Origin of the sequence: Aeromicrobium sp. HA (assembly GCF_027171405.1) — a bacterium.
In the GTDB taxonomy this organism is placed as follows: Bacteria; Actinomycetota; Actinomycetes; order Propionibacteriales; family Nocardioidaceae; genus Aeromicrobium; species Aeromicrobium tamlense.
The window spans coordinates 2,476,330-2,697,935 of record NZ_CP114372.1; the positions used below are offsets into that span (position 1 = coordinate 2,476,330).

The following is a 221,606-nucleotide window of genomic DNA, read 5'->3' on the forward strand; positions in this document are numbered from 1 at the left end:
CGCCGAGATCGCGGCCCGGATGGTGCACCGAGGCCGCTCGCACGCCCTTGCCGTCCGCCTGCAGCGCGGTCGCGACCCTCAGGGGCGCGCGACCTGGCGCTGCACGGCAGCCGAGTGGGCTTAACGAGCAGAGTGGGCGTGACGAGCGGCCTCGGTCAGGTCAGCGGTTCTTCTTGCGGGACTGACGCTGGGCCTTGGCCTTGCGGCGCGCGGCCTCCTTGGCCTTGCTCTGGCGCGCCTGCTCGTTCGGGTCGAGCTCCTCGTCCTCGTCGACGACCGACTCCTCCACCGCGATGGCCGAGCCGTCCTCCGACGGGGCGGAGTACGACAGCTGCTTGGGCGTGCTGTCCGCCTCGAGGCCCTTCGCGTGGATGTGCGGCGCCTCGCCGTCCTCGCCGTCCTCCTCGACCTCGATCTCGACGTTGAGGTTGAACAGGTAGCCGACCGACTCCTCGGAGATGCCCTCCATCATCGCGTTGAACAGGTCGTAGCCCTCGCGCTGGTACTCGACCAGCGGGTCGCGCTGGCTGTACGCACGCAGGCCGATGCCCTCGCGGAGGTAGTCCATCTCGTAGAGGTGCTCGCGCCACTTGCGGTCGAGCACGCTCAGCACGACGCGGCGCTCGAGCTCGCGGGCGACCTCGTCGCCCAGCTCGGCCTCGCGCTTGTCGTAGGCCGCCAGCGCGTCCTCGACGATCTGCGTGCGCAGCGTGGGGCCGTCCAGGCGCTCCTGACCGCCGGCCTCCTCGACGAGCTGCTCGTGATCGAGCGAGATCGGGTAGAGGGTGCGCAGGGCGGTCCAGAGCTTGTCGAGCTCCCACGCCGTCGGGTAGCCCTCGGTGGCCGCGGTGACGTAGGCGCCGGTGACGTCCTCGATCATCTGGCGCACGCGCGGCTCGAGGTCCTCGCCCTCGAGCACCCGGCGGCGCTGGGCGTAGACGACCTCGCGCTGGGCACTCATGACGTCGTCGTACTTGAGGATGTTCTTGCGGGTCTCGAAGTTCTGCGCCTCGACCAGGCCCTGGGCCGACGCGATCGACTTGGTGACGCGCTTGTTCTCGATCGGCACGTCGTCGGGGATCTTCATCGTCTGCAGGATCCAGTTGACCCACTCGCCCTTGAACAGGCGCATGAGGTCGTCCTCGAGCGACAGGTAGAACCGGGTGCTGCCCGGGTCGCCCTGACGGCCGGAGCGGCCACGCAGCTGGTTGTCGATGCGGCGCGACTCATGGCGCTCGGTGCCGATGACGGCCAGGCCGCCGGCGGCGACGACCTCGTCCTTCTCGGCCGCGACCTGCTTCTCGATGCGCTCGAGCGCCTCGGGCCAGGCGGCGTCGTACTCCTCCGGGGTCTCGACCGGGTCGAGGCCCTTGCTGCGCAGCTCGGCGTCGGCGAGGAACTCGACGCTGCCGCCGAGCATGATGTCGGTGCCGCGGCCGGCCATGTTGGTGGCGACGGTGACGGCGCCCTTGTGACCGGCGCGGGCGACGATCGCGGCCTCACGGTCGTGGTGCTTCGCGTTCAGCACCTCGTGGGCGATGCCCTGCTTCTTCAGCTGCTTGCTGAGGCGCTCGGACTTGGCGACGCTCGTGGTGCCGATCAGCACCGGCTGGCCCTTGGCGTGACGCGCGGCGATGTCGTCGACGACGGCGTTGAACTTGGCGTCCTCGGTGCGGTAGACGAGGTCGGGCAGGTCGTCGCGCTGGATCGGCTTGTTGGTACGGATCGGGACGACGCCGAGCTTGTAGATCTTGTCGAACTCGGCGGCCTCGGTCATCGCGGTGCCGGTCATGCCCGAGAGCGTGCTGTAGAGGCGGAAGTAGTTCTGCAGCGTGATCGTGGCCAGGGTCTGGTACTCCTCGCGGATCCGGACGCCCTCCTTCGCCTCGATCGCCTGGTGCAGGCCCTCGTTGTAGCGGCGACCCTCGAGCAGGCGGCCGGTGTGCTCGTCGACGATCAGGACCTCGCCGTCGATGACGACGTAGTCCTTGTCCCGCTTGAACAGCTCCTTGGCCTTGACGGCGTTGTTGAGGAAGCCGATGAGCGGCGTGTTGACCGCGTCGTAGAGGTTCGCGATGCCGAGCTGGTCCTCGACGACGTCGATGGCCTTCTCGGTGACGGCGACGGTGCGCTTCTTCTCGTCGACCTCGTAGTGCTCGTCGATGCGCATGGCGCCGACCATGCGGGCGAACTCGCCGTACCACTTGACCTCGTCCTCGGTGGGGCCCGAGATGATCAGCGGCGTGCGGGCCTCGTCGATGAGGATCGAGTCGACCTCGTCCACGATCGCGAAGTTGTGGCCGCGCTGGACGCACTCGTCGAGCGAGTCGGCCATGTTGTCGCGCAGGTAGTCGAAGCCGAACTCGTTGTTGGTGCCGTAGGTGATGTCGCAGGCGTAGGCCTCGCGGCGCTGCGCGGGGGTCTGGCCGGCGACGACGACGCCGACGGTGAGACCCAGGAAGTGGTGGACGCGGCCCATCATCTCGGACTGGTACTTCGCCAGGTAGTCGTTGACCGTGACGACGTGGACACCCTTCTCCGACAGCGCGTTCAGGTAGGACGGCAGGGTGGCGACGAGGGTCTTGCCCTCACCGGTCTTCATCTCGGCGATGTTGCCCAGGTGCAGGGCGGCGCCACCGAGGATCTGGACGTCGAAGTGCCGCTGGCCGAGCACGCGAGTGGCCGCCTCGCGGACGGTGGCGAAGGCCTCGGGCAGCAGGTCGTCGAGGGACTCGCCGCCCCCGAGGCGCTCCTTGAACTCGTCGGTCATGGCGCGCAGCTCGGCGTCGCTCATGGCGGAGAACTCGTCGCTCAGGGCGTTGACCTGGTCGGCGATGCGGTCGAGGCGCTTGAGGATCTTGCCCTCGCCGGCCCGCAGGATACTGTCGATGATCTTCGGCACCCGAACATCCTAGTGCGGGGTGGCACACTCCGTCGCCAGCCTGCGGGCCAGATCACCACGATCTCCCACCTCGACCCCGTCGAGGCCGAGCCAGCCCGCCATCCGGTGCAGCTCGCGGGCGAGCTCGGCGGCGGTGGAGGCGGGTGCTTCGGGCTCGGCGAAGGCCCCCGGGACGAGCAGCCGGCCGCGCGCCCGGTCGGCCTTGAGGTCGACCCGCGCCACGAGCCGGTCGCCCAGGAGGAAGGGCAGCACGTAGTAGCCGTGCACGCGCTTCGGGGCCGGGACGTAGATCTCGATCCGGTAGCGGAAGCCGAAGAGGTGCTCGGTGCGCGTGCGCTCGAACACGAGCGGGTCGAAGGGGCTCAGCAGCGTCCGCGCGTCCACGCGGCGCGGCCGGGTGGCCTCGGCGTGCAGGAACGCCGGGCGCTTCCAGCCGTCGATCGTGACCGGCTCGAGCGTCCCGTCCGCGACCAGCGTCTGGACCGCCTGCGCGGTCGGCTCGGGCGCGAGACGGAAGTAGTCGCGCAGGCACTGCACCGTGGCGACGCCGAGCGCGCGGGACGCGTGCCCGACAAACGTCAGGTAGGCCTCCTCGTCGGAGGGCTCGGGCATCGCCATCACGCGGGCCGGCAGCACGCGCTCGGGCAGGTCGTACTCGCGCTCGAACGCCGCGTTGCGCCGAGCGGCCGACACCCGGCCGACGAAGAACAGGTACTCCAGCGCCTGCTTGGTCTGCGACCAGTTCCAGCCCCAGTGCGTGCGGTCGCGCTCCTGCGCGCCCAGCCGGGCCTCGAGCTCGCGCGCCGTGATCGGCCCCCACCGTGCCACGGCGGCCTCGACCTCGTCGATGAGCGCGGGGTTCTCCGCGGCGGTCCGGGCCATCGCGCCCCACATGCCGCGACCCGAGCGCATCTTGTGGCTCATCGCGGGCCACAGGTCGACGTCGACGAGCGCGGCCTCGTGCGCCCAGTACTCGAACAGCAGCCGCGGGGCGCGGCCCGCGGCGCGGTGCAGCAGGTCGGTGTCGTAGGGCCCGAGCCGCGAGTACAGGGGCAGGTAGTGCGCCCGCTGCAGCACGTTCACCGAGTCGAGCTGGAAGAACCCGAGCCGCCGGGCGACGCGCGCCACGTGCTCACGCCGCACCTCGGCGGGCGCGGGTCGCGTGAACCCCTGGGCCGCCAGCGCGATGCGCCGGGCCTGCAGCGCCGAGAGGCGCGTGGTCACAGGACGTCGTCGATGAGCTTGCTGCGGACGGCGTACATGGCCGCCTCCATCCGCGACTTCATCTGGAGCTTCTCCAGGATGTTGCGGATGTGGTTCTTCACCGTGTTCTCGCTGATGAACAGCTCGCCGGCGATGTCGCGGTTGCTCTTGCCGTGGGCGACCAGGCGCAGCACCTGCAGCTCTCGGGCGGTCAGGCTGGTGGCCGGGGCCGGCCCCTTGGCCATGTGCACGAACTCGTCGAGCAGCTTGGTGGCCATGCTGGGGCTGATCAGGGACTGCCCCGCCGCGACCAGCTTGACCGCCTCGGCGACCTGGTCGTAGGTGGAGCCGTCCTTGAGCAGGTAGCCCGCGGCGCCGGCCTTGATCGACTCGTAGAGGTCGGCCTCGTCGTCGCTCGCGGTCAGCATGATGATGCCGGTCGTGGGCGCGGTCTCCTTGATCGCGCCGCAGATCTCGACGCCGCTGCGCCCCGGCATGCGGACGTCGAGCAGGACGACGTCGAACGGCTCCTCCGCGATGCGCTCCAGCGCGGCGTCGCCGTCGTCGACGTCCTCGATCTCGAACCCGCCGTCGGCACCCAGGACCATCGTCACGCCCCTGCGGAAGAGCTCCTGGTCGTCGACCAGCAGCACCCGGATGGCGTCGGCGTTCGTAGTCACGGCACGATCATGCCACGTTCGAGGCGATTCACCCCTCGACCGACAAGCGGATCACGCCGTAGTCGTACCCCTTGCGGCGGTAGACCACGCTCGGCTTCATCGAGTCCTTCTCCACGAAGAGGAAGAAGTCGTGGCCCACGAGCTCCATCTCGTAGAGCGCCTGGTCCAGGGTCATGGCCGGCGAGGTGTGGTCCTTCTCGCGCACGACGAGCGGGCCGTCGCCCTGCACCTCGAGCGTCGCGACCTGGCGCACGTGGGGCTCTCCGGAGTCCTCGTCGGGCGATCCGGCCAGCCGCAGGTCGGCGGTGGCCTCCTCGATCGACGCCGGCGCGTGCTTGTCGCGGTGGCGGATCTGGCGCTCGCCCATCTTGCGCAGGCGCTTCTCCAGCTTGTCGACGGCGGCGTCGAGGGCGGAGTGCTGGTCGGTCGAGTTGGCCTCGACGCGGACGACGGGGCCCCGCGAGCGGAGCGTCATCTCGACCCGCGCGGCCTTGTCGTGCTGGCGCGGGTTCTTCTCGTGGGTCACCTCGACCTCGACGCGGTTGATGCGCTGACGACCGTCGAACTTCTCGATGCGCTGGAGCTTCTCGGTGACGTGGGAGCGGAACCGCTCCGAGATCTCACTGTTGCGTCCGGTGACCACGATTTCCATGTCCGTCTCCTTCTCCAGTCCCGAGGTTTCGAGCTTCTGGCTCACCTCGACCGTAGCCCGTCCACGGGGTGACCCGCCACCGCTGGACCGCCCTGCTCGGCGACCACGAGAGCTGCCGCGCCGAGCACCTCGACATCGCCCCGGGACGCCAGGGCGCGGACCGCCTCGCGCACCGTGGAGCCGGTCGTGACGATGTCATCCACGACCACCACGGGGCCGGTCGGGAGCGCCGTCGCGCGCATGCTCCGGGCCAGGTTGAGGGCGCGCTCCTCGCGTCCCAGCGCGTGCTGGTCGGCGGTCTGGCGCACGAGCCGCAGGCACCGCCGGGCCGAGCCGTGCAGCCCGATCCCCGTCAGGTCGCGGGCCGCCGCGACGGCCAGGTCGGCCACGAGGTCGCGCCCTCGCTCGCGGCGTGAGCGCCGGGTCGACGGCACCGGCACGAGCGTGACCGCCTCGGCGTCGCCCACGAGCGTCAGCACGGCGGCGGCGAGGTGGTGGGCCAGGAGCGGGTCGAGGCCCGAGGCGGCGCGGAGCTTCCAGGCCAGCACGGCATCGCGGCGCGGTCCCGCGTGGACGCCCGCGGCGACCACCTCGAGGTCACCGGCAGCGACGTGGACGGGCTCGGGCGGCAGGCTCGCGGCGCACCGGCGGCAGACGCGTCCTCCGGGCGCCTCGCACAGCGGACAGCACGCCCCGAGCACGAGGTCGGCCGCCGCCTGCCACCACCGGTCCATCGAGCCAGTGTGGGCGCGCCGGGGCGCGGTCACCAGCGCCCGGACACGGCCTGTGGATCGTCAGGCGATGCCGCGGGCGGCGGGCAGGTCCAGCTGCACCCACCGCGTGCGGTCGAGCACCCAGACGCCGCCCTCGGTGTCCAGCAGGTAGAGGTCGGACCGAGCGGCCGGGGTCGCGACGAGGGCGACCGGGTCGATGCCGGGCAGCAGCTGCCCTCCCCCGGGCCAGGCGTCCACGGCGCCCGTGCCGTCGATGCGCACCGAGCGGACCTGCGTGCCCCGCGGCCCGAGGTGCGCGACGCGCGTGCCGTCGACCCAGGCGACCTCGCGGGCGGCGGCCTGCGTGGGCAGCTGCTCCGGCTCGGTCAGACCGACCACGCGGCCCTCGCGCCGCTGCACCCCGCCGAGCAGCAGACGCCCGCCCGACGTGGCCGCGTAGCGCGCTCCGTCGGGCGAGATCGCGAAGGACGAGAGGACCGCGAGGCCGGGGCTCGGGACGAGCGTCAGGGACTCGCCGTCGTGCACGCGGACGCGCGCCCGACCGTCCTGGCGGTCGACGAGCCAGCCCATCGAGTCGATGTCGACCGCGGGGCGCACGAAGCGGTCGCCCGTGAGGTCGAGCGGCCGCCCGCCCCGGGCGGTGGTGACGCGGGCGCGATCGGTCCAGACGCCGACCGCCAGCTCCTCGCCGACGGCCACGGCCGTGGCTCCGCCGTCGGTGCGGCCCCACGCGCCCGGCACCGGCTGCTGCGCCCGCGGGCCGACCTGGTGGACGATGTCGCCCGCCGTCACGTGCACCCATCGCCGCGACTTGTCGGGGCCGTACGAGGCCCAGCCACGGGCGTCCTGCACGAGGTCGCCGGTGGGCGCGACGACCGTGCCGTCGCCGGTGATCTGGACGTCCGTGACCACCGGGACCTGCCGCAGCGTCCACGCGACCTGGGCCGAGAGACGCTTCTGCGTCGAGGTGGAGAGGTCGCCGACCCGCCGGGCGAAGTCGACCTGCGCCACTCCGCCGACGACCGGCACCGAGGCCCGCAGCTCGCCCTCGGGCGGGACGGCGGTGGTGAGTCCCGGAGGTTCGGGTGGCGGACCGAGCGCGAGGCTGGTCATGAGCGAGGTCGCGAGCTGGTCGCCGACGACCTCGTGGACCGGCACGGGCACCAGGTGACGGCCCGACGCGTCGAGGAAGAACAGGTCGAAGGCGCGCACGTAGTCCTCGAACCAGTCCCGGCTGACGAGCACGCCGTCGGGCGGGTTCGCGATGCGCCACTGCCCGTCGATCCGCTCGAGCGCGAACCGCAGCCGCTCGGTGCCCTCGGCGGGCGTCAGGGAGCCCTGCTCGTCGAGGCGCACCTCGGTGCCGAGCTCGACCCGGGTGGACCCGACCGACGCGGAGAACGCCTCGACGGAGGAGTAGACGGTGGTGCTGGCGCCCGGACGCCAGCGCTGGGCGGCGGTGGGCGTGAGGTACTCCGCGGCGACGCGGTGCGTGACCGGGTAGGCCAGCATCGCGTCGAGGAAGCCGCGCACGACCTGCGTCTCGGTCATGCCCGGGATCGGCCCCGACGGCGTGTACCGGACCGTGCTCTCGCCGAGACCGACCTCGTCCTCCACGCGCTCGACCGGACCCGACGTGGGGATGCCGGCGCACCCCGTCAGCACGGCGACGGCGAGGGCGAGCACGAGGCCCACGGAGCGGCGCGTCATGCGTACACCGACTTCGTGACGGGCGACCACACGCGCTCCCCCGCCTCGCGCGGGAGCGTCAGGATGAACTCGGTGCCCTCGCCCTTGCGCGACCAGACCTCGAGGGTCCCGCCGTGCAGCGCGGCGTCCTCGCGCGCGATCGCCAGTCCGAGTCCCGTGCCACCCTGCGAGCGGGCCGGATCGCCCCGCCAGAACCGGTCGAAGACGCGGCGCACCTCCTCGGTGTCCATGCCCACGCCGTGATCGCGCACCGCGAGCGAGACACGGTCCGGGGCCTGCGACACGACGACCTCGACCCGCTGGGACCGGCTGTACCGGGCGGCGTTGACGATGAGGTTGCGCACCATGCGGTCGACGCGGCGGATGTCGGCGTCGACGATCGCCGGCACGGCGACCCCGAGGGCGCGCCCCTTGATCCCGGCGCGGGTCAGCGCCTCGTCGGCGGCGGCCGCCCGGGCCACGGCGGTGAGGTCGACGGGGTCGAGCTCGAGCGTGGCCGCACCGGCGTCGAATCGGCTGAGGTCGAGCAGGTCCGACAGCAGCGCCTCGAAGCGGCCGACCTCGGTGTGCAGCAGCTCGGCCGCCCGGGCGGTCTGCGGGTCGAACGTCGGGCGCGCCTCGTAGAGCACCTGACCGGCCATCTGCACGGTGGTGAGCGGGGTGCGCAGCTCGTGCGAGACGTCGGAGACGAAGCGCTGCTGGAGGCGCGAGAGGTTCTCCAGCCGGCGGATCTGGCTCTGCAGGCTCTCGGCCATCTGGTTGAACGAGGTGCTCAATCGGGCGATGTCGTCCTCGCCCTTGACGTGCATGCGCTGCTCGAGGTTGCCGGCGGCGAAGCGCTCGGCGATGCGGCGGGCCAGACGCACCGGTTCGACCACCTGGCGCGCGACGAGGAACGACACGAGCGTGACCATCACCAGCAGCACGCCCGCGCCGGCGAGCAGCGCCGTCCGCACGAGGTCGAGCGTCTCCTGCTGGTCGGCCATCGAGAAGACGTAGTAGAGCGCGTACTGGTCGTTGGAGCCCGGCGCCGTGACGCGCCCTCCCACGGTGACCACCGGGACGTCGTCGCCCGCGCCGAAGGGCGAGAGCTCGGAGAAGGTCCAGAAGGTGCCCTGGTCGGAGCCGACGCGCTCCGCGAGCGAGGACGGCACCTCGTCGATGCCGACGCTGCCCGAGGCCCGCACGGGGGCGTCGCCGCCCTCGGCCAGCGGGCCCTGCAGGACGAGCTCGTAGGCCCGGTTCTCCCCGCGCGTGGCGGCGAGGGAGTCGACCAGCTGGGTCAGCGCCGGCGACTGGCGGGCGGGCTCGCTGTCGACCGCCGCGTCGAGCTGGGACTGCGCCTGCTCGAGTCCCGCGCGCGCCTCCGCGATGGCCGCGTCGCGCCGGTTGTCGGCCAGGCCGCCGGCGACGTCACGCAGCAGCGCCCAGCCGACGATCATGATGACCGCCGTGCTCAGCAGCAGGGTGTTGATGACGACTCGCGTGCGCAGCGAACGGCGCCACAGCCCGACGAGTCGGCCCATCAGTGCGACGCCGGCTCGATGGCCTGGTAGCCGACGCCCCGGACCGTGCGGATGACGCTCGGGTTCTCGGCGTCGTCCTCGATCTTCTGGCGCAGCCGGGTCATGTGGACGTTCACCAGCTTGGTGTCACCCGGATGGTGGTAGCCCCACACCTTCTGCAGCAGTGCCTCACGGCTGAAGACCTGCTCGGGCGCGGAGATCAGGCACGCCAGCAGGTCGAACTCCAGCGGGGTCAGCGACACGGGCCGGCCGTCGCGCGTGACCGTGTGCGCCTGGGGATCGAGCACGATGCCGCCGAACTCGATCCGCGCGCCGAGCGGGTCGCTGCGGCGCAGCCGCGCGCGGATGCGGGCGATCAGCTCGCTGTTGCGGAACGGCTTGGTGATGTAGTCGTCGGCGCCGACGCCGAGCCCCTCGACGATGTCGCGGGTGTCGCCCTTGGCGGTGAGCATGACGATCGGGACGCCCGAGAGCTCCCGGATCTGGCGGCACACCTCCATGCCGTCCAGTCCCGGGAGCATCCGGTCGAGCAGGACCACGTCGGGCTTGAAGGCCTCGAAGGCCTCCATCACGCCGTCACCGGTGCGACACACCGAGGTCCGGAAGCCCTCGCCCTCGAGGACGATCGTGAGCATCTCCGCCAACGACGCGTCGTCGTCGACGACGAGCACCCGATCGTTCTTGGGGCGACGTTGCGACATGCTCAGTAGCGGTAGTGGTCCGACTTGTACGGACCGGCCACGTCGACGCCCAGGTACTCGGCCTGGGCCTTCGACAGCTCGGTGAGCTCGACGCCGAGGGCGTCCAGGTGCAGCCGGGCGACCTCCTCGTCGAGGTGCTTGGGCAGCACGTGAACGCCCAGCTCGTACTGGTCGGCCTTGCTGAACAACTCGATCTGCGCGAGGACCTGGTTCGTGAAGGAGTTCGACATCACGAACGACGGGTGGCCGGTGGCGTTGCCCAGGTTGAGCAGGCGGCCCTCGGACAGCACGATGATCTTCTTGCCGTCGGGGAAGATCCACTGGTGGACCTGGGGCTTGATCTCGTCCTTGACGATGCCGGGGACCTTGGCCAGGCCGGCCATGTCGATCTCGTTGTCGAAGTGGCCGATGTTGCCGACGATCGCCTGGTGCTTCATCTTCTCGAAGTGCTCGACGCGGATGATGTCGAAGTTGCCCGTCGTGGTGACGAAGATGTCGGCGATCTCGACGACCGACTCGAGGCGCTTGACCTCGTAGCCGTCCATCGCGGCCTGCAGCGCGCAGATCGGGTCGATCTCGGTGACGATGACGCGGGCGCCCTGGCCGCGCAGGGACTCGGCCGAGCCCTTGCCCACGTCGCCGTAGCCGCACACGACCGCGACCTTGCCGCCGATCATGACGTCGGTGGCGCGGTTGATGCCGTCGATCAGCGAGTGGCGGCAGCCGTACTTGTTGTCGAACTTGCTCTTGGTGACCGAGTCGTTGACGTTGATCGCCGGGAAGAGCAGCGTGCCCTCGCGGAAGCGCTCGTAGAGGCGCAGGACGCCGGTGGTGGTCTCCTCCGAGACGCCCTTGATGTCCTTCGCGATGGTGGTCCAGTACTGCGGCTTGGTCTCCAGCGAGCGGGCCAGGACGCGCAGCACCTCCTTGAACTCCTCGTTGTCGGTGGAGTCCTGCGGCGGGACGGCGCCGGCCTTCTCGTACTCCACGCCCAGGTGCAGCAGCATCGTGATGTCGCCGCCGTCGTCGAGCAGGACGTTCGGTCCGCACTCCGCACCCTGCTCATCAGTGAAGGCGAAGACCTTCTCGGCCTCGTCCCAGTACTCGGCGAGGGTCTCGCCCTTCCACGCGAAGACCGGCGTGCCGGCCGGCGCGTCGACGGTGCCGTTCGGGCCGACGACGACCGCGGCGGCGGCGTGGTCCTGGGTGGAGAAGATGTTGCAGGTGGCCCAGCGGACGTCGGCGCCGAGCGCGGTGAGGGTCTCGATCAGGACCGCGGTCTGCACCGTCATGTGCAGCGAGCCGGCGATGCGGGCGCCCGACAGCGGCTTGGTGTCGCCGTAGCGCTCGCGCATGGCCATGAGGCCCGGCATCTCATGCTCGGCGAGCTCGATCTCCTTGCGGCCGAACTCGGCGAGGGACAGGTCCTTGACGCGATAATCCATACCCACCAGCGTACCGGCGAGTACCGAGCCCCAACGAATCGACGCGACACTCATCTGACGCCCGGCGGCAGCGCCGGAGGGAAGCGCAGGAACGGGCGCAGGTGCCACATCCGGTCGAGCAGCGCGTAGGTGCGGTCGGGCCCTGCGGGCTTGGCCCGTCCGGTCATGACCGCGTCGTGCAGGAACGCCGCCTCGGTGGCGAGTCGCTGGTAGCGCTCGACGGCCTCGGCGTGCAGGGGTCCGTACTGCGTGGCGAACGTGCGGGCCTGGCGACGGCGGGCGAAGCGGACCAGCCACGGCACCTCGGCGGGATGGATCCAGCCGCGTCGCGCCATGTCGCCGAGTGCCCGGGCCAGGACGTCGAGCTGGCGCATCCGCAGGACGACGGCGGTGATGCCCAGACCCAGCAGCAGGCAGGCCAGCACGACGTACGCGAGCAGGAAGCCGACGCCCCCTCCGACGACGATCGAGCCGTTCCACAGCGCGTGCAGCGCGACGCTGGCCAGGTAGCCGAGCGCGAGCAGACCCCAGCGCTGGGCGCGCGAGGACCGGTGCACCGCGAGTCCCATCGCGATCCCGATCGCCGAGGCGAACAGCGGGTGGGCGAACGGGCTGAACAGGCCGCGGACGACGAACGTGGCGGTGGCCATCTCGGTGCCGGAGTACGGGACCTCGTCGAAGCCGAGGTAGCTGGCCGCGTAGTAGCCGACGTTCTCCATCGCGGCGAAGCCCAGCGCGACGAGGCCCGAGACGATGAGGCCGTCGAGCACGCCGTCGATGATCCGGCGCAGCCGCACCAGGGTGAGCACGACGAACAGGCCCTTGGCGAGCTCCTCGGCCACCGGCGCGCCCAGCGCGATGAGCCAGTCCTCGCTCATCCCGAGGCGGGACATGCCGATCTCCATCGGCAGCGCGATCGCGACGGCGATCACGGCGCCCCACACGAACGCGGCGGCCTTGTAGCGGAACGGCTCGGGCTCGACCCGGTCGAGCCACCAGTACGCGGCGAGCGCGACCGGCAGCGGAATCAGCGCGTAGACCAGCGCCAGCGAGGCGCCGGCCACCGAGCCCGACGTGGAGGCGAAGAACACCGCTCCGCCCGCACCCACGACACCGGCGATCCAGACGGCGATCACGAGCAGCTTGCGACCACGCTGGCGCAGGGGGTCGTCCTCGGCGGGGAGGGCGGCCTGCACCTCGGTCGTCGTCACGGAGACAGCCTAGAGCGCCGTCACGACCGCGGCCGCCACCGATAGTGTGGCCGCAGGCGCCCGTAGCTCAGCTGGATAGAGCAAGAGCCTTCTAATCTCGAGGTCGCAGGTTCGAATCCTGCCGGGCGCGCCAGCTTCCACCGAAGGAGACCGCCATGAGCGACCTGTTCGAGCTCGACCAGACCCAGCGCCTGCGTCGCGAGGAGGCCGCCGCGCGGCTGCACGCCCTCGCCGACGCCCTCGCGCGCCACAACTCCGTGGAGTTCGAGAAGAACGGGCACCGCATCACGGTCGACGTGCCCGACGAGGTCGAGCTGACCGTCGAGGTCGAGATCGGCGAGGACAACGAGATCGAGGTCGAGCTGCGCTGGTGACTGAGGGCCGTCAGGACGCGAGCGCGTCCTCGACGGCCGAGCGCACGGTCGCCGGGTCCTCGAGCTTCGTGCCGTCGACGAAGACCGACGGCGTGCCGGTGACGCCACGCTCGCGGGCCTGCTCGCGCACCTCGTTGAGCCACGGCACGAACGTGCCGTCCTCGAGGCACGACTCGATGTCCGGCACGCCGACGTCGCGGGCGATCGCCGCGAGCGCCCGCTGCGTGGGCTCGGCGTCCCCGGTGGCGAAGCCGGCGGCGAACAGCGCCGGCTTCATCGCCCAGAAGGCCTCGGCGCCCTGACGGTCGGTGACGCAGAACGCCGCGTTCATGGCGTCGTGGGCCGGGCCGGTGTCGGCCGTGCCGTCGAGGATCGTCATCGGCACGAAGCGCAGCGCGATCTGGCCCTGCTCCGCGAGGTCGGTCAGGTAGGCACCGTGCTCGTCCTCGAAGTCGGCGCAGTGCGAGCAGAGGAAGTCCTCGTAGACCTCCACCACGGGCGCGCCGCGGGCCGGGGTGCCGGGGTGCTGCACCCCGCCCTCGGTGAGCCCCCGCGGCTCGACCACCGGGCCGTCGGCCGCGTCGTCGCCGCCGAGCGAGGAGATCCCCCACGCCACGGCGGCGACCAGCACGAGCGCGCCCACCACGGCTGCGGTCGTGATCATGAGGCGCTGGCGACGCGCGGCCCGCTCGCGCTCGACCCGCGCCTGCTCGGCACGAGCGGCACGGGCCTTGCGGTCGTTCGTCACGTCAGGACTTGGACGCCTCGGTGATCGCGGCCTGCAGCTCCTGCGGCGTGCGCGCCTCGGAGTTCTTGCCGTCGATGTGCACCGTGGGCGTGCCGGAGATGTCGCGCTCGTCGGTGAAGGTGTCCTTCACGTCGTCGATCCACGGCACGAAGCGCTCGGTGCGGACGCAGTCGTCGATGCCCGTGACGCCGGCCTCCTCGGCCAGGTCGATCAGTGCGGCGTTCTCGGGACCGGCGCCACCCTCGGAGGGCTGGTTCGCGTACAGCGCGTTGTGGACCTTCCAGAAAGCCTCGGGGCCGTCCTGGTCAACGGCGCACATCGCCACGTTGGTGGCGCGGCGCGAGTAGTCGTTGGTGCTCTGGTTGTGCAGGAACGAGAACGGCATGAAGCGCAGGCGGATCGCGCCCGACGCGGCCTGGTCCTGCAGGAACTGGCCGCTCAGCTGCTCGAACGAGCCGCACGCGGGGCACAGGAAGTCCTCGAAGACCTCGACGAGCGGCGCGTCCGCATTGTCGACGTCGCCACCGGTCGCCGGGAAGTCGACGCCGCTCTCGGTGAGGTTCTTCGGCTCGATGACCTCGGTGTTCTTCTCGTTGGAGTCGGAGAGGGACTTGATGCCCCAGCCGGCCGCGGCGATCAGCACGACCACGATCGCGACGATCGCGACGGTGATCTTGTTGCGCTGCTTGCGCTCGGCCTTCTCGCGCTCCTTGCGCATCTGCTCGGCGCGGGCGGCGCGGGCCTGGCGGTCGTTCGTCACGTGTGGCTCCTCAGACGTATACGCGGTACGGCCGGAAGCCTACCCGTCGCCGCCCACCTGTCGGCGTCGCGGACTAGGGTGGCGGGGTGAACGACAAGCTGGTGTGGATCGACTGCGAGATGACGGGTCTGTCGATCCAGGACGACGCCCTGGTCGAGATCGCGGCCCTGGTCACCGACTACGACCTCAACATCCTCGGCGACGGCGTCGACCTCATCATCAAGCCCCCGCAGGCGGCGCTCGACCAGATGAACGAGGTCGTCACGCAGATGCACACGACCTCGGGCCTGCTCGACGAGCTGCAGCACGGCATCACGGTGCGCGAGGCCGAGGAGCAGGTGCTCGAGTACGTGCGCCAGTACGCCAAGGAGCCACGGAAGACCCCGCTCGCCGGCAACTCCATCGGCACCGATCGCGCCTTCCTGGCCCGCGACATGGTCGAGCTCGAGGACTGGCTGCACTACCGCGTCATCGACGTCTCCTCCATCAAGGAGCTGGCCCGCCACTGGTTCCCGCGCGCCTACTTCGCCGCCCCGGAGAAGGGCGGCGCCCACCGCGCGCTGGCCGACATCCGCGAGAGCATCGACGAGCTGCGCTACTACCGCCGCACGGTCTTCACGCCCGATCCGGGCATCGACAGCGAGTCGGCGCGCGCCATCGCCGCCGAGATCGCCGGGACCACCCCCTCGGAGTAGGTCCCGCGCGCGACGTCCGGTAGACTCGTCGCGCTGTGCCGCAAGGCGCACATGGTGGGTGTAGCTCAGTTGGTAGAGCACCGGCTTGTGGTGCCGGTGGCCGCGGGTTCAAGTCCCGTCATCCACCCCAGGAAACGGCCCGGAATCGATGATTCCGGGCCGTTCTTCATGCGTCATGATGGGCTCATGGCCGAGATCAAGACGCAGCCGACCGACGCCGACGTCGAGGCCTTCCTCCACGCCGCCACTCCCGCGCGCCGCCGCGAGGACGGACTGCGGCTGGCCGAGCTCTTCCGCGAGGTCACCGACACCGATCCCGTCCTCTGGGGTCCGTCGATGGTCGGGTACGGCAGCTACCGCTACGTCTCCCCCGCCAACCCGCGCACGCGCGGGAACTGGCCCAGGGTCGCGTTCTCCCCGCGCAAGGCCTCGCTGTCGCTCTACGGGCTGAAGGACCGCCCCGAGGGCGCCGCGCTGCTGCCCTCCCTCGGCACCTACACCGAGGGCGCGGGCTGCGTCTACGTCAAGAGGCTCGACGACGTCGACCTCGACGTGCTGCGCCGGCTCGTGGCGATCGCGTGGGCCCGCGAGGACGACCCCGAGCCCTGACCCTCAGACGATCTGCTCGCGCACCCAGTGGCCGAGCAGGCGCGCGCACGCGTCGACCACGGCGTTCCACTCGAGCGCCGAGTCGTCCGCGGCGTCGCTGACGATCTTCACGAGGCGGCACGGGACACCGGCGCGCTGGGCGGCGCGGGCCACGGCAAATCCTTCCATGTCGACGAGGTGAGCCCGCTCGGCCAGTCCCGCGCGGACGGCCGGGTCGGTGACGAACAGGTCACCCGTGGCGAGCACGGTCCCGTCGCCGTCCGGCAGGCCGATCTCGTCGACCGCGTCGTGCCCCAGGGCGCGGATCGCGTCGGCCGAGTAGTCGTGGTTGAGCACCGTGGACGGCAGGAAGAGCCCCGTGAGACCGGGCCGCAGGGCACCCGCGGTGCCCACGTTCAGCACGAGCTCGGGACGCAGCGCGGCGATCGCCTCGGTGGTCGCGGTGGCCGCCTCGACCTTGCCGATCCCCGTCAGCACCAGCGGCATCTCGGTCGGCAGGTGCGCGGCCTCGGCCTTCGTCGCCGAGACGACGAGGACCCTCTCGGGGCTCACTGGCGCGCCACCGGCACTCCTCATTGGCGCGCCACCGGCACGACGTCCGGAGCGCCGAGGCGCGCCGCGTCGGCCGTCTCGTCGTCGGGCATCGTCTGGCTCTCGCGCTCGGCGTCGACCCGCTTGAGGTAGTGGTCGACCTCGCGCTCGCGCTGCTCGTCGGACCAGCCGAGCGCCTCGGCCATGAGCGCGGCCGCGTCCTGCGCGGACTCGGTGCCGCGGTGGAAGGTCTCGATCGAGATGCGCGTGCGGCGGGCGAGGATGTCGTCGAGGTGGCGGGCGCCCTCGTGCGTGACGCCGTAGACGACCTCGGCACGCAGGTAGTCGTCGGAGCCGGCGAGCGGCTCCCCCAGGTCGGGACGCCCGGCGATGAGGTCGAGCACCTCGGTGGCCAGCGTGCCGAAGCGGTTGAGCAGGTGCTCCACGCGGCCGACGCCGATGCCGTGCGCGGCGGCGAGCGCCTGGCGCTGGTTCCACAGGGCCGCGTACCCGTCGGCGCCCAGCAGCGGGATGTCGTCGGTGACGCACTCGGGCACGCGCCGGTCGAGCAGCGTGCCCATCTGCTGCACGGCTGCGTCGATCGCGTCCTTGGCCATGATCCGGTAGGTCGTGTACTTGCCGCCCGCGATGACGACGAGTCCCTTCACCGAGGTCGAGACGGCGTGCTCGCGCGAGAGCTTGCTCGTGGCCTCGTCCTCCCCCGCCAGCAGCGGACGCAGACCGGCGTAGACACCCTCGACGTCCTCGGGCTCGAGCGGCTCGACGAGCACGCGATTCACGTGGTCGAGCAGGTACTGGATGTCCTTGGCGCTCGCGGCCGGGTGGTCCTTGCTGAGCGACCAGTCCGTGTCGGTGGTGCCGATGATCCAGTGGCGGCCCCACGGGATGACGAAGAGGACCGACTTCTCGGTGCGCAGGATCAGGCCCGACTCGCCGCGGATCCGGTCGCGCGGCACGACGAGGTGGATGCCCTTGCTGGCGCGCACGTTGAACTGGCCGCGCTCGGCCGCGAACGACTGCGTCTCGTCGGTCCACACGCCCGTGGCGTTGACGACCTGGCGCGCGCGGATGTCGATCTCGCGGCCCGACTCGAGGTCCTTGACCCGCGCGCCGACGACACGGTCGCCCTCGCGCAGCAGGTCGATCACGCGGGTGCGGCTGGCGACGTGCGCGCCGTACGCGGCAGCCGTGCGGGAGAGGAACATCGTGTGGCGGGCGTCGTCGACCTGGCCGTCGTAGTAGTGCAGGGCGCCGACGAGGGCGTCCTTGCGCAGCGCGGGCATGATCCGGCGAGCACCGGTGCGGGTGAGGTGACGGTGCCGCGGCACGCCGCGCGAGCGGCCCGACAGCAGCGCCATCGAGTCGTACAGGGCGACGCCGGATCCGGCGTAGAAGCGCTCCCAGACGCGGTGGGTCAGCGGGTACAGGAACGGCACGGGCTTGACCAGGTGCGGCGCGAGCTTGTCGATCAGCAGGCTGCGCTCCCCCAGGGCCTCGCCGACGAGGCGGAAGTCGAGCATCTCGAGGTAGCGCAGGCCGCCGTGGACGAGCTTGCTCGAGCGGCTGGACGTGCCGGAGCCGAAGTCGCGCGCCTCGACGAGGCCCACGGACAGGCCGCGGGTCGCCGCGTCGAGCGCCGCGCCGCCGCCGACGACGCCACCGCCGATCACGAGGACGTCGAGGTGTTCCGAGGCCAGCGCATCGAGCGCCTCCTGGCGGTGCTGCGGGGAGAGGGCAACCGATCGCATGGACTCCAGTCAACCAGTGTCAGGCCACGGCTGCCGCAATCGCTCGGGCTATGCGGGTGGTGGCCTCCCGCGCGGGACGGCTGACGCCGGTGATGTTGACGAAGGCGTGGATCAGCGAGCCCTCGCGCGCCAGCGTGGTCGGCACGCCGGCCTGCTCGAGCCGTTCGGCGTAGGCGATCCCCTCGTCGCGCAGGGGGTCGAAGCCCGCCACGGCGACGTACGCGGGCGGGGCTCCGGACAGGTCGGGCTCGAGCAGCGGCGAGGCCTGCGGGTCGAGCGCGTCGGCCGGATCGGCCAGGTAGCGCTCGCGGTACCAGTCCATGTGCTTCTCGGTGAGGAAGAAGCCGTCGGAGAACTCCTGGTACGACGGATGCTTGGTGGACAGGTCCGTGACGGGGAACAGCAGCACCTGCAGCGCGGGCACGACCTCGCGTCCGCGGAGTCGGTTCGACAGCACGGCGCTGAGGTTGCCGCCCGCGCTGTCGCCCGCGACGACGATGCGGTGCGGGTCGAGGCCCCAGCCGGGCGCGTGCTCGACGGCGAAGTCCCACGCCGCCTCCGCGTCCTCGACCGCGGCGGGGAACGGGTGCTCGGGGGCCAGCCGGTAGTCCACGGACAGGACGTCGACGCCGGCCTCGGTGGCCAGGAAGCGCACGGCCGAGTCGGTGCTGACGCGGCTGCCCAGCACCCAGCCGCCGCCGTGGAAGTACACGACGAGGCCCTTCGACTCGGTGGTCGCGCGGTAGCGGGTGGCGGGGATCGGGCCGGCCGCGCTGGGGATGAGGAGGTCCTCCTCGACGGCGAACTCGGGGAACACGTCGGCGAACACGAGGGCCTCGTCGGTCAGCATGCGGCGGGCCTGCTCGACGGGGTGCTCGGTGAAGTCGCCACCGGGGATCCGGTTGAGGACCCGCAGCGCCACGGCGATCTCGGGCGAGAGCTGCTCCCCGTCGCGGTTGACCGGCGCGTGCCGGCCGAGCCGCGCGACCACGGACTCCGGGAGACGGGCGAAGCCGCGCACCACGGCACGCTCGGCCATCGCCGCGGCGGACAGGCCCGCGCTGGTGCCGGCACTCACTCGACCCACCCCAGCGTGCGCTCGACGGCCTTCTTCCACTGGTGGTAGCCGGCGTCGCGCTGCTCGTCGTCCCAGTCCGGGCTCCAGCGCTTCGACTCCGACCAGTTCGCCACCAGCTCGTCGGTGCTCGACCAGAAGCCCACCGCCAGCCCGGCGGCGTACGCGGCGCCCAGGCACGTGGTCTCGGGGACCACCGGGCGGCTGACCTCGATGTCGAGGATGTCCGCCTGGATCTGCATGCACAGCTCGTTCGCGGTGATGCCGCCGTCGACGCGCAGCACCTCCAGCTCGATGCCGGAGTCCGCCACCATGACGTCGACGACGTCCTTGCTCTGGTAGCAGATCGCCTCGAGGGCGGCCCGGGCCACGTGGGCCACGGTGTTGAAGCGCGAGAGCCCGACGATCACGCCGCGGGCGTCGGAGCGCCAGTACGGCGCGAACAGGCCGCTGAAGGCCGGGACGAAGTAGACGCCGCCGTTGTCGTCCACCGTCTCGGCGAGCGCCTCGGAGTCGGCCGCGTCGTCGAAGACCTTGAGCTGGTCGCGCAGCCACTGGATCGCCGACCCGGTGACGGCGATCGAGCCCTCCAGCGCGTACACGGGCGGCTCGTCGCCGAAGCGGTAGGCCAGCGTGGTGAGCAGGCCGCGATCGGAGCGGACGATCTCAGTGCCGGTGTTGAGCACGAGGAAGTTGCCGGTGCCGTAGGTGTTCTTGAGCATCCCGGGCTCGAAGCAGGCCTGGCCGACGAGCGCGGCGTGCTGGTCGCCGAGGTTGCCCGCCAGGATCACCTCGGCACCGAACGGGCCGTCCTTGGTCGTGCGCCCGAACTCCTGGGACGACGAGGTGATCTCGGGCAGCATCTGCCGCGGGACGCCGAAGATCTCGAGCAGCTCGTCGTCCCACTCGAGGCTCTCGAGGTTCATCAGCATGGTGCGGCTGGCGTTGGTGACGTCGGTGACGTGGACGCCGCCGTCGGTGCCGCCGGTGAGGTTCCAGATGAGCCAGGTGTCGATCGTGCCGAACAGCGCGTGGCCCGCTTCGGCGTCCTCGCGCACGCCGTCCACGTTCTCCAGGATCCAGTGCAGCTTGCCGCCGGCGAAGTACGCCGCGGGCGGCAGGCCGGACTTGGCGTGGATGACCGTTCCGTGTCCGTCCTCGTCGAGGCGCTTCGCGAGGTCGGCGGTGCGGGTGTCCTGCCAGACGATCGCGTTCGCGTAGGGCTCGCCGGTGCGCCGGTCCCACACGACCGTGGTCTCGCGCTGGTTCGTGATGCCGACGGCGGCGAGGTCGGCGGCGGTGATCCCGGCGGCCTCGAGTCCCTGCTCGATGACCTCGCGCGTGTTCTCCCAGATCTCGGTGGCGTCGTGCTCCACCCAGCCGGCCTGCGGCAGCACCTGCTCGTGCTCCACCTGGTGCCGTCCCTGCTCCTCCCCGCGGTGGTCGAACACCATGAACCGCGTGCTGGTCGTCCCCTGGTCGATCGCGCCGACGAACTCCTGTGACATGCGCCTCACCCTAACGAGCCGGGGTGGCCCGGACGGACGATGAGGCATTTCGCCCCGCTGAGGCACCCGAATGCCTCATCGTTCGTGAGCCGGCGCGCCCGTAGGCTCGGGTCATGGCCGAACGCGTCGTCATCGTCGGGGCAGGACACAACGGGCTCGTAGCGGCGGCGCTGCTGGCGCGGGCGGGGCTCGACGTCCTGGTGCTGGAGCGGCTCGACCGCGTGGGCGGCGCCGCGGTGAGCACGCAGGCGTTCGACGGTCACGACGCGCGGCTCTCGCGCTTCTCCTACCTCGTGAGCCTGTTCCCGCAGGCGCTCATCGACGAGCTGGGGCTCGACCTCGAGCTGCGCTCGCGCGACACCGCGTCGTTCACGCCGTGGCGTCGCGACGGACGCGCCGGCGGGCTGCTCGTCGAGACCTCCGGCGGCGAGGCCACGCGCGCCTCCTTCGCCGAGCTCACCGGCGGCGACGCCGAGTTCGAGGCGTGGAAGGCCTTCTACGACGAGGTCGGCACGCTGGCCCGGGCCCTCGCGCCCACGCTGCTGCAGCCCCTCCCCCACATCGGCGACGTGCGCGACCACGTCGAGATGGCCATCTGGACCGACCTCGTGGAGCAGCCGATCGGTGAGGCCATCCGGCGCCGGTTCGCCGACGACGTCGTGCGCGGGGTCGTCGCCACCGACGCGCTGATCGGCACGTTCGCGTCGCTCGAGGACCTCTCGCTCGTGCAGAACCGCTGCTTCCTCTACCACCTGATCGGCAACGGCACCGGCGAGTGGCGCGTCCCCGTCGGCGGCATGGGCGCGGTCACGCAGGAGCTCGCGCGGGTCGCCACCGAGGCCGGCGCCGAGATCCGCCTCAACTCGGCCGTCGACGGCATCGACGTGAGCGACGTCGACGTCACGATCTGCGGCGACGGGTTCGTCGAGCGCGCCGACCACGTGCTGTTCGGCGCGGCGCCGTACGTGCTCGAGCGGCTGCTCGGCCATTCCCCGACCAGCAAGCCCGCCGGGGCGCAGCTCAAGCTCAACGTCCTGCTCTCGCGACTCCCCGAGCTCGCCTCGGGCGTGGACCCACGCGTGGCGTTCGCCGGCACGTTCCACCTCGACGAGTCCTTCGACCAGTTGCAGCACGCGTGGTCGGTCGCCGAGTCGGGCGACCTCCCGCCGGCCACCGGCGAGTTCTACTGCCACACCCTGACCGACCGCTCGATCCTCGGCCCCGAGCTGCGCGACGCAGGCGCCGAGACACTGACCTACTTCGGCCTGCACACGCCCCCGGGCGTCCTCGACGCCCCCGGCGCGAAGGAGGAGGCCGTCAAGCGGGTCCTGGCCGCGCTCGACGAGCACCTCGCCGAGCCGATCGAGCCGTTGATCCTCGGGCTCGAGGCCAAGACGCCCACCGAGATCGAGCACGAGCTGGCCATGCCGGGCGGCCACATCTTCCACGGCGACCTCGCGTGGCCGTGGCTCGAGGAGGGCGAGCGTCCGCACTCCCCGGCCGAGCGCTGGGGCGTCGCGACCGCGCACCCGCGGGTGCTGCTGTGCGGCAGCGGCGCGCGGCGCGGCGGCGCGGTCAGCGGTCTCGGCGGCCACAGCGCCGCGCGGGCGCTGCTCGACTCGCTCTGACCGTCACCGCAGCCGCTCGTCGAGGAAGTCCAGGACGGCGTCGACGGCGCGCTGCTGGCGGTGCAGCGTCAGCGTGCTGTGCTTGCGGCCCGGGAGCTCGACGGCGGTGAACCGCTCCCCCAGCTCGCGACGCAGCACCTCGAAGCGCCCGCCGGAGGCCGGGTCGTCCTCGTAGCGCAGCCCCAGCACCGGACAGCCGGCGGCGACGCGGTCGAGCACTCGCGTGTGGTCGGCCGGGGACAGCCCGAGGTCGCGCGATCGCGCGGGAGTGACGGGGAACGGCAGCGACGGCTGCGCCAGCACCGGGGCGACCACCGCGTCGTCCACCAGCATCGCCAGGGCGAACCCGCCCGTGAAGCACATCCCGACCGCGCCGACGCCGGGTCCGCCCACCGAGGCGTGCAGGTCGGACGCGAGCGCCGCGAGCCACCGCGTCACGGGAGCCGTGCGACGCAGGGCGAGGGCCGTGAACTCCTTGCTGACGCAGCCGCGCACCACCGATCGGACCGTGTACCCCGCCGTCATGGGCCGGCCCGGGTCGCCGAACAGGTTCGGCATGACCACCGTGAAGCCGCGGTCGACCACCTCGTCGGCGAACGCGATGACCTCGGGGGTGATCCCGGGCAGCTCGTGCATCACGACGACGCCGGGCCCCGTGCCGCGCCAGAACGTCTCGTGCTCGATCCCCGCGTGAGTGAAGGTGCTGCGATTCCAGTCCGCGATGGTGGTCATGACGACCATCGTGGCACTCGATTTCATGTCGCGGGAGGGTATGCGCTAGTGTTGGTGATCGCGCAGCGCGCGAGCACCCCTAGCTCAATTGGCAGAGCAATTGACTCTTAATCAATGGGTTCTCGGTTCGAGTCCGAGGGGGTGTACCACCCGCTCGAAGGCCCCGGTTCACACCGGGGCCTTCGTCGTCTCATCGGACGTCGAACCCGCTCGACTCCATCGGCTCCAGGTCCGCCACGTCGCGCGCCTCCACGACCGATCCGGGAGGGCCCTCGGCCATCCAGGCGAGCACGGCGTCGAGCCGCTCGGGCTCGCCCTGCAGCTCGGCCTCGACCGTGCCGTCGTCGCGGTTCCGCACCCACCCGGTGACCTGCTCGCGCTCGGCCACGAGACGCGTCGACCAGCGGTAGCCGACCCCCTGCACCCGGCCGCGCACCGTGACGTGGACCCGCCTCACGAACGCCTCAGTCCGAGCCGTACTGCTTGATCGCGCGGCTGATGCTGGTGTGCGAGACACCGACCTCGTCGGCGATCTCCTGGTACGACATCCCGGCCTCGATCGCCGTGGCCAGGGCGGCCGCCCACTCGCGCCGGGCGCGGGCGATGGCCTCCTCGTACTCGGCGGTGGCGGCGTCGTACGAGTCACGGGCCGCTCGGAGCGCCCGGGGCACGGATTCGTCGTACTCGCGACGGTGGCGGAAGGCCATGTGGACAACTTAAGCCCGGTGGGGTCCGGGCGCGAGACGATTTCGTGAGCCCACGAATCGTTAGTACACTGATGACATGACCTCGGCCCCGAACCCGCTCTCCCTGGACGAGCAGGTGTGCTTCGCGCTCTCGGTCGCGTCGCGCACCGTGATCGGCTGCTATCGCGACGTCCTCGAGCCGCTCGGCCTCACCCATCCGCAGTACCTGGTGATGCTGGCGCTGTGGGAGAACGACGGACTCACTCTGCGCGGACTGAGCGATGCGCTGCGCCTCGAGCCGGCCACCGTGTCGCCCCTCGTCAAGCGCCTGGAGACGGCCGGCCTCATCCGTCGCGACCGCCGCGCGGGCGACGAGCGCGCCTTCTCGCTCACCGTGACCGCCGAGGGCCGCGCCCTGCGCGAGAAGGCCCTGGCGGTCCCGGCGACGATGCTCGAGCGCTTCGACATGGACGTCGCCGAGCTCCAGCAGGTCAACCGATGGCTGCACGAACTCATCGAGCGGGCCGACCGGGCCCACGAAAGGACCACGGCATGAGCCAGCGCCTCCCCGACGCCTCGGAGGAGTCCCTCAACATCGTCCGCCGCCGGATCATGGCGATCACGTGGGTGGTCACGTCGATCCACGGCCTGTTCGGCGCGATCGGCGCCGCGCAGGCGATCGGCGACGACCGCCGCGGCGACCAGATCATCCTGCTCGGCGTCTCGGTGCCGCTCGCGATCATCATCTACGCCGTGACGATCGCGATCCTGCAGAAGCCGTTCCTCGGCTGGAGGACCACGCCGTGGCTCGTCCTGCTGCTGGGGATCTGCGCCGCGGGCTTCGTCTGGGTGCTCTAACTCAGCGCTGGAACGCGTCGGGCACGCCGTCGCCGTCGTCGTCCACCGACTCCTCGCGCTCCACGTCGCGGTAGTGCCGATTGCGGCGCCGCAGGACGATCGCGGCCAGGATCGACGCCGTCAGTGAGCCGGCCAGCACGCCGATCTTGACGTACTCCTCGAGCGCGTCCGTCGCGTAGGCGAGGTCGCCGATCAGCAGCGAGACCGTGAACCCGATGCCGGCGAGCATCGCCACGCCGAGGACGTCGACCCAGCGGATGCTCGGGTCGAGCTGCGCCTTCGTCGTGGCCGAGAGCAGCATGGCGCTGCCCACGATGCCGATCGGCTTGCCGAGCACGAGGCCCGCCACGATGCCGAGGGTGACCGGCGAGGAGAAGGCGTCGGCCAGCACGTCGCCCGACACGGCGACGCCCGCGGCCGTGAAGGCGAAGATCGGCACGGCGACTCCGGTGGACACGGGACGCACCCGGTGCTCCATCCGCTCGGCGATGCTGTCGTCGCCGCGCGCGGGCACGGTGAAGCCGAGCAGCACGCCGGCCACCGTCGCGTGGACGCCCGACTCGTGCATGAACCACCACGTGAGCAGCGCGAGGGGAATCAGGACCCAGCCCGTGCGAGGACCGCGGCGGGCGACGACGGCGAACAGCGCGAGCGGGATCACGGCGGCGCCGAGCATCAGGAGGTCGAGCGAAGCGGTGTAGAACACCGCGATGACCGTGATCGCGAGCAGGTCGTCCACGACCGCGAGGGTCAGCAGGAACGTGCGCAGCGCGGACGGGAGGTGCGTGCTCAGCACCGCCAGCACCGCCACCGCGAAGGCGATGTCGGTGGCCGTGGGGATCGCCCATCCGTGGGTGGTACCGTTGCCGGCGTTGAACGCGACGAAGATCAGGGCCGGGACGGCCATGCCGCCCATGGCCGCCACGACGGGCAGCGCGGCACGGCGCGGGTCGCTGAGGTCGCCCGCGACGAACTCGCGCTTGAGCTCGAGTCCGACGACGAAGAAGAAGATGGCGAGCAGCCCGTCGGCGGCCCAGTGCGCCACGGTCAGGTCCAGGTGGAGCGACTCGGGACCGATCCGGGCCTGGGTGAGGTCGAAGTACGCGTCCGACCAGGGCGAGTTGGCCCAGACCAGCGCGGCGAGGGCGGCGACCACGAGGATCGTGCCGCCCACGGTCTCGCGCCGCAGGATGTCGGCGATGCGAGCGGATTCGCGCCAGCTGCCGCGGGTGAACAGGCCGGGTGAGGTCATGGCAGTCCTTCAGGGGTCGGTGGCAGGACGCCGACCAGACTTCCCGGCACACCTGACGACCACCCTAGCGGTCGTCGCCGCCACCGCTCAGGAGTAGATCATGCAGGTGGTGGTGCCGTGCGCGACGAGCTTGCCGTCGGGGTCGAGCACCTTGCCCTCGGCCGTGGCGGTGCTGCGGCCGACGTGGATGATCGACCCGGTGCCGGTCAGCGTGCGGCCGTCCACCGGCACGGTGCGGATGTAGTTGACCTTGAGCTCGAGCGTGCCGTAGCCGACGCCCGGGCCGAGCATCGTGTGCACGGCGCAGCCCATCACCGAGTCCAGCAGGGTCGCGCAGGCGCCGCCGTGCAGCGTGCCGAGCGGGTTGGCCGCCGTCGGCAGCGACTGGATCGAGAACGACACCTTCCCCTCCTCCAACGACAGCACCTGCATGCCGAAGAGGTCGCCGATCACGGCGGGACGCTGGTCGCGCGGCAGCGTGAAGGCGAACTGCAGGAACTCGAGCCCGGTCATGCGGGACATCGCTGCGAGCTGGTCATCGGTGAGCGGCAGGGCGGTCATGCTGGTCAATGTAGACCGATCGGTCTATGGTGTCCACCATGGCCTCCCGCACCTCGCCCCGCGAGCGGCTCCTCGACGCCACGATCACGTCCCTGCGCCGCCACGGCGTGCAGGGCACCGGGATCGCCGAGCTGCTCAGCTCCAGCGGGACGGCGCGCCAGTCGATCTACCAGCACTTCCCCGGGGGCAAGGCCGAGCTCGTCGCGGCGGCCACCCGTCGGGCCGGCGACTTCATGGCCCGCCGCGACGGTGCGTCCGGGCCGCACGCGCACCTCGACCGACGGGTCGACTGGTGGGTGGGCCAGCTGGAGCGCCACGACTTCGCCCTCGGCTGCCCGGTCGCCGCGGCCGCGATCGCCGGCAGCGAGTTCCCCGAGGTCGTCGAGGCCGCGGCCGAGGTGTTCGACACCTGGACCCGCTCCTACGCCGGTCTCCTGGTCGAGGCCGGGGCCGAGCCGGAGCCGGCCACGGCGCTCGCCCGCTTCCAGATCAGCGCCATCGAGGGCGCGATCCTGACCGCCCGCGCCCTGCGCACCGTCGAGCCCCTCGAGGACCTGCGCACGCACCTCCACCGTCTCGTCGACGACCTCCTGCCACACTGATCACGTGTGGGTGGGATGGATCGAGTTCGACCTGCGGCTCGGTGACGTGCACTCCCTCAAGGAGAAGCGCGCCATCGTCCGCCCGATCGTCAACGAGCTGCGGCGCCGGTTCTCGGTGTCCGCCGCCGAGACCGACTCCCTCGACCTCTACCGCCGCGCGGGGATCGGCGGCTCCCTCGTCTCGATCGACCGCGCGCACGTCGTCGAGGTGCTCGACGCCGTGGAGCGGTGGATGGCCGAGCGGCCCGAGGTCGAGATCCTCCAGGCGCACCGCCACCTGGCCAGCAGCGCCGACGACGAGGACGACCAGGCCGAGCTCCCGTTCGCGTAACGCCCGCGGCCTCCCTAGGCTGATGTGACTTCGATCACCACCGCCAGGGGGGCGCGATGAGCACGGCCGAGGAACGACCGACCACCTACCGCACGTTCGACGAGGTCCAGGAGACGCTCAGTCCGGCCGAGCAGCGCTTCGAGCGCATCCGCCGCACCACGGGTCTGTTCGCGGGCCCGGTCCTGGGCATCGTCACGTACCTCGCGTGCAGCTCGCTCGACGAGCCGGCGCAGCGCCTGGCCGGGGTGCTGGCGTGGGTCGCCGTCTACTGGATCTGCGAGGCGATCCCGATCCCCGTCACCGCGATGCTCGCGATGGCAGCGGTGATCGCGCTCGGCATCGCGACGGCCGACGACGTCTTCGGGGCCTTCGGCAACAGCACGATCTTCGTGTTCATCGGCGGCTTCATCCTGGCCGAGTCGATGCGCAAGCACGGGCTCGACCGCCGCTTCGCGTTCGGGATCCTGAGTTTGCCGGGGGTCGCCGCGTCGACCACGCGCATCATCGTGGCGTTCGGCGCGATCACCGCCGTGCTGAGCGGCTTCGTCTCCAACACCGCGACGGCCGCCATGATGATGCCGATCGGCGCCGGCATCGTCGGCTTCATGGCCTCGGCGATGCGCCGCAGCAGCGACGGTGACACCGACCTGAACCCGCAGCGGCTGCAGTTCGCCACCGCCCTGATGCTGATGGTGGCCTACAGCGCCAGCGTCGGCGGACTGCTCACGCCCGTCGGCAGCCCGCCGAACCTCATCGGCCGCGCGTACCTGGAGGAGGAGCTCGACGTCACGATCCCGTTCTTCCAGTGGATGATCCTGGCCTTCCCGCTCGTGCTGCTGATGTTCCTCGTGCTGTGCGTCCTGCTGGTGCGGCTCAACAAGCCCGAGATCAAGCGCGTCGAGGGCGTCGAGGGCTACATCGCCGAGGAGCGCCAGAAGCTCGGCACGATGGGCCCCGGAGGCCGCAACACCCTCATCGCGTTCGGCACCGCGGTCGCCCTGTGGGTGCTGCCCGGCGCGGTCGGCCTGGTCACCGGCGGCGAGTCCGACACCTACGACTGGCTGCTGGAGCACCTCGACGAGGGCGCGGTCGCGATCTTCGCCGCCTCGCTGCTGTTCCTGCTGCCGCTGGACTGGGGCAAGCGCGAGTTCACCCTGAGCTGGAACGACGCGGTGAAGATCGACTGGGGCACGATCATCCTGTTCGGCAGCGGCATCGCGCTGGGCGGACTGCTGTCGTCCACCGGCCTGGCCGAGACGATGGGCACCTCGCTGTCGGACCTGCTGGGCACCGACACCCTCGTCGGCATCACGATCCTGGCCACCGTCATCGCGGTGCTCATCAGCGAGACCACGAGCAACACCGCCAGCGTGGTCGTGGTGGCGCCGATCGCCGCCCAGCTCGCGCTCGCCGCCGACGTCAACCCGGCGATCCCCGTGCTGGCCGCCGTCTTCGGCGCCTCGTTCGGCTTCATGCTGCCGGTCTCGACGCCGCCGAACGCGATCGTCTACGGCACGGGCATGGTGCCGATCACCAAGATGCTCCGGTCGGGCATCGTGTTCGACGTCATCGGCATCGTCATCATCGTCACGGGCGTGACCGTGATGGCGAACCTGCTGGGGATCGGCTGAGGCGGGCTAGGCCGAGGTGGTCCGCTTCGCCCTGATCCCCCACTGGGAGAACGCGCAGGCGCCCAGCGCCACGACCATCAGCAGGACGAGGCCGACCGTGTAGCTGTGGTCCGCCTCGTTGTAGGTGGCTCCCATGACCAGCGGCGGGAAGAAGCCGCCGAGGCCGCCGGCGGCGCCGACGATGCCGGTGACGCTGCCGACCCGCTCGGGCGGCGCCAGCTGCGCGACCCACGCGAACACCGATCCGGTGCCCAGCCCCAGGAACAGCGCCAGCAGGATGAACGCGGCACCTGCCGGGACCTCGGGCACGGGCTGCAGCGCGACCACGCCGGCCATCACGACGGTGCCGAGCAGCGAGACCCCGGTGATCACCTTCGGGCCGACCTTGTCCGACAGGATGCCGCCCAGCGGTCGCGCGGCCACCGCGGCCAGCGCGAAGCCGGCGGTGCGGGTGCCCGCCGCGGCGAGGTCGAAGTCGTAGACGTCCTTGAGGTACGTCGGCAGGTAGGTGGAGAAGGCGACGAAGCCACCGAACGCCACGGCGTACAGGAACGACAGCTGCCACGTGATCGGCAGCTTCGCGGCGCCGACCAGCTTCGGCACGACCGGGTCGTGGTTGGCGGACCATGCGGGCGAGTCGCGCATCATCGTCCACGACAGGAGCGCCACGGCGACCAGCGCCGCCGCGATGAGGACGTGCGTCATCCCGTAGCCGAACCACTCGACCATCCGCGGCGTGAAGAACGCCGAGAGGGCGGTGCCGCCCATGCCCGCGCCGAACACGCCCGTCGCGAAGCCGCGGCGCGGCTTGTCGAACCACGCGTTCACGAACGGGATGCCCACCGCGAACGTCGTGCCCGCGATGCCGAGGAAGAAGCCGAACAGCAGCAGCAGCGGGTACGAGCCCCGGTCGCCGGCGAACGCGACGAGCAGCACGAACGGCGCCGACACGAGCATGAGGGCGGGGAACATGATCCGACCGCCGAAGCGGTCGGTCAGGGCGCCGGCCAGGATGCGGCCGAGCGAGCCGACCAGCACGGGCGTCGCCACGAGCAGCGACTTCTCCCCCGCGGTCAGGTCGAGCTGCTCGGCGTACCTCACGCCCAGCGGCGCGATGACGTTCCACGCCCAGAAGCTGATCGCGAACGCGAGCGTGGCCAGTGCCAGGTTCCGGCCCCGTCCCGCCTCGAGGGCCTGCTGCTGATCGCTCACCGGTCTCTCCTTCTTCCCGCGTTGTCACGGGTGCCGACGGGGTCCCAGCCGGGCCGCGGGTCACGGGCTCCGGCACCGTGCGCCGCATCGCGGCTCCGGTAGACGATGTACGGGCGGAACAGGTAGTGCAGCGGTGCGGTGAAGGCGTGCACGAGCCGGGTGAACGGCCAGATCGTGAACAGCAGCATCCCCACCAGCACGTGGATGTGGAACTGGAACGGGGCCGCCGCCATCGCGTCGACGTCGGGCTGGAGCACGAAGATCGATCGGAACCACGGCGAGACCGTCTCGCGGTAGTTGTGCGCCTCGTGGCCGGCGCCGATCGAGACGAGCGTGGTCCACAGTCCCAGCACGATCGCGGCGACCAGCACGACGTACATGACCTTGTCGTTCGTGGTGGTGGCCATGAAGACGGGTCCGGTCGTGCGGCGGCGGTAGATCAGCAGGGCCAGCCCGCCGAGCGTCAGCAGGCCCGCGATCGTGCCGAAGAACAGGGCGTTGAAGTGGTAGATGTCCTCCGTGACGCCCACCGCCTCGGTCCAGCTCTCGGGGATGACGAGGCCGCCGAAGTGGCCGATCGCGACCATGAGGATGCCGAAGTGGAACGCGGGCGAGCCGATCCGCAGCAGCCGGGACTCGTAGAGCTGCGACGAGCGGGTCGTCCAGCCGAACTTGTCGTAGCGGTAGCGCCAGATCGTGCCGCCGACCAGCACCGCCAGCATCACGTAGGGCAGGACGCCCCACAGCAGGACGTTCATCGGCGTGCTCCTTCCGCGAGCGGCAGCAGCCGCGGGTCGAACGGCTCCAGGCCGACGGTCTCGGTGGGCTGCACGGGTCCGGCGAGGGCCATCGCCTCGGTGCGCGTGCGGGGCGACTCCCCCGGCAGGGTCGCGCACACCGCGCGCACGGCCCCGGCCCACGGGGATGCGTCGTCCTCCAGCTCGATGCGCAGCAGCTCGAGGCTCGCGCGGTACCGCTGCAGCAGCGCGGCGCCCGCCTCCGGGTCGACGACCGCGGCGAACTCCAGCACGACCGGGAGGTGGTCGGGCAGCTCGCCGCCGAGCCGGACGACCTGGCCGCTGTCGCGGTAGACCTGCTTGAACGCGGCGAGCACCTCGCCACGGCGACGGGTGTCGCCCTCGGTCCAGTACGAGAGGTGCAGCGCGTGCCGTCGGGTCAGGTCGAACGTGTCGACGTAGAGGTGGCGCAGCTCCTCCGGGTCGGTGGCGGCGAGCCGCTCGATGACCTCGAGCAGCTCGCGCACGGCGCGGGTCGGGCGCTGCTCGCGCAGCGCCACCGTCAGCTGCGGCAGCGCCTCGATCACGTCGTCGTGCGGGTACGAGAGCACCCACGACGCGACCTGGTGGACGACCTGGGTGCTCATGAATCCTCGCTCCGGTCGGGGAACAACCCCTGCGGCACGCCGTTGCCGTCCCAGTTGAGGAGGTTGACGCGCGACCGCAGGCGCTCGCCGCCGGCCGGGGTGTCGGTCTGCTGGCGGTCGCGAAGTGCCTGGAAGGTCTCGACCGCGACCGGCACAGGTCCTCCGCTGGCCTCGCCGAAGGGGCCCGAGCCGCCCATGCCGGGGCCGTCCTCGAAGTCGAGGGAGCAGCCGATCTCCTCGAGGTGGTGGGCGTCCTCGGCGTGCGCCTGCGGGATGACGTAGCGCTCCTCGTACTTGGCGATCGCCATGAGCCGGTACATCTCGTACATCGACTCCTCGGTCATCCCGACCGCCTCGGGGATCGAGCCGTCGGGCTCGCGCCCCAGGCTCACGTCGCGCATGTAGGACCGCATCGCCGCGAGCTTGTTCAGCACCTCGGCGATCACCTCGGTGTCGCCGGCGGTGAACAGCTCGGCGAGGTACTCCATCGGGATCCGCAGCGAGCCGATCGCGCCGAAGAGCGTCTCGGGGGCCTCGGCGTCGTGGCCCTGCTCGCGCAGGAGATCGACGATCGGCGACAGCGGCGGGACGTACCAGACCATCGGCATCGTGCGGTACTCCGGATGCAGCGGCAGCGCCACGCGGTACGTCTTCGCCAGCGCGTAGACCGGCGACCTCCGGGCCGCGTCGATCCAGTCCTCGGGGATGCCCTGCTCGCGGGCCAGCCGCGCCACCTCGGGGTCGCTCGGGTCCAGCATGAGGTCCAGCTGGGCCTCGTACAGGTCCTGCGGGTCCGGGGTCGAGGCGGCGTCCGTCACGGCGTCGGCGTCGTAGAGGAACAGGCCCAGGTAGCGCAGTCGGCCGACGCACGTCTCGGCGCAGACGGTGGGCAGTCCGACCTCGATCCGCGGGTAGCAGAACGTGCACTTCTCGGCCTTGCCGGACTTGTGGTTGAAGTAGATCTTCTTGTACGGACAGCCGGTGATGCACTGGCGCCAGCCGCGGCAGCGATCCTGGTCGACCAGCACGATGCCGTCCTCGGCGCGCTTGTAGATCGCGCCCGAGGGGCACGACGCCATGCACGACGGGTTGAGGCAGTGCTCGCAGATCCGCGGGAGGTAGAACATGAAGGTCTGCTCGAACTCGAACCTGATCCTGTCCTCGCTCTCGCGGCGGACCTTCTCCACGATCGGGTCGAGGTGCCCCAGCTCGCTCGTGCCGGCGAGGTTGTCGTCCCAGTTGGCCGACCACGAGACCTTGGTGTCCTCGCCGGTGATGAGCGACTTCGGACGTGCCACTGGGAAGTCGTCGCCCAGCGGGGCCTCGATGAGCGTGGAGTAGTCGTACGTCCACGGCTCGTAGTAGTCGCTCAGCTCGGGCTGGACGGGGCTGGCGAAGATGCCGAACAGCTTGCGCAGCCGGCCACCGGCCTTGAGCGTCAGGTTGCCGCGGCGGTTCAGCTCCCAGCCGCCCTTCCACTGCTCCTGGTCCTCGTACCGGCGGGGGTAGCCCTGGCCGGGCCGCGTCTCGACGTTGTTGAACCACACGTACTCCGTTCCCGCGCGGTTCGTCCACGCCTGCTTGCACGTGACCGAGCACGTCTGGCAGCCGATGCACTTGTCGAGGTTCATCACCATGCCCATCTGGGCCATGACACGCATCAGTACGTCACCTCCTGCGACCGGCGACGGATCGTCGCGATGATGTCCCGCTGGTTGCCCGTCGGGCCCAGGTAGTTGAACGCGTAGGACAGCTGCGCGTAGCCGCCGATGAGGTGCGTCGGCTTCACCAGCACGCGGGTCACGCTGTTGTGGATGCCGCCGCGCCGGCCGGTGAACTCCGACTTCGGCACGTCGATCGTGCGCTCCTGCGCGTGGTGGACGTACGTGACGCCCTCGGGCAGGCGGTGCGTGACGATCGCGCGGCACACGAACACGCCGTTCGCGTTCGAGCACTCGATCCAGTCGTTGTCCTTGACCCCGATCGCCGCGGCGTCCTCCTGGCTGAGCCAGGCGGTGGGGCCGCCGCGCGAGAGCGACAGCATCAGCAGGTTGTCCTGGTACTCGGAGTGGATCGACCACTTCGAGTGCGGCGTCAGGTAGCGCACCGTGATCTCGCGGTCGCCGTTCTCGCCCAGGCGTGGCCCGCCGAACAGCCGGCTCATGTCGAGGGGTGGTCGGTAGATCGGCATCGCCTCGCCGAGGTCGCGCATCCAGTCGTGGTCGAGGAAGAAGTGCATGCGGCCGGTGAGCGTGTGCCACGGCTTGAGCCGCTCCACGTTGACGGTGAACGGCGCGTACCGCCGGCCTCCGGTCTCCGAGCCCGACCACTCCGGCGACGTGATGACCGGGACGGGCGCGGCCTGCGTCTGGGCGAAGGTGATGCGCTTCTCCTCCGAGCCCTCCGCCAGGTCGGCTAGCCGCTTGCCCACGCGCTTCTCCAGGGTGTGGAAGCCCTGCGTGGCCAGCTCGCCGTTCGTGGTGCCCGAGAGGGTCAGGATCGCCTCGGCCATCTTCGCGTCGGTGTCGATCGCGGGTCGGCCGGCGGCGACGCCCGAGTCGAACACTCCCCCGGACTGGGCGAGCAGCGACAGCGCCTCGGTGAGGTCGAAGGTCACGTTCTTGACGCCGAAGCCCAGCCGGTCGGCCAGCGGGCCGATCGCCTTGAGCTTGTCGGCCACGGCGGTGTAGTCGCGCTCGACGAGGTGCAGGGCCGGCATCGTCCTCCCGGGGATCGGCTCGACGTCGCCGCGCTTCCAGTCCAGGACGACGCCGCCGGGCTGCGCCGTCTCGCCGGGGGTGTCGTGCTGCATCGGCACGGCCACGATGTCGCGCCGCACGCCGAGATGGGTCCTCGCGAGCTCGGAGAACCTCTTCGCCACGTGGTGGAACATCGAGAAGTCGGTCTGCGACTCCCACGGCGGGTCGATCGCCGGCGTGAACGCGTGCACGAACGGGTGCATGTCGGTGGACGAGAGGTCGTGCTTCTCGTACCAGGTGGCGGCCGGGAAGACCACGTCCGACAGCAGCGTCGTCGACGTCATGCGGAAGTCGGCCGAGACGAGCAGGTCGAGCTTGCCCTCGGGCGCCTCGTCCCGCCAGACGACGTCCTTCGGCCTGACCGAGGCCTCCCCGTCGACCGCCTTCGTGTTCGAGTGCGTGCCCAGCAGGTGCTTGAGGAAGTACTCGTTGCCCTTCGCGGACGAGCCGAACAGATTCGAGCGCCAGAGCGTGAGCGTGCGCGGCCAGTTCTCGGGCGCGTCGACGTCCTCGATCGCGAACCTCAGCGAGCCGTCCTTGAGCCGCTGCACGACGTAGTCGTTCACGTCCTCGGCCGTCCCCGCCTCGATCGCCGCGAACGCCTCGTCGGCGAGGTCGAGCGGGTTGCGATCGAACTGCGGGTAGAACGGCATCCAGCCCATCCGCGCGGACTGCGCGATCGTGTCGGCCGTGTGCATGCCGGTCAGGTGCCCCTCCGCGAGCGGCGAGGCGAGGGCGTCGGCCCGATAGCCGTCGGAGCGCCACTGGTCGGTGTGCATGTACCAGTACGAGGTGCCCGTCATCGTGCGCGGCGGGCGGCTCCAGTCGAGGTTGTTCGCCAGCGAGATCCAGCCCGTGATGGGGCGGCACTTCTCCTGGCCCACGTAGTGCGCCCAGCCGCCGCCGTTGCGGCCCATGCTGCCGGTCAGCAGCAGCATCGACAGGATCGCGCGGTAGGTCGCGTCGGCGTGGAACCACTGGCAGACGCCGGCGCCCAGGATGATCATCGAGCGGCCGCCGGACTCCTCGGCGTTCCTCGCGAACTCGCGTGCCACGCGCACGCACGCCTCGGGCGTGACGCTCGTGACCTCGGCCTGCCACGCGGGCGTGTACGGCGAGGTCGCGTCCTCGTAGCCCCCGGGCCACCGGCCCGGCAGGTCGGGACGGCCGACGCCGTGCTGCGCCAGCATGAGGTCGAACACCGTGGTGACCAGCTGGTCGCCCACGCGGGTGACGGGCACGCCACGGCGCAGCACCTCGCCCTCGCCGTCGACGCCGGCGAACGACGGCAGCAGCACCTCGGCGGCGTCCGTCTCGACCCTCGCGTCCCGCAGCGACAGCGCCGGCGTGACGCCCTGCAGGTCGAGGTTCCACCTGCCCTCACCCGACTCGGAGTAGCGGTCGCCGAGCGTGCCGTTCGGGACCACGGTCTCGCCCGTGGCCGCGTTCACCAGGACCGTCTTCCACGCGCCCTCGGGCGTCTCGTCGCCGAGGTCGCGCGCCGTGAGGAACTTGCCCGGGACCAGGCCGCCGTGCTCCTCGTTCTGCTTGAGCGTGATGAGGAACGGCAGGTCGGTGTACTGGCGGACGTAGTCGACGAAGAACGGCACCCGCCGGTCGACGAAGAACTCCTTGAGGATGACGTGGGTCATCGCCATCGCCAGCGCGCCGTCGGTGCCGGCCTGCGCGGGCAGCCACTCGTCGGCGAACTTCGTGTTGTCGGCGTAGTCGGGGCTGATCGTCACGACCTTCGTGCCGCGGTAGCGGACCTCGGCCATCCAGTGCGCGTCCGGCGTGCGGGTCACGGGAACGTTCGAGCCCCACATCATGAGGTAGGTCGAGTCCCACCAGTCGCCGGACTCGGGGACGTCGGTCTGGTCGCCGAACACCTGCGGGCTGGCCACCGGCAGGTCGGCGTACCAGTCGTAGAACGACGTCATCGCGCCGCCGAGCAGGTGCGTGAAGCGGGCGCCGACGGCGTGCGACACCATCGACATCGCCGGGATCGGGCTGAACGTCGCGATGCGGTCGGGGCCGTGCTGCTTGATCGTGTGCACCTGGGCGGCCGCGGTGATCTCGACGGCCTCCTGCCAGTTGGTGCGGACGAAGCCGCCCTTGCCGCGGGCCTGCTGGTAGCGGCGGCGGCGCTCGGGGTCGCCGACCACGTCGGCCCACGCCAGCACCGGGTCGCCGAGGCGCTGCTTCGCCTCGCGGTACATCTCCAGCAGCACGCCGCGCGCGTACGGGTAGCGGACCCGCGTGGGCGAGTAGGTGTACCAGGAGAAGGCCGCGCCCCGAGGACAGCCGCGAGGCTCGTACTCGGGGCGATCGGGTCCGACCGAGGGGTAGTCGGTCTGCTGCGCCTCCCACGTGATGATCCCGTCCTTGACGTAGACCTTCCACGAGCACGAGCCCGTGCAGTTCACGCCGTGGGTGGACCGGACGACCTTGTCGTGACTCCAGCGGTCGCGGTAGAAGACGTCGCCGCGGCGTCCTCCCTCGCGAAAGACGGCTCGACCGTCGTCGGTCTCCTCCCACCGAGTGAAGAACCTCCCAGTCTTCAGCAGTGCAGCGCTTGCGGGGCCATCGAGGGGCTTCGCCATGACACCACCAGAACGCGTGGGGTGGGTCACACGCAACCCACCCATCACGTGCGGCACGATGAGGACATGGCCCCGTTCCACGCGATCGTCCTCGCGGGCGGACGGACGAGCCGACTCGGCGGGATCGACAAGGTGATGGTCCCGGTCGGCGGACGCCCCCTCCTGGCCCACGCCGTGGCTGCGGCAGCACAGGCGGATCGGGTGGTCGTGGTCGGCCCCTGGCGCCGGCTCGACCTCGAGCGCGAGGTCGCGTGGGTGCGCGAGGACCCGCCCTTCGCCGGACCGGCGCATGCCGTGGCCACCGGGCTCGCAGCGCTTCCGCCCGACACGGACGGCGAGGTGCTCGTGCTGGCGGCCGACCTCGTCCGGCCCGACCTGCTGGTCGCCGCACTTCGCGGCGGGGAGGGCAACCGCGTCGCCGTCGACCCCGGCGGCCGCCGCCAGTGGGCCGCCTGCGTCGTGCGCGTCGGCGACCTCGCGGCGGCCGTCTCGACGGCGCCCACCGAGGGCGCGTCCCTGCGATCCTTGATCGGCCGGCTCGACCCGGTCGACGTCCCCGTCGACGCCGCGGCCGGTGCCGACGTCGACACGCCCGACGACCTGGAGGAGCACGCCGATGACTGACGAGACCCTGACCCGCTGGTGGCAGGCGCTGACCGCCGAGCTGGGCATCGACCCGCAGGCGGACCCGGAGGCGCTGCTCGACCTGGCCGGCACCGCAGCGCACTCGGTCGTGCGGCCCGCGGCGCCGCTCACGACCTTCCTCGTCGGCTACGCCGCCGGACGCGCCGATGCCGGCGCCGACAGCATGGCCGAGCTCATCGCGCGGGCCGAGCGGGCGGCCGAGGACTTCGCGTGACCGACCCGTCCTGGGAGCAGGCCCGGGAGCTGGCCCGTGCGGCCGTGCGCCCGGCCGAGCCCACCGACCTCAACGTGCACGGCGCCCTCGGCACCACCACCGCCGCCGACCTGTGCGCGCTCGGACCCGTCCCCCATGCCGCGACCTCGGCGATGGACGGCTGGGCCGTGGCGGGCTCGGGTCCGTGGCGGATCGACGCGACCGACGGGCCGCTCGAGCCGGGGCACGCCCGGCCCATCGTCACCGGCGGCGTGCCGCCCGAGGGCGCCGACGCCGTGCTCCCGTCGGAGTGGGGTGAGGTCGACGGCGACCTCCTGCACGGCGATGCTCCCCCGGCCGGTCGCCACGTCCGGCCCGCGGGCGAGGAGGCGCAGGAGGGCGACGTCATCGTGGCGTCCGGCTCGGTGCTGACGCCCGCGCGGCTGGCGGTGCTGTCCGCCGCGGGGCACGACCTGGTCCGCGTGCGCCACGCGCCGCTCGTCCGCCTGCTCGTCACCGGCGACGAGCTGATCGGCGCGGGTGTTCCCGCGGCCGGACAGGTCCGCGACGTCATGACCCCGATGCTGCCGCCGCTGCTGGCGGCGCTCGGCGCCAAGACCTCGCATCACGAGCGCGTCCACGACGACGTCTCCGCGCTGGTCGCCCAGGTCGGGCGCAGCGACGCCGACCTCGTGGTCAGCGCCGGTGGCACCGGACGATCCTCCGCCGACCCGATCGAGTCCGCGTGGGACCGGCTCGGCGCTGACGTGCGCTTCCGCGGCGTGGACATGCGTCCCGGTCACCCGGTCTCGCTGGCCGTCCTGCCCGACGGCCGCGCCTGGCTGGCGCTGCCGGGAAACCCGCTGGCCGCCGCGCTGACGGCGCTGTCCTTCGTGCCGGCGCTCGTCGCGGGCTTCACGGACGTACCGCTCCCCCGCCTCGAGCATGAGGTGGCCGCCGCGGCGTTCGAAGGCCGGGCCGGCACCACGCTCGTGCCCGCCGTGCGCACGCCCGACGGCCTCGTCCCGGCAGGAGCGAGCCGCCCGCACATGCTGCGCGGCCTCGCCGACGCCGACGCGGTGGCCGTGGTCCCGAGCCCGGGGCTCGCGGCTGGAGAGCGCGTCCCTGTGCTGGCCCGCGTCTGGTGAGTACCGTCGGAGACGTGGACGCGACCATCTATCACCATCCCCGCTGCACGACCTCGCGCAAGACGCTGGACCGGCTCCGCGAGACCGGCGTCGAGCCGACGATCGTGAAGTACGCCGACGAGGGCTGGACCGAGCAGCAGCTGCGCGACCTCTTCGCCGCGGCCGGGCTCACCCCCGCCCAGGCCGCTCGGAAGCGCGAGCCGCTCTACCGCGAGCTGGGCCTCGCCGACGCGACCGACGATCAGATCCTGGCCGCGATGGTCGAGCACCCGATCCTCGTCGAGCGACCCTTCGTCGTGACCGAGAAGGGCGCGCGACTGGCCCGGCCGATCGAGTCGGTCGACGAGATCCTCTGAGTCCCCAGATTTGCTCCTCAATCCACCTTTCAGGACCTCTCAAAGGTGGATCAAGGAGCAAATCTCGGGCTGGCGGAGGGCCGTGAGCCCGGACCCGTCGCGCCCGTCCGGGCGCGGCGCGCCATACTGGCCCCGACCCTGACTCCCACGGAAGAGAGTTCCCGTGCGCAATCCTCGTGCCTTCCTGCGTCCGCTGGCCGTCGGCGCCCCGAAGCCCAGCTCCGACGTCCCGTTCCGCCCGAGCCGGATGATCCACTTCTTCGACCCGAGCAACGAGAAGATGGCCGCGAAGGTGCCGGACATCGCGAAGAAGGTCGACATCATCCTCGGCAACCTCGAGGACGCGGTGAAGACCGAGAAGAAGGAGGCCGCACGCCAGGGCCTGGTCGACATCGCGAAGGCCACCGACTTCGGCGACACGCAGCTGTGGACCCGCGTCAACAGCCTCGACTCCCCGTGGGTGCTCGACGACCTCATCACGCTGGTCACCGAGATCGGCGACAAGCTCGACGTCATCATGGTGCCGAAGGTCGAGGGCGCCCAGGACATCCACTACGTCGACCGCCTGCTGGCCCAGCTCGAGGCCCGCGCCGGCCTCGACCGCCAGATCCTCGTGCACGCGATCCTCGAGACCGCCGAGGGCGTCGCCAACGTCGAGGAGATCGCCGCGGCCAGCCCGCGCATGCAGGGCATCAGCCTCGGCCCGGCCGACCTCGCCGCGAGCCGCCGCATGAAGACCACCCGCGTGGGCGGCGGCCACCCCGGCTACATCGTGCGCCAGGACCCGACCGGCGAGGACCTCACCGTCGGCCGCACCACGTACCAGCAGGACCTGTGGCATTACACGATCGCGCGCATGGTCGACGCCTGCGCGATGAACGACATCCTCCCGTTCTACGGCCCGTTCGGTGACATCAAGGACGTCGTCGCGTGCGAGGACCAGTTCCGCAACGCGTTCCTGCTCGGCTGCGTCGGCGCATGGAGCCTGCACCCCGTGCAGATCGACATCGCCAAGAAGGTCTTCTCCCCCAGCGCCGAGGACGTCGCGCACGCGAAGCGCGTCGTCGAGGCGATGGGCGACGGCTCGGGCGCCGTCATGATCGACGGCAAGATGGAGGACGACGCCTCCTGCAAGCAGTGCCTCGTCATGCTCGACCTGGCCAAGTCCCTCGCCGAGCGCGACCCCGAGCTAGCCGCGGCCTACGACCTCTGAGGAGCCTGACATGACCGAGATCCGTCCCCGCCGCTCCGTCCTCTACATGCCGGGCGCCAACGAGCGCGCGCTGGAGAAGGCCAAGTCGATCGACGCCGACGCGCTGATCCTCGACCTCGAGGACTCCGTCTCCCCCGACGCCAAGGAGACCGGTCGCGCCAACGTGTGCGCCGCGGTCACCTCGGGCGAGTACGGCCACCGCGAGCTGGCCATCCGCGTCAACTCGATCGGCACGCAGTGGCACGACGACGACGTCGCCGCGGCCGCGAAGGCCGGCCCCGACGCGATCCTCGTGCCCAAGGTCGAGTCGGCCCAGCAGGTGCGCGACCTGGTCGCCGCCCTCGAGGCCGCGGGCGCCCCGGCGCACACGCAGCTGTGGGCCATGATCGAGACGCCCACCGCCCTGCTGCACGCCGAGGAGATCGCCGCGGCGCACGAGCGCCTCACGGTGATCGTCCTGGGCACCAACGACATCGTGAACGAGACCTACGGACTGCACGTCCCGGGCCGCAACCCGCTCGTGCTCACGGCCCTGTCCTGGACCCTGCTGGCCGTCCGCGCCGCCGGCAAGGTCGTCATCGACGGCGTCTACAACGACGTCAAGGACGACGAGGGCTTCGCGGCCGAGGCCCGCCAGGGTCGCGAGATGGGCTTCGACGGCAAGACCCTGATCCACCCCTCGCAGGTCGAGCCGGCCAACGCGGCGTTCGCGCCCAGCGAGGCCGACGTCGAGCGCGCCCAGGGCATGATCGCGGCGTTCGACGAGGCGATGGCCGAGAAGAAGGGCGTCGCCACGTACAACGGCAAGATGATCGAGGAGCTGCACATCCGCGACGCGAAGCGGATCCTCGCCTACGCCGAGGCGCTGCAGGGCCGCTGACACCGCAGGAACGCGAACGAGGCGCGTACCGGGACGAGAGTCCGGGTACGCGCCTCGTGGCGTGTCAGTCAGCGGTTGGCGCGAACGCCCCACACCTGGCTGTAGACGGAACGGGTCTGGCGCTGCGCGCGTCGACGGTGCTTCACCCGCTCCAGGACCACGACGCGATCGAGATCGGGGCGCGGTCGCGGCTTGATCTTCAGGTCGAACAACGACATGGAGGTCACCTCCTCTCCCGTGGTCGCCTCCGCGTGGACGGTCCCGGAGTTCGGGACGGGTGTCGGGGCAGTGGTGGTGTTCGCGGGCATGAGGTGGGTGAGAGTCGTGGTCATGACGCGCCTCCTTTCTGATTCGTGTGGGTGGTGGGCAAAAGAAGTGCCGCTCCGGACGAGCGTCCGAAGCGGCTGGTGATACGTGTCGACAGAAGGAAGTCGACTAGGTCAGCAACACGACGGAGGAGCGCCCGGCGGCGTTCGTGAACACGAGGAACGGGGTCATCGGTGCTCACCTCCTGCGTCTGTGTGACGAGTCACTCCGGTCGGAGCGACCCGTCGAAACTAGTGGATCAATCCTCGTCTGTCGAGGGTTCCGGCGGCGTTTCCTCGGATTCGTCGTCATGGACGAGCTCGGCGAGGCGCCGGCGCAGCTCGGCGAGCAGGTGACGCGGCTCCATCAGTCCACGTCCAGGAGGTCGTCGAGGGCCGTGCGCGGCACTCCCCCGGCCATCAGCAGGTCGGCCGCGAGCGACCGCACCTGGGCCGCGATCGAGGCGGTGTTCACGGTGAGCCGTTCGGCCATGGCGTGCATCGCCAGGTCGGAGGCCTCGACGAGTCGCTCGTTCGCCCGCTCGAGGTCGACCGAGGAGGCGTACTCGTCGGCGTAGATGCGCACCGCCTCCACGAGCGTCTCGACGGAGCGGGCCAGCCCGTCGGGGGCACGCTCACCGTGCCGGAGCATCGAGGCGACGCGTCGCGCCAGCACGCGGGCGTCGCGCAGCGCGTTGTCGAGGTCGTTGACGCTGCCGGCGTAGCGCTCCACGTCGGCCCGCTCCTTCCAGCGCAACGGAGCGAGTCGCACGATCTCGCTGACGTTCGCGGCGGTGGCGTGCAGCGACTCGATGACCGGCTGTGCGTCGCGCGCCTCGGCGAGCGCGGCGTCGGCCAGCTGCGCGTCGTGGCCACGCATCGCCGCGGCGATCCGCTCGAGCACGCCGGTGAGTCCGGCGAGCAGCTCCTGCAGACCCTCGTCGATGTCGCGGCGCGTGTTGCGCGGCAGCACGAGCAGCATCGCGAAGCCGCACAGGCCGCCGATCAGGGCGTCGATGAAGCGGCTGACCGCGGGGTTGGCCGCGCCCGCGAGCGGCACGATCGCCGCCAGCAGCACGCCCGAGTTGATGGCCTGCGTGAGCGCCATGCCCCGCAGGTTGAACAGCATCGCCACCACGGCCGTGAGGGAGGCGACCAACGCCATCTGCCAAGCTCCGCGGCCGATGGCCAGGATCAGCATCTCGCCCACGAGCACGCCGAAGGCCACGCCCAGCACGAGCTCGAAGACGACGCGCTGGCGCCGTCCGGCGCCGCCCATGAGCGTGATGACCGCCGCGATCGGCGCGAAGAACGCCTGGCTGTGGCCCAGGACGTACGTGGCGATGGCGAATGCGGCACCGGTGGACAGAGCGATCCGCAGCAGCATGCGCCAGCTGCGACGCACCCGGGTGAGCCGGTCCTGCAGCGTGACCTCGACGCGGGGCAGGCGCAACCGGCGGAACGGGAGCCGGTCGCGATCGCTCACAGGTACAGGCCGGTCTGGCCCTCGTCGATCCGCTCGGAGGCCACCGCGTGCAGGTCGCGCTCCCGGAGCAGGATGAAGCTCTCGCCGCGCACTTCCACCTCGGCGCGGTCGTCGGGGTCGAACAGGACCCGGTCGCCGACCTCGACCGTCCGGACCTGCGAGCCGACGGCCTCGACCCGTGCCCAGCCCAGCCGGCGGCCCATGGCCGCGGTGGCGGGGATGACGATGCCGCCGGACGACCGGCGGTCGCCGGCCTCCTTGTCGAGCGAGACCAGGAGCCGGTCGTGCAGCATCCGGATCGGGAGCTTGGCGTCCATCACTTCAGGAGTCGGCGCAGCACCGCAAAGCCGGCGATCGTGGCGACCGTGCCGGTGACGACCGGGACGATGTGCTCGAATCGCGGACCGGTCTCCTCGTCGACGAAGTAGTCCTTGAGCCGCTGCACCTGGCGCTTGGCGATGTTGCCGGGCTTCACGCGATCGACGAGCTCGTCGATGTTGCCGCTGAGCCGCGTCAGCAGCACCTCGAGCTCGTCGACGATCTCGTCGGGGGACGCCTGGGCGGGGTCCGCATTTCCTCGTGCCACGGGAGTCCTCTCGGTTCGGTGCGGGGTGCCTTGTCAGGATAGTGCCCATGACGACCCGCTTGCAGCCCGGCGATCCGGCCCCCGACTTCACCCTCCCGACCGACGATGGGAAGACCGTCACGCTCTCGGACCTGCGCGGCCGCCGCGTGATCGTCTACTTCTACCCCGCCGCGATGACACCGGGCTGCACGAAGCAGGCCTGCGACTTCAGCGACTCGATCGACCGGCTGCAGGCCGAGGGCTACGACGTGCTGGGCATCAGCCCCGACCAGCCCGAGAAGCTCGCGAAGTTCCGCGAGCGCGACGGCCTGTCGATCACGCTGCTGTCCGATCCGGACAAGCAGGTCCTCGGTGCGTACGGCGCGTTCGGCGAGAAGAAGCTCTACGGCAAGGTCGTCGAGGGCGTCATCCGCTCGACCTTCGTCATCGACGACGAGGGCAAGGTCGAGCTCGCGCAGTACAACGTGAAGGCCACGGGTCACGTCGCGAAGCTGCGACGCGATCTCGGCCTCGACGCGGCCTGACGGTCGCGGTCACGCGGCCCTACGCTGGGGCCGTTGCCGGTGTGGCGGAACGGTAGACGCGCCAGGTTTAGGTCCTGGTGTCCTCACGGGCGTGCAGGTTCGATTCCTGTCACCGGCACCCGATCAGATGTGCTCCAGCGCGCTCAGCTCATCGGTTCGAGCACGACTCAGCTCATCGGTTCGAGCACGAACACGGGAATCTTCCGGTCGGTCTTCTTCTGGTAGTTGGCGTAGTCGGGCCACACGGCCACGGAGCGCTCCCACCAGGTCTCGTACTCCTCACCCTCGAGCTCGCGGGCGCGGTAGTCGCGCTTGTCGGCCCCGTCCTGCAGCTCGACGTGCGAGTTCGCCTTGAGGTTCCAGTACCAGTTGGGCTGCGACGGGTGCCCGCCCTTCGAGGCGACGACGGCGTACTCGCCCTCGTGCTCGACGCGCATGAGCGCGGTCTTGCGCAGCTTGCCCGACTTCGCACCCACGCTGGTGAGGACGATGATCGGCACCCCCTGCAGCAGATTGGCCTCACGCCCGTCCGTGGCCTCGTAGGTCTCGGCCTGCGTGCGGGCCCACTCGGACGTGCTCGGTTCGTACTCTCCGGTCAGCGGCATGGCCCCAGTCTGCCGCGCCACACCTCGCCACGCGACACACCCGCGACCTTTTCTTGATCGATTCAAGAAAGGCCTCTAGGGTGGAGCCATGACCTCCTCCCCCGCCATCGAGCAGTCGCTCCGCGACGCCGGGCTGAGGGTCACGCGCCAGCGCACGGCCGTCATGGACGCCGTCGCCGCCAACCCCCACGCCGAGACCTCGACGATCATCGACCACGCCCGGTCGACGCTCCCCGAGATCTCGCACCAGGCCGTCTACGACGCCCTGCACGCCCTCACCGACGCGGGCCTCGTCCGCTGCATCGAGCCAGCCGGCTCGGTGGCGCGCTACGAGTCGCGCACGGACGACAACCACCACCACCTCGTGTGCCGGTCCTGCGGCCACATCGTCGACATCGACTGCACCATCGGCGCCGCGCCCTGCCTCACGCCCGCCGAGGACCACGGCTTCGTCATCGACGAGGCCGAGGTCGTCTTCTGGGGCCTGTGCCCCTCCTGCTCTGCCCAGAACGCCTGACGAATCCCGAAAGGACCAGCATGTCTGACAAGAACCACGACGACGCGATCCTCGCCGAGGTCAACGACCCGGACGAGGCGAAGGGCAAGTGCCCCGTCGTGCACAACCAGCTGCCGAAGCCGGTGGCCGGTGACGCGAACCGCAAGTGGTGGCCCGAGCGCCTCAACCTCGGCATCCTGGCCAAGAACGCGCCGGTCCGGAACCCGATGGACGACGACTTCGACTACCGCGCGGAGTTCAGCTCGCTCGACCTCGCCGCGGTCAAGGCCGACATCGCGGCCGTCCTGACCGACTCCAAGGACTGGTGGCCCGCCGACTTCGGCAACTACGGCCCGCTCATGATCCGCATGGCGTGGCACAGCGCCGGCACCTACCGCGTGACCGACGGTCGCGGCGGCGCGGGCGCCGGCCAGCAGCGCTTCGCTCCCCTGAACTCGTGGCCGGACAACGTCAACCTCGACAAGGCCCGCCGGCTGCTGTGGCCCGTCAAGCAGAAGTACGGCCAGAAGATCAGCTGGGCCGACCTGATGATCCTCGCCGGCAACGTCTCGCTGGAGACCATGGGCTTCCCGACCTACGGCTTCGCCGGTGGCCGCGAGGACGTGTGGGAGGCCGACGCCGACGTGTACTGGGGCGCCGAGACCGAGTGGCTGGGCGACGAGCACCGCTACTCCGGCGACCGTGAGCTCGAGGCTCCCCTCGCCGCCGTGCAGATGGGCCTGATCTACGTCAACCCCGAGGGTCCCGGCGGCCACCCCGACCCGCTGGCCTCCGCCCGCGACATCCGCGAGACGTTCGGCCGCATGGCCATGAACGACGAGGAGACCGTCGCGCTCATCGCCGGTGGCCACACCTTCGGCAAGACGCACGGTGCGGCCGACGCCGACAACCTCGAGCCCGAGCCCGAGGGCGCTCCCATCGAGCAGCTCGGCCTGGGCTGGAAGAACAACCACGGCACCGGCCACGGCGCCGACACCATCACGTCGGGCCTCGAGGTCACCTGGACCTACCACCCGACGCGCTGGGACAACGAGTTCTTCCACATCCTGTTCGCGTACGAGTGGGAGCTGTTCACCTCGCCCGCCGGCGCGCACCAGTGGCGTCCGGTCAACGGCGGCGGCGCGGACATGGTCCCCGAGGCCCACGGCTCCGGAGCCCGCGAGCCGCGCATGCTCACGTCGGACATCGCGCTGCGCGAGGATCCCGCCTACCGCGAGATCTCGCTGCGCTTCAAGAACGACCCGCAGGCGTTCACCGACGCGTTCGCCCGTGCCTGGTTCAAGCTGACGCACCGCGACATGGGCCCGAAGGCGCGCTACCTCGGCGCCGAGGTCCCGCAGGAGGACCTGCTCTGGCAGGACCCGCTGCCGGCGTGGGAGGGCGAGGTCATCGGCGACGCCGACGTCACCGCGCTCAAGGCGAAGGTCCTCGAGACCGGCCTGACCGTCTCCGAGCTCGTCTCCACGGCGTGGGCCGCTGCGTCGTCCTTCCGCGGCAGCGACAAGCGCGGCGGCCTGAACGGCGCCCGCATCCGTCTCGCGCCGCAGAACGGCTGGGCGGTCAACAACCCCGCGCAGCTGGCGAAGGTCCTCAATGTCCTGCAGGGCGTCGCGGACGCCTACGACAAGGCGGTCTCGCTGGCCGACGTCATCGCGATCGCCGGTGCGGCCGCGGTGGAGAAGGCCGCGCGTGACGGTGGCGTCGAGATCACGGTTCCCGTCACGGTGGGCCGCGTCGACGCCAGCCTCGAGGAGACGGACGTCGAGTCGTTCGGCCACCTCGAGCCGCGCCACGACGGCTTCCGCAACTACGAGGGCAAGGGCGGCATGCCGGCCGAGTACGAGCTCATCGACCGCGCCAACCTGCTCACGCTGACCGCTCCGGAGACGACCGTCCTCGTCGGCGGCCTGCGCGTGCTGGGCGCCAACTACGACGGCTCCGACCTGGGCGTCCTCACCGATCGCGTCGGCACGCTGACGAACGACTTCTTCGTCAACCTGCTCGACATCGACACCCAGTGGACCGCCACGGACCCGTCGAGCACGCGCTTCGCGTCGAAGGACGGCCGCTGGACAGGCACCCGCGCCGACCTGGCGTTCGGCTCGAACTCCGAGCTGCGCGCGCTGGCCGAGGTCTACGGCAGCTCCGACGCGCAGGAGAAGTTCGTCCGGGACTTCGTCGCCGCGTGGACGAAGGTCATGGACCTCGACCGGTTCGACCTGGTCTGATCCACCTCCGCACGACGCCCCCGGGACCTCGGTCCCGGGGGCGTCGTCGTGTCCGCGGCCTCTGACGCCCGCCGCCCCTCTCCACTTCTGGAACGGGTTGCACGTTCCCCGCGATCGAAAGCGTTCATCCCGTTCCAGAAGTGGGGAGGCCGCGCGCAGGACCGACCGCCCGCGGCCGCGTAGGGTTCGGAGCGTGAACAGCGACTCGGGCTCCCAGACCTACCTGCTGGTGGACGGCGAGAACATCGACGCCACCCTCGGCATGTCGATCCTCGGCCGCCGTCCCCAACCGCAGGAGCGCCCGCGGTGGGACCGGCTGCTCCGGTTCGCCGAGGACCTCTGGAGCCAGCCCGTCCAGGGCCTGTTCTTCCTCGCGGTCGACACCGACCTGCCGATGCCGTTCGTGCAGGCGCTGACGTCGATCGGCTACCGTCCGGTGCCGCTGTCGGGCACGCCCGACCAGAAGGTCGTCGACCTGGCCATCCAGCGCACGCTGGAGGAGATCGCCCGGCGCGACGCCGACGTCATGCTCGCGAGCAACGACGGCGACTTCGTCCCGCAGGTCGAGGCGCTCGTCAGCGGCTCGCGCCGCGTGGCCGTGCTGGGCTTCGACGAGTTCCGCAACTCCCGCTTCAGCGCGCTCGTGCCCCGCGGGCTGGAGTGCTACGACCTCGAGCACGACGTCGACGCGTTCACCGTGGCACTGCCGCGCATCAAGGTCATCCCGATCGACGAGTTCGACCCGCGCGACTTCCTCTGATCACGCGGCGCGCGCGGCCTCCAGCCGGGGTCCGCGTCGCAGCTGCTCCCAGCCGGGACGACCGAGCAGGTCGATCTCCACGTCCCACGTGGTGAGGTGGTGACGCTCGTCGCCGGCGTGGAAGTCGGCTCCGACGAGCAGCGACTCGGAGGCCTCGCCGCCCGCGACGACCACCCACTGGGCGCGTCCCGGGACGGTGAGCACGGCGTCGTGCAGCTGGAGCCGGACGCAGCGCCCGGCCTCACCCGTGCGGGCGTCGACGAGCTCGGCCCTGCGGCTAGTGCCGACGGGCTGCGAGACCGCACACACGACGTAGACGGTCCCCTCGTCGTCGGGCGCGATCAGGTCGCCGGCTCGCAGCTGCGAGACGGGCCTCGCAATCGGCTCGGTCATGACGGTCACCTCCAGGCGTGTGCTCGTGGGCTCGAGCTCCCAGTCAGCCACGCGCCTCGGACACTTTCCAGCCGTCTCACCATGCGGCCGCTCGCCTGACAGCCGCCGCCGTACAGCCGCACCCCCCGGGCACGCCAGATGTGTAGCGGCATCGACCGTCTTCCCTCGGATCCGCCGCGAAAAGCGTGGGCAGCGCTACACATCTCGCACGCCGGAGGCGTGGTTGCGAGGGTCAGAAGGCCTTGCCCGGGTTGAGCAGGCCCACGGGGTCGAGGGCGTGCTTGATCGCGCGGTGGACGTCGAGACCCGTGTCGCCGAGCTCGCGGCGGGCGTGCTCGCGCTTGAGGAGGCCCACGCCGTGCTCGCCGGTGAGCGTGCCGCCGAGCTCCAGCGCGAGGTCGAAGATGCGGTCGGCGGCCAGCTGGACGTCCTCGGGCACCTCGTCGCCGAGTCTCGGGTCCCACGAGACGATCGGGTGCAGGTTCCCGTCGCCGGCGTGGGCGAACGTGTGCACGGTGACGCCGGTCTCCGCGCTGATCGCCTCGATGCCGCGCACGGCCTCGGCGAGCCTGGAGCGCGGCACGCAGACGTCCTCGATCAGGGCGCGGCCGAAGCGCTCGATCGAGGGCAGCGCCAGCCGCCGCGCCGCGAGCAGCTCGTCCGCGCGAGCGGCGTCCTCGGTGTGCTCGATCCACGTGGCGGTCGCTCCGAGCACCGCGGCGACGGCCGAGGCCTGGGAAGCCGCATCGGGGCCGTCCGTGCGGGCGAGCACGAGCGCTCCCCCGCGCGCGCTCAGGGAGGTGCCCTGCGCCGCGTCGATCGTCGCCAGGGTGCAGGCGTCGAGCAGCTCGAGCACCGAGGGCACGAGTCGGGCCGCGGCCAGGGCCGAGGTCGCCGCAGCCGCGGACTCCACGTCGGCGAAGCTGGCCGCCACCGTGGCCTCGGCGACCGGCACGGGACGCAGCCGCAGCGTGGCGCCGACGATGACGCCGAGCGTGCCCTCGGAGCCGACGAGCAGCGAGGTCAGGTCGTAGCCCGTCACGCCCTTCAGCGTGCCGCGGCCGGTGGCGAGCCGACGTCCGTCGGCCAGCACGACCTCCAGCCCCAGCACCGCGTCGCGCGTGACCCCGTACTTCACGCAGCGCATGCCGCCCGCGTTGGTCGCGATGTTCCCGCCGATGGTCGAGAGGTGGGCGCTGGCGGGGTCGGGGGCGTAGAACAGGCCGTGCTCGCGCGCGGCGGCGTCGAGGTCGGCGGTGATCACGCCCGGCTCCACCACGGCGATCTCGTCCACCGGGTCCAGCGAGACGATCCGGTCCAGGCCCGCGACGTCGAGGACCACGGCGCCCTGCGTCGCGACCGCTCCCCCGGCGAGGCCGGAGCCGCCGCCCCGGGTCACCACCGGCGTCCGCGTGGACGTGGCCCAGCGCAGCACCTCCACGACGTGGTCGACGTCGACGGCGCGCACGACCGCGAGGGGCTCGGCCCCCGGACGTCCGCTGCGGTCGGAGGCCGCGGCCGCGAGGGCCGCAGGGTCGGTCAGGGCACCGGGGGGAAGCGCGGTCACCACTCCACCCTCTCGTGCCCACGCCCCCGGGCGCGCGAGATGTGTGGCGGCATCCACCCTTTTTCCGGCTCGACCAGGGAAAAAGGGTGGACAGCGCTACACATCTGGCGCGCCGGAGGCGTGGATCAGCGGCGCAGGACCTTGCGGGCCAGGGTGTTGCCGAAGAACTGGCCCACCTGGACGAAGGCCACGATGATCAGCACGACCGTCCACGTGACGACGGTGTCGAACTGGCGGTAGCCGTACTGTTGGGCGAAGGCGCCCAGGCCGCCGGCGCCGATGACGCCCGCGATCGCGCTCATGTCGACGATCGCGACGAACGCGAACGTGTAGCCCAGGATCAGCGGACCGAGGGCCTCGGGGACCACGACGGTCGCGAGGATTCGCAGCCGGCTGGCGCCCATCGAGCGAGCAGCCTCGATCACGCCGGGCTCGACGGTCACGAGGTTCTGCTCGACGATGCGCGCGATGCCGAACATCGCCGCGAGGGTCATCGCGAAGATGATCGCCCGGTTGCCGATGCCGATGCCCACGACGAGCCGCGCGAACGGCTGCACCGCCGCGATGAAGATCACGAACGGGATCGGGCGGAAGAAGTTCACCACCACGTTGAGCACCGTGAAGGCGACGCGGTTCGCGAACAGGCCGCCGGCGCGCGTGGCGTAGAGCGCCAGGCCCACGACGAGGCCCAGGAAGCCACCGATCGCGACGGTGATCGCGACCATGTAGAACGTCTCCCACGTGGCCGTGCCGATCAGCGGCCACAGCTCGGGGAGGTTGGTGTCCCGGGCGATCATGCGAGCACCTCCACGCCCTCGAGGCGACCCACCTGGGCCACCGCCTCGTCGACGCCGTCACCGTGCACCGACAGCGTGACGTGCCCGAAGACCGAGCCGCCGACGCGGTTCACGCCGCCCTGCACGATCTCCACCTTCAGTCCCCGTGCGACGAGCGCCGCGAAGACGTCGGACTGGCTCGTGCGGCCCTCGACGTCGACGACGACGAGACGCCCGCCGAAGCGCTCGCGCAGCGCCGCGAGCTCGGGCCCCTGCGGGACCTCCTCGACCAGCGTGCCGACGAAGCGCCGCGTCACGTTCTCGCGCGGGCGGGCGAAGATCTCGGCCACGCGTCCGCTCTCGACGATCCGGCCGTGCTCCATGACGCTCACCTTGTGGGCGAGCGTGCGGACCACGTCCATCTCGTGCGTGATGACGATGATCGTGATGCCCAGCTCCTCGTTGACCTTGCGGAGCAGCCCGAGCACCTCACGCGTGGTGTCGGGATCCAGGGCGCTGGTGGACTCGTCCGCCAGCAGGATCGAGGGGTTCGTCGCGAGCGCCCGGGCGATGCCCACGCGCTGCTTCTGCCCGCCCGAGAGCTGCTCGGGGTAGGCGTGCGCCTTGTCGGCCAGGCCGACGAAGTGCAGCAGCTCGGAGATCCGGCGCTGGCGCTCCGCCTGGTCGACGCCCGCCAGGCGCAGCGGGAACTCCAGGTTCCCCCACACGGTGCGCGACCGCATGAGGTTGAACTGCTGGAAGATCATCCCGATGCCCTGACGGACGCCACGCAGGTCGCGCTCGCGCAGCTGGTCGAGCCGCGTCCCGTCCACCGTGACGCTGCCCGAGGTCGGCTGCTCCAGCGCGTTGACCAGTCGCACCAGGGTGGACTTGCCCGCGCCGGAGTAGCCGACGATCGCGTGGATCTCACCGGCCTCCACGTCGAGGTCGACCCCGCGGATCGCCTCGACGGGGGCCGCGCCCCGCTTCGTGGGCGCGAACGTCTTGTGGACGTCGCGCAGCTCGACCAGTGCCATGTCAGCCCTGCGCGGCGGTGTCCGCCTCGACGTCGGCGAGCGACGCCTGCAGGTCGGCCGCCGGCGTCTTCAGCAGCTGCGCCGTGTTGCCCGAGACCTCCTGCACGCCGTCGAGGACGGGCTTGCTGTTCTGGTAGATCTCGATGAGCTTCTGGTACGTCTTGTTGTCCTTGTCCTCGGCGCGGACGGCGAAGATGTTGACGTACGGCAGCGCGTTCGGGTCGGACGGGTCGTCCTGGGCGATCGCGTCGGAGAACTTCAGGCCGGCCTTCTCGACGAAGTCGTTGTTGACGATCGCGGCGTCGACGTCGGGCAGCGAGGTGGGCGTCAGGTCGGCCTTGATCGCCTTGACCTTGACCTTCGAGGCGGCCTTGTCGACGTCGGCGAGCGTCGAGAAGATCGAGCCGCCGTCCTTCAGCTTGATGAGGCCGGCCGACTGCAGGATCAGCAGGCCACGGGCCTGGTTGCTGTCGTCGTCCGGCACGACCACGGTGTCGCCCTGCTTGAGCTCCTCGACCGAGTCGACCTTCTGCGAGTACAGGCCCAGCGGGTAGATCGCGGTGGCGCCGACGGGCACGAGGTCCTGCTTGTTCGAGACGTTGTAGTCCGCCAGGTAGACGATGTGCTGGAACTGGTTGATGTCGATCTCGCCCTCGGTGAGCGCCGGGTTGGGCTGCGCGTAGTCGGCGAAGTCGACGACCTCGAGATCGATGCCCTCCTTCTCGGCCTCGTCCTGGAGCGTCTTCCAGTAGGGGTCGCTGGCGCCCACGGTACCGAGCTTGACCTTCGTCAGGTCGCCGCCGGCGCTGTCGCCACCCCGGGTGAGGGCGAACGCGATGAGGGCCGCCACGACGGCGATCACGACGACAGCCAGCGCGATCGCGGGGCCGCGGCGCTTGGGTGCCTCGATGAGGGGGGAGTTGTCGGACACGGTGGTTCCTTTCCGGTGCGGGGCGCCCCGGTCCTTGTGGGAGGGGCGACGACGACCGTAGGCAGGTCCCACGAACCCCTCCGACCACGTCTCACACTCCAAGAACTGGCGTCGGCGATGCCGGAAAAGTGTTAGCGCCTACTGTGGGGGCGTGTTCCGGATCCTGTTCTTCGAGCCGCGCATCGCCGGGAACACCGGCAACGCCATCCGCCTGGCCGCCGCCACGGGATCGCACCTGCACCTGGTGGATCCGCTGTTCGACTTCGAGGACGCGAAGCTGCGCCGGGCAGGCCTGGACTACCACGATCTCGCCGTCGTCACGGTGCACCGCACGCTCGACGAGGCCTACGAGGCCCTGCTGCCGGCGCGTGTCTTCGCGTACACGACCGCGGCCACCACGCGGTACAGCGACGTGGCGTACGAGCTGGGCGACGTGCTGCTCTTCGGCCCCGAGCCCACCGGTCTGCCCGAGGAGGTCATGGCCGACGCGCGCGTCACCGACCGCCTCCGGCTGCCGATGCAGCCGTCGCGCCGGTCGATGAACCTCGCCAACTGCGCGTCCATCGCGGTCTACGAGGCCTGGCGCCAGCACGGGTTCGCCGGCGGGGTGTGACCCCTCGATAGCCTTGGGGGCATGAGCGACTCCCCTCGATCCGCCCACGCCTGGGGCCTGGCCACCGTCACGCCCGAAGGCACCGTCCTGGACGTCTGGTACCCCGCCCCGGCCCTCGGCCCGGCGCCGGAGAGCACCGTCGAGCCCGCCGAGCTCGTGGCCGCGTCGCGCCACGATGCTGTGCGAGGGGTCGAGACCCGCGTGGTCCACACCGAGATCGCCGACCTGGACGCCGCGCCCACCGACGCGTACGACGTCTACCTGCGCCTGCACCTGCTCTCGCACCGCCTCGTCCAGCCGCACGGACAGAACCTGGACGGCGTCTTCGGCCTGCTCAGCAACGTCGTGTGGACGTCGATCGGCCCGTGCCCCGTCGAGGGCTTCGAGGACGTGCGCGCCCGCGCCCGCGCCGCCGGCCTGGTCGTCGCGGTCACCAGCATCGACAAGTTCCCGCGCATGACCGACTACGTCGTCCCGTCGGGCGTGCGCATCGGCGACGCCGACCGCGTGCGCCTCGGCGCCCACCTCGCCGAGGGCACCACGGTCATGCACGAGGGCTTCGTGAACTTCAACGCCGGCACGCTCGGCCACGCCATGGTCGAGGGGCGCATCTCGGCCGGCGTCGTCGTGGGCAACGGCTCCGACGTCGGCGGCGGCGCCTCGATCATGGGCACGCTGTCCGGTGGCGGCAAAGAGGTCATCCGCGTGGGCGACGGCTGCCTGATCGGCGCCAACGCCGGCATCGGCATCTCGCTCGGCGACGACTGCGTCGTGGCCGCGGGCACGTACGTCACCGCGGGCACCAAGGTCACGCTGCCCGACGGCGCGGTCGTCAAGGCCGCCGAGCTGTCGGGCTCCGACGGCATCCTCTTCCTCACGAACAGCCAGACCGGTGCCATCGAGGCGCGCCCCCGCGGCGGCCGCACCGGCGTCGAGCTGAACGCCGACCTGCACGCCAACTGATGCGCTGGATCGTCGCCACCGTCGTCGCGACGGTGGCGCTCGTGCTCGTCGTCTTCAAGATCTACGAGACCGAGGCGCAGGCGCGCGACTACTGCGTGGCCACGGTGGGCGACCGCACGGTGGAGGTCGACCTCGAGCAGGCGAAGTGGTCGGCGCTCATCGCAGCGAAGGCCCAGGAGCGTGGACTGCCGCCGCGCGCCACGACGATCGCGATCGCGACCGCCTACCAGGAGTCGAAGATCCGCAACATCGACTACGGCGACCGTGACTCCGTCGGACTGTTCCAGCAGCGCCCGTCGCAGGGCTGGGGCTCGGTCGAGCAGATCCTCGACCCGTCCTACTCGATCGGGAAGTTCTACGACGGTCTGGTGAGGATCGACGGCTACGAGTCGATGGAGATCACCGACGCCGCGCAGGCCGTGCAGCGCTCGGGCTTCCCCGAGGCGTACGCCGACCACGAGGCCGACGCGCGCGTGCTGGCCTCGTCGCTGCGCGGCTACTCCCCCGCCGCGTTCGCGTGCGCCACCGACCCGAAGGCCGGCTCGGTCTCGTCCGATCTCGAGGAGTACCTCGACGAGGCGTTCGGCCGGGTCCGCGTGGACACCGACCCGTCCTCGGGCCAGAGCGCGATCGCGCTGACCGGGGATGACGTCGACGCCCGCGGCTGGGCGCTCGCGCAGTTCCTCGTGGCGAACTCCACCGAGTTCCGCATCGCCGAGGTCACCTTCGACGACATGCACTGGGAGGCCGACCAGGACGAGCCCGGCTGGAGCCCCACCGAGGACGCCAGCCGCACCGAGGTCCGCTTCGTGCGGCGCTGAACCCGGGAACGCGAACGCCCCGCCCCTCCCACTTCTGGAACGAGATGCACCCTCTCAGCGCGAGAAGGCGTTCATCCCGTTCCAGAAGTGGAGGGGCGGGGCGAGGGGCCGGTCAGCCGATGTCGCGACGCAGCGTGACGAGACGGCCGATCAGCACGAAGACCAGCACGTAGGCCAGCAGCACGGCGGCGCCGGCACCGCGCGAGAGCAGGTCGGCGCTGGCGTCGGAGGCGAAGAAGCTCGAGCCCATCAGGGCGTCCGCCGCGGCACCGGGCATGTACTTGGCCACCTCGGACGTCGCGTCCCAGGCGCCGAGCGCCACGCGGGCGATCGGCTCGACGAACTGGGTGAACGCCAGGATCACGATGATCGCGGCGACCTGGTTGGTCAGGACGCTGCCGATCGCGGTGCCCAGCAGGGCCCAGACCGTCATGACCAGGACCGACATCCCCAGCAGCTCGAGCACCGCGCTCGAGCCGAGGTAGGCGCCGTCGCCGCGCCACGCCAGGATCGGCGCCGCGCCCAGGACCGTCGAGGCCGTGCCGATCACGCCGTAGACGACGCCCACGGCGATGCCCGCCACGAGCTTGGCCGCCATGAGGATCGACCGGTTCGGCTGCGCCAGCAGCGACGCGGTGATCGTCTTGTGCCGGAACTCGCCCGTGAACAGCAGGCTGCCGATGATGAGCGGGAAGACGTAGCCGATCGGGCTGGTCAGCGAGTAGATCTGCTTCGCCAGCTCCTCCCCCTCGGCCAGCGGGCCGCCGCCGGTCATGTCGGTCCCCGTGTCGACGGTGAACGAGAACGCCATCACGGCGCCGATGAACACGAGGTATGCCACGAGCACGAGGGCCAGCAGCCACCACAGACGCGTGCTGAAGAGCTTGCGCAGCTCTGCCTTCACTGCAGCGCTCATGCCGCCACCTCCGTCGAAAGAGCACGGTACGTCGGCACCGACATGAGATTCTCCTTGTTCACTCGCTGGCGCTCGCTCATGCCGCAACACCGCCTCGCGACGCCGGGGCGTCGGGACTGGAGGTCAGGCGCAGGAAGACGTCCTCGAGGCCGACGCCCACGTCGGCCAGCTGGTGCACCTCGATGCCTGAGGCGAAGGCGGCGGAGCCGACCTCGGCCGCCGGGACGTCGATGATGTCGACGCCGCCCGCGACGGGCTCGGTGCGCCAGCCCTTCTCGGACGCCAGCGCGACGATCTTGTCGGGCGTGGGGCCGGCGAGCCGCACCCGCGACTCGACCAGCGCGTGCAGGCCCTGCAGCGGCGAGGCGTGCACGAGGCGGCCTCCGGCGATGATCACGACGTCGTCCACCGTGTGCTGGACCTCGCTGAGCACGTGGCTCGAGACCAGCACCGTGCGTCCCTCGTCGGCGAACGCGCGCAGCAGGTGACGCAGCCACACGATCCCCTGCGGGTCGAGGCCGTTGGCGGGCTCGTCGAGCAGGATCACCTCGGGGTCGCCGAGCAGCGCGTAGGCCAGGCCGAGGCGCTGGCGCATGCCCATCGAGTAGCCGCCGACCCGGCGCTTGGCCGCGTCGGTCATGCCGACCAGCTCGAGCAGCTCGTGGCAGCGGGCATCGGTGGCGCCGACCTGGGGCGCGAAGACGCGGAGGTGGTCGAGGCCGGTGCGGCCGGGGTGGAAGCTCGAGGCCTCCAGCGCGGCGCCGACCGTGGAGCCGGGGCGCACGAGGTCCTCGTAGCGCTTCCCGCCGATGAGCGCGTGGCCCCCGGTGGGACGCACGAGGCCCAGCAGCATCCGCAGCGTGGTGGTCTTGCCGGCACCGTTCGGGCCGAGGAATCCGGTCACCGCGCCGGGGCGGACGGTGAAGCTCAGGTCATCGACGGCCTTGACGGAACCGAACTGCTTGGACAGGTGATCGACGACGATGTCGGTCTCGGTTCGCATGACTCGACCCTAACGTCCGTCCGACCTTGGTCCGCGACTGGCGCAAGCCGGGGTGCCGACTGGCGCGGAAACGCCCGCCACTCGGCGAGTGGCGGGCGTCTCTGCGCCACTCGCCGGGGGGACGGGGCGAGGGCGACCAGGGGACGGCTCAGCCGCTGCCGCTGCTCTTGCGGGCCTGGCGGGACAGCGAGTCGATCGTGACCGCCAGCAGCAGGACCGCGCCGGTGACCATGTACCGCACGTAGGCGTCGACGCCGACCAGGTTGAGGCCGCTGGTGATGGACTGCAGCACGAGCATGCCGAACAGCGCCGAGTACACCGAGCCACGCCCGCCGAAGAGGCTGGTGCCGCCGATGACCGCCGCGGCGATCGCCATGAGGTTCGTGTCCGTGCCGCCCGAGGTCTGGCTCACCGCCTGGAGACGGCCGGCCGCCAGCACGCCGCCGAGCGCCGCGAACATCGAGCACAGCGCGAACACCGAGATGTAGACCCGGTCCACGCCGATGCCGGCGCGCCGCGAGGCCTCCTCGTTGCCGCCGACGGAGAACACGTGCCGGCCCCACGTCGTGCGGCGCAGCAGGAAGTCCATCCCGATGATGACGCCGACCCACAGCAGCGGCATCGCACCGATGCCGCGGTCGATGTTGAGGTACCAGGCCACGCCGGCGATGGCGGCCGTGATGAGCACCGCGCGCACGAGCACCGACTGCACGCTCGGCGTCGACAGGTTCGCCGCGGAACGGCGACGCAGGGTGCGCAGCCGCGCCAGCAGGTAGGCCACGCCCACCGCCGCCGCGAGCACGTACGACAGCCACGGGGGCAGGAACGTGAAGTTCGCGAAGTCGATCAGCGCCGACTCGCCCGGCAGGTTGACCGTGCCGTTCGACCCGAGCACCTGCAGTTGCGCGCCCAGGAAGGCCAGCAGGCCGGCCAGGGTGATGACGAAGCTCGGCACGCCGAAGCGCGTGTAGAGGACGCCGTAGAACACGCCGATCAGCAGGCCGGCACACAGCGCGGCCAGGATCGAGCCCAGCAGAGGCCAGCCCTGGTAGACGAGCAGGACCGCCAGGATCGAGCCTGACAGGCCCGAGACCGAGCCCACCGACAGGTCGATCTCGCCCAGCAGCAGCACCAGCACGATGCCGACGGAGATCATGCCGATCGTGGCGGAGTCCAGGCTCAGCTCGACGAGGTTGCGCGACGAGAGGAACCGCGGGTTCATCGCGTAGAACACGATCCAGATGACGACCAGGCCCACGACCACGGGGATCATCCCGAGGTCGCCCGAGCGCAGCCGCCGCTTCAGGTTGCCCAGCAGGGCCTTGGGCGAGGAGTCCTGGACGAGGCGCTCGTCCGAGCGGTCCGCGAAGGTGCTCATGCTTTCCCCTCCTCGTCCTCGACCAACAGGTCGGCCTGCGGGTTGGGGGCCACGTCGGCGCCCTCGGAACGGGCGCGGCGGGCCGCCACCACGTTGTCCGAGGCGCCGGTGATCGCGGCCACCAGCTGGTCGGTGGTGACGTCGTCGATGTGGAACTCCGCCGCGTTGCGGCCGAGCCGCAGCACGTAGATCCGGTCGGCGACGGCCTGCACGTCGGCCATGTTGTGCGAGATGACGACGACGCCCAGGCCCGACTCGCGCAGCCGCTCGATGAGGTTCAGCACCTCCGCGGTCTGCGCGACGCCGAGGGCCGCGGTGGGCTCGTCGAGCATCACGATCTTCGGCTCGCCCACGAGGCTGCGGGCGATGGCCACGGTCTGGCGCTGGCCGCCGGAGAGGGCGGCGATCGGGATGCGCACCGACGGGATCTTGGCGGAGAGCTGGCGCAGCAGCTCCCAGCTGCGCGACTCCATCGTCTCCTCGTCGAGGACGCCGCCGGCGGTGGCCTCCTGGCCGAGGAAGAGGTTCGCGACGACGTCGAGGTTGTCGGCGAGCGCGAGGTCCTGGAAGACGGTGGCGATGCCGAGCGCCTGGGCGGACTTCGGGCCGTGGATGTGGACCTCGCGGCCCTCCACCTCGATCGTCCCGGAGTCGGAGCCGTAGACGCCCGAGATGATCTTGACGAGGGTCGACTTGCCGGCGCCGTTGTCACCGACGAGGGCGACCACCTCGCCGGGTCGGACGTCGAAGTCGACGTCGGTGAGCGCCTGGACGGCACCGAATCGCTTGCCGATGCCGCGCATGGACAGCACGGGTGTGGTCATGAGTGTTCCTGGGGTCGAGCGACGGGAGAAAAGGGAAGCACGGTGGGGCCGGCGGCGGCCGGCCCCACCGTGTGCCACTCAGGACAGGCCGGCCTTCTGGCAGGCGTCGGCGTACTCGGCGGTGCAGATCTGGTCGACGGTGTAGAACTCGTCCTTCACGACCGTGTCACCCACGTTGTCCTGCTTCACCGAGATCGGGTCCAGGATGAACGAGGGCACGCCCTGGAAGTCCTCGGTGCCGCTGATGTCCTCGCCATTGGCGAGGTCGACGGCCAGCTCGGCCGCCTGCTCGGCCTCGGCCTTGATCGGCTTGTAGACGGTCATGAACTGCTGACCGGCCACGATGCGCTGGATCGCCGCGAGCTCGGCGTCCTGGCCGGTGATCGGCGGGACGTCGGCGGCGCCGGCGGCCTTGAACGCGGCGAAGACGCCGCCGGCCTGGCCGTCGTTGGCGGCGTAGACGCCGGCGAGGTCACCGGGATCGACCTTGTTGAACTGCGAGCTGGTGAACTTCTGCGCGTTGTCGGGGCTCCAGTCCGGGTTGTCGTACTCGGCCACGATGTTCAGGCCGCTCGCATCGAGGACCGAGTGCGCGCCCTTCTTGAACTGCGCGGCGTTCGGGTCCGTCGGCGAGCCGTTGAGCATGAGGATGTCGCCCTTGTCGCCCGTGGCCTCGACGAGGGCCTCGCCCTGCATCTGGCCGACGCGCTCGTTGTCGAACGAGATGTAGTAGTCCGCGCCCTCGATGAAGCGGTCGTACGCCACGACCGGCACGTCGGAGCTCTGCGCCGACTTCACAATGGTGGTGGCGGCCTTGCCGTCGACCGGGTCGAGCACGAGGACGGAGGCGCCGTTCGTGATGGCCGACTGGGCCTGCTGCTGCTGCTTCGAGGCATCCTGGTCGGCGTTGAGGTAGTCGACCTTGCAGCTGTCGCACAGCTCCTTGACCTTGGCCTCGAAGAGCGGCTTGTCGAAGCTCTCGTAGCGGGTGGTCTTGGTCTCCGGGAGCAGCAGGGCGATGGTCTTGCCCTCGTCCGAGCCACTGTCGCCGTCGTCGTTGGAGCCGCACGCGGCCAGGCCGCCGAGGCCGATCGTCAGGGTCGCCGTGAGCATGGCGACGCGGGAGATGGTGTTCACAGTTCCTCCAAGAAATGTCGTCCCCACGTCGGCGTGGAGCATGACCAGTGAACTACGTCACAAGAAAAGCGTCAAGTAATGAACGCAAATCTTGTTACGCAACAGTAGAGCCCGTGTTTGTCTTCAACACTTGACGACAACTGCGACGTGAGTCACAGTGGACGCCATGTCCTCCAGCCCGGGTTCGACCGCTGCCCTGCGCGTCTCCAACCAGAGTCGCGTGGTCCGGGTCGTCCGCGAGGCCGGCGGGCTCAGCCAGGCACAGATCGCGCGCCGCACGCAGCTGGCCCCCGCGACCGTCTCGGGCATCATCCGCGAGCTGGTCACGGCGGGCTTCCTGCACTCCGAGGCCGGGGCGGGACGCCGCGGCGCCACCGTCACCGTCTCCCCCGAGGCCGGCGTCGTGGCCGGTGTCGACTTCGGCCACTCGCACCTGCAGGTCGCGCTGGCCGACCTCGCCGGCGACATCCGCGACTCGCGCGTCGTCCCGCTCGCGCCCGACGCCCCCAGCGACGAGGCGCTCGACCTCGCACGCTCGATGGTGGACGAGCTGCTGGAGGCCGGGGACCTCGACCACGACGGCCTGCGCGCCATCGGCATGGCGATCCCCGCCCCGATCGGACGCGACGGCATCATCGACTCCGGCTCGATCCTGCCCGGCTGGGTGGGCGTCGACGCCCGCTCCGCGGCCGAGAAGGTCTTCGAGCGCACCACGGTGGTGGACAACGACGCCAACCTCAGCGCGCTGGCCGAGTGGATGCGCGGCGCGGGCCGCGGCCACCAGGACCTCGTCTACATCAAGATCGCCTCGGGCGTCGGCTGCGGACTCGTGCTCGACGGCCGCGTCCACCACGGCGGCCTGGGCACCGCCGGCGAGCTCGGCCACCTCACGATGGACGAGTCGGGTCCCCTGTGCCGCTGCGGCAGCCGCGGCTGTCTCGAGGCCTACGTCGGTGGCGCCGCCCTCATCGCCCAGTACGCGCCCACGGGCGGCGAGCTGGACGTGCAAGGCTTCGTCGAGCGCGCGCTGCGCGGCGACCAGGGCGCCCGACGTCTCATCGAGGACGCCGGACGCCACCTGGGCGAGGCCGTCGCGGCCGTCGCGAACCTGCTCGGCCCCGAGGTCGTCGTGATCGGCGGCGACCTCGCCGCGGCGGGCGACCTGCTGCTCGACGAGGTGCGCGCGTCGATGCGCCGTCACGCGCTGACGCCCGTGGCCCGGGAGGTGCGGGTCACCGGGTCCGAGCTGGACGACCGCCCGTCGTGCGTGGGCAGCGTGCTGATGGCCCTCGAGGCCGTCGAGCTGCCCGGCTGATCAGGCAGCGGTCAGGACGAGAGGCGCTTGGCAGCGGCGGCGATGCGCTCGTCGGTGGCCGTGACCGCGAACCGGACGTGGTGCGAGCCGGTGGCGCCGTAGAAGTCGCCCGGAGCAACGAGGATGCCGCGGTCGGCCAGCCACTCGACGGTGTCGCGGCACGGCTCCCCGCGCGTGGCCCACAGGTACAGCGAGCCCTGCGAGTGGTCGATGCGGAAGCCCGCCTGCTCCAGCGCCGTGCGCAGTGTGGCCCGCCGCGCGAGGTAGCGCTCGCGCTGCTCGTCGACGTGCGTGTCGTCGGCCAGGGCGGCCTCCATCGCGGCGGCGACGGGCGTGGGCACCATGAAGCCCAGGTGCTTGCGGACCGCGAGCAGCTCGGCGACGACCGAGCGGTCGCCCACGAGGAACGCGTCGCGGTAGCCCGCCATGTTGGAGCGCTTCGACAGCGAGTGCAGCGCGAGGATGCCGTCGAGCGACCCGCCGTTGACCTCGGGGTCGAGCACCGAGACGGGCTCGCCCTCCCAGACGAACTCGAGGTAGCACTCGTCGCTGACGAGCAGCGCGCCCGACTCGCGGCAGAAGTCGACCCACGCCTTGAGGTGCTCGCGGCCGACGACGCGGCCGTGCGGGTTGGCCGGGAAGTTGATGAACACGAGCTTCGGACGCTGGGGGCCGAACGCCACGCGCGAGTCCGTGGCGATCGCCGTGGCCCCCGCGTAGGCCGCGCTCACGGCGTAGGTCGGGTAGGCCGTCTCCGGCAGACCGACGACGTCGCCGGGGCCGAGGCCGAGCTGCACGCACAGGTTGGCGATGAGCTCCTTGCTGCCGATCGTGGCCAGCACGTTGTCGGTGCCGACGCCGGTGATGGAGAAGCGGCGCTCGAGCCAGTCGACGACGGCCTGCCGCAACGACTCGGGGCCGAGGACCGTGGGGTACCCGGGCGAGTCGGCCGCGGCGATCAGCGCCTGGCGCGCGACCTCGGGCGTGGGATCGACCGGCGTGCCGATCGACAGGTCGACGAGGCCGTCAGGATGCTCGGCGGCCCGTGCCTTGGCGGCGGCGATCGTGTCCCACGGGAAGTCGGGGAAGCGTCCCGACACCCGGGCCTCGGCCATGGCCCGTCACTCCTGGTTCTGGGGAGGCAGGGCCTTGACGAACGGGTGGTCGGCGTCGATCACGCCCATCTTCGCGGCACCACCGGGCGAGCCGAGGTCGTCGAAGAAGTGGACGTTCGCGTCGTAGTAGTCCTTCCACTCGTCCGGGGTGTCGTCCTCGTAGAAGATGGCCTCGACCGGGCAGACCGGCTCACAGGCGCCGCAGTCCACGCACTCGTCCGGGTGGATGTAGAGCATGCGGTTGCCCTCGTAGATGCAGTCGACCGGACACTCGTCCACACAGGCACGGTCCTTGATGTCGACACACGGCTGGGCGATCACATACGTCACGGGCTTGCTCCTTCGGGGTCGGTCCCCAGTATCTCCCGGAGGACCCGGGCTTCGCTGGCCGGGTTCGTCTCATGAGATCGTGTCGCCGTGGATCTGGTCGGCCGGCGCGTCTCCGTGCGCCATCGCAGCGGCGACGGCGCGCGCGACGTGGTGGGCCGCGTGCTGAGCGCCGAGCCCGACGGACTGCGCATCGAGCGGCGCGACGGCGAGCTCGCGTTCGTGCCCGCCGGCACCGTGCTGGCGATGCGCGTCGTGCCCGACCGACCCGCCCGCACGCGCCCGGCCGCCGCGATCTCGGCCGAGGACCTCACCCGGGTCACGTCGCGCGGCTGGCCGGCCACCGCGTCGGTGCCGCTGGGCGCGTGGGAGCTGCGGGCGGCGAGCGGATTCACCGGCCGCGCGAACTCCGCGGCCGTGCACGGCGACCCGGGCACCGACGACCCGTTCGGCGCGGTCGTCGACTTCTACCGCGCCCGCGACCTGCGTCCGCTCGTCCAGATCGTCGAGGACTCGGCGTGGCACCTGCGGTTCGTCGAGGCCGGCTGGGTCGGCGTCACCGACCAGCCGCCGGGCGCGATCGTGCAGGTCGCCGACCTGCGCGATGTGCCTGCCGCCGATCCCGAGGCGATCGTCGCCGACCACGCGACCGACGGCTGGCTGCGGCACTACGGGCGCGTGCGCGACGCCTCCACCGCGCGCGCGGTGCTCGAGGGCCCGGCGACCGTGGGCTTCGTGTCGATCGGCGACGCCGCGATCGGGCGCGTCGTGGTGACCGGCGAGTGGGCGGGACTCGCGGCGGTCGAGGTCGATCCCGCGCACCGCCGTCAGGGGCTGGCCCGGCGGATCGTCGAGACCTCGCTGGCCTGGGCCGCGGCGCACGGCGCCGACAAGGCCTACCTGCAGACGATGCGCGACAACCACCCGGCGATCGCGCTCTACGCGCCCTTCGGCTTCCGCACGCACCACGCGTACCGGTACCTCACCGCCCCCTGAGCCTCCGAGCGAACCGTGCAACTTGGGGAACGGGCGCGGCGAGCCGTCAGTCGTCCTTCTCGGGCTTCTTGCCGCAGATGACGCGGTCGGCGGCCTGGTAGTAGGCCGTGTCCTTCTCGGTCTTGACCCGCTTGCCGCCCTGGTAGAAGTCGCGGTGGATGTCGATGTCGAAGCCCGTCACCGGCGCCTGCGAGACGCAGCGGTCGGTGTCGTCGTACTGCGTGCCCGGGTTTCGGAAGTTGTAGCGGTCGCTCGAGCGCGACTTCACCTCGTAGACCTTCGTGCCGTACATCTCGACGTTCATGCGGCCCACCGTGCCGGGCGCGCTCTTGTCGACCCAGGCATGGATGACGACGCCCGTCTTGTAGGGGTTGCGGAAGCGCAGGTCGAGGCTGCCGTAGTAGATCGTCGCCTCGCGGCCCACCGGGTAGCGGTCGATGTAGAACGCGTGCGGGTGGTGCTCGACGTCGTCGAGGCCGCCGAAGAACGCCGCGTTGTACGCGGTGGTGGCCACCTGCGAGACGCCGCCGCCGAGCTCCTCGCGGAACACGCCGCCGTTGATGACGAAGCCCGACACGAAGCCGTTCGCCGCGGTCCGCTCCCCCACGATGTCGTTGAAGCTGAACGTCTCGCCGGGCTCGAGGACGACGCCGTCGATGCGGCGGGCGGCCTCGGCCTGGTTCGTGTTGCGGTAGTCGGCGTGGGGGTACTCGGTGGTGAAGGAGCTGATGCGCTCCTTGATGCCGAGCGCCTTCGCGTCCTCGGTGGTGAACTCGGGCTGCACCGCGCTGGCCTCGACGGTGATCGAGCGGGCGTCGCCCGTCTTCGTCAGCACCGGCACCAGCTGCGTGGCCATCGTCTTGGGGTCGAGGCCCACACCCGCCTTGCCGGGCACGACGAACGCCTTCCCGCCCTCGAAGCGGAACGAGGCGTCGACGGCGCTGCGACCGATGCCGGTGGTGGAGCTGGTGAGCGGCTTCGCGAGGTCCTTCGCGTCGATGACCGGGGTCATCGCGCCGTCCTTGACGACCACCGCGAGGGCCGGTGCGTACGCGGTGACGGGCAGGTCGATCGTCGCGTCGCCGACCTGGAGCTTGACCGGCGCCGCCACGGCGGGCCGGGCGATGTCGCGGATGGCCTGACGCAGGCCGGCGCGGTCGACGGCGGGCGCCACGGCCTCGACCGGGACCTCGACGGGCTCGTCCTGCGTGAGCCACGCGTCCTGGATCGCCTCGGCGAACTCGTCCTGCGGGACCTCGTTGCCGGCCTTCGGCGCGCGCGCCTTCGGCTTCGCGTCGGGGAAGGTGATCTGCGCCTCGACGACGGGCTGGTCCACGGTCTCGGCGACCGAGGCCACCGCCGCGGCCAGCTTCGTCTCGTCCACGTCGAGCACGGGGTCGTGGTCGGAGCCGCCCGCGACCAGGGCGACCATGTCGCGCGGGTCCCAGGAGCGGCCGCCCGCGGCGCGCACGCTGGCGGGCACGTCGACCGCGAGGCCGGCCTGGGTGGGCTCGATCTCGAAGTCGCGGTCGTCGAACGTGGCCCGGATCGGCTCCTTCGAGCGCTCCGCGAGTCCCTGCTCGAGGGTCTCCTCGGCCTCGTCGGGGCTCTGGCCGCCGACGTCGACGCCGGCGATCGACGTGTCGGCCGGCAGTCGCTGGCCGGTGAGGACGTACCCGGCGACGTAGGCGAGGGCGATCACGGACACGACGGCGCCCGCGACGATCAGCAGGCGACGGCGGCTCATGCGCCCCCTCGGTAGGCCGTCTTCTCGGACTCGGGCTGGCGAATGATCGTGCCGTAGTGCGAGCGGTAGTAGAGCAGCGGGTCGTCGGTCTCGTCCTGGTACTGCGCCCAGGTCACCCGGCCGACGAGGATCAGGTGGTCGCCGCCGTCGTGCTCGGCCTCGGTCTCGCACTCGAGCCAGGACAGCGCGTCGTCGAGCAGCGCGAGTCCGCCGGGGCTGCGGTGGTGCGGGATGTCGGCGAACTGGGTGTCGAGCGGGCGCCCGCGGTGGGCGAACCAGGCGGAGGCCTGGCGGCCGTGCTCGGACAGGATCGACACGCCCCAGCGGCGCGACTCACGCACGGCGTCGTGGAAGCGGCTGCCCTTGTTGGAGCACACCAGCACGAGCGGCGGGATGAGCGAGACGGAGGTGAACGCACTCGCGGTCATCGCGTGGTCGACACCCTCGTGCTGGGTGGACACGACGGTCACGCCACTGGCGAATCGCGACAGCGCACCCCGGAATGCGGCTTGATCGACGGACTTCTCCACCCGTCAAGCCTACGGGCTCCGGCCCAAGCAGCCCGACTCAGCGCAGGCCGGCGAACAGGTCGTCCTCGAAGCCGGACTCCCCCACGGGTCCGCGCCGACCCTTCGCGAGGCGGTAGTACTCGGTGCCCCACGTGATCGCCGCGAGGTCCATCCCCATCGCGAAGAACTCGCCGTCGGGGGTGATCTGGGTGGCGTGGGCGCGCATCGCGTCGAGCTTGGCCTGCACGTGCTCGGGCGTCGACGAGACGGCCGTGCTGAGGTCCGCGTCCTCGGAGAACATCGGCGGCAGGTTCTCGAGGTCGAACTGGAACGGCATCTCCTGGCCGGCCTCGGCCATCATCGCCGCGCCCTCGCGCAGCCGCGAGGCGGACTCGGCGGTCCAGTAGATCTTCGGCACGTCCCACGCGGGACCGAGGTCGCGCCGGTGCGACTCGACGGCGGCCAGCGCGGCCGCGTAGGTCGAGACCCGGTGGGCCTGGATGTGGTCGGGGTGGCCGTAGTTGCCGAACTCGTCGTAGGTCACGAGCACCTGCGGGCGGACCTCGCGGATGATCGCGACGAGGTGGTTCGCGGCCTCGAGCAGGTCGGCCCGCCAGAACGCCCGCGGGTCGATCTCGTCCATCGCGGCGGCGTTGCCGTTCTCGTCCCAGACCATGCCGGAGTCGCGGTAGGCGCCGTCGCCGCCGAGCCGGCGGAAGTCGGTGACGCCCAGGTGGGCCATCGCGTCGGTGAGCTCGGTGAGCCGCTGGGGGCCGAGGCGGTCCTCGTGCTCGGCCGCGAGGTGTGCCAGCTCGGGGACCAGCACCTCTCCGTGCTCGCCCAGCGTGCAGTTGACGAGCGTGACCTGAGCCCCCTCGGCGACGTACTTCGCCATGGTGAGTCCCGATTGGATCGACTCGTCGTCGGGGTGGGCGTGCACGAGGAGCAGTCGGCGGTCGGACATGGGTCCCAATGTAGGGGCCGACGGTGACAGACCGCCCTGACAGGATGGGGGCATGACGGAGTCCTACCCCCGGCTGGCCGCACGCACCCTGCGCTTCACGCTCGGCGTCCCCCGCAACCTGACCGTCTCCCCCGACGGCGGCACGGTGCGCTTCATCCGCACCGCCAACGGCGTCTCCCGCTCGGGCGGGCTGTGGGAGTACGACGTCGCCACGGGCGAGGAGTCGCTGCTGGTCGACCCGGTCGCCGTGCTCGGCGGGGCCGACGAGGACCTCTCACCCGAGGAGCGCGCGCGCCGCGAGCGCAGCCGCGAGGGCGCCGGCGGCCTCGTGTCCTACGACGTCGACCAGACCGGCCGCTGGGCCTGCTTCGCGCTCTCGGGACGCCTCTTCGCCGTGCACCTGGGCGCCGACGCCGTGCGCGAGCTGCCCGCCGAGGGCGCCGTGATCGACCCGCGACTCGATCCCACCGGCCGCCACGTCGCCTACGCGAACTCCGCCGGCGAGCTGCGCGTCGTCGACGTGGCCGGCCGCGAGGACCGCGCGCTGGTCACGCCCGACACGCCCACCCGGGTGTGGGGCCGCGCCGAGTTCACCGCCGCCGAGGAGATGGACCGCCACCGCGGCTTCTGGTGGGCGCCGGACGGCCGCTCGCTGCTGGTCGAGCGCTACGACGACGTCGACGTCGAGGTGTGGCACGTCGCCGACCCCGCGCACCCCGACCGCCCCGCGGTCGAGCAGCGCTACCCGGCCGCGGGCACCGCGAACAGCGTGGTCACGCTGTGGCACGTGCCGCTCGAGGGCGGCGAGCCGCTCGAGATCGCGTGGGACCACGACGCCTTCGAGTACCTCGCCCGGGTCGACTGGTCGGAGGGCTCGGACCCGCTCCTGCAGGTGCTCAGCCGCGACCAGCACCGCAGCCTCGTGCTCGAGGCCGACCCGGCCACCGGCGCCACCCGCACCCTGCGCGAGCTCTCCGACGACGCGTGGGTCGAGCTGTCGGCCGGTCCGCGCCGCGACCCGCAAGGCCGCCTCGTCACGGTCGAGGACGTCGACGGCCGCCGTCGCGTGTGCGTGGACGGCACCCCCGTCAGCGGCGACGCCTGGCAGGTGCGCTCGATCGTCGAGGTCGACGAGGACGGCGTGCTCGCCACCGCGTCCGACGAGCCCACCGAGGTCCACCTCGTGCGGTTCGCCGCCGGCCGCGACGCCGAGGTCCTCACCGAGGGCGCAGCCGTCCACGGCGCGGTGGTCGGCGGCGGCACCACCGTCGTCGTCCGCACGGACCTCGACTCCACCGCCAGCACGTTCACGGTCCGCCGCGGCAATGCCACCGGCTCGCTCCGCGTGCTGTCCGAGCCCGCGCCGATCTCACCGTCCGTCGAGCTGGTGCGCCTGGGCGAGCGCGAGCTGCGTGCCGCGGTGCTCTTCCCGCGCGACCACGTGCCCGGCTCGACGCGGCTCCCGCTGCTGCTCGACCCGTACGGCGGCCCGGGCGCCCAGCGCGTGCTGGCATCGGGCCGGATGTTCCTCAAGTCGCAATGGATGGCCGACCAGGGGTTCTGCGTCGTCGTGTCCGACGGCCGCGGCACGCCCGGTCGTGGCTCGGAGTGGGACCGCGCGATCCACCACCGGTTCGCCGAGGTCACGCTGCAGGACCAGGTCGACACGGTGGCCGCGATCGCCGAGCGCTATCCCGACGACGTCGACACCGGCCGCGTCGGCATCACGGGCTGGTCGTACGGCGGCTACCTCGCCGCGCTCGCGGTGCTGCAGCGCCCCGACGTGTTCCACGCGGCCGTCGCCGGAGCGCCCGTCACGGAGTGGCGCCTCTACGACACCTGCTACACCGAGCGCTACCTCGGCCACCCCGACGAGGTGCCCGAGGTCTACGACGCCAACTCACTGCTGCCGCTGGCCCCGAGGCTCGAGCGACCGCTCATGCTCATCCACGGGCTCGCGGACGACAACGTGGTCGCCGCGCACACGCTGCGGCTCTCCTCGGCACTCCTGGCGGCGGGACGCCCCCACACGGTCCTGCCGCTGTCGGGGGTCACGCACATGACGCCTCAGGAGGAGGTCGCCGAGAACCTCGAGCTCATACAGATGGAGTTCCTGCGGCAGCAGCTGGCTTGACCAGTCGCAGCCGGCGACCGCCCAGTCCGGCGACCGGGCGGTTGATCGGCACGACGTCGCCGTGACCGCGCGGGGCCTCGACGAGCGAGGCCATCGCCTTGCCGAACTCCTCGGTGGCTTGGTCGGCCGCCTCGAGGCGTCCGGCCTGGAGGTGGAACGACTGCCACATGTCGGGGTACTCGCGGGCGATGACGCGGGGGCTCTCGGTGCGCAGCGTCACCTTCTGCAGGAACGCCTCGGCGTCGGTGCGGAGCGGGTCGAGGCCGCTGTAGTGGACCACGATCGGCGGGAGGCCGTCGAAGTCGCCGTGCAGCGGCGAGACGCTCGGGTCGAGCGGGTCGGCGCCGCCGAGGTAGGTGCGCGCCCAGCGGGTGGCCAGCGCGGGGGTGAACCACGGGTCCGAGGCCGAGGGGCGGGCCCGCTCGATGTCGGCGTTGAGGTCGAGCCAGGGGCTGATCATGCCGATCGCGGCCGGCATCGGCAGGCCGAGGTCGCGGATCTCCAGCGCCATCGACAGGGCCAGGCCGGCACCGGCGTCGTCGCCGGCCAGCACCACGGTGCTCGGGTCGACGCCGTAGGACGGGAGCGCGCGGTACAGCGCGATCAGCGAGTCGAGCGCCGCCGGGTAGGGGCTCTCGGGGGCCAGCGGGTACTCGGGCAGCAGGACGTCCATGCCCGCGTGCATCGCGACATGGGCGGCGAAGGCGCGGTAGGCGCGCGAGCTGCCGACGACGTGGCCGCCGCCGTGCAGGTAGATCATCGTGGCGCGGCCGGTGGCCGGGCCGGTGTTCTCGACGGTGACGAACTGCACGGGCAGTCCGGCCATCACGTCGAAGTCGTAGATCGCGCCCTCGGGGGCGCGGGCAGCTCCAGCCATCGAGTCGGCCATGGTGCGCTTGGCGCCCAGGCTCACGCGGGTGGAGTGCATCACGGACCGGGCCATCAACAGCCGGGTCCGGACGAGCGGCTTCGGAACGCTCATATCTTCTCCTTCGCGAAGGCCGGGGCAGCATCCCGACCTAAGTAAGTAGGTATTGACTTCAAGAGAGTGACGCCAGATTAGGGCCGCCATGACGCGATCTGCAATCGAATTCGTCGAAATGGTGATTTGCGTAACTTTTGGTCGCACATCCAGTCACATGAGTCACATAAACCCCATAAGTTTCAAGGCTTCTGCCCCATGTTGCCGTGGTGTGTCCTACCGTCTCTTCCGTGACCGGAGAACGCACACCCAAGCGGCGGATGTCCGCGGAGCGTCGACGGGCCCAGATCATCGAGTCGGCCCGTCGCGTCTTCGCGGAGAGCGGCTATGCCGCCACGCGCACCCGCGAGATCGCCGCCGAGGCCGGTGTCAACGAGGCGATGCTGTACCGGCACTTCCCGTCCAAGGAGGAGCTCTTCGAGGCCTCCGTGCTCGAGTCGATCGACGCGGCGATGGTCCGCGCCACCGAGAACGCCCACGGCATCAGCCGCGACCTGGCCGGCTCCGCGAGCGACGTCGAGGACGGCATCCGCAGGTTCTTCACCGACCTCGCCGACCTCGCGGTCGACCTCGGCCCGCTCATCGGCGCGACCGGCTTCGGGCCGAACTCCCCCGTGCGCACCAAGCTCATCGAGCGCCTCGACGCGCTCTTCGAGGTGGCCACCGCGATCACGGTCAACGGCATCCCCGACCTCATGCGCGACGAGATCGACGTCCGCCTGGGGCTGGAGGAGGTCTTCGGCGCGCTCTGGTTCTCGGCCGAGATGGCGCGCTGGACGGGCCGGACGTTCGACCGCGAGACCGTCCTCGACCAGATGATGGTGACGGTCTTCCACGGCATCATCGAGCTGCCCGAGGACGACGACGCCACGCAGACCGCCTGAGCCTCAGGCGCGCTTGAGCCGCTTCGGCGCCTCCGGCAGCGGCGGCGGGACCGATGCGGGTCCCTCCGACGCCTCGACGAGCCAGCCCCCGGCCTCCTCGGCGCGCTGCGCGAGTCCCGGGAGGGACGCATCGACCTCGACCAGCCACGCGGCGTCCTCGAAGTCGTCCTCGCCGGCGAACTCGTCGCGGTGGAGGCGACACGGGACGTCCTGCGCCCCCAGGGAGGCGACGAACGCGATCGCGTCGTCGCGCTCGTCGAAGTGCACGTCAGCCATGGTGCGACGGTAGCGCCCGCGCCTTCGACCTCGGCAGGATCCACCGGGTGAGGACCAGACCCCACAGCGCCGCCAGCACGAACATCACCAGGCCGTAGACCGCGGCGGGCACCGAGAGCTCGACGCTGTCGAGCACCTCGACGGCGACATAGATCGCGAGCGTGGCGTTGTGGACGCCGATCTCGAACGAGCAGGCCACGGCCTGCCGGTCGGTGACGCCCGCCCACGAGGGCACGACGAACCCGATGACCAGGCTGGCGATGCAGAAGATCGTGACCGCGAGGCCCACCGAGGCGGCGTAGTCGCCCACGTTCGATCGCTGGTCCACGACGATGCCGGCGATGATGACGAACAGCAGCACCGCCGACCCGATCCGGACGGGCTTGTCCATCGCGTCGGCGAAGTCGGGCCGCTTGGCGCGGACCAGCATGCCCAGGCCGACGGGCACCAGGACCACGGCGAAGACCTCGATGACCTTCCCGTACTGCAGCGAGACCTCGTCGCCGAGGTCGAAGTAGGCCATCGCGAGGTTGGTGACGATCGGCAGCGAGATGATCGCGACCACCGAGTTGATCGCGGTGAGCGTGATGTTCAGCGCGACGTCGCCGCGGAACAGGTGGCTGAAGAGGTTCGCGGTGCTGCCGCCGGGCGACGCGGCCAGCAGCATCATGCCGACGGCCAGCAGCGGCGGGAGGTCGAGGGCGAGCACCAGCACGAAGCACACCACCGGGAGCAGCACGAGCTGGCACAGCAGCGCGATCGCGACCGCCTTGGGCGACTTGCGCACCCGCGCGAAGTCCGCGACGGTCAGCGACAGCCCCAGCCCGAACATGATGACCCCGAGGGCGACGGGCAGTCCCACGGTCGACAGCATCGAATCCATGGCCGACACCCTACGTGACACGTGTCACATTCCGGGGCGGTCCGACGAGGTCGGTCCCGGAGGCCTCAGAGCGCGGCGCGGATCTCGGGCAGACGGGCCTCGAAGGCCGCCAGCCGGTCGCGCGTGCGCTGCGGCTCGCCCTTGCGCGCGAGGTTCAGCATGCCGGGGTCGCCGCGCTCGATGCCCGCCGCGATCCGCTCGGTGGCGGTGGTCATGCGGGCCACCACGGCGTCGAGCAGCGCCATCGGCCCCCACTCGGCGTACGCGTCGACGACCAGGTCGAGCCGGCGCACGACGTCCTCGAGCGGGATCTCGCGGTACAGCGGGATCGCGGTCCAGCACAGGAACGCGAGATCGTCGATCCGCTCCCCCGGGCCGGCGAGGTCCCAGTCGATCATCGCGACGAAGTGCCCGCTCTGGATGATCCAGTTGTAGGCGCCCGGGTCGTTGTGGCAGATGATCTGGTCGCCGGTGAGCTCGACCTCGCCCGCCTGACGCCACACGCGCGGGCCCTCAGGACGGAAGTCCTCGACGATGTCGTGGAAGTCGCGCAGCCAGCCCACGGCCTCGACCAGCACGGAGTCCAGGACGACCTCGTCGTCGACCGGCACGCCGCGGCCCTCGACGTACGAGACGATCTCGCGGCCGTCGTCGTCGAGCCCGGAGACGTGCGGGATGCCGCCCAGGCCCTCGTTCTCCAGCCAGTGCAGCAGCTCGTGGACGGCGGGGGTCCAGGCACCGGTCGGGCGGCGGACCGTGCGGCCCACCCGCCAGACACCGCCGGATCCACCGGGGAGGTGTTCGGGGATCTCTTCGCCTTCTGACACGCTGGCATCGTGACACACCACCACGCGATCCAGCCTCCCGAGGGACCGCCGCGACCCCGCCTCGCGTGGTCGCTGACCGCCGTCGTCCTCGTCGTCGCGCTCGTCGCGTTCGGCGCGGTCGCGGCGCTGTGGCCCGACAAGGCCGACGTCCCGCAGGGCGCGGACCCCTACGGCTCGGTCGCGATCCTGGACGCCACCGTCACCGAGGTGAACCCCTTCGACTGCGGCAGCACCGGCACCGGGCCCGACAACATCCCGATGGTCGAGGGCTCGTGCGCGAACGTCACGGCCGAGACCGAGCGCGGCTCGTCCGCGGTGTTCACGCTCGACCCCACGCGCTACGTCGGCGGGGCCGTCGAGGTCGGCGACAGCATCCGCGTCATCGAGGTCCAGCCCGAGGGCCAGCCGGCCTCCTACGAGTTCTACGACCACCAGCGAGGGCCGCAGCTGCTGATCCTCGCCGTCGTCTTCGCGATCCTCGTCGCCGTGGTGGGTCGCTGGCGCGGCCTGTTCGCGCTGCTGGGCATCGGGATCACGCTGCTCGTGCTGCTGCGCTTCGTCCTGCCCGCCCTGCTGGCCGACCAGCCACCGATCGCGGTCGCGGTGGCGGGTTCGACCGTGATCATGCTCGCCGTGCTCTACCTCGCGCACGGCGTCTCGATCCGCACCACCGCCGCCCTGTTCGGCACCCTGTTCGGCATCGCCTTCACGGCGCTGGTGGGGGCGATGTCCACCGACTGGGCGCACCTGACGGGCGTGGGCTCCGAGGACGACCACCTGCTGCTGGCCACCGCGCCCGCGATGAGTCTCGCGGGAGTCGTGGCGGCGTCGATGGTGATCGCCGGCCTCGGCGTGCTGAACGACGTCACCGTGACCCAGGCCAGCGCGGTCTGGGAGATGCGCGCCCTCAAGCCCACCGCGGGCCGCGCCGAGCTGTTCGGCTCCGCGATGCGGATCGGCCGCGACCACATCGCGTCGAGCGTCTACACCTTGGTGTTCGCCTACGCGGGCACGGCGATGACGACGCTGCTGCTGATCTCGGCCTACCAGCGGCCCCTGCTGGAGGTCGCCGTCACCGAGGGCATTGCCCAGGAGATCGTGCGCACGCTCGTCGGCGCGATCGGGCTCGTGCTGGCGGTGCCGATCACGACCGCGATCGCGGTGTGGCTGGCCCCCGAGAAGCTGCGTCCCGAGGACGTCGTCACCGGGTCGCGCGCGCTCTGACGGCGTCCGCGAGGCGCTCGGCCGCTCCCTCGGCGAGGTCGAGGTAGAGGCACGGCTCGACGGCCTCGATCTCCATGACGACCGGACCCGACGGGCCGGGCACCATGTCGACGCGCACGTAGAGCGGCACGCCGAAGCGGGTGGCCAGCTCGCCGTGGGCGGCGTGCGCGAGGTCGAGGAACTCCGGGGACGCCTCGCCCGACGTGACGAGGTCCTCGTCGTGCATGATCGCGGCCTCGGAGGCCGGGTCGTCGGGATCGAGCAGCTCGGGCGTGCCCTGCTCGCGCAGGACCGGCTTCTTGTGCAGGACGTGCGAGACCTCGCCGTCGAGGAAGACGACCGCGGTCTCGCCCGCGGAGTCGACGCCCTCGACGTAGGGCTGCACCATCGCGACGCGACCCGAGGCGTTGATCTGCGCGATCAGGTCGCGGGCCTCGTCGTGGTGGTCGGGGTCGAACCTGCCGGTGTCGCGGCCGCCGGCGGAGACCGTGGGCTTGACGACGACCTCGCCGCGCAGCTGGGGCGTCTCGGCACCGGGCACGACGTACGCCGTGGGGACCGTGGGCACGCCGAGCGCGCCGAGGTAGGCCTTGTCGGAGTTGAAGGCGATGAGGTCGGGCGCGTTGGAGACCCGCTCGCCCAGCGACCGCACCCAGGCCACGAACGCCTCGCGCTGGATCGTGTAGTCCCACGCCGAGCGGATCACGACGTGGTCGTACACCGACCAGTCGACCGCGGGGTCGTTCCAGACGACGAAGTCCGCGTCGAGCAGGCGCGCGGCCGCGTGGTCGTCCTCGAATCCCTCGGCGAGCTTGGCGCAGGTGGCGAAGGCGATGCGCTGGGCCATTCAGAGTCCCTTCCGCTGGCGGAACACCGCGACGAGCGCGTTGGCGTGTCCGTGGCCGAAGCCGTGCTGGTCCTTGAGGAACGCGACCTGCTCCATGTGCTTCGCGGTCGCGACCGACTCCAGCTCGCTCATCCAGTGCTCGATCGGCTCGCCGTACTTCTTCTCGATCGCCGGGAAGTACGAGGCGGGGCCCTTCACGCTCTCCGTCATGGTGCGAGCGTAGTCAGTCCCCCGGACGGAAGCGCAGGCCTCGGTCGGCCAGCGCCTCGCGGAGCAGCCGCACGGCCTTGAGGCCCACGCCGTGCAGCGAGAGGACCTCCGCCTCGGAACGCTCGGAGACCTGCGCGAGCGTCGTGATGCCGGCGGCGTGGAGCGCATGGGTCGCCGGCCTGCCGATCGAGGTCGGGAGGTCTCCCGCGGCGCTCACCGCACGTCCCCGTCCACGTAGAGCCAGCGTCCGTCCTCGCGGACGAAGCGCGACCGCTCGTGCAGGATGCCCAGCTCGCCGCCGACGAGGTACGTGGCGCGGAACTCCACCACGCCCGTCGTGTCGCCGGGCCCGCCGGCCTGCGTGTCGACGATCTGCAAGCCGCGCCAGCGCGGGTTGTCCGCGAGATCGAGGTCGTCCGGGCGGGTCGAGGGGTGCCATGTCGCGAGCAGCCAGTCGCGGTCGCCGCGCCGGAATGCGTCGAACCGCGAGCGCATCAGCGCCTCGGCCGTCTGGGGCTGGTCGGTCACGGCTCCAGCCTGACACGGCATGATCGCGCCATGGACGTCCTGCGCTCGATCGCCCTGTTCGCCGTGGCCGCCGTCGCGGAGATCGGCGGCGCGTGGCTGATCTGGCAGGGCGTGCGCGAGCACCGCGGCGTGATGTGGATGGGACTGGGCGTCGTGGCACTCGGCCTCTATGGGTTCGTGGCCACGCTGCAGCCAGACGCGAGCTTCGGGCGCATCCTCGCGGCCTACGGCGGCGTGTTCGTGGCCGGCTCGCTGGCCTGGGGCATGCTCCTGGACGGCTTCCGCCCCGACCGCTGGGACGTCGCGGGCGCCGCCATCTGCCTCGTCGGCGTCGCCGTCATCATGTACGCCCCCCGCAGCGCCTGACGCCGGCCTCCGGCGGGACGAACGATGATGACTTTCGCCCCGCTCCGGTCCCCGAATGCCTCATCGTTCGTGGGTGCGCTCAGTCCGAGAGCGCCTCGAGGAGGTTGCCCATGAGCCGCCACAGCACGTGGTGCTCCGGATCCCTCACCACTTGGTCCATCCCCGCGAGCTCCAGCATCATGTAGCCGTGGAGCGCGCTCCACCACTGTGCCGCCACGGCCTTCGGGTCGTCGCGACGGAGCCTCCCGGCGTCCATGGCCCGCTCCACCAGCGTCACCAGCTGCCGGAAGGCCGCGTAGGCCACATCGGGGTCAGGTCCCTGGCCACCCAGACCACGCACACTGATCGCTCCGAACATCACGGCGTAGAGGTGGGGGTTCTGGAGGGCGTTCTCGCGGTACGCGGCCGCGGTGGCCAACAGGTCGGCCGCCGGGTCGTCCGTCCTCTCGACGGCGTCCACCCGGTCGATGAGGCGACGGAATCCCTCGGTCGCGACGGCGTCGACGACCTTGCCCATGCTGCCGAAGTGCGTGTAGACGGCCATCGTGGAGGTGCCGGCACCCGTGGCGAGCCGACGGGCGGACAGCGCCGACGGCCCCTGCTCGTCGAGGATGCGCGCCGCCTCCTCCAGCAGTCTGCGACGGGCGTCCGGCGCGTCGGCGGTGGTCTCCGAGCTCATGCTGGACACCCTGCCATAACGGCGTTATGGTCGAGCGATAACAGCGTTATGCGGCTCGGGCGCATGTCTGAGGAGACGCCATGACCCACACCATCGACCCCATCACCAGCTCGACGAACCGGTACCTGCGCGACAACTTCGCGCCCGTTCGCGAGGAGCTCACGGCGACCGACCTGGCCGTCACCGGGCGACTGCCCGCCCACCTCGACGGCCGCTACCTGCGGATCGGCCCGAACCCGCTCGACGACCCCGGCGACCAGCACCACTGGTTCCTCGGCGAGGGCATGGTGCACGGCGTCCGGCTGCGCGACGGACAGGCCCAGTGGTACCGGAACCGCTGGGTGCGCTCGGCCGATGTCGCCGACGCCCTCGGCGAGCCCGTGCGCGGCACGCCCGGCGAGCTCGACTTCGCCGCCAACACCAACGTCCTGCAGCACGCCGGGCGCACGCTCGCTCTCGTCGAGGCGGGCGCGCCGCCCTACGAGCTGGCCCACGAGCTCGACACGGTGGGCCCGTGCGACTTCGGCGGCACCCTGCCGAGCCTGCCCGGTCGGCCCGGCTACGCGGCGCATCCCCATCGCGACCCCGACACCGGGGAGCTGCACGCCCTGTCCTACAGCTGGATGCGCGGCAACAAGGTGGCCTACTCGGTGCTCGGCAACGACGGCCGGATCCGGCGCAGCGTCGACATCGAGGTGCACGGCAGCCCGATGATGCACGACTTCGCCCTCACCGAGCGGCACGTCGTGATCCTCGACCTGCCCGTCACGTTCGACATCGCGATGGCCACCGCCGACGTGCCGCGCCTCATCAGGCCTCTCGTCCGCGGAGTCCTCAACCGGGTGATCGGGCGCAATCCGCTGCCGGAGCCGGTGATCGCCCGGATCGCGCGCGGCGGGAGCGACGAGCCCTCACTCCCCTACCTGTGGAACCGCGACTACCCCGCCCGGATCGGGATCCTGCCGCGCGACGCCGATGGTGACGCCGTGCGGTGGTTCGAGATCGACCCCTGCTACGTCTTCCACACGCTGAACGCCTACGACGACGGCGACTCCGTCGTGGTGGACGTGGTGCGGCACCCGCGGATGTTCGACACGGTCCTCAACGGGCCGGACGAGGGCCCTGCGGTGCTGACCCGGTTCACCCTCGACCTGCGCACCGGACGGGCCCACGAGAGCGGCATGGACCAGCGGTCGCAGGAGTTCCCTCGGCATGACGAGCGGCTCACGGGACGACGGCACCGGTACGGCTGGGCCGTGGGCTTCGAGGACGGCGTCCCGGGCGACACCGTCCTGCGGCACGACCTCGCCACCGGCACCACCGACGCGCGCCGGCTGGGCTCCGGGATGGAGGCGAGCGAGTTCTGCTTCGTGCCCGACCCCGACGGCACGGCCGAGGACGACGGCGTGCTGATGGGCTACGTCCACGACCGCGCCGAGGGTCGGAGCCAGCTGCGCCTGCTCGACGCCGCGACGCTCGAGGACGTCGCGACGGTGCACCTTCCCGGTCGCGTGCCCGCGGGCTTCCACGGCAACTGGGCACCGGAAGGGACGGACCTCGCCGACGTGTGACCTCAGTCGTCGAGCGCCCGGGCGGCGCGACCGCCGACGACGGCGCCGTGGATCACCAGCACGAGCATCGCGGCAGCGCCGACCAGGACCGTGGTGAGCATGACGGCCTCCGACACCGGCGCGAGCATGACGAGGGCGACCAGGATCGACACGACCCCCGCTGCCTGCGTGGGGCGCTCGGCGCGCTGGTGGGCGGCGAGCCAGGCCTCGTCGCTGACCATCGTGCTGGGCGTGCGGATCCCGGCGAGCGCGTTGCGACGGAGGCGGCCCGAGGCCGCGGCGCGCGCCATCCACAGCAGCAGCACTCCCGTGCCCGCCATGACGACGAACAGCACGAGGCGCGCGATCAGCAGCTCGGTCACCCGTCCACCGTAGGGGACGCAGAATGATGCCTTTCGCCCCGCCGGGTACCCGAATGCCTCATCGTTCGTCCGCTGCGGAGCACGCCCGGCGGACGTAGGGTGCTGGCGTGAGCGACGAGGCCTTCGAGTCCCTGATGACGTCCGTCGACCCGCCCCTGGTGGTGGTGACGACCGCGGCGGAGGACGAGCGCGCGGGCTGCCTCGTCGGCTTCCACTCCCAGTCCAGCATCGACAGCGGGCACTACAGCCTGTGGCTGTCGAAGGCGAACCACACGTACCGCACGGGTCTGCGCGCCACGCACTTCGCGGTGCACTTCCTCACCGACCAGGACCACGCGCTCGCCGAGCGGTTTGGCACCGTGTGCAGCGCCGAGACCGACAAGTTCGCCGACCTCGAGGTCGACACCGACGAGCACGGCACGCCGCTGCTGCGCGACCTCCCGAACCGGCTGCTGCTCGAGCGGATCGCGGTGCTCGACGACGGCGGCGACCACGTCTGCCTGACCACGCGCGTGCTCTCGGCCCACAGCGGCGGGCCGTTCACGCCGTTGCGCGTCTCGGACGCGGACGACCTCGAGCCCGGACACCCGGCCGAGGCGCGCGCCGTCTCGCCCTGAGTCAGCCCTCGAGCAGGCCGGCCAGCGTGTCGAGGTCGGCCGCCACCTGGCGGCAGTCGCGGTCGAAGTCCTCGTCCGAGAGGTCCAGCTGGCGCACGGTCATGAGGATCTCGGAGCCCTCCGGGTGCGCGAGCACGCGGAACGGATTGGTGACGACGTCGCCGTTCGGCAGGGTGACGTCGTGGTCGAGGACGCCAAGGTCGTTGCGCGGGACGAAGCGCACCGACACCTCTCCCATCGGCGACTGCATCCGCAGGACGTCGCCCTGCACTTCGATGTCCTCGGCCTGAGCCAGCCCCGCCGCCCAGCGCGGCAGGTGCGCGGGATCCACGGCGAAGTCGTAGACCTTCTCGGGCGATGCGGCGATGACGCGGCTGACGTGACGGGACTCCATGGGTGGCAGCATGCCACCGGTCACCGTCGGAAACAGCCCCGGCGAGCGCCGCGAGGCCTAGCCTTGCGCCATGGAGAGCCTCGCGGACTGGTGGTTCGGCCTGGGCTTCATGTTCGCGTTCTACATCGCCCCGGCCGCGATCACGCTGGCGTTCGCCCTGAGGCCGAGCTCCAGACTCCGCACGACCACGGTCGCGATCGGGCTCGTCACCTGGCTGCTGTGGCTCGCACAGTTCGCGGTCTGGACCCAGTCCCATGACGAGCCGATCCCCGGCGAGACCGTCCCGAACGAGCTCTTCCCGATTCACGAGGCGCTCGCGCACGCGAGCGCGGCCGGATGCGTCATCTTGCTCCCCCTTGCCGTGGCCGTGGTCGTGACCGGTCGCCCCGCCCGACAGCACGTGCGAGTCGAGGGCTGAGCCCGTGGGCAACCGGAGCGTCGCCGAGAAGATGGGCGTGAAGCCCGGCTGGACGGCCCACTTCGTGCACGCGCCCGACGGCGTGCCGGAGTCCATGGGGCTCCCCGACCTGAGGATGGTGCCGTTGCGCGGCGAGATCGACTACCTCCACCTCTTCGTCGTCACGCAGGACCAGATGCGAGCCGAGTTCCCCCGCCTCGTGCCGCACGTCGCGCCGCAGGGCAAGCTCTGGCTCTCGTGGCCGAAGGGACGCGGCCTGGGCTCCGACCTGACCCTTCCGAAGGTCATCGAGATCGGCTACGACTGCGGCCTCGTGGAGAGCACCTGCCTGTCCGTCGACCCCACGTGGAGCGGGCTGCGGTTCACCCGCCCGAAGGAGGGCACGCGGTACCGCAACAGCTTCGGCACCCTGCCGGGCCAGCGCTGACCTCCGTCCGCGTCCACGCCTCCGGCGCGCGAGATGTGTAGCGGTCTCCACCCCTTTCCGGAGGATGGGGCCGAAGAACGGTGGCGAACGCTACACATCTGGCGCCGCGGAGCGGTGGGTCAGGTCCACAGCTCCCGCAGGGCCACGGCCGCCAGCGCCACGTCGATGCCGACGCCGAGCAGCCACCACGGGGTGAAGGTCACGAGCAGCAGCGCGAGCGAGATCAGCGACGCCGCCAACAACACACCCGGCCACCACTGCGCACCCGCGAGGAACGCGACGCCCGCGACCACGAACACGGCCACCGCCGCCAGGGCCACGACCGTCGTCGACGAGCCGAGCTCGCCCAGCAGCCACGAGTGCCGCACGTCGAAGGGCACGTCGTCCGAGGCGGGCGCCATCCAGATCGCGGCGTGCACCAGACCGTGGGCGATGAGAAAGGCACCGAACAGCCAGCTCATGGGATCTCCTCCTCCTAGGGGCTCATCACGTGGGAGTCCACCCAGCGCTCCAGCGCCGGGACGAGCAGCAGGGCGGCGATCCCCGCCAGCATGAGCACGTGGACGAAGGCGTTCCACAGCCACGTGCCGGTGGGCTCACCACCGCGGGCGGCGGCCACGGCGTAGGTGAGGAGGGCGACGAGCCCGATGGCCGACGACGTCAGTGCCGCCGTCTCCCACCAGGGGTGGCGGGCGAACAGCCCGTAGGTCGCCAAGCAGAATCCCGCGATCGTCACGAGACAGAGAAGCCGCGTGACCCACCACAGCGCCCCGGAGGTCGCGACGCCGCGCCCGGCGAACGCCGGCGTCAGCCACAGCCACGTACTGCCGGCGAGCAGGAGTGCGATGCCGCCCATGCTCCGGATCGTCCACATGGCCCTCGCCTCCTACCCCTCGATCGTCCCGCCGTAACGCTGGCGCGCACAGGGCCGAAGGGCACGAGGTGACCCCGCCCTTCGACCCCTTCGCACGTCATCCGACGGCGACGAGGAGCACCGAGGCGAGCACGCTCGTGCCCACGAAGTAGGGCGCGTTCACGAGGCCGTAGAGCAGCGGTCGCGGGACGTTGGGATTGATCGCGATCTGGAAGGCCATCGCGGTCAGGTAGCCCACGCCGACGACGAGGCCGAAGACCACCGCATCGCCCGTCGTGGTGACACCGAGAGCCTCGAGCAGCACCGCGGTCGCGAGCAGGGTGACGAGCTGGCACACGACCGGCCCCACCGCGGACACGGCGCTCACCGGAGGCGTCGACTCCCCCGCCCGCCCGAGGGCGAGTGCATAGGGGCGGGGCACGACGACGGCGAACCACACGCCCGCCAGCACGATCGATGCGACGGCGGCGATGCCGAATGCCAACCAGCTGGTGTCACCCAGAACGTTGAACATGGAGACCCTCATTTCCGGCGGCCACGGTGGCCGCTCTCGTGACAGCCTTCCGAGCATTGCGGTCAGCATCTGTCCGCTACTTGCGACAGAATCGAGACGTGACGACGACCTCGGGACGGCTGCTCGCCCTGCTCTCGCTCCTGCAGACCCGGCGCGACTGGACGGGCGAGGTGCTCGCGTCGCGCCTCGACGTCAGCCCGCGCACCGTGCGCCGCGACGTCGAGCGGCTGCGCGAGCTCGGCTACCGGATCGAAGCCTTCACGGGGCCGGCAGGCGGCTATCGTCTCGACGCCGGAGCGGACCTTCCGCCCCTGCTCCTCGACGACGACCAGGCACTGGCCCTGGCCCTCTCACTGCAGGTCTCCACCACCACCGGCCTCGGGCTCGACGACCGGATCGGCGAGGCGGCACTGCGGGCGCTCACCGTTCTGCGCCAGGTCATGCCGTCACGGCTGCGGCACCGCCTGGACGCGCTGCCCGTCGACGTGGTCGAGGCGCGATCAGGCCCGGCCGTCGACCGCGATGTCCTCCTTGCGATCGGCGCCGCCGTCCATGCGCGCGAGGTCCTGCGGTTCGACCACGCCGGCGCTCGGCGCCGCGTCGAGCCCCATCACCTCGTCCACCGGCACGGCCGCTGGTACCTCGTCGGCTGGGACCTCGGCCGCGAGGACTGGCGCGTCTTTCGCGCCGACCGGATCAGCCCGCGTGTACCGAACGGGCCTCGGTTCGTCCCGCGCGACCTGCCGGGCGGCGACCCCGCCGTCTTCGTCACCGCTCGGTTCCGCGGGTCCGAGGACAACGAGTGGCCGTGCCGCGGCGAAGCGGTGGTGCACCTGCCGATCGACCGGGTGCGCCCGTTCGTCCGCGACGGCCACGTCGAGGCGGTCACGGACGACCGCACCCGGGTCGTGGAGGGCTCGTGGTCGTGGCCCGCGCTCGCGGCCTCGCTCCTGCGCTTCGACGCCGAGATCGAGGCCGTGGAGCCGCTTGAGCTCGCCCAGGCCTTCCGCCTCCTCGGCAGCCGCGCCGAGACAGCGGGACGAGCGCCACACCGCTAGAGCCAGCCCCCGGTGATCGCCGAGCCGCGACCCGGGTGCGATCAGCGGTCAGACGACGACGAGCTCCTTGCCGGCCGGATCGTGGTCCGCCAGCGCGACGCTCTGGACAGCGGGGTCGTCGTAGGTGCTCCAGTAGTACGTCGTGGTCCGCGCCGAGAAGAGCCCGGTGTAGATGGTCGTCTCGAACTCACCGGAGCCCATGGCCGCGCTCCCGTCGACCATGGCGACCTGCTGGAGCGTGTGGAACGCACGGCTCACGTTCTCCTCCTCCGTCGACTTCTGCGGGTAGTGCGCGTTCACGTAGGCCGCGCGCACGAACCGGGACGGCGAGTAGTAGTCCCCGGGAATCCCTCGCATGTGCGACCCGGAGCCGAACGGCGCGAGGCGCGCTCGGCCGACCTCGGTCTCTTCGGGGAACTCCGGGCCGACGTTGAGGTAGTTGCGCAGGTTCTCGTGGTGCCAGCCGAAGCCCGGCTGGTTCGCCAGGACGTCAACGTCGTCGTCGAAGACCTGCACCCCCTCGTCCGTGGCCTCCACCACGATGGCGCGTGTGGCGTCGCCGATGATCCAGTGCAGCAGCGAGCTCGGGTACCGATCGTTGATGGGCTTGTCCACGATGACCAGACTCCGCAGCGCCGCCTCGACCTCGTCGACGCTGGAGAACTGGGACGTCACCCAGAGTGGGAACTCGTACGCAGCGACGTTGGTCGCGCCCTCGACCGGCTCCTGCGCGTAGCGCGCGTAGCCCGGGAAGTTGAGTCCGGCCACCGCCAGACCCGCGTCGTTGCCGCAGTCGAAGTAGAGGGGCGTGCCCTCCTCCACGATCGCCATCCCGATGACGGCGTGCCGGAGACTCGGCACCGCCCCGAAGGGCGAGGGCACCTCGACACCGGTGGGCGTCACCACCACCCGCTCGCCGTAGCCCTGCGTCCAGTCGAGATTGCGGGCCAGGTACAGATGGCCGCTCCCGTCGGAGAATCTGATGCTCGTGCACATGGTCCGCCCCCCGCCGGGAGTGGCCGCGTGGCCGTGCATCGCAGTCGCCGCCGGCTTCCATCGTCCGGTCGCCGAGGTCGGATCCACCCGGCGTGCTGTCCTTCTCAGGATGGACCCGTCGGGAAGTACCCGCCATTCGTCGCGGATCTTGAGATGGTTGGGCCCGTACCCGGGCCTCAGCGCCAGAACATCGCGAACGATCACCCTGGCGCCGCGCGGACGTCTATCGTTCGCGCAAGAACTAGCGCCCGACGCTCAGCGCGGCCTGCCATGCTGCTTTCTCTCGTTCGACTCCAAGAAGCCACGGATGACTGACCACACGATGGGCCGTCTGGAGTTCGGGTCCCTGCGCGATGCGTGGAGGGGCGAGGCGTCTGACTTCACTCCGCTGCTGGCTGAGCGGTTGGACGTACGTGGCCCTCTGGGAGTGAGGGTGCGCGTGGGCAGCGGTTCCGGACGGTCCAGTGTCTCAGCGGTCGCGCTGCACGCGTCCCTCGTCCCACACGGGCTCCGAGCTCTCGCGCACCACGCCGTCGGCCCCGAAGACCAGGAATCGGTCGAAGGTCTTGGCGAACCAACGGTCGTGAGTCACGGCCAGGACGGTGCCCTCGTACGACTCGAGCGCGGCCTGCAGCGCCTCGGCCGACTCCAGGTCGAGGTTGTCGGTGGGCTCGTCGAGCAGCAGCGACGTCGCTCCGCCGAGCTCGAGGCGCAGGATCTGCACCCGTGCCTTCTGCCCTCCCGAGAGCCGTTCGTACGTGGTCTCGGCCTGCTGCTCCAGCTCGTAGCGCCGCAGTGACGACATCGCCGGCCCGCGCTGCAGGGCATGTTCGGCCCACAGGACGTCCAGCAGCGTGCGGCCTTCGAGCTCGGGGTAGGCGTGGGTCTGTGCGAAGTGACCCGGCACGACCCGCGCGCCGAGCTTCCAAGCGCCCGAGTGGTCGACCGGCTGGCCCGCCAGCAGACGCAGGAAGTGCGACTTGCCGGAGCCGTTCGAGCCGAGCACGGCCACTCGCTCGCCCTGGAACACCTCGAGGTCGAACGGCGCCATCAAACCCGTCAGCTCCAGCTTCTCGACGGTGATCGCCCGCACGCCGGTGCGGCCGCCCTTGAGGCGCATCGTGATGTCCTGCTCGCGCGGCGGCTCGGGGGGCGGCCCGATCTCCTCGAACTTCCTCAGCCGGGTCTGCGCCGCGGCGTACCGCGACGCCATCGCATGACTGACGGCGGCGGCCTGCTGCAGGCTCACCACCAGCTTCTTCAACCGCGCGTGCTGCTCGTCCCAGCGCTTGCGCAGCTCCTCGAACCGCGCGAACCGCTGCATGCGGGCCTCGTGGAACGACGCGAAGCCGCCGCCGTGCACCCACACGTCGGCTCCGGCCGGCGACGGCTCGACCGACAGGATCTTGTCAGCGGCCTCCGACAGCAGCTCGCGGTCGTGCGAGACCAGCAGCACGGTCTTGCGGGTCTCGCGCAGCTGGTGCTCCAGCCGGCGCTTGGAGGGCACGTCGAGGTAGTTGTCGGGCTCGTCGAGAAGCAGCACCTCGGCCGGTCCGCGCAGCAACGCCTCCAGCACGACCCGCTTCTGCTCACCGCCCGACAGCGTCACGGCCTCGCGGTCCATGACGGAGTAGTACGAGGCACCGAGCGCCTCGATCGTGCACATGTCCCAGGTGTTCTCGTAGTCGTAGCCGCCGGCCTCGGCCCAGTCCGAGAGCGCTTGGGCGTAGGCCATCTGCGTGGCCTCGTCGTCGTTCGAGGCCAGCGCGGCCTCGGCGGCATCGACCGCTCGCGCGGCGTCGCGGATCCGGTCAGGCGCCACGCTCACCAGCAGGTCACGCACCGACGAGCCGTCCCGAACCGTCCCGACGAACTGCGGCATCACTGCCAGGCCGCCGGAGACGTTCACGGTGCCCGAGTCGGGCGTCAGGGAGCCGTCGATCAGCCGGAGCAGCGTCGACTTGCCGGCCCCGTTCGGGCCGACCAGCGCCACGACGGAACCCTCCCCCACCCGGAACGACACGTCACCGAGCAGCAACCGCCCGTCCGGAAGGACGTACTCCAGGTGTGCGACGTCGACGTGACCCATGACAGAAGCCTGTCAGGGTGAGGCCACCCCTCAGCCCAGGGGTCCGCGCGCAACAGCTCCACCCTGAACCGAGGGCGGGCGCCCGAGGCTCAGACGTTGAAGCGGAACGATCACGGTTGGTTACGGTGAACAGCGGCGGCCGTTGGAAAGTCGAGAAAACGTAGCGTTTCCAGTGTAAGTTCGCTGCCACTCATGTTGGCAACAGTCGGAGAGGCTCGGTATCCGTGGGACGTCTTGCGGACTGTTTGCGGACCGCGGCGGCGGCGAGCAGACGAAGTCAACATTGCGCGGGTTTCCCCGCAGCTCGGGAATGCTCCACGCCGGCTCAGGTGGCCCAGGCTCAGGCGCACGCCCGCGCCCGTCATCCCGAACGTCGGCATCAGACGACTCCACTCGCCGTTGTGGCGGACCTGTGCGAGTCAATTCGCAGAACTCGCCGCGGATTCAACGAAGCCTAGACCTACTCGTCATGATGTGCCTACAAGCGGAATCGTCTCCAGAAGCGTGACATTCCGGAGCCATCCCGCCCGCGTGCATGAGAAATCCCGTGCGATGACCGAAATGCGCGCCGGATGTAGTGACTCGCCATACCCTGTAGGTGTTCGTTGGTTGAGGGATGCCAGCGCCGGTGAGTTCAACTCTCACTCGGTTGCATCGGGAGTCCTCGGCCTGCTCGTCATTTCGCTCGTCCGCCTGTTGAGTGAGCGCCCATTTGGGCGTCTCAGGAAGGGGTCGCGTATGACGAACCCGAAGCACAAGAAGATGAAGAAGAGCAATGACCCTCAGGGTTCTCGTAAGTTCCACCACTATGTTCTCGAAACCATGTGGGCGGTAGCAGCGAGTGGCGCGGCAGGGCGCTGGCTTCCCTGAACCAATGAACCTGAGAACGCCGTCGCCTCAGTGCGCAGGAGGACGTCATGTACGGGTCTGTCCATCGGAACCCTAGATCCGGCGCCAGTGACGTCCTGGCCTTCGGACCTGCCCAGCTGCTCAGGCATCGCTGAGACCCGTGATGGCTACGCGACGCGATGCCGTAGACGGGACTGCGATTGTCGGGGTGTTGACCGCCTGCATCTCGCGCCCGTTCGGCGAGAGTCGTAGTAAACGCAGGCAGTACCACCTCCGCACTCCAACCTGGCGTCCGTCAGTCGAACTCCTGAATCTGCGGCGTGAGGAACTCAGGACGGGTACCGAGCAATTCCCCGTTGATCAATGAGCCGCTTCTGGGGCCGACGTGGAAGGTCCCCACTTGGGTTCTCCCATCGGACAGGTAGACCGAGACATCCCAACCATTCGGGTACCGCCTCTCCCGCTCGCGCTGCGCGCGTTCCAACTCGGCAGGATCTGTCGGTCCGAACGGGTCGTCGGGACTGAAGGCTCTCAGGTCGGTCACACGCGCGTAGCCCAGGACGCGCTCACCTTCGAACCTGTAGTCGCCGCGGTACACCAAGTCTGGAACCTCGTGCAGGGAACGACCCACTCCGAATGTTTGTCCGTTCTCATTGATGCCGAGCTGGGTGGGGGTCTGCCGCACGTATTGGATCGCGATCGTTCCCACAAAGCCATCAGCCGGACGGACTTTGACGGCACCTGCATCGGCCGTGAGCGCCAAATCCGAGAAGAACACGTAAGTTCCTCCACTCTTGAGGTCTTCTTCGGACCAGCTGTGAGACCACGTCGAGAAATCGCCCGACCCTGCGGAGACTGTGAGCGTGCCGGCCTCCATGACCCGCACCTTCACGTGGACATCCGTCGCGCCTTCGGGCCGATCGCCCAGCGGAACGTCGATCGCGGCAGCGAACTCGCGAGTACTGGGTGTTCCCAGAAGCTCTCGTACAGAGCTTCCCGGCACCACACCGTCCGGAGCTGGGATCGGCGCTCCGTAGATCTCAGTTGGATAGAAACCCTTGGACGATGGCGCCGCTGGAGCCTCGGTACCGGTGGCTGCATAGGCGGCGAAGGTCGCGCCTGTGCCTACGAGAACGCCGGACAGCGCCCACCCGGCAGCTTGCAGTCCCCTCCTCCGCCGTGGGCTTTCCTCGGCGGCATGGGCGATCAGACCCGCTCGAATCGCGTCGGCCCTATCGCCAGTGAGTTGGATCATGACGGTTCTCCTTCCGGGAGCAGGGTCGCAGTAGCTGTGGACTTCAACCGGCGCCGTAAGCGCGATAGCCGGGTCTTCGCTGCGGACTCGGAGACCCCCGTCGCGAGTGCCGCTTCGCGGATCGAGAACCCCTCAATTGCCGTCATTGCGAGTAGGTCTGCGTCGATTGGCTTCAATGACGCTAATGCGCCACGCAACGCGGTCAGCCGCTTGTCCTCGTGATCGCTGATAGCACGCGCGGCATCGTCGATGAGGACGGGAGGGGGAAGCGTGGCCAGGAACTTCTCGAACCTCCGGCGGGATCGAGCGGCGTTGCGCGCTACGTTCCGCGTCGTGACGAGTAGCCATGGCAGCACTGACCCATCCACGAACGTCACGTGGGACCGTCGGCGCCAGAGCTCGAGAAACGCCATCGCGGCAAGATCCTCGGCATCGTGACGTGTAGCACCTCCACGCAGCACGTGGGTGAACACTCGGTCCTTGTGTCGATCCCAGATCACTCCGAACGACAACGGATCACCCGCGAGGATCCGTCCCCAGACGCCCTCGTCCGTTTCATCCATCACACCTGAGTATGTCCGGACGGAGTTCAAAGGTGGCATCGCGAGGTGAGGGCACGCGCAGACTCACGACGCAGATGGACACGGCGGTCCAAGCGACCCACACCGATGTGGATGTGGCCCAGTCTGGCCCCAGCGCTTCGGACCGAAAATGAGAGACCCGAGGCCCCGATGGACTCGAACCCGCGCTACCGCCTCGAGAGTTCGTTCGGGCGGCGTAGGAAAAGTATTGAGAAGCGACGTTATCGCAGGTCAGAGGCACCTTACGGCATCGGACGTCGTTGACGGGATCGAGCGATTTCGTGCGCCCAACTTGGCCCAACTGTTGGGGTCACTCTGGCGACATCGCCGCCGATTGACATTCACCCAGACCATCGAAGTGACGCGATCCGCGAGTATCCAACTCCAGACGAAGCCTTGCTCGGCGACGGCCCAACGGTGGACCTCCAGGAGGCTCTCCCCAACATTCGCGTCTCGTGGGTGAGCCGCTCAACTGAAGGCAGACCCGTGTATGGGCGTTTCAGTTAGTAACCCGCGGGACCTCGCGGTCGAAATGCCGGAGGTTCCGTCGGCTGAGAACGTGGACGAAATCGCAACCTGATCGAATTCTCCTCCTCCAAGAGCTCAAGTTCGCCAACAGCAGCGTTTAGATGCCCACGACGAAACAACCGGGACAACTCAGACGGATCTAACTTTGGCATGGACAGGCCATCAAGTCTTACGAGGACCAGATCCAATTCTGAAACTGGCGGACGCCGACTTCCAATCGAAACCGTCAGTTGCCAAACCGAGGTAGCCGCAAAGCCGGCAGCGAGAACGACAAGAAACATATCCCTAGGCAGTTTGCAAGCCCCGAGGGAAAGGACTACCAAGACGACGACGACGGCGGCGAAGCCGGCGAGCGAGATCACCCGTCTCATTCGACCACGCATCGCAACCCGCGCTGCCACTCCGGCGTCGCCTAGATCAACCTCGTACGGATAGGACACATTCACTCCATCAGCATTAGCCCTTCGCACTCTACCTGGCCGGAACCGCAAGAGAGTTTACTCGAGCTCCGCACTGTATCTTACTCCTTTCTCACGACATGCGGATTCAAGAAGATCGCTCAACCTCACGATATCGGAGCCGAGCGGAGCGAGTAATCTCGGCAATCGCACGAAGTCGCCAGACCTGCTAGCGACCAAGATGCTGGGGAATCCAATGCTGCCACTCGCAAATGCTCCCAATAGGTTCCACACGGGTTCACCAGCTTGGAGTTCGACTCGCTGAACGTCCTCCCACGCGGTCTTGAATAGAACAGCGTGACGCACTCGCACTGATACGGCTTCCGCGGTAATGACCACGCACCGGCGGCCAATGACCTCGGCCAGCCAAGCCAACGCCACGGCGACGGCCGTTAGCCCCAGCACGACGGCAGCCAACGCCAGTCGACCCTCGACCCTGAACACCACAAGGACGATCATCAGATAGAAGAGGGCCACCGCTACGACAACGGGCAGATATGCCAGCGCTGACGGCCACCGCCGCGGAATCCATACAGCGCCACCATCGAACGATTCGCGCCAAGGCTCGTCTTTGTCTTCTCGTCGAACCACGCTCAGTCACACCTCACTCAGCACTTGACCTGCCGGACCGAGGGAAACCCGGTGTGAACCTCAAGCATGACGCACCGCTTCCGGTAGTGCGCGATATTCGCAGCAAGGGAGATCATCGCGGCAACCCCAAAGCCCAAACTACGGAACAATGTCTTTTTTAGACTACTTGAAGCATTTTTCAGGATCGGGTCGTTTCTCGTAATCCGCTTAATGATGTAATCGAGAGCCGAATTGTACATCCCCATCGCAGTGCCGACATTGCGCGCCTTCTTTGTTTCGCTCTTATTCCATTTGATCGAATAATAGAATCCAATCGGAACAGTCATGCACCATCGATTTCCGTTCCGGGAGTACTTGCATTTCGAGTACGTATACCACTTGAATGAGGTCTTATACATACCGGTTAGATCAAACCAGTTGATAGGATCCGCTGGATAGATATAGGCGTTGTCGTTTCCGCCGGCGATGGGGTCCCGGGTGAGGAACCTGCCGGTGAACGGGTTGTAGAGGCGGGCGCCCATCAGGGTGAGATCGCCAAGAGCGATGGTAGTGTCGCGTTGGCTTTTCCCGAGCCAACCGTACCTGCCAGATGCCTTAACAGTTTGCGGGAGGCCGTACTCGGTGGTTTCTCCGTAGCTCATGAGGGTGCCGGCGTTGCCTCCGGTGAGGTCCCATCCGCCGACGACGTCTCCGTCAAGATTGCCTAGCTGAGCTTGAGTGACCCCGGCGTCGTTCGTTGTCAGATGGAGGCCGGAACCGAGCCCTGCAACGTATCTGGTCCACGACTCTTCCCACGACGTTGATCCGTCCTCGCGGGTCTTAAAGGTGCTCCAGGCGGGCGAGTCGCTCTTATCCGCGTAATGGTTGCTGATTTGTGCGATGTCCAGGGCCGCGACTGCCGTCGTGATCTGTCGGACTCGGCCTGCAGGGTCGAGATCATAGGTCTGCGTTTCACCGGTCGTGGAGATCGACCGGACCATATCGTTCGCGTGATAGCCAACAGTCAGATCGACCCCGGTTGACAAGTCGGCGCCGGGGACAGTCAGTGACCTTCCCAGTTGGTCGTATGTGTAACCGCTGAGAGTGGAACGGTCGGCCGAATCGTAGGAGCGGTTCGTCAAGCTTGCGGCGGTCGCGTCTTGACAACTGCCGCCGGTTCCTGGGTCGTAGGAGGTCAGGCTGGTCCGGTTCGATTCGACGCTGAATCCGTAGGTTCGGGTGTTGCACTGATGGGTCGGGGTGCCACCTACATCGGCGGTAACCACGTCCTCGACCTTGGTGAGTCGGTTGCGGCCGTCGTAAGAATAGGTCTTGGTCGACAAGATCTGCTTATCTTGACGGATCTGCCCCGTGGTGTTGGTGATCTGTGAGAATCCCAGTTGCCCGCCGTCGCCGAGGTCATGAACCAGGTTCCGTGCAGCGCCGTTGAGGTCATACGTCCATTCGCTGGTCACACTATCGGTGACTTGGAGAGTCAGGTTCCCCTCCGAATCGTAGGCGCCGGTCTGCTCGACCCCAGTTACCCCCGTTTCAAGACGTGTCACGAGACCCCGGCGTTCCTTCGCCGCCTGAGCGTCGGTTCCGTCGTAGTGGTACGTGTACGTGCCCTTGCCGTCGTTGAATGTCGATACTCGTCCTGCGCTGTCGTATGTGGTGGCAGCGATGTTGCCGTATCCATCGGACTGAGTGGTGACCCGGGCCCAGCTGTCATAGTTGGAGACCCCGTCATGGGTGCCATTGCTGATAGATACCAGGAGACCAGTCACATCGTCGTACTCGAAGGACGTATTCGGCACGTCGGTATCGGCAACACCCGGCGTCGACACTGATGTTTGCACCGAACGTCCCGCCGAGTCGAATTCTTCGGTCGTTACACGGCGTTCGGCGCCGCCCACCACTTCAGCAATTCGCACCGGGGAGAGCCACAGGTCGTACTTGGTTATGACGGTTTCGGGAATGTCTCCGCCTGTCGGTTGCATGGCTGGTCCGGTCCAGCAGACCAGATCGATCCAGGCGGGCTTGTGCCGGCACTCGGCTCTCGTTGCGCTGTTGTCGGCAGTGTAGAGAACGGTGTTGGTCCATCGCGCCTGGTCGTTGTCAGCGACGCCTTGAGGGGTCCGGGTCTGGAACACGGCTCCTTGGCTGTCGAGGCGAGTGACCGTGGTCGACTGAGCGGAAGTGCCAACTCCGGTGATCGTCTTAGTGGGAGTGAACAGTTCCCACCCACTACCGTCGCCGTCAACTACTGGCGCGTACTCATAGCGCGTGGTTCTAGTGTCAATAGTTGTGGGCGACGCGCTCGGCGCCGGATCGGTGGTGGTCGAGATCCTTTTTCGTACTGCGAGGTTAAATCCACCCTCGTTAATCTCGGCCGGTCGGCCTGGCCGCAGGGCGGCGGGGACTTCATCGTCGTAGTCAGTTTCGGCCAAAGCACGCCCGATCATGACATCACCGCTGTCGGTCATGACCTCGTGCATCGGCCCATAGATCTGCTCAAGGCGCACTCCGGCCGCGATTGCCGCCTCACCATTGGCAGCCTCTTTGGCGGTGTTGTACACCATCAGAGTCGAGTACATTGACGCCGTTTCAGGACCTTGGTCCAGTACCTTCAGCCGGGCCGCCGGCGATAGTTCGGAGGTGATGTTGCCGAGTTCGTCGTAACCGGTCGTGGTGATCTGCCATCGCCCGGCACCGTACTCGGCGGTGTTGGTAACCCGACCATTAGTGGTGAAGTACGAGAGATCAGCATACTCGTTGCGTTCTGCCGTGTTCAGACCCGACGGAATACCGGGTGAGTAAACAGCTGCCCCGTCGGCAGGCTGTCCTGCCGGGTCGCTTTGACCCCAGCCACTGGTAGCTGGCGGCGACAAATCTGGGAACCCGTCGTTGGCCTGGTTCAAGCCAATCGAATAGTCAATCGTCCACGCCGCATACGAACCTGAAGGTCGTTCGCGGGTTACTTCCTCGACCTTGCCGTCGGCGTCGTAGGTGATTTCCCACGGCTTCAGACCGGATTCGGTGATTGTGGCGAGCTGGGGCCGATTCGCTGGCCCACTATAGGTGTAGGTGGTCTTCAGCGCGGGACTGATCCGTGGGTCCCAAGCTTCGACGAGTTTGCCGGCGTCATAGGCGTATTCGGCAACGGCGACCCTGTCCATGTCGGCGCCACCAGTCTTGTCCGGATTCCAAAGATGCGCCCACACCTTGGCCAGACGAGTACCGGTACCGGCGCCCGTGTACTCCAATTCCAAGGCTCGACAGCCCGCTTCGCGAGTGGTCGCGTTGCAAGTTACGCCAGCTGGTGTCGGGCTAAAGATCCACGTCGTTCGGCCGTCGGCGTCTGAGGCATAGGTAGTAGTCGAGTTGTCCTCTGGTCCCTCGACCTGCTCAACCCAGAACACCGCCGGCGCTGCTTCAGTCCACGACCCGACAGTCTTGGAGGTCGCCCATCGAGTGATCGTCCCGTCCTCCTGAGTCAACGTAAGCCTGAAGGTTGCGGCACCGGAGGCCGGCGTGAGGGTGAGTCGGTCGTTGTCGGTGGCATTCTCACCCACTGGAACGTAGGAGCCGGTCGCCAAGGAGCCTCGAGTCCCGGAGTCGTGCCGGTAAACGTAGGAAGCACCTTGGGAATCGACTAGCGTGATCGACCCGTCCACTCCGGTCCTGTCGGTCACAGTGAACCCAGCTTGCCCTGCCTCGCCACCACCGATGTCGGATGTCCAGCCCGGGCCAAACACACCGGTAGGCCCGCCGGAATAGGTGCCAGCCATCGACAGATGAGACCGGCCCAGCGACATCCCCGCGACATCAACATCGGAAGCAGAGTGCTGTAGCTCGCCGGTAAATAGGCTCACCTGGCCGGGACCAAGGTCTGCGGTGGGGAACGTGCCGCCGAATGCGTGAGGCACGACGGTGGCTCGTCGTAGTTCTGACACATCGGTCGTCGCAGGACCCTCAAAGACCACCCGGATCTCGATCAGCGCACCATCCGTTTGGTTCAACTCAGTAGACGCATCCCACACCAGCCCCTCCGGTGTAGACATGCCGGCCGATCCGGTACTGGACAAGTTTCCGTCCCAGGATCCTCCCGTCGCCGTCTTCACCTCGGTAGCGTTGGCCCACTCAGCAAGCGGGTTAGCCGTGGCGGGCGCCCGGCGCCATTGAACCTTGGCCGAGGTCGCGTGCGTGGGTCCAGTTGCGGAGATGGGGAACCACGACGTCGACCGGTCGCCGTCTGAGGGCAAGATGATCGCTCCCGACCCGACGCCGAATCCCGCTAACGACTCGTTGCTGGTTGTCCCGGCCCGAGAGTATGCGATCGCTCGAACCGACACCGTCCCCACCGTAGGAACACTGATGCTCCCGGTCGCGGCGTCACCCCCAGTCACCAGCACAGTCTTCTGCGTCGCGGTGCTCGACGTTGAGGTCGTGATCTTGAATGCCACGTCATAGGCGCCGGTTGTCGTATAGGTGCAGTTCGTGGCCCCCGCCGGTGGGGTTTCGTACCACTCGTCCATTGCGTACCCGTTACTGCAGGAGATCGCCGTGATCGTTGGCTTCGCCGTATCAACTACGAAGCTCCGCCAACCGGACCACAACGTCAAACCCTGCGCATCCTTGGCCTGAACTCGCGCGTAGTAGGTTCCGCCGCTCGTGAGCGTGCCGTCCGGCTGACATGAACCGCTGGCACCTGAGGCGACCGATACAGCGCACGAGCCCACCAACGTGTTATTCGTGCCGGCGGTCGACGTGTGCGTTTGAAACGTCAACGTCACATTCGAGTTCTGGTCGTTGCCCGTCGCGCTGAATGTCGGGGTCGACGTAGGCACGTACATGGTCGACCCAACCGTCCGGTATGCCCCCGGTGTCGGCACGGTCACGCTGGTAGGCGGAGAGTTGTAGGTGACCGACAGGACGGGGTTTTTTGCCGCGGTGTTGCAGTAGGAGACGGCGGCGCTTTCGTTGGCAGAGCAGAAACGGCGCGAGAAGTTGTAGTTCGACGCATACTCCGACGGGACTGAGAACTGCACGCCGTAATTGGGCGTGCTGCCACTCGCCCACGCTTGGGCCATGTTCTTCAAATTGGTCGTGACCCAGCCCCCTGTGCTCAGACACGGCCCGTCAGTCGTGCTCGAGCCGTATGTCGAGATCACGCCCGGCCGGTTGGAGAAGACCGTCCCGGCCACCAAGTCTGCTGACAAGGCCCGCGCGTTCATCTGCCGACCACAGGCGGTTGACATGTACTGCCAGAGCTTCGCCGAGGCGGACAAGATGGTCTTGCCCGCTAGCTGCGAATTGTTCCACTTCACGTAGGTAAGCCACTGATCAGTGGACGTCGCTTCCTGTAGGCGCCCAACCCACAGCCGCGCGTCCGTGCCCTTGGGGTCCGTAATACCGTTTCGCACCATCGTGTCGCTGGTGAGCGTCACTCGGGAGATGTCCGGGTCCACGATCACTGGGTAGACCGTCTCGGGATCCTGCAAGAACCCGGCTTCCGGTTCGAGCGTCAACTCCGATCGGGCCACGTCCCCGCTGCTTGAAACCTCGTCCAAGGTTGGCGTGACCGCCACAACGTTGATCGGGTCGCCTCCTGCGTCGACCTGGGCGTCCCACGCCTTCATCGGTGCGGTGGTGGCGACCTTCTTGTCGTTACTGTCGGTCACTTCCAACTCGCCCTTGGCGGTCGTATCCAACGACAGATTCTCGGTCTTCAGTCCCATCGTGAGCGCAGGGTCGTCCTCGGCCGGGGGCTCATTGAGCCGAATGTGGGCCGCTACGCCCGTCTTCGTCGCGATCACCAGAAGATCGGTCGTCTCGCTCAACTTGTATGTCGCCACGCCGCCGTCGATGTCCGGCTCCGGCAGCCTCTCAGGCCAAGTCACCGACAATGCCTGATCCTCATCCAGATTCACCGTCGCAGCAAGCTTCGATCCTCCGCCGCCGATCGTCACATCCGACGGGGCGACCTTCGGCGCGTACGAACCATCCGCCCCCTCGACTAGGTCAAGATCAACGTCCTGCCAATCGCCGTCTTTACCTTGGAGCCGTTGGATGCCCGCTGAGGTCTCCAACGTCGAAGTGCCATCGGGGTTCACGAAGGTCTTGGACGTCTCCGTCCTTTGCGACAGGTCCTCTACCGACTCATCGATCACTCGCGCCGTCGCACCCGCCGACACCGCGTCCGGACGATCCGGCACACCATCGCCATCAGAATCCACAGCCTTCGGCGCGACATCATCTTGCTCAGTTTCAGCCGTCGGCTTCTCTTCGGCCGATACAGGCCCCGGGATCGCCGTTACGATCAGCGCCGAAACCGCCAAGGCCGCCACCAACGCCCACCAGCGCCGAGGAAACAACAGACCAGACCAAGTGAGATGCATCCGCACTGAATAGCTCCGCAATCCGTCGAAAGAACGTGAGCGAAACCTCACGTTGCATTCGGCAGTGTGCCAGATCGAAAGGAAAGATGCTTAGAATTCGGGCTATCGCCACTTGGAGAGTCAGTGACCACATGAGCATCAGCTGACACGGGGTGCTGCAATATCTCGGCGGACGTCTCGGTTACGGAGCTTGAATGGCTCTGCTCACGATGGTCTCGACTCGATGGGTTCAATCGGCCGTGGCCGTCGAGTCTTCGACGTCGGTGGTAAGTTCATTCGATCCCAGGCACGATCGCGATTCGCAGGCCGTCACGCGTCGCCCACGATCACGGTCGAGGCCGTCGCGTCGCAGATTCTCGCCGTCAGTTGGATGCGAGCTCAGTCAAGACTCGCGCAGTGTCGCCTCATGCAGGTTGCCTTTACGCATTCGGGTAATCACCTCGTTCAGCGCCTTCGTCGGTCGGCATCCGTGCTGATCGATTCGTCTACTGGGCTGCGTACGCACAGGGGAACGAGTGGAGTTCCTGAAATCGCGACAGACGAATACCGTGGCCGTGATTGCGCCGGTTCGTCGGCGCGTCCGGTTCGGCCGCGGCGTAGATGCGGATCCACTCGTGGATTTAGTCGGCCCTTCGATCGACGTTGGCGTAACGATCGAGGGCGACCACGGGCACCCAAGAGCGGATGTGCCCGGTTCATCGACTATTGATCTCCTGACCTGCAGGAACCTCTCGCCATCGCTCGGGTCTCGTCGTAAGCCGGTCGACCAGCCGCTCATCCTCGAGCTTGTCGTAGGTCACTCCCGCCACGATCTCCGGCGGCGCCCTTCGGCGCTGCCTGTTCTGGCTTCGTCACCGACTCTTCTTCTTGGGCTTGCTCGCTGGGGCCTTCTCCTGCGCTGTGGGCGCGGACTCTGGCGCCTGGGAGGGCGGCGACTCGGCCGCCTAGGCCTCGACGTTTGCCGAGCATCGAGCCGTAGTCTCGTCGTGCCATCAATGGCCCCCATTGCGGTGAGGTCGGCCCTGTGGGTAAGGAGCTCGGCGTTGACCTTGCGGAAATCCTCGACGGCGCGCAGAGTACGCGGACCGCCCGGGTACTGGGTGGTGGACCTCCAGACTGCCGGGGGCGTCTGCAATCTCGAACGTGATCCATCGGCCGTCGACCGAGACGGAAGTCGCAGGAACATCCTCTGGGGTTCTCCGCCGGCGAGACGTCGGGACACCCGGATCGACGTGTCGGTCTCCGCATCCCATCTCGGCCACGCGACCCCAACCTCCGGACGCAAGACAAACGGCGTGGCGGCCGTCGGCGGAGTTCACCGGGCTGACGCGTCGCGTACGAAGGTCAGTTCGCCGGTCGCCAAAGACCGCAGGTAGATCCACCTCGACACGGCACTGCCCGGCTCGAAGACGGCCGTTGAGCCCATTCCGCTCTGAGCGGAAGCCCGGACTCGTCATTCGATATGCTCGTCGTCACGCCGGAATCCCGCCGCCACGCGAACAACACCTTGTCACGGGGACGCCGTGTACGGAGTGGGAGCCAGAGTGGTCGTCGTCGGCGCGACATGCCGGTACCGTTACGGCGACACGACACGACCGCGCAAGCCCTTCCCTGCTTGACCAGCAGGACTCGGAAGGTGTCGAGCGTCTCGACCGCTGTCCAAAGGGCCGGCCTGCGGTGCTCCGCTGATGTACTTAGGGAGCCTTCTGCTCAACCGCACCAGAGGCGCACCGCGGCTTGAACATCTCACCGAGCCGAACAGCGCGCGAGGCGCGGTCAGATGAATTGGACAGCTAGACCGCTGTTCACCTTGCCCACCCCCGAGAACTTCCACGGTTCGAGCGAGAAGTCACGCAATTCGCGCAGGAGCATCGCGGGGTCCGGTCGTGTGCCGATGAGCGCATCCGACGCAGCTCGATGCTCGGCGGTCTCCTGCCCTCGGTATACCTCGATGGCCCGCCCCTCGTCGATCGCTCTGCGACACACGGCTCTTGTGTAGTAGGCCACGAACTGCCCATCGGCGAGCGCCTCTGCCGCAGCGACGACGTTCACGATCTTTCCGTCGCTCTGCTGAGCAGCAAAGAGCCCCGAGGTCGCGAGTTCATGAGTCAAGGACTCGGTGTCGCCGCTATCGAACGCCGCGCGCTGGGCGTCGAAGTAGATGTCGTCAGTACCGGCGAGTGCGCGCCGGCTCGTGTACACGCGGGCAGCCGACACGTCAGACTCAAGTTCCTCCAACATCACGTGGCGTGTCGCAGAATCGAGGTCAACCAGATTGAAGTGGGCCATGCACGGAGGCTACGCCCACTTCCTGCCGGTAGAAGTCCTTTTGCACGCCTTACCCGTCGGTCGGGCTCATATCCAGATCATACGACAGCGGCACCGCGAGTAGGCGCGCCTGTCCGTCCGAGCGAAAGACCGAGATGAGGAGTGGCGCTTCAATTCTCATATAGCTCAGGTTGCCCTCCGTTACATCAACAGTCGATCTATCCCGGCCCCGATCCGACGACATCTCGAAACCCCCAGTGGCTCCTCACAGAGGCTGCCAAGATGGGCGGACCGTGGCGACGAGTTCAGCTTCATCGTCACATCGGTTCTCAGGAACTTGAGGGATCGCGTCGTGGCTAGTGAATCTGCGGACGAGGTGGCCCACCGTGCGCGGGCGAAGGCCGAGCGACTCCTGCGACACGCAGAACTCTTCGGGGGGGCCGCTGGCGAACGCGCCGTGGGCGCGCTGCTCGACAGCCTGCCTCCCGAGTGGACAGTCCTGCGCGACGTCCGCTGGCCCGGCCGCGAGCGCGCAAGCGTCGATCACGTCCTGATCGGCCCGACGGGTGTCTACGTCATCGACTCCAAGAACTGGTCCGGCCGGGATCACCCTGCACAAGGGCATGCTTCGCCAGACGGCTACAACCGCTCGAAGGCGATCGCGGGCGCCATCGAGGCCGCCGCGGCCATCAGTTCGTTGGTCCCCACCCTCGACGACCGCATGTTCGCGCCAGTCATCCGCTTCGCGGGCGACAGCACGGCCTTAGGCATGGCAGATGGCCTACACGTATGCCGCATCGACAACCTCGTCAACCTGTTGACCTCTCGTCCCCGGGTACTCAGTCCCGCGTGGCTCGCGTTCCTGCACTTCGAACTCGACACGTCGACCTGGCAAGCCACAGCGAGCAACCGTCACGTTTCGCACGCGCCTGAGCCGCCGCTCCCGCCTCGACCCACGCCTGCGAACACGCAGCCCGCTGATCGGGAAACGCCAGGACCACAGCGCAGAGGTGGGACCCTTCGTCGTATCGCTGCGGGAGTCTTCGTGTGGTGATTCGGCTGTCTCGCCCTCTACTACGTCGTTGGCCACATGGCGGAGTACTCCCCCAACTTCCTCGGGCTGGCGAATATCGTGTTGGCAGTCTGCATTGTCGCCCGACTCGCACGAGGACCGAGCCGACGTAAGCCGAGAAGGACCCGCTGACCAACTCACGGGTGGCGACGTCGACTGACTGAACTTCGCCGACCGTCGCTGGCCGTGCGAGGCCTTTCATTCTCTCTCTTTTTCCAGTCATGAATGGTCGCCAGCAACAGTTCCTTTCGTGCGGCACGCATGCTACGAAGGACGTAGATGGGGTTGTCCGGAAACGGGCGGCCCTTGAGTCATTTCTAGGGGTCCGTTGGTTGTCGACGGCCCCCGTCGGGGCGGTGATTCCAGTGCACGGCGGTGTGAAGTTCTACCGCGGCGAAGCGAAGGCCGCACGTGCCTACGTGGAACGCGATCGCTCCCGCGCCGACGACTACTACCTCGGCGAGGGCACCGGGGTCGCTGAACGGCTCAGCACCACCCGAGATGGCATCTACCGGGCCGGTTCGATGGATGGCGCGACTTACGAGAAGTGGGTCGCTGGCATCGACGTCGACTCGGGCACCAGGAAGGGGCGGCTCCGTGACGACGCGAATGCTCTTCGGTTCGTCGAGATCACGGTCAACGGGCCGAAGACCTGGTCGCTGGCCGCTGCTCTTCATCCGGAGATCTCGGCCGCGCTGGACGCGGCACAGGATCGGGCAGCGAACCAGATCGTCGGCTGGATCGCCGAACACGCGACCACCCGCGTGGGTCCGCGCGGACGGCAGGTGCAGGTACCACTCGAGTCGATTGAGGCCGCCGTCATCCGGCACTACACGTCGCGCGCTGGTGATCCGCACCGACACCTTCACCTTCAGATCAACGCCCGAGTCTGGGCAGCGGGGGCATGGCGCGGCATTCACTCGGTCGGGATCCGGGACAGCATCGAAGCCATCAACGGGATAGGCCACGCCGTGGTCGCCACCGATCCCCTCTTCCGATCGGTCCTCGCAGCGCACGGGTTCGCGCTCGATACCGAGACGAGCGAAATTCGCGAGCTCCTCCCCTACGTCGGTGCGTTCAGCGCGCGGACCGCGCAGATCCACCGCAACGTCGAGCGGTACGAAGCGGCCTGGCGCAGCGATCACCACGGCGAGGAACCCGGTCCGCGGCTGCGCGAGGCTTGGGACAGGCGTGCGTGGGCAACAGCGCGCCCCGACAAGGTCGTGCCGAAGGATGGCAGAGAACTCGTGGCGCGGTGGAACGCCGAGCTGCGCGAGCTCGGTTACGACGACCCGACCGGCCCTGTCCCGCTAGCCGGGACCCACGCGGGATCGATCGACCGCGCTGCCGCCGCCGAGCTCGTGATCGCGATGCTCGGTGCCAAACGATCGGCGTGGAACTGCGCTGACATCCGTGGGAAGACCGAGGTCCTGCTCGCACAGTCCGGACTCATCGCCGATCCGGCCGCGAGGACCGAACTCGCCGAGGACATCACCGCTCGCGCCGTCGACCGGTGCGTCGAGCTGCTCAGCGGGGCGGAGGTTCCCGAGCACGTCCGATCGCTGTGCTCACGGGCGGTGCTCGACGTCGAGGACGACATCGTCGACCGGATCGCGCGGCGTGGGACTCTGCCAGCCCGCATGGCTCGCATCACCGGGCGCGGCCTGGTGCGGATCGACCCGATTCAGGCCGCCGTGGTTAGTGCCCTGGCCGGCGACGGACCGTTGGTCGTGGTCGAGGGTGCAGCCGGCGCCGGAAAGACGACCGCCCTGCGCTCAGTCAGGGACGCGCTGACGCAGCGAGGCCACCGACTGATGGTGGTGACACCGACGTTGAAAGCGGCCGCGGTCGCCGCCGCCGAGATCAGAGCCGAGGGCCATTCCGCCGCTTGGCTGATCCACCAACACGGGTGGCGGTGGTCTGCCGACGGCGTCTGGACCCGCCAATCGACCCGGGCTCCGTGTAGCGCGGCTCGGCTCTGTGCCGGCGACCTCCTACTCATCGACGAAGCAGGGATGCTCGACCAAGACACCGCGCGAGCACTCCTCACCCTCGCCGACGAGACGGGGGCACGTGTGGCCTTCGTCGGTGACCGCCATCAACTGCCAGCCGTAGGTCGCGGCGGTGTTCTCGACCATGCCATCGCTTGGGCACACCCGACCACGGTGACGAGACTCGACAAGGTCCACCGGTTCAACGATCCCGAATACGCTGCGTTGAGCCTGCGGATGCGTACTGGTGAGGACCCCGGCGCCGTCTTCGATGCGCTCCGCCGACGAGGGCAGATCGTGGTCCACGCATCCGAACCTGAACGTACCGCCGCCCTTGCTGCAGCCGGGATGTCCGGCCACCTAATCGTCGCAGACACGCGTGAGCAAGTCGCGGAACTGAACGCCGCCATTCGAGACCGCAGGAACGTTGCCCCACCTGCGCTGTGCATCACGACCACACACGGCGAGCAGATCGGGCTCGGCGACCGAGTCGCCACCCGCCGCAACGAGCCGAGTCTCCAGGTTGCGAACCGTCAGACATGGACCGTGGCCAAGATCGAGGACGACGGCAGACTGCTCCTGCGTGGCCACGGACGGAATCGCGAGATCCCGGCTGACTACGCGGCACGGTTCGTGGAACTCGCCTACGCCCGCACCGTCCACGGTACCCAAGGAGAAACCGTCGACGTCGCACACGTCGCCATCGGCGAGAGCACCGGAGCCGCAGCGGCCTACGTCGCCATGACCCGGGGTCGCGAATCGGACCTGGCCCACTTGGTCGCCCACTCGGTGGACGACGCCCGCCTGCAGTGGATCGACGTGTTCAGCCGCGACCGCGCGGACCTCGGACCCGCCCATGCGCGCAAGCAGGCAGTCGATGCGATCGACCGCTACGGATCACAACCCAGGCATCGACCGATACCGCCAGCCCGTCCCCAGAGCCGCAGCCCTGGGCTCGAGGCCTGAGGTGACCGGGCTAGGTCTTCCGCCGCTTCCTGGGCGGGTAACACCACCCAAGCTTGGCTGCGATCTCTGCGTTGTAGCCGCCGGGGTCCAGCGGCGGTTCGTCGCGCCGTAATGCACCACTGGCAGCATCGATCGCCGGCTGCCACGCCGCCCGGAGTTCGTCCGGGATGTCCATATCCGGCCACGCCTCAACGAGTAGGGCCCCGTCCACGGTGAGCTCCATGATGGTGGTGAAGCCCTGTTGGAGCGCAATCTCGTAGAACTCGATTCGGTCTTGGCGATCGGCAAGGTCCCACATGTCCTTCCCGCCCGTCACGGACCTGAAGAACCAGACCTGAACCCGAGCGAAGCACTGGGGCGTGCACACTCGCCACAACCGCTCCGGATAGATGAACGTCTCGGAGTCGTCCTCGTCCCACAGCGGGAGCGGCTCGACGACCAATTTCGCATCGGCAGCGTCGACAAGACGATCCACCACGTCCAGCGTCGGTGACTTGCGCTTCCGCTCGTACTCCGAAATCGACGACTGTTGCGTCTGCGCGCGTCTCGCTAGCTCGGCCTGCGTCATCCCCGCAGCCCGTCTCGCTGCCTCGATGACAGTCTCCGACTCCATCACCAGATTATCGCTCATCATCGATGTTTTAGTCCGCACACCTTCACGGGGAGGTCGGAAACGCCGACCCCGACCCATTCGGGTCGATCTCATCGAGGAGCAGGACCATGACCGCAGAACCCATCCACTCGGAGCGCCCCACCTCGAACCTGGGCGACGAGATGCTCAGCCTCCAGGAGGCTTGCCGGCTCCTCCGCGTCCCCGAAGGCACCCTGCGCTACTGGAGGCACCTCGGCTGTGGACCGCGCAGTTTCAAGGTCGGCCGCCACGTCCGCTACTGGCGCGCCGATCTCATCATGTGGCTCACCGAGCAAACCAACCGTCCACAGGACCACCGCTGAACAGCACCAGTGTCCGATCCCAGAGAGACGATGAAGTCAGATCCGGAAGGAGCATCACCATGGCCGGAAACATCGCGAAACGGCCCAACGGCAAGTGGCGGGCCAGGTACCGCGACGAGGGCGGCAACGAGCACGCCCGTCACTTCGACAGAAAGATCGATGCGCAGCGCTGGCTCGACGAGACCTCGGCATCGTTGATCGCCGGTACCTACGCCGACCCCAAGGCCGGTCGCATCACCTTCGCCGCGTTCTACGGAGAGTGGTCATCGCGACAGGTATGGGTGCCAGGCACAGTGCTCGCGATGTCCCTCGCCGCGCGATCCGTGCCGTTCGGCGACAAGCCGATCAAAGACGTGCGCCGGTCCGAGGTCGAGGCGTGGATCAAGACAATGGACTCGGCTCGGCTCGCACCAGGAACCATCAAGACACGCTACGTCAACGTCCGATCGGTCTTCCGCGCCGCCCTGAATGACAGGGTGATCGGGTCCGATCCGACTGACGGCATACGGCTCCCCCGAGGCCGTCGCGCCGACGCCGCCATGTCGATCCCCACTCCCGAGGAGGTGGGGCGACTTCTAACCGTTGCCGACGAGCGCTTTAGGACGTTCATCGCCCTGTGCGCGTTCGCCGGGCTCCGACTGGGCGAGACGGCGGCCGTCCAAGCTGGCGACATCAACTTCCTGCGCAAGTCGCTCACGGTAAGTCGCCAGGTACAGCGGTCCGCGGGAGGAGCTGTCGACGTGCGGGCACCGAAGTACGGCTCTGAACGAGGAGTCTTCCTCGCGGACAGCCTCGTCGAGCTGCTCGCCCAGCACATCGCCGTCCACGGCACCCACGGGCCACGCCAGTGGATCTTCGTGGGTGGCGGTGACGATCCGCCTCACCAGAACACCGTGGGATACTGGTGGCGCAAGACCCTGCGTAACGCCGACCTGGCTGGCATCAAGTTGCACGATCTGCGGCACTTCTACGCCTCAGGACTGATAGCCGCCGGCTGTGATGTCGTGACAGTGCAACGCTCACTCGGCCACGCCAAGGCGACGACGACTCTGAACACATACGCTCACCTGTGGCCAAGCGCCGAGGACCGCACACGCAAAGCCGCAGAGTCAATCTTCTTGACGTCACTCGGTTGCCGGACCAACAACCGCTCGGCGGGAGGGGCCGGCCTGAGCGATTAGAGTCGCCACACTCAGTCGCTCGGGAGCGTCCGGCGCAGCACGCTTCCTGATCCGGAGTAGCAAAGCTTTCGATCCGAGCCAGTTTGGATAAAGTGTCGGCCTTCAGCGATATGCAAGTACTATGCAACTCAAAGGAGGTCTGCCCGTGACCACCAACGCGATTCTCTCCGGCGAACGCTTTGTTCTCGCGCGTCCAACCATCGAGGTAGCCGCAGCCGAATGCCGCCTCACAAGTGGCCTTGCTGCGCTCGAAGAGGACCTCGCCCTGTCATTTCGGGACGCGTTGCGCGATACCGGTCTAGCCTTCAAGGTCATGAAGCCCGCTTCTCGCCAAGAAGTCACAGTCTCCATGTCCACGTCTGGCGGCCAAGCGGTGCAGGGGACGTCCTTACAGGGCTGGACCTTCGAAGACGAATCTGCGCAGATGCAGGTCACTTGGCTCCCTGATGTCCTGCTTGTCCAAACCAACTCCTACACGCATTTCGGGGAGACCCTGAAGCCTGTCTTGACGGCTGCGTTGACTTGGCTGGATGCCAACGCACAGGTTCATCTGCAAACACGTGCCGGCCTGCGCTACGTGAACCGACTCGTAGATGAGGCCGCTACCGTACCGAAGGCGTGGCAAGGGCGAATCCAGGACTGGCTGCTCGGACCAGCTGTCGCTGGGCCGTGGGCCGAGCGCGTCGAACAAGCCCATCAACAGCTCCATCTTCGTAACGATGACACGACAGAAGCCACACTCCGTCATGGCCCATATCGTGATGCCGCTGCGCGCAACGGTTTCAGCTATCTGCTCGACATCGACGTGTTCGACACAGGCACCGAGCCATTCTCCGCGGTCAGTTTGTTGGAGTTGCTAACGCGTCTGAACTACACCGCCGCAACGATCTTTCGTGGGACGCTCACTACCGAGTTCCTTGAGCAGCTTGGCTTTGACGTTGAATCAAACGGGAATGGGGAAAAATGACCGCCACCTTGGTCGCCGCCTCAACCAGTGCGACCGCTGGTGACACCACCGAGCCGCTGCCGTGGGAAACCCCCAACTCCCCACCGGCTTCGACGTACTTGGAGCTCGGTACCGTGTCCAACCCTGCATTGCGCGATGTCCTCGCACATTTTTCCGCGGACGATGAACCCCTTCTCCGCCTCTCGGACACCATCCCCGACGCGGTGGTTCTTCGTCATGCGGTGAGTCGATCGTTCAATCAGAACATCCGAGTATTTATAAGCGGCAGCGTGCCCGTCCTACGTCCGCATCTTCAGGTGTTGCGGTGGCTCGCAACAACGACCGGCGAGTTGTTGCAGACTGCCGAAAATGAAGAATGGTTTGGCTCTAGTCGCAATCTAGTCGACGAGCCCGCGGGCCATCATTCTGAGGCGGCGATGCCTAACGCCGCGAAGGACGTTGTGGAGGTCGTGGGGTGGCTGGCTCTTCAACTCGACGTCCCGGACGGGGACATTCTTCGGGCCGCAAAGATCAAACGCCGCAACTGGCACAACTGGAAGAACGGTCGGAGCCCTCGCCTGGAGACCCAAGGGCAGCTTTGGGCCTTGCTCAACAGCGTCCAAGCACTCAGTGACATGTTCGACAACGTTCCGGGACCTTGGTTCAAGGAAGGAGGCGCTAGGCGACGCGAACTCCTGACTTCTGGGCAGCACCGCAAGCTCGTGCAGGAAGCGCTAACGGAAGCTGCGAGGCGCGGCGAGTTGACGAATGAGTCCAGGCGCAGTCGCAGGCAGAAGTCCGCCGCGGGACACTTCGAGTAAGCCCCTCCCGATGAGCCCTCGTCCCGATCTCGCCCTGCTACATGACCTGATTCCGGATTGGACACCGGAACAGGTCGCCAGCCTTGATGGATGGCGACAAGGTGACCTCCTCGCATGCCCTCCACTGGTCTGGTCGACGACGTCAACGACGCGGGATCCAGTCACAGGTCAGCAGAGTCCAGCAAGCGGATTCGCACCGTGGCCGGGAGTCTTGCCAAAGTACGTCCTCCTCACCACGCAGACCTGTGACGTGTGCGCGAAGGGACCAGGCGCACGGCAGCCGTTCGTCCAGGTCAGCCCGGTTGTGCAAGTTGAGGGTGCCACGACGGATCAGTGGAACGAACTTGTGAACGGGCACATCGTCGACCGGTACGGGTTGACGGGGAAGAAGTTGCGTTCAAAGTGGGCGGTCGACCTTCGGGTGAGCTTTCCGGTGAGTAAGGCCGCACTCCTGACTTCGGAACCCATACGAGGGTTCGCGACTCCAGAGGAGACGGTGGAGTTCGGCGCCCACCTCGCGCAGCGCGCCGGGCGCCCCGCCTTACACGACTTCTTCTTGGACGTAGTCCGCGCCGATATCGACGCTGCTATCAGCGCATCGACGAAAACGGGCACAGGGTGGTGGTCGAAGGTCGAGGAGGTACGGCTCAACATTCGGGGCGACGAGTTGGCACCGAAATCGTTCGGACTGGTCGTCGTCACTTCATCCGTCCTCTTGCCGGAGGAGCATGACAGGTGGATTCAGCTTGGTTCGAGCTTTAAGAAGCGAGCTAAAGGCTGCGGCATGAATGTGGCCACCACCGTCGTCTTGCCCATCGACGAAATGAGCGCGCGCGTGTACCGCGACACCGTCGAACTCAGCGTGCCGAAGCTTCGTCGTTGACTAGAGCCCTGACGGCACGCGGACGAATAGCCCAAGCCCCAACGCTGGCCCGATCGAATCGGGTTTCGTGCGGACCAGATGCGGACAGGAGAGCCTGCAGGGCTGTCTGACCTGCGCAAATGCGGCTGATCAGACGTTGAAGCGGAACTCGACCACGTCGCCGTCGGCCATGACGTAGTCCTTGCCCTCCATGCGGACCTTGCCGGCGGCCTTGGCGTCGTTCATCGAGCCGGCGGCGATCAGGTCGTCGAACGACACGATCTCGGCCTTGATGAAGCCCTTCTGGAAGTCGGTGTGGATGACGCCGGCGGCCTCGGGGGCGGTGGCGCCCTTCTTGATCGTCCAGGCGCGCGCCTCCTTCGGGCCCGCGGTCAGGTAGGTCTGCAGGCCGAGGGTGTCGAAGCCGACGCGGGCCAGCTGGTCCAGGCCCGGCTCCTCGATGCCGAGGTCCGCGAGCATCTCGGCGCGCATCTGCTCGGCCTCCTCGTCGTCGCCCAGCTCGACCAGCTCGGCCTCGCTCTTGGCGTCGAGGAAGACGGCCTCGGCGGGCGCGACGAGCTCGCGCATCTTCGCCTTGAGGTCCTCGTCGTTCAGCTCGTCGGTGTCGCAGTTGAAGACGAACAGGAAGCGCTTCGCGGTGAGCAGGTGCAGGTCGCGCAGCTCGGCCAGGTCGAGGCCCGCATTGAGCACGCCGGTGCCGGCCTCGAGCGCCTCCTTGGCCTTCTTCGCCTCCTCGAACTGCGAGACGAGCGACTTGTCCTTGCGCGACTCCTTCTCGAGGCGCGGCAGGGCCTTCTCGACGGTCTGCAGGTCGGCCAGGACGAGCTCGATCGAGATCGTCTCGATGTCGCTGGCGGGGTTCACGTCGCCGTCGACGTGCGTGACGTCCTCGTCGCGGAACACGCGGGTCACCTGGCAGATCGCGTCGGAGTCGCGGATGTGCGAGAGGAACTTGTTGCCCATGCCCTCGCCCTCGGACGCGCCGCGCACGATGCCGGCGATGTCCACGAACTCGACGGTGGCGGGCAGGATGCGCTCGGAGCCGAAGATCTCGGCCAGCTTCTCCAGCCGCGGATCGGGCACGCCGACGACGCCGACGTTGGGCTCGATCGTCGCGAACGGGTAGTTCGCCGCGAGGACGTCGTTCTTGGTCAGGGCGTTGAAGAGCGTCGACTTGCCGGCGTTGGGAAGTCCGACGATTCCGATGGTGAGGGCCACGGGGAACCAGCCTACTGCCGCGTGCCCACGACCAGGGAATCCCCATGTCGCGCAGGTGTAACTCCGTGATACCTTTCGCGTGACCAGCGTCACATCACTTGGGAGTACCCCGTGTTCCGATCCGCTCGATTCCTCGTCACCGCGGCCGCCGGCGCCCTGATCGCCGGCCTCGTCGCGGCCCCGCAGGCGGCCAATGCCGCGCCCACGTTCTACGACCCGCCCGCCGACCTCCCCTCCGGCAAGGGCACGGTGATCCGCACCGAGCCGATGAAGCTCGCGCTGACGCTCAACGGCCTCTACCTGCCCGGCAAGGCCACCCGCATCATGTACACGTCCACCGACGCGGCCGGCGAGCCCGCGGCCGTCAGCGGCGCCTACATCGAGCCGACGAAGAAGTGGACCGGCACGGGTCCGCGCCCGCTGGTCGCGGTCGCCGCCGGCACCCAGGGCCAGGGCGACGCCTGTGCCCCCTCCAAGTCCCTCGAGACCTTCCTCAACGTCGAGGGCGACGAGTTCGGCATCGGCTACGAGATCCCGAGCATCCATGACTTCCTCAACCGCGGCATGGCCGTCGTGCTCACCGACTACATCGGCCTGGGCACCACCGACCGCGTCCACACGTACACGAACCGCCTCGACATGGGCCAGGCGCTGCTCGACGCCGCCCGTGCCGCGCTGCAGCTCCCCGACACCTCGGTCACCACCGCGTCGCCCATCGGCCTCTACGGCTACTCCCAGGGCGGCGGCGCGGCGGGCTCGGCGGCCGAGCTGGCTCCCTCTTACGCCCCCGAGCTGAACCTCAAGGGCGCCTACGCCGGCGCTCCCCCGGCCAACCTCGTCGAGGTGCTGAAGTCCGCCGACGGCACCGACCTCACCGGCGTCATCGCCTACGCGATCAACGGCATCACGCCGTACTTCCCCGAGCTGCAGAGCGCCCTCGACACGCTCGCCACGCCCGCCGGCAAGGAGGCGCTGGAGAAGGTCAAGACGCAGTGCATCGGCGGCACGCTGTTCTCGTACGGCTTCCAGAAGACGTCGAAGTGGACCACCAACGGCAAGTCGCTCTACGACATCGTCAAGAACGACGCCGCCCTGCGCGCCCCCGTCGACGCCCAGCGCATCGGCCGGCTCAAGCCGAACGTGCCCGTCCAGGTCCTCACCGGCACGAAGGACGACATCGTCGACCACGCGCAGGCCAAGCAGCTGGCCAAGGACTGGTGCGCCCAGGGCGTCAACGTCACGTACACGCCCGTCGTGCAGCTGGTCGGCACTGGCGGCACCGCGCTGAACCACCTCGGTCCGGCGATCACGCGCCTCGGCCAGACCCACGACTGGCTGGCGGATCGCCTCACGGGCAAGGCCGTGAAGTCGAACTGCAGCTCGCTGTGGCTGCTGCCCTGACGGGCGTCCGATGACGTGGCCGGGCGATGATCGAGTCGTGGAGAGCGACCCGATCGTCGCCCGGCTGCGTGCTTCCGGGTGCGTGTTCGCCGAGCGCGAGGCTGCGTTCGTGCGCCGTCACCTGATCGACCCCGGCGACGTCGAGCGCGCGGTGACCGCCCGTGCCTCGGGCGTGCCGCTCGAGCAGGCGGTCGGCGTGGCCGAGTTCGGCGGCGTCACGGTCGCCGTCGCCGAGGGAGTGTTCGTGCCACGTCGTCGCGCCGAGGCGATCCCGGTGGTCGCTGCGGCGTCGCGTCCCGACGCGCGCGTCGTGGTCGACCTCGGGTGCGGGTCGGGGGCGCTGGCCGCGTCGATGACGCGCCACCTGCCCCGCGCGCGCGTGCACGCCGTCGACCTCGATCCGGTCTCGGTGGTGGTCGCCCGCGCGAACGGCCGGCGGTTCGGCTTCACGGCCCATCACGGCTCGTGGTGGAGCGGTCTGCCCCGCGGCCTGCGCGGCCGGGTCGACCTGGCGGTCGGCTACCTGCCCCACGTCCCCAGCACCAAGGTCGACGGCATCCACCCCGACTTCCGCGCGCACGAGCCGCGCTCCAGCGTCGACGGCGGCCGCGACGGCCTCGACCACCTGCGCGCCGTCGTCTCCCCGATGGCCGAGTGGCTGGCGCCCGGCGGCGCCTTCGTCACCCTGCTCTCGGCCGAGCAGGCCGCGCACGTCCCTGCCCGCATCGCGTGGCAGGACGAGGACGACTCCGTGATCGTCCTCGATCGGGCCGCAGTGGCAGCATGGCTGTCGTGACCGTCATCAAGATCAACGCCATCACCGTTCCGAAGGACTCCGGCGACGAGCTGGCCCACCGCTTCGCCAAGCGCGCCGGCGCCGTCGACGGACAGGAGGGCTTCGAGGGCTTCGAGCTGCTCAAGCCCACCGACGACCGCGAGCAGTGGCTCGTCGTCACCCGCTGGCGCGACGAGGAGTCGTTCCAGGCGTGGCTGAGCTCGCCCGCCTTCGGGCACGGCCACCGCTCGGAGTCCGAGCGCGCCGGCGGCGAGGCGCCCAAGCCCGTCTCCACCCACAGCGAGGTCTGGGGCTACGAGGTCGCCGACCTCACGCGCGACTGACCCTCACGACCCGCGCAGGGCGTCGAGGACCTTCTGGACCCGCCGCTCGCGCGTGTCGTCCTTCTTCGCCTCGGCCACCGAGCGGGCGTGCTCCTTGCGGTGCGAGTAGGCCAGCGCGTCGAACGCCTCCCGCAGGCCCGCCGCGTCGAGCGCCGTCGCCAGCGCATCGGGGACGTCCACCTCGCGCGGCGCGTCGTCGAGCTCGATCCGCACGTCGACCTCGTCGCCGATCTCGACCCCGAGCGCCTCGCGCTTCGCCTTGCTGAGCCCGATCAGGTTCTCGTCGCCCATCCGCGCGAGCCGGGCGGGCTCGGTGACCGAGCCGATCGTGATCCGCACGGGGAACGAGCGGCCCGCGCCGAACGACTCGACCTGCTCGTCGGTGAGGACCACGGCCGCCGCCGGGCCGCGCGGCTCGAGGGTCGTGCTGATCGCGAGGGTCATCTTGGGCATGGTGCCTCCTGGGTGCGCGTGACCCGATCGTTCCGCCGGGGCGGCACCCTGTCCACCCTGTCGGACGGATCTTGGTACCACGATGTCGCTGGGACGACCACACGGTCGAAAGATCCGTGCATCTCCGGCGCGCACCGCCTCGGACCAGAACTGTCCGACCCCGACACCACCATGGCCGCATGGCCACCTTCCCCAGCCTGACCGTCCTGCTGCTGCTCCTGCTCGTCGCCGGCCTGGCCGGCGCGCTCGGCTACCTGCTGGGCGTCCGCGCCCGGCCCGCGTCGGCCCACGACGTCGAGGTCGCCACCGCCGCCACCTCGCGCGCCGTCGCGCCCGTGCGCGAGAGCCTCGACCGCTTCGACAACCGCCTGCGCGACCTCGAGTCCAGCCGCATCGAGTGGCACGCGCAGCTCCGCGAGCAGGTCGAGTCCGTACGTCTCACGGGTGAGGCGCTGCGCCGTGAGACCGCCTCGCTGTCCACCGCGCTGCGCCGTCCCGAAGTGCGCGGCCGGTGGGGCGAGATGCACCTGCGCCGCACCGCCGAGCTGGCGGGCATGACCGAGCACTGCGACTTCGACCTGCAGGTCAGCACCGACGACGGGCGGCTGCGTCCCGACATGGTCGTGCGGCTGGTCGGCGGCCGCGACATCGTGGTCGACGCGAAGGTGCCGCTCGACGCCTTCCTCGACGCCACCGCCACCGACGACGCCGACGTCCGCGAGGCCCACCTCGACCGCCACGCCCGCCAGCTGCGCGGCCACGTCGACCAGCTCGCGGCGAAGTCCTACTGGCGCCAGTTCGACGCCGCGCCGCAGTTCGTCGTGCTGTTCGTGCCCGGCGAGTCCTTCCTCTCCGCGGCGCTCGAGGCCGACACCGCCCTGCTCGAGCACGCCGCCGAGCGGCAGGTCGTGCTGGCCTCCCCCACCACGCTCGTGGCGCTGCTGCGCACGGTCGCCCTGGCATGGACGCAGGAGTCGATCGCCGACAACGCCCGCGAGATCCACCGCGTCGCGCGCGAGCTCTACGAACGACTCGGCACCGTGGCCGGGCACGTCGACCGCCTCGGCGCCTCGCTCGAGCGGGCCGTCCGGTCCTACAACGACGCGGTCGCGTCGGTGGAGTCCCGCCTGCTCGTCAGCGCGCGGAGGCTGCACGACCTCAAGGTCGACGACCAGCCGCCGTTCCATCCGCGTGTGATCGAGGCGACACCCCGCGTCATGACCGCGCCCGAGCTGCTCGATGAACTAACGTCATGAGCATGAGCTCGCCGGCAGCCGGCGCCGTCATGGCCCTGGCCAGGACCCCGGCCGTGGCGTCCAGGTACGACCTGACGCCACGTGCGACCGTGGCGTGCTCCGCCCTCACCCTCGCCGCCGTCACCGGGCTCGACCTCATCGACGGTCGGCTGGGCGTGGCCTTCGCGGTCGGCTTCGTGCTCGTCGTGCTCACGGCCGCCACCGCGGTGCAGGAGCGCGGGCTGTTCACCGTCGGCGTCATGCCGCCCGTGCTGCTCGTCGGGTCGCTGCTCCTGTTGGCGTGGCAGGTGCCCGAGGCCATCGTCGTCGAGGGGCTGCCCGCCGACACCGGCCTGTTCGGCCGCACCCTCACCGCCACGATCGCCCACGGCGTGCCCCTGCTGATCGGGCACGCGCTCGCGCTCGCGGTGATCGTGGCGCGAATCGTCAGCGTCCGCCGCTGAGACCCGGTCCCGAGGCCTTCGAGGCCACCCACGAGCCCGCCAGCGACAGGCCCACGAAAACCACGACCAGCACGATCGCCGTCGTGACGAGGGTTCCCGTGCGCCCGCCCGCGCCGATCAGCAGCACGCTCGCCACCACCGCGGCGATCGAGGCGACGGCGGCCGTCCAGCGATCGCGCAGCCCGAACCAGCCGTGCGCGACCGCACTGGCCAGCACCGGGAGTCCGGCCATCAGGCCCGTGACCAGCAGCGTCAGGAACATCAGCCCGGCCGAGAAGTCGTCCTGCGAGCCCACCAGCAGCGGGACGTAGAGCAGCACGCCGGCGGCCAGGATCGAGGAGACGACCGAAGTCATGAGCAGGGCCTTGTCGCGGCGCATGGGGTCCTCTGGGGGGTGGTGCGGACGAAGCGACTCCCCCGGCGGAGGCGACGCCCCACACTATCCGACGCCGGCCCGCGCCGCCGGAGCGTGCCGAGGTCGACCCGGTTGCCGGGCGCGCATCCCCGACCTACCGTGACAGGACGACGACTCTTCCGGGGGGAAACCATGATCGTCCGACGTTCCGTCGCCGCCCTGTCCGCTCTGACCCTGGCCGCCGGCGCGGTGGCCCTGCAGTCCCCGGCGCAGGCGCGCGGGGGCGGTCACGACCGGCCGGTCGCCGCCGGCCCCACCGCCTACGGCTACGGCGGAGCGGTCAGCTCCGTCGACCGCGACGCCAGCGAGGTGGGCCTCGCCGTGCTCAGGTCGGGAGGCAACGCGGCCGACGCCGCCGTGGCCACCGCGGCCGCACTGGGCGTCACCGAGCCCTACAGCGCGGGCATCGGCGGAGGCGGCTACTTCATGTTCCGCGACGGTCGCAGCGGACGCGTCACCACGATCGACGGCCGCGAGACCGCTCCCGCGGGCGTCACGCCCCGCACCTTCTACGACGAGGCCACGGGCCAGCCGCGCCCCTTCGCCGACCTCGTCTCCTCGGGCGTCTCGGTGGGCGTGCCCGGCACGGTCGCCACGTGGGACAAGGCGTCGCGCCTGTTCGGCAAGCGCTCGCTGGCACGCAACCTCGCCCCCGCGACGCGGCTCGCCGCCCGTGGCTTCACGGTCGACCAGACGTTCCGCAACCAGACGCTCGACAACAAGACCCGCTTCTCGGCCTTCCCCGACACGGCCGAGCTGTTCCTGCCGAACGGCGACGCGCCCGTCGTCGGGTCGCGCTTCCGCAATCCCGAGCTGGCGCGCACCTACGCCCTGATCGCCCGACGTGGCGCCCAGGCGTTCTACCGTGGCGCACTCGCCGAGGACATCGCCCGCACCGTGCAGGACCCGCCGAAGAGCCCCACGACGACGCTCCCGGTGCCGCCCGGGTCGATGACGACGCGCGACCTGAAGGGCTACGAGGTCCGCCTCCAGAAGCCGACGAAGGTCAGCTACCGCGGCCACGACGTCTACGGCATGGCGCCGTCCTCGTCGGGCGGCATCGCGGTGGGCGAGGCGCTCAACATCCTGGAGAACCACCGCCTCGGCGGTGGCACGCGCACGGCCCAGAGCCTGCACCTCTACCTCGAGGCCTCGGCCCGCGCGTTCGCCGACCGCGCCGCCTACCTCGGCGACCCGGCGTTCGTCGACGTCCCCACCCGCACGCTGCTGAGCCAGCGGTTCGCCGACTCGCGCGACTGCACGATCGACCCGAACCGCGCGTCCACGCGCCCGGTCCCGGCCGGTGCGCTCGACGGCAGCGGCTGCGCCACGGCGGCCTTCGACGAGAAGGCGGACACCGAGAACATCTCGACCACGCACCTGTCCGTCGTGGACAAGTGGGGCAACGCGGTGGCCTACACCCTCACGATCGAGCAGACCGGCGGCTCGGGCATCACCGTCCCCGGTCGCGGGTTCCTGCTCAACAACGAGCTGACCGACTTCAGCACCGTCTACGACGCGAACGACCCGAACCGGATCGAGCCGGGCAAGCGTCCGCGCTCCTCGATGTCGCCGACGATCGTCACGAAGAACGGGCAGGTCCGCTACGTGGTGGGCTCCCCCGGTGGCGCCACGATCATCACCACCGTGCTGCAGATCCTCATGAACCGGATCGACCTCGGGATGACGCTGCCCGAGGCGGTGGCGGCGCCGCGTGCCTCGCAGCGCAACGCGGCGACCACGCCGGCCGAGCCCGACTTCATCGCGCGGTACGAGGACGCGCTGCGCCCGTTCGGCCAGGTGCTGGTGCCCTCGGGCGACACGTTCACGTCGGCCGCCGAGATCGGGGCCGCGGCCACGATCGAGGTGGACCGTCGCGGCTTCATCACCGCCGCGGCCGAGCCGAAGCGCCGTGGCGGTGGCACCGCCCTGGTGGTGAGGCCCGCTCGCCGCTGAGGGCGGGCGGCGGGGCCGTCAGGCCTGCGCGGCGGCCTTGATGTCGCGGCGCAGCTCGGGCGGCAGGGCGAAGATGAGCGACTCGTCGGCCGTGCGGATCGCCTTGGCGTCGCCGATGCCGCGCTCGCCGAGGTAGAGCAGCACGTCCTGGACGAGGTCGTCCGGCACGGAGGCTCCGGACGTGACGCCGACGGTGCTGACGCCCTCGAGCCAGGCCTCGTCGATCTCGCTGATGTCGTCGATGCGGTACGACGCCTTGGCGCCGGCCTCGAGCGCGACCTCGACGAGGCGGACCGAGTTGGACGAGTTCGCCGAGCCGACGACGATCACGAGGTCGGCGTCCTTGGCGATCTCCTTGACCGCGACCTGGCGGTTCTGGGTGGCGTAGCAGATGTCGTCGCTGGGCGGGTCCTCCAGCTGCGGGAACTTCTCGCGGAGCCGGCGCACCGTCTCCATCGTCTCGTCGACGCTCAGGGTGGTCTGGCTCAGCCAGCTCAGCCGGGTGCCCTCGGGGAACTCGAGGGCGGCGACGTCGTCGGGGTGCTCCACGAGGGTGATGTGCTCGGGGGCCTCGCCCGCCGTGCCCTCGACCTCCTCGTGACCGGCGTGGCCGATCAGCAGGATGCGGTAGTCGTCGGCGGCGAAGCGGCGCGCCTCGTGGTGCACCTTGGTCACCAGCGGGCAGGTCGCGTCGATCGTCTTCAGGCTGCGCTCGGCGGCCTCGGCGTGCACCGCCGGCGAGACGCCGTGGGCGCTGAACACGACGGTGGCGCCGTGCGGGACCTCGTCGAGCTCCTCCACGAAGATCGCACCGCGCGCCGCGAGATCGTTGACCACGTGCTTGTTGTGCACGATCTGCTTGCGGACGTAGACGGGGGCGCCGTAGAGGTCGAGCGCCTTCTCGACGGTGATGACGGCCCGGTCGACGCCGGCGCAGTAGCCGCGCGGGTCGGCGAGGAGGACCTGGCCCGAGGTTCCGGGCATGCCGAGATCGACCTGAGTGGACATGGCACCAGCCTACCGACCCGGCGATGAGGACCGCAGCGTCGGCGCCGCCTCATAGGGTGGGCGCATGGCCCTGGAGACGAGCGCGGACAAGCCCGCGCCCCTGCGCTCCGTCTCGCTCGCGCTGCAGGGCTGGATCGCGCGCCTCGGCGCGGTGTGGGTCGAGGCCGAGGTCGTGCAGCCGAAGCTGAGCGGCAACACGTACTACCTCACCCTGCGCGACCTCACCGCCACGATGAGCGTCAGCGCCACCGCGTTCCGCGGCGTGGTCGAGTCCAGCGCCAGTCCCATCACCGACGGCACCCGCGTGATCGTGCACGCGAAGCCCGAGTTCTACTCGCCGAACGGCCGCCTGTCGCTGCGCCTGCTCGAGATCCGTCCCACGGGCGAGGGCGAGCTGCTCGCCCAGCTCGAGCGCCGTCGCCAGCTGCTCGCCGCCGAGGGCCTGTTCGAGGCGCGCTGGAAGCGACCGCTGCCGCTGCTGCCCACCTCGATCGGCCTCATCACCGGCAAGGGCTCGGCGGCCGAGCGCGACGTCCTGGAGAACGTCCGCGACCGCTGGCCGGGCGCCGCGATCGAGGTCCGCCACGCGCTGATGCAGGGCTCGCAGTCGGCGATGGCCGTCATCGCGGCGCTTCGCGAGCTCGACGCCGCGGCCCACGTCGACGTCATCGTCATCGCCCGCGGCGGCGGCTCGATGGAGGACCTCCTGCCGTTCTCCGACGAGGCGCTCGTGCGCGCCGTCCACGGCGCCACCACCCCCGTCATCAGCGCGATCGGCCACGAGCCCGACGTGCCGCTGCTCGACCTCGTCGCCGACCTGCGCGCCTCCACGCCCACCGACGCGGCCAAGCGCGTCGTGCCCCACGTGGGCGACGAGCTGACCGGGCTCGCCGGGGCCCGCGAGCGCGCGCGCCAGGCGATCGCCGCCCAGCTGCACCGCGAGCAGGCGGGGCTCGACGCCCTCCGCAGCCGCCCAGTCCTGCGCTCCCCCGCCGCCTTCGTCGACACCCAGCAGGAGGTCGTCTCGGCCCAGCGCGAACGGGCCCGGCTGGCCATGCGAGCCCGGCTGGCCCGCGCCCACGACGAGGTCGGCCACCACCTGGCGCGCGTGCGCGCCCTGTCGCCGCTGGCCACGATGCAGCGCGGCTACGCCGTCGCCCTCGATCCCGAGGGCCGCGCGGTCACGTCCGTCGGCACGATCGCCACCGGCGACGACCTCGTCCTCCACCTCACCGACGGCCTCGCCACCGTCCGCGTCACCGACCTGCAGGAGCATCCCCATGAGTGAACTGCCCGACCCGTCCGAGCTCTCCTACGAGCAGGCGCGCGACGAGCTCGTCTCGATCGTGCAGCGCCTCGAGACCGGCGGCACCACTCTCGAGGAGTCGCTCGCCCTGTGGGAGCGCGGCGAGGCCCTCGCCGAGGCGTGCCAGCGGTGGCTCGACGGGGCGCGGGCCCGGGTGGATCCCGCTCAGGACGCGAACGGCTCCAGCGACGCGACGTAGTCCTCCACCACGGCGCGCTGCGCGCTGCTGGTGACCACGACGATCTCGGACTCCACGGCGCGACCGAGCGTGGTGTCGCCGTCGGGTCCCTTGAACACCTGCCACGTGACGCCGTTGATCTCGACCTCGCCGTCGGGCTCGCTGCCCTCGGCACGATCCTGGACGAGCTTGGTCAGCTCGTCGGCCGCGGCGGTGCGCTGGGTGAGGCCCACGTACTGGTTCACGTCGGTCACCACGTTGAGCTGCCAGCGGTCGTCGATGAGCTCGGCCCGCGTGGCGCGCCAGCCCTCGGGCAGCTCGGTGGGCACGAGCGGCACGAAACCGGCGCGCACCTCCACGCCGCTCGCGGCGGTGCGCCAGTCGACGTCGGCGGTGGGCTGGTCGGGCGTCTGCGTGAAGAGCTTGCCGAACAGGAAGATCGCCAGCACGACGCCGCCCAGCACCAGGACCGAGCGCAGCACGTCGCCCATCGCCGGAACGCCTCGTGAGTACCCGCTCATCCTGCTCCTGTCCGCGCCTGCGGCGACCGTTCGGTCGCCTCGGCCAGCCTAGCCTTCCGGCCCGATAGGCTGTGCGCGTGGACGCACTGAAGCCCGCCGAGGCCGCCCCTGATCGCAACCTCGCCCTGGACCTCGTCCGGGTGACCGAAGCGGGGGCCATGGCCGCCGGCCGCTGGGTCGGACGGGGCGACAAGAACGGCGCCGACGGCGTCGCGGTCAACGCGATGCGCTCGATGATCAACACCGTCTCGATGGACGGCGTCGTGGTCATCGGCGAGGGCGAGAAGGACGACGCCCCGATGCTCTACAACGGCGAGCGCGTCGGCGACGGCACCGGTCCCGAGTGCGACGTCGCGGTCGACCCGATCGACGGCACGACCCTCACGGCCAAGAGCCTCCCCAACGCGATCTCGGTCATGGCGGTCGCGCCGCGGGGCTCGATGTACGACCCGTCGGCCGTGTTCTACATGGAGAAGCTCATCGCGGGCCCCGAGGCCGCCGGCAAGGTCGACATCCGCCTCCCCGCCTCGGAGAACATCGCGATCGTCGCCAAGGCCAAGGGCCTCGACGTCGAGGACGTCACGGTGTGCGTGCTCGACCGCCCCCGCCACGACGCGCTGGTCCAGGAGATCCGCGAGACCGGCGCCCGCATCAAGTTCATCGCCGACGGCGACATCGCCGGCGGCATCACCGCGGCCCGTCCCGACTCCGGCGTCGACCTGCTGCTCGGCATCGGCGGAACGCCCGAGGGCATCATCACCGCCGTCGCGATGAAGTGCCTGGGCGGCGTCATCCAGGGCCGCCTCACCCCCACCGACGACGAGGAGCGCCAGCGCGCCATCGACGCCGGCCACGACCTCGACCGCATCCTCACGACCGAGGACCTCGTCACCTCCGACGACTGCTTCTTCGTCGCCACGGGCATCACCTCGGGCAACCTGCTCCGGGGCGTCCGCTACGGCGCCGGCAGCGCCACCACCGAGTCGATCGTCATGCGCTCGCGCTCGGGCACGATCCGCACGATCCGCAGCGAGCACCGCCTGCACAAGCTCGCGGCGTTCTCCTCCATCGACTACGAGCACTGAGCCGATGGGTCCCGGGCAGGCCGGCGAGGAGACCGTCGCGGTCTCCGACGAGCTGTTCGCGCACCTGCCCAACGGGCTCGACCTGTGCCACCAGACGTTCGGCGACCCGCGTGACGAGCCCGTCCTGCTGGTGATGGGCCTCGGCGGCCCGATGACCTGGTGGCCCGAGGACTTCTGCGCGCGACTGGCGCGCCGCGGCTTCCACGTGATCCGGTTCGACAACCGCGACACGGGTCGCTCGACGAAGCTGCGGCACCACCCGGTCACGCGGGCCGACGTCATCAAGGCGTACCTCGGCCGCGGCACGGCGCCCTACGGTCTCGACGACCTCGCCGATGACGCCGCGGCGCTGCTCGACCACCTGGGCATCGAGTCCGCCCACGTCGTCGGGGTGTCGATGGGCGGCATGATCGCGCAGACCCTCGCGGTCGACCACGCCGACCGCGTCCGCTCGCTGACCTCGATCATGTCCACCACGGGCCGCCGCCGCGTCGGCTGGATCCACCCGCTCGTGATGCGCACGATGCTCGCCCCCGCCGGCCGCACCCGCCCCGAGTACGCCGAGCTCTCGGTCAGGAACAGCAAGGTCGTGGCCTCGCCGGCGTTCCCCACGCCCGACGACGTCGCCTACGCCCGCGCGCTCGAGACCTACGACCGCGGCTGGATCGCCAGCGGCGTCTCGCGCCACATGATGGCCGTGCTGACGCAGCCCGACCGCACCGAGCGACTCGGCGCCGTCACGGTGCCCACCCAGGTGATCCACGGGACGAAGGACCTCCTCGTGCACCGGTCCGGCGGACGGGCCACCGCCGATGCGATCCGTGGCGCCACCCTGCTCGAGATCGCCGGGATGGGGCACGACCTGCCGGCGCAGCTGTACGACACGTTCGTCGACGCGATCGCGGCCACGGCGGCCCGCGCCCGCTGAGCCGACCTCGCACCCGCCTCGCGACCTGCGCCCACTAGGGTGCGAAGCATGACCGACAACACTCAGTGGCGCATCGAGCACGACACCATGGGCGAGGTCAAGGTCCCCGCCGACGCCCTCTACCGCGCCCAGACGCAGCGCGCCGTCGAGAACTTCCCGATCTCCGGCACGCCCATCGAGTCGGCCCAGATCCGCGCCCTCGCGCAGATCAAGGCCGCCTGCGCGACCGCCAACGCCGAGCTCGGCATCCTCGACCAGGCGATGGCCGACGCGATCGTCGCCGCGGCGGACGAGGTCGCCTCCGGCGCCCACGACGCGCACTTCCCGATCGACGTCTTCCAGACGGGCTCGGGCACCTCGAGCAACATGAACACGAACGAGGTCATCGCGACGCTCGCGACGAAGGCGTCGGGCATCGAGGTGCACCCGAACGACCACGTCAACGCCTCGCAGTCGAGCAACGACGTGTTCCCCACCTCGATCCACGTCGCCGCCACCGAGTCGGCCACCACCGTGCTGATCCCGGCCCTCGACCACCTCGCGAAGAGCCTCGAGGCCAAGGCCGCCGAGTTCGCCGAGGTCGTGAAGTCGGGCCGCACCCACCTCATGGACGCCACGCCCGTCACCCTCGGCCAGGAGTTCGCCGGCTACGCCGCGCAGATCCGCCGCGGCATCGAGCGCGTCGAGGCCTCGCTCCCCCGCACCGCCGAGGTCCCCCTCGGCGGCACCGCCGTGGGCACCGGCATCAACACGCCGAAGGGCTTTCCGCAGCGCGTCATCGAGATCCTCGCCGAGCGCACCGGCCTGCCGCTGACCGAGGCACGCGACCACTTCGAGGCGCAGGGCGCCCGCGACGGCCTGGTCGAGATGTCGGGCCAGCTCCGCACGATCGCGGTGAGCCTGGTCAAGATCAACAACGACCTGCGCTGGATGGGCTCGGGCCCGCGCACCGGCCTGGGCGAGATCCACCTGCCCGACCTGCAGCCCGGCTCGAGCATCATGCCCGGCAAGGTCAACCCGGTGCTTCCCGAGGCCACGCTCATGGTGTGTGCCCAGGTCATCGGCAACGATGCCGCGATCGCCTTCGCCGGCGCCTCGGGCTCGTTCGAGCTCAACGTCATGCTGCCGGTCATCGGCCGCAACATCCTCGAGTCGATGCGCCTGCTGGCGAACGCTTCCACCACGCTGGCCGACCGCTGCATCGACGGCATCACCGCCGACGTGGAGCGCTGCCTCGAGCTGGCCGAGTCGAGCCCGTCGGTCGTGACGCCGCTCAACCGCCACATCGGCTACGAGAACGCCGCCGCGATCGCGAAGAAGTCGGTCAAGGAGCGCAAGACGATCCGCCAGGTCGTCATCGAGGAGGGCTACGTGGAGCGGGGCGACATCAGCGAGGCCGACCTCGACGCCGCGCTCGACGTCATGAACATGACCCACCCCTGAGGCTGGGCTTCGCTCGGACGCCGCTCGCCCCTCGGGGCGGGCGGCGTCCGTCGTTCAGCCGACCTTGCGGGCGACCACGTAGTTGTCGCGGTCGAAGACGATCTCGTACGAGGCGCCGTGCTCGGCCCCGTGCTGGACGGGGTCGGTCTGCGTCAGCTGACGGTCGAAGATGATGTAGTCGGGCACGACGTCGCCGATCGTCCCGATCCAGTAGGCGTCGTCGTGGCTGCCGGTGAGGTACTTCAGCACCGCGATGTCGGTCTCGACGACGGCGTCCTCGGGAATCGTCCCGATCGCCTCCTGCATCGCCTCCCGCCGGGGCGACGCCTCCCAGGTCTCGGGCTCGAGCAGCTTCACGACCGGACCGCCGGCCAGCAGGTAGCCGCCCACGGCGGCGCCCAGCACGACGCCCGGCCACTCGAGCCGTGGCCGCCTGCCGATCGCGTCGATCATCGCCACGAAGACGATCGGCATGATGACGATCGAGTAGTGCCAGTCGGTGCCCCAGTAGTACTCGACGTCGCCGAGGAATCGCCACAGGAAGGTGGGCGCGGCCACCACGGCCCACGGCGACCAGAGCGCCGCGAAGCCCGTGACCCCGAAGGTGAGCAGCAGGGTGAGCAGCTTGCGGTCGGCCTCGGTGGTCAGCGTCTCCCACATCCCGACCTCGCCGCCGAGGTTGCCCGTGTAGTCGTACCCGCCCCCGGTGTTGAACGCCGGGATGACGACCCACACGACGAGGACGAGCGCGACGGCTCCGACGATCGCCAGGATCAGTCCGCGGCGACGCTCCCCGACCAGCCACAGGGCCACCCCGACCGCGGCGACCGTGACGCCCATGTCCTCCTTGACCAGCAGCAGCGGCAGCGACCACCAGACGACGGCGGCGTACCGCTGCTCGACGAACGCCACGCCCGCCATCGCCAGGATCGGGACCGCGAAGGCGACCTCGTGGAAGTCGGCGACGACGGCGTTGCCGAAGCCGAAGGCGAGGCCGTACATGACCGCTATCGTCCAGCCGACGCGCGCGCCGAGCCGATCGACGGCCAGGCGGGTCACCGGCACGACCGACAGGCCGATGAGCAGCCCCTGGGCCACCAGCAGCGTCTGGCCGTACGGGAACAGCCAGTACGCGGGCGCCAGCAGCGCGTCGATCGGCGAGAAGTGGTCGCCGAGGATGTTGTAGCCGGGACCCTTCACGGGCACGATCGGCGCCTCGAACCGCGAGTAGGCCTTGACGGCCTGCTCGAAGATCGCGTTGTCCCACGAGTTCACGGTCAGCCGCCGCCACGACAGCACGGAGACGAGGCTGTAGAGCAGCCCGACGACCGCACCCCAGGCCCAAGGCATCCAACGGTTCACGCTCGACACCGTACCCGGCGGTAACCCTCGGTTGCGGGTCGTCGGCGCGTCGTCTCGCCGTGGCGGTGCCGGGCCGGGCTGGTGGGAGTGGTGGGACGTAGGGTTTCGTCCATGAGCAGGACTCGGGCGGTCTCGGTGGCAGTGGTGTCCCTCGCGCTGCTGGGGCTGATGGCGCTCGTGATCGCGGTCAACCTGCGCTCCGCTCCAGACGCCGACGGCGCGAACGAGCCCTCCACGTCCGCGACCGTGCAGCCGGAGGTCGAGGTCGACGGCGTCGCCACCGTGCGGCTCACAGTGCCGACCGACGACTTCGCGACCGAGCCGGCCGCACCGTGCCACGACCTCGTCACGAGCGTCACGGACCCCACCGACGTCGAGCTCGCGATCACGGCGCCCGGGCACGAGCGCCAGGAGCTCTCCGCCGCCGTCTCCGTGACCGAGACGGCGAATCCCTTCAACAGCCTCAAGCGCCCCTACGACCTCGAGCTCTCCGAGGTCGCCTCCGTCCTGGGCCTGCCCGCCTCGCGCGACTGGGTCCTCCTGGACGAGTTCGCCGACCGGTCGCTGCTGCGCAGCGCCACCGCGATGGAGATCGCCCGCCGGATCGGTCTCGACTGGGTGCCGCGGCTCGTGCCGGCGAACCTCGAGATCAACGGCACCGCGTGCGGCCTGTACCTGCTCGGCGAGCGCCCCACCGTCCAGGACGGTCGCGTCGAGATCGCCGCCGACGACGAGCTGCTGCTGGCCGACGCCCGCGACCTCGCGGACCGGCCCCGGTTCCGCACCGAGCGGGGCCTGCGCGTGTACCTCGACGAGGGCTCCGCAGCCGACCGCCAGGAGGTCGCCGCGCGCTTCCAGGAGATCGAGGACCTCCTGTACGACCCGGCGTTCCCGGACAACGGCTACCGCGACCGGCTCGACCTCGACTCGTTCGCCAACTGGTACCTCGTGAACGAGCTGACCAAGAACCTGGGCAGCCCCCTGCAGGACGACGTCCACTTCGTGCTGCGCGGCGACGACACCCTCGCGATGGGACCGCCGTGGGACTTCACCGCCTCGCAGGGCAACCGCAAGAACGGCTCCTGGCGCCTCGACCATCCGAAGGGCTGGTGGCTGCAGCGGTCCTGGTACGGGATCAGCGACGACCCCGCGTGGCGGCGCGCCTTCTCCCCCACGCAGGTGTGGAACCAGCGGCAGGGCCACTACTACAACGTGCTGATGTCCGATCCGGAGTTCGCGGAGCGCGTGGCGCAGCGGTGGAGCGAGGTGTCCGAAGACCTCGGCACGATCGGCGACTTCGTCGACGAGCGGGCCGCCGTGATCGAGGACGACGCGGTGGACAACTTCAGCCCACCCGAGGTCGACGGTCCCGGACTGCCGATCGCGGCGAGCCCCCTCGACAGCGACCCCGAGACGTTCGTCTTCGCCAACGAGGACCCCGCGGTGGAGCCCGGCGAGGGCTGGCGGAACGAGGTCGACCTGCTGCACCGGTGGCTGGAGCGCCGCGTCGCGTGGCTCGACGGAGAGCTGCTCGAGCAGGGCTGACCCTCAGGCCAGCGGGACGTCCTCCTCGGGCAGTCCCACGGGGATCGTGTGCCGGTCGGCCAGCTCGCGGGCCGCGCGCACGAGCGCGGCGTTGTCGGGTGTCGTGCTGCCGTCGGGCAGCCGCAGGGTGTCCTCGAGTCCGATGCGGGTCTCCAGCCCGAGCGCGGCCGCGTGACGCAGGGCCGGCCACGCGGAGCGGGCCTCGCCGTGCAGCAGCACCGGCACCCGCGGGTCGACGGCCCGCACCGCCTCGAGCATGTCCTGGGCGAGGATCACCAGCTCGGTCTCGCCGATCCTCTCGGGCAGCTCGATCAGCACGCGCGCCACGTCGCCACGCAACGGGGACTGCGCCCACGCCTCGACGGCGTCGAGGCTCCACAGTCCGGCCTCGATGCCGATGCCGTGCTCCAGCACGGCGGCGGCCACGGCCTCGGAGCCGGTCTCGTGCCAGTTCACCGAGGCGAGGTCGGGCAGGACGGTCCAGCGGCGGATCGCCTCGACGCGGGCGGCGGGGTCGGGCAGCGCCCAGGCACCCGTGGTGACGCCGATCGGCACCGACGGGGACACGAAGCGCACCGCGGTCATCACCGCGTCGACCGCGTCGGCGTCGAGGGTGTCGAGTCCGTCGACGTCCTTCGGGTGCAGGTGGATGCAGTCGGCGCCCGCCTCGACCGCACGGACGATGTCGGAGGCGAGCTGGACGGGGGTGACGGGCAGGGCGGGGTGCGCGGCCGGAGGGCGCGCGCCGTTGAGACAGGCCTGGATCAACGAGCGCCCGCCCACGGAGTCACAGCTCCGGGAACCAGAGGGAGATCTCGCGCTCGGCCGACTCCGGGGAGTCGGACGCGTGCACGAGGTTCTCGCGGTTGGACAGCGAGAAGTCGCCGCGCACGGTGCCGGGCGCGGCCTTGCGGCCGTCGGTGGCGCCGTTCAGGGCGCGCACGACCTCGATCGCCTCGTCGCCCTCGAGGACCAGCGACACGAGCGGTCCGGAGGTGGCGAAGGCCCGCAGCGGCGGGTACCAGGGCTGCTCGGTGTGCTCGGCGTAATGGGCGTCTGCCATGTCGGCGTCGATCGAGCGGTGCTCCATCGCGACGATGCGCAGTCCCTTGGTCTCGTACCGCGAGAGCACGGCCCCCACGAGGCCCCGGGCCACGGCATCGGGTTTGATGAGAACAAGCGTGCGCTGCGTCATGTGCCCAACCTATCCTCCGCGCGCGCCAAGGAGTTCCCATGGTCGACAGCACGCACACCACCACCCCCGCCTGGTGGCGGGACGCCGTGATCTACCAGGTGTACCCGCGGTCCTGGGCGGACGCGGACGGCGACGGCATCGGCGACCTGCCGGGCATCACCGCGCACCTGGACCACCTGGTCGCGCTGGGGGTGGACGCCGTGTGGCTGTCGCCGTTCTACACCAGCCCGCAGAACGACGCGGGCTACGACGTCGCCGACTACCGCGACGTCGATCCGCTCTTCGGCACGCTCGAGGACTTCGACGCCCTCGCGGCGCGTGCCCACGAGCTCGGCCTGCGCGTCATCGTCGACCTCGTGCCCAACCACTCGTCGGACCAGCACGTGTGGTTCCAGGCGGCGCTGGCCGCCGAGCCCGGCAGCCCCGAGCGCGGCCGCTACATCTTCCGCGACGGCGCGGGCGAGAACGGCGATCTCCCGCCGAACAACTGGCAGAGCAACTTCGGCGGCTCGGCGTGGACCCGCACCACGAACCCCGACGGCACCCCCGGCCAGTGGTACCTGCACCTGTTCGACCCCAGCCAGCCCGACTTCGAGTGGAACAACCCCGAGGTCCAGGAGGAGTTCCGCTCGATCCTGCGCTTCTGGCTCGACCGGGGCGTCGACGGCTTCCGCATCGACGTGGCCCACGGCCTGCACAAGGAGGAGGGCCTGCCCGACTCCCCCGAGGACTACGACCTCGCGATCCACCCCACGGGCCACCAGCCGATGTGGGACAAGCCGGCCGTGCACGAGGTCTACCGCGACTGGCGACGCGTCGTGGACGAGTACCGCGTCGAGGGCCAGGACGCCGACCGCATCCTCGTCGCCGAGGCGTGGGTCATCCCCGACGAGGCGCTGGCGCGCTACGTCCGTCCGGACGAGCTGCACCAGTCGTTCAACTTCGGCTACCTCATGACCCCGTGGCGGGCGCGCGAGCAGCGCGAGGCCATCACCCGCGGCCTCGAGGCCACCGCGGCCGTGGGCGCGCCCCAGACCTGGGTCCTGTCCAACCACGACGTCCCGCGGCACGCCTCGCGCCTGTCCTACGACATCGAGCGCGCCACCCGCGTGCTCGGCATCGGCCCCGACCACCCGCAGCCCGACAACGAGCTGGGCCTGCGCCGCGCCCGCGCAGCCACCTCGGTGATGCTCGCGCTGCCGGGCTCGGCGTACCTGTACCAGGGCGAGGAGCTCGGCCTGCCCGAGGCGACCACCCTGCCCCCCGAGGTCCGTCAGGACCCCACCTTCGTTCGCACGAACGGCGAGGACGTGGGCCGCGACGGCTGCCGCGTGCCGGTGCCGTGGCACGCCGACCAGCCCGCCTTCGGGTTCAGCCCCACGGGCAAGAGCTGGCTGCCCCAGCCCGAGGTCTACGGCGACCTCGCGCCCAACCGCCAGGACGGCGTCGCCGGCAGCACGCTCGAGCTCTACAGGCGACTGCTGGCCGTGCGGCGCAAGTACGGCCTGGGCCGGGGCGAGCTGCACTGGCAGGAGGCCGGCGACGACGTGCTGGCGTTCACCGTGACGGGCTCCGGCGGGCGCCGGGTGCAGGTCGTCACGAACTTCGGTGCCGCGCCGCTGGACCTCCCGCACGGCGAGCTGCTGTCGGTCAGCGGCCCGCTCGACGGTCACCGCCTGCCCGGCGACACCACCGCCTGGATCGCACCCGGCTGAGCCACCCGGCGCCGCCTGACTTGCGGCGTTCGTCCGCCCGCCGTAGTTTCGTGTGAGCGGCGTCACATTTCTTCGAGTCGCACGCCGCATGGTCTCGGGGGAAGGTCGGGTGGTGCACGTGACAAGGCGATCGAGGAAGACCCGCCGATCCGTCGGCCTGGCCGCGGCTGCGACGCTCATCGCGTCACTGACCGCCTGCGCCGGCAGTGACGACGGCGGGGTCCCCACCATCAACCTCTTCGGTGGCGCGTCCGCCACGGGGTTCCAGGATCTGATCGACGGCTGCAACGAGCAGGCCGACGGCGCGTACGAGATCGTCGGCAACCTCGTACCCAGCGACGCCGACGGACAGCGCGAGCAGATGGTCCGGCGCCTCGCCGCCGGCGACACCGGCATGGACCTCATCGGCATGGACGTGGTCTGGACCGCCGAGTTCGCCGAGGCCGGCTGGATCCTGCCGCTCACCGACGAGCAGGCCGCCCAGGCCTCGGAGAACACCCTCGAGGTGCCGCTGGAGACGGCCACCTGGAAGGACAAGCTGTACGCGATTCCGAAGCACACCAACGCCCAGCTCATGTGGTACCGCAAGTCCCTCGTCGACAAGGTCGGCGACGGCAAGCCGCCGGAGACGTGGGACGAGATGTTCGAGATGGCCCAGGAGCTCAAGGACGCCGGCGATCCGTACGAGATCGGCTTCACCGGGGCCCGCTACGAGGGTCTCGTGGTCGGCTTCAACACGATCCTGTCGTCGTACGGCGGCACGATCGTCAACGAGGACAGCACCGAGACCACCATCGACGACAAGACCACCCAGTCGCTCGAGCTGCTGAACAAGCTGGCCACGTCGGGCCTGGCGAACCGGTCGCTGTCGAACTCGCAGGAGCCCGAGGTCTTCGCGCAGCTGCAGAACGGCCAGTCGGCGTTCAGCCTCAACTGGCCGTACGTGCTGAGCGCGATGCGCGAGGCCAACCCGGACATCGCCAAGGACCTGGCCTTCACGACGTTCCCGTCCACCGTCGAGGGCGAGCCCTCCAAGGTCACGGTCGGTGGCATGAACTTCGCGATCAGCAAGTTCAGCGAGCACCCGAAGGAGTCCTTCGACGCCGCGATGTGCCTGCGGTCGCCGGAGAACCAGCTCAAGCACTCGCTGACCGCCGGTGAGCCCCCGGTCGACGAGACGGTGTTCGAGGACCCGGAGTTCAAGGAGGCCTACCCGCAGGGCGAGGTGCTCCTCTCCGCCCTGAACACCGCCAGCTCTCGACCGATCTCGCCGGTCTACCAGAACATCTCGACGATCATCTCGTCCACGCTCTCGCCGCCCTCGAGCATCAAGCCCGAGGAGACGACGAAGGAGCTCGACTCCTCGATCAATGACGCCATCGAAGGGAAGGGGATCCTGCCATGAGCGTTCTGGACAAGGTGGAGGACGACAGCGCGGAGATCGCGCGGCAGCGGTTCAGCGAGGGCAAGAAGGCCGAGCGCCGCTTGGGCCTGATGCTCGTGGCGCCCGCCGTGATCCTCATGATCGCGGTCACGGCCTACCCGATCGCGTACGCGATCTACCTCTCGCTGTTCCGCGCCGACCTGCGCACACCGGACGACAACGAGTTCGTCGGCCTCGACAACTACGTCACGGTGCTGACCAGCGACATCTGGTGGCAGGCGTTCGGCTTCACCCTCCTGCTGACGGTGGTCAGCGTGGCGTTCGAGCTGGCGCTCGGCATGGGCCTGGCGATCGTCATGCACCGCACGATCGTGGGCCGCGGCCTGGTGCGGACCTCGGCCCTGGTGCCGTACGCGATCGTCACCGTCGTCGCCGCGTTCAGCTGGCGCTTCGCCTGGAGCCAGGACATCGGCTGGCTCGCCGGCGACAGCGCTCCGCTCACCGGCCAGTGGAGCTCGTTCTGGATCATCGTCCTGGCCGAGGTCTGGAAGACCATCCCCTTCATGGCCCTGCTGCTCATGGCCGGCCTGGCGCTCGTCCCCGAGGACCTCATGAAGGCGGCGTCGATGGACGGCGCCTCGCCGTGGCAGCGCTTCTGGAAGGTGACGGTCCCGCTGATCAAGCCGTCGATCCTGGTGGCGGTCCTCTTCCGCACCCTCGACGCCTTCCGCGTGTTCGACAACATCTACATCCTCACCAGCGGCGCGAACGACACGTCCAGCGTCTCGATCGTGGCCTACAACAACCTGATCCGAGGGCTCAACCTCGGCATCGGCTCGACGATGTCGGTGCTGATCTTCATCACCATCGCCATCATCGCGATCATCTTCGTGAAGCTGTTCGGCGCAGCGGCACCAGGCTCCGACGAAGGGAAGAGGTGACGTCATGAGCACCGCAGTCGAGACGCCGAAGAGCAAGGCGATCTGGTGGGGCGTCAACGCCATCGTCCTGCTCTACGCATTCATCCCCGTCATCTGGATCATCTCGCTGTCGCTCAAGCCCGACGCGACCCTCAACGACGGCCGCTTCCTGCCCAGCCAGATCACGGGCGAGCACTACGAGGCGATCTTCCAGAACGACAGCTTCACCCGGGCCCTGATCAACTCGATCGGCATCTGCCTGATCTCCACGTTCGTGGCGATCGTGGTGGGCACGATGGCCGCCTACGCGGTGGCGCGCCTGGACTTCCCGGGCAAGAAGTTCGTGGTCGGCGCGTCGCTGATGATCGCGATGTTCCCGCAGATCGCCCTGGTCACGCCGCTGTTCAAGATCCTCACCGGGATCGGCCTGTTCGACACGTGGCTCGGCCTGATCATCCCCTACATCACGTTCGCCCTCCCGCTGGCGATCTACACGTTGAGCGCCTTCTTCCGCGAGATCCCCTGGGAGCTGGAGAAGGCCGCCAAGATGGACGGCGCGACGCCCTACCAGGCGTTCCGCAAGGTCATCGCCCCGCTCGCGATGCCCGGGGTCTTCACGACCGCGATCCTGGTGTTCATCTCGTGCTGGAACGACTTCCTCTTCGCGATCTCGCTGACCTCCAGCGAGCGCTCCCGCACCGTGCCGGCGGCCCTGAGCTACTTCACCGGCGCCACGACGTTCGAGAAGCCCACGCAGTCGATCGCCGCGGCCGCGGTGGTCATCACCATCCCGATCGTCATCTTCGTCCTCTTCTTCCAGCGCCGGATCGTTGCCGGCCTCACCAGCGGCGCCGTCAAGGGCTGAAAGGAAACATCATGGCTGAAATCGTCCTGGACCATGTGGTCAAGCGGTACCCCGACGGAGCCCTCGCCGTGGAGGACTTCAACCTCGAGATCGCCGACGGCGAGTTCATCATCCTGGTCGGCCCCTCGGGCTGCGGGAAGTCGACGACGCTGAACATGATCGCGGGGCTGGAGGACATCACCACCGGCGACCTCAAGATCGACGGCACCGTCGTGAACGACAAGGCGCCGAAGGACCGCGACATCGCGATGGTGTTCCAGTCCTACGCGCTCTACCCGCACATGACGGTCTACGAGAACATGGCGTTCCCGCTGACCCTGGCCGGCGTGGACAAGTCCACGATCAAGCAGAAGGTCGACGAGGCGGCGAAGATGCTCGAGCTCGAGCAGCACCTTGACCGCAAGCCCTCGAACCTCTCCGGCGGCCAGCGTCAGCGCGTGGCGATGGGCCGCGCGATCGTGCGCAGCCCGAAGGCCTTCCTCATGGACGAGCCGCTGTCGAACCTCGACGCGAAGCTGCGCGTGCAGATGCGCACGCAGGTGGCCCGCATCCAGAAGACCCTCGGCACCACCACGGTCTACGTCACCCACGACCAGACCGAGGCGATGACGCTGGGCGACCGCGTCGTGGTGATGCGCGCCGGCAAGATCCAGCAGGTGGGCTCCCCCACCGAGCTGTACGACCACCCGAACAACCTGTTCGTGGCCGGCTTCATCGGCAGCCCGTCGATGAACTTCCTGCCCGCGACGATCGAGGGCGAGTCGCTCTCGACGGCGATCGGCGAGCTGCCGGTCCCCGACGCCTACCGCGAAGCCCTCCGCTCGGGCAGCGCGAGCCGCGACGTCATCGTGGGCATCCGCCCCGAGCACTTCGAGGACGCCTCACTCGTCGCGGCGGACGCCCCCGGCGCCCGGGTCAACGTCGACGTCGACCTGGTCGAGCAGATGGGCTCGGACGTCTACGCGTACTTCACGGTGCAGGGTGGCGCGGCGAACGCCGACCTCGACGACCTCGCGAAGGACACCGGCCAGGACATGGCCGGCGAGGGCACGCAGATCAACGCCCGCCTCAGCGCGGAGTCGAAGGTGGGAGCCCGCGAGGGCGCCGAGCTGTACGTCGACAGCAGCAAGATCCAGGTGTTCGACGCCCAGTCCGGGGAGAACCTGGCGCACGGGTCCTGACCCGCAGATCAGCAGCAGGCGCGGCCGTGAGTCATCGAGACTTGCGGCCGCGCTTCTTTCCCGCGGCGACCTGCTTCATGATCTCGCGGTCCCACGCGTGCTCGCGGATCAGCCGGTACCGCTCCCCCGCGACCCGCATGTAGGCGTCGCCGGCGGTCTCGTCCTCGCCCTGGAGGCCCGCCTCCTCGATGAGCTCGAGCACGGGGAGGAACTCCTCGTCCATCCAGCGCTGCGCCATCGTCTTCTTGTCCATCAGCTGCGCCTCGGCCATCATCGTGCGAGCCGCCCAGGCCTCGACCATCTCGGCGAGCACGCCGTAGCCGTGGGGCTTGGTGACCCGGACTCGCTCGCGGACCGTGCTCGGGAGCGGGACGCGCTGGATGAAGAGCTTGCGCCAGTGCTTGAGCTCGAGGCTGTCGCGCCGGCCGATGTCGCGCGGCTCCAGCAGCGTCTGCACCTCGGTGACCTCGGCCTCGATGAGCCGCAGCCGCAGGGCGCGCGCGACGGAGACGCGGTGGTGCCCGTCGCGGACGAAGTAGTAGTCCCCCAGCTTGTAGACGTCGATCGGCGGGATCTCCTCGCCGACGCGGCTGGCACGGGCGATGCGCTCCCACCGGGCGCGGCTCTTGTCGGAGGTGGGCCGGAAGCGGCGGTCGAAGTCCTTCACCTTGTCGACCGAGCCGATGATCGCGTCGAGCGGGATCAGCTGCAGCCCGAGGCGTCGCTCGCCGCGTCGGCCGAGGGCGTCGACGACCTCGTCGAACGACAGCGCCCGCGTGGCTTCACCGCCCTCGCCGCGCAGGCGGGCCGCCAGCGCCGACAGCGTCTGCAGGCGACGCGACCGCATGAAGTCGCTCTCGGCGTCGATCCGGGGGGAGCCGGAGTCAGCCATGACCGCCCACCGGGTCGAGCACGGGCGCGATCTCGAGCAGCTTGTAGGGCACCACGTTGCGGATCGTGGTGTCGCCGACGACGCGGTCGGGCTGCGGCTGGCCGAACGGGTGGATGTGGCCGTGCAGGTGCCACGTGGGCTGCAGCGTCTCGATGACCTCGTGCAGCGCCTCGAAGCCGTGGTGCGGCGGGTCGTCGCCGTCACCGAGGCCGCGGGGTGGGGAGTGCGTCAGCAGGACGTCGACGCCTCCGCCCCGCTTGGCCGCGACCTTCATCAGCCGCTTGGCGCGCTTGGCGAACTCGTCCTGCGTGTACTGGTTGGGCCCCTCGTTGTAGCGGATGCTGCCGCCGAGGCCCGCGATGCGCAGTCCCGCGACGTCGACGATCGACTCGTCGGCGTTGGTCCCGCCGAGCGGACGAGGATCCTCCGGGGGCAGCCCGTTGCCGGCCAGCCAGCCGCGGAAGCCCGAGAGCGGCGCGTCCACCTCGGGGTCGTGGTTGCCCGGGACGAACACCACCGGGACGTCGAGCATGGAGGACAGGAACTCGAGGTAGTCCCAGGGCAGATCGCCTGCGCCGAGGACGAGGTCGGGGTCCATGCGGCGCACGCCGGCATCGTGGATCACCGGCGAGATCTCGTCAGCGACCACGAGCACGCGCACCATGCCTCCACCGTACCGGGGAACCGCGTGAGCCACGTCACATCTCAGGCGGTCAGGGAAGCGCCGGCAGCAGCCGGCCTACTCCTCCGCGGCGGCCCAGCGGGCCTTGTCGGCCTCGATCCGGCGACCCAGGAAGAACGCGCCGAGCCACAGCGAGGCGAACATCAGGCCGATGAAGAACATGATCGGCACGAGGAAGCCGGTGAGGAAGGTGGCCACCTGGATCCCGTGGCCCACCCAGTAGGCCCACGGCCGCCGCAGCATCCCGGCCGTCAGCAGGCACAGGACCGCGAGGCCTCCGCCGATCACACCGGCCACCGCGGGATCGACGTCCTCGACCGCGATCATGACCGGGACCGAGAGGCCCAGGATGATCGCCTGGAGCGACAGCATCGCCGCGCACATGTGCCTCACTGCGACTCCTCCCCGGCCCCGCGCAGCAGGGTGCGCGCCTCGCCGACCGTGACGACCGAGCCCGTGACGATGACGCCGCCGGAGCCGATCGCGTCGCCGAACTCGTCGCCCGAGGCGTCGGCGAAGGCGATCGCTCGCTCGAGCGCGTCGTCGAGGCGGGGCACCACGGTGACCCGCTCGGATCCGAAGATGCCCGTCGCGAGCTCGCCGAGGTCGGCCGCAGGCAGCGAGCGCTCGGTGCTGTTCTGCGTGCAGATCAGGTGCGCGACCGAGGTCTCGAGCTCGCGCAGGATCTCCTCGGCGTCCTTGTCCGCCATGACGCCGACGACGCCGATCAGCGGGTTGAAGGTGAACTCCTCGCCGATCGACTCGACCATGGCGCGCACCCCGTGCGGGTTGTGCGCGGCATCGAGCACGATCGTGGGGCTGCGGCGGACCACCTCGAGGCGGCCGGGCGACGTGACGGCGCCGAAGCCTGCGCGCACGAGTTCGGGGTCCAGCTCGGCGTCACCGGTGAAGACCTCCACGGCGGCGAGCGCGAGCGCCGCGTTGCGGGCCTGGAAGGCACCGTGCAGCGGCAGCAGGATGTCCTCGTAGCGGCCCTTGACGCCCTGGATCGTGAACATCTGCCCGCCCACGGCCGGCGTGCGCGACTCGACGCGGAAGTCGACGCCCTCGAGCACGACCGGGGAGCCCATCTCGGCGGCGCGGGTCAGCATCACCTCGAGCACCTCCTCGGACTGCGAGGCCAGCACGGTGCGCGAGCCGCGCTTGATGATCCCCGACTTCTCGACGGCGATGTCGGCGGGCGTGTCACCGAGGTAGGACGCATGGTCGACGTCGATCGGCGTGATGACCGCGACGTCGGCGTCGGCGACGCTCGTGGCGTCCCACGCGCCGCCCATCCCGACCTCGACGACGGCCACGTCGACCGGGGCGTCGGCGAACGCCGCGTAGCCCATCGCGACGAGCATCTCGAAGAAGCTGAGGGGGTGCGGCTGGCTCTGGTCGACGAGGTCGGCGTAGACCGCGACGTCGGCGTAGGCGTCGACGAACAGCTCGTCCGAGAGCGGCTCGCCGTCGATGCAGATGCGCTCGTTGATGCGCTGCAGGTGCGGGCTCGTGAACCGGCCCGTGCGCAGGTCGAGGGCACGCAGCAGCGCGTCGATCATCCGGCTGGTGGAGGTCTTGCCGTTCGTGCCGGTCAGGTGGACCAGCGGCTGCGCGTCCTGGGGGTCGCCCATCAGCTCGCAGATGGCGCGGATGCGGTCGAGGGACGGCTCGAGCCTGGTCTCCGGCCAGCGGGACAGCAGGGCGAGCTCGACGTCGGGGTAGGTGGGCCTCATCCCTGCCAGTATCCCAGCCCGTGCCGCAGGGGTCTGCCTCCAGGGGCACCGACATCCCAGCGACTCCGGAGCCACCAGTGACCCCTGGTGCGAATGATTCCAATCTCGGGGTTCTCACCCATTCTCAGGGCCGCGGAGCGGGAAGAGACTGAACGCATGAATCGTCAGGTCGCGGGGTGGATCACCCATCGGTGGGTCAAGTGGGTCGTGCTGGCCCTCATGCTGGTGATCCTGGGCGGGCTGGGCTCGTTCGGGGCCAAGCTCACGAGCGTCCAGGACAACGACATCGCGTCCTGGCTGCCCGAGGAGGCCGAGTCGACGCAGGTCATCGAGAAGGCGGGCTCGTTCTACGACGAGAACACCGCCCCGGCGATCGTGCTGCTGACCTCGGACGCTCCGCTGACCCCCGCCGACCTCGCAGCCGGGCAGCAGGCGGCTCAGGCCATCGGCGCGCTCGAGGACGTCCCGGTCGGCGAGGTCGTCGGTCCGATCCCGAGCGAGGACGGCGTCGCCGCGCAGCTCATCGTGCCGATCACCCTGGACGACGAGGGCTGGGAGGACCTCCCCGACTTCATCGACGAGGTGACCGACGCGGCCGAGGACGCCGTCGAGGGCACGAGCCTGCGGGTCGACGTCGGCGGTCCGGCCGCCCTGGGCGCCGACCAGGCCGAGGCGTTCGCCGGCATCGACGGCATCCTGCTCGCGGCCGCCGTGGGCGTCGTCGTCGTGATGCTGCTGCTGACGTACCGCAGCCCGATCCTCTGGCTGATCCCGCTGTTCTGCGGCCTCATGAGCGTCTTCGCCTCGCAGGGCCTGGTCTACCTGCTCGCGAAGTACGGCGGACTCACGGTCAACGGGCAGAGCGCCGGCATCCTCAGCGTCCTGGTGCTGGGCGCCGGCATCGACTACGCCCTGCTGATCGTCGCCCGGTACCGCGAGGAGCTGCGCAACTACGAGGACCGGCACGAGGCCATGGCGCACGCTCTCCACCGCGCCGCTCCGGCCGTGTTCGCCAGCGGCAGCACCGTCATCATCGGTCTGCTCTGCCTGCTGTTCGCGCAGATGAACTCGACGGCCGGGCTCGGTCCCGTCGGCGCGGCGGGCATCGCCGTGGCCCTGCTCGCGATGCTCGTGCTGCTCCCGGCCCTGCTGGTGATCTTCGGCCGCTGGGTGTTCTGGCCGTTCATCCCCCACTTCGGCGACCCGCAGCGGACCTCGAAGGGCTTCTGGGCCCGGGTCGGCACGTGGATCGCGCGGGCACCCCGCGTCGTGTGGGTCGTGACCTCGCTGGTCCTGATCGCGCTGTCGTTCGGCATCGTGAAGCTCGACGCCACGGGCCTGAGCAACGCCGAGGCCTTCACCACCGACCAGCCCTCGCTGGCGGCCGAGGAGCGGATCGCCGAGCACTTCCCGGCCGGCGCGGGCGACCCGCTGCAGATCATCTCGAACGCGCCGCAGGCCGCCGAGGTGCGCAGCGTCGTGGCCGGGATCGACGGCGTGGACGCCGCCTCGGTGACGCAGCCGCAGGTCTCGGGAGACGTGGCCTACATCGAGGCGACGATGACGGTCCCCAGCGACTCGACCGAGGCGCGCGACATCGTCGAGACGGCCCGCGCCGACCTCGACTCCGTCGAGGGCGCCGACGCACTCGTCGGCGGCAACACCGCCCTGAACCTCGACGTCCAGGAGGCCTCGGCCGCCGACAACCGGCTGATCATCCCGATCATCCTCGCCGTCGTGCTGCTGGTCCTCATGATGCTGCTGCGGTCGGTGGCCGCGCCGCTGATCCTGCTCGTCACGGTCGTGCTGTCGTTCGCCGCGGCGATGGGCATCAGCGCGCTGGTGTTCCACTACGTGTTCGACTTCGCCGGCGCGGACTCCTCGTTCCCGCTGTTCGCGTTCGTCTTCCTCGTGGCGCTGGGCATCGACTACAACATCTTCCTGATGACCCGCGTCCGCGAGGAGTCGCTCCTGCACGGCACGCGCCGGGGCGCCCTCATCGGCCTCGCGGCCACGGGTGGCGTGATCACCTCGGCCGGCTTCGTCCTGGCCGGCACGTTCGCCGCGCTGGCCACGCTGCCGATCGTGTTCCTCGCCGAGCTGGGCTTCGCGGTCGCGATCGGCGTGCTGCTCGACACGATCATCGTGCGCTCCGTGCTGGTGACCGCGCTGAACCTCGACATCGGCCGCCACATCTGGTGGCCCAGCCGACTGGGGCGCGACGACGGCGCCCCGCCGGATCAGCCGCCGAACTCGTCGGAGAGCACGGCGAAGATGCCCGTGTCGGCCCAGGCGCCGCGGAACCAGACGTCCTGACGGAAGTGCGCCTCCTGGCGCATGCCCAGCCGGCGGCACAGCGCGATCGAGGCCTCGTTGCGCGGGTCGAGGTCGGCGATCACGCGCCGGAGGCCGAGCCGGTCGAACACCCACCGGATGAGCGCGGTCGCGCCCTCGGTGGCGTAGCCGGCGCCCTGGAAGTCGGGGTGCAGGGTCCAGCCGAGCTCGGCCGTGAGCGCGTCGAGGGACTTCACCCGCAGGTAGAGGTGCCCGAGCATCGCGCCGTCCTCGCGACGCTCGAGGGCGAGCTGGAGGTAGTCGCTCTCGCTGCCGATGCGGTCGGCCCGCGCCCAGTGCTCGACGCGGTCGGCGACCTCCTCGTGGGTGCGCGGCTCGAACAGCATGTACTCGCAGACGTCCTCGCGTGACTGGTACGAGTGCACGGCGTCGACGTCGGCCAGGGTCATGAGCCGCAGCCGAAGCCGCTCGGTCTCGATCGGGGCGAACCTCGCGGGACGGAAGTGGGAGCGGACCTCGGGCAGCTCGAGCATCCGGCCCGCCAGCGGGGCGAGACGGTCGCCGAGCGAGTGGGCCTCCTCGCGGGTGAACCAGCGCGCCTCGGCGATCTCGGCGGCGGCGACGACCTCCCCGTCGAGGCGCAGCGCGAACACGTCGGCGACGAGGTGGTGGTCGGGCTCGTTGGCGGCGTCGGCCTCGAAGCGACCCCACGACGCGAGCTCGTCGGGATCGATGCGGACCTCGAGCTCCTCCTCGAGCTCGCGCACGAGTGCGTCGACCGCCTCCTCCCCCGGCTCGGGCTTGCCACCGGGCTGCATGAACACCTCGGACCCGTGCTTGCGGACCATGAGGATCCGGCCCTGCGCGTCCGTCGTGAATGCGGCCACCACGTGGATCGTGGGCCGGTCGCCGTCGCTCATCTGATCGCCTCCGTGCACCATCCTGCTGGACGGACGGCCGCGCGGTGCCGCACCCCCGGGGCGCCACGTAGAATCGACGCTCGTGACCACCCCACAGAGCCGCGTCCCGGAGAAGCCCGTCCTCGAAGGCCTCGAGGAGAAGTGGGTCGGCGTATGGGCCGATCAGGGCACCTACGCGTTCGACCGGACCAAGACCCGCGACCAGGTGTACTCGATCGACACCCCGCCGCCCACCGTCTCGGGCTCACTGCACGTCGGTCACGTCTTCAGCTACACGCACACCGACCTCATCGCGCGCTACAAGCGCATGCGCGGCCTCGAGGTCTTCTACCCGATGGGCTGGGACGACAACGGCCTGCCCACCGAGCGTCGCGTGCAGAACTACTACGGCGTCCGCTGCGACCCGTCGCTGCCGTACGACCCCGACTTCACGCCGCCGGCCAAGCCCGACCCGAAGAAGCAGATCCCGATCAGCCGTCGCAACTTCATCGAGCTGTGCAACGAGCTCGTCGTCCGCGACGAGCAGGTCTTCGAGAGGCTGTGGCGCACGCTCGGCCTCTCGGTGGACTGGTCGCAGACCTACACCACGATCGGCCACGACGCGCAGGCCACGAGCCAGCGTGCGTTCCTGCGCAACCTGTCGCGCGGCGAGGCCTACAGCCAGGACGCCCCCACCATGTGGGACATCACGTACCAGACCGCGGTCGCCCAGGCCGAGCTCGAGGCGCGCGACTACCCCGGCCACTACTACCGGGTGGCGTACCACCTGGCCGACGGCCGCAAGGTGCACATCGAGACCACGCGTCCCGAGCTGACGCCCGCCGCCGTCGCGCTCATCGCGCACCCCGACGACGAGCGCTACCAGCACCTGTTCGGCACCACCGCCCACTCGCCGATCTTCGGCGTCGAGGTGCCCGTGCTGGCGCACACGCTCGCGGATCCCGAGAAGGGCTCCGGCATCGTGCACTGCTGCACCTTCGGCGACCTCACCGACGTGCAGTGGTGGCGCGAGTTCGACCTGCCAAACCGCACCGTGATCGGCCGCGACGGCCGCATCCTGCGCGAGACGCCCGAGTGGATCGCGGGCGGCCCCGGCGAGGCCGTGTACGCCGAGCTGGCCGGCAAGACCGCGTTCAGCGCGCGCGAGGCGATGGCCGCCGCGCTCAAGGAGTCCGGCGACCTCGACGGCGAGCCCAGCGCCACCCAGCGCATGGCGAACTTCTACGAGCGCGGCGACAAGCCGCTCGAGATCGTCTCCACGCGCCAGTGGTACATCAAGAACGGCGGCCGCGACGCCGAGCTGCGCCAGCACCTCGTGAGCCTCGGCGACGAGATCGACTGGCACCCCGGCTACATGCAGTCGCGGTACACGAACTGGATCGAGGGCCTCAACGGCGACTGGCTGGTCAGCCGCCAGCGGTTCTTCGGCATCCCGTTCCCGGTCTGGTACCTGCTCGACGCCGACGGCGAGCCCGACTACGACAACCCGATCCTCGCGCCCGAGTTCGACCTGCCAGTCGACCCGGCCTCGCAGGCACCGGCGGGCTTCGACGAGTCGCAGCGCGGCCAGCCCGGCGGCTTCATCGCCGACCCCGACGTCCTCGACACGTGGGCCACCTCGTCGCTGACCCCCCAGCTGATCTGCGGCTGGGAGCGCGACCTCGACCTGTTCGAGCGCACGTTCCCGATGGACCTGCGTCCCCAGGGCCACGACATCATCCGGACGTGGCTGTTCTCCACCGTCGTGCGCTCCAACCAGGAGTTCGGCACGGCGCCGTGGAAGCACACCGCGCTCTCGGGCTTCGTGGTCGACCCCGACCGCAAGAAGATGAGCAAGTCCAAGGGCAATGTCGTCGTCCCCGACGAGATCCTCGAGAAGTTCGGCGCCGACGCCGTCCGCTGGCGTGCCGCCGGCGCCCGCCCGGGCGCCGACTCGCCGTTCGACGAGACGCAGATGAAGGTCGGCCGCCGCCTCGCGATGAAGGTGCTCAACGCGAGCAAGTTCGTCGTGGCGCCGGTCGAGCAGTACGGCCTGGGCGCCGACGCCTCGCTGCTGGACCCCGCACTGGTCACCGAGCCGCTCGACCGCGCGCTGCTCACGGGCCTGCGCGACGTCGTCGAGACGGCCACCGCGCACTTCGAGGCCTACGACTACACGTCGGCGCTCGAGGTCACGGAGAAGTTCTTCTGGGACTTCTGCGACGACTACCTCGAGCTGGTCAAGGAGCGCGCCCGCGGCGAGGACACCGCAGGAACCTCCGCCAAGGCCACGTTCGTGCTGGCGCTCTCGGTGCAGCTGCGCCTGCTCGCGCCGTTCCTGCCGTACGTGACCGAGGAGGTCTGGTCGTGGTGGCAGGAGGGCTCGATCCACCGCGCCGCCTGGCCCGCCCCCGACGCCGACCTCGCGGTCGAGACCTTCGACGCGCGCCTGCTGGCGATCGCGGGCGAGGCCCTCGCGGGCATCCGCGGCGCCAAGTCCACGGCGAAGGTCAGCCAGCGCACCGAGGTCACGGCCGTGTCGGTCACGGGTGACGCCGCCGCGCTCGAGCTGCTCGACGCCGCGCTGCCCGACGTGCGGGCCGCCGGCCGCGTGGTGGGCGAGGTCGTCACCACCGCCGGCGAGGGCGCCCTCGTCGTCGACGCCACGCTCGCCGAGGCCTGAGCCTTCGGACGCCCGTCCGGTCGAACACTGGTCGGGCGTCCGCCGCGCCGCGTAGACTTCCACGAAAAGTCACACAGTCCCACAGGGACGTCGGGGGAGGTCGCGTGTACGCCGCTGAGCGCCAGGTGCTGTTGGCCGAACGGCTGGCCAGTCAGGGGCGGGTCTCCGTCAACGAGCTGGCCGCCGAGCTGGAGGTGTCCACCGAGACGATCCGGCGCGACCTCGCGGTCCTCGAGCGCGCGGGCGCCGCGCGCCGCGTGCACGGCGGTGCGGTGCTCTCCTCGTCCTACTCACGGCTCGAGGCGAGCCTGACACAGCGCACGGGCGAGCGACCCGACCTCAAGGCGCGCATCGCGACCGCCGCGCTGAAGTTCCTCCCCCAGACCGGTGGCAGCGTCCTGCTCGACGGTGGCAGCACCGTGGCCCACCTCGCCGAGGTGCTGCCCACCGATCGCCGCCTCACCGTGCTCACTCACAGCGTCGCGATCGCGCACCAGCTGCTGGGGCACGAGGGCATCGCCCTGCACACCCTCGGTGGGCGCGTGCGAGAGGTCACCGGCGTGGCCGTCGGCCACACCACGGTGGAGGCGCTGCGGGCCACCCGCGCGGACGTCGCCTTCATCGGCACGAACGGCATCGCGCCCGACCACGGCTTCAGCACGCCGGACTCCGAGGAGGCCGCCGTGAAGCACGCGCTGGTCGAGTCGGCGCGCACGCGGGTGGTGCTGGCGGACTCGACCAAGTTCGGCCCGCACCAGGTGTTCTCGTTCGCGGCCCTCACCGATGCCACGGCCGTCGTCACCGACGATGGCGTCAGCGACCGCGGCCGCGCGATGCTCGAGGAGCTCGGCGTCGAGGTCGTCGTCGCCTGACTGCCATCCCCGGGGGACGAGATGTGCTCCATTTTCCACGATTGAAGGGCGTTCAAACGTCGAAGATGGAGCACATCTCGGGACGGGCGGAGGCTACTCGGCGGGCTGGGTGGCGAAGTCGATGCCGGAGTTCTGCAGTCGGTTGATGAGGGCCGAGCCCATCGCGACGGCCGTGGTGGTCTGGCCGGACACCGCGGGCAGGTCGTCGTAGGCCAGGCACATCGCCGACTCGGCCAGCATCTTGGCGGTCTCGGTGTAGCCGGGATCGCCGCCGCGCACGGTGGTGACGACCTTGGTGTCGCCGCCGGTGCCCACGAGCGTGAGGGTGAACCACGACTTCGCGCGCTCCTCCTCGCTCGGTCCGTCGCCGGCCGACTTGAGCTTGACCAGCAGCGCCCGCACGGGCGGGATCTGCGCGCCCACGGCCACCGCGCCCAGCAGGGGCGCGGCCAGTGCCATCATGCGCCGCGTGCGGAAGTGCGCGTGATGCTCGTACGTGAAGTCGGGGCCGTAGCGGTCGAGGGCGCGCGCCGAGCGCAGCACGATCTGCGGGTCGATCGTGGGCAGCGGCACGCCGAAGCCCTTGGCGGGCGGCTCGGCCCGGCCGACGCCTCCCCCGCCGCGCACGCGCCGGTTGGTGGGACGTCCCTCGCGCGCCCGGCGCTGCTTCGCCGCGGCCCGCGAGCCCCGGAACTGGCCGATCTGCCCGAGCGCCGAGTGATAGGTCCCGGCCGAGAAGCTGGCCTTGGCGCGGATGTAGCCCTTGATCGTGATCGGCGTGCCCGCCGGCAGCTGCTGGACCGTGTAGAGGACGCCGAGGTCGTACGGGATGGAGTCGAAGCCGCAGGCGTGCACGAGCCGGGCACCCGTGGCCTCGGCGGTCTCGTGGTACTTCAGCCACATCTCGTCGACGAACTGCGGCTCACCGGTGAGGTCGACGTAGTCGATGCCCGCCTCGGCCGCGGCCCTGACCGCCGGCTCGCCGTGCTCGAGGTACGGACCGACCGTGCTGATGAGGACGCGCGTGCCCTCGGCCATCGCGGCCATCGAGGACTCGTTCGCCAGGTCGGCGACGACGATCTCCGGCGCGGTGCGGCCCGTGGCGGCGATCCGCTCGGCCACCTGCTCCAGCTTGGCGCGCGAGCGCCCTGCGATCGCCCACGTGGCGTCGGCGGGCAGGTGCACCGCGAGGTAGTCGGCGGTGAGCCCGCCGGTGAATCCGGTGGCCCCGAAGAGGGTGAGATCGACCATGGGTCGACGCTATACCGCGGTCAGCTCGCCTTCTTGTCGGCCTCGTCGTGCGTCAGCACGGTCGGGCTCGCGTGGCCACGGACGGTCTCGGCCGTGACGATCACCTTGGCGACGTCCTCACGGCTGGGGATCTCGTACATGACGTCCTGCAGGGCGTCCTCGACGATCGAGCGCAGGCCGCGGGCGCCGGTGTCCCGCTCGAGGGCCAGGTCGGCCATCGCCTCGCACGCCTCCTCGGTGAACTCCAGCTCGACGTCGTCGATCGCGAACAGGCGGATGTACTGCTTCGTCAGCGCGTTGCGCGGCTCGGTGAGGATCGAGACCAGCGCCGGCTTGTCGAGCTTGTTGACCGCCGCGATGACCGGCAGACGGCCGATGAACTCGGGAATCAGGCCGAACTTCAGCAGGTCGGTCGGCACGACCTTCGACAGCTTCTGCGCGTCGTTCTCGTCGACGACGGGCGCGAGGTCGGAGTTGAAGCCGAGCGTCTTCTTGCCGCTACGCTGCTCGATGATCTGGTCGAGGCCCGCGAACGCGCCACCGACGATGAACAGCACGTTGGTGGTGTCGATCTGGATGAACTCCTGGTGCGGGTGCTTGCGACCACCCTGCGGCGGCACCGAGGCGGTGGTGCCCTCGAGGATCTTCAGCAGCGCCTGCTGCACGCCCTCGCCCGACACGTCGCGGGTGATGGAGGGGTTCTCGCTCTTGCGGCTGATCTTGTCGATCTCGTCGATGTAGATGATGCCCGTCTCGGCCTTCTTGACGTCGTAGTCGGCGGCCTGGATGAGCTTGAGCAGGATGTTCTCGACGTCCTCGCCGACGTAGCCGGCCTCGGTGAGCGCCGTGGCGTCGGCGATCGCGAACGGGACGTTCAGCATCCGCGCGAGGGTCTGCGCGAGGTAGGTCTTGCCACAGCCGGTGGGGCCGACCATGAGGATGTTCGACTTGGCCAGCTCGACGTTCTCGTCCTTGTTCATCCGGCCGGACGCCTGGGCCTGCACGCGCTTGTAGTGGTTGTAGACCGCGACGGCGAGCGACTTCTTCGCGCCCTCCTGGCCCACCACGTAGGTGTTGAGGAACTCGTAGATCTCAGCGGGCTTGGGCAGCTCGCCGAGGCTGACCTCGGCGCCCTCCGCGAGCTCTTCCTCGATGATCTCGTTGCACAGGTCGATGCACTCGTCGCAGATGTAGACGCCGGGGCCGGCGATCAGCTTCTTGACCTGCTTCTGGCTCTTCCCGCAGAAGGAGCACTTGAGCAGGTCGGCGGTCTCACCAATGCGTGCCATGCGTGTTTCCTGTCGTTCTCTGGCGGTCCCCCCACGATGCCACATGCAGGCATCGTGGGGGACCCGTCAACGGCGTTTGCGTCCGGACGTGTCGCTCAGACCGGGGTCTTGAGCGTCTCGAGGACCTGGTCGATGATCCCGTACTCGACGGCGGCCGGGGCCGTCAGGATCTTGTCGCGCTCGACGTCGCGGCTGACCTCCTCGGGCGTCTTGTTCGACGCCTCGGCGATCATCTTCTCCAGCAGCTCGCGCATGCGGATGATCTCGTTGGCCTGGATCTCCAGGTCGGAGATCTGGCCGCCCGTGCCCTCGGTGTAGGGCTGGTGGATCAGGATGCGGCTGTTCGGCAGCGCGAAGCGCTTGCCCGGCGTGCCGGCGGCGAGCAGCACCGCAGCGGCCGAGGCGGCCTGGCCCAGGCAGAAGGTCTGCACGTCGGGCTTGACGTAGCGCATCGTGTCGTAGATCGCCGTCAGCGCGGTGAACGAGCCGCCGGGGCTGTTGATGTAGATGCTGATGTCGCGGTCGGGGTCCATCGACTGCAGGCACAGCAGCTGCGCGGTGACGGCGTTGGCGACGTCGTCGCTGATCGGGGTGCCGAGGAAGATGATGCGGTCCTCGAAGAGCTTCGCGTACGGATCGATGCGACGGAAGCCGTACGAGGTCCGCTCTTCCCACTGGGGAATGTAGTAGCTCATCGGACGTCTCCTGCCGTGTTGACGATCTCGTCGATCAGGCCGTACTCCTTGGCCTGCGCGGGCGTGAACCAGCGGTCGCGATCGGCGTCGGCCTCGATCTGCTCGACGCTCTGACCGGTGTGCTGGGCCTGCAGCTCGTTGAGCTGCTTCTTCAGCAGGATGGACTGCTCGGCCTGGATCTTGACGTCCGACGCCGAGCCGCCGATGCCGCCCGAGGGCTGGTGCATCATGATGCGCGTGTGCGGCAGCGCGTAGCGCTTGCCCGCGGTGCCGGCGGCGAGCAGGAACTGGCCCATCGAGGCGGCCAGGCCCATGCCGACGGTGACGATGTCGTTCGAGATGAACTGCATCGTGTCGTACATCGCCATGCCCGCGTCGACGGAGCCGCCGGGGCTGTTGATGTAGAAGAAGATGTCGGCCTCGGGGTCCTCGGCGTTGAGCAGCAGCAGCTGCGCGCAGATCGCGTTCGCGTTCTGGTCGCGGACCTCCGAGCCGAGGAACACGATGCGTTCCTTCAGCAGACGGTTGTAGATGTGTCCGTCGAGGTCGGAGGGACCCGCCTCGACGGCCATCTGGGGGCTCATGGGTGCGTTCACGTCTTTGACCCTAGACCGCCGAGCCGACGCAGACACGCGCCCGGCACCCATGTTCGCCATCGGCGTACAGGCTCCTCTCAGGCGACGTACGCTTCGACCTCGGCCGAGATCGCCGCGAGCGTGCGGTCCATCCCGTCGAGCAGCTCGTCGTCGTGGCTCTCGATGCCGCCGAGGGCGAGAGTGGCCACGACCCGGCTCAGCAGGCTGCGGCGTCCGCCGGCGAGGTCACGACGCAGGGTGAGCCGGGTGCCGCCGGCCTCGGGGTCGAGGCGGTAGCTCCAGCGCGCCGCGGGTCCGTAGACGTGGAAGGCGAGGCGCTGCGGCCGGACCACGTCGACGTAGCGGCTCACCGTGGGCCACACGAAGCCCTTGCGCTTGTTGAGGTTGAGCGAGACCTGGTTGTGGCTCAGCCGGCGCGGGTAGAACAGCTGTGCCCACGTCTCGGGGCTCCAGCGGCGCATGCGGCGCTGGTCCTTCAGCACGTCCCAGACCTTCTCTGGCGGGGCCGCGACGAACGTGGAGGTCTCGAGCGGCGGGACTCCCCCGCTCAGGCTTTTCCCGCGAGGTCACCGCTCTCGGCCGCGGCCTTGATGCGCTCGAGGGTCTGGCGCATGCCCTGCTCGAGCTCGACCTCGAAGTTGTCGGTGCCGCCCAGGACGCGCTGGGTGAGGAAGTTCGACAGGTTCGACACGCCGTGCGGGGCGTGACGGCTCTCGGTGAGGCGGGTGCCGCCGGCGGCCGTGGGCTCGAGGTCGTACGACCACACCGTGCCGTTCTCGGCGATCTTGAACGCGAACCGCTTCCCGGGCACGAACTCCTTCACCTTGGAGCGGGTGGGCCAGAACAGCGGGCCCCGGCGGTTGACGTTGATCGTGGTGGTGCCGACGCCGACGGGTCCCTTGCCGCGGACGATCATCTTGCGGCACTGCGGGCTCCAGCGCGGCATCTGCGCCGGGTCGCTGACCAGGTGCCAGACGACCTCCGGCGGCGCCTCGATGTCGATGGTCGCCGAGATCTCCTCGCGGTTGGCCATGATGGTCTCCCCTCGTCGTGCGGTCGTTGCCACGGGAGCCTAGTGGACCGTGACAGCAGAACTGTCACATGGGGGTGACCCCGCTCACAGTGCGGGCGGTCAGGACTCGAGCTGGCGCACCCGGCGCGGCCGCGCGTTGACCCACGAGACCAGCCAGTCGGCGATGCGCGGATGGTTCAGCAGCGCGAGGTGGTGGGCCGACGGGAGGTACTCCAGTCGCGCGTGCGGGACGACCGGTCCGTGCCGCCCGATCCCGGCCGAGGACGAGAAGTGCACGATGAGGTCGCCCAGCACCGCGCTGAACGGGTGGCGCTGCGTCGCGCCCACCGTGGCGGCGACGAAGTGGTACTCCGCGTGCGCGAGCGGAGCCGCCGCAATCCGGTCGAGGCCCCAGCGCGCCGTGAGGTCCTGTCCCTCCCACTCGTCGGCCGTGATGTAGCCGTGGCGCAGGTCGACGATGCCCGCCGACCGCGCGTCGAGGATCGCGCCGAACGGCGTGGACTGCGGCCAGATGCGCAGGATCCGCGAGCCCAGGTGCGCGGCCTTCTCCAGGTTGGCGCCCGCGTGCGGCGTGCCCAGGCAGACCACGTCGCTCACGCGGTGCGCCCAGCCGTGACCTGCGACCGTGGCGCGGTTCGTGGCCGCGCGCACGACGAGCCCTCCCATCGAGTGACCGACCAGCGTGATCCGCTCGACCGCCACGGGCCACGCGCCCATGAGCTGTTCGAGCAGCTCGTCGAGGTGCTGGCCGTTCTCCGAGACGTGCAGGCCGGTGTTGTAGCGCAGCAGGACCGGGGTGGCGTCGGTGTCGGCGGCCACCCGGTCGGCGTACGTGGGCCGGTCGCGGCCGCGCCCCCAGGACTCCTCGTTCTCGCACAGCCCGTGGACGAGGACGACGAGGTGGCTCGTGGCGTCGGGGTACGCCTGGCGCAGCTTCCACGGCGTCGCCGGGATGTCGGCCCCGGCGTGCCGCAGCGACATCGTGATCGCCTGCGGGTCGCCGAGGAGACGCAGCTCGTCGCCGATCAGGCCGTTCACCGCGGAGCGGACCTGCCGTCCGAGGCGCGTGCCGTCGACCGGAGCCCCCACGCCGCGCGCCGCCAGCGACCGTGCCGCGCCGCCCGATCGTCTCAGGACCGCCGAGAGCGAGCCGTAGACCGAGCCCGCGACCGCGTCGTGCACGGCCTCGGGGACCCGGCTGCCGACGATCCGCGTCGCGCCGAAGGCCCGACGAGCGACGGCGGCGTGCACGTCGCGCACGGTGCCGAGCACGAGGCGGTCGCCGTACTCGAGCGCGAGCGCGGCGACGTCGGTCGTGCGCGCCGTCGGGGACATGGCCCCATGGTGCCGCACTCCCCCGCGTCGCAGCCACGCGATCTCGGACCGTGAACGGCAGCCGCCCCCGCGAGCCGGGGCTCGCGGGGGCGGGATCACCGTGTGCTGGAGGACCTCAGAAGATCCAGCCGCAGTTCGAGCTGAAGCCCTTGCCCGCGACGAGGTCGTTGAAGAACCCGACCGCCTGACCGCTGCCCTCGTACCCGGAGGCGACGTGGGTGGGGGCGAACAGCGTGCTGTACGAGATCTTCGATCCCTTCGCGCACCAGTCCTTGGCGGCCTGCTTGACGGTCGCGTTCGGGATGACGTCGTCGGCCCACGACGACGTCACCTTGAACGGCACGTCGATCTTCTTCGACCCGAGCTTCAGCTGACCGAGCCGAGCCGCGATGTCCGCCCGCGACAGGTAGGACGTGATCGTCTTGCCCTCCTTGGTCAGCGTCTTGGTGTCGAGCCAGCCGCTCGGCAGGCTCTCGGGCAGGCAGCCGTAGTCGGTGTCGGCGCCGTCGAGCAGCTTCTGGCCCGCCGCATTGGTGAGGTCGCGGATGCCCAGCTCGGGGTACGTGACGTCGAGCATCTTGACCGCGAAGAGCATGAACGTCTGGTACGGACCGTGCTCGATGTTCTTCGCGATCGCGCCGAGGTCGACCGTGGGAGCCGTGGCGTGACCGCCCTTGATCCGCAGCTCGGGCGCGTAGGTCGGGGCCAGCTCGAGCGCGCCGGCCGTGGCTCCGCCGCCCTCGGAGAAGCCCTGGAGGAACACCGGAGCGGTCTTGGAGTAGCCGAGGTTCTGCGCCGCGCGCACCACGTCGAGCGCGTTCTGGCCCAGCGCGACGTTGTTGGCGTACGGGTGGGTGCCGGGCGTGCCCAGACCCTCGTAGTCGGTCATGGCGACGGCGTAGCCGGCGTCGTAGAACTGCTTGAGCCAGTTGCCGTCGTAGAGCTGCGCGGTCGCCACGAGCTTGCTCGGCGCGCAGCGGTCGTTGAGTCCCTGGGTGCCCGGGCTCAGCGAGATGATCGGACGCTCGCCGCCCTTCGTCCAGGCGGCCTTGGGGACGATGACCGTGCCCGTGACGGCGGTCTTGTTGCCCTTCGCGCCGGTCGAGACGTACTGGACCTTGGTGACGGTGGCGTCGGCCTTGCCGCCGAGGGCGTCGAGGGCGTAGGTGCCGGGCGCCTGCTTGAGGATCGTGCCGGGGCTCCCCGAGATGGTCGCCGGCGGGGTGTAGACGTCCTCGGCGGCCTGCGCCGGTGAGGACAGGGAGGTCACCGCGAGCGCGGCGACGGCTGCGGCCGCGAAGGTCGCGGCGAAGGGGCGTGGGTTCACATTCACTCCTGAGCGTCGTTGGTGGGAGAACGACCTGTAACCGATAGTTACAGTAACGAGGAGTTACGTTCTCGTGTGAAGTGGATCACGTCAAGCCCCCGTCCCACGAACTCCCCCTCACGCGAGAGAGCCGGCACCCCGAGGGGTACCGGCTCTCTCAGCGGGGTGGGACGGGCCCACCGGGGATCACTGCTCCTCGGACGCCTCGACCTCGTCGCTGCCGATCGTGCCGTCGGCGCGCAGGTTCTTCAGGTCGACGGCGTTGCCGGACTTGTCGGTGACCTTCGCGGACTCGACCAGCGCGGCGAGCGCCTTCCCGCGCAGCACCTCGCTGATCATCTCGGGCACGTGGTTGTGCTCCATGATGTGCTGGATGTACGAGTTCGGGTCCTCGCCGGACTGCTGGGCGCGGCGCATGATGTGCTGGCTGAGCTCGTCGTTGTCGAGCGGGTACTCGTTCTCCTCGACCAGCTGGTCCAGGACGAACTGGGCCACGATCGACTCGCGGACGTCGCGCTCCAGCTCGGACTCGAACTCCTCGACGGTCTTGCCGTCCTCCTGGTCGTTCAGGTAGTCCTCGAGCGTCAGGCCGGCCATCGCGAGCTGCTGGTCCATCTGCTGACGACGGTTGGCCAGCTCACCCTCGGCGAGGCCCTCGGGCATCGGCGCCTCGATCTTGGAGACGAGCTCCTCGAGGACGAGGTCGCGGGCCTCGGCGGCCTGCTCGATGCGCTTGCCGCGCGTGAGGCGCTCGACGAGGTCGGCGCGGAACTCGTCCATGGTGTCGAAGTCCGACGCCATCTGGGCGAACTCGTCGTCGAGCTCGGGCAGCTCGGTCTGGCGCACGTCCTGCAGCGTGACGGTGACGTCGACCTCGTCGCCCTTCAGCTCACCACCGACCAGGGTGGTGGAGAAGGTCTTCGACTCGCCCTTCGACAGACCGGTCACGGCCTCGTCGAGACCGTCGAGCATCGTGGCCTTGCCGATGACGTAGGGCAGACCCTCGGCCTGCGCCTCGTCGATCAGCGAGCCGTCCTTGTTGGCGGCGGAGAGGTCGATCGAGATCGAGTCGCCCTCGGCGGCCGGGCGGTCGACCTCGGTGAAGGTGGCGAAGCGCTCGCGCAGCTGGTCGAGCTGCTCGTTGACGTCCTCGTCGGCGACCTCGATGTCCTGGACCGTGACCTCGATCTGCGAGGCGTCGGGGATCTCGAGCGTGGGACGCACGTCGAGCTCGGCGGTGACCTCGATGGTCTCGCCGTCCTCGAACTTCGTCAGGTCGATCTCGGGCTGGCCGAGCGGCGTCGTGTTGGTCTCCTGCAGAGCGGCGGTGTACCAGCCCTGGAGTGCGGAGTTGAGAGCCTCGTCCAGGACGGCGCCACGGCCGACGCGCTGGTCGATGATCGCCGCCGGGACCTTGCCCTTGCGGAAGCCGGGGACCTGGATCTGCGCACCGATGGTCTTGTAGGCCTTGTCGAGGTTCGGCTTGAACTCCTCGAACGGCACCTCGATGGTCAGCTTGACCCGGGTGGGGCTCAGCGATTCGGTGCTGCTCTTCACGTGTTGACTCCTGCGTCGGTGGGCTCTCGGACAGCCCACGGAGTCCTCACGCAGGCCAGCGTCCAGTCTACGGGGCGCCCGTGGTGGCGGGTCAAACGGGCTGCCGCGCGCGGGCCTACACTGATCGGTGCCTCCGGGATGTGGCGCAGCTTGGTAGCGCACCTGCTTTGGGAGCAGGGGGCCGCAGGTTCGAATCCTGTCATCCCGACCATGGTCCGCGCACGAGCGAGGACGCGCCCCGCTCGTCCGCGCCGCCTAGGCTGTCAGCATGACGACCGACTCGGCGACCGGACGGGTGGTCCACGCCCGCGTGGTCGACGAGCCCCTCGACGTGGGCGAGCACCTCGCCGCCGTCGCCGGGCCCGCACACGGGGCGATCGACGTCTTCGTCGGCACGATCCGCGACCACGACCCCGATGCCGACGGCTCCGTCGTGCGCCTGGAGTACGAGGCCCACCCCGACGCCGAGGGCATGATGAACGCGCTCGCGGGGCAGGTCGCGCTCAACACGGGCGCCACGGTCGCGATCTCGCACCGCTACGGCACGCTCGGGGTCGGCGACGTCGCCGTCGTGATCGCCAGCGCGGCACCGCACCGCCGGGAGGCCCTCGAGGCCACGCGTGCCCTCATCGAGCTGATCAAGACCGAGGTGCCGATCTGGAAGCGCCAGACCGACGCCGAGGGCCGGTCGGACTGGGTGGGCCTGTGACCCTCGTCGACGGCTTCGGCCGCGTGCACCGCGACCTGCGGATCTCGCTCACCGACAAGTGCTCGCTGCGGTGCACCTACTGCATGCCCGCCGAGGGCGTGCCGTGGATCGAGCGCGACAGCATCCTCACCACCGACGAGCTCGAGCGCGTCGCGCGGGTGTGCGTCGGACTCGGTGTCACGTCGATCCGACTCACCGGCGGCGAGCCGCTCGTGCGCAAGGACGCCGTCGAGGTCGTGCGCCGGCTGGCGGCCTTGGGCCCCGAGGTCTCGATGACCACCAACGGCCTGCGTCTGGCCGAACTCGCCGAGCCGTTGAAGGAGGCCGGCCTGTCGCGCCTGAACATCTCGATCGACACGCTCGACCGCGAGCGGTTCGCCCAGCTCACCCGCCGCGACCGGCTCGACGACGTGCTGGCGGGGATCGATGCCGCGCGCGAAGCCGGGTTCACGCCGCTCAAGCTCAACGCCGTCGCGATGCGCGGGGTCAACGAGGACGAGCTCGTCGACCTCGTCGAGTTCGCGGTCGGCAAGGGCGCCCAGCTGCGGTTCATCGAGCAGATGCCGCTGGACGCCGGCCACACGTGGGACCGCGCCGCAATGCTGAGCGGCGAGGAGATCCTCGCGCAGCTGCGCACGCGCTGGCGTCTCGATCCCGTGCCCGGCCGCGGCTCCTCCCCCGCCGACACCTGGTCGCTCGACGGCGGGCCGGGAACGGTCGGCGTGATCGCCTCGGTCACCGCTCCGTTCTGCGCGGCCTGCGACCGCATCCGGATCACCGCCGACGGTCACGTGCGCAACTGCCTCTTCGCGCGCGACGAGTCCGACCTCGTGCCCGTCCTGCGCGGCGGCGGCAGCGACGAGGACCTCGAGCGGATCGTCACGGCGTCGATCGCGGCCAAGCGCGCGGGCCACGGGATCGACTCGCCCACCTTCGTGCAGCCCGACCGCCCCATGAGCGCCATCGGCGGCTGATCGGCTCAGCCCCCGGCGTAGGGCGGGAGGACGTCCACGGTGCCGCCCTCGGGGATCGGGGTGGAGCGCTCGGTCGTGCGCGTGCCCTCCAACAGCACCGAGCAGCGCGTGAGCACCGGCCCGAGGTCGGCGAAGCGCCGCGAGAGGTCGTCGAGCAGCTCGCCGATCGTGGCGGCCTCGGACGTCGTCTCGGAGAGTCCCGCGGCCTCGCGGGCGGCGGCGAACAGGCGCACTCGGACCGGTTGCATGCAGCCAAACTAACCTCCGTGAGGGCTGGCCACGATCCGGCGAGCGGGTAGCGTCGACTCGGTGAGCCGTTCCAGCCTTCCCGAGCTCCTCGTCGAGCGGGCCCGCGGGCGAGCCCCGGTGTGCGGCGTCACCCGCGTCATCGCGATCGACGGACGCAGCGGCTCGGGCAAGACGGCGCTGGCCCTCGACGTCGCCGACCTGACCGGTGCGCCGATCCTGCACCTCGAGCGGCTCTACCCCGGCTGGCACGGCCTCGCGCGCACCCCCGCGATGGTGCGCGCACTGCTCGCGGACCTGGCCATCGGCGAGGTCGGCCGCGCCCGGCTGTGGAACTGGGAGCGCGACGAGCCGGGCAGGTGGCTCTCGCTGCGGCCGACCCCCGAGCTGATCATCGAGGGCGTCGGCGCCGGTGCCACCGTGCTGCGCCCGTTCCTCAGCCACCTGGTCTGGCTCGAGGCGCCCGAGGACCAGCGTCGAGAGCGGGCGCTCGCCCGCGACGGCGCGACCTACGAGCCGTGGTGGGACGTATGGGCCGCGCAGGAGGAGGAGTACCTCGCCTCGGACCACACCCGCGAGGTCGCCGACCTCATCGTGTCGACGGGTGCCTGACGCCGACGGGGTCTGTGGCATCATGGACGTGGCGCTCCGGCGCCGCGCGGACGTAACTCAATGGCTAGAGTCCCTGCCTTCCAAGCAGGATGTTGCGAGTTCGAATCTCGTCGTCCGCTCCACCGCCGCCGCGGGATCAGTCCCGCGGCCGCCGCACGAGGGCCACGACGGCCCGCACCGCCAGGAACGCGATCCAGGCGCCGCCGAACACCACGAACACCCAGCCCTTCTCGGGGTCGCTCGTGCTGGTCAGGATGAACACGCCCATCAGCAGCACGGCCACGCACGTGACCAGCAGGGCCCACGAGGACAGCGGCGCGCGCGGGGTGTCGTCCATGCCAGCACCCTACGACCCGGTCACGACGGGCGAGTCAGTCCGGCAGCCGATGCAGGATCAGCACGGCGCGGTCGTCCTCGCCGGGCTCGGTCTGGCCGAGGATGCGCGCGGGGGCGCCGTCCATGCCCTGGCTGATCGCGATCCTCGCCGCGCCGCGGAGCCACTCGATGCCGACCGCGAGGTCGAGCGTGCGGGTCTCGACGACGCCGTCGGTGTAGAACATCAGCGCCTCGCCCGGCTCGATCACGCCGGTGGACCCGCGGAACTCGGGCCGGTCGATGATGCCGAGTGCCAGACCGCGAGCGCCGGTGACGGTCCACTCCTGCTGGTCGGGCTTCCACTGCATCGCCGGCGGGTGGCCCGCGTTGAGCAGCTCGTAGCCGCCGGTCTCGAGGTTGACGAGCACGTGCACGGCGGTGGCGAAGCCCTCATCCCACGACTGGCGCAGCAGGTAGTCGTTGCCCGCGGCGAACAGGCCCACGGGCGGCAGCGAGCCGATCAGACCGCCGAGAGCTCCCGCGAGCTGCAGCGACTGGGTGCCCGCGGAGACGCCCTTGCCGCACACGTCGACGAGGACCATCTCGAGGTACTTCTCGTCCTTGGACAGGTTGGCGACGAGGAAGTCACCGGCGAACTTGGCCGAGCCGGCCGACTCCATCGCCGACTCGCTGACCCAGCCCTCGGGCAGCTTCGGCACGGCGCCCTGGGCCTGCAGGCGGTCGCGCAGCTCCATCAGCATCGCCTCGCCCAGCGCGGCGGGGAGACCGGAGCGGGTGCGCGACGAGCTGTAGAGCAGGATGCCGGCGCCGATGTACACGGCCAGCAGCGACGCCGGACGGGCGGAGTTCCAGCCGCTGTCGAGCGTGTAGACCAAGGACGACACCGTGGCGGCGAACAGCACGATGAACGTGAGCGAGGCCTGGGGCCACCACTGCAGCAGCATCCCGCCCACGATGATCGGCAGGATGAACATCGTGCTGGGCATGATCGCGTACCAGGTCAGGCTCACGATGAACATGACGACGGTGACCAGCAGCAGGGCCGCCAGGACCGCCATCTGTCCGTCCTTGGAGCCCGAGCGCCATTCGCGGGCGTTCGAGGACAGATAGCGACCGACCGGGTCGCGTCTGAGGCCTCGCACCGTGCTCACGGACCGACCTTATCGGCGCCGCTGGCAGCGCGGACACCAGAACAGGTTTCTGGCGGCCAGAACCTCGGTGCGGACCTTGGTCCCGCAGACGTGACAAGGACGTCCGTCGCGCCGGTAGACGTAGACCTCGCCACCGTGATCGTCCTCGCGCGGCGGCCGTCCCATGGCCTCGGGCTCATGCTCGGGACGCACCGTGTCGATACGTCCGGTGCGCACGCCCTCCCCCATCAGGTCGACCAGGTCGGACCAGATGGCGAGGAACGTGCTGGGCCGCAGGTCGCGCCCCGGCGTCTTCGGGTCGAGGCGGTGACGGAAGAGGACCTCGGCGCGGTAGACGTTGCCGACGCCGGCGATGACGCGCTGGTCCATCAACAGCGTGGCGATCGGCGCCCGCGAGCGCGCCACCAGCGCGGCGGCGCGCTCGACGTCGGCGTCCGGGTCGAGCGGGTCCTCGCCGAGGCGGGCCAGCACGGCCTCGACCTCGCCGGGCGTGAGCAGCTCGCAGGCCGTGGGGCCGCGCAGGTCGGCGGTGACGCGGTCGGAGGCCAATCTCCAGCGGACTTGGCCGACGACCGGGGGCTCGGGGTCCTCGACGAACGCGAACGACCCGTACAGGCCGAGGTGCACGTGCGCCTGTTGCTCGGTGCCGGAGAAGGCGACGAACAGGTGCTTGCCGTGTGCCGTGGCCTCGACGAGCTCGCGTCCGTCGAGCCCTGCCGCCGCCTCGAAGCGGCCCTGCGGGCTGGTCGACCGCACGCTCTTGCCTCCGAACGTGCCGGTCAGGTCGAGCGCGAGCCGGTGGAGGGTGTGACCCTCAGGCACGGAGCTCGACCTGCCCGTGCCCGTTCCTCACAGGCTGCCCTTCTCCTCGTACTCGGCGAGCAGGTCGATGCGGCGCTGGTGGCGGTCGGCCTGGCTCCACTCGGTGGTGAGGAACGCCTCGACGATCTGCTCGGCCTCCTCGACCGTGTGCATGCGCGCGCCGATGCCCATGACCTGGGCGTTGTTGTGCTGGCGGGCGAGCTGGGCGGTCTCGACGCTCCAGGTCAGCGCGCAGCGGATGCCGGGGACCTTGTTCGCGGCGATCTGCTCGCCGTTGCCCGAGCCGCCGATGACGATGCCGAGCGAGCCCGGGTCGTCGACGACACCCTGGGCGGCGTCGATGCAGAACGGCGGGTAGTCGTCGAGCTCGTCGTAGGCGTGGGCGCCGTGGTCGACGGGCTCGTGCCCGTGCTCCTGCAGCCAGGTGACGAGGTGGTTCTTGAGTTCGTAGCCGGCGTGATCGGCACCGAGGTGGACGCGCATGCGGCCATTCTCGCAGGTGGGGTCAGCCGCGGACCATCGGCGTGTGGGCCATCTCGTGCACCCACGCGGCGAAGGCCCGGGCGGACTCGTCGCCCTCGAACTCGCCCAGCACGCGCACCTTCAGCTCGCGCCGGCGCTCGGCCAGCGGGTCGCGGTGCAGCATCTCGTCGAGCACCTCGGGCAGGCCCGTGAGGTCACGGTCGACGACGTACGCGCCCGCGGCCACGGGGACCGCGTCGACGAACTCGTCGAGGTCGTGGACCATGCTCACCATCAGGTACGGCTTGGCCGAGGCGAGCCAGTCCGAGACGACGCTGGACACGTCGGACACCAGCGCGTCGACGCTGTTCATGCACTCGGCGATCGACCACTCGCGGACCGCTTGCTCACCCCACACGTGACGCCCCGGCGTGGCGCGGTCGTCGTGGTCGGCCTGCAGGATCGCGTTCAGCTCGACGAGACGCTTCGACCAGTACGGGTCGCGCAGGAACACCGGGTGCGGCCGGAACACGACGTCGGCGCCGGCGTCGAGCAGGGCGCGCAGGATCCGGTCGGCCACCTTCATGGAGGAGAAGTCGGTCATGCTGCCGTTGCCGATCCACGTGGGCGCGTAGAGCACCGTGGGTCGTGCGACCTCGGTGACGGGCGTGGAGGCGGGCAGGACGTCGCCCGACTGGGGGCGGCCCAGCAGCACGAAGCGCTCGCGCGGGATCTCCACACCGTGCCGGGCATAGCGCTCGACGGCGGCCTCGCCCGACGCGACCAGCACGTCGAACCGCTGGTGGCGCGAGTGGTGGCTGCCGGACTTGTCGGAGTCGCCGTGGCCGAGCCACACGTGGCGCACCGAGCGGATGCCGATGAGCTTGAGGTGGCCGGGGGCGTTGTGCACGTAGAAGAAGGTCGTGAGACTCGGCACCGTGAGGACCCGCATGTCTCCGAGGACGTCGGAGCCGGCGGAGATCCACGGCATCCGTGGCTGGATCGCGGCCCGCAGCTCGGCGCAGTAGTGGCTGCGCAGGCCGACGATGACGCCGCGGTCGCCCGACGCCAGCAGGTGCGACTCCCACATCCCGACGTGGATGGGGCCGCCGCCGTAGCCGCCGTAGCCGAGGGCGAAGCGGGGCTCGAAGTCCGCGAGCGCGCGACGGAGCGTGCGGCGGGCCCGCCAGAGGACGAGCTTGTCGGCCAGCACGGGCGTCGCGGCCGCGGCCAGCAGCACGAGCGGGAGGAGGACCACGGCGGTCGGCGCGAAGGCGACGGCGAGGGCCAGCACAGCTCCGAGCCAGCGCACGGCGACCACGAAGGGGCCGCGGTTCGGTGGGTCGGGAGCGGGGCACGTCTCGGGCTCGGGCACTCCCGGAAGGCCGTGGACGTGCGGCGGCGTGGCCGGGCGCAGCATCGCGGCGCGCACCAGCAGGGCGCCGACCACCGCGGCGGCCACGCCGGCGAGCAGCGATCCGTCGAGCGCCACGCGGACCAGGACGGCCACCACGGCGACGAGGACGATCGCGGCGGTGGAGCCGGCGAACCAGCGGTCTCGGGTGGGGACGTCGGTGCGGAAGCGGTGACGCACATCGTCGAGCCAGCGGTCGCGGCGTCGGCGCACCCGCTCCAGCAATGTCGACATCGCACCCAACCTAGCGCTTGGACCGCGGGCCCCGGCGCCCCTCTCCCACGCCCCGCGCCCAACTTTTGCGACGGCTTGCGGATGGTCTGAGGCTTCTCGACCGAATCTCGTCACAAAAGTCGGGGGTGGGCCGGCGCGGGCGGCCGAGGCGGCGCGAGGGCCTCAGTCGAAGATCGGCTCCCGCGTGCGGGTGCGCTTGAGCTCGAAGAAGCCGTCGTAGGACGCGAGGGCGCGGGCGCCGTCGAACACGGTGCCGGCCTGCTCGCCCTTGGGCGCCGGCGAGACGACCGGGCCGAAGAACGCGGTGTCGCCGATCGCGATGACGGGCGTGCCGACCTCCTGGCCGACGCGGTCGATGCCGTCGTTGTGGGAGGCGCGCACGGCGCCGTCGAGCGAGCTGTCGTCGGCGGCGTCGGCGAGCTCGACGGGCAGTCCGGCCTCGGCCAGCGCCTCCTCGTACATCGCGCGGTCGAACTCACGCCCTTCGTTGTGGCGGCGGGTGCCGAGGGCGGTGTAGAGGTCGCGCAGGACCTCGTTGCCGTGCTGCTGCTCGGCCGCGATCGCCAGGCGCACCGGGCCCCACCCGCGCTCGATCATGTCCTTGTACTCCTGCGGCACGTCCTTGTCCTCGTTGAGCACGGACAGGCTCATCACGTGGAAGGAGGTGCGGACGGGGCGGACCTTCTCGACCTCGAGCATCCAGCGGGAGGTCATCCAGGCCCAGGGGCAGAGCGGGTCGAACCAGAGGTCGACGGTCTCGGTGGTGGTCATGTCCGGTCCAACACCGGATGACCCTCCCGCATTTCCTCCACCAGCGAGGCGACCACGGCGTCGAGCTCGCCACGGTTCTGGGCGGCCACGGCGCGCTGGCGCTGGTAGGAGGCGCCGCCGGCGCGCATGATGTCGCGGATCCCCTGCAGCTCCTCGGTGCAGTCGAGGTCGGCGGCGACGGGCTCGAGCTGGACCAGCAGGCGCTCGAGGTCGTCGGTGACGAGCTCCTCGCGGGCCTCGCGGTCGAGGATGAGGATCGCGTCCATGCCGTACCGCGCGGCGCGCCACTTGTTCTCCTGCACGAACCACGACGGGATCGACGGCAGCTCGCGGCCGGCGTCGAGCTCGCGCGAGTGGAACTCGACGAGGCAGTGCGTGAGGGCGGCGATGCTGGCCAGCTCGGACATCGTGGGGATGCCGTCGCAGATGCGCATCTCGAGGGTGCCGAACTTCGGCGACGGCCGGATGTCCCAGCGGATCTCGTCGAAGTGGTCGATCACGCCGGTGTGCATCATGTCGTCGACGTACTGCTCGAGCTCGTGCCACTGGTCGAACTGGAACGGCAGGCCCGCGGTGGGCAGCTGCTGGAACATGAGGGCGCGGTTCGAGGCGTAGCCGGTGTCCTGGCCGCCCCAGAACGGGCTGGAGGCGCTGAGCGCCAGGAAGTGGCCGTAGTGCGTGAGCATCGCGCGGCTGATCGGCAGCACCTTGTCGCGGTCCTCGATGCCGACGTGCACGTGGACGCCGTAGATGAGCATCTGGCGGCCCCACCACTGGGTGCGGTCGATCAGGGTGGCGTAGCGCTCCTTGTCGGTGACCTTCTGCTGGGTCCACCGGGCGAAGGGGTGCGTGCCGGCGCACATCAGCTCGACCCGCAGCGGGTCGGTGACCTCGCGCAGCCGCTCGATGCTGCGGCCGAGATCGTCGGTGGCCTCGCGCACCGTGCGGCACACGCCGGTGACGACCTCGACGGTGTTGAGGAGCAGCTCCTGCTTGATGTGCGGGTGGTCCTCGCCGTTCCCCGGAGCGACGGCGTCGAGCACCGTCTGGGCCACCTGGCGCAGGTCGCCGGAGTCCTGGTCGACCAGCGCCAGCTCCCACTCGACTCCGATCGTCGATCGCTCGGAGGCGGCGAAGGGGATGTGCATTCCTCCATCCTGCACGACTCGTCGGACCATGCCGCGACGAAAGCGCCCCGTGTGACCCAGATCGTGCCGCGGCCTGACTGTGACAGTGGGGGTGCCCAGTGCAAGAGTGGGCACCATGCCCGGTACCAACCTCACCCGCGAAGAAGCCCGCCAGCGCGCGACCGTCGTCTCCGACCCCCAGTACGACGTGCAGCTCGACCTCACCCTGGACGGCGAGCGCTTCGGCTCGGTCACCACCCTGACCTTCGCCGCCCAGCCCGGTTCGGCCACGTTCGTCGACCTGGTCGACGGCGAGCTGACCTCGATCACGCTCAACGGTCGCGAGCTCGACCTGTCGGCCTACGCCGACAGCCGCATCGCGATCGACGGGCTCGAGGCGCAGAACGAGCTCGTCGTCACGGGCACGTGCCTGTACTCGCACTCCGGCGAGGGCCTGCACCGCTTCGTCGACCCCACCGACGACAAGGTGTACCTCTACACGCAGTTCGAGGTGCCGGACGCCCGCCGCGTGTTCGCCACGTTCGAGCAGCCCGACCTCAAGGCGCAGTTCACGTTCCACGTCACCGCGCCGGCGCACTGGAAAGTCGTCTCCAACTCCCCCACGCCCGAGCCGGTCGTGCTCGACGGGGGCAGCGCCGTGTGGCACTTCGAGCCCACGAAGACGATGAGCACCTACATCACCGCGCTGGTCGCCGGCGACTACCACGAGGTGCGCGACACCTACGCCGGCGAGTACGGCCAGATCCCCCTCGGCGTGTTCTGCCGCCAGTCGCTCGTGCCGTACCTCGATGCCGACGACATCCTGCTCATCACCAAGCAGGGCTTCGAGTTCTTCGAGGGCGCGTTCCAGATGGGCTACCCCTTCGGCAAGTACGACCAGCTCTTCGTGCCGGAGTACAACATGGGCGCGATGGAGAACGCGGGCTGCGTGACCTTCCGCGACGAGATGATCTTCCGCAGCCGCCAGACGGTCTCGGCCTACGAGCAGCGCGCGAACACGATCCTGCACGAGATGGCCCACATGTGGTTCGGCGACCTCGTCACCATGAAGTGGTGGGACGACCTGTGGCTCAACGAGTCGTTCGCCGAGTTCGCGGCGCACCACTCCTCGGTGAAGGCCACGCGCTTCACCGAGGCCTGGACCGGCTTCACCAACAGCCGCAAGAACTGGGCCTACCGCCAGGACCAGCTGCCCACCACGCACCCGATCGCCGCGGACAACTACGACCTGCACGCGGTCGAGGCGAACTTCGACGGCATCACCTACGCCAAGGGCGCCTCGGCGCTCAAGCAGCTGGTGGCGTGGGTCGGCGAGGACGACTTCTTCGCCGGGCTGCGCGCGTACTTCACGAAGTACGCCTACGGGAACACCGAGCTGACCGACCTGCTCGCCGAGCTGTCCGAGGCCTCGGGCCGCGAGCTCGACAGCTGGGCCGCGGAGTGGCTGCAGACCTCCGGCGTCAACACGCTGCGCGCCGACTTCGACGTCGACGCCGACGGCCGGTTCACCCGCTTCGACGTCGTGCAGACCGCCACCGAGGAGTACCCCACGCTGCGCCGTCACCGCATCGCGATCGGCCTGTACGACCGCGGCGAGGACGGCCGTCTCGTGCGCACCGAGCGCATCGAGACCGACGTCCGGGGCGAGAGCACGTCGATCACCGAGCTCGTCGACCAGCGTCGTCCCGACCTGATCCTGCTCAACGACGACGACCTCACCTACGCGAAGATCCGCCTCGACGAGGGATCGTTCGACACCCTGCTGGCGGGCATCGCCACGTTCGCGGACTCGCTGCCGCGAGCGCTGTGCTGGGGCTCGGCGTGGGACATGACGCGCGACGCCGAGCTGCCGTCGGCGTCGTTCGTCGACCTCGTGCTGGCGGGCGTCGGCACCGAGTCCGACCTCACGGCCGTGTCGTCCCTGCTGCGCCAGGCGCAGTCGGCGATCAGCCTGTTCACGTCCGACGAGCAGCGCGTCGAGCTGGCGCGCCGCTGGGAGCAGGGCGTGGCCGAGCTGCTGGCCGCGGCCGAGCCCGGCAGCGACCACCAGCTCGCGCTCGCCCGCGCGCTGTCGGCCGCGGCCACCACCCCCGACCGCCTGCGCGACGTGCTGGGCGGCTCGGTCAAGGGCCTCGAGGTCGACGCCGACCTGCGCTGGACCCTGATCCGCGGGCTCGCCCGCCTGGGCGACGTGGACGAGGCCGAGATCGACGCCGAGCTGGCGCGCGACGACACCAACCAGGGTCGCGAGAACGCGGCCGGCGCCCGGGCTCGTCGTCCCGTCGCCGAGGCCAAGGCCGAGGCCTGGCGCAAGGTCGTCGAGGACGCGTCCACGCCCAACGAGACCCGCCGCCAGATCGCGGAGGGCTTCCAGGTGCCCGGCCAGGCCGAGCTGCTCGCGCCCTACGTCGACCGCTACCTCGAGATGGCCGACACGGTCATCGACCAGATGGGCGTGTGGATCGGCCAGAACGCGCTGATCCACCTGTTCCCGCTGGCGAACCCGTCGGCCGACGCACTCGCCAAGGTGGATGCGTGGCTCGAGTCCACCTCGGCCCCCGCCGCCGCGCGCCGCTACGTGCTCGAGGGTCGCGACGACCTGCGCCGCGCCCTCGCGGCCCGCGCCGTCAACTGACATGGGACGGCGGCCGCGCCGAGATCTCGAAAGGTCTCGGCACGGCCGCCTGACAGTCGCTCAGAGCGTCACGTCCTCCAGCATCTCGGTCACCAGCGCCGCCACGGGCGAGCGCTCCGACCGGGTGAGCGTGACGTGCGAGAACAGCGGGTGGCCCTTGAGCTTCTCGACCACCGCGACGATGCCGTCGTAGCGACCCACGCGGAGGTTGTCGCGCTGCGCGACGTCGTGCGTCAGCACCACCTTGGAGTTCGCGCCGATCCGCGAGAGCACCGTCAGCAGCACGTTGCGCTCCAGAGACTGCGCCTCGTCGACGATGACGAACGCGTCGTGCAGCGAGCGGCCGCGGATGTGCGTGAGCGGCAGCACCTCCAGCATCTGGCGGTCGACGATCTCCTCCACCACGTGCGGTGAGGCGACGGCGCCGAGGGTGTCGAACACGGCCTGCGCCCACGGGCCCATCTTCTCGTCGGAGCTGCCGGGCAGGTAGCCGAGCTCCTGGCCGCCCACGGCGTACAGCGGCCGGAACACGATCACCTTCTGGTGCTGGCGCCGCTCCATGACGGCCTCGAGGCCGGCGCAGATGGCGAGCGCCGACTTGCCGGTGCCGGCGCGACCGCCGAGCGAGACGATGCCGACGTCGGGATCGAGCAGGAGGTCGAGCGCGACCCGCTGCTCGGCCGAACGGCCGTGGATGCCGAACGCGTCGCGGTCGCCTCGGACGAGCCGCACCTGCTTGTCCGGCGTGACGCGGCCCAGCGCGCTCCCCTTGTCCGACAGCAGCACCAGGCCGGTGTGGCACGGCAGCTCGCGGGCGGCCTCGAGGTCGATCGTGCCGTCCTCATAGAGCTCGTCGAGGTCGACCGAGTCCACCTCGATCTCGGTCATGCCGGTCCAGCCGGTCTCCAGCGCCCACTCGGCCCGGTACTCCTCGGCGGTGAGGCCGACCGCCGAGGCCTTCACGCGCATCGGCAGGTCCTTCGAGACCAGCACGACGTCGTGGCCCTCGTTGGCGAGGTTGCGCGCGACCGACAGGATCCGGGTGTCGTTGTCGCCGAGGCGGAAGCCCGACGGCAGCGACGAGGCGTCGGTGTGGTTGAGCTCGACCCGCAGGGTCCCGCCCTCGTCGCCGACCGGCATCGGGACGTCGATCGTGCCGTGTTGGACCCGCAGGTCGTCGAGGAATCGCAGCGCGTTGCGGGCGAAGTACCCGAGCTCGGGATGGTGGCGCTTGGCCTCCAGCTCCGTGATGACGACGACCGGGATCACGACCTCGTGCTCGCCGAAGCGCTGCATGGCGGCCGGATCGGCCAGCAGGACGCTCGTGTCGAGGACGTAGGTCCGGTGATCGGGGCGGGGCGGAGTCACGCTCTTCGAAGCAGCCACGGCAATCTCCTCGAGAGCCACGCGCGCGCCCGGCGCCCAGCCCTCACTAGTGGGTGGGGGCCTGAGCCTTCCGGGGGAAGGGCTCGGGTTCGAGCATGGGCACACCCCGAAAGTACGACCGGCGTCCGACAGGATCGGGTAACGCTTCCGGCGTGTCGATGACGTTCGTGTGAACGCTGCGCGGCCGGGGGTCAGCCGCCGAAGCGGCGCTCGCGCGCGGCGTAGGAACGCATGGCTCGCAGGAAGTCGACGCGGCGGAATGCCGGCCACATCGCGTCGCAGAAGTAGAACTCGGAGTGGACGCTCTGCCACAGCAGGAAGCCGCTCAGCCGCTGCTCGCCCGACGTGCGGATGACGAGGTCGGGGTCGGGCTGGCCCTTCGTGTACAGGTGCTCGGCGATGTGGTCGACCTCGAGCGTGGAGGCGACGTCCTCGAGGGTGCGGCCGGCGGCGGCCTGCTCCAGCAGCAGGGAGCGCATCGCGTCGGTGAGCTCCTGGCGGCCGCCGTAGCCGACGCACACGTTGACCGAGAGCGCGCCCTCGTGGTCGACGGTCAGGTCGGCGGCCCGCTTCATCCGCGCGGCGGACTCGGCGGGGAGCATGTCGAGGTTGCCGATGAGGCGCAGCCGGTAGCCGAGCGACGCGAGGTCCTCCACGAGGCGCTCGATGACGACCAGCAGGGCCGACAGCTCGTCGGCGGGGCGGCGCAGGTTGTCCGTCGACAGCAGCCACAGGGTGACGATCTCGACGCCGAGCTCGTCGCACCAGCCGAGGAACTCGGTGATCTTGTCGGCACCGGCCTGGTAGCCCAGGTCGACGCCGGCGCCCGCGCCCTTGGCCCAGCGGCGGTTGCCGTCGACGATCGCGCCCACGTGGCGCGGCAACTGCGCGGGATCGAGCCCCTTGGCGAGGCGGCGCTCGTACGCCCCGTAGATGAGGTCACTGACCGGCATGCCGCCAGAGTACGCGCCGCCCGCGTGGGACGACCGTCACGTGGTCGTCCGATTCGCCGCTGACCGGGACCGCACTAGAATCAAGGCATGGCGCCCCCCAAGCACGAGACCCTCGTCGACGATGTCGGTGAGCGCCTGCGCGAGACCGTCGACGAGATCAAGCCCAAGCTTCGCGGCTGGCTGCACGCCGCCACCGCTCCCCTGGCGCTGATCTCGTTCCTGGTGATGTTGGTGCTGGCCGACAGTCGCGCCGCTCGCGCCGGCGCCGCGGTCTTCATGGTCAGCGCACTGCTGCTCTTCGGGGTCAGCGCCGTCTACCACACGGTGCCCTGGCGCGAGCGGGCCAAGCGCGTGCTCCGCCGGCTCGACCACTCGAACATCTTCGTGATGATCGCCGGGTCGTACACCCCCTTCTCCCTGTTGCTGCTGGACAAGAGGGACATGCTCACGCTGCTCACGCTGGTGTGGGGTGGCGCACTGCTCGGTGTGCTGTTCAAGGTCTTCTGGATGACGGCCCCGCGCTGGGTCTACGTGCCGCTGTACCTGGCGTTGGGGTGGGCAGCGCTCCTCTATCTGCCGGACTTCTACGCGGCGGCGTCCACCGTCGTGTTCGTGATGCTGTGCGTCGGCGGCGCGCTGTACACCCTCGGTGCGCTGGTCTACGCCTTCCAGTGGCCCGACCCCAGCCCCCGCTGGTTCGGCTATCACGAGGTGTTCCACGTCTTCACGATCGCGGCGTTCATCGTGCACTACATCGGCGTCAGCTTCCTCGTCTACAACTCCTGAGTTCGCGGAGTCGAGGCCGGGCTCCCGCGCTTCGCCGACCCGCCCGGATCCCGACTCCCCCCGAGTCAACTTTCGTGACGCCCGTCCACACTTCTGTGACGCTTTTCGGCTCACACGGTCGCCGACGGGCGAAACGCGTCACAAGAGTCGAGTGGCGAGCGGCACCACGTCCTACCGACGGACCAGCGCCTCCGGGTCGGTGACCGGGAGCGCGCACACGAAGTCGCGGCACACGTAGGCCGTCGGCTTGCCGTCGATCGCCTCGCGGCCCTCGAACAACGGCACCGACGAACCCGTCTCGGTGGCGGCGACGACGGCGCCCGGCGACAGGAGCGCGAGGGCGGCGCGGTGCATCGGTCCGCCGACCTCACCCACGACAGCGATCTCGGCGGGCCCGTCGAGCAGCGCCTCCGCGGCCGCGAGGGTCCAGCCCGCGAACCGCGGGGCGCCCGTGGCCAGTGCGGCGGCCGACTCCACGCAGGCCACTGCGGCGGCCTTCACGTCGTGGTCGCCCGTGACGGCGGCCAGCGCCAGCAGGCCGTGCGCGAGAGCCGACGCGCCCGACGGGTGCGCGTTGTCCGCTGCGTCGCGCGGGCGGACGAGGAGTGCCTCGGTGTCATCGGCGGTGTCGAACCAGCCGCCGTCCTCGGCGCGGAAGTGGGTGATCGCGCGGTCGGCGACGTGGCGCGCGCGGTGGAGCCAGCGGTCGTCACCGGTGGCGCCGAGGACCGCGACGAAGGCCTCGACCGTGGCGCCGTGGTCCTCCAGCACTGCCGCGTGCTCGGACCGCACGCCGCCGAGGGAGGTGCGGACGAAGCCGGGCTCGACGTGCAGGTTCCACAGCAGGGTCGCCGCCTGAGTAGCGGCCCCGACGAGCTCGGGACGCTCGAGCGCGATCCCGGTCTCGGCGAGCGCAGTGATGGCGTAGGCGTTCCAGGCGGACACGACCTTGTCGTCGCGGGCGGGGCGCGTGCGCTCGGCGCGAACCTCGAGGAGTCGCTGCTTGACGCGCTCCCAGCGCTCGGGGTCATCAGGGTCCTGCTGCAGCTGGAGGGTGGAGAGGCCGCGCTCGAACGTGCCGCCGCCGGTGACGCCGAGCAGCTGCACGGCCCATGCGGCGTCGGCCGTGCCGAGCGCCTTCATCAGCTGGTGCGGGTTCCAGACGTAGTAGGTGCCCTCGTGGCCGTCGCTGTCGGCGTCGAGGGCCGAGGCAAGCCCGCCCTCGTCGGTGCGCAGCTCGCGCAGCATGAAGTCGGCCGTCTCGTGGCAGACGCGCTCGGCGAGGGCGGTGTTCGCGCCCTCCTCGCCGCGGGCCTGGAGGGCGCGGAGCCAGTGGAGGTAGGCGCGGAGCAGCTGGGCGTTGTCGTAGAGCATCTTCTCGAAGTGCGGCACGCGCCAGAAGCGATCGACGCTGTAGCGGGCGAAGCCGCCGGCGAGCTGGTCGTACATGCCGCCGCGGGCCATCGCCTCGAACGTGCGGCTGAGGGTGGTCCAGACCTTCTCGTCGCCGGTGCGGGCGTGCTGGCGCAGCAGGAACTCGAGCACCATCGACGGAGGGAACTTCGGCGCGGCACCGAACCCGCCGGCCTCGTCGTCGGCCTGCCCGAGCAGCGCTGCGGCGGCTGCGTCGAGGTCCTCGGCGGTGAGCGGGTCGCCGCCGAAGTCGTCGTTCTCGCCGAGGAAGCTGCGCACCTGGCTCGCGGAGTCGAGCACCTCGTCGCGCCGGTTCTGCCACGCGTCGGCGAGCGCCTGCAGCACCTGGCTGAACGCGGGATGCCCGGCGGTGGGCTCGGGCGGGAAGTAGGTCCCGGCGAAGAACGGCTCGCCGCTCGGGGTGAGCACGCACGTCATGGGCCAGCCGCCCTGTCCGGTCATCGCCTGCGTCGCACGCATGTAGACCGCGTCGATGTCGGGCCGTTCCTCGCGGTCGACCTTCACGTTGACGAAGTGCTCGTTCATGTACGCAGCGGTCGCGGGATCCTCGAACGACTCGTGCGCCATGACGTGGCACCAGTGGCACGCCGCGTACCCGACGCTCAGCAGGATCGGCAGGTCGCGCCGCTCCGCCTCCGCGAGCGCCTCCGCGCCCCACTCCCACCAATCCACGGGGTTCTCCGCGTGCTGGCGCAGGTACGGCGACTGGGACTGAGCGAGTCGGTTGGCCACCTCGTCACGCTACCGGCGACGGCCAGCCCTCACCTGCTCAGCACCGCCGCTCCTCCCACTTCTGAATAGGGATGCCCGGGCCCAAGCCGTAGGAAAGTGCGGCCTGCTGCAAGAGTGGGCACGGGAAGCGGTTCTTCAGACTCCCGCGATCACCGCGGATAGGGTGTCGGCATGGTCGAGCCTGACGTCCTCGAGGAACTTCGGAAGTTCGTGTCGGAACGTGACTGGAGCCAGTTCCACACACCCGCCAACCTTGCCAAGAGCATCGTCATCGAGAGCGCCGAGATTCTTGAGCACTTCCAGTGGGACGACTCGTTCGACCGGGACGAAGTGCTCGATGAGCTGGCCGATGTGCTGACCTACGCGCTGCTCCTCGCCGACCGGCTGGAGGCCGATGCGAGCGAGATCGTCCTGAACAAGCTGACCAAGACGCGCGAGAAGTATCCGACGGAGCTCGCGCGCGGCACGAGCGAGAAGTATGACCGGCTTCACGATCAGGCGTGACCGCTTCGCGCGAGATGCCGTCGCGCGCTGGGCCAAGATGGAGGTCGCCCACGACGACTGGCCGGTTGTCTACGCGATCCGGGGATCGAACCACGTCTACATCGGCGAGTCGGTCAACGCGGCGACCCGGATGCGCCAGCATCTTGACTCCCCCAAGGCTCCTCTGCTCGACCGCTTCCACGTCGTCCTCGACGAGACGTTCAACAAGTCGGTCTGCCTGGACCTCGAGACCTATCTGATCCGCCTGTTCGGGGCGGACCAACGCTTCCGCGTCTTGAACAAGCAGACGAACTCCCGGAACAGCAACTACTACGATCGTGCTCGATATCGCGAGCGGTTCGCTGAGATATTCAGGGCGCTGAGGGACGAGGGGCTCTTCAATGCTCGGCGCCTCGAGGATCTCGAGAACAGCAACCTCTTCAAGCTCTCTCCGTTCGTCTCCCTGACCCAGACCCAGACCGTTGCCGTCGAGAAGATTCTCTCGATCGTCCAGCTGGAGACGCCCGCGCGGGATTCCCGACCGATCGTCGTGCAAGGGGACCCCGGAACGGGGAAGACCGTGGTGGGTGTCTTCCTCGCCAAGCTTCTAGTCGATCTCCACGATGCCTACGACCCGGCTTTGGACGAGGAGACATTCGCCGAGGAGTCGAGCGCGCTTGCCGCGCGAGCGGTGAAGAACCTTCGCATCGGCTTCGTGGTGCCACAGCAGGCATTGCGCAACACGCTCAAGAAGGTCTTCGAAGCCATCCCTGCACTCAACTCAGTGCCGGTGATCACGGCCTTCGAAGCGGCGGAGGACGAAGCAGGCTTCGACGTCCTCATCGTCGATGAGGCGCATCGTCTCCAGCAGTTCTCGGGTGCGCTCCAGACGAACAGCACTCGCTTTCGCAGGATCAACCGCAGCCTCTTCCCCGATGACCACGAAGGAACCCGACATACCCAGTTGGACTGGGTCCGTGCGAAGAGCAGGCACCCGATCCTGTTGCTCGATGCCAAACAGTCCGTTCGACCGATGTCGGACCTCCCGACCGCCGTGGTCGCCGGCCTGACGGACGAGGCGCGAGCGGATGACCGCCTGATCACGCTGGGGACTCAGATGCGCAGTCTCGCGGGCGACGACTACGTCGACTACGTCGTGGACGTCCTCACTCTGCGGCAGGAGCGTCGCGTCGAGTTCATCGACTACGACCTGCGCTTCTACGACGACATCAGGCGCATGCGACAGGACATCTTCAAGCGCGACGGCGAAGTCGGACTCTCGCGCATGCTTGCGGGGTTCGCCTGGCCCTGGGTCAGCAAGAAGCACAAGCAGACGCCGGACATCACCATCGATGGCCTCTCCATGTTCTGGAATCGCACCGACAAGGACTGGATCAACTCTCCGACGGCCATCGAGGAGGTCGGCTGCATCCACACGAGTCAGGGGTACGACCTGAACTACGCGGGGGTCATCATCGGCCCGGAGCTCCGTTGGGACGAGGCCAAGCAGAAGATCGTCTTCGTCCGCGAGAACTACCACGACAAGAACGGCAGCAAGAACAACGTCGCACTCGGTCAGAGTTACGACGACGAAGATCTTCTCGAGTACGTAGTCAACGTGTATCGAGTGTTGCTCACCCGCGGAATTCGCGGTACGTACGTCTACGTCTGCGATCCTACGCTCAGGGAAAGGCTCCGGAGGTTCTTCCCACCTCCCCCGCACCTGCCACTCGACGAGTGAGCCGGACTCAGCGGGGCAGGCGGTAAAGGACGTGGTGGCGCAGGGGGCTGTCGGCCGCGAGCGCGGGGTGGTCGAAGTCGTCGGCCGGGTCATGGGTCATGCCGAGGCGCTCCATGACGGCCCGCGAGCGGAGGTTGCCCGCGGCGGTGAAGGAGACGATCTCCTTCAGGCCTAGCATGTCGAAGCCGTGGCGGACCGCCGCGTGAGCGGCCTCGGTGGCCCAGCCGTGGCCCCAGGCCCAGCGGGCGAAGCGCCAGCCGACCTCGACCGGTGGCGAGCCGCCCAGGAGGGCGCGGACCTCGGGCGGCACGGGGTTCAGCCCGGCCATGCCGGCGAAGCGGCCCTGCGCCTCGACGACCCACAGGCCCCAGCCCTGGTGAGCCATGCGCGTCTCGAAGCGGTCGGCGAGGGCGTCGCTCGCGGCGCGATCGAGGACGGACGGGAAGTGCTCCATGACCTCGGGGTCGGCGTTGAGCTCCGCGAAGGGCTCGCGGTCCGCCGGCGTCCAGGGCCGCAGGGTCAGCCGCTCGGTCGTCAGCGTGGTCACGGGTCAGTCGGCGAGCGCCGGCGGCCAGACGACGGTGAACCGCTCGAAGACGGTGGGCAGCGCGTCGAAGTCGGTCACGTGAGGAAGCCGGCGACGGAAGAAGCCGCGGTGGGCGTCGAGCCACCAGTCGCGCGTCCGGTCGCCCTCGCCCTCGTCCCAGGCGAACGCGTCGTCCACGGAGTCGAGGCGGCCGATGCGGATCTCGTGCGTGTGCAGCACGGCCACGGCCTCACCGCGACCGTCGAGCATCACCCAGTGGGCGTCCTCCGGTGCCACGCCCTCCTCGACCGGCGAGGCGGTGGCCCGCTTCGTCCCCGACAGCACGAGCTGCGCGAGTCGGTCGGCCATCTCGGGGGTGTCGCCGAACGGCTCGACCTCCGGGACCTCGTCGGCGAACTGCGGGTTCGCCTCGACGAACTCGTGCCAGAGACGGGGCAGCTCGGTCACGGCTTCGGCGGATCCTCGTCGGTGGGAGTGTCGGTGTCCTCGCCCTCCCAGGGCTGGCGCGCCTTCTTGGCCATCTTCGTGAACGACCACAGCAACAGGCCGATCACGATGAACAGCGCCAGCGTGTAGAGGCCGGCCAGCCAGCCGATCGGCTGGTTGCCCTCGGGATCGATCTCCTGCGTCGCGAGAATCGCGAAATCCAGCATGGTCACTGGATCAGCCTAGTCCTGCTCGTGACCGCACCACTGATCGGCCGGGACGGCCGCCTTGACCTGGTCGACGTGCTCGCCACATCCACGCCACGTCGTCTTGCCGCACTGCCTGCACGGGACCGGAGAGCACATCTGCTCGTTCCTCACTGTCGGATCGGTGTTCCACCGCAGCGTAGGCGACGCCCTCAACCCGCCCGCGCGCACGTGTGGCCGCGCGCGCCGTGGGTACGTCCCCGACATGACGACGAACACTCGCCTCATCGAGACCACGCCCGAGCGGGTGTGGGAGGTCCTGGCCGACGGCTGGCTCTACCCGCTGTGGGTCGTGGGCGCCTCGCGCATGCGCGACGTCGACCCGTCGTGGCCGCTCGTCGGCTCGAAGCTGCACCACTCCGTCGGCGTCTGGCCCGCCCTGATCGACGACAGCACGAGCGTGCTCGAGGTGAACCCGGGTCACCGCATCAAGCTGCTCGCCCGCGCCTGGCCCGCCGGCACGGCCGAGGTCGTCATCACCCTCGCGCCGCAGGGCGCCGGCACCCTCGTGTCGATCGCGGAGGAGCCCGCGAGCGGCCCGGCCACCCTGATCCCCCGCCCCGTCCGCGGTCCCTCCCTCAAGTGGCGGAACTCCGAGACGCTGCGTCGCCTCGCCTACATCGCCGAGCGACGCGACCTCCCGACCTCGTGAGCCCCCGCGGCTACGATGTCGACGACCTCCCGATGCTCTGCCCGAAGGTGATCCACCCGTGACACACGACGCGATCGTCATCGGCGCCGGCCCCAACGGCCTAGTCGCCGCGAACCACCTGATCGACGCCGGCTGGTCGGTGCTGGTGCTGGAGGAGCAGCCCGAGATCGGTGGCGCCGTGCGCAGCGACCGTGCCGTGCACCCCGACTTCGTCCACGACACGTTCAGCACCTTCTACCCGCTGGCCGCCGCCTCGCGCACGATCCAGGCCTTCCGTCTGGAGGAGCACGGGCTCCGCTGGACCCACGCTCCCGCCGTGCTCGGTCACCCCAGGCCCGACGGCTCGTGGGCGATGCTGCACCGCGATCGACGCATCACCGCCGCCCTCATGGAGGAGCAGCAGCCCGGAGACGGCGAGGCGTGGCTCGAGCTCTGCGCGGCCTGGGACGAGATCGGCAACGCTCTCATCACCTCGCTGCTGACACCCTTCCCGCCGGTGCGCGGCGGAGTCGCGACGCTCGCCAAGCTGCGACGCGTGGGCGGACTCGACTTCGTCAAGACACTGCTCAGCCCGGTCGTCGGCCTGGCCGACGTCCGGTTCAAGGGCTCCTCCCCCGGCCTGCTCCTCGCGGGCAACGCGGGGCACGCGGACATCCCGCTCGACGCGCCGGGCTCGGGCCTGATGGGCCTCATGATGACGATGCTCGGCCAGACGGTCGGCTTCCCCGTCCCCGAGGGCGGCGCCGGGATGCTCACCCGCGCGATGGCCAGCCGACTCGAGTCCCTGGGCGGCCAGATCGAGACCTCCTCCCGGGTCGCCCACGTCGAGGTCGTGGACGGGCGCGCCGTGGGCGTCCGCACCGCCGACGGCGAGCGCCACGAGGCCCGCCGCGCGGTGGTCGCCGACGTCATCGCCTCGCAGCTCTACGGCGACCTACTCGCCCCGTCGGACGTCCCCGCCAAGGTCCACGAGCGGATGCAGGGCTTCCGTCTCGACCCCGGCACCGTGAAGGTGGACTGGGCGCTCGACGGCCCCATCCCCTGGGCGAGCCAGCCCCCGCACGACCCCGGCACGTTCCACGTCGCCGACTCGCGGCTCGAGATGAACGTGGCGCTCCAGCAGGTGCACGCGGGACACGTGCCCGCGCACCCCTTCATGCTGGCCGGCCAGATGAGCACGACCGACCCCACGCGCTCCCCCGCCGGCACCGAGTCGGTCTGGGCCTACACCCACGTTCCCCAGGAGACGGTGGCCGACGCGGGCGACGGCTCGGTGCGCGGCACGTGGGACGCCGCCGACGCCGAGCGCTTCGCCGACCGCATGCAGGCGCGGATCGAGCGGCTGGCGCCCGGGTTCGGCTCGCGCGTGATCGCCCGCCGCGTGCTGGGTCCGCGCGAGCTCGAGGCCCGCAACGCGAACCTCGTGGGCGGCGCGATCAACGGCGGCACGTCACAGCTGCAGCAGGAGCTCTTCTTCCGCCCGATCCCGGGGCTCGGCCGGTCGGAGACGCCCGTGCGCGGCCTCTACCTCGGGTCGGCCTCGGCCCACCCCGGCGGCGGCGTGCACGGCGCGCCCGGCATGAACGCGGCGCGCGCCGCCCTGGTCCACAGCCGGGTGGACGGCGTGCTCGAGCCCGTGCGCGGTGTGGCCCGCCGGGCGCTGCGCCGCTGAGTCAGCGCAGGCCGGCGAAGAGGTCGTCCTCGGGCAACTGCGTGTCGACGAACGACTTCACGAGCTCGTAGTCCTCGGTGGGCCAGGCCTCGGCCTGGACCTCGCGGGGCACCGCGAACCAGAACCCGTTCGGGTCGATCTGCGTGGCGTGCGCGATGAGCGCGCGGTCGCGCACCTCGAAGTACTCCGAGCAGGGCACGCGCGTGGTGAGGCGCTTCTCGTGCTCGGGGTCGATCTCGCGCGTCTCGAGCCAGTCCTTGTACGGCGACTCGAGGCCGTGACGCTCCATCGCGGCGTTGATCGCCTCGATGCGCGCCCGCGACCAGCCGTGGTGGTAGTAGAGCTTCTGCACCTGCCACGCCTCGCCGAGGTCGGGGTAGCGCTCGGGGTCGGCCGCGGCCTCGAAGGCGTAGACGCTGACCTCGTGGCACTTGATGTGGTCGGGGTGCGGGTAGCCGCCGTTCTCGTCGTACGTCGTGAGCACGTGCGGACGGAACGAGCGGATGAGGCGCACGAGCGGCGCCGCCGCCTCCTCGATCGGCACGAGGGCGAAGCAGCCCTCCTCGAGCGGAGGCTTGGGGTTGCCCTCGGGCCAGCCGGAGTCGACGAAGCCGAGCCAGTCCTGGGCGATGCCCAGGATCTCGCGCGCCTTGTCCATCTCCTCGCGGCGGATCTCGGCGATGAGGTCGGGGTTCTCGAGGATCCCCGGGTGCTCGAACGCCGGGTTGAGGATCGACCCGCGCTCGCCACCGGTGCAGGTGGCCACGTGGACGTCGACCCCCTCGGCGACGTACTTGGCGGTGGACGCGGCGCCCTTGCTCGACTCGTCGTCGGGATGGGCGTGCACGTGCATCAGACGCAGGGTGCCGGCTTCGGCGTTCTCGACCACGTGCCCCAGTCTTTCACGCCCCTGAGACACTGGTAGTCGTGACCGACCTGGAAGCACGATACGGACGCCACCGCCGCACGACCCCCCGCTGGCTGTGGCCCGTCGTCGCCGCCATCGGCATCTCGATCGGCGTCGCCTGGGCCGCCTGGGCGTCGTGGTCCGACGTCCCCGCGCACCAGGCCCGTGTCCACTCCTACGAGGTCCTCGACGACCGCACCACCAAGGTCGATCTCGAGATCTTCTACGACGAGCCCGTGGCGCTGACGTGCCGCGTCTTCGCCCAGAGCCAGGACAAGGTCGTCGTCGGCGAGCGCACGATCGAGGTCCCGGCGTCATCGACGTCGCAGACCCGGGTCGTCGCGGAGATCCGCACCGAGCGCCGTGCCGTCACGGCCGTCTTGGACTCCTGCGACGCGGCCTGATGCTGTAGACTCGAGGTTTCACCCCGGGAGGTCCCGGGGTGTCGTACGTAGTGAGGAGCACGCCATGTCGACTGAGACCGAGACCATCTGGGTCACCCAGGAGGCCTACGACCGACTCGTCGCCGAGCTCAACCGCCTCAAGAACGAGGTCCTGCCCGACATCACGCAGAAGATCGCCAACGCCCGCGAGGAGGGCGACCTGCGCGAGAACGGCGGGTACCACGCCGCTCGCGAGGAGCAGGGCAAGACCGATGCGCAGATCCGCCAGTTGGAGGACCGCCTCCGCCGCGCCGAGGTCGGCGAGGCGCCGGCCGACGACGGCAAGGTCGAGGCGGGCATGAAGGTCACGATCCGCTTCCAGGGCGACACCGAGACCGAGACGTTCCTGCTGGGCTCGCGCGAGCTGCTCAGCCTGGACTCCAGCGTCGACCTGGACATCTACTCGCCCACGTCGCCGCTCGGCTCGGCGATCCTGGACAAGTTCGCCGGCGACACGGCCTCGTACGAGGCCCCCAACGGCAAGACGATCACCGTGGAGATCCTCGAGGCCAAGCCCTACTGATCCCGCGTGCCACCGCTCGGTGGCTGCGAGCGCCCGTCACCTCTGGTGGCGGGCGCTCATGCGTGCGGGCTCAGATCGGGTCGTAGCCGAGCTCGACGAGGCGGCGCCAGACGTCGGCTCGGTGCTCGGGACCGCGGGTGGCCACCTGCAGGGCGACCTCGACCTCGCGCACGCCAAGGGCCTCGGAGCCGCGGTCGTGGTGCACGTTGAGGATGTTGACGTCCATCTCGGCCAGCGCCGTGAGCAGGCGCATCAGCTCGCCGGGACGGTCGGAGATGCGCACGCGGAACATGAGGAAGCGGCCGCCGGACGCGAGGCCGTGGCGGATCACCTCGAGCAGCAGCAGCGCGTCGATGTTGCCGCCGGACAGCACGGGCACGACGGGTCCCTCGAACCGGTCGGGGTGCTCCAGCAGCGCCGCCACGCCCACCGCGCCGGCGGGCTCGACGAGCAGCTTGGCCCGCTCGAGCAGGCCGATCAGCGCCTGGCTCATCGACTCCTCGGAGACCGTGACGACCTCGTCGACGTGGTCGCGGATCAGTCCGAAGGGCACCTCGCCGGGGCGGGCCACGGCGATGCCGTCAGCCATCGTGGCGCCGAGGTCGGCCTCGACGGGCATGCCCTCGGCGAGCGAGTCGGGGTAGGCCGCGGCGGCCTCGGCCTGGACGCCGACGACCCGGACGTCGGGGCGCTCGGTCTTGACCAGGCCGATGCCGGCCGCGAGCCCGCCGCCGCCGAGCGGCACGAGGATCGTGGCGACCTCGGGCAGCTGCTCGATGATCTCGAGGCCCACGGTGGCCTGGCCCGCGACGATGTCGGGGTGGTCGAACGGGTGGATCAGGGTGGCCCCGGTCCGCTCGGCGAACTCCGAGGCCGCGACGAGCGCCTCGGTGACGCCCGAGCCGTGGAAGCGGATGTCGGCACCGTAGCCACGCGTGGCCGCGACCTTGGGCAGGGCCGCGCCGTGCGGCATGAAGATCGTGGCGGCAGCGCCGAGCTGCGCCGCCGCGAGGGCGACGCCCTGCGCGTGGTTGCCGGCGCTGGCTGCGACGACGCCGCGGGAGCGCTCCTCGTCGGACAGCCGGGCGATCCGGGTGTAGGCGCCGCGGATCTTGAACGACCCCGCGCGCTGCAGGTTCTCGCACTTGAACCGGACGTCGCGCCCGGTCAGGGCGTGCAGCCAGCGGGAGTGCGTCAGCGGCGTGACCTCGCTGACTCCGTCGAGCAGCTCGCGCGCCGCGCGCGCATCGTCGAGATCCACACGTCCACCCTAGGCCGTGGCCGGCGGTGGCTCGCCGAGGTCGCGGGACTCCTCCCCCAGCACCCCGTCGGTGTCGGGTGGCTCCCCGTTCGCGAGGTGCCGGACCACGCTGTTCAGGCAGGCCGCGAACGGCACCGAGAGCAGCGCGCCGACCACGCCGGCGACGACGAGGCCCGTGGCGATCGCCAGCAGGATGGCCAGCGGGTGCAGGGCGACGATCGCGCCCATGAGGAACGGCTGGAGGACGTGCGACTCGAGCTGCTGGACCGCGATCACGCCCGCGAGCATGAGCAGTGCGGTGACCGGTCCCTGGGCGACGAGCGCCACGAGGACGGCGACCATGCCCGACACGAGCGCACCGACGATGGGCACGAACGCGCCGAGGAACACCAGGACGCCGATGGCCGCCGCGAGCGGGACCTGCAGGATCAGCGCGACGCCGGCGATGCCGATCGCGTCGACCAGCGCGACGAGGACCGTGGCCCGGACGAACGCGGTGAGCGAGCCCCACGCCGCGCGGCCCGAGGAGGCCACGCGCGGCTGCGCGGCGCGCGGCCAGAGCGCCACCACCCACGACCAGATGCGGCCGCCCTCGTAGAGGAAGAAGAACAGCGCGAACAGAGCGATGAAGAACCCGGTGACGAAGTGGCCGATCTGGGTGCCGACCTCGGTGGCCTGGTTGACCACCGACGAGTCGCTGGAGGAGATCGCGGACTGCACCCGGTCGACCCAGTCGGCCAGCTGCCGGTCGGAGAGGCCGAGCGGCCCGGTGCGCGCCCAGTCCTGCAGCTGGGCGATGCCCTCGACGACGCTGTCGCGCAGGTCGTCGAACTGCGTCGAGAGCTGCTGCCCGACCAGGCCGAGCATGCCCACCAGCGCGAGCACCAGCCCCAGCACGACCGCGAGCGAGGCCACGAGCCGGGGCACCCGGTGCCGCACGAGCCAGTCGACGCCGCCGATCGTCAGCGCAGCCAGCAGGATCGCGACGGCGATGGGGATGGTGACCTCGGAGAAGTGCCCCAGGCCCAGTGCCAGGACGTACAGCGCGGCGCCGATGACGACGATGCGCCAGGCCCAGGCTGCGGCGATCTCGATGCCGATGGGAACCTCGTACCGCCCGGCACCGCGCGGCGTCTCGTTGCTCACGCATCGAGGCTACGGGAACACTCCGACGCCGCACGGTGTTGACGACGACACAGGAGGTCCCATGCGATTCGGATTCGACAAGAAGACGCTGCCCACGGCCGACACGGCCCTGCCCGGCCGCGACACCCGCCCCTTCGAGGTCGGCGACCGCCACCTCGTCACGGGCAACCCCATCGAGACCGACGGCCCCGAGGGCTTCGGCGTCGCGGTCTTCGGACTCGGCTGCTTCTGGGGCGAGGAGAAGACGTTCTGGGAGCAGCCCGGCGTCTGGTCCACCTCGGTCGGCTACGCCGGCGGTCTCACCCCCAACCCCACCTACGAGGAGGTGTGCACCGGACGCACCGGTCACGCCGAGGTCGTGAAGGTGGTCTTCGACCCCTCGGTCACCAGCTACGCCGACCTGCTCAAGGTGTTCTGGGAGAACCACGACCCCACGCAGGGCATGCGCCAGGGCAACGATCGCGGCTCGCAGTACCGCTCGATCCTGCTGACGACCACGCCGGAGCAGCAGGCCGAGGCGGAGGCGTCCCGCGACGCCTACCAGAAGCAGATGACCGCCCACGGGTACGGACAGATCACCACGCAGATCCGTCCGCTCGAGGACTACTGGTACGCCGAGGAGGGCCACCAGCAGTACCTCGTGAAGAACCCGTACGGCTACTGCCCACTGCACGCCACTTCTGTGCCTTACGTGCCACTGTCCTAGGATCGCGTAGTTTCAGAGATACTCCGCGGCGGCTTCACGCTTCCTTCGCCAGGACTTCATCTATGTCGTTGATGTACGTCCCGAGTAGGTCTCCCTTGGCCATCTGGCCGTTGTGCCCAAGGTCCTTTCGGATAGCCGCGAGCAAGTCCTCCATCATGAACATGTAGTCGATGGGAGGAGTCTTGTCTGCACCCCGTCGAAATCTCGACCAACTTGATACGACGTCGTTGGACGCCCAGATCATCAACTGGGGAGTCATCTTCTTGAAGAACTCCACCAAGTCAAACGGTCCTTCTCCTGCCTTTTTTTCCACGAGATTCGTGCCACCAGATTCGCTGACGGAGTTGAAGAACATCTTCATGATGCCCTCAACGAACTCGATGTAAATCGGAATCTTGCGCTGGCGGAGTTCGAGTTCGATCTGGTCACGCCGCTCTAGGTAGCGCCCGAGCGTCACGCCCAAAACCGACACGATAGTCGTGGCCGCGGCGGCGACGATCGCCGCGGCCACAGTGGGATTCACTCCTTCGAAGAGCCACCGAAGCAGCCACCTCCCACCCAGAGCCGCCCCCGTGACGACAGCCGCGAGCAGGATCAGCCCGAGCAAACCATTCAGGAAGTTCTTCACGACACGACACCCTATGGTTTGCCCCAGTTCTCGGGCTGGCTTTCCGCCAACTGCCTAGCCCGCTGAACGCAGCTCTTCTACCCGCCGTTCCTCTGTTCATTCCGTGACCTGGCCCGGTATGCCGGCCACCGTGCGGGGGACGTGACTCTCCGGCTCCTTAGGCCCAAGAGTCTTGACGAGCGGATTCGGGCACTTTCCGGCTCCTGAATGCACAGTCGTGGCAGACTTGTCAATATGAAGACCACCATTCGAGACAGAACGCCACGATGAGCGACGCCGACATCCTCCTCACTCTGGACGAGGCCGCCCGCTACCTGCATATCGGGCAGTCGACCTTGCGCACGTACGTCGCGGAGGGTCGCATCGCCGCCACCAAGTTCGGGCGTCGTGTCCTGTTCCAGCGCTCCGTGCTAGTCGATTTCGTCAACACCCACACCGCCACCAAGGAGCAAGCATGAGCACGTCCGTCATCAACCCCGGCGATCCAGCGCCCGACCGCGGCAAGACCGAGTCGGACACCAACCTCGACTTCGACGCGCTGTTTCCTCACTCGGCCAGCGAGCCTGCGCACGGGCCGATGAAGCCGTGGACGCCGCCGTGGAAGCGCGAGCGCGCCGCGAAGCCGGTCAAGGCAGCGCTCATCGAACAACTCGACGAGCGCCTGCGCGGCATCGCGCATCCCGCGGCGCTCGCGGTCGACACCGACCTCGCGGAAGCCGTGAGCAGGGCTCGCGAGCTGGTCGAGGTCGCTCGCGAAGCGCGGGCTGCGTTCGACCAGCTCGATGCGGACCGAGTCGAGGAGCGCGCCGCCTATGAGCACGCTGCCCTCGCAAGTGAGCCGTTCGAGCGCGTCGACTTCGAGGCCGAGACGATCCGCCGCCACGCCACGCTGGCGGACGCCTATGCTGCCGCCGAGCGCGCCGTCGCCGGCGTCGAGGAGCTGGCGCAGAACATCGACCGCAACGCCCTGCGCGAGGCAGCCCGCGAGCTTCTGCCCGCCGTCGAGAAGTCCCACAAGGCCGCTGCCTCAGCCCTGGCGAAGGCCGAGCAGGCGGCTGCCGAGCTGGCATCTGCGCAGAGCACGCTCGACACGCTGGCCCACTCTGCCGGAATGAAGCGCTGGACTGCCGGTCTCGGCGTCGTCGCCGGCACACTGGTCCGCGAGATCTCGACCGCGCGTCAGACCGTGGGTGCGATCGAATTGGGCGCTTCCTGGTTCGAGGAGTCGGACGGCATCCCAGCAGCGACGCGTCGTTCACTGGCCGAGGGCAACGAGCTGGACCAGTTCGTCCTCGCCCACATCGAGGCCCTGGACGCGGCCGAGGGCCGCGAGAGGTCGGGCTACTTGTCCGAGCATCACCGCAACCTGCTGCTGGCACGCACCGGCGGTGAACCGTCGGTTGTCCTGGTCCGGGCGTTCACTGCGTCCAAGGGCAGCGTGCGAGAGGCCCTCGCCGCTGATGAGCGCTGGCGGTCGAGCAAGCCCGGGCGCACGTGGGATCACACTCGATCCGGCCGCGCGCCGGAAGCCAGCGAAGACTCCGAGGGCACCGACACCGAGTGACCCATCGGGATCGGGGCGCCCTGGTCGGCGTGGCGGGCACGAGGTTCTGACGACCGTTCGCCACGCCGTCCCAGGCGCCCCGGTCCCACACTCACAGGAAGGACCTCATGTCGACCGACGACTACGCGGGCCAAACCGCCCCGCCAAAGCCGCCCACAGGTCTGAAGCGCGAGGGACGCCGGCTCTGGCGCTCAGTAACCGACGCCTTCGACCTAGCCGTCCATGAAGAACAACTGCTTGCCGAGGCGTGCCGCCAAGCGGATCGTCTTGCCGAACTCGACCGCGCCATCCGTCAGGCGCCGCTTACGGTCGTGAACTCTCGCGGCGACGAAGTGACGCATCCCCTGCGGGTCGAGGCTCGGATGCTGGCTGCCCAGTTCGCGCGCACGCTCGCGAGCCTGCGCATGCCGGACGTCGATGAAGACGCGGACGCCGCCTCGCAGCGCCCGCAGCGCAGGGGCGGCGCCCGCGGCACTTACGGCCGGCGCACGGCATGAGACGCCGACAGGCCCGCGTGCGGCGCGACGTGCCGGCACTGCCTCATTGGCTGCGCGACCCGGTGATCGCCGACTGGCTCGACCCCGAGGAGCACGGATTGTCGGAGCGGGCACGCCGCTCGATCGCGACGCGCCGCTGGGTCGGAGCCGTCACCGACTGGTACGCCGATTGGCTCGATGCGCGCGCCGCAATGAGCTCGCCACTCGACTTCGGGGACGACGTGACTCGGCGACGTGAAGAACTGGACGCGACCGAGAGCGGCGACGGGAACGGCGAGGATCGCAGGACCACGGACTGGGCGCGCTCGGTCGCCGTGGGCAATGAGAGGCCGTTCTACGGTAGGTCGACGTAATCGTTCAGCAGCGAGGAGCTGTCGGCGTCCCGCACGTCAATGGCGACCTTGCCGCGCTTGGCGATCCCCTGTCCGCAGCCCCACCACAGAGACTCGCCGTCGACCATGGCCGTCCCCTCGCCCGATGCTTCTTTGGTCTCGACCACCGCGAACGCAGTCGGCTCGCCGAGCTGGTCGGCGATGAGCTCTCGCGTGAGGTCCGGGCACGACTCGACGACGTCCGCCGCGGTCGCACCTCCGCAGGCAGCGAGCAAGAGCAGCGCGGCGACGAGCGCGGGCCAGAATCGCATCCGGCCAGTGTGCAGCACTTTCGACCTAGTCGAGGCCCATTTCTCGCCCGGCGGCTTCGAGCATGGCGTCGAAGGCCTCTTCGTCCCACTCCTCGAGTTCGTCGTCCATCGAGCCCGCGAGGCTATGCGGTGGCTCGTGCGCCTCGTCCTTCCATGTTGCGCTGGCCCGTTTGAGCACGGCGTCGAGTGCAGTCGCGTCGATCGCCGGCGACTGGACCCGCGCAAGTCCGGGCACGCCCGGCAGAGCGAGCAGGCCGTCACCAGCGCCCAGGAGGTGCTCAGCGCCCTGCCGATCGAGCGCGATCCGCGAATCGGTGCCGCTGTTGACTCGGAACACCATCCGCGCTGGCACGTTGGCCTTGATCAGCCCCGTGAAGACCTCGCGGCTCGGGCGCTGGGTCGCGAGCACGAGATGGATGCCCGCGGCACGGCCGAGCTGGGCGATGCGGACGACGGCCGTCTCGATCTCCTTTGCTTGGGTCTTGTCGCCGAGCATGAGGTCGGCGAACTCGTCCACCGCGACGACGTGGCGCGGGCGCGCCTGGTCGACCCTCCCGGCTTCGATCATCGCGGCGTTGAAGGTGTCGAGATCCCGGATCGGACGGCCCAGCCGGGAACTCCAGCGCTCGAAGGCGGTGTAGGTCTGGTCCATGATGGCGCTCACTGTTGAAAGCACGTCGAGCGCTCGCCAGTCCCCGCCGGCTGCGAACTGCTCGACCTGTGGCATCCCTTCGAACTGCCGCAGCTCCACCCGCTTGGGGTCGATGAGGTGGAGGCGCAGCGTGTCGGGCCTGTGGCGGTCCAGCAGCGTCGCGAGCAGGCCCGTCAACGCGACGGACTTGCCCGAGCCCGTCGTCCCAGCGATCAGCAGGTGTGGCGCCCTGGCGAGGTCGACCACGACCGGTCCGCCGTCGAGGCCGTGGCCGGCGGTGAACGCTAGCGGCGCGACGTCGACGTCCTCGTGATCGGGTGCCCACGCGACGAACTGACGATCGGTGCGGGGCACGTCGATAAGCACGCGTCCGCCGGTCCGGCTGACGGCCAGCCCATCGACGTCGAGCGCCGTCTCCAGTTCAGGTAGTAGACCAGCGACCTTGGCGACCTTCGTGCCACGAGGAAGCCCGAAGGCCTGGCGCCGAACTTGCGGGCCGGTTGCGGTGTCGAGGTGGCGGGCATCGACACCGTGGGCGGCCAGCGCGTCGAGGATGGCCAGCGCGTCCGGATCGGTCGTCTCTGGGGCTTGTGGCTCGTTGGCGGGCACCGGTGTTACGTTCGGCCGCCGTGGACGCGCGCGGGGCGGTGGCGACGGCAAGACCTCGATCCCGAGGTGCGTGGGGTCGGCGGGTCCGCCCTCGCTCCTTGGAGCTGCGAGGTCGGCCGCGAGGAGCGCGCGGGCAGCGTCGGCAAGGACCTGCCGCGCCATATCGTGCTCGGGGCCCTCGTGGCCCTCCAGCGCCTGGACAAGTAGGGCGCGGGCGGCATCAGCGAGCAGGGTGCGCGCACTCATCGGGGCACCCGTACGAGTCCGGCGCGGATCAGGTCACAGATGCGGCTCACAAGCGCCAACGCGGCGACGTCGTCCCTGCCGTAGCGCCGGGCATGGCGCACGACGGCCTCGACCGCGGCGTCCGACAGATCCGGCCCTCCGTGATCGATGAGTTGGTCTTCGGTCTCGTCGCGGACGGCGCGAGCCCAGTCGCGCCAGAGATCCGGTACCGGGTCGGTGCCGTGTTCGCCATCAAGCAGGTCCAGCGGTGCGACCTCCGCCAGTCTCGGCGCACTCATGCCGGAGCCTGTTCGGCCTCGGTGGACCATTGGTCGAGCAGAGTGACCGCGAGCCGCTCGGCGATGACGTAGAGCGCGGTCGAGGCGCGGCGCGTCATGTCGTCCTCAGCCGTCACGTAGTCGTCAATGTCGACCTGCCATGCCGCGAGATCGGAGAACGTCGCCCACACGTCAGCCGTGTAGACCGGCACAGCGCCGTCGGCGACCTCGTGGGCGACGTCCTGCGGGTCGCGGGCGACCTCCTCGGCGTCGTACTCGATCCTCTCGGCCAATGCGTCCCTGACGCGGGCCAGGAACTCGGCGCCCGCGCTCGCGAGGCTGCCAGTACAGGCCACGTCGGCATCGTTCGCCAGCGCGTAGGCCGTGGACGTCGTGTCGACCGCGCGGAGCGTGCTCATGATCGTCACTTCCCGTCCGTGGTCGCGCGCACGATGTGGCCACGATGCTGGATTCGGTACAACTTGGCAGCGGTCCGCAACTGCGCGGCCGTGTCGTACTCCCACGACTTGCCCCGCGTCTCGTCAGTGAGGACGTGCTTCGGCTCGGGCTCGGCCAGCGTCTCGACGTAGATCGCCGTGCCGTGGGCCGTGCGCCTGACGCCGGGTGCGGGCATGGCGACGTGCTGGACGGGAATGAAGTGAACAGGCATGACGAATCAAACCCTTTCGGGTGGAGGTGATGGGATTGAGCCGAGCGGCTCGGTATCCATCACTGACCCACGTGAGTGTGAGCTCCGCCCCGTGCGCATGCTGGACACCGGGTTTGTCCTTCTATTACAGGGAAAACTCGGCGTTCACATGGTGAGATTTACCCAACGCGGTGGGCCGGGGGTTCCCCTCTAGAGCGGTGTCGCGGGCCGGGTCGCAATGCAGGAGAGCCCACCCCAGGCCTGAATACCCCCTAGGGGTATGCGTCGCTGGAGCTGGGGAATGGCCATCCAGCCGGATCGAGTCCTGCGGTTCCTGCGAAATGTTGGGCATCGGCTGAATCGCCCCCGCCTTCGAGTCCGGCAGGAATGGGCGTACACCGCGCCCAAGAGGACTCGAGTCCGGCCGAGAGCGGGCACGAAGCCGGGCCAGGCCGGCGCGATCGATCGAGGGAGGCAGATGGGGCGCTGTCGCTGGGGTGTTATCGAGGCGGCCGAGCAAGAGCCGTACGGGAGAGCTGGTGGTCGAGGCGGGGGTAGCAGCTCCGAGTTGGGCTCGCGATGGGAGTTGCCCCCCCTAGTTGTCCCCCCCCTGATTTTCCAGGGCCAGACCTGTTTTTAGCCTTGTACCGCGGCGTTTTACTGCCGGGCGCAAGACTGACCCCCCTTCCCCGAAAAACTGCCGGTACAAAACCTGTAAGGCGCAATCTTCTCCTCTATGCCCTTACTTCCTTGATCCCCCTTGAACTTGTTTAAGAGGAAGGGGGTCAAGGGGGACAACGGGTCTGAGAGAACGTCATATCCATTGCGGTTTCAGTGATATCCGGCTGACCCCCGTTGCCCAGTTCAGCGGGGGTCAGCACGGGGGTCAGCGGGGGTCAGTCGGGGGGCGCCCAGCGCCCCTCGATCCCACGAGCTCGCGACCGAGGCAGCCATGAACTGGTCCTGACCACCTCGGCCAAGAGGCGACATCTGACGTTGTTTCTTAGCACCACCCGCACGAATAGCGTGGTCACATCACCAGTTGGGGATCTCGCCTCAACGACTGATCCGACGGGAGATCCCATGGAATTCATCGAAGATCGAGGCCGGACGTTCATCACGAGGGTGGAGGCCGCCAAGCTCACTGGCCACGCACAGCTGACGATCGATCGCGCCATCGCCGAAGGCGCACTGCGCTACGCCGCAGTCGCCCCGGTTGGCCACCACATCGTGAAGGTCCTGAAAAGGCGCGACGTTCTCGCGTGGTTCATCGATCCGCGCCGGGAGCGCCGGTCTGACTACGTCGCTCGCCGCGATGCCCGCCTAGCCGAGCTGATCGAGGCCGACCACCTGTTTGCTGCCGAACTGGCAGACGCGCGCGACAGCCTGCTCGCCGCTGCGTCCTGAAACGCAGAACGCCCCCGAAAGACGCGGGGGCGATTCCACTGGCCGGGTACCAAGCCGGCCGCCAACAAGAGGAGCTTTGCATGTCTATCTTCCCACCTCGCCATGCCGCGAAGAGCGAAAACCGCGATCTCGGCTGGAGCTCGCTCTCGCTTGCCGAGTTCTTCGAGTGCGCGCAGGCCGAAGTCGAGGCCGGCCGAGCCTGGCCCGACGACTCAATTGTGATGACCACCGTCGAAGCGACGCCAACCAACGACGTCGATAAACCGGTCGATGAGGTCACCGCGAGCGACGCCTACGGTCCAGGACCCCCGGAGTCCGACGGCCTCATCTACGCGAAAAACGCCCTGCACTACCTCGGTCTTGGCTACTCGCCGCTCCCACTCCCCGCCAGGGCCAAGACCCCGCCGCCGAACGGGTACACGGGCACCTCCGCACCCATGGCCACCGAGGACGAGGTCCGCGACTGGTGCGTGGACCGACCGGACGCGAACATCGCGCTGCGCCTGCCCGACACGGTGGTCGCGATCGACGTGGATGCGACGGACGGGAAGACTGGCGTCGAGACGATGCGAGCCGCCGTGGCCAAGCTCGGCAAGCTTCCCCTGCTGGGCCGCTCGACCGCCTCGACCGAGACCAAGGGCCACGGCCACTACCTTTTCCGCGTGCCGGCGGGGACGCTGCTGGTCGAGAACCTGAACCGCCTGTTCGGAGCCCACGTCGATGTCATTCAGCACACCCACCGCTACATCGTGGCGCCCCCGTCGATCCACCCGAAAGGTCACGCCTACGAGTGGGACTCGGCGGAGCACCCCAAGTTCCCCGCCGTCGACCAGTTGCCCGAGCTGCCGCACGCCTGGCTCGCGGCCCTGAGTCGAGTCGAGCGCGACGCTGACGATGGCGGGGTGAAGGGCGGCGACCGCACCGAGTACGAGACGTTCTCCGACTCGATCCGCGCCGACGTCGACGCGCACACGTCGACCGAGGTCGACCGGACCCTCGCCAAGCTGGAGGCCCTGAAGGCCCTGCCCGACGGTGCACGCGACGAGGACGGCCGTGGTTGGCATGACGGCATCCGCGACTACACGAAGTACCTCGCCCGCCTCTGCTGCGCCCCTTGGTCGCCGGTCTTGCCAGCCGACCTGATCCCGCGCCTGGAAGAGAGCCTGCCCCACGACGCCGGCAAGCCGCTCCACGAGGGCCTGAGCATGTTCGCGGCGGCAGTCGAGTCCGGCGACGGTGCGGACCTCCCCGCCGAGTTCGGCGCGGCCATGCTCATGGCCGCCGTGGGTGAGCGCGCGCCCGGCGCGGACTCGCCGACCGTACAGATCCCGACCTGCGTGAACCGCGCGGACAGCCGTGAGTGGCCCCTCCTCGAACGCATCTTCGCCCCGCGATTCCGACGCGCGTCCGACGTCCAAGCGGACATTGCGGCGGCCTTGGCACCCCAGGTGCAACGAGTCGACGGCGCTTGGTACGTGTGGACCGGAAGCCACTGGGCTCGGGACTTCGGCGGTGAGACCGCTTCGCGGCACGTGACGAGTCTCCTCGATGCTCAGCCGACGCTGACTGAGCCGAAGCCGACCCGCGCAGATGCCGGAGCGGTCGCGCCGACGCCCTACTCGAAGGCAATCGCCGCCGAGGCTGCCCTTTCGGCGGCGCGAGTGCTGGCGAAGGTCGCAAGCCACGAGGTTCTCGTCACCGACTCGACGTTCGACACCGAGCCGCTGGCGATCAACACGCCTGCCGGCCTGCTCGATCTCGCGACCGGCGAGGTCACCGCGCACGATCCGAGCATGCTGGTCTCGCGTATCGCTCGCGCGTCCTATCGCCCCGGCGCGACGCACAGGCACCTGGACTTTCTGCTCGGCCTGCACGACCCCGAGGTGGCCAGATACCTGCAGGTCGTGTGTGGCGCTGCGCTCACTGGCTACGCCGACCACCGGCTGACGCTGCTCGTCGGCCCCGGCGGCAACGGCAAGACGACGCTGCTGGGCGCACTCGCAGCCGCGATGGGCGACTACGCCTTCAAGGGCACCGGCAAGGACCTCGACGACGTGACTCGCAACCCCACCTCGTTCCTCGTGCCGCAGGTCTTCGAGGGCCGGCGGCTCGTCGTGTTCGAGGAGCTCGCCCGCGGCGGCTACCTCGACGCGGCCGTGCTCAAGCGCTACGTCGGCGGCGGCATCCAAGGCGGCGCCGGCAAGTACGAAAGCCGAAGAGAGTGGGCTCCGACCTCCTCGGTCGTCGTCAACGCCAACGTCCTTCCTCACGTCTCCGAAGCCGGCCGATCGGTGCAACGGCGCCTGCGCGCCATTCCGCTCGCCGGCTCGATCCCCGACGGCGCTCAGGATCCGACAATCGAGGACGCGATGCGCACCGACCCCGCCTGCCTCGAAGCGGTCTTCGTCTGGGCTGTCGAGGGTGCCCGAGCGTTCATCGCGAACGGCTGCGTCATCCCGCCGCCGGCCGATGCGTGCGAGCCCGTCGCGGCGGCTACCGAGGAGTGGTTCGGCACGTCGGACACGGTCGGGCGGTTCGTGGACGAGACTCTCGAAGAGGTCGCGGACACCGACCGCTGGATTCCGCTATCAGAGATTCGTGCCCGGTTCGAGGAATTCTGGGCCGAAGAGCACGGCACCCGAGATCGCCAGATGCGGCCCACGGACTTCTACCGCGAGCTTCGGGAGAACCACGGCGTGGAGATCTACGGCGGCGCAAGCTCGGCGAAGAACGCCCGCCGTCCCATGACCCGCGCGCTCCTCGACCGCCTCGACCCCTCTGCCGGCACCATCCTGGCCGAAGGCGAGAAGGCCGTCCCTGTCTTCGGCTGGCGGTTCCGCGACGGCCGTCCCGCAGCCCTCAAGGTCCGCGACGTCGTGGCCGCCCTGTCAGGTAGAGACCTCGTGGGGGCGAATTGATGGCTACGTGCTTCCACGTCGACTGTGACGAGCCGACGGTCCACCTTGGCGCCTGCTGGGAACACTGGCTCACCCGATGCGGAGCCGTCGCGGCACCTGGCGAGTGCCGGTTCCCCGCCTGCGGCCGACCCATCGACTCGCGCGGCCTCTGCGACGGCCACGCGCAGCAGAAGCGCCGAGGCGAGGCCCTACGCCCACTCCGGCGTCGGCGTCGCATGGGAGAGCCTCCGCACGCGTGCAAGGGGCCGCTCTGCATGCGCACGGTCGATGGTCACGGCCTCTGCCGGTCACACGGCGCCCAACGGCGCGCTGGACGGCCTCTCGCGCCCTTGCCGGGCAGGCGCAGCCCCGGCGATGCGCTGCCGACCTGCCGTGGCCCCGAGTGCCGCCGGACAGCCCGCTCAGGCGCCGACAGCACGAGTCCCTACGCCGGTCTCTGCGAAAGCCACCGCGCCCAGATGCGGAGGTGGGGACACCTCGCGGCGCTGCGGCCCTGGGGAGCTAAGCGTTGAACCGATGCTCTAGCCCCGCGCGTCTGAGAGTTGAGCTGACACGGCACGGAACCTGTCAGGATCATCAATTCGTCTCCGGAGAGGTCCCGCGGGCCGCTAATTTGGTCTGCCATGAGCCCCGGGCACCAAGACGACGCTGAAGTTGACTCGCTCACCTTGAGGTTTGTTGGGCGCGAAGCGGACGGGTCCGACCTGCACGAACTTCGCGCCGCCCATGTGGCTGAGGTCCTCCAGGGCGTGGTCGAACTCAGTAGCGACTTCGCGAAAGCAGGTGCATTCGGCGATGACTTGTTCGCGGAGGTGTTGGTTCGACCCGCGCGCGAGGGTTCATTTGAGATTGAAGTCGTGCGAGCAGTTCAGGAGTTCGCCTCCTCCGTGGGGGTCGAGGGTTCAGTCGGAGTCCCAACCCTGGGTGCCGTCCTCTGGTGGGCGACACGCTCGATGCGCGCTGAAGTGAAGGACTTCTCCCACCTCGAGAACGGGAACGTAAAGGTCGTTTGGCAAGACGACACGGTCCAGGAAGTTCCGCGCGAGGCCTGGGATGAGCTGAATAAGCGCAAGCGGCGCCGCAAGAAACAACTTCGCAAGATCATGGCGCCCCTCAGTGATCCGCGAGTCGAGGCTCTGAAGGTTGCAGGGGAAGATTCAGAGCCCGAGGAGGACGCGGAGGATGCGCCGCAGGCCTACACGCTGACGAGGTCGGACTACGACGCCGTCAGGCCGGAGGACGACGTCAGGAAGCGCAGACGGGTATTCGAGACAGAGGCCCAGCCTGCGGCTGTTGACTTCTACTCGGGCGAGAAATGGCGGGTCAGGACTCCCGAAGGGACCAGGACCGCTACCGTTGAAGATGAGGCTTTCCTGGCCAGAGTGGACCGGGGCCTCGCGCTTCACAAGACGGATATTTTTGTCCTGCGCATCCGCGAAGATGTGGTGAAGAAGAACGGCCGGACCACCAAAACTTGGACGATCCTTGAAGTGAAGAGCCATCGGAGGGCGGCAGGTGACGACTCATAGTCAGCACAATCGACGCCGACCTATACGCACCGTCGATCTCGCGAGCGTCCTCCTCGCCCTATGCGGCTTAGTCTGTCTCGTCGTGTCGTACGTACTGGTCCTCGATCACGGCGTCAATCCTCTAGTCATGGGTCCGTCGATAGCGGCACTAACGATCGGCCTCACTCACCTGACCAAGCTCAAAGCCTCTCGCAAATGACTCTGGACACAAGGACGAGTCACCAGTTTTGGCAGGACCCGAGCCGTCGTTTGGCAGACAAAGTGATGCACTCACACATACGGTGCTCGGAAGGCGGATCAAGGAGAGATCAGAGCTGCTCAGACAGAACTCCTATCTGAGATCCGCGACCTTCCGAGGAGCCGTTGAGGACGCCAAATGACTGACAACAAGACGCCCCGAATCTGTGGCGAATGCAACGAGCCGATGACTCCGTTCATGAACCAGATTGAAACGGATCAGGAGACCATCGAGGTACCGTCGGGCTTCGTCGTTTGCAAAAATGGGCACTCAGAGATGGCTTGACCGCAATCGCACCGCGGAGCAGCCTCAGGCCTTGACCAGCATCCCAACCAGTTGCTGGTGTGAAACAGGCCGCACGGGATCGAGGCTCACGCTCGGACTCGGAATGAACTCGTTGCCGTCAGCGTCGATGAGCCGCAGACGCCGGGGGTCGCGGTGGTGCAGTCCTCGGTCCTTCCGCCACACCCGCCGCTCGCTGGCTGCCATGGGCGCACCGGGGTCGATCGTCACGCTCTTCACGTATGACTCCACAAGCGCCCTGCGCTCCCCCATCCCGAGCTCGGACCACCTCTTCTGCGCGAGGAAGTCTGTCCGGGAAGCGACCATGCTCTGCTGGCGCCTCGCGGCCAGCTCGCGCTTTTGCCCCCGCTTGACGTCGAGCATCATCATGCATGTTTCATCATCGATCTCTCGACGCCGAAGCCGGTCGAGCAGGGCCGCGATCTCGCTCTCGATCGCGGCTAGCTCCAGTTCGACGCTGACAGCCAGCTCCGAGGGCTCATCGAGCCTCAACGCGTGTTGTTCCAGCGCGAAGGCTGCGACCGTCTCATCGATCCAGTCTGACCTGACTTCGAAGTTGTGCTCGCCTGCGGTAGCCGCCGAGCAGGTGTAGAAGTGAACGCCATTGGTGCGCCAGTGCCCGTGCATCGGGGCTCGGCACGCGCCACAGCGCAGGAGGCCTTTGAGCAGCGACGGCCGCTTCCCTGCGCGTGAATGGCTGACTCGGGACTTCAGCGCTGCAGCAGCAGCCTCGAAGGCGGGCAGGTCGACAATGGGCTGCCACTGGCCCTCTCCGACCACCTCGCCCTTGAGGACCGCGACTCCGAGGTACTTCCGGTTGGTGAGGATACGGCGGATCGAGGTCGGGTCGAACTTCGAGCCGCCGGTGCCGGACTCCCCGCGGGAGTTGAGGTCGCGGCAGATGCTCGATGCGCTCTCTCCATTTGCACGCCGGCTGAAGATCTCGCGCACGACCTCCGCTTCGTGGTCGATAACCTCCCAGTCGCGGGCGTAGCCGTAGGTGCGGTGTTTGGCTGCTACTGGGCGACCGACCGCAGCCGCCTGCTTCTTCTGCCGGCTGACGCGCTCAGCGATGCGCTCGGCCTCGGCCTGGGCGAAGGCGGCCTTGACGTTGAGGTACATCCTGCCGTCCGCCGTCGTCAGGTCGAGCTGCCCGTGGATGGTCGCGATCGCAATCGCACACTCGCTAGCGAGGTCGGCGAGATCGAGGAAGTCGCGCAGCCGGCGCGAGAGCCGGTCCTCGTTGTAGGAGACGATGGCGTCAATGCGTCCGAGCCGCGCGGCATCGAGCATCGCCTCGTACTCCGGCCGCCGCTTCCCCTTGCTGGCGCTGATCGAGTTGTCGACGTAGGTCTCGGCGAGTTCCCACCCCTTGCTCTCGATGAATCGACGGCAGTCCTCGATCTGGCGCTCGACGCCAAGACCCTCGCCTGCCTTGTCGTCTGAGATGCGTGCATAGATCGCTGCCCGTATTTTCCCTGCCATGAGCACATTCTCGCACAGACGCACAATTCTGGCGTACTGCCCGCTGCACGCCACCGGCGTCTCGTACGCCTGAACCGGTGATCATCCGTCGCTGGCGGGGCGCGGTGCGCCCCGAGGACGTCGAGGCCTACCTGGCGCACCAGAGCGCCACGGGGGTGCGCGCCTACCGCGCCACCCCCGGGAACCTCGGCGTCCTCGTGCTGCGCCGTCCCGTCGGCGACCTGGTCGAGGTCGTCACGCTCTCGCTGTGGGAGTCGATGGACGACGTGCGGAGCTTCGCCGGCGCCGAGCCCGGGGTCGCCGTGTTCTACCCCGGTGACGACGACCTGCTCGTCGAGAAGGACGCCCACGTCGACCACCACGAGGTCACCGAGGCCGAGCTGGACGCCGGCCTCCTCGGCCGGTTCGCGGGCTGACGTGGGCTGGAGCCGCGCCGAGCTGGAGTCGTTCGCCGGCAGCACGATCCCGGACCTGATGCCCGACGAGCCGCGCCTGCTGTTCGTCGGCATCAATCCCGGACTCGTCAGCGCCGCCACGGGGCTGCACTTCGCGCGGCGCGGGAACCGCTTCTACCCGGCGCTCGTGCGGGCCGGTCTCGTGGACTCCGACGACCCCGCCGAGGCGGCCGTCCAGCTGCGCTGGCGCGGCGTGGGCATCACCAACCTCGTCGCGCGGGCCTCCGCCCGCGCCGACGAGCTGGACCCGTCCGAGCTCGTCGAGGGCCGCGAGCGGCTGGTCTCGCTCGTGCGCGAGCGCGCGCCGCGGGTGGTCGCGGTCGCGGGCATCACGTCCTACCGCACCGCGTTCGGGCACCGCACCGCGAAGCCGGGGCGCCAGCCCGACGACCTCGCGGGGGCCGAGGTCTGGGTGGTGCCGAACCCGAGCGGCCTCAACGCCCACGAGACCGTCGAGTCCCTGGCCCGCGCCTACCGCGAGGTGGCGCAGGCGGCCGGACTCCTCGGCGGCTGAGCTTCCGTCCTCACTCGGACGACGGGTAGATCCCGTTGTTGCAGATGCTGTAGCGCAGCCCGTTCGGGGTGACAGCTCGCAGGTCCGGGACCGCGAACGTCGTGGACCCGTTCCCGCCGAAGTAGGTGCCGAGGAGCGAGAACAGCGCCTGGTACTGCGAGATCGGCAGGATCCGGCCATCGGCGGGCACGCCCCGCCAGCCCACGCCCAGCACGACCGTGCCGACCGTGCAGTCGTAGTCGTCGCGGAACGCGCGGGCGGAGCCCTGCCACTGGTTGAACTCGCCGGACAGCAGCGAGTTCCCAGCCGGGCCCTGGATGCCCTGAGGACCTTGCGGGCCCGCCGGACCCGTCGGTCCGGCGGGGCCCGCCGGACCCTCGGCGCCGGCCGCGCCCGTGGCGCCGGCCTCACCGTCGGCGCCGGCCGCGCCCGTGGCCCCCATCTCGCCCTGCTCGCCCGTCTCGCCCTTGTCGCCCCGGTCGCCCTTGTCGCCCTTCGCGCCTGCGGCCGCGACGAGGATCCAGTCCGCCGGGGAGGTCGCGGGGTCCGCGGCGATCGAGGAGCGCGCGGCCACGTACGTGCTGCCGCCGCGGGTCACCACCGACGCTGGAGGACCGGCGCTGTAGGTCGTCGAGGCGCTCCAGGACGACACCGCGCTCCACGGGACGAGGCCGTCGTCGCCTCGATCCCCCTTGGCGCCGGTGGCGCCGGTCGCGCCGGTCGCGCCGGTCGCGCCGGTTTCGCCGTCATCGCCCTTCTCGCCCTTGGCACCCGCGGCGCCGTCGTCACCCTTCTCGCCCTTGGCGCCGGTCGCACCCGCGGCGCCGTCGTCGCCCTTGTCGCCCTTCTCGCCCTTCTCGCCCTTCTCGCCCTTGGCGCCGTTCGACCCAGCGGCACCGTCGACGCCGTCCTCACCGTCGACGCCGTCCTCGCCGTTCGCTCCGGACGCGCCCTTCGCGCCAGCCGATCCATCGGCGCCGTCGAGACCGTCCTGCCCGTCCTCACCGTTCGAGCCGTCCTCGCCATCGGCGCCGACCCCGCCGTCGGCGGCCTGCGGCTCGCCCTGCCACGTGACCGGCACGAGGTCGTCGGCGCAGGTCCCGGAGTCGGAGAGGTACAGCGAGCCGGCGGACACGTCCATGCAGCCGTACATCGGCGAGCTCACCGGCACCGCGTCATGGCTCGTCGCCGTCGTCACGGCGAGCGCGGAGCCCGCCCCGACCACCGCCGACGCCGCTCCGCAGGCCAACACCATCCGCAAGGAGCTCAGCATCCTCGCCCTCCACTCGCTCGACCGGGCACGGCACGCCCGATCGGTTCGGGGCCCGAACGGATGTTACCGACGATGTGTCGGATGCGTGTGGAGTTGACGAAGATGACGGTGTGACATGGTCGGTCGTCGGCCGCCCCCGATGTCCGCGACGGCGTCTAGCGTGACCGGCATGGACCAACGCATCAGTCTCATCACTCTCGGCGTCGCCCACCTCGAACGGTCGCGCGCCTTCTACGAGGACGGCCTCGGGTTCTCGAAGGACAACGACGAGGACGGCATCGCGTTCTACCAGCTGCCCGGGATGATCCTGGCGCTGTGGACGCGCGCCGGGCTGGCGGAGGACGCCCGCGTCGAGGACACCGGAGCCACGTTCAGCGGGATCACGCTGGCCCAGAACGTCGGCTCACGCGACGAGGTCGACACCGTGATCGAGCAGGCGCGCGCGGCCGGCGCCACGGTGCTCAAGCCGGCCGAGCCCACCGAGTGGGGCGGCTACTCCGGCTACGTCGCCGACCCCGACGGTCACCCGTGGGAGATCGCGCACAACCCGTTCTGGACCGTGCACGCCGACGGCCGCACCACCCTGAGGTGAGCCGGCGTCAGTGCGCCACGGGGCAGCCCGTGGGCACCTCGGCCGGACCGTCGTCACCGGCCAGCAGCTCGGGCCCGCGCGACGGTGTCCGACGGGTCAGCGTCACCTCGAAGCCCTTCGGCACGATAGTGAGGCGCTCGTCGATTCGCAGCTCGTAGTCGGGGTCGGCCGCGATGTCGTAGCGGTGCAGCAGCCGCGCGAGGACGAGGATCGCCTCGTGCAGCGCGAACTGGCGCCCGATGCAGGCCCGGTCGCCCGTGCCGAACGGCTTGTAGACGTTCTTCATCCGGCCCTTGGAGTTCTCGGGCAGGAAGCGGTCGGGATCGAACTCGTCGGCCGTCGGCCCCCAGGCCACCGGGTCGCGGTGCATCATCGGCAGCACGATGATCGCCCAGTCGTCGGGCGTCATCACGGCCTCGTGGTCGGTGCCGGCCGCGATCGTGGTGGTCTCGCGCGGCGAGCGCGCGAATGCGGGCGCCGTGGGCCACAGCCGCAGGCCCTCGTCGAGGCAGCGGCGCAGGTAGCGGAACCGCGGCACCTGCTCGAACGTCGGCTCGGCATCGGGGTCGTCGCCGAGCAGCGCGTCGGTCTCGGCCTGCGCCTTCGCCAGCAGCTCGGGGTGGCGCGAGAGGTAGTAGAGGACGAAGCTCAGCGCCCCCGAGGTGGTCTCGTGGCCCGCCACGAGGAACGTCAGGATCTGCTCGCGGATGTTCTGGTCGTCCAGCCGCACGCCGGTCTCGGGGTGCGCCTCGTAGAGCATCCGGTCGAGCAGGTCGTCGCGTCGCTCCCCCGTCGCGCGGCGGTCGCGCACCATCTCGTCGACGAGGTCGTCCACGTAGGCGCGGTGCTCCGCGTTCGCCTCGTCGATTCGCTTGGCGATGCGCTTGCCGCCGGGGATCGAGTCGAGCGACGACTTCTGCATGCCGGTCATCAGCGCGGCGATCATGGCGTCGACGAACGGGTGCCGCTCGCGCGACGTGAACGACCCGAAGTCGCGGCTGAACGCGCAGCGGCTGATCGTCTCCATCGTCAGCTTGGTCATGTCGGCCGTGACGTCGATGGGCCCGTCGATCCCGTCCCAGACCGCGAGCATCTCGGCCGCCGTCTCGAGCATCGTGTCGTGGTAGCCGCGCATCGCGGCCTTGGAGAACGCGGGCATCAGCACGCCGTGCGCCGTGTCCCAGTTGGGCTCGTGGTCGAACGCGGTGAACAGGGCGTCGCCGACGAACTCGCGCAGCGCCACCAGGGCCGGCGGCAGGTTCTTGTGGAAGCGGGTCTCGTCGCACATCTCGGCGGCCAGCTCGGCACCGGTGACGAAGACGAACTTCTGGCTGAACACGCGCACCTCGAACAGCGGACCGAGGTCCTTGCCGACGCGCATGACGTTGGCCAGGGGCGTGCCCGTGCGCATCGTCAGCGCGTCGTAGGCGACCGGTCGGCGGCCGGGAGGATGCGGCAGGCGCTGGCCGCCCCACGCGTTCTTGACGGTGAAGACGCTCACAGTCCCGCCTTCCCCGCGAAGCGAGCGACGAGCCGCTGGTAGTGCGGACCCGTCACGCGCGACACGAGGTCGATCACGCGGGCGTCCGCGCCGATGAGCACTCGCGCCTTGCCCTTCTCGACACCGCGCAGGATCACCTCGGCGGCGCGCTCGGGCGAGGTGCGCGCGACCCGGTCGAACGACGAGGCCAGGTCGTCGTGGTCGAGCCCGTCCACCTGGCCGGCGTTGCGGGCGACGTTGGTGCGGATGCCACCGGGGTGCACGCACGTGACCTTCACCGGTCGGCCGCGCGCCACCATCTCCATCCGCAGCGCCTCGGTGAAGCCGCGGACGGCGAACTTGGCGGCGTTGTACGCGCCCTGCGTGGGCACCGAGATGATGCCGAAGACGCTCGAGATGTTGACGACGTGACCGTCGCCGGACGCGATGAGGTGCGGCAGGAACGCCTTCGAGCCGTTCACGACACCCCAGTAGTCCACGTCCATGACGCGCTCGAGGTGCTTGAAGTCCATCGCCTCGATGTCGCCGGTGAACGCGATGCCCGCGTTGTTGTAGACCTGATGGATCACGCCGAAGTGCGCGGCGACCTCGTCGGCGTAGGCCAGCACCCGCTCACGCTCCGAGACGTCGAGATGATCGGCGCGGACGTCGGCGCCCGCGGCCTCGAGCATCCCTCGCGTCTCGGCCAGTCCCGTGCCGTCCACGTCGCTGATGGCCACGCGAGCTCCCCGCTGTGCGAGGGCCACCGCGAGGGCCCGTCCGATGCCCGATCCCGCGCCGGTGACGACCGCGACCTTGCCCGTGAAGTACGTCATACCCACCTCCAGATACCGACAGTATCCGAAAGTGGGCCTCAGGCGCGACGAACGCGCGGACGAAGTCTCACGTGAGGCATCGGCGGGGCCGGGATGACCGCTCCCCCATGACCCTCGACATGGCCGTACCGAGGCGCGAGTGCCTCCCAGGCCTCGCGCGCCTCGACGATCTCCTCGTGCGAGCGGCCGATGAAGTTCCACCACATGACGATCTCCTCGCCGAACGGCTCGCCGCCGAGCAGCATGACGATCGTGGGGCGTTCGACCTCGAGCGCGAAACGAGCGCGGCCGGGCGCCAGGTACTCCAGCGACCGGTGCGGGACGGCCCGTCCGCCGACCGTGACGTCGCCGTCGACGGCAAGAACGCCGTGCTCGAAGTCGGGATCGAGGTCGAACTCGTGCCGGCCGGGCTGGAGCCGCAGCTCGACGCCCACCAGCGGCGTGTGCACGGTGGCCTTCGAGGTCTCGCCGGCGAAGCTGCCGACCAGCACGACGCCGGCCCAGCCCTCGCCCTCGACGCGCGGCAGGTCGGGGTGGTGCTCGAAGGCGGCGGGGCCGCGCCGCGTGGCGTCGGGCAGGGCCACCCACAGCTGCACGCCGTGCATCTCGCCGGGCGGGCCCTCGGTGAACTCCGAGTGCGACACCCCGTCGCCCGAGGTCATGAGGTTGAGCTCGCCCGGCTCCAGCACGACGTTGCTGCCGAGGCTGTCGCGGTGCCGGATCCGTCCCTCGATCGGCCACGTGACGGTCTGCAGCCCGATGTGCGGGTGCGGCAGCACCTCCATGCGGTGCTCGGTGGGACCGAAGTGGTCGACGAAGCACCACGCTCCGATGAGCGGGATCTCCTTGCTGGGCAGCGTGCGATGGACTTTGAGTCCGCGCAGCCCGCCCAGCGGGACCTCGCGCGGCTCGATCGTCCGATCCGGACTCATCGCACCAGCGTAGTGCGGAGCCGGTCGATGGTCTGGGGCGTGCCGCCGGCGCGCTGGAACCAGCCGACGGCGCCGCCGGGGTGCTGGTCCCACGTGTCGAGCACGCCGCTGATCGCCTCGACCGGCGTGGCGATGTAGCCGGCCGGCAGCATGGCGCGACGCTCGCCGAAGAGACGGTTGAAGCGGGCCTGGATCTGCTCCTCGTGCTGCGCCGTGACGAGGTAGTCCTCGACGATGTCGTCGCGCTTCGCGCCGAGCAGCGCGAGCACCATCGCGATCGAGACGCCGGTGCGGTCCTTGCCCGCGGCGCAGTGGACGAGGGTGGTGGCGTCCTCGGCCTGCGCGACCGCGTCGATCACCTCGACGAGGTGCTCCGACGTGGTCTGCAGCATGAGCTGGTAGAGCTCGGCCAGCGACTCCGGCGGCGCGACGCCCGGCCGCAGCGCGCTGAGCAGCGGGAAGTTGAGCACCGTGACCCCCGGCCCGGCGAGCGGGTGCTGGGTCTCGGTCTCCATCGAGGAGCGCAGGTCGATGACGACCGTGGGCGGCCACGTGATGTCGTCGGGCGCGACGTCGTCACCCAGGGGCAGGGCGCTGCGCAGCAGGCGGCCGGGACGGATGACGCCGCCCTCGACGGAGGTGCCGCCGAGGTCGCGCAGGTTCGGGACGGTCTCGTTCACCCCTCCATCCTAGGAACCGCATCCGACCGTCTGGTCCGACTTCCTACACTGGACGCGTGCCCAGCCCCGCGAGGACCACTGCCAAGGCCGCCGCGAGGACGGCTGGATTCAGCCTCGGCACCTACGCGATCCTCGTGGGACAGGCCCTCCTGGCGCGCAAGCGGATCGGCACCACCACCGACCGTCCGCCCTCGGGCAACGGCGTCTACGGCGAGGACCTGCCGGGCGAGCCGGTCCGCTGCCTGCTGCTCGGCGACTCGACGATGGTGGGCTACGGGGTGAAGGACCTCGAGCACACGCCGTCGGCCCTCATCGGCACCGGCCTGTCGCACCTGCTGGGCCAACCCGTGCAGATCCGCAACGAGTCCACCGTGGGCGCGCGCTCGCGCGACCTGCAGCACCAGATCACCGCGTCCGACCTCGACGACCCGCAGCTGGCGATCATCCTGATCGGCGCCAACGACATCACCCACCAGGTGCCCGCGAAGCGCTCGGCCCGCCGCCTCGCGGCCGCCGTCGCGCGCCTGCGCGGCCTCGGCAGCGAGGTCGTCGTCGGCTCGGTGCCCGACTTCGGCACGATCAAGCCGCTGCCCGTCCCCCTGCGCACCGTCTGCCGCTACTGGAGCCGCCACCTGGCCCGCCGCCAGACCGTGGCCGCCGTCGAGGCCGGCGCGCGCGTGATCTCGCTGGCCGACGTGCTCGAGCCGCTGCTGCTGGTCAAGGGCGACGCCCTCTTCGGCGATGACCGCTTCCACCCCAGCGCCGACGGCTACGCCACGGTGTGCGGGTTCCTCGTGGCGGCCGCCGTGGCGCAGTGGCGCTCGCGCGACGAGCAGCCCGAGGTCGGCGCCGTGGAGCAGATGCCGCTCGGCGAGGCCGCCGAGTGGGCCTCCGAGCACGGCGGCACTGAGGTCGCGCCGGCTCTCCGCGGCCGCCGCTGGGCCGCCGTCCTGCGCCGCCGCTGACCTGCCTGTGGCGGTGAGTCCTCAACCCTTCCCGTTCCTGGGCGGTGGGTCGTCAACCGCACGAGGCCCCGATGCGGTTGATCGCGCACCGGTCGCCAGAGGTAAGGGTTGACAGCTCACCGCTCCCCGCAGGGTCCCGGACACGACGAAGGCCCGCCACCTCGTGGTGGCGGGCCTTCGTGCTGGGGTCTCGGGTGACCCCGTGGATCAGCTGTCTCCGCGCAGGATCGCGAGGAGGCGCAGGATCTCGAGGTACAGCCAGACCAGCGTGACGGTCAGGCCGAACGCCGCGCGCCAGGACTCGCGCTCCGGGAGGCCGGCCTCGACGCCGCGCTCGACGAAGTCGAAGTCCATGATCAGGCACAGGACGCCGAGCACGATCGCGACGCCGCCGACGAGGATCGCCAGCATCGGGTTGTCCATGCTGCGCAGGCCGCCGTTGGGGAACACGCCGAACAGGCTCAGCACCAGGTTAAGGACCATGACTCCCATGAACGCGAACAGCGAGATCATGACGACCCGGCGGAACTTCGCGGTGACCTGGATGTTGAAGAACTTGTAGGCGGCCAGGGTGGCGGCCGCGGCGACGAACGTGGCCAGGACGGCCTGGAACACGATGCCGGCGTCGCCCACCCAGGTGGAGATGATCTTGGAGAAGGCGCCGACGAAGACGCCCTCGACGAGCGCGTACGCCATGACCAGCGGGGGGCTGATGACCTTCTTGAAGGAGTTGACCATCGCCAGGACGAAGCCGATCAGCGCGCCGCCCATGGAGAACGTCCACGCGGTGGCCAGCGCCGCGTCGGAGTCGATGTCGCCGATCATGAACCAAGCGACCGCGGCGCCGAGCACCACGAGGCCGAGCGTGATGGCGGTCTTCTCGACCACGGTGTCCAAGGTCATGCGTCCGGGGGACGTGGGAGCCTGCAGGCCGGGGGTCTGCGTTCCGTCACCCGAGCCGGACAGGTCGATCTTCCACTGCGACGGGTCTGCGTACTGAGTCGTGTTGCGGCCGTTGAACTCCGCGTTGTTCGCAAAGACGGGGTTGCTGCTCCTCATGATCTCCTCCGGGAGAATGTGGCCCCGCGCGCCGGTGGTGGCGGGGTCGGTGTACTCACCCTATACAACGCCCCCACCACCGTCAGGCTTCCCGCTCAGGGCTTCTTCTTCCCGTCCTTCTCCTCGGTGGCGGCCGCGGAGTTCTTCGCGTCGGCCGTCGGGCTCGCGACGAGCAGCGCCGGGACCTTGAGGAATGGCGCGGGACGGTCCTGCGCGACCGCTCCCGTGACCGGACGGGTCGGATCGTCGAAGGAGGACTCGGCCATCTTCATCGGGAAGACGTTCCACGCCGAGGCGCCCGTCTCGAGCTGCACGGGCATCCAGGCGCCGGGCTTGGCGCACTCGTCGAACTCGTCCTTCTCCAGGCAGCCGTTGCCGCCGGGGACCGAAGTCGTGAGGGGCTTGCCGTCCTGGTCGAACAGCTGGACGCCGTTGAGCCTCTCGCCGCGGGCGTTGTAGGCGAAGATGTTCGTGACCTCGCTGCCGTTCAGCCAGACGCCGGTGCCGTCGCCACCCTCGTACCCGCTCCCGTACTCGTACTCCGGCGGGTTCTCGTAGGCCATCTCCAGCTCGGCGCCCGTGGCGTCGTTCGCCAGCACCGGGATCAGCGCGAACGCGGCGAACGCGTTGCCCAGGACGATCAGGACGGCCACGGGACGCGGCCAGGACCTCAGGCCCAGGAAGACGCTGCCGGCCACCAGGAGGATCAGGAGCAGCCACTTCGCGAAGTCACCGGGGAGGACGTCGGTCTTCCACATCCCGAGGATCGTCAGGCAGAACACCTGGTAGGCGACCCAGCCGCGCACGATCCACCACGCGGGACGCAGCGTCACGAGGAAGTCCAGCGTCGAGGAGACCGCCGGGCTGCGGCGCAGACTGCGCTCGACGTCGCGTCCCGCCTCGGCGAAGGAGGTCCCGATCGCGTGGAGTCGGCCCTTGGGAGCCTGGGGCGTCGGCAGTCCGGCGGCGCCGCGCAGCTCGTGGGCGTAGGCGGTGGGGTCGGGCAGCTCGCGCGCCAGGTCCTCGGCGTACGCCTCGGCGAGGTCGGCCTCGAGGCCGTCGGTGAGCTCCTCGACCTCGTCGGCGGGGAGGTCGGCCAGCGCGGCGCGCACGGCAGCCGCGAACGCGACGATCTCGGCGGGGAGGGTGGTGGCGTTCATGCGGCGGTCCCTTCGAGCATGCGGTCCATGGTGCGGGCGAACTCGGCCCAGGTCTTGCGTTGCGCGGCGAGCATGGTCCGACCCTGCTCGGTGATGCCGTAGTACTTGCGGTGGGGCCCCTCCTCGCTGGGGACCACGTACGACGTGAGCGCGCCGGCCGAGTAGAGGCGGCGCAGCGTGCCGTACACCGACGCGTCGCCCACCTCCTCGAGCCCGGCGGCCCGCAGGCGACGGACGACGTCGTAGCCGTAGCCGTCCTCGCCCTCGACGACGGCCAGGACGGCCACGTCGAGCACTCCCTTGAGCAGTTGGGTTGCATCCATGCGTCGGACAGTACCACGCAATCCGCATTAGTGTGCGAAACGTGACACCGGCACGTCGTGTCGCACCACTGAACGAGGTTTCCTGTCACTTCACGGGGTTCGCGAACCTCGTGAAGTGACAGTTTCCCCGCTTAACCGGGGAAACCGTCAGGCCCGGACGTCGTGCAGGTGGTGCACGAGGTCGTGCAGGGCGTAGCGCGTGAGCGTGTCGGCGGTGAAGGCCGAGCCGTTGGAGCGGAGGCCGGGGCGCGACCAGTCGCGCACGGCGTCGATCTCGGCCGCGAACGCGTCGGCGGCCGGAGTGAGCTCGGCGGTGACGACGGCGGGATCCTGGTCGGCGTAGCGGGACTCGGCCGCCGTGGCGTCCTGGTCCCAGTTCGCGAACTCCGGCCCGTCCTGCTCGCGGATCAGCGCGAGGCGGTCGGCGAACAGGTGCAGCACGTCGCGCACGTGGCACGCGTACTCCAGCACCGACCACGTCGCGTCGTCCGGGCGCTGCGCGGCGTCGGGCCGGGCCAGCGCCTCACCCCACCGCGGCACCATCGCGCGGACCTCCTCCCCCGCCCGCGTGGGCTCTGCCGCGTCCGCGTCGAAGCCGCACTCCTCACAGGTCTGCTGCAGGACCCAGGTCCAGTCCTTGGTGTCGGGGATGATCGCCATGCCGCTCACGATGGCAGGCTCGATAGGTTCGGACCATGCCCGAAACCGCCGAAGATCGCACGGATCACGACGAAGACCCGTTCCGACGCGAGGTCGTGTCGTTCACCCGGCGCGGCGGCCGGCTCACCGAGCGCCAGCAGGACGCGTGGGACGACGTCGCCCACCGCTTCGTCGTCGACGTGCCGCGCGGGCGCACCAGCACCTCGGTGGCCGACGGGTTCACGATCGACCCGGCCGAGCTCTTCGGCCGCGACGCTCCCCTGGTGCTCGAGATCGGCAGCGGCCGCGGCGAGTCCCTCGTGCACGCCGCGAGGCTCGACCCCGACACCGACTTCCTCGGCCTCGAGGTCTACGTGCCCGGCGTCGCCCAGACCCTCGTCCAGCTGCGCCACGAGGGGGTCGAGAACGTGCGGCTCGCGGTCGTCGACGCCGTGCCCGCGCTCACCCGGATGCTGCCGGCCGAGAGCGTCGACGAGGTGCGCGTCTGGTTCCCGGACCCCTGGCACAAGAAGCGTCACCACAAGCGCCGCCTCGTCACGGACGAGGTCGTCCCCCTCGTCCACCGCGTCCTCAAGCCGGGCGGCGTGTGGCGGCTGGCCACCGACTGGCAGGACTACGCCGACCAGATGCTCGAGGTGGTCGGGCGCGCCGAGGGCTTCACGACCTCGGGCGACTGGGCCGAGCGGTTCGAGGGCCGGCCGATCACGAAGTTCGAGGCGAAGGGCATCGCCAAGGGACGCACGATCCGCGACGTCTCGGCGCTTAGGATGACCCCATGAGCAACGAGCGGACCACGGCCGAGCTGCTCGGGATCGAGCCCGGATCGCTGCTGTGGATCGTGGGCGACACCGTCGAGGAGACGGCCGTGCTCGACCCCCTGCCCGAGGGTGTGGAGACGTACGCCGACGAGGAGCCCGAGCAGTCCGAGAGCTGGTTCGACGACACGTGGACCGGCGCCGAGAACCAGCCCGAGCCCACCGACCCCGTGCGACCCTCCGGCATCGACACCGCGGTGATCGCCGTGTCGAACAGCCAGGAGTTCCACATGCGGCTCGACGACGTGCTGCCGCGCCTGGGCTCGATCGGCCGCGTCTGGGTGCTCTACCCCTCCGACGCACTGCCCCTGTCGATCCTGCGCGCGGGCGTCGACGAGTACGGCTGGGACACCGCCGCGCCGCTCGAGCTCGACGAGACCTGGTCGGCCATCGAGCTCAAGCAGTCCTGATCGCGTGCTCCCGGCGGGATTCGAACCCGCACTGAAACGGGTTTAAGCCGTCTGCCTCTGCCGTTGGGCTACGGGAGCCTGGCCCAGCCTACGAGTCCGAGGACTCGCGGTGGTCCACGACGACGTCCGCCGGCTCCTCCCCTGCGAGCAGCCGCTTCACCTGACCGCGCACGACGGCCTGGATGCGCGGCGCCATCGCCGAGGTCATGCCGCCGACGTGCGGCGTGATGATGACGCCCGGCGCCGACCACAGCGGGTGGTCAGCCGGGAGCGGCTCGGGGTCGAAGACGTCGGAGGCGTAGCGGATCCGGCCGGCCTCGGCGAGGACGGCGTCGGTGTCCGCCGTGCGGCCACGGGCCACGTTGACGACGATCGCGCCGTCGGGCAGGGCGGCGAGGAACTCCGCGTCGACGATCCGCTCGGTGTCGGGCGTCAGCGGGACCGCCACGACGACAGCGTCCACCGTGGGCAGCAGGTCGGCGAGCTCGTCGGTGCCGTGCACGTGGCCGTGCTCGTCGTCGCGGGCGCGGGTGCCGACCCGGACGATCTCGCAGCCGAAGCCGTCGAGCCGGGCGGCCATCCGCCGGCCGATGCCGCCGACGCCGAGCAGCAGCACGCGCCGGTCGAGCAGGCTGGTGGTCCAGCTCTTGCGCCACCGGCCCTCCGCCTGCTGGGCGGCGAAGACGTCGAGCTTGCGCACGGCGGCGAGCAGCAGCGCCATCGCCAGCTCGGCCGTGGAGTCCTCGTGCACGTCGATGGCGTTGGCATAGCGGCCACCGGCCGACAGCACGTCGCCGACGCCGTCGTAGCCCAGCGACTGGCCCTGGATCAGGCCGATGCGGGACGCGTCGACGGCGGCCATGTCGGAGGGGTCGAGCGTGTACGGCCAGACCGCGAGGTCGAGTTGGCCCTCGGGCTGCGGGGCCTTGCCGTCCCACTCGACGACCTCGACGGGGAGGTCGTCGAGGACGCCCTGCCAGGAGGAGTCGGGCACCGAGATGCGCATCAGGCGACCTCCCTCGCGGCGGCCCAGGCGATGCCGTCGAGGATGTCCTGCTCGCTCACGACGAGCTCCTCGGTGGTGCGCGGCAGGTGCTCGAGCACCCGGTCGAGGATGAGCGCACCGCCCGCGATCACGTCGGCGCGGCCCGGGTGCATGAACGGCAGCGCGCGGCGGTCGGCCACGGGCATCTGCATGAGGGAGCCGCAGGCGGCGCGGACGTCATCGACGTGGATGCGCGCCTGGTGGATCACCTCGCTGTCGTAGGAGGGCAGCGCGAGCGAGTGCGCGGCGATCGTGGTGATGGTGCCCGCGACGCCGACGATCTCGTCGGACGGCTCGAGCTGTGACAAGACCGGCGCGAGGACGGCGTCCAGGTGTGTCATGCAGGCGGTCACCTCGGCCACGGACGGCGGGTCGGTGAGCAGGAAGCGCTCGGTCATCCGCACGGAGCCGAGGTCGAACGAGTGCGAGAAGGTCGGGGCGCCGCGGCCCTGGACGACCTCGGTGGAGCCGCCGCCGAGGTCGATGACGGCAGTGAGCGCCTCGGCGACGTCGCCGGTGGCGCCCTCGAAGGAGGCGCGCGCCTCCTCCTCGCCGGTCAGCACGCGCGGCCGGACGCCGAGGATCTCCTCGACCCGGTCGGAGAAGTCCGCGGCGTTGTCGGCGTCGCGCATCGCCGAGGTCGCGGCGAACGAGACCACGTCGACGCCCATCGCGTCGATGACCCCGCCGTACTCGCGGCAGGCCTCGAGCGTGCGCTCGACGGCCTCGGGGGCGAGGGTGCCGGTCTCGTCCACACCCTGTCCCAGACGGACCACGCGCATCTCGCGCAGCAGGTCGGTCTTGGCGTCGCCCTCGATCTCGGCGATCAGCAGTCGGATGGAGTTGGTCCCGCAGTCGATCGCCGCCACCGTGCTTCGAGCCATGCCGTCAGGCTATCGGGGTCGCCTCTCACCGCGGCACGGGCGTGCCCGAGATGTGTAGCAACCTCCACCGAAATCCCCTCGGATCGGAGTGAAAAGGGTGGATACCGCTACACATCCGGCGCGCGGGACGCGCGGGTCAGGCGGAGGGCGGGGCCTGGTCGGCGGCGGGGGCGCAGGCGGAGTGGCCCCAGTAGTCGCCGAGGAGGGCGACGGCCTCGTCGCCGAGAGGGTTGACGCCCGGGCCCTTGGCCAGCGAGTGGCCCACCAGCACGTGGAGGCACTTGACGCGGTCGGGCATGCCGCCGGCGCTGATGCCGTCGATCTCGTCGACGTGACCGATGGCCTCGCGCTCGGCGAGGTAGGACTCGTGCGCGGCGCGGTAGGCCGCCGCGAGCTCGTCGTCCTCCCCCAGTCGCTGGGTCATCTCGGCCATCAGGCCCGACGCCTCGAGCGTGCCGATCGCGCCGGTGAGCCGCGGGCAGGTCAGGTAGTAGAGCGTGGGGAACGGGGTGCCATCGGGCAGCCGCGGCTCGGTCTTCACGCCGTTCGGGTGACCCGAGGGGCAGCGCGAGGAGACCTCGATCATGCCGCGGGGCGGGCGGCCCAGCTGCTCGGTGATCGCGGCGATGTCCGCGGGGTCGATCATTCGTCGGTCTCCAGCTCGGGGTCGGCGTCGGTGGGCTCCGCGGCCCGGTCGGGGGTGCCGGCGGCCTCGACCGAGCCCCACAGCCGCTCGACCCACGGCCGGCGCGGGGCGACCTCGGGCTCCTCGAGGGTGGACGACTGGCCCTTGAGCTCGCCGTCGACGCCGATCACGCGGTAGCCGATCTCACCGGGCATGACCCAGCCGAAGCGCTCGCGGGCCTGCTGACGGATGTAGGCCGGATCGCTCCAGCGGCGCTCCTGGTCCTCCAGCTGCGCGATGTCCTGCTGCGTCTGGCGGTTCTGTGCCTCGAGCGCGGCGATCTCGGACCGCTGCTGCCACCAGGCGTGCACCGACGTGGTGTAGGAGGCGATCAGCATGACCGCGACGCCCAGCAGGATCAGGGCCCGGGTGGTGAACCGGGTGCCGGAGCCACCGGACGACGCGACGGGCGCGGCCTGCGGCCGGGCCGTGGTGCGCGGGGTCGACCGTCCGTCGCGCCGACCCGTGGGTCGACGCGACGACGGGGACGATCCGCGTCCGGCCATGGCTCAGGCGAACCGCGGGAAGGCGCCGGCGCCCGCGTAGCTGGCGGCGGGGCCGAGCAGCTCCTCGATGCGCAGCAGCTGGTTGTACTTCGCGACGCGGTCGGAGCGGGCCGGGGCGCCGGTCTTGATCTGGCCGCAGTTCGTGGCGACGGCGAGGTCGGCGATCGTGACGTCCTCGGTCTCGCCCGAGCGGTGGCTCATCATGTTGTGGAAGCCGGCGCGGTGGGCCAGGTCGACGGCGTCGAGCGTCTCGGACAGCGAGCCGATCTGGTTGACCTTGACGAGCATGGCGTTGCCGGCCTTCTCGGCGATGCCGCGGCTCAGGCGCTCGACGTTGGTGACGAACAGGTCGTCGCCGACGAGCTGGGTCTTGTCGCCCAGGGCCGCGGTGATGGCGGTCCAGCCGGCCCAGTCCTCCTCGTCCAGCGGATCCTCGATCGAGACGATCGGGTACGAGGAGACGAGCTCGCTGTAGTAGGTGATCATCTCGTCGGACGACTTCGCGACGCCCTCGAAGGTGTAGCCGCCCTCGCCGTGGAACTCGCTCGCGGCGACGTCCATCGCCAGCGCGATGTCGGAGCCGAGCGTGAGGCCGGCCTTCTCGACGGCGATCGCTATGAGGTCGAGCGCGGCGCGGTTGCTCTCGAGGTTCGGCGCGAAGCCGCCCTCGTCGCCCAGGCCCGTGGACAGGCCGCGGTCGTGCAGCACGCCCTTCAGCGCGTGGTAGACCTCGGCGCCCCAGCGCAGCGACTCGGCGAAGGACTCGGCGCCGATCGGCGCGATCATGAACTCCTGCACGTCGACGTTGGAGTCGGCGTGGGCGCCGCCGTTGAGGATGTTCATCATCGGCACGGGCAGCACGTGGGCGTTGGGGCCGCCCACGTAGCGGAACAGCGGCAGACCGGCCGACTCGGCGGCGGCGTGCGCGACGGCCAGGGAGACGCCGAGGATCGCGTTGGCGCCGAAGTTGCCCTTGTTGGGGGTGCCGTCGAGGTCGAGCATGGCCTCGTCGATCGCGCGCTGGTCGTCGGCGTCGAAGCCCACGAGGGCCTCGCACAGCGTGGTGTTGACGGCCTCGACGGCCTTCAGCACGCCCTTGCCGAGGTAGCGGTCGCCACCGTCGCGGAGCTCGACGGCCTCGAACTGGCCGGTGGAGGCGCCGGAGGGCACCGCGGCACGGCCCAGCGTGCCGTCGTCCAGGACGACCTCGACCTCGACGGTCGGGTTGCCCCGGGAGTCCAGGATTTCGCGGGCGGCGACGTCGTCGATGATGGCCACGGCAGGCTCCTCGAGTGGGTTCGGGGTGTGGGGGTCCAGCAGAGTCAGCCTAGCGCCGTGACGACCCGGATCGAGGAGGCCCCGCGGCGGGCGGACGCACGATGAGGCATTCGGGTCCCGCAGCGGGGCGCCATGCCTCATCCTGCGTCCCGCGCGTGGGACAGTGAGCGCAGGTACGAGGGAGGTCTGTCATGACGATTCACAGCGAGGGCCCCGGCAGCGGGCTGGACCAGGTCCGCCGCGCGGGCATCGAGACCACGGGCATCGAGATCATCGACGAGAGCGAGCGCGTCGCGCGGCCCTCCGACCTGTTCTGGCCCTGGTTCGCCGCGAACGTGTCGGTCTTCGGCATCTCCTACGGCAGCTACGTGCTGGGCTTCGGCCTGTCGCTGTGGCAGGCGACGATCGTGGCCGTCCTCGGCATCGTGGTGTCGTTCGCCGCGTGCGGCCTCGTGGCCATCGCGGGCAAGCGCGGCTCCGCGCCGACGATGATCCTCTCGCGCGCGCCGTTCGGCGTGGTCGGCCAGAAGGTGCCCGGCGTCTTCAGCTGGCTCATCTCCATCGGCTGGGAGACGTTCCTGGCGATCATGGCCACGCTCGCCACCGCCACGGTCTTCCGCGAGCTCGGCTGGAGCAGCGGCGACGCCGTCAAGGTCATCGCGATGATCGTGGTGGCCGCGCTCATCGTCGCCGCCTCCGTCGCCGGCTACCACATCATCATGGCCATGCAGTCGGTTCTCACGTGGCTGACGGGCATCGCCACGATCGGCTACATCGTGCTCACCGTCGACGAGATCGACATGGACGCCGTGACCTCGATGCCGAACGGCTCGGGCCAGGCGGTCGTCGGAGCGTTCGTCATGGTGATGACCGGCTTCGGGTTCGGCTGGATCAACATCGCCGCCGACTGGTCGCGCTACCAGCGCCGCGAGACCAGCGGCGCCCAGATCGTCCTGTGGAACACGTTCGCCGGAGCGCTCGCCCCGGTGGTGCTCGTCCTCTACGGCATCCTGCTGGCCGGCTCCTCCGAGGAGCTCAGCGCCGGCATCGTGAACGACCCGATCGGCACCCTGGCCACCGTGCTGCCCACGTGGTACCTCGTGCCGTTCCTCGTGGCCTCGGTGCTCGCGCTGGTCAGCGGCGCGGTGCTCGGCATCTACTCGTCGGGCCTCACGCTGTTGAGCCTCGGCGTGCGGATCCCGCGACCGGCCGCAGCGTTCGTCGACGGGGTCATCCTCACGCTCGGCACGATCTACGTGGTCTTCTTCGCCGAGAGCTTCCTGGCGCCCTTCCAGAGCTTCCTCATCACGCTCGGCGTCCCGATCGCGGCGTGGGCGGGCATCATGATCGCCGACATCGCGCTGCGGAAGCGGGACTACGACGAGGAGGCGCTGTTCGACTCCTCGGGCCGCTACGGCGCCGTGAACTGGGTGCCCGTGATCACGATGGCCGTCGCCTCGGTCGTCGGCTGGGGCCTGGTGGTCAACAGCTTCGCCCAGGACGCCAGCTGGAACAACTGGCAGGGCTACCTGATCGAGCCGCTCGGACTCGGCGAGTGGGTCGCGGACGGCGGCTACTGGACCGGCAACTGGGCCTACGCCAACCTCGGCGTCCTGCTGGCCTTCGCGATCGGGTTCCTCGTCACGCTGGTGTTCCAGCGGTCGCGGGTCGCCCGTCAGGAGGGCCGCGCGTGAGCGAGCCCTGGCTCGTCGTGATCGACCCCCAGCGGGTCTTCGCGGCGCCGGACTCGCCGTGGGGGTCGCCGATGTTCGGCGCGATCGTGGAGCCCGTGCGCGAGCTGGCCGCCCGGCACCGCACGATCGTCACGCGGTGGGTGCCCGCGCCGGGCGAGGAACGCGTGGGCGGCTGGAACGCGTACTTCGCGGCATGGCCGTTCGCCGACCGGCCGGCGGACGACGCGCTGTTCGACCTCGTGCCCGAGGTGACCGACCTCGCCTCCGACGGCACGGTCGACGCGACCACGTTCGGCAAGTGGCCGGCGCTGGAGGCGGTCACGGGCCCGGCGCCCGAGCTCGTGCTCACCGGCGTGGCCACCGACTGCTGCGTGATCTCCACGGCCCTGGCGGCGGCCGACGCCGGCGCGACCGTGAAGGTCGTGGCCGAGGCCTGCGCCGGCTCCACGCCGGAGAACCACGCCAAGGCCCTCGACCTCATGGCGCTCTACGCCCCGCAGATCACCGTCGCCCGAGGCGCCCGAGATCTGTAGCGGCAGCCACCTTTTTGCGGTCGGATCGGCCGAAAAAGGGTGGACAGCGCTACACATCTCGTCCGCCGGAGGCGGATCCTGGGTCAGCCGTCGGCGTGGCGGCGGGTGGCGCGCTTGAGCTCGGCCTCGGGGTCGAGGCCTTGGTCCCTGGCCTCTGCCACGAGCCTCAGGAGGCGGGCGCCCAGGTCGTCGCCCTCGACCGGGCGGTCGACGCGGCCCAGGACCTTGTCGGCGGCCATGAGGGCCGGCAGGTCCTTCGGGATGCCCTCGGTGGCGTGCGTGCGCTGCTTGCGCTCGGCCTTGAGGCGCTGCCAGTTGGCGTCCACCTCGGCCGCCGACGACACCGTGACGTCGCCGAACACGTGCGGATTGCGGTGCACGAGCTTGTCGGCGATCTCGCGCACGACGTCGTCGGTGCTCCAGCCCTCGTCGTCGGACTCGGCGATCGCGGCATGGATGACCACCTGCATCAGCAGGTCGCCCAGCTCCTCGCGCAGGTGGCCCGAGTCGGCCAGATCGATCGCCTCGGCCGTCTCGTACGCCTCCTCGATGACGTAGTGGCGCAGCGAGGCGTGGGTCTGCTCACGGGTCCACGGGCACTCGGCCCGCAGCCGACGCATGACCTCCACGAGGCGGTCGAACTCGTCGCTCACGTCAGGAGCACTGCAGCGCGGCCGGGCGGTCCTCGGTGGCGGTGGCGTCGAGCTCGCCGCCGGCGACCGACAGCGACCCGCTGTCGGCGATCTGCTGGACGGTGTCGTCGAGGCCGAAGCGCGGGTCGATCTCGATGTCGCTGTCGGCGGTGGCCTGCGCGAGCAGCTGCTGACCGGCCTGCTGGAGCGCCTCGCCCTCCTGGAGGGAGGAGTCGGCCTCGCGCGCCATCTGCTGCGCGATCACGCCGGTGCGCTGGTTGCGCTCGATGAGCTCGAGGGCCGCGTCGAGGTCGTCGCCGAACATCTGCTCCAGCTGCTCGCGGTCGGCGGCGGCGAGCGCCGGGACCGTGACCTGGTAGCCGCGCTCCTTCGCCACGCGGTCGGCGACGGCGCCGGACACGAGGTCGGCCACCGACTGGCGACGCAGCGCGGAGGAGTCGATGCCGGCGGCGCTGCCGCCCTGGCCCGAGAGCGAGGCGGTGCAGTACACGTCGGCGACGTCATCGACGTCGGACATGGGGATCCGGGTGCCGTCGACGACGGCCGCGGCGCCGGGGTTGACCGGGCCGCAGCCCGCCATCAGCAGCGCGGCGAGTCCGAGGACGGCCAGGCGGGTCTTCGACATGGCGTCAGACTACCGAGCGTGACTCAGTTCACGTCGGACGGCAGGCCCGCGCCGGTCGTGGCGACCCACTCGGCCACCGTGTCCTCGCGCACGGCCTGCCACAGGTCCTCGCCCGACTGGCGGTCCAGGTAGACGACGCTCTGCTCCCCCTCCATGCCCGTGCCCTTGACCGGCACGGTGGTGAACGCGACGTCGGACCCGCGGATCGAGCGCAGCGACCAGGCGAAGTCGCGCAGCTCGCCGGTGGACCAGCCCTCGTCCACGGAGAGGTTCTTCGTCACCGCGTCGAGAGCACCGTAGAGCCGCACCGGGTTGGCGAAGGTGCCGGTCGAGAGGGTCTGCGCCATGAGGGCCCGCAGGAAGTTCTGCTGGCGCTTGATGCGGTCGAAGTCGCCGCCCGCGAGACCGGCCCGCTGACGCACGTAGTCGAGCGCCGTCGCCCCGTCCATGCGCTGGGTTCCGGCGCGCCACGTGCGGCCGGAGTAGCCGTCGGTGACGGTGTTCGGCACCGTGATCTCGACGCCGCCGAGGGCGTCGGTGAGCGCCTTGAAGCCCTCCCAGTCGATGACCGCGACGTGGTCGATCCGGACGTCGGTGAGGTTCTCCACCGTCTCGACCGCGAGCGCGGGACCGCCCCACGCGAAGGCCGCGTTGATCTTCGCGGGGCCGTGGCCCGGCACCTGCACCCACGAGTCGCGCGGGATGCCGATGACGCCGATGCCCTCACGGTTCGACGGGACGTGCACGACCATCATCGTGTCGCTGCGCTGGCCCGCGACCGAGCCGTCGACGCGCTTGTCGCTGCCCATCAGCAGGATGTTCATCGAATCGCCCGGCGACTCCGCCGGACGGTCGCCCGCCGGCATGGCCGAGGGCAGGTGGTCCACCTGGCCGCCGAGCTTGTCCTGGAGCCACAGGCCAGTGCCGAGCGCGGCCACCACGGCGATCGCCACGACGATCGAGGTGACGATCGTCAGGCTGCGCAGCACGCGCCGCCAGCGCGGCTTCGCCGCGGGCGGCGCCTCGGTGGTCTGGGCGTCGGTCACGCCTGACAGTAACCCGGATCCGCCCGCGATTCGGGCGGTTTCGGAACCTCTTGGGACCCTCTCAGGCGATCAGCCGGTGATGGTGTCGACGACCGTGGCGACCCACTCCAGCAGCGGCCGCCCCCGCAGCGGCTTGCCGCCGATGCCGGGCTCGCGCGGAGCCGGCACGAGGAGGACCTTCACGGCCTCCTTGTACAGGCTCTTGGGGTAGATCCGGTTCATCCGCAGCTTCGCCGACTCGGACAGCTGGACCGGGTTGAAGCGGATGTTCGAGCCGGCCGAGGTGACCTCGGACAGCCCCGCCGCCCTCACCTTCACCCGCAGCCTTGCCACGTCGAGCAGCGCCTCCACCGAGTCGGGCATCCGGCCGTAGCGGTCCTCGAGCTCGGTGCGCAGCTCGTCGATGTCGGACGTGGCCCGCACGTCCGCGAGCCGCTTGTACATCTCGAGGCGCAGTCGCTCGCTGGGCACGTAGTCGTGCGGCAGGTGCGCCTCCACCGGCAGCTCGAGCTTGACCTCCTTCTCGGGCGCCGCGTCGCCGCGGAACTCCGCGACCGCCTCGCCGACGAGCCGGATGTAGAGGTCGAAGCCGACGTCGGCGATGTGGCCCGACTGCTCGCCGCCGAGAAGGTTGCCGGCGCCACGGATCTCGAGATCCTTCATCGCGACGGCCATGCCGCCGCCCAGCTCGGAGTGCTGCGCGATCGTGACGAGGCGGTCGTGCGCCGTCTCGGTGAGCGGCTTGTCCGGCGGGTAGAGGAAGTAGGCGTAGGCCCGCTCGCGACCACGGCCCACGCGGCCGCGCAGCTGGTGCAGCTGCGAGAGGCCGAGGGTGTCGGCGCGCTCGATGAGCATGGTGTTGGCGTTCGAGACGTCGAGTCCCGACTCCACGATCGTGGTGCACACCAGCACGTCGAACCGCTTCTCCCAGAAGTCGACCATGACCTCCTCGAGCTGGTGCTCGCCCATCTTGCCGTGGGCCACGGCGACGCGGGCCTCGGGCACGAGCTCGCGCAGGCGGGCGGCGGCCTTGTCCATGCTCTGCACGCGGTTGTGCAGGTAGAAGACCTGGCCCTCGCGCAGCAGCTCGCGCCGGATCGCGGCGGTGACCTGCTTGTCGTCGTAGGCGCCGACGAAGGAGAGCACCGGGTGGCGCTCCTCCGGAGGCGTGGCGATCGTGCTCATCTCGCGGATGCCGGTGACGGCCATCTCGAGCGTGCGCGGGATCGGCGTGGCGGACATGCTGAGCACGTCGACGGCGGCGCGCAGGTGCTTGAGCGCCTCCTTGTGCTCGACGCCGAAGCGCTGCTCCTCGTCGACGATCACGAGACCGAGGTCCTTGATCCGCACGCCGGGCTGCAGCAGTCGGTGCGTGCCGATCACGAGGTCGACCGAGCCGTCGGCCAGGCCCTCCAGCGTGGCCTTGGACTCCTTCTCGGTCTGGAAGCGCGAGAGCGGCTTGATGGTGACCGGGAACTGGCCGAAGCGCTCGGCGAACGTGGCGTAGTGCTGCTGCACGAGCAGCGTGGTCGGCACGAGCAGGATGACCTGCTTGCCGTCCTGGATGGCCTTGAACGCGGCGCGCACGGCGATCTCGGTCTTGCCGTAGCCGACGTCGCCGCACACGAGGCGGTCCATCGGCACGGTGCGCTCCATGTCGCGCTTGACCTCGTCGATCGTGGCGAGCTGGTCGGGCGTCTCGACGTGGGCGAAGGCGTCCTCGAGCTCGGCCTGCCACGGGGTGTCGGGGCCGAACGCGTGTCCCTTCGTCGACTGGCGCGCGGCGTAGAGCTTGATGAGCTCGTCGGCGATCTGGCGCACGGCCCGGCGGGCGCGGTTCTTGCGGTTCGTCCAGTCGCCGCCGCCGAGGCGGTCGAGCGTGGGCGACTCGCCACCCACGTACCGGCTGACCTGGTCGAGCTGGTCCATCGGCACGAAGAGGCGGTCGGCGGGCTGACCGCGCTTGCTGGGCGCGTACTCCAGCACGAGGTACTCGCGCGCCGCACCGTGGACGACACGGTTGACCAGCTCGACGTAGCGGGCGACGCCGTGCTGCTCGTGCACCACCGGGTCGCCGGGCTTGAGCTCGAGCGGGTCGATCTGGCGCCGTCGGCGCACGGGCATCGACTTCTCGGTGCGCTCGGGCGCGCGCTGGCCGACGAGGTCGTCGCGGGTCAGCACGACGAGGCCGAGCGACTCGGAGACGAAGCCGTGGGCGATGTCGGCGCAGATCACCTGGACGACGCCCTGCTCGACGCCGTCGGTGCCGGAGGCGCGGTCGACGATCGAGGCGGGGATGTCGTGCTCGGCGAGCCACTCGACGCTGCGCTGGGCCTGGCCGTGGGCCGGAGCGACCACCACGAGGTGGCGGCCGTCGGCGCGCCACTTCACGATGTCGGCGACCGCGGCCTCGGTGTCACCGCGGTACTGCGGCGCGGGCTCGGCGTCGACGACGTGCGACGCGTCGAGGGCGAACGAGGAGACCTCGCCCCAGCCCAGGCCGAGCTCGGCCACGTGGTCGCGGACGTCGCCGAGCTCGTGGAAGCCCGCCGAGCCGAGGTCGATCGGGCTCTCGCCACCCCCGGCGGCGGTGGCCCACGACGCGGCGAGGAACTCCTCGCTCGTGGCGAACAGGTCGGCGGCGCGCGCCTTGATGCGCTCGGGCTCGGAGGCGATGATCGTCGATCCCGGCGGCAGCAGGTCGACGAAGAGCTCCATCTCGCCCGCCAGTACGGGCGCGAGCGACTCCATGCCCTCCACGGCATGGCCCTCGGAGAGCTTGGTGAACAGCTCGCCCAGCGACGGGTGGCTCTGGGCGTAGCGCGCGGCGGTGGCGCGGACCTCGTCGGTCAGCAGCAGCTCGCGGCACGGCGGCGCCCACAGCCGCTCGACGGGCTCGAGAGTGCGCTGGTCGGCCACGGCGAAGCGCCGGATCTCGTCGACCGTGTCGCCCCAGAACTCCACCCGCAGCGGGTGGTCCTCGGTGGGCGGGAAGACGTCGACGATGCCGCCGCGGACGGCGAACTCGCCGCGACGCTCGACGAGGTCGACGCGGGTGTACGCGGCGGCGGCGAGACGGGCGACGACGTCGTCGAGCTCGACGTCCTGGCCCGCCCGCAGCTCGACCGGCTCGAGGTCGGCCAGGCCCTTGACCTGCGGCTGGAGGATCGAGCGGATCGGCGCCACGACGACCTTCGGGCGCTCGTCGCCGCCGTGCACGACACGGCGCAGCACGGCGAGGCGCCGGCCCACGGTGTCCGAGCGCGGCGAGAGCCGCTCGTGCGGCAGCGTCTCCCACGCGGGGAAGGTGGCGACCTGCTCGCGGCCGATGAGCGAGCCCACCGCGGCGGCGAGGTCGTCGGCCTCGCGCTCGGTGGCGGTGACGGCGACGACGACGGACTCGTCGCCGGCGAGCGCCGACGCGGCGAAGGGATGGAACGCGGGAGGAGCGGTGAGCTGCGCCGTGCGAGCCCCGGATCGCAGGGCCGAGGCGAACTCGACGAGGTGGGGCTCAGCGGCGACCGCTGCCGTCAATTCAGGTTGTGCCATGGCCTGTCAAGCCTACGGGCAGGACCAGCGCGGGACCCGCCGGGCGACCCCTCAGGACGAGGCCGACCCCGGCGCCCGACGGACGGCGGTGACCATCGCGATCGCGTGCTCGCGCTCGTGCGAGAGCGAGAGGGACCAGGCCTCGAGACCTCGGGCCCGCGCGTGCTCGGCGGCAGCGCCACTCAGGCGCAGCCACGGGACTCCCCCGTCGTCGCGCCGCACCTCGATCGTCAGCGGGTCGAAGCGGTCGAAGCCGCCCTCGAGCGCCTTCATGACCGCCTCCTTCGCGGCCCAGCGCGCGGCGAGCCGCTCGGGCCGCCCGTCGCAGTACCGGAGCTCGTCCTCGGTCCAGTACTTCTGCAGGAACGGCAGGCCCGACCGCTCGACCGCGGCGGCGATCCGCGCGACGGACACGATGTCGACGCCGCACGTCACGGCTGCGGCATCGGTCACCGGGGCGTGGCGGCCGAGACCGCGGCGAGGAAGCTCTCGGCGGCGACGACGCTGCCCTCCTCGTTCAGGTGGCCGGGGTCGCGGGCGTAGCCGTCGTAGAGGGAGTAGAAGGTCTGACCGTCCTCGACGGCGGCCACGCGATCGCCCGACGGGGTGGTGGACTGCATCGCGGCGATGTCCCACAGCTCGCCCGGCTCGGTGAACTCGGCGCGCACGAGCTGGTTGTACTGCTCGCGGGCGATGTTGTGCTGGTTGGCCAGGCCGTCGTCGCGGCCGATCGCCTTCTTGACCCAGCCCTTCCAGCTGCGGCGGGTGGTGAGCGGCTCGGTGGTGGCCACGAACGCGGTGTCGGGGTACGCCTCCTGCAGCGAGCGCAGCGTGTCGCGGTAGGCCGCGAAGACCTTCCGGGTGTCCGTGGACGCCCACAGGTCGACGTAGCAGAGCTTGAACACGACGACGTCGGCCTCGTCGCCGACGCCGGAGCGCACGACGGAGTCGAACTCCTCGATCTTGCCCATCGGGTCGCCGTTGGTGCCCACGTGCATGTGGGTGACGCCCGGTCCGGCCACGCTCGTGCCCTCGGCGACCGCCGGCTGCGGCAGTCCCTCGCGCTCGTGCACGAGGGCGAGCCCCCGCAGCACGTCGTCGCCCACGGACTGGTGGGCGAAGAAGACCTTGGTCGATTCCAGAGCTCTCACGTCGGCCTCGCTCGCCTCGGCAGGGGTGAAGGGTTCGCCGGCCACGTCCTCGACGTCGGCGGCCACGGCGATGCCGACGCCGGCCGCGAGCGCCACGGCCGCGACCGCGGCGGCGGCCGCGATCCAGATCCTCGCCATGGAAACTCCTCCCGTCGGCGGGTATCAGCAGAGAGTCCTGTGACTCCTGTGAAAATACGTGGTCCGGTACCCCTGATCGTACCGTCCCACGGTTGCCCAGAACCCGAGAATTCAGCGTTATTCGACTGGTACTGTCCGGTGACACCGAGGTCGGGGACACTCGGTGGAACACCAGCGGTTGCGGAGATGAGGAGTACCCATGGCCACGCGAGACGAGTTGGTGCAGGAGCTGCGCGACCTGATCCTGGGGGAGCTCATCCCCCTCGATCCCGAGGAGCTGAAGGACGACTCGCCGCTGGTCGACGACGTGCTGGACTCCCTGGGCATCGCCGAGGTCGCGGTCTTCGTCGAGGACCGCATCGGCCGGCCGCTCGCCGCGGAGGAGGAGACGCGCGCCACCTTCGCGTCCGTCGACTCCGTCGTCGACTTCATCGTGCAGCACAGCTGATCCGCTCCGGGACCGGCCATGTGCGGAATTGCGGGGATCGTCGCACCGGCGGCCCACGACGACGCCCACCGACTGCGGTCGGTCGAGCGGATGCTGGCCAGCATCGCCCACCGCGGTCCTGACGAGAGCCTCTCCACCAGCTCCGGCCCGGCGCACTTCGGCACCGTCCGGCTGGCCCTGGTCGACAAGCCCACGTCACGCCAGCCGATGGCCGACGACGCCGGCCGCTACCTGCTCTCGTTCAACGGCGAGGTCTACAACTTCGCCGAGCTGCGCGCCCAGCTGTCGGGCCTCGGCCACTCCTTCCGCACCGCGGGCGACACCGAGGTCGTCCTGCACTCCCTCATGGAATGGGGCACCGACGCCTTCGCGCGCTTCCGCGGACAGTTCGCGATCGCGTTCTGGGACGACGAGCGGCGCCGGCTGCTGCTGGGGCGCGACCGGCTCGGCATCGTGCCGCTGTTCTGGACCCGCACACCCGCCGACGAGCTGGTCTTCGCCTCCGAGGTGAAGGCGTTCGCCGACGCCGGCCTGCGCACCCCGATGTCGCTGCCGGACATCGTCGACGCCGGCGTGCTGTGGGGTCTGCACCCCGGACGCACCGCGTTCCACGGCGTCTCCTCGGTGCCGGCCGGCTCGTTCGTCGCGTCGCACGAGGGCCGCGAGACCGTGACCCGCTACTGGCGCTTCGCGTTCGCCGACCAGCGCGACGACCGTCCGGTCGACGACCAGGCCAAGGAGCTGCTGGGCCTGCTCACCGCGGCGGTCGAGCGCCGCGTGCCCCAGTACGGCGATCCCGCGGTCCTGCTCTCGGGCGGCCTCGACTCCAGTGCCGTCCTGGCGGCCCTGCGCGCGATCCGGCCCGAGCAGCAGATCGACAGCTTCTCCATCCAGTTCACGCAGGACGGGCTGAACGAAGCGCCGTTCCAGGCGATGGTCTCGGAGCACTTCGGCACCCGCCACGACGCGATCGTGTGCGACGACGAGGCCGTGGCTCGCGCCCTCGAGCTCATCACCCGCCACGCCGAGCTGCCGCTCATGCGCACGGCACCGGGCTCGTCCATCGCGCTCGCCGAGCGGATCAAGCACAGCGGCTCACGGGCCGTCCTCAGCGGCGAGGGCGCCGACGAGCTGTTCTGCGGCTACGACGTGTTCAAGGTGGCCTCGATCCGCGACCAGTGGAGCGCCGACCCCGACTCCCCCGCCTTCGCGCGACTGCTGGAGAAGGCGCTCGCGCA

The 221,606-nt window shown here is 70.0% G+C and carries 223 protein-coding genes and 7 tRNA genes (2 of these 230 only partly in view); 96 read left to right on the top strand and 134 right to left on the bottom strand.

What is annotated here, in order from left to right; genetic code table 11:
- A protein-coding gene (locus tag O3S82_RS12205) for an Rv3235 family protein (protein ID WP_269303130.1) crosses the window boundary here: on the top strand, positions 1–124 show its final stretch. Its footprint begins 320 nt before the window's first position; only the last 124 of its 444 coding nucleotides appear in the window; the start codon falls outside the window, past its left edge; it ends in the stop codon at positions 122–124.
- 36 nt (positions 125–160) lie between these two features.
- Here the strand turns inward: O3S82_RS12205 and secA are convergent, their stop codons facing one another.
- The 10 genes from secA to O3S82_RS12255 are packed head-to-tail and all read right to left on the bottom strand — an operon-like array spanning position 161 to position 12,764.
- Entirely contained in the window at positions 161–2,902 is a 2,742-nt protein-coding gene (secA, locus tag O3S82_RS12210; RefSeq protein ID WP_442864642.1) for a preprotein translocase subunit SecA, read from the bottom strand.
- Positions 2,903–2,911: 9 nt separating this feature from the next.
- On the bottom strand, positions 2,912–4,126 hold the full coding sequence (locus O3S82_RS12215) for a winged helix-turn-helix domain-containing protein (protein ID WP_269303132.1): 1,215 nt from the start codon (positions 4,124–4,126) through the stop codon (positions 2,912–2,914).
- Positions 4,123–4,785: a response regulator gene (locus tag O3S82_RS12220; RefSeq protein ID WP_231948952.1), complete on the bottom strand. Its 663-nt coding sequence runs from the start codon at positions 4,783–4,785 to the stop codon at positions 4,123–4,125. Before O3S82_RS12220 ends, O3S82_RS12215 begins: the two co-directional genes overlap by 4 nt.
- Positions 4,786–4,813: 28 nt before the next feature.
- Positions 4,814–5,437 carry a ribosome hibernation-promoting factor, HPF/YfiA family gene (gene hpf, locus O3S82_RS12225; protein WP_179423518.1) on the bottom strand — a complete coding sequence of 208 codons (624 nt, stop codon included), beginning with the start codon at positions 5,435–5,437 and terminating at the stop codon, positions 4,814–4,816.
- 41 nt (positions 5,438–5,478) lie between these two features.
- Positions 5,479–6,171, bottom strand: coding sequence for a ComF family protein (locus O3S82_RS12230; protein ID WP_269303137.1), 693 nt, complete (start codon positions 6,169–6,171; stop codon positions 5,479–5,481).
- 60 nt (positions 6,172–6,231) lie between these two features.
- A complete protein-coding gene (locus tag O3S82_RS12235; protein ID WP_269303139.1) occupies positions 6,232–7,881 on the bottom strand; it encodes a GerMN domain-containing protein in 1,650 nt (549 codons plus the stop codon).
- Positions 7,878–9,407 (bottom strand): MtrAB system histidine kinase MtrB, encoded by a 1,530-nt coding sequence (gene mtrB, locus O3S82_RS12240; RefSeq protein ID WP_269303141.1) that lies wholly within the window; start codon positions 9,405–9,407, stop codon positions 7,878–7,880. Before mtrB ends, O3S82_RS12235 begins: the two co-directional genes overlap by 4 nt.
- Positions 9,407–10,108 carry an MtrAB system response regulator MtrA gene (gene mtrA, locus O3S82_RS12245; protein WP_179423510.1) on the bottom strand — a complete coding sequence of 234 codons (702 nt, stop codon included), beginning with the start codon at positions 10,106–10,108 and terminating at the stop codon, positions 9,407–9,409. The genes mtrB and mtrA overlap by 1 nt, the downstream gene beginning before the upstream one ends.
- A 2-nt stretch (positions 10,109–10,110) precedes the next feature.
- Positions 10,111–11,553 carry an adenosylhomocysteinase gene (gene ahcY, locus O3S82_RS12250; protein WP_179423508.1) on the bottom strand — a complete coding sequence of 481 codons (1,443 nt, stop codon included), beginning with the start codon at positions 11,551–11,553 and terminating at the stop codon, positions 10,111–10,113.
- 50 nt (positions 11,554–11,603) lie between these two features.
- Positions 11,604–12,764, bottom strand: coding sequence for a PrsW family intramembrane metalloprotease (locus O3S82_RS12255; protein WP_179423506.1), 1,161 nt, complete (start codon positions 12,762–12,764; stop codon positions 11,604–11,606).
- 56 nt (positions 12,765–12,820) lie between these two features.
- On the opposite strand from O3S82_RS12255, the gene O3S82_RS12260 reads away from it, so the two are divergent.
- Positions 12,821–12,897, top strand: a tRNA-Arg gene (locus O3S82_RS12260).
- A 22-nt stretch (positions 12,898–12,919) separates the two neighbouring features.
- Positions 12,920–13,138: an amphi-Trp domain-containing protein gene (locus tag O3S82_RS12265; protein WP_179423504.1), complete on the top strand. Its 219-nt coding sequence runs from the start codon at positions 12,920–12,922 to the stop codon at positions 13,136–13,138.
- A 10-nt stretch (positions 13,139–13,148) separates the two neighbouring features.
- Here the strand turns inward: O3S82_RS12265 and O3S82_RS12270 are convergent, their stop codons facing one another.
- Both O3S82_RS12270 and O3S82_RS12275 read right to left on the bottom strand, forming a co-directional pair.
- On the bottom strand, positions 13,149–13,886 hold the full coding sequence (locus O3S82_RS12270; protein WP_269303143.1) for a DsbA family protein: 738 nt from the start codon (positions 13,884–13,886) through the stop codon (positions 13,149–13,151).
- A 1-nt stretch (position 13,887) separates the two neighbouring features.
- The gene (locus O3S82_RS12275) at positions 13,888–14,646 is read right to left on the bottom strand and encodes a DsbA family protein (protein WP_179423500.1); all 759 of its coding nucleotides are present in this window, start codon (positions 14,644–14,646) and stop codon (positions 13,888–13,890) included.
- Between the two features lie 86 nt (positions 14,647–14,732).
- Here O3S82_RS12275 and orn point away from each other — a divergent pair, with 86 nt between their 5' ends.
- The 3 genes from orn (at position 14,733) to O3S82_RS12290 (ending at position 15,950) form a co-directional block, all read left to right on the top strand.
- Positions 14,733–15,341 (top strand): oligoribonuclease, encoded by a 609-nt coding sequence (orn, locus tag O3S82_RS12280; protein WP_179423498.1) that lies wholly within the window; start codon positions 14,733–14,735, stop codon positions 15,339–15,341.
- A gap of 54 nt (positions 15,342–15,395) precedes the next feature.
- Positions 15,396–15,471: transfer RNA gene (locus O3S82_RS12285), tRNA-His, on the top strand.
- Between the two features lie 56 nt (positions 15,472–15,527).
- Entirely contained in the window at positions 15,528–15,950 is a 423-nt protein-coding gene (locus tag O3S82_RS12290) for a DUF1801 domain-containing protein (RefSeq protein ID WP_269303145.1), read from the top strand.
- A 3-nt stretch (positions 15,951–15,953) separates the two neighbouring features.
- Here O3S82_RS12290 and O3S82_RS12295 read toward each other — a convergent pair whose 3' ends face one another.
- The 4 genes from O3S82_RS12295 to glpK are packed head-to-tail and all read right to left on the bottom strand — an operon-like array spanning position 15,954 to position 20,833.
- Positions 15,954–16,502 (bottom strand): nucleosidase, encoded by a 549-nt coding sequence (locus O3S82_RS12295; RefSeq protein ID WP_269303147.1) that lies wholly within the window; start codon positions 16,500–16,502, stop codon positions 15,954–15,956.
- 20 nt (positions 16,503–16,522) lie between these two features.
- A complete protein-coding gene (locus O3S82_RS12300) occupies positions 16,523–18,250 on the bottom strand; it encodes a glycerol-3-phosphate dehydrogenase/oxidase (RefSeq protein ID WP_269303149.1) in 1,728 nt (575 codons plus the stop codon).
- Between the two features lie 19 nt (positions 18,251–18,269).
- Positions 18,270–19,328 carry an alpha/beta hydrolase gene (locus O3S82_RS12305; RefSeq protein WP_218845720.1) on the bottom strand — a complete coding sequence of 353 codons (1,059 nt, stop codon included), beginning with the start codon at positions 19,326–19,328 and terminating at the stop codon, positions 18,270–18,272.
- Positions 19,325–20,833, bottom strand: a complete 1,509-nt coding sequence (gene glpK, locus O3S82_RS12310; protein WP_269303152.1) for a glycerol kinase GlpK — start codon at positions 20,831–20,833, stop codon at positions 19,325–19,327. The genes O3S82_RS12305 and glpK overlap by 4 nt, the downstream gene beginning before the upstream one ends.
- Positions 20,834–20,946: 113 nt before the next feature.
- Between glpK and O3S82_RS12315 the strand changes: the two genes are divergently transcribed.
- The gene (locus tag O3S82_RS12315) at positions 20,947–22,461 is read left to right on the top strand and encodes a phytoene desaturase family protein (RefSeq protein ID WP_179423486.1); all 1,515 of its coding nucleotides are present in this window, start codon (positions 20,947–20,949) and stop codon (positions 22,459–22,461) included.
- Between the two features lie 3 nt (positions 22,462–22,464).
- On the opposite strand, the gene O3S82_RS12320 is transcribed toward O3S82_RS12315, so the two are convergent.
- A complete protein-coding gene (locus O3S82_RS12320) occupies positions 22,465–23,193 on the bottom strand; it encodes a dienelactone hydrolase family protein (RefSeq protein WP_269303155.1) in 729 nt (242 codons plus the stop codon).
- Between the two features lie 73 nt (positions 23,194–23,266).
- On the opposite strand from O3S82_RS12320, the gene O3S82_RS12325 reads away from it, so the two are divergent.
- Positions 23,267–23,342: transfer RNA gene (locus O3S82_RS12325), tRNA-Lys, on the top strand.
- A gap of 41 nt (positions 23,343–23,383) precedes the next feature.
- Here the strand turns inward: O3S82_RS12325 and O3S82_RS12330 are convergent.
- The gene (locus tag O3S82_RS12330) at positions 23,384–23,650 is read right to left on the bottom strand and encodes an acylphosphatase (protein ID WP_269303157.1); all 267 of its coding nucleotides are present in this window, start codon (positions 23,648–23,650) and stop codon (positions 23,384–23,386) included.
- A 7-nt stretch (positions 23,651–23,657) separates the two neighbouring features.
- The gene (locus O3S82_RS12335; RefSeq protein WP_179423480.1) at positions 23,658–23,900 is read right to left on the bottom strand and encodes a helix-turn-helix domain-containing protein; all 243 of its coding nucleotides are present in this window, start codon (positions 23,898–23,900) and stop codon (positions 23,658–23,660) included.
- A gap of 76 nt (positions 23,901–23,976) precedes the next feature.
- Between O3S82_RS12335 and O3S82_RS12340 the strand changes: the two genes are divergently transcribed.
- A complete protein-coding gene (locus O3S82_RS12340) occupies positions 23,977–24,435 on the top strand; it encodes a MarR family winged helix-turn-helix transcriptional regulator (RefSeq protein WP_269303159.1) in 459 nt (152 codons plus the stop codon).
- On the top strand, positions 24,432–24,737 hold the full coding sequence (locus O3S82_RS12345) for a hypothetical protein (protein WP_269303161.1): 306 nt from the start codon (positions 24,432–24,434) through the stop codon (positions 24,735–24,737). The genes O3S82_RS12340 and O3S82_RS12345 overlap by 4 nt, the downstream gene beginning before the upstream one ends.
- A 1-nt stretch (position 24,738) precedes the next feature.
- Here O3S82_RS12345 and nhaA read toward each other — a convergent pair whose 3' ends face one another.
- Together nhaA and O3S82_RS12355 are read right to left on the bottom strand one after the other, a co-directional pair.
- Entirely contained in the window at positions 24,739–25,989 is a 1,251-nt protein-coding gene (gene nhaA, locus O3S82_RS12350; RefSeq protein WP_179423474.1) for a Na+/H+ antiporter NhaA, read from the bottom strand.
- Positions 25,990–26,076: 87 nt separating this feature from the next.
- Positions 26,077–26,550, bottom strand: a complete 474-nt coding sequence (locus O3S82_RS12355) for a PaaI family thioesterase (RefSeq protein ID WP_179423472.1) — start codon at positions 26,548–26,550, stop codon at positions 26,077–26,079.
- Positions 26,551–26,588: 38 nt separating this feature from the next.
- Here O3S82_RS12355 and O3S82_RS12360 point away from each other — a divergent pair, with 38 nt between their 5' ends.
- Genes O3S82_RS12360 through O3S82_RS12370 form a run of 3 tightly spaced genes read left to right on the top strand, consistent with a single transcriptional unit; the run spans position 26,589 to position 29,114 of the window.
- Positions 26,589–27,152, top strand: coding sequence for a TetR/AcrR family transcriptional regulator (locus O3S82_RS12360; protein ID WP_269303164.1), 564 nt, complete (start codon positions 26,589–26,591; stop codon positions 27,150–27,152).
- A 4-nt stretch (positions 27,153–27,156) separates the two neighbouring features.
- On the top strand, positions 27,157–27,483 hold the full coding sequence (locus O3S82_RS12365) for a DUF503 domain-containing protein (RefSeq protein WP_179423468.1): 327 nt from the start codon (positions 27,157–27,159) through the stop codon (positions 27,481–27,483).
- Between the two features lie 56 nt (positions 27,484–27,539).
- Positions 27,540–29,114 (top strand): SLC13 family permease, encoded by a 1,575-nt coding sequence (locus O3S82_RS12370; protein ID WP_269303166.1) that lies wholly within the window; start codon positions 27,540–27,542, stop codon positions 29,112–29,114.
- A gap of 6 nt (positions 29,115–29,120) precedes the next feature.
- Here O3S82_RS12370 and O3S82_RS12375 read toward each other — a convergent pair whose 3' ends face one another.
- Genes O3S82_RS12375 through O3S82_RS12395 form a run of 5 tightly spaced genes read right to left on the bottom strand, consistent with a single transcriptional unit; the run spans position 29,121 to position 37,072 of the window.
- Positions 29,121–30,326, bottom strand: a complete 1,206-nt coding sequence (locus O3S82_RS12375) for an MFS transporter (RefSeq protein WP_179423464.1) — start codon at positions 30,324–30,326, stop codon at positions 29,121–29,123.
- Complete coding sequence (gene narI / locus O3S82_RS12380) at positions 30,323–31,084, bottom strand: respiratory nitrate reductase subunit gamma (protein WP_179423462.1); 762 nt, start codon at positions 31,082–31,084, stop codon at positions 30,323–30,325. The genes O3S82_RS12375 and narI overlap by 4 nt, the downstream gene beginning before the upstream one ends.
- On the bottom strand, positions 31,081–31,710 hold the full coding sequence (gene narJ, locus O3S82_RS12385) for a nitrate reductase molybdenum cofactor assembly chaperone (protein WP_269303169.1): 630 nt from the start codon (positions 31,708–31,710) through the stop codon (positions 31,081–31,083). The genes narI and narJ overlap by 4 nt, the downstream gene beginning before the upstream one ends.
- Positions 31,707–33,371 (bottom strand): nitrate reductase subunit beta, encoded by a 1,665-nt coding sequence (gene narH, locus O3S82_RS12390; RefSeq protein WP_269303171.1) that lies wholly within the window; start codon positions 33,369–33,371, stop codon positions 31,707–31,709. The genes narJ and narH overlap by 4 nt, the downstream gene beginning before the upstream one ends.
- The gene (locus O3S82_RS12395; protein ID WP_269303173.1) at positions 33,371–37,072 is read right to left on the bottom strand and encodes a nitrate reductase subunit alpha; all 3,702 of its coding nucleotides are present in this window, start codon (positions 37,070–37,072) and stop codon (positions 33,371–33,373) included. Before O3S82_RS12395 ends, narH begins: the two co-directional genes overlap by 1 nt.
- A 66-nt stretch (positions 37,073–37,138) precedes the next feature.
- Between O3S82_RS12395 and mobA the strand changes: the two genes are divergently transcribed.
- From mobA to O3S82_RS12425, 6 genes are all read left to right on the top strand, one after another.
- On the top strand, positions 37,139–37,696 hold the full coding sequence (gene mobA, locus O3S82_RS12400; RefSeq protein ID WP_269303175.1) for a molybdenum cofactor guanylyltransferase: 558 nt from the start codon (positions 37,139–37,141) through the stop codon (positions 37,694–37,696).
- Entirely contained in the window at positions 37,689–37,931 is a 243-nt protein-coding gene (locus tag O3S82_RS12405) for a DUF6457 domain-containing protein (RefSeq protein ID WP_179423452.1), read from the top strand. The genes mobA and O3S82_RS12405 overlap by 8 nt, the downstream gene beginning before the upstream one ends.
- Complete coding sequence (locus O3S82_RS12410) at positions 37,928–39,058, top strand: molybdopterin molybdotransferase MoeA (protein ID WP_269303177.1); 1,131 nt, start codon at positions 37,928–37,930, stop codon at positions 39,056–39,058. Before O3S82_RS12405 ends, O3S82_RS12410 begins: the two co-directional genes overlap by 4 nt.
- A 14-nt stretch (positions 39,059–39,072) precedes the next feature.
- Positions 39,073–39,414, top strand: a complete 342-nt coding sequence (arsC, locus tag O3S82_RS12415; protein WP_179423448.1) for an arsenate reductase (glutaredoxin) — start codon at positions 39,073–39,075, stop codon at positions 39,412–39,414.
- 163 nt (positions 39,415–39,577) lie between these two features.
- Positions 39,578–40,627, top strand: a complete 1,050-nt coding sequence (locus tag O3S82_RS12420; protein WP_179423446.1) for an HpcH/HpaI aldolase/citrate lyase family protein — start codon at positions 39,578–39,580, stop codon at positions 40,625–40,627.
- Positions 40,628–40,637: 10 nt separating this feature from the next.
- Entirely contained in the window at positions 40,638–41,507 is an 870-nt protein-coding gene (locus O3S82_RS12425) for an HpcH/HpaI aldolase/citrate lyase family protein (protein WP_269303179.1), read from the top strand.
- 68 nt (positions 41,508–41,575) lie between these two features.
- On the opposite strand, the gene O3S82_RS12430 is transcribed toward O3S82_RS12425, so the two are convergent.
- From O3S82_RS12430 to O3S82_RS12445, 4 genes are all read right to left on the bottom strand, one after another.
- Positions 41,576–41,839 carry a hypothetical protein gene (locus O3S82_RS12430; protein WP_179423442.1) on the bottom strand — a complete coding sequence of 88 codons (264 nt, stop codon included), beginning with the start codon at positions 41,837–41,839 and terminating at the stop codon, positions 41,576–41,578.
- Between the two features lie 340 nt (positions 41,840–42,179).
- On the bottom strand, positions 42,180–43,298 hold the full coding sequence (locus O3S82_RS12435) for an FUSC family protein (protein WP_269303181.1): 1,119 nt from the start codon (positions 43,296–43,298) through the stop codon (positions 42,180–42,182).
- Positions 43,295–43,615, bottom strand: a complete 321-nt coding sequence (locus tag O3S82_RS12440; protein WP_179423438.1) for a GroES family chaperonin — start codon at positions 43,613–43,615, stop codon at positions 43,295–43,297. Before O3S82_RS12440 ends, O3S82_RS12435 begins: the two co-directional genes overlap by 4 nt.
- The gene (locus O3S82_RS12445) at positions 43,615–43,884 is read right to left on the bottom strand and encodes a DUF3618 domain-containing protein (protein ID WP_269303183.1); all 270 of its coding nucleotides are present in this window, start codon (positions 43,882–43,884) and stop codon (positions 43,615–43,617) included. The genes O3S82_RS12440 and O3S82_RS12445 overlap by 1 nt, the downstream gene beginning before the upstream one ends.
- A gap of 47 nt (positions 43,885–43,931) precedes the next feature.
- Between O3S82_RS12445 and bcp the strand changes: the two genes are divergently transcribed.
- Positions 43,932–44,408 (top strand): thioredoxin-dependent thiol peroxidase, encoded by a 477-nt coding sequence (bcp, locus tag O3S82_RS12450; protein ID WP_269303185.1) that lies wholly within the window; start codon positions 43,932–43,934, stop codon positions 44,406–44,408.
- 35 nt (positions 44,409–44,443) lie between these two features.
- Positions 44,444–44,526, top strand: a tRNA-Leu gene (locus O3S82_RS12455).
- A gap of 49 nt (positions 44,527–44,575) precedes the next feature.
- On the opposite strand, the gene O3S82_RS12460 is transcribed toward O3S82_RS12455, so the two are convergent.
- Positions 44,576–45,013 (bottom strand): nitroreductase family deazaflavin-dependent oxidoreductase, encoded by a 438-nt coding sequence (locus O3S82_RS12460; RefSeq protein ID WP_179423432.1) that lies wholly within the window; start codon positions 45,011–45,013, stop codon positions 44,576–44,578.
- An 88-nt stretch (positions 45,014–45,101) separates the two neighbouring features.
- Between O3S82_RS12460 and O3S82_RS12465 the strand changes: the two genes are divergently transcribed.
- From O3S82_RS12465 to O3S82_RS12475, 3 genes are all read left to right on the top strand, one after another.
- A complete protein-coding gene (locus O3S82_RS12465; RefSeq protein ID WP_269303188.1) occupies positions 45,102–45,530 on the top strand; it encodes a Fur family transcriptional regulator in 429 nt (142 codons plus the stop codon).
- A 20-nt stretch (positions 45,531–45,550) separates the two neighbouring features.
- Positions 45,551–47,758 (top strand): catalase/peroxidase HPI, encoded by a 2,208-nt coding sequence (gene katG, locus O3S82_RS12470; RefSeq protein ID WP_269303190.1) that lies wholly within the window; start codon positions 45,551–45,553, stop codon positions 47,756–47,758.
- Between the two features lie 193 nt (positions 47,759–47,951).
- On the top strand, positions 47,952–48,518 hold the full coding sequence (locus O3S82_RS12475) for an NYN domain-containing protein (protein ID WP_269303192.1): 567 nt from the start codon (positions 47,952–47,954) through the stop codon (positions 48,516–48,518).
- Here O3S82_RS12475 and O3S82_RS12480 read toward each other — a convergent pair whose 3' ends face one another.
- The 5 genes from O3S82_RS12480 to O3S82_RS12500 form a co-directional block, all read right to left on the bottom strand.
- A complete protein-coding gene (locus O3S82_RS12480; RefSeq protein ID WP_179423426.1) occupies positions 48,519–48,911 on the bottom strand; it encodes a hypothetical protein in 393 nt (130 codons plus the stop codon).
- 232 nt (positions 48,912–49,143) lie between these two features.
- On the bottom strand, positions 49,144–50,478 hold the full coding sequence (locus O3S82_RS12485) for an FAD-binding oxidoreductase (protein ID WP_269303195.1): 1,335 nt from the start codon (positions 50,476–50,478) through the stop codon (positions 49,144–49,146).
- A gap of 125 nt (positions 50,479–50,603) precedes the next feature.
- A complete protein-coding gene (locus O3S82_RS12490) occupies positions 50,604–51,275 on the bottom strand; it encodes a methionine ABC transporter permease (protein ID WP_179423401.1) in 672 nt (223 codons plus the stop codon).
- Positions 51,272–52,291: a methionine ABC transporter ATP-binding protein gene (locus O3S82_RS12495; RefSeq protein ID WP_269303198.1), complete on the bottom strand. Its 1,020-nt coding sequence runs from the start codon at positions 52,289–52,291 to the stop codon at positions 51,272–51,274. The genes O3S82_RS12490 and O3S82_RS12495 overlap by 4 nt, the downstream gene beginning before the upstream one ends.
- Before the next feature lies 1 nt (position 52,292).
- The gene (locus O3S82_RS12500; RefSeq protein WP_179423397.1) at positions 52,293–53,222 is read right to left on the bottom strand and encodes a MetQ/NlpA family ABC transporter substrate-binding protein; all 930 of its coding nucleotides are present in this window, start codon (positions 53,220–53,222) and stop codon (positions 52,293–52,295) included.
- Between the two features lie 151 nt (positions 53,223–53,373).
- Here O3S82_RS12500 and O3S82_RS12505 point away from each other — a divergent pair, with 151 nt between their 5' ends.
- From O3S82_RS12505 to O3S82_RS12515, 3 genes are read left to right on the top strand one after another with little or no spacing between them, the layout of a single operon-like run.
- A complete protein-coding gene (locus O3S82_RS12505) occupies positions 53,374–53,835 on the top strand; it encodes a tRNA (cytidine(34)-2'-O)-methyltransferase (protein ID WP_269303201.1) in 462 nt (153 codons plus the stop codon).
- A gap of 21 nt (positions 53,836–53,856) precedes the next feature.
- Complete coding sequence (dapD, locus tag O3S82_RS12510; protein WP_269303203.1) at positions 53,857–54,798, top strand: 2,3,4,5-tetrahydropyridine-2,6-dicarboxylate N-succinyltransferase; 942 nt, start codon at positions 53,857–53,859, stop codon at positions 54,796–54,798.
- The gene (locus O3S82_RS12515) at positions 54,798–55,619 is read left to right on the top strand and encodes a hypothetical protein (protein WP_269303204.1); all 822 of its coding nucleotides are present in this window, start codon (positions 54,798–54,800) and stop codon (positions 55,617–55,619) included. The genes dapD and O3S82_RS12515 overlap by 1 nt, the downstream gene beginning before the upstream one ends.
- Positions 55,620–55,731: 112 nt before the next feature.
- Here O3S82_RS12515 and O3S82_RS12520 read toward each other — a convergent pair whose 3' ends face one another.
- The 5 genes from O3S82_RS12520 to O3S82_RS12540 form a co-directional block, all read right to left on the bottom strand.
- Positions 55,732–56,535, bottom strand: a complete 804-nt coding sequence (locus tag O3S82_RS12520) for an ABC transporter permease subunit (RefSeq protein WP_179423389.1) — start codon at positions 56,533–56,535, stop codon at positions 55,732–55,734.
- A 76-nt stretch (positions 56,536–56,611) separates the two neighbouring features.
- Positions 56,612–57,538 carry an ATP-binding cassette domain-containing protein gene (locus O3S82_RS12525; protein ID WP_269303207.1) on the bottom strand — a complete coding sequence of 309 codons (927 nt, stop codon included), beginning with the start codon at positions 57,536–57,538 and terminating at the stop codon, positions 56,612–56,614.
- Between the two features lie 148 nt (positions 57,539–57,686).
- Complete coding sequence (locus tag O3S82_RS12530; RefSeq protein ID WP_269303209.1) at positions 57,687–58,916, bottom strand: sugar ABC transporter permease; 1,230 nt, start codon at positions 58,914–58,916, stop codon at positions 57,687–57,689.
- On the bottom strand, positions 58,913–59,740 hold the full coding sequence (locus tag O3S82_RS12535) for an ATP-binding cassette domain-containing protein (protein ID WP_179423383.1): 828 nt from the start codon (positions 59,738–59,740) through the stop codon (positions 58,913–58,915). Before O3S82_RS12535 ends, O3S82_RS12530 begins: the two co-directional genes overlap by 4 nt.
- Positions 59,741–59,818: 78 nt before the next feature.
- Entirely contained in the window at positions 59,819–60,877 is a 1,059-nt protein-coding gene (locus O3S82_RS12540) for a substrate-binding domain-containing protein (protein ID WP_269303211.1), read from the bottom strand.
- Between the two features lie 166 nt (positions 60,878–61,043).
- On the opposite strand from O3S82_RS12540, the gene O3S82_RS12545 reads away from it, so the two are divergent.
- Complete coding sequence (locus O3S82_RS12545) at positions 61,044–62,192, top strand: ROK family transcriptional regulator (RefSeq protein WP_269303213.1); 1,149 nt, start codon at positions 61,044–61,046, stop codon at positions 62,190–62,192.
- Between the two features lie 11 nt (positions 62,193–62,203).
- Here the strand turns inward: O3S82_RS12545 and dapC are convergent, their stop codons facing one another.
- Both dapC and fdxA read right to left on the bottom strand, forming a co-directional pair.
- On the bottom strand, positions 62,204–63,307 hold the full coding sequence (gene dapC, locus O3S82_RS12550; RefSeq protein ID WP_179423379.1) for a succinyldiaminopimelate transaminase: 1,104 nt from the start codon (positions 63,305–63,307) through the stop codon (positions 62,204–62,206).
- 6 nt (positions 63,308–63,313) lie between these two features.
- Positions 63,314–63,637, bottom strand: coding sequence for a ferredoxin (gene fdxA / locus O3S82_RS12555; protein ID WP_179423377.1), 324 nt, complete (start codon positions 63,635–63,637; stop codon positions 63,314–63,316).
- An 87-nt stretch (positions 63,638–63,724) separates the two neighbouring features.
- On the opposite strand from fdxA, the gene O3S82_RS12560 reads away from it, so the two are divergent.
- Positions 63,725–64,630, top strand: a complete 906-nt coding sequence (locus O3S82_RS12560) for a GNAT family N-acetyltransferase (protein WP_269303217.1) — start codon at positions 63,725–63,727, stop codon at positions 64,628–64,630.
- Positions 64,631–64,676: 46 nt separating this feature from the next.
- Here O3S82_RS12560 and O3S82_RS12565 read toward each other — a convergent pair whose 3' ends face one another.
- From O3S82_RS12565 to mshB, 3 genes are read right to left on the bottom strand one after another with little or no spacing between them, the layout of a single operon-like run.
- Positions 64,677–66,377 (bottom strand): VanW family protein, encoded by a 1,701-nt coding sequence (locus tag O3S82_RS12565; RefSeq protein ID WP_269303219.1) that lies wholly within the window; start codon positions 66,375–66,377, stop codon positions 64,677–64,679.
- The gene (locus O3S82_RS12570) at positions 66,374–66,907 is read right to left on the bottom strand and encodes a flavin reductase family protein (protein WP_179423371.1); all 534 of its coding nucleotides are present in this window, start codon (positions 66,905–66,907) and stop codon (positions 66,374–66,376) included. Before O3S82_RS12570 ends, O3S82_RS12565 begins: the two co-directional genes overlap by 4 nt.
- Before the next feature lie 37 nt (positions 66,908–66,944).
- On the bottom strand, positions 66,945–67,850 hold the full coding sequence (gene mshB, locus O3S82_RS12575) for an N-acetyl-1-D-myo-inositol-2-amino-2-deoxy-alpha-D-glucopyranoside deacetylase (protein ID WP_269303222.1): 906 nt from the start codon (positions 67,848–67,850) through the stop codon (positions 66,945–66,947).
- Between the two features lie 52 nt (positions 67,851–67,902).
- Here mshB and O3S82_RS12580 point away from each other — a divergent pair, with 52 nt between their 5' ends.
- A complete protein-coding gene (locus O3S82_RS12580; RefSeq protein ID WP_269303224.1) occupies positions 67,903–69,984 on the top strand; it encodes a S9 family peptidase in 2,082 nt (693 codons plus the stop codon).
- On the opposite strand, the gene O3S82_RS12585 is transcribed toward O3S82_RS12580, so the two are convergent.
- Positions 69,947–70,966 carry an alpha/beta hydrolase gene (locus tag O3S82_RS12585; protein ID WP_179423365.1) on the bottom strand — a complete coding sequence of 340 codons (1,020 nt, stop codon included), beginning with the start codon at positions 70,964–70,966 and terminating at the stop codon, positions 69,947–69,949. The genes O3S82_RS12580 and O3S82_RS12585 overlap by 38 nt on opposite strands.
- 230 nt (positions 70,967–71,196) lie before the next feature.
- Between O3S82_RS12585 and O3S82_RS12590 the strand changes: the two genes are divergently transcribed.
- Complete coding sequence (locus O3S82_RS12590; RefSeq protein WP_179423363.1) at positions 71,197–71,850, top strand: TetR/AcrR family transcriptional regulator; 654 nt, start codon at positions 71,197–71,199, stop codon at positions 71,848–71,850.
- Positions 71,851–71,853: 3 nt separating this feature from the next.
- Here the strand turns inward: O3S82_RS12590 and O3S82_RS12595 are convergent, their stop codons facing one another.
- From O3S82_RS12595 to O3S82_RS12605, 3 genes are all read right to left on the bottom strand, one after another.
- On the bottom strand, positions 71,854–72,126 hold the full coding sequence (locus O3S82_RS12595; RefSeq protein WP_179423361.1) for a hypothetical protein: 273 nt from the start codon (positions 72,124–72,126) through the stop codon (positions 71,854–71,856).
- On the bottom strand, positions 72,119–73,009 hold the full coding sequence (locus tag O3S82_RS12600; RefSeq protein ID WP_269303228.1) for a bile acid:sodium symporter family protein: 891 nt from the start codon (positions 73,007–73,009) through the stop codon (positions 72,119–72,121). The genes O3S82_RS12595 and O3S82_RS12600 overlap by 8 nt, the downstream gene beginning before the upstream one ends.
- Before the next feature lie 65 nt (positions 73,010–73,074).
- Positions 73,075–73,836, bottom strand: coding sequence for a phosphotransferase (locus O3S82_RS12605; protein ID WP_269303230.1), 762 nt, complete (start codon positions 73,834–73,836; stop codon positions 73,075–73,077).
- A gap of 9 nt (positions 73,837–73,845) precedes the next feature.
- On the opposite strand from O3S82_RS12605, the gene O3S82_RS12610 reads away from it, so the two are divergent.
- Positions 73,846–75,060 (top strand): YibE/F family protein, encoded by a 1,215-nt coding sequence (locus O3S82_RS12610; protein ID WP_179423354.1) that lies wholly within the window; start codon positions 73,846–73,848, stop codon positions 75,058–75,060.
- On the opposite strand, the gene O3S82_RS12615 is transcribed toward O3S82_RS12610, so the two are convergent.
- The 4 genes from O3S82_RS12615 to O3S82_RS12630 are packed head-to-tail and all read right to left on the bottom strand — an operon-like array spanning position 75,038 to position 76,645.
- The gene (locus tag O3S82_RS12615; protein WP_269303232.1) at positions 75,038–75,907 is read right to left on the bottom strand and encodes an ATP-grasp domain-containing protein; all 870 of its coding nucleotides are present in this window, start codon (positions 75,905–75,907) and stop codon (positions 75,038–75,040) included. The two genes, O3S82_RS12610 and O3S82_RS12615, sit on opposite strands and share 23 nt — an antisense overlap.
- The gene (locus O3S82_RS12620) at positions 75,908–76,117 is read right to left on the bottom strand and encodes a DUF4287 domain-containing protein (RefSeq protein WP_179423350.1); all 210 of its coding nucleotides are present in this window, start codon (positions 76,115–76,117) and stop codon (positions 75,908–75,910) included.
- 13 nt (positions 76,118–76,130) lie between these two features.
- The gene (locus O3S82_RS12625; RefSeq protein ID WP_269303235.1) at positions 76,131–76,334 is read right to left on the bottom strand and encodes a hypothetical protein; all 204 of its coding nucleotides are present in this window, start codon (positions 76,332–76,334) and stop codon (positions 76,131–76,133) included.
- The gene (locus tag O3S82_RS12630; RefSeq protein WP_269303237.1) at positions 76,331–76,645 is read right to left on the bottom strand and encodes a YchJ family protein; all 315 of its coding nucleotides are present in this window, start codon (positions 76,643–76,645) and stop codon (positions 76,331–76,333) included. The genes O3S82_RS12625 and O3S82_RS12630 overlap by 4 nt, the downstream gene beginning before the upstream one ends.
- A gap of 30 nt (positions 76,646–76,675) precedes the next feature.
- Here O3S82_RS12630 and O3S82_RS12635 point away from each other — a divergent pair, with 30 nt between their 5' ends.
- On the top strand, positions 76,676–77,011 hold the full coding sequence (locus O3S82_RS12635; protein WP_179423347.1) for a YnfA family protein: 336 nt from the start codon (positions 76,676–76,678) through the stop codon (positions 77,009–77,011).
- Between the two features lie 79 nt (positions 77,012–77,090).
- Here the strand turns inward: O3S82_RS12635 and O3S82_RS12640 are convergent, their stop codons facing one another.
- Positions 77,091–77,690: a TetR/AcrR family transcriptional regulator gene (locus O3S82_RS12640; protein WP_269303240.1), complete on the bottom strand. Its 600-nt coding sequence runs from the start codon at positions 77,688–77,690 to the stop codon at positions 77,091–77,093.
- Between the two features lie 80 nt (positions 77,691–77,770).
- Between O3S82_RS12640 and O3S82_RS12645 the strand changes: the two genes are divergently transcribed.
- The gene (locus O3S82_RS12645; protein WP_269303242.1) at positions 77,771–79,261 is read left to right on the top strand and encodes a carotenoid oxygenase family protein; all 1,491 of its coding nucleotides are present in this window, start codon (positions 77,771–77,773) and stop codon (positions 79,259–79,261) included.
- A 2-nt stretch (positions 79,262–79,263) separates the two neighbouring features.
- Here the strand turns inward: O3S82_RS12645 and O3S82_RS12650 are convergent, their stop codons facing one another.
- Positions 79,264–79,623 carry an SdpI family protein gene (locus O3S82_RS12650; RefSeq protein ID WP_179423341.1) on the bottom strand — a complete coding sequence of 120 codons (360 nt, stop codon included), beginning with the start codon at positions 79,621–79,623 and terminating at the stop codon, positions 79,264–79,266.
- Between the two features lie 107 nt (positions 79,624–79,730).
- On the opposite strand from O3S82_RS12650, the gene O3S82_RS12655 reads away from it, so the two are divergent.
- The gene (locus tag O3S82_RS12655) at positions 79,731–80,240 is read left to right on the top strand and encodes a flavin reductase family protein (RefSeq protein ID WP_179423339.1); all 510 of its coding nucleotides are present in this window, start codon (positions 79,731–79,733) and stop codon (positions 80,238–80,240) included.
- A gap of 1 nt (position 80,241) precedes the next feature.
- Here O3S82_RS12655 and O3S82_RS12660 read toward each other — a convergent pair whose 3' ends face one another.
- Positions 80,242–80,634 (bottom strand): SRPBCC family protein, encoded by a 393-nt coding sequence (locus O3S82_RS12660; protein ID WP_179423337.1) that lies wholly within the window; start codon positions 80,632–80,634, stop codon positions 80,242–80,244.
- A 70-nt stretch (positions 80,635–80,704) separates the two neighbouring features.
- On the opposite strand from O3S82_RS12660, the gene O3S82_RS12665 reads away from it, so the two are divergent.
- Together O3S82_RS12665 and O3S82_RS12670 are read left to right on the top strand one after the other, a co-directional pair.
- A complete protein-coding gene (locus O3S82_RS12665) occupies positions 80,705–81,052 on the top strand; it encodes a hypothetical protein (protein WP_269303247.1) in 348 nt (115 codons plus the stop codon).
- Between the two features lie 4 nt (positions 81,053–81,056).
- Positions 81,057–81,479 (top strand): hypothetical protein, encoded by a 423-nt coding sequence (locus O3S82_RS12670; RefSeq protein WP_218845716.1) that lies wholly within the window; start codon positions 81,057–81,059, stop codon positions 81,477–81,479.
- A gap of 119 nt (positions 81,480–81,598) precedes the next feature.
- On the opposite strand, the gene O3S82_RS12675 is transcribed toward O3S82_RS12670, so the two are convergent.
- From O3S82_RS12675 to O3S82_RS12685, 3 genes are all read right to left on the bottom strand, one after another.
- Positions 81,599–81,940, bottom strand: a complete 342-nt coding sequence (locus O3S82_RS12675) for a hypothetical protein (RefSeq protein WP_269303250.1) — start codon at positions 81,938–81,940, stop codon at positions 81,599–81,601.
- Between the two features lie 14 nt (positions 81,941–81,954).
- Complete coding sequence (locus O3S82_RS12680; protein WP_269303251.1) at positions 81,955–82,335, bottom strand: hypothetical protein; 381 nt, start codon at positions 82,333–82,335, stop codon at positions 81,955–81,957.
- Between the two features lie 115 nt (positions 82,336–82,450).
- Entirely contained in the window at positions 82,451–82,867 is a 417-nt protein-coding gene (locus O3S82_RS12685; RefSeq protein WP_269303253.1) for a DUF1761 domain-containing protein, read from the bottom strand.
- A gap of 98 nt (positions 82,868–82,965) precedes the next feature.
- Here O3S82_RS12685 and O3S82_RS12690 point away from each other — a divergent pair, with 98 nt between their 5' ends.
- The gene (locus tag O3S82_RS12690; protein WP_269303255.1) at positions 82,966–83,925 is read left to right on the top strand and encodes a helix-turn-helix transcriptional regulator; all 960 of its coding nucleotides are present in this window, start codon (positions 82,966–82,968) and stop codon (positions 83,923–83,925) included.
- Positions 83,926–83,973: 48 nt separating this feature from the next.
- On the opposite strand, the gene bsh is transcribed toward O3S82_RS12690, so the two are convergent.
- The 6 genes from bsh to O3S82_RS12720 form a co-directional block, all read right to left on the bottom strand.
- A complete protein-coding gene (bsh, locus tag O3S82_RS12695) occupies positions 83,974–84,921 on the bottom strand; it encodes a choloylglycine hydrolase (protein ID WP_269303257.1) in 948 nt (315 codons plus the stop codon).
- A gap of 469 nt (positions 84,922–85,390) precedes the next feature.
- Positions 85,391–87,010 (bottom strand): ABC-F family ATP-binding cassette domain-containing protein, encoded by a 1,620-nt coding sequence (locus tag O3S82_RS12700; RefSeq protein ID WP_269303259.1) that lies wholly within the window; start codon positions 87,008–87,010, stop codon positions 85,391–85,393.
- A 1,144-nt stretch (positions 87,011–88,154) separates the two neighbouring features.
- Positions 88,155–89,114, bottom strand: coding sequence for a hypothetical protein (locus tag O3S82_RS12705; protein WP_269303263.1), 960 nt, complete (start codon positions 89,112–89,114; stop codon positions 88,155–88,157).
- Positions 89,111–89,677, bottom strand: a complete 567-nt coding sequence (locus O3S82_RS12710) for an RNA polymerase sigma factor (protein ID WP_269303264.1) — start codon at positions 89,675–89,677, stop codon at positions 89,111–89,113. The genes O3S82_RS12705 and O3S82_RS12710 overlap by 4 nt, the downstream gene beginning before the upstream one ends.
- 1,612 nt (positions 89,678–91,289) lie before the next feature.
- On the bottom strand, positions 91,290–97,652 hold the full coding sequence (locus tag O3S82_RS12715; RefSeq protein ID WP_269303266.1) for an RHS repeat-associated core domain-containing protein: 6,363 nt from the start codon (positions 97,650–97,652) through the stop codon (positions 91,290–91,292).
- A 1,776-nt stretch (positions 97,653–99,428) separates the two neighbouring features.
- Positions 99,429–99,941, bottom strand: coding sequence for a hypothetical protein (locus O3S82_RS12720; protein WP_269303268.1), 513 nt, complete (start codon positions 99,939–99,941; stop codon positions 99,429–99,431).
- Between the two features lie 355 nt (positions 99,942–100,296).
- Between O3S82_RS12720 and O3S82_RS12725 the strand changes: the two genes are divergently transcribed.
- Positions 100,297–100,974 (top strand): nuclease-related domain-containing protein, encoded by a 678-nt coding sequence (locus tag O3S82_RS12725; protein ID WP_269307062.1) that lies wholly within the window; start codon positions 100,297–100,299, stop codon positions 100,972–100,974.
- Between the two features lie 395 nt (positions 100,975–101,369).
- Positions 101,370–103,949, top strand: coding sequence for a MobF family relaxase (gene mobF / locus O3S82_RS12730; RefSeq protein WP_269303269.1), 2,580 nt, complete (start codon positions 101,370–101,372; stop codon positions 103,947–103,949).
- A gap of 10 nt (positions 103,950–103,959) precedes the next feature.
- On the opposite strand, the gene O3S82_RS12735 is transcribed toward mobF, so the two are convergent.
- The gene (locus O3S82_RS12735) at positions 103,960–104,562 is read right to left on the bottom strand and encodes a helix-turn-helix domain-containing protein (RefSeq protein ID WP_269303270.1); all 603 of its coding nucleotides are present in this window, start codon (positions 104,560–104,562) and stop codon (positions 103,960–103,962) included.
- A 107-nt stretch (positions 104,563–104,669) separates the two neighbouring features.
- On the opposite strand from O3S82_RS12735, the gene O3S82_RS12740 reads away from it, so the two are divergent.
- The 5 genes from O3S82_RS12740 (at position 104,670) to O3S82_RS12760 (ending at position 108,734) form a co-directional block, all read left to right on the top strand.
- Positions 104,670–104,903 carry a helix-turn-helix domain-containing protein gene (locus tag O3S82_RS12740; RefSeq protein ID WP_269303272.1) on the top strand — a complete coding sequence of 78 codons (234 nt, stop codon included), beginning with the start codon at positions 104,670–104,672 and terminating at the stop codon, positions 104,901–104,903.
- Positions 104,904–104,962: 59 nt separating this feature from the next.
- Entirely contained in the window at positions 104,963–106,084 is a 1,122-nt protein-coding gene (locus O3S82_RS12745) for a tyrosine-type recombinase/integrase (protein ID WP_269303274.1), read from the top strand.
- Between the two features lie 145 nt (positions 106,085–106,229).
- Positions 106,230–107,051, top strand: a complete 822-nt coding sequence (locus O3S82_RS12750; protein ID WP_269303276.1) for a TIGR04255 family protein — start codon at positions 106,230–106,232, stop codon at positions 107,049–107,051.
- Positions 107,048–107,851 carry a hypothetical protein gene (locus O3S82_RS12755; RefSeq protein WP_269303278.1) on the top strand — a complete coding sequence of 268 codons (804 nt, stop codon included), beginning with the start codon at positions 107,048–107,050 and terminating at the stop codon, positions 107,849–107,851. Before O3S82_RS12750 ends, O3S82_RS12755 begins: the two co-directional genes overlap by 4 nt.
- A gap of 250 nt (positions 107,852–108,101) precedes the next feature.
- Positions 108,102–108,734, top strand: a complete 633-nt coding sequence (locus tag O3S82_RS12760; RefSeq protein ID WP_269303280.1) for a hypothetical protein — start codon at positions 108,102–108,104, stop codon at positions 108,732–108,734.
- A 129-nt stretch (positions 108,735–108,863) separates the two neighbouring features.
- Here the strand turns inward: O3S82_RS12760 and ychF are convergent, their stop codons facing one another.
- A complete protein-coding gene (gene ychF / locus O3S82_RS12765) occupies positions 108,864–109,952 on the bottom strand; it encodes a redox-regulated ATPase YchF (RefSeq protein WP_179423301.1) in 1,089 nt (362 codons plus the stop codon).
- Positions 109,953–110,063: 111 nt separating this feature from the next.
- Between ychF and O3S82_RS12770 the strand changes: the two genes are divergently transcribed.
- Genes O3S82_RS12770 through O3S82_RS12780 form a run of 3 tightly spaced genes read left to right on the top strand, consistent with a single transcriptional unit; the run spans position 110,064 to position 112,472 of the window.
- A complete protein-coding gene (locus O3S82_RS12770) occupies positions 110,064–111,353 on the top strand; it encodes a lipase family protein (RefSeq protein WP_269303282.1) in 1,290 nt (429 codons plus the stop codon).
- Between the two features lie 37 nt (positions 111,354–111,390).
- A complete protein-coding gene (locus O3S82_RS12775; protein ID WP_269303284.1) occupies positions 111,391–112,149 on the top strand; it encodes a methyltransferase domain-containing protein in 759 nt (252 codons plus the stop codon).
- Positions 112,137–112,472 carry an antibiotic biosynthesis monooxygenase family protein gene (locus O3S82_RS12780; protein ID WP_269303286.1) on the top strand — a complete coding sequence of 112 codons (336 nt, stop codon included), beginning with the start codon at positions 112,137–112,139 and terminating at the stop codon, positions 112,470–112,472. The genes O3S82_RS12775 and O3S82_RS12780 overlap by 13 nt, the downstream gene beginning before the upstream one ends.
- A gap of 3 nt (positions 112,473–112,475) precedes the next feature.
- On the opposite strand, the gene O3S82_RS12785 is transcribed toward O3S82_RS12780, so the two are convergent.
- Positions 112,476–112,925: a YdeI/OmpD-associated family protein gene (locus O3S82_RS12785; RefSeq protein WP_218845712.1), complete on the bottom strand. Its 450-nt coding sequence runs from the start codon at positions 112,923–112,925 to the stop codon at positions 112,476–112,478.
- 179 nt (positions 112,926–113,104) lie between these two features.
- On the opposite strand from O3S82_RS12785, the gene O3S82_RS12790 reads away from it, so the two are divergent.
- Together O3S82_RS12790 and O3S82_RS12795 are read left to right on the top strand one after the other, a co-directional pair.
- Positions 113,105–114,181 carry a DNA recombination protein RmuC gene (locus tag O3S82_RS12790; protein ID WP_269303288.1) on the top strand — a complete coding sequence of 359 codons (1,077 nt, stop codon included), beginning with the start codon at positions 113,105–113,107 and terminating at the stop codon, positions 114,179–114,181.
- 2 nt (positions 114,182–114,183) lie between these two features.
- Complete coding sequence (locus O3S82_RS12795) at positions 114,184–114,624, top strand: DUF6542 domain-containing protein (protein ID WP_269303290.1); 441 nt, start codon at positions 114,184–114,186, stop codon at positions 114,622–114,624.
- Here the strand turns inward: O3S82_RS12795 and O3S82_RS12800 are convergent.
- The gene (locus O3S82_RS12800; protein WP_269303292.1) at positions 114,608–115,003 is read right to left on the bottom strand and encodes a hypothetical protein; all 396 of its coding nucleotides are present in this window, start codon (positions 115,001–115,003) and stop codon (positions 114,608–114,610) included. The genes O3S82_RS12795 and O3S82_RS12800 overlap by 17 nt on opposite strands.
- Positions 115,004–115,171: 168 nt before the next feature.
- Here O3S82_RS12800 and ggt point away from each other — a divergent pair, with 168 nt between their 5' ends.
- Entirely contained in the window at positions 115,172–116,995 is a 1,824-nt protein-coding gene (gene ggt / locus O3S82_RS12805; RefSeq protein WP_269303294.1) for a gamma-glutamyltransferase, read from the top strand.
- An 18-nt stretch (positions 116,996–117,013) separates the two neighbouring features.
- Here the strand turns inward: ggt and O3S82_RS12810 are convergent, their stop codons facing one another.
- A complete protein-coding gene (locus O3S82_RS12810) occupies positions 117,014–118,003 on the bottom strand; it encodes a 4-hydroxy-3-methylbut-2-enyl diphosphate reductase (RefSeq protein ID WP_179423287.1) in 990 nt (329 codons plus the stop codon).
- Between the two features lie 64 nt (positions 118,004–118,067).
- On the opposite strand from O3S82_RS12810, the gene xseA reads away from it, so the two are divergent.
- A complete protein-coding gene (gene xseA, locus O3S82_RS12815) occupies positions 118,068–119,291 on the top strand; it encodes an exodeoxyribonuclease VII large subunit (RefSeq protein ID WP_269303297.1) in 1,224 nt (407 codons plus the stop codon).
- Positions 119,284–119,508 carry an exodeoxyribonuclease VII small subunit gene (locus O3S82_RS12820; RefSeq protein WP_269303298.1) on the top strand — a complete coding sequence of 75 codons (225 nt, stop codon included), beginning with the start codon at positions 119,284–119,286 and terminating at the stop codon, positions 119,506–119,508. The genes xseA and O3S82_RS12820 overlap by 8 nt, the downstream gene beginning before the upstream one ends.
- Here O3S82_RS12820 and O3S82_RS12825 read toward each other — a convergent pair.
- Positions 119,475–120,008: a DUF4245 domain-containing protein gene (locus O3S82_RS12825; protein WP_269303300.1), complete on the bottom strand. Its 534-nt coding sequence runs from the start codon at positions 120,006–120,008 to the stop codon at positions 119,475–119,477. The genes O3S82_RS12820 and O3S82_RS12825 overlap by 34 nt on opposite strands.
- A gap of 77 nt (positions 120,009–120,085) precedes the next feature.
- Here O3S82_RS12825 and glpX point away from each other — a divergent pair, with 77 nt between their 5' ends.
- From glpX to O3S82_RS12840, 3 genes are read left to right on the top strand one after another with little or no spacing between them, the layout of a single operon-like run.
- Positions 120,086–121,093: a class II fructose-bisphosphatase gene (glpX, locus tag O3S82_RS12830; RefSeq protein WP_179423279.1), complete on the top strand. Its 1,008-nt coding sequence runs from the start codon at positions 120,086–120,088 to the stop codon at positions 121,091–121,093.
- Positions 121,094–121,097: 4 nt separating this feature from the next.
- Positions 121,098–122,021, top strand: a complete 924-nt coding sequence (locus tag O3S82_RS12835; RefSeq protein WP_269303302.1) for an alpha/beta fold hydrolase — start codon at positions 121,098–121,100, stop codon at positions 122,019–122,021.
- Between the two features lie 48 nt (positions 122,022–122,069).
- Positions 122,070–123,464, top strand: a complete 1,395-nt coding sequence (locus tag O3S82_RS12840; protein ID WP_269303304.1) for a class II fumarate hydratase — start codon at positions 122,070–122,072, stop codon at positions 123,462–123,464.
- Between the two features lie 54 nt (positions 123,465–123,518).
- Here the strand turns inward: O3S82_RS12840 and O3S82_RS12845 are convergent, their stop codons facing one another.
- Positions 123,519–124,826: a DUF2079 domain-containing protein gene (locus O3S82_RS12845; RefSeq protein WP_269303306.1), complete on the bottom strand. Its 1,308-nt coding sequence runs from the start codon at positions 124,824–124,826 to the stop codon at positions 123,519–123,521.
- Between the two features lie 111 nt (positions 124,827–124,937).
- Here O3S82_RS12845 and O3S82_RS12850 point away from each other — a divergent pair, with 111 nt between their 5' ends.
- On the top strand, positions 124,938–126,371 hold the full coding sequence (locus tag O3S82_RS12850) for a CotH kinase family protein (protein ID WP_269303308.1): 1,434 nt from the start codon (positions 124,938–124,940) through the stop codon (positions 126,369–126,371).
- A gap of 3 nt (positions 126,372–126,374) precedes the next feature.
- Here the strand turns inward: O3S82_RS12850 and O3S82_RS12855 are convergent, their stop codons facing one another.
- Together O3S82_RS12855 and ndk are read right to left on the bottom strand one after the other, a co-directional pair.
- Positions 126,375–127,154: a 3-keto-5-aminohexanoate cleavage protein gene (locus tag O3S82_RS12855; RefSeq protein ID WP_269303310.1), complete on the bottom strand. Its 780-nt coding sequence runs from the start codon at positions 127,152–127,154 to the stop codon at positions 126,375–126,377.
- Between the two features lie 4 nt (positions 127,155–127,158).
- Positions 127,159–127,566 carry a nucleoside-diphosphate kinase gene (gene ndk / locus O3S82_RS12860; RefSeq protein WP_179423267.1) on the bottom strand — a complete coding sequence of 136 codons (408 nt, stop codon included), beginning with the start codon at positions 127,564–127,566 and terminating at the stop codon, positions 127,159–127,161.
- 38 nt (positions 127,567–127,604) lie between these two features.
- On the opposite strand from ndk, the gene O3S82_RS12865 reads away from it, so the two are divergent.
- From O3S82_RS12865 to O3S82_RS12885, 5 genes are all read left to right on the top strand, one after another.
- Positions 127,605–129,281, top strand: coding sequence for a glycoside hydrolase family 13 protein (locus O3S82_RS12865; RefSeq protein WP_269303312.1), 1,677 nt, complete (start codon positions 127,605–127,607; stop codon positions 129,279–129,281).
- Between the two features lie 118 nt (positions 129,282–129,399).
- Positions 129,400–130,686: an ABC transporter substrate-binding protein gene (locus O3S82_RS12870; protein WP_269303314.1), complete on the top strand. Its 1,287-nt coding sequence runs from the start codon at positions 129,400–129,402 to the stop codon at positions 130,684–130,686.
- Entirely contained in the window at positions 130,683–131,606 is a 924-nt protein-coding gene (locus tag O3S82_RS12875; protein WP_269303316.1) for a carbohydrate ABC transporter permease, read from the top strand. The genes O3S82_RS12870 and O3S82_RS12875 overlap by 4 nt, the downstream gene beginning before the upstream one ends.
- Positions 131,607–131,610: 4 nt before the next feature.
- Complete coding sequence (locus O3S82_RS12880; protein ID WP_179423259.1) at positions 131,611–132,450, top strand: carbohydrate ABC transporter permease; 840 nt, start codon at positions 131,611–131,613, stop codon at positions 132,448–132,450.
- An 11-nt stretch (positions 132,451–132,461) separates the two neighbouring features.
- On the top strand, positions 132,462–133,631 hold the full coding sequence (locus O3S82_RS12885; protein ID WP_179423257.1) for an ABC transporter ATP-binding protein: 1,170 nt from the start codon (positions 132,462–132,464) through the stop codon (positions 133,629–133,631).
- Positions 133,632–133,662: 31 nt separating this feature from the next.
- Here O3S82_RS12885 and O3S82_RS12890 read toward each other — a convergent pair whose 3' ends face one another.
- The 4 genes from O3S82_RS12890 to O3S82_RS12905 form a co-directional block, all read right to left on the bottom strand.
- Positions 133,663–134,523: a ParB N-terminal domain-containing protein gene (locus tag O3S82_RS12890; RefSeq protein WP_179423255.1), complete on the bottom strand. Its 861-nt coding sequence runs from the start codon at positions 134,521–134,523 to the stop codon at positions 133,663–133,665.
- Complete coding sequence (locus O3S82_RS12895) at positions 134,516–135,187, bottom strand: metallophosphoesterase family protein (protein ID WP_179423253.1); 672 nt, start codon at positions 135,185–135,187, stop codon at positions 134,516–134,518. Before O3S82_RS12895 ends, O3S82_RS12890 begins: the two co-directional genes overlap by 8 nt.
- A 75-nt stretch (positions 135,188–135,262) precedes the next feature.
- Complete coding sequence (locus O3S82_RS12900; protein ID WP_179427962.1) at positions 135,263–135,589, bottom strand: DUF4233 domain-containing protein; 327 nt, start codon at positions 135,587–135,589, stop codon at positions 135,263–135,265.
- A gap of 5 nt (positions 135,590–135,594) precedes the next feature.
- Complete coding sequence (locus O3S82_RS12905; protein ID WP_269303321.1) at positions 135,595–136,944, bottom strand: bifunctional folylpolyglutamate synthase/dihydrofolate synthase; 1,350 nt, start codon at positions 136,942–136,944, stop codon at positions 135,595–135,597.
- 156 nt (positions 136,945–137,100) lie between these two features.
- Here O3S82_RS12905 and O3S82_RS12910 point away from each other — a divergent pair, with 156 nt between their 5' ends.
- Positions 137,101–139,260: an MMPL family transporter gene (locus tag O3S82_RS12910; RefSeq protein ID WP_269303323.1), complete on the top strand. Its 2,160-nt coding sequence runs from the start codon at positions 137,101–137,103 to the stop codon at positions 139,258–139,260.
- Here O3S82_RS12910 and O3S82_RS12915 read toward each other — a convergent pair.
- The gene (locus O3S82_RS12915) at positions 139,185–140,159 is read right to left on the bottom strand and encodes a GNAT family N-acetyltransferase (RefSeq protein WP_269303326.1); all 975 of its coding nucleotides are present in this window, start codon (positions 140,157–140,159) and stop codon (positions 139,185–139,187) included. The two genes, O3S82_RS12910 and O3S82_RS12915, sit on opposite strands and share 76 nt — an antisense overlap.
- A gap of 82 nt (positions 140,160–140,241) precedes the next feature.
- On the opposite strand from O3S82_RS12915, the gene valS reads away from it, so the two are divergent.
- Together valS and O3S82_RS12925 are read left to right on the top strand one after the other, a co-directional pair.
- On the top strand, positions 140,242–142,821 hold the full coding sequence (gene valS, locus O3S82_RS12920) for a valine--tRNA ligase (protein ID WP_269303327.1): 2,580 nt from the start codon (positions 140,242–140,244) through the stop codon (positions 142,819–142,821).
- A 104-nt stretch (positions 142,822–142,925) separates the two neighbouring features.
- Positions 142,926–143,693, top strand: coding sequence for a DeoR/GlpR family DNA-binding transcription regulator (locus O3S82_RS12925; protein ID WP_269303329.1), 768 nt, complete (start codon positions 142,926–142,928; stop codon positions 143,691–143,693).
- Positions 143,694–143,786: 93 nt separating this feature from the next.
- Here O3S82_RS12925 and O3S82_RS12930 read toward each other — a convergent pair whose 3' ends face one another.
- From O3S82_RS12930 to tig, 9 genes are all read right to left on the bottom strand, one after another.
- Positions 143,787–144,944, bottom strand: coding sequence for a saccharopine dehydrogenase family protein (locus tag O3S82_RS12930; RefSeq protein ID WP_269303331.1), 1,158 nt, complete (start codon positions 144,942–144,944; stop codon positions 143,787–143,789).
- A gap of 20 nt (positions 144,945–144,964) precedes the next feature.
- Positions 144,965–146,233 carry an ATP-dependent Clp protease ATP-binding subunit ClpX gene (gene clpX, locus O3S82_RS12935; RefSeq protein ID WP_269303332.1) on the bottom strand — a complete coding sequence of 423 codons (1,269 nt, stop codon included), beginning with the start codon at positions 146,231–146,233 and terminating at the stop codon, positions 144,965–144,967.
- Positions 146,234–146,328: 95 nt separating this feature from the next.
- The gene (locus O3S82_RS12940; protein ID WP_179423237.1) at positions 146,329–146,928 is read right to left on the bottom strand and encodes an ATP-dependent Clp protease proteolytic subunit; all 600 of its coding nucleotides are present in this window, start codon (positions 146,926–146,928) and stop codon (positions 146,329–146,331) included.
- Complete coding sequence (locus O3S82_RS12945) at positions 146,925–147,500, bottom strand: ATP-dependent Clp protease proteolytic subunit (protein WP_179427960.1); 576 nt, start codon at positions 147,498–147,500, stop codon at positions 146,925–146,927. Before O3S82_RS12945 ends, O3S82_RS12940 begins: the two co-directional genes overlap by 4 nt.
- A 101-nt stretch (positions 147,501–147,601) precedes the next feature.
- Positions 147,602–148,075 (bottom strand): SRPBCC family protein, encoded by a 474-nt coding sequence (locus O3S82_RS12950; protein ID WP_269307063.1) that lies wholly within the window; start codon positions 148,073–148,075, stop codon positions 147,602–147,604.
- The gene (locus O3S82_RS12955; protein ID WP_179423235.1) at positions 148,072–148,557 is read right to left on the bottom strand and encodes an SRPBCC family protein; all 486 of its coding nucleotides are present in this window, start codon (positions 148,555–148,557) and stop codon (positions 148,072–148,074) included. The genes O3S82_RS12950 and O3S82_RS12955 overlap by 4 nt, the downstream gene beginning before the upstream one ends.
- Before the next feature lie 99 nt (positions 148,558–148,656).
- Positions 148,657–149,892, bottom strand: a complete 1,236-nt coding sequence (locus tag O3S82_RS12960) for an esterase/lipase family protein (protein ID WP_179423233.1) — start codon at positions 149,890–149,892, stop codon at positions 148,657–148,659.
- A 115-nt stretch (positions 149,893–150,007) separates the two neighbouring features.
- The gene (locus tag O3S82_RS12965; protein WP_269303337.1) at positions 150,008–151,219 is read right to left on the bottom strand and encodes a lipase family protein; all 1,212 of its coding nucleotides are present in this window, start codon (positions 151,217–151,219) and stop codon (positions 150,008–150,010) included.
- Positions 151,220–151,405: 186 nt separating this feature from the next.
- On the bottom strand, positions 151,406–152,776 hold the full coding sequence (gene tig / locus O3S82_RS12970; protein WP_269303340.1) for a trigger factor: 1,371 nt from the start codon (positions 152,774–152,776) through the stop codon (positions 151,406–151,408).
- A gap of 134 nt (positions 152,777–152,910) precedes the next feature.
- Between tig and O3S82_RS12975 the strand changes: the two genes are divergently transcribed.
- The 3 genes from O3S82_RS12975 (at position 152,911) to moaA (ending at position 154,459) form a co-directional block, all read left to right on the top strand.
- A tRNA-Pro gene (locus O3S82_RS12975) sits at positions 152,911–152,987 on the top strand.
- Positions 152,988–153,044: 57 nt separating this feature from the next.
- Positions 153,045–153,485 (top strand): molybdenum cofactor biosynthesis protein MoaE, encoded by a 441-nt coding sequence (locus O3S82_RS12980; RefSeq protein WP_269303342.1) that lies wholly within the window; start codon positions 153,045–153,047, stop codon positions 153,483–153,485.
- Positions 153,482–154,459 (top strand): GTP 3',8-cyclase MoaA, encoded by a 978-nt coding sequence (gene moaA, locus O3S82_RS12985; protein WP_179423225.1) that lies wholly within the window; start codon positions 153,482–153,484, stop codon positions 154,457–154,459. Before O3S82_RS12980 ends, moaA begins: the two co-directional genes overlap by 4 nt.
- Positions 154,460–154,464: 5 nt before the next feature.
- Here the strand turns inward: moaA and O3S82_RS12990 are convergent, their stop codons facing one another.
- Positions 154,465–154,707 (bottom strand): MoaD/ThiS family protein, encoded by a 243-nt coding sequence (locus tag O3S82_RS12990; protein WP_269303344.1) that lies wholly within the window; start codon positions 154,705–154,707, stop codon positions 154,465–154,467.
- A 61-nt stretch (positions 154,708–154,768) separates the two neighbouring features.
- Between O3S82_RS12990 and O3S82_RS12995 the strand changes: the two genes are divergently transcribed.
- Together O3S82_RS12995 and O3S82_RS13000 are read left to right on the top strand one after the other, a co-directional pair.
- Positions 154,769–155,317: a dephospho-CoA kinase gene (locus O3S82_RS12995; RefSeq protein WP_179423221.1), complete on the top strand. Its 549-nt coding sequence runs from the start codon at positions 154,769–154,771 to the stop codon at positions 155,315–155,317.
- A 46-nt stretch (positions 155,318–155,363) separates the two neighbouring features.
- Positions 155,364–155,439, top strand: a tRNA-Gly gene (locus tag O3S82_RS13000).
- Positions 155,440–155,453: 14 nt separating this feature from the next.
- Here O3S82_RS13000 and O3S82_RS13005 read toward each other — a convergent pair.
- From O3S82_RS13005 to O3S82_RS13035, 7 genes are all read right to left on the bottom strand, one after another.
- Complete coding sequence (locus O3S82_RS13005) at positions 155,454–155,654, bottom strand: hypothetical protein (protein WP_179423219.1); 201 nt, start codon at positions 155,652–155,654, stop codon at positions 155,454–155,456.
- Between the two features lie 34 nt (positions 155,655–155,688).
- Positions 155,689–156,804, bottom strand: coding sequence for a PP2C family protein-serine/threonine phosphatase (locus tag O3S82_RS13010; RefSeq protein WP_179423217.1), 1,116 nt, complete (start codon positions 156,802–156,804; stop codon positions 155,689–155,691).
- A 9-nt stretch (positions 156,805–156,813) separates the two neighbouring features.
- Positions 156,814–157,626 (bottom strand): Fpg/Nei family DNA glycosylase, encoded by an 813-nt coding sequence (locus tag O3S82_RS13015; RefSeq protein ID WP_179423215.1) that lies wholly within the window; start codon positions 157,624–157,626, stop codon positions 156,814–156,816.
- Between the two features lie 27 nt (positions 157,627–157,653).
- Entirely contained in the window at positions 157,654–158,109 is a 456-nt protein-coding gene (locus tag O3S82_RS13020) for a ribose-5-phosphate isomerase (RefSeq protein WP_179423214.1), read from the bottom strand.
- A gap of 22 nt (positions 158,110–158,131) precedes the next feature.
- The gene (locus tag O3S82_RS13025; protein ID WP_269303349.1) at positions 158,132–159,736 is read right to left on the bottom strand and encodes a CDP-glycerol glycerophosphotransferase family protein; all 1,605 of its coding nucleotides are present in this window, start codon (positions 159,734–159,736) and stop codon (positions 158,132–158,134) included.
- Between the two features lie 162 nt (positions 159,737–159,898).
- Positions 159,899–160,507: a mycothiol-dependent nitroreductase Rv2466c family protein gene (locus O3S82_RS13030; RefSeq protein ID WP_269303350.1), complete on the bottom strand. Its 609-nt coding sequence runs from the start codon at positions 160,505–160,507 to the stop codon at positions 159,899–159,901.
- On the bottom strand, positions 160,504–161,655 hold the full coding sequence (locus tag O3S82_RS13035; RefSeq protein ID WP_269303352.1) for a glutamate--cysteine ligase: 1,152 nt from the start codon (positions 161,653–161,655) through the stop codon (positions 160,504–160,506). Before O3S82_RS13035 ends, O3S82_RS13030 begins: the two co-directional genes overlap by 4 nt.
- A 115-nt stretch (positions 161,656–161,770) precedes the next feature.
- Here O3S82_RS13035 and pepN point away from each other — a divergent pair, with 115 nt between their 5' ends.
- Positions 161,771–164,290, top strand: a complete 2,520-nt coding sequence (gene pepN, locus O3S82_RS13040) for an aminopeptidase N (RefSeq protein ID WP_269303354.1) — start codon at positions 161,771–161,773, stop codon at positions 164,288–164,290.
- 60 nt (positions 164,291–164,350) lie between these two features.
- Here pepN and O3S82_RS13045 read toward each other — a convergent pair whose 3' ends face one another.
- Both O3S82_RS13045 and O3S82_RS13050 read right to left on the bottom strand, forming a co-directional pair.
- Positions 164,351–165,586, bottom strand: coding sequence for a PhoH family protein (locus tag O3S82_RS13045; RefSeq protein ID WP_179427955.1), 1,236 nt, complete (start codon positions 165,584–165,586; stop codon positions 164,351–164,353).
- Positions 165,587–165,867: 281 nt separating this feature from the next.
- Positions 165,868–166,629 (bottom strand): isoprenyl transferase, encoded by a 762-nt coding sequence (locus O3S82_RS13050; RefSeq protein WP_179423204.1) that lies wholly within the window; start codon positions 166,627–166,629, stop codon positions 165,868–165,870.
- Positions 166,630–166,716: 87 nt separating this feature from the next.
- Between O3S82_RS13050 and trhA the strand changes: the two genes are divergently transcribed.
- Positions 166,717–167,415 carry a PAQR family membrane homeostasis protein TrhA gene (gene trhA / locus O3S82_RS13055; protein WP_179423202.1) on the top strand — a complete coding sequence of 233 codons (699 nt, stop codon included), beginning with the start codon at positions 166,717–166,719 and terminating at the stop codon, positions 167,413–167,415.
- A gap of 171 nt (positions 167,416–167,586) precedes the next feature.
- On the opposite strand, the gene O3S82_RS13060 is transcribed toward trhA, so the two are convergent.
- Complete coding sequence (locus O3S82_RS13060; RefSeq protein ID WP_269303359.1) at positions 167,587–169,581, bottom strand: thioredoxin domain-containing protein; 1,995 nt, start codon at positions 169,579–169,581, stop codon at positions 167,587–167,589.
- A gap of 171 nt (positions 169,582–169,752) precedes the next feature.
- Here O3S82_RS13060 and O3S82_RS13065 point away from each other — a divergent pair, with 171 nt between their 5' ends.
- Together O3S82_RS13065 and O3S82_RS13070 are read left to right on the top strand one after the other, a co-directional pair.
- Positions 169,753–170,085, top strand: coding sequence for a nucleotide pyrophosphohydrolase (locus O3S82_RS13065; RefSeq protein ID WP_269303361.1), 333 nt, complete (start codon positions 169,753–169,755; stop codon positions 170,083–170,085).
- Positions 170,060–171,805, top strand: coding sequence for a DNA/RNA helicase domain-containing protein (locus tag O3S82_RS13070; protein WP_269303363.1), 1,746 nt, complete (start codon positions 170,060–170,062; stop codon positions 171,803–171,805). Before O3S82_RS13065 ends, O3S82_RS13070 begins: the two co-directional genes overlap by 26 nt.
- A gap of 7 nt (positions 171,806–171,812) precedes the next feature.
- Here the strand turns inward: O3S82_RS13070 and O3S82_RS13075 are convergent, their stop codons facing one another.
- Genes O3S82_RS13075 through O3S82_RS13085 form a run of 3 tightly spaced genes read right to left on the bottom strand, consistent with a single transcriptional unit; the run spans position 171,813 to position 173,011 of the window.
- On the bottom strand, positions 171,813–172,352 hold the full coding sequence (locus O3S82_RS13075) for a GNAT family N-acetyltransferase (RefSeq protein WP_269303365.1): 540 nt from the start codon (positions 172,350–172,352) through the stop codon (positions 171,813–171,815).
- A gap of 3 nt (positions 172,353–172,355) precedes the next feature.
- A complete protein-coding gene (locus O3S82_RS13080) occupies positions 172,356–172,799 on the bottom strand; it encodes an ASCH domain-containing protein (protein ID WP_269303367.1) in 444 nt (147 codons plus the stop codon).
- The gene (locus O3S82_RS13085) at positions 172,796–173,011 is read right to left on the bottom strand and encodes a hypothetical protein (protein ID WP_269303370.1); all 216 of its coding nucleotides are present in this window, start codon (positions 173,009–173,011) and stop codon (positions 172,796–172,798) included. The genes O3S82_RS13080 and O3S82_RS13085 overlap by 4 nt, the downstream gene beginning before the upstream one ends.
- Before the next feature lie 238 nt (positions 173,012–173,249).
- Between O3S82_RS13085 and O3S82_RS13090 the strand changes: the two genes are divergently transcribed.
- Positions 173,250–173,696, top strand: a complete 447-nt coding sequence (locus O3S82_RS13090; RefSeq protein ID WP_269303371.1) for an SRPBCC family protein — start codon at positions 173,250–173,252, stop codon at positions 173,694–173,696.
- Between the two features lie 58 nt (positions 173,697–173,754).
- Positions 173,755–175,368 (top strand): phytoene desaturase family protein, encoded by a 1,614-nt coding sequence (locus O3S82_RS13095; protein WP_269303373.1) that lies wholly within the window; start codon positions 173,755–173,757, stop codon positions 175,366–175,368.
- A 1-nt stretch (position 175,369) separates the two neighbouring features.
- On the opposite strand, the gene mca is transcribed toward O3S82_RS13095, so the two are convergent.
- The gene (gene mca / locus O3S82_RS13100) at positions 175,370–176,221 is read right to left on the bottom strand and encodes a mycothiol conjugate amidase Mca (RefSeq protein WP_269307064.1); all 852 of its coding nucleotides are present in this window, start codon (positions 176,219–176,221) and stop codon (positions 175,370–175,372) included.
- A gap of 74 nt (positions 176,222–176,295) precedes the next feature.
- Here mca and O3S82_RS13105 point away from each other — a divergent pair, with 74 nt between their 5' ends.
- Both O3S82_RS13105 and greA read left to right on the top strand, forming a co-directional pair.
- Positions 176,296–176,679 (top strand): DUF4307 domain-containing protein, encoded by a 384-nt coding sequence (locus tag O3S82_RS13105; RefSeq protein WP_269303376.1) that lies wholly within the window; start codon positions 176,296–176,298, stop codon positions 176,677–176,679.
- Positions 176,680–176,743: 64 nt separating this feature from the next.
- Complete coding sequence (gene greA / locus O3S82_RS13110; protein ID WP_269303379.1) at positions 176,744–177,241, top strand: transcription elongation factor GreA; 498 nt, start codon at positions 176,744–176,746, stop codon at positions 177,239–177,241.
- A 70-nt stretch (positions 177,242–177,311) separates the two neighbouring features.
- On the opposite strand, the gene ilvA is transcribed toward greA, so the two are convergent.
- On the bottom strand, positions 177,312–178,502 hold the full coding sequence (gene ilvA / locus O3S82_RS13115; RefSeq protein WP_269303380.1) for a threonine ammonia-lyase: 1,191 nt from the start codon (positions 178,500–178,502) through the stop codon (positions 177,312–177,314).
- 9 nt (positions 178,503–178,511) lie between these two features.
- Positions 178,512–179,648: an AI-2E family transporter gene (locus tag O3S82_RS13120; protein WP_269303382.1), complete on the bottom strand. Its 1,137-nt coding sequence runs from the start codon at positions 179,646–179,648 to the stop codon at positions 178,512–178,514.
- A gap of 61 nt (positions 179,649–179,709) precedes the next feature.
- On the opposite strand from O3S82_RS13120, the gene msrA reads away from it, so the two are divergent.
- Positions 179,710–180,354 (top strand): peptide-methionine (S)-S-oxide reductase MsrA, encoded by a 645-nt coding sequence (gene msrA / locus O3S82_RS13125; RefSeq protein ID WP_269303384.1) that lies wholly within the window; start codon positions 179,710–179,712, stop codon positions 180,352–180,354.
- A 34-nt stretch (positions 180,355–180,388) separates the two neighbouring features.
- On the opposite strand, the gene O3S82_RS13130 is transcribed toward msrA, so the two are convergent.
- Positions 180,389–180,982: a hypothetical protein gene (locus O3S82_RS13130; RefSeq protein ID WP_269303387.1), complete on the bottom strand. Its 594-nt coding sequence runs from the start codon at positions 180,980–180,982 to the stop codon at positions 180,389–180,391.
- 266 nt (positions 180,983–181,248) lie between these two features.
- Here O3S82_RS13130 and O3S82_RS13135 point away from each other — a divergent pair, with 266 nt between their 5' ends.
- From O3S82_RS13135 to O3S82_RS13150, 4 genes are all read left to right on the top strand, one after another.
- On the top strand, positions 181,249–181,440 hold the full coding sequence (locus tag O3S82_RS13135) for a helix-turn-helix domain-containing protein (protein WP_269303389.1): 192 nt from the start codon (positions 181,249–181,251) through the stop codon (positions 181,438–181,440).
- The gene (locus O3S82_RS13140) at positions 181,437–182,546 is read left to right on the top strand and encodes a hypothetical protein (RefSeq protein ID WP_269303391.1); all 1,110 of its coding nucleotides are present in this window, start codon (positions 181,437–181,439) and stop codon (positions 182,544–182,546) included. The genes O3S82_RS13135 and O3S82_RS13140 overlap by 4 nt, the downstream gene beginning before the upstream one ends.
- Before the next feature lie 107 nt (positions 182,547–182,653).
- Positions 182,654–183,043, top strand: a complete 390-nt coding sequence (locus tag O3S82_RS13145; protein WP_269303393.1) for a hypothetical protein — start codon at positions 182,654–182,656, stop codon at positions 183,041–183,043.
- A gap of 17 nt (positions 183,044–183,060) precedes the next feature.
- Positions 183,061–183,396 carry a hypothetical protein gene (locus O3S82_RS13150; RefSeq protein WP_269303395.1) on the top strand — a complete coding sequence of 112 codons (336 nt, stop codon included), beginning with the start codon at positions 183,061–183,063 and terminating at the stop codon, positions 183,394–183,396.
- On the opposite strand, the gene O3S82_RS13155 is transcribed toward O3S82_RS13150, so the two are convergent.
- From O3S82_RS13155 to O3S82_RS13175, 5 genes are read right to left on the bottom strand one after another with little or no spacing between them, the layout of a single operon-like run.
- The gene (locus O3S82_RS13155; RefSeq protein WP_269303397.1) at positions 183,378–183,686 is read right to left on the bottom strand and encodes a hypothetical protein; all 309 of its coding nucleotides are present in this window, start codon (positions 183,684–183,686) and stop codon (positions 183,378–183,380) included. The two genes, O3S82_RS13150 and O3S82_RS13155, sit on opposite strands and share 19 nt — an antisense overlap.
- Before the next feature lie 25 nt (positions 183,687–183,711).
- Entirely contained in the window at positions 183,712–185,193 is a 1,482-nt protein-coding gene (locus tag O3S82_RS13160) for a DNA translocase FtsK (RefSeq protein WP_269303399.1), read from the bottom strand.
- Positions 185,190–185,471, bottom strand: coding sequence for a hypothetical protein (locus tag O3S82_RS13165; protein ID WP_269303401.1), 282 nt, complete (start codon positions 185,469–185,471; stop codon positions 185,190–185,192). Before O3S82_RS13165 ends, O3S82_RS13160 begins: the two co-directional genes overlap by 4 nt.
- On the bottom strand, positions 185,468–185,869 hold the full coding sequence (locus O3S82_RS13170) for a hypothetical protein (protein ID WP_269303403.1): 402 nt from the start codon (positions 185,867–185,869) through the stop codon (positions 185,468–185,470). The genes O3S82_RS13165 and O3S82_RS13170 overlap by 4 nt, the downstream gene beginning before the upstream one ends.
- A gap of 5 nt (positions 185,870–185,874) precedes the next feature.
- Positions 185,875–186,120: a hypothetical protein gene (locus tag O3S82_RS13175; protein WP_269303405.1), complete on the bottom strand. Its 246-nt coding sequence runs from the start codon at positions 186,118–186,120 to the stop codon at positions 185,875–185,877.
- A 1,062-nt stretch (positions 186,121–187,182) separates the two neighbouring features.
- Between O3S82_RS13175 and O3S82_RS13180 the strand changes: the two genes are divergently transcribed.
- From O3S82_RS13180 to O3S82_RS13190, 3 genes are all read left to right on the top strand, one after another.
- Positions 187,183–187,506 (top strand): hypothetical protein, encoded by a 324-nt coding sequence (locus O3S82_RS13180; RefSeq protein ID WP_269303407.1) that lies wholly within the window; start codon positions 187,183–187,185, stop codon positions 187,504–187,506.
- Between the two features lie 80 nt (positions 187,507–187,586).
- Positions 187,587–190,424, top strand: a complete 2,838-nt coding sequence (locus O3S82_RS13185; RefSeq protein WP_269303409.1) for a phage/plasmid primase, P4 family — start codon at positions 187,587–187,589, stop codon at positions 190,422–190,424.
- Positions 190,425–191,047: 623 nt separating this feature from the next.
- Positions 191,048–191,953: a hypothetical protein gene (locus O3S82_RS13190; RefSeq protein ID WP_269303411.1), complete on the top strand. Its 906-nt coding sequence runs from the start codon at positions 191,048–191,050 to the stop codon at positions 191,951–191,953.
- A gap of 547 nt (positions 191,954–192,500) precedes the next feature.
- Here the strand turns inward: O3S82_RS13190 and O3S82_RS13195 are convergent.
- On the bottom strand, positions 192,501–193,979 hold the full coding sequence (locus O3S82_RS13195) for a recombinase family protein (RefSeq protein ID WP_269303413.1): 1,479 nt from the start codon (positions 193,977–193,979) through the stop codon (positions 192,501–192,503).
- A gap of 77 nt (positions 193,980–194,056) precedes the next feature.
- Here O3S82_RS13195 and O3S82_RS13200 point away from each other — a divergent pair, with 77 nt between their 5' ends.
- Positions 194,057–194,395, top strand: a complete 339-nt coding sequence (locus O3S82_RS13200; protein WP_269303416.1) for an antibiotic biosynthesis monooxygenase — start codon at positions 194,057–194,059, stop codon at positions 194,393–194,395.
- A 1-nt stretch (position 194,396) separates the two neighbouring features.
- Complete coding sequence (locus O3S82_RS13205; protein WP_269303418.1) at positions 194,397–194,948, top strand: mismatch-specific DNA-glycosylase; 552 nt, start codon at positions 194,397–194,399, stop codon at positions 194,946–194,948.
- Positions 194,949–194,958: 10 nt separating this feature from the next.
- Here the strand turns inward: O3S82_RS13205 and O3S82_RS13210 are convergent, their stop codons facing one another.
- A complete protein-coding gene (locus tag O3S82_RS13210; protein ID WP_269303420.1) occupies positions 194,959–196,221 on the bottom strand; it encodes a tail fiber protein in 1,263 nt (420 codons plus the stop codon).
- A 169-nt stretch (positions 196,222–196,390) separates the two neighbouring features.
- Between O3S82_RS13210 and O3S82_RS13215 the strand changes: the two genes are divergently transcribed.
- Entirely contained in the window at positions 196,391–196,813 is a 423-nt protein-coding gene (locus O3S82_RS13215; protein ID WP_269303422.1) for a VOC family protein, read from the top strand.
- A 7-nt stretch (positions 196,814–196,820) separates the two neighbouring features.
- Here the strand turns inward: O3S82_RS13215 and O3S82_RS13220 are convergent, their stop codons facing one another.
- From O3S82_RS13220 to O3S82_RS13235, 4 genes are read right to left on the bottom strand one after another with little or no spacing between them, the layout of a single operon-like run.
- Positions 196,821–198,314, bottom strand: a complete 1,494-nt coding sequence (locus O3S82_RS13220) for a cytochrome P450 (RefSeq protein WP_269303424.1) — start codon at positions 198,312–198,314, stop codon at positions 196,821–196,823.
- Positions 198,311–199,129, bottom strand: coding sequence for an SDR family NAD(P)-dependent oxidoreductase (locus O3S82_RS13225; protein ID WP_269303426.1), 819 nt, complete (start codon positions 199,127–199,129; stop codon positions 198,311–198,313). Before O3S82_RS13225 ends, O3S82_RS13220 begins: the two co-directional genes overlap by 4 nt.
- Before the next feature lie 38 nt (positions 199,130–199,167).
- Positions 199,168–200,061 carry a pirin family protein gene (locus tag O3S82_RS13230; RefSeq protein WP_269303428.1) on the bottom strand — a complete coding sequence of 298 codons (894 nt, stop codon included), beginning with the start codon at positions 200,059–200,061 and terminating at the stop codon, positions 199,168–199,170.
- On the bottom strand, positions 200,058–200,741 hold the full coding sequence (locus O3S82_RS13235; RefSeq protein WP_179423164.1) for a tyrosine-protein phosphatase: 684 nt from the start codon (positions 200,739–200,741) through the stop codon (positions 200,058–200,060). The genes O3S82_RS13230 and O3S82_RS13235 overlap by 4 nt, the downstream gene beginning before the upstream one ends.
- Positions 200,742–200,797: 56 nt before the next feature.
- Here O3S82_RS13235 and O3S82_RS13240 point away from each other — a divergent pair, with 56 nt between their 5' ends.
- Positions 200,798–201,706: an SGNH/GDSL hydrolase family protein gene (locus tag O3S82_RS13240; protein ID WP_179423162.1), complete on the top strand. Its 909-nt coding sequence runs from the start codon at positions 200,798–200,800 to the stop codon at positions 201,704–201,706.
- 207 nt (positions 201,707–201,913) lie between these two features.
- Here the strand turns inward: O3S82_RS13240 and O3S82_RS13245 are convergent, their stop codons facing one another.
- From O3S82_RS13245 to O3S82_RS13260, 4 genes are all read right to left on the bottom strand, one after another.
- On the bottom strand, positions 201,914–202,765 hold the full coding sequence (locus O3S82_RS13245) for a Bax inhibitor-1/YccA family protein (protein WP_179423160.1): 852 nt from the start codon (positions 202,763–202,765) through the stop codon (positions 201,914–201,916).
- A 95-nt stretch (positions 202,766–202,860) separates the two neighbouring features.
- Positions 202,861–203,925 (bottom strand): hypothetical protein, encoded by a 1,065-nt coding sequence (locus O3S82_RS13250; RefSeq protein ID WP_269303430.1) that lies wholly within the window; start codon positions 203,923–203,925, stop codon positions 202,861–202,863.
- On the bottom strand, positions 203,922–204,248 hold the full coding sequence (locus O3S82_RS13255; protein WP_179423156.1) for a PadR family transcriptional regulator: 327 nt from the start codon (positions 204,246–204,248) through the stop codon (positions 203,922–203,924). Before O3S82_RS13255 ends, O3S82_RS13250 begins: the two co-directional genes overlap by 4 nt.
- 147 nt (positions 204,249–204,395) lie before the next feature.
- Entirely contained in the window at positions 204,396–204,908 is a 513-nt protein-coding gene (locus O3S82_RS13260; protein ID WP_269303431.1) for a DinB family protein, read from the bottom strand.
- A gap of 35 nt (positions 204,909–204,943) precedes the next feature.
- Between O3S82_RS13260 and trmB the strand changes: the two genes are divergently transcribed.
- Complete coding sequence (trmB, locus tag O3S82_RS13265) at positions 204,944–205,687, top strand: tRNA (guanosine(46)-N7)-methyltransferase TrmB (protein WP_179423152.1); 744 nt, start codon at positions 204,944–204,946, stop codon at positions 205,685–205,687.
- Positions 205,684–206,133 carry a hypothetical protein gene (locus O3S82_RS13270; protein ID WP_179423150.1) on the top strand — a complete coding sequence of 150 codons (450 nt, stop codon included), beginning with the start codon at positions 205,684–205,686 and terminating at the stop codon, positions 206,131–206,133. The genes trmB and O3S82_RS13270 overlap by 4 nt, the downstream gene beginning before the upstream one ends.
- Before the next feature lie 5 nt (positions 206,134–206,138).
- Here the strand turns inward: O3S82_RS13270 and O3S82_RS13275 are convergent.
- The 6 genes from O3S82_RS13275 to eno all read right to left on the bottom strand — a co-directional run bounded on the left by O3S82_RS13275 (position 206,139) and on the right by eno (position 210,531).
- Positions 206,139–206,211 (bottom strand) — tRNA-Leu (locus tag O3S82_RS13275).
- Between the two features lie 10 nt (positions 206,212–206,221).
- Complete coding sequence (locus tag O3S82_RS13280; RefSeq protein WP_269303434.1) at positions 206,222–207,139, bottom strand: NAD(P)-dependent oxidoreductase; 918 nt, start codon at positions 207,137–207,139, stop codon at positions 206,222–206,224.
- A complete protein-coding gene (locus O3S82_RS13285) occupies positions 207,139–208,062 on the bottom strand; it encodes a Ppx/GppA phosphatase family protein (RefSeq protein ID WP_269303436.1) in 924 nt (307 codons plus the stop codon). Before O3S82_RS13285 ends, O3S82_RS13280 begins: the two co-directional genes overlap by 1 nt.
- Positions 208,063–208,198: 136 nt before the next feature.
- Positions 208,199–208,708, bottom strand: a complete 510-nt coding sequence (locus tag O3S82_RS13290) for a DUF501 domain-containing protein (protein ID WP_179423144.1) — start codon at positions 208,706–208,708, stop codon at positions 208,199–208,201.
- The gene (locus tag O3S82_RS13295; RefSeq protein ID WP_179423142.1) at positions 208,705–209,253 is read right to left on the bottom strand and encodes an FtsB family cell division protein; all 549 of its coding nucleotides are present in this window, start codon (positions 209,251–209,253) and stop codon (positions 208,705–208,707) included. The genes O3S82_RS13290 and O3S82_RS13295 overlap by 4 nt, the downstream gene beginning before the upstream one ends.
- 3 nt (positions 209,254–209,256) lie before the next feature.
- A complete protein-coding gene (gene eno, locus O3S82_RS13300; RefSeq protein ID WP_179423140.1) occupies positions 209,257–210,531 on the bottom strand; it encodes a phosphopyruvate hydratase in 1,275 nt (424 codons plus the stop codon).
- Between the two features lie 191 nt (positions 210,532–210,722).
- Here eno and O3S82_RS13305 point away from each other — a divergent pair, with 191 nt between their 5' ends.
- Entirely contained in the window at positions 210,723–212,225 is a 1,503-nt protein-coding gene (locus O3S82_RS13305; RefSeq protein ID WP_269303438.1) for a purine-cytosine permease family protein, read from the top strand.
- The gene (locus O3S82_RS13310) at positions 212,222–212,758 is read left to right on the top strand and encodes a cysteine hydrolase family protein (protein ID WP_269303440.1); all 537 of its coding nucleotides are present in this window, start codon (positions 212,222–212,224) and stop codon (positions 212,756–212,758) included. The genes O3S82_RS13305 and O3S82_RS13310 overlap by 4 nt, the downstream gene beginning before the upstream one ends.
- An 83-nt stretch (positions 212,759–212,841) precedes the next feature.
- Here the strand turns inward: O3S82_RS13310 and O3S82_RS13315 are convergent, their stop codons facing one another.
- The 6 genes from O3S82_RS13315 to O3S82_RS13340 all read right to left on the bottom strand — a co-directional run bounded on the left by O3S82_RS13315 (position 212,842) and on the right by O3S82_RS13340 (position 219,920).
- A complete protein-coding gene (locus tag O3S82_RS13315; protein WP_269303442.1) occupies positions 212,842–213,411 on the bottom strand; it encodes a MazG family protein in 570 nt (189 codons plus the stop codon).
- A 1-nt stretch (position 213,412) separates the two neighbouring features.
- Entirely contained in the window at positions 213,413–214,036 is a 624-nt protein-coding gene (locus tag O3S82_RS13320; RefSeq protein ID WP_179423134.1) for a hypothetical protein, read from the bottom strand.
- Positions 214,037–214,059: 23 nt separating this feature from the next.
- The gene (locus tag O3S82_RS13325; protein ID WP_269303445.1) at positions 214,060–215,082 is read right to left on the bottom strand and encodes an LCP family protein; all 1,023 of its coding nucleotides are present in this window, start codon (positions 215,080–215,082) and stop codon (positions 214,060–214,062) included.
- A 69-nt stretch (positions 215,083–215,151) separates the two neighbouring features.
- Complete coding sequence (gene mfd / locus O3S82_RS13330) at positions 215,152–218,631, bottom strand: transcription-repair coupling factor (RefSeq protein ID WP_269303446.1); 3,480 nt, start codon at positions 218,629–218,631, stop codon at positions 215,152–215,154.
- A 51-nt stretch (positions 218,632–218,682) separates the two neighbouring features.
- The gene (acpS, locus tag O3S82_RS13335; RefSeq protein WP_269303448.1) at positions 218,683–219,084 is read right to left on the bottom strand and encodes a holo-ACP synthase; all 402 of its coding nucleotides are present in this window, start codon (positions 219,082–219,084) and stop codon (positions 218,683–218,685) included.
- On the bottom strand, positions 219,081–219,920 hold the full coding sequence (locus O3S82_RS13340; RefSeq protein WP_269303450.1) for a hypothetical protein: 840 nt from the start codon (positions 219,918–219,920) through the stop codon (positions 219,081–219,083). Before O3S82_RS13340 ends, acpS begins: the two co-directional genes overlap by 4 nt.
- Before the next feature lie 199 nt (positions 219,921–220,119).
- Between O3S82_RS13340 and O3S82_RS13345 the strand changes: the two genes are divergently transcribed.
- Together O3S82_RS13345 and asnB are read left to right on the top strand one after the other, a co-directional pair.
- Complete coding sequence (locus O3S82_RS13345) at positions 220,120–220,368, top strand: hypothetical protein (RefSeq protein WP_179423128.1); 249 nt, start codon at positions 220,120–220,122, stop codon at positions 220,366–220,368.
- Positions 220,369–220,386: 18 nt separating this feature from the next.
- Positions 220,387–221,606 carry the 5' portion of an asparagine synthase (glutamine-hydrolyzing) gene (asnB, locus tag O3S82_RS13350; RefSeq protein ID WP_269303454.1) on the top strand. Its footprint extends 721 nt past the window's final position, so the window shows 1,220 of its 1,941 coding nt (coding positions 1–1,220); its start codon is at positions 220,387–220,389; the stop codon falls past the right edge of the window.

Excerpts from the sequence above, each read along its gene's own strand:
- hpf (WP_179423518.1), bottom strand. The coding sequence starts at position 5,437 with ATGGAAATCGTGGTCACCGGACGCAACAGTGAGATCTCGGAGCGGTTC.
- O3S82_RS12230 (WP_269303137.1), bottom strand. The coding sequence starts at position 6,171 with ATGGACCGGTGGTGGCAGGCGGCGGCCGACCTCGTGCTCGGGGCGTGC.
- O3S82_RS12235 (WP_269303139.1), bottom strand. The coding sequence starts at position 7,881 with ATGACGCGCCGCTCCGTGGGCCTCGTGCTCGCCCTCGCCGTCGCCGTG.
- mtrB (WP_269303141.1), bottom strand. The coding sequence starts at position 9,407 with ATGGGCCGACTCGTCGGGCTGTGGCGCCGTTCGCTGCGCACGCGAGTC.
- mtrA (WP_179423510.1), bottom strand. The coding sequence starts at position 10,108 with ATGTCGCAACGTCGCCCCAAGAACGATCGGGTGCTCGTCGTCGACGAC.
- ahcY (WP_179423508.1), bottom strand. The coding sequence starts at position 11,553 with ATGGATTATCGCGTCAAGGACCTGTCCCTCGCCGAGTTCGGCCGCAAG.
- O3S82_RS12265 (WP_179423504.1), top strand. The coding sequence starts at position 12,920 with ATGAGCGACCTGTTCGAGCTCGACCAGACCCAGCGCCTGCGTCGCGAG.
- O3S82_RS12290 (WP_269303145.1), top strand. The coding sequence starts at position 15,528 with ATGGCCGAGATCAAGACGCAGCCGACCGACGCCGACGTCGAGGCCTTC.
- O3S82_RS12300 (WP_269303149.1), bottom strand. The coding sequence starts at position 18,250 with ATGCGATCGGTTGCCCTCTCCCCGCAGCACCGCCAGGAGGCGCTCGAT.
- glpK (WP_269303152.1), bottom strand. The coding sequence starts at position 20,833 with ATGTCACAGGAGTTCGTCGGCGCGATCGACCAGGGGACGACCAGCACG.
- O3S82_RS12315 (WP_179423486.1), top strand. The coding sequence starts at position 20,947 with ATGGCCGAACGCGTCGTCATCGTCGGGGCAGGACACAACGGGCTCGTA.
- O3S82_RS12320 (WP_269303155.1), bottom strand. The coding sequence starts at position 23,193 with ATGACCACCATCGCGGACTGGAATCGCAGCACCTTCACTCACGCGGGG.
- O3S82_RS12335 (WP_179423480.1), bottom strand. The coding sequence starts at position 23,900 with ATGGCCTTCCGCCACCGTCGCGAGTACGACGAATCCGTGCCCCGGGCG.
- O3S82_RS12340 (WP_269303159.1), top strand. The coding sequence starts at position 23,977 with ATGACCTCGGCCCCGAACCCGCTCTCCCTGGACGAGCAGGTGTGCTTC.
- O3S82_RS12345 (WP_269303161.1), top strand. The coding sequence starts at position 24,432 with ATGAGCCAGCGCCTCCCCGACGCCTCGGAGGAGTCCCTCAACATCGTC.
- nhaA (WP_179423474.1), bottom strand. The coding sequence starts at position 25,989 with ATGACCTCACCCGGCCTGTTCACCCGCGGCAGCTGGCGCGAATCCGCT.
- O3S82_RS12355 (WP_179423472.1), bottom strand. The coding sequence starts at position 26,550 with ATGACCGCCCTGCCGCTCACCGATGACCAGCTCGCAGCGATGTCCCGC.
- O3S82_RS12360 (WP_269303164.1), top strand. The coding sequence starts at position 26,589 with ATGGCCTCCCGCACCTCGCCCCGCGAGCGGCTCCTCGACGCCACGATC.
- O3S82_RS12370 (WP_269303166.1), top strand. The coding sequence starts at position 27,540 with ATGAGCACGGCCGAGGAACGACCGACCACCTACCGCACGTTCGACGAG.
- narI (WP_179423462.1), bottom strand. The coding sequence starts at position 31,084 with ATGAACGTCCTGCTGTGGGGCGTCCTGCCCTACGTGATGCTGGCGGTG.
- narJ (WP_269303169.1), bottom strand. The coding sequence starts at position 31,710 with ATGAGCACCCAGGTCGTCCACCAGGTCGCGTCGTGGGTGCTCTCGTAC.
- narH (WP_269303171.1), bottom strand. The coding sequence starts at position 33,371 with ATGCGTGTCATGGCCCAGATGGGCATGGTGATGAACCTCGACAAGTGC.
- O3S82_RS12395 (WP_269303173.1), bottom strand. The coding sequence starts at position 37,072 with ATGGCGAAGCCCCTCGATGGCCCCGCAAGCGCTGCACTGCTGAAGACT.
- mobA (WP_269303175.1), top strand. The coding sequence starts at position 37,139 with ATGGCCCCGTTCCACGCGATCGTCCTCGCGGGCGGACGGACGAGCCGA.
- O3S82_RS12405 (WP_179423452.1), top strand. The coding sequence starts at position 37,689 with ATGACTGACGAGACCCTGACCCGCTGGTGGCAGGCGCTGACCGCCGAG.
- O3S82_RS12425 (WP_269303179.1), top strand. The coding sequence starts at position 40,638 with ATGACCGAGATCCGTCCCCGCCGCTCCGTCCTCTACATGCCGGGCGCC.
- O3S82_RS12430 (WP_179423442.1), bottom strand. The coding sequence starts at position 41,839 with ATGACCACGACTCTCACCCACCTCATGCCCGCGAACACCACCACTGCC.
- O3S82_RS12440 (WP_179423438.1), bottom strand. The coding sequence starts at position 43,615 with ATGGACGCCAAGCTCCCGATCCGGATGCTGCACGACCGGCTCCTGGTC.
- bcp (WP_269303185.1), top strand. The coding sequence starts at position 43,932 with ATGACGACCCGCTTGCAGCCCGGCGATCCGGCCCCCGACTTCACCCTC.
- O3S82_RS12460 (WP_179423432.1), bottom strand. The coding sequence starts at position 45,013 with ATGCCGCTGACCGGAGAGTACGAACCGAGCACGTCCGAGTGGGCCCGC.
- O3S82_RS12465 (WP_269303188.1), top strand. The coding sequence starts at position 45,102 with ATGACCTCCTCCCCCGCCATCGAGCAGTCGCTCCGCGACGCCGGGCTG.
- katG (WP_269303190.1), top strand. The coding sequence starts at position 45,551 with ATGTCTGACAAGAACCACGACGACGCGATCCTCGCCGAGGTCAACGAC.
- O3S82_RS12480 (WP_179423426.1), bottom strand. The coding sequence starts at position 48,911 with ATGACCGAGCCGATTGCGAGGCCCGTCTCGCAGCTGCGAGCCGGCGAC.
- O3S82_RS12490 (WP_179423401.1), bottom strand. The coding sequence starts at position 51,275 with ATGATCGCCCGGGACACCAACCTCCCCGAGCTGTGGCCGCTGATCGGC.
- O3S82_RS12495 (WP_269303198.1), bottom strand. The coding sequence starts at position 52,291 with ATGGCACTGGTCGAGCTGCGCGACGTCCACAAGACGTTCGCGCCCACG.
- dapD (WP_269303203.1), top strand. The coding sequence starts at position 53,857 with ATGAGCGACTCCCCTCGATCCGCCCACGCCTGGGGCCTGGCCACCGTC.
- O3S82_RS12515 (WP_269303204.1), top strand. The coding sequence starts at position 54,798 with ATGCGCTGGATCGTCGCCACCGTCGTCGCGACGGTGGCGCTCGTGCTC.
- O3S82_RS12520 (WP_179423389.1), bottom strand. The coding sequence starts at position 56,535 with ATGAGCGCTGCAGTGAAGGCAGAGCTGCGCAAGCTCTTCAGCACGCGT.
- O3S82_RS12525 (WP_269303207.1), bottom strand. The coding sequence starts at position 57,538 with ATGCGAACCGAGACCGACATCGTCGTCGATCACCTGTCCAAGCAGTTC.
- O3S82_RS12530 (WP_269303209.1), bottom strand. The coding sequence starts at position 58,916 with ATGAGCACCTTCGCGGACCGCTCGGACGAGCGCCTCGTCCAGGACTCC.
- O3S82_RS12535 (WP_179423383.1), bottom strand. The coding sequence starts at position 59,740 with ATGACCACACCCGTGCTGTCCATGCGCGGCATCGGCAAGCGATTCGGT.
- O3S82_RS12545 (WP_269303213.1), top strand. The coding sequence starts at position 61,044 with ATGTCCTCCAGCCCGGGTTCGACCGCTGCCCTGCGCGTCTCCAACCAG.
- dapC (WP_179423379.1), bottom strand. The coding sequence starts at position 63,307 with ATGGCCGAGGCCCGGGTGTCGGGACGCTTCCCCGACTTCCCGTGGGAC.
- O3S82_RS12565 (WP_269303219.1), bottom strand. The coding sequence starts at position 66,377 with ATGAGCCGCCGTCGCCTGCTGATCGTCGCGGGCGCCGTCGTGTCCGTG.
- mshB (WP_269303222.1), bottom strand. The coding sequence starts at position 67,850 with ATGTCCGACCGCCGACTGCTCCTCGTGCACGCCCACCCCGACGACGAG.
- O3S82_RS12580 (WP_269303224.1), top strand. The coding sequence starts at position 67,903 with ATGACGGAGTCCTACCCCCGGCTGGCCGCACGCACCCTGCGCTTCACG.
- O3S82_RS12585 (WP_179423365.1), bottom strand. The coding sequence starts at position 70,966 with ATGAGCGTTCCGAAGCCGCTCGTCCGGACCCGGCTGTTGATGGCCCGG.
- O3S82_RS12595 (WP_179423361.1), bottom strand. The coding sequence starts at position 72,126 with ATGGCTGACGTGCACTTCGACGAGCGCGACGACGCGATCGCGTTCGTC.
- O3S82_RS12600 (WP_269303228.1), bottom strand. The coding sequence starts at position 73,009 with ATGGATTCGATGCTGTCGACCGTGGGACTGCCCGTCGCCCTCGGGGTC.
- O3S82_RS12615 (WP_269303232.1), bottom strand. The coding sequence starts at position 75,907 with ATGGCCCAGCGCATCGCCTTCGCCACCTGCGCCAAGCTCGCCGAGGGA.
- O3S82_RS12620 (WP_179423350.1), bottom strand. The coding sequence starts at position 76,117 with ATGACGGAGAGCGTGAAGGGCCCCGCCTCGTACTTCCCGGCGATCGAG.
- O3S82_RS12635 (WP_179423347.1), top strand. The coding sequence starts at position 76,676 with ATGGACGTCCTGCGCTCGATCGCCCTGTTCGCCGTGGCCGCCGTCGCG.
- O3S82_RS12640 (WP_269303240.1), bottom strand. The coding sequence starts at position 77,690 with ATGAGCTCGGAGACCACCGCCGACGCGCCGGACGCCCGTCGCAGACTG.
- O3S82_RS12645 (WP_269303242.1), top strand. The coding sequence starts at position 77,771 with ATGACCCACACCATCGACCCCATCACCAGCTCGACGAACCGGTACCTG.
- O3S82_RS12660 (WP_179423337.1), bottom strand. The coding sequence starts at position 80,634 with ATGGAGTCCCGTCACGTCAGCCGCGTCATCGCCGCATCGCCCGAGAAG.
- O3S82_RS12665 (WP_269303247.1), top strand. The coding sequence starts at position 80,705 with ATGGAGAGCCTCGCGGACTGGTGGTTCGGCCTGGGCTTCATGTTCGCG.
- O3S82_RS12675 (WP_269303250.1), bottom strand. The coding sequence starts at position 81,940 with ATGAGCTGGCTGTTCGGTGCCTTTCTCATCGCCCACGGTCTGGTGCAC.
- O3S82_RS12680 (WP_269303251.1), bottom strand. The coding sequence starts at position 82,335 with ATGGGCGGCATCGCACTCCTGCTCGCCGGCAGTACGTGGCTGTGGCTG.
- O3S82_RS12685 (WP_269303253.1), bottom strand. The coding sequence starts at position 82,867 with ATGTTCAACGTTCTGGGTGACACCAGCTGGTTGGCATTCGGCATCGCC.
- bsh (WP_269303257.1), bottom strand. The coding sequence starts at position 84,921 with ATGTGCACGAGCATCAGATTCTCCGACGGGAGCGGCCATCTGTACCTG.
- O3S82_RS12700 (WP_269303259.1), bottom strand. The coding sequence starts at position 87,010 with ATGGGTCACGTCGACGTCGCACACCTGGAGTACGTCCTTCCGGACGGG.
- O3S82_RS12705 (WP_269303263.1), bottom strand. The coding sequence starts at position 89,114 with ATGATCCAACTCACTGGCGATAGGGCCGACGCGATTCGAGCGGGTCTG.
- O3S82_RS12710 (WP_269303264.1), bottom strand. The coding sequence starts at position 89,677 with ATGGATGAAACGGACGAGGGCGTCTGGGGACGGATCCTCGCGGGTGAT.
- O3S82_RS12715 (WP_269303266.1), bottom strand. The coding sequence starts at position 97,652 with ATGCATCTCACTTGGTCTGGTCTGTTGTTTCCTCGGCGCTGGTGGGCG.
- O3S82_RS12720 (WP_269303268.1), bottom strand. The coding sequence starts at position 99,941 with ATGGCCCACTTCAATCTGGTTGACCTCGATTCTGCGACACGCCACGTG.
- O3S82_RS12735 (WP_269303270.1), bottom strand. The coding sequence starts at position 104,562 with ATGGAGTCGGAGACTGTCATCGAGGCAGCGAGACGGGCTGCGGGGATG.
- O3S82_RS12740 (WP_269303272.1), top strand. The coding sequence starts at position 104,670 with ATGACCGCAGAACCCATCCACTCGGAGCGCCCCACCTCGAACCTGGGC.
- O3S82_RS12745 (WP_269303274.1), top strand. The coding sequence starts at position 104,963 with ATGGCCGGAAACATCGCGAAACGGCCCAACGGCAAGTGGCGGGCCAGG.
- O3S82_RS12755 (WP_269303278.1), top strand. The coding sequence starts at position 107,048 with ATGACCGCCACCTTGGTCGCCGCCTCAACCAGTGCGACCGCTGGTGAC.
- O3S82_RS12780 (WP_269303286.1), top strand. The coding sequence starts at position 112,137 with ATGGCTGTCGTGACCGTCATCAAGATCAACGCCATCACCGTTCCGAAG.
- O3S82_RS12785 (WP_218845712.1), bottom strand. The coding sequence starts at position 112,925 with ATGCCCAAGATGACCCTCGCGATCAGCACGACCCTCGAGCCGCGCGGC.
- O3S82_RS12790 (WP_269303288.1), top strand. The coding sequence starts at position 113,105 with ATGGCCACCTTCCCCAGCCTGACCGTCCTGCTGCTGCTCCTGCTCGTC.
- O3S82_RS12795 (WP_269303290.1), top strand. The coding sequence starts at position 114,184 with ATGAGCTCGCCGGCAGCCGGCGCCGTCATGGCCCTGGCCAGGACCCCG.
- O3S82_RS12800 (WP_269303292.1), bottom strand. The coding sequence starts at position 115,003 with ATGCGCCGCGACAAGGCCCTGCTCATGACTTCGGTCGTCTCCTCGATC.
- ggt (WP_269303294.1), top strand. The coding sequence starts at position 115,172 with ATGATCGTCCGACGTTCCGTCGCCGCCCTGTCCGCTCTGACCCTGGCC.
- O3S82_RS12810 (WP_179423287.1), bottom strand. The coding sequence starts at position 118,003 with ATGTCCACTCAGGTCGATCTCGGCATGCCCGGAACCTCGGGCCAGGTC.
- xseA (WP_269303297.1), top strand. The coding sequence starts at position 118,068 with ATGGCCCTGGAGACGAGCGCGGACAAGCCCGCGCCCCTGCGCTCCGTC.
- O3S82_RS12820 (WP_269303298.1), top strand. The coding sequence starts at position 119,284 with ATGAGTGAACTGCCCGACCCGTCCGAGCTCTCCTACGAGCAGGCGCGC.
- O3S82_RS12825 (WP_269303300.1), bottom strand. The coding sequence starts at position 120,008 with ATGAGCGGGTACTCACGAGGCGTTCCGGCGATGGGCGACGTGCTGCGC.
- O3S82_RS12835 (WP_269303302.1), top strand. The coding sequence starts at position 121,098 with ATGGGTCCCGGGCAGGCCGGCGAGGAGACCGTCGCGGTCTCCGACGAG.
- O3S82_RS12840 (WP_269303304.1), top strand. The coding sequence starts at position 122,070 with ATGACCGACAACACTCAGTGGCGCATCGAGCACGACACCATGGGCGAG.
- O3S82_RS12850 (WP_269303308.1), top strand. The coding sequence starts at position 124,938 with ATGAGCAGGACTCGGGCGGTCTCGGTGGCAGTGGTGTCCCTCGCGCTG.
- ndk (WP_179423267.1), bottom strand. The coding sequence starts at position 127,566 with ATGACGCAGCGCACGCTTGTTCTCATCAAACCCGATGCCGTGGCCCGG.
- O3S82_RS12865 (WP_269303312.1), top strand. The coding sequence starts at position 127,605 with ATGGTCGACAGCACGCACACCACCACCCCCGCCTGGTGGCGGGACGCC.
- O3S82_RS12875 (WP_269303316.1), top strand. The coding sequence starts at position 130,683 with ATGAGCGTTCTGGACAAGGTGGAGGACGACAGCGCGGAGATCGCGCGG.
- O3S82_RS12880 (WP_179423259.1), top strand. The coding sequence starts at position 131,611 with ATGAGCACCGCAGTCGAGACGCCGAAGAGCAAGGCGATCTGGTGGGGC.
- O3S82_RS12885 (WP_179423257.1), top strand. The coding sequence starts at position 132,462 with ATGGCTGAAATCGTCCTGGACCATGTGGTCAAGCGGTACCCCGACGGA.
- O3S82_RS12890 (WP_179423255.1), bottom strand. The coding sequence starts at position 134,523 with ATGGCTGACTCCGGCTCCCCCCGGATCGACGCCGAGAGCGACTTCATG.
- O3S82_RS12895 (WP_179423253.1), bottom strand. The coding sequence starts at position 135,187 with ATGGTGCGCGTGCTCGTGGTCGCTGACGAGATCTCGCCGGTGATCCAC.
- O3S82_RS12900 (WP_179427962.1), bottom strand. The coding sequence starts at position 135,589 with ATGTGCGCGGCGATGCTGTCGCTCCAGGCGATCATCCTGGGCCTCTCG.
- O3S82_RS12905 (WP_269303321.1), bottom strand. The coding sequence starts at position 136,944 with ATGAGGCCCACCTACCCCGACGTCGAGCTCGCCCTGCTGTCCCGCTGG.
- O3S82_RS12910 (WP_269303323.1), top strand. The coding sequence starts at position 137,101 with ATGAATCGTCAGGTCGCGGGGTGGATCACCCATCGGTGGGTCAAGTGG.
- O3S82_RS12915 (WP_269303326.1), bottom strand. The coding sequence starts at position 140,159 with ATGAGCGACGGCGACCGGCCCACGATCCACGTGGTGGCCGCATTCACG.
- O3S82_RS12930 (WP_269303331.1), bottom strand. The coding sequence starts at position 144,944 with ATGGTCGATCTCACCCTCTTCGGGGCCACCGGATTCACCGGCGGGCTC.
- clpX (WP_269303332.1), bottom strand. The coding sequence starts at position 146,233 with ATGGCACGCATTGGTGAGACCGCCGACCTGCTCAAGTGCTCCTTCTGC.
- O3S82_RS12940 (WP_179423237.1), bottom strand. The coding sequence starts at position 146,928 with ATGAGCTACTACATTCCCCAGTGGGAAGAGCGGACCTCGTACGGCTTC.
- O3S82_RS12945 (WP_179427960.1), bottom strand. The coding sequence starts at position 147,500 with ATGGCCGTCGAGGCGGGTCCCTCCGACCTCGACGGACACATCTACAAC.
- O3S82_RS12955 (WP_179423235.1), bottom strand. The coding sequence starts at position 148,557 with ATGGCCAACCGCGAGGAGATCTCGGCGACCATCGACATCGAGGCGCCG.
- O3S82_RS12960 (WP_179423233.1), bottom strand. The coding sequence starts at position 149,892 with ATGTCCCCGACGGCGCGCACGACCGACGTCGCCGCGCTCGCGCTCGAG.
- O3S82_RS12980 (WP_269303342.1), top strand. The coding sequence starts at position 153,045 with ATGACGACCGACTCGGCGACCGGACGGGTGGTCCACGCCCGCGTGGTC.
- O3S82_RS12990 (WP_269303344.1), bottom strand. The coding sequence starts at position 154,707 with ATGCAACCGGTCCGAGTGCGCCTGTTCGCCGCCGCCCGCGAGGCCGCG.
- O3S82_RS13005 (WP_179423219.1), bottom strand. The coding sequence starts at position 155,654 with ATGGACGACACCCCGCGCGCGCCGCTGTCCTCGTGGGCCCTGCTGGTC.
- O3S82_RS13020 (WP_179423214.1), bottom strand. The coding sequence starts at position 158,109 with ATGCGCGTCCACCTCGGTGCCGATCACGCCGGCTACGAACTCAAGAAC.
- O3S82_RS13025 (WP_269303349.1), bottom strand. The coding sequence starts at position 159,736 with ATGTCGACATTGCTGGAGCGGGTGCGCCGACGCCGCGACCGCTGGCTC.
- O3S82_RS13030 (WP_269303350.1), bottom strand. The coding sequence starts at position 160,507 with ATGACCACCACCGAGACCGTCGACCTCTGGTTCGACCCGCTCTGCCCC.
- O3S82_RS13035 (WP_269303352.1), bottom strand. The coding sequence starts at position 161,655 with ATGCACATCCCCTTCGCCGCCTCCGAGCGATCGACGATCGGAGTCGAG.
- pepN (WP_269303354.1), top strand. The coding sequence starts at position 161,771 with ATGCCCGGTACCAACCTCACCCGCGAAGAAGCCCGCCAGCGCGCGACC.
- O3S82_RS13045 (WP_179427955.1), bottom strand. The coding sequence starts at position 165,586 with ATGCAGCGCTTCGGCGAGCACGAGGTCGTGATCCCGGTCGTCGTCATC.
- O3S82_RS13050 (WP_179423204.1), bottom strand. The coding sequence starts at position 166,629 with ATGCCGGTCAGTGACCTCATCTACGGGGCGTACGAGCGCCGCCTCGCC.
- trhA (WP_179423202.1), top strand. The coding sequence starts at position 166,717 with ATGGCGCCCCCCAAGCACGAGACCCTCGTCGACGATGTCGGTGAGCGC.
- O3S82_RS13065 (WP_269303361.1), top strand. The coding sequence starts at position 169,753 with ATGGTCGAGCCTGACGTCCTCGAGGAACTTCGGAAGTTCGTGTCGGAA.
- O3S82_RS13070 (WP_269303363.1), top strand. The coding sequence starts at position 170,060 with ATGACCGGCTTCACGATCAGGCGTGACCGCTTCGCGCGAGATGCCGTC.
- O3S82_RS13090 (WP_269303371.1), top strand. The coding sequence starts at position 173,250 with ATGACGACGAACACTCGCCTCATCGAGACCACGCCCGAGCGGGTGTGG.
- mca (WP_269307064.1), bottom strand. The coding sequence starts at position 176,221 with ATGCACGTGCACGCCCATCCCGACGACGAGTCGAGCAAGGGCGCCGCG.
- greA (WP_269303379.1), top strand. The coding sequence starts at position 176,744 with ATGTCGACTGAGACCGAGACCATCTGGGTCACCCAGGAGGCCTACGAC.
- msrA (WP_269303384.1), top strand. The coding sequence starts at position 179,710 with ATGCGATTCGGATTCGACAAGAAGACGCTGCCCACGGCCGACACGGCC.
- O3S82_RS13135 (WP_269303389.1), top strand. The coding sequence starts at position 181,249 with ATGAGCGACGCCGACATCCTCCTCACTCTGGACGAGGCCGCCCGCTAC.
- O3S82_RS13140 (WP_269303391.1), top strand. The coding sequence starts at position 181,437 with ATGAGCACGTCCGTCATCAACCCCGGCGATCCAGCGCCCGACCGCGGC.
- O3S82_RS13145 (WP_269303393.1), top strand. The coding sequence starts at position 182,654 with ATGTCGACCGACGACTACGCGGGCCAAACCGCCCCGCCAAAGCCGCCC.
- O3S82_RS13155 (WP_269303397.1), bottom strand. The coding sequence starts at position 183,686 with ATGCGATTCTGGCCCGCGCTCGTCGCCGCGCTGCTCTTGCTCGCTGCC.
- O3S82_RS13160 (WP_269303399.1), bottom strand. The coding sequence starts at position 185,193 with ATGAGTGCGCGCACCCTGCTCGCTGATGCCGCCCGCGCCCTACTTGTC.
- O3S82_RS13165 (WP_269303401.1), bottom strand. The coding sequence starts at position 185,471 with ATGAGTGCGCCGAGACTGGCGGAGGTCGCACCGCTGGACCTGCTTGAT.
- O3S82_RS13170 (WP_269303403.1), bottom strand. The coding sequence starts at position 185,869 with ATGAGCACGCTCCGCGCGGTCGACACGACGTCCACGGCCTACGCGCTG.
- O3S82_RS13175 (WP_269303405.1), bottom strand. The coding sequence starts at position 186,120 with ATGCCTGTTCACTTCATTCCCGTCCAGCACGTCGCCATGCCCGCACCC.
- O3S82_RS13180 (WP_269303407.1), top strand. The coding sequence starts at position 187,183 with ATGGAATTCATCGAAGATCGAGGCCGGACGTTCATCACGAGGGTGGAG.
- O3S82_RS13185 (WP_269303409.1), top strand. The coding sequence starts at position 187,587 with ATGTCTATCTTCCCACCTCGCCATGCCGCGAAGAGCGAAAACCGCGAT.
- O3S82_RS13190 (WP_269303411.1), top strand. The coding sequence starts at position 191,048 with ATGAGCCCCGGGCACCAAGACGACGCTGAAGTTGACTCGCTCACCTTG.
- O3S82_RS13195 (WP_269303413.1), bottom strand. The coding sequence starts at position 193,979 with ATGGCAGGGAAAATACGGGCAGCGATCTATGCACGCATCTCAGACGAC.
- O3S82_RS13210 (WP_269303420.1), bottom strand. The coding sequence starts at position 196,221 with ATGCTGAGCTCCTTGCGGATGGTGTTGGCCTGCGGAGCGGCGTCGGCG.
- O3S82_RS13215 (WP_269303422.1), top strand. The coding sequence starts at position 196,391 with ATGGACCAACGCATCAGTCTCATCACTCTCGGCGTCGCCCACCTCGAA.
- O3S82_RS13225 (WP_269303426.1), bottom strand. The coding sequence starts at position 199,129 with ATGACGTACTTCACGGGCAAGGTCGCGGTCGTCACCGGCGCGGGATCG.
- O3S82_RS13230 (WP_269303428.1), bottom strand. The coding sequence starts at position 200,061 with ATGAGTCCGGATCGGACGATCGAGCCGCGCGAGGTCCCGCTGGGCGGG.
- O3S82_RS13245 (WP_179423160.1), bottom strand. The coding sequence starts at position 202,765 with ATGAGGAGCAGCAACCCCGTCTTTGCGAACAACGCGGAGTTCAACGGC.
- O3S82_RS13250 (WP_269303430.1), bottom strand. The coding sequence starts at position 203,925 with ATGAACGCCACCACCCTCCCCGCCGAGATCGTCGCGTTCGCGGCTGCC.
- O3S82_RS13255 (WP_179423156.1), bottom strand. The coding sequence starts at position 204,248 with ATGGATGCAACCCAACTGCTCAAGGGAGTGCTCGACGTGGCCGTCCTG.
- O3S82_RS13260 (WP_269303431.1), bottom strand. The coding sequence starts at position 204,908 with ATGGCGATCATCCCCGACACCAAGGACTGGACCTGGGTCCTGCAGCAG.
- trmB (WP_179423152.1), top strand. The coding sequence starts at position 204,944 with ATGCCCGAAACCGCCGAAGATCGCACGGATCACGACGAAGACCCGTTC.
- O3S82_RS13270 (WP_179423150.1), top strand. The coding sequence starts at position 205,684 with ATGAGCAACGAGCGGACCACGGCCGAGCTGCTCGGGATCGAGCCCGGA.
- O3S82_RS13280 (WP_269303434.1), bottom strand. The coding sequence starts at position 207,139 with ATGCGCATCTCGGTGCCCGACTCCTCCTGGCAGGGCGTCCTCGACGAC.
- O3S82_RS13285 (WP_269303436.1), bottom strand. The coding sequence starts at position 208,062 with ATGGCTCGAAGCACGGTGGCGGCGATCGACTGCGGGACCAACTCCATC.
- O3S82_RS13290 (WP_179423144.1), bottom strand. The coding sequence starts at position 208,708 with ATGATCGACCCCGCGGACATCGCCGCGATCACCGAGCAGCTGGGCCGC.
- O3S82_RS13295 (WP_179423142.1), bottom strand. The coding sequence starts at position 209,253 with ATGGCCGGACGCGGATCGTCCCCGTCGTCGCGTCGACCCACGGGTCGG.
- O3S82_RS13305 (WP_269303438.1), top strand. The coding sequence starts at position 210,723 with ATGACGATTCACAGCGAGGGCCCCGGCAGCGGGCTGGACCAGGTCCGC.
- O3S82_RS13320 (WP_179423134.1), bottom strand. The coding sequence starts at position 214,036 with ATGTCGAAGACCCGCCTGGCCGTCCTCGGACTCGCCGCGCTGCTGATG.
- mfd (WP_269303446.1), bottom strand. The coding sequence starts at position 218,631 with ATGGCACAACCTGAATTGACGGCAGCGGTCGCCGCTGAGCCCCACCTC.
- O3S82_RS13340 (WP_269303450.1), bottom strand. The coding sequence starts at position 219,920 with ATGGCGAGGATCTGGATCGCGGCCGCCGCCGCGGTCGCGGCCGTGGCG.
- O3S82_RS13345 (WP_179423128.1), top strand. The coding sequence starts at position 220,120 with ATGGCCACGCGAGACGAGTTGGTGCAGGAGCTGCGCGACCTGATCCTG.